The 227,289-nt window shown below is 66.7% G+C and carries 203 protein-coding genes, 3 pseudogenes and 2 riboswitches (1 of these 208 running past the window's edge); of the genes and pseudogenes, 119 read left to right on the top strand and 87 right to left on the bottom strand.

What is annotated here, in order from left to right:
* Positions 1 to 123: 123 nt before the first annotated feature.
* The 4 genes from IEY07_RS08950 to bluB all read right to left on the bottom strand — a co-directional run bounded on the left by IEY07_RS08950 (position 124) and on the right by bluB (position 4,813).
* Positions 124 to 924, bottom strand: a complete 801-nt coding sequence (locus IEY07_RS08950; protein WP_188894828.1) for a siderophore-interacting protein — start codon at positions 922 to 924, stop codon at positions 124 to 126.
* Between the two features lie 46 nt (positions 925 to 970).
* Positions 971 to 2,029 carry an ABC transporter substrate-binding protein gene (locus IEY07_RS08945; protein ID WP_188894827.1) on the bottom strand — a complete coding sequence of 353 codons (1,059 nt, stop codon included), beginning with the start codon at positions 2,027 to 2,029 and terminating at the stop codon, positions 971 to 973.
* Positions 2,026 to 3,066, bottom strand: coding sequence for an ABC transporter substrate-binding protein (locus IEY07_RS08940; protein ID WP_188894826.1), 1,041 nt, complete (start codon positions 3,064 to 3,066; stop codon positions 2,026 to 2,028). Before IEY07_RS08940 ends, IEY07_RS08945 begins: the two co-directional genes overlap by 4 nt.
* A gap of 973 nt (positions 3,067 to 4,039) precedes the next feature.
* The gene (gene bluB, locus IEY07_RS08935; RefSeq protein ID WP_188894825.1) at positions 4,040 to 4,813 is read right to left on the bottom strand and encodes a 5,6-dimethylbenzimidazole synthase; all 774 of its coding nucleotides are present in this window, start codon (positions 4,811 to 4,813) and stop codon (positions 4,040 to 4,042) included.
* A gap of 263 nt (positions 4,814 to 5,076) precedes the next feature.
* Between bluB and IEY07_RS08930 the strand changes: the two genes are divergently transcribed.
* Genes IEY07_RS08930 through cobF form a run of 5 tightly spaced genes read left to right on the top strand, consistent with a single transcriptional unit; the run spans position 5,077 to position 9,174 of the window.
* Complete coding sequence (locus tag IEY07_RS08930) at positions 5,077 to 5,304, top strand: CbtB domain-containing protein (RefSeq protein WP_188894824.1); 228 nt, start codon at positions 5,077 to 5,079, stop codon at positions 5,302 to 5,304.
* A 9-nt stretch (positions 5,305 to 5,313) separates the two neighbouring features.
* Positions 5,314 to 6,204 carry a CbtA family protein gene (locus tag IEY07_RS08925; protein ID WP_188894823.1) on the top strand — a complete coding sequence of 297 codons (891 nt, stop codon included), beginning with the start codon at positions 5,314 to 5,316 and terminating at the stop codon, positions 6,202 to 6,204.
* The gene (locus IEY07_RS08920) at positions 6,201 to 6,896 is read left to right on the top strand and encodes a (2Fe-2S)-binding protein (protein ID WP_188894822.1); all 696 of its coding nucleotides are present in this window, start codon (positions 6,201 to 6,203) and stop codon (positions 6,894 to 6,896) included. The genes IEY07_RS08925 and IEY07_RS08920 overlap by 4 nt, the downstream gene beginning before the upstream one ends.
* Entirely contained in the window at positions 6,896 to 8,407 is a 1,512-nt protein-coding gene (locus tag IEY07_RS08915) for a cobyric acid synthase (RefSeq protein WP_188894821.1), read from the top strand. The genes IEY07_RS08920 and IEY07_RS08915 overlap by 1 nt, the downstream gene beginning before the upstream one ends.
* On the top strand, positions 8,404 to 9,174 hold the full coding sequence (gene cobF, locus IEY07_RS08910) for a precorrin-6A synthase (deacetylating) (protein WP_188894820.1): 771 nt from the start codon (positions 8,404 to 8,406) through the stop codon (positions 9,172 to 9,174). The genes IEY07_RS08915 and cobF overlap by 4 nt, the downstream gene beginning before the upstream one ends.
* 7 nt (positions 9,175 to 9,181) lie before the next feature.
* Here cobF and cobN read toward each other — a convergent pair whose 3' ends face one another.
* On the bottom strand, positions 9,182 to 12,826 hold the full coding sequence (cobN, locus tag IEY07_RS08905) for a cobaltochelatase subunit CobN (RefSeq protein WP_188894819.1): 3,645 nt from the start codon (positions 12,824 to 12,826) through the stop codon (positions 9,182 to 9,184).
* A 34-nt stretch (positions 12,827 to 12,860) separates the two neighbouring features.
* A riboswitch (cobalamin riboswitch) is annotated at positions 12,861 to 12,995 on the bottom strand.
* 67 nt (positions 12,996 to 13,062) lie between these two features.
* Here cobN and IEY07_RS08900 point away from each other — a divergent pair.
* From IEY07_RS08900 to IEY07_RS08890, 3 genes are read left to right on the top strand one after another with little or no spacing between them, the layout of a single operon-like run.
* Complete coding sequence (locus tag IEY07_RS08900; protein WP_188894818.1) at positions 13,063 to 14,226, top strand: ferredoxin-like domain-containing protein; 1,164 nt, start codon at positions 13,063 to 13,065, stop codon at positions 14,224 to 14,226.
* Positions 14,220 to 14,870, top strand: a complete 651-nt coding sequence (locus IEY07_RS08895; protein ID WP_188894883.1) for a precorrin-8X methylmutase — start codon at positions 14,220 to 14,222, stop codon at positions 14,868 to 14,870. Before IEY07_RS08900 ends, IEY07_RS08895 begins: the two co-directional genes overlap by 7 nt.
* Positions 14,867 to 16,414, top strand: coding sequence for a precorrin-2 C(20)-methyltransferase (locus tag IEY07_RS08890; RefSeq protein WP_188894817.1), 1,548 nt, complete (start codon positions 14,867 to 14,869; stop codon positions 16,412 to 16,414). The genes IEY07_RS08895 and IEY07_RS08890 overlap by 4 nt, the downstream gene beginning before the upstream one ends.
* A gap of 31 nt (positions 16,415 to 16,445) precedes the next feature.
* On the opposite strand, the gene cobM is transcribed toward IEY07_RS08890, so the two are convergent.
* Positions 16,446 to 17,228 carry a precorrin-4 C(11)-methyltransferase gene (gene cobM / locus IEY07_RS08885; RefSeq protein WP_188894816.1) on the bottom strand — a complete coding sequence of 261 codons (783 nt, stop codon included), beginning with the start codon at positions 17,226 to 17,228 and terminating at the stop codon, positions 16,446 to 16,448.
* Between the two features lie 44 nt (positions 17,229 to 17,272).
* Complete coding sequence (gene cbiE / locus IEY07_RS08880) at positions 17,273 to 18,514, bottom strand: precorrin-6y C5,15-methyltransferase (decarboxylating) subunit CbiE (RefSeq protein ID WP_229669874.1); 1,242 nt, start codon at positions 18,512 to 18,514, stop codon at positions 17,273 to 17,275.
* 69 nt (positions 18,515 to 18,583) lie between these two features.
* Positions 18,584 to 18,673: riboswitch (adenosylcobalamin (AdoCbl) riboswitch) on the top strand.
* 163 nt (positions 18,674 to 18,836) lie between these two features.
* Between cbiE and IEY07_RS08875 the strand changes: the two genes are divergently transcribed.
* Genes IEY07_RS08875 through IEY07_RS08830 form a run of 10 tightly spaced genes read left to right on the top strand, consistent with a single transcriptional unit; the run spans position 18,837 to position 30,715 of the window.
* Positions 18,837 to 20,924, top strand: coding sequence for a VWA domain-containing protein (locus tag IEY07_RS08875; protein WP_188894881.1), 2,088 nt, complete (start codon positions 18,837 to 18,839; stop codon positions 20,922 to 20,924).
* Positions 20,924 to 21,538 (top strand): cob(I)yrinic acid a,c-diamide adenosyltransferase, encoded by a 615-nt coding sequence (cobO, locus tag IEY07_RS08870; protein WP_188894815.1) that lies wholly within the window; start codon positions 20,924 to 20,926, stop codon positions 21,536 to 21,538. Before IEY07_RS08875 ends, cobO begins: the two co-directional genes overlap by 1 nt.
* Positions 21,535 to 24,003, top strand: coding sequence for a bifunctional hydrogenobyrinic acid a,c-diamide synthase/histidinol phosphate aminotransferase CobBC (gene cobBC / locus IEY07_RS08865; RefSeq protein WP_229669872.1), 2,469 nt, complete (start codon positions 21,535 to 21,537; stop codon positions 24,001 to 24,003). The genes cobO and cobBC overlap by 4 nt, the downstream gene beginning before the upstream one ends.
* Complete coding sequence (gene cobA / locus IEY07_RS08860; protein ID WP_188894814.1) at positions 24,000 to 24,761, top strand: uroporphyrinogen-III C-methyltransferase; 762 nt, start codon at positions 24,000 to 24,002, stop codon at positions 24,759 to 24,761. Before cobBC ends, cobA begins: the two co-directional genes overlap by 4 nt.
* Positions 24,758 to 25,723, top strand: coding sequence for a cobalamin biosynthesis protein (locus IEY07_RS08855; RefSeq protein ID WP_229669871.1), 966 nt, complete (start codon positions 24,758 to 24,760; stop codon positions 25,721 to 25,723). Before cobA ends, IEY07_RS08855 begins: the two co-directional genes overlap by 4 nt.
* Positions 25,720 to 26,478 carry a cobalt-precorrin-6A reductase gene (locus IEY07_RS08850; RefSeq protein WP_188894813.1) on the top strand — a complete coding sequence of 253 codons (759 nt, stop codon included), beginning with the start codon at positions 25,720 to 25,722 and terminating at the stop codon, positions 26,476 to 26,478. Before IEY07_RS08855 ends, IEY07_RS08850 begins: the two co-directional genes overlap by 4 nt.
* 55 nt (positions 26,479 to 26,533) lie before the next feature.
* Complete coding sequence (locus IEY07_RS08845; protein WP_188894812.1) at positions 26,534 to 28,651, top strand: MMPL family transporter; 2,118 nt, start codon at positions 26,534 to 26,536, stop codon at positions 28,649 to 28,651.
* Positions 28,648 to 29,778 (top strand): sensor histidine kinase, encoded by a 1,131-nt coding sequence (locus IEY07_RS08840; protein ID WP_188894811.1) that lies wholly within the window; start codon positions 28,648 to 28,650, stop codon positions 29,776 to 29,778. Before IEY07_RS08845 ends, IEY07_RS08840 begins: the two co-directional genes overlap by 4 nt.
* The gene (locus IEY07_RS08835) at positions 29,775 to 30,434 is read left to right on the top strand and encodes a response regulator transcription factor (RefSeq protein ID WP_188894810.1); all 660 of its coding nucleotides are present in this window, start codon (positions 29,775 to 29,777) and stop codon (positions 30,432 to 30,434) included. Before IEY07_RS08840 ends, IEY07_RS08835 begins: the two co-directional genes overlap by 4 nt.
* Positions 30,431 to 30,715, top strand: a complete 285-nt coding sequence (locus IEY07_RS08830) for a hypothetical protein (RefSeq protein ID WP_188894809.1) — start codon at positions 30,431 to 30,433, stop codon at positions 30,713 to 30,715. Before IEY07_RS08835 ends, IEY07_RS08830 begins: the two co-directional genes overlap by 4 nt.
* 26 nt (positions 30,716 to 30,741) lie before the next feature.
* Here IEY07_RS08830 and IEY07_RS08825 read toward each other — a convergent pair whose 3' ends face one another.
* The 3 genes from IEY07_RS08825 to IEY07_RS08815 are packed head-to-tail and all read right to left on the bottom strand — an operon-like array spanning position 30,742 to position 33,131.
* Positions 30,742 to 31,143, bottom strand: a complete 402-nt coding sequence (locus tag IEY07_RS08825; protein ID WP_188894808.1) for a (R)-mandelonitrile lyase — start codon at positions 31,141 to 31,143, stop codon at positions 30,742 to 30,744.
* A 27-nt stretch (positions 31,144 to 31,170) separates the two neighbouring features.
* Complete coding sequence (locus IEY07_RS08820; protein WP_188894807.1) at positions 31,171 to 32,079, bottom strand: aldo/keto reductase; 909 nt, start codon at positions 32,077 to 32,079, stop codon at positions 31,171 to 31,173.
* Positions 32,080 to 32,090: 11 nt separating this feature from the next.
* A complete protein-coding gene (locus IEY07_RS08815) occupies positions 32,091 to 33,131 on the bottom strand; it encodes a zinc-binding dehydrogenase (RefSeq protein ID WP_188894806.1) in 1,041 nt (346 codons plus the stop codon).
* Between the two features lie 103 nt (positions 33,132 to 33,234).
* On the opposite strand from IEY07_RS08815, the gene IEY07_RS08810 reads away from it, so the two are divergent.
* Both IEY07_RS08810 and IEY07_RS08805 read left to right on the top strand, forming a co-directional pair.
* On the top strand, positions 33,235 to 34,098 hold the full coding sequence (locus IEY07_RS08810) for a helix-turn-helix transcriptional regulator (RefSeq protein WP_188894805.1): 864 nt from the start codon (positions 33,235 to 33,237) through the stop codon (positions 34,096 to 34,098).
* A 109-nt stretch (positions 34,099 to 34,207) separates the two neighbouring features.
* Positions 34,208 to 34,582, top strand: a complete 375-nt coding sequence (locus IEY07_RS08805) for a hypothetical protein (RefSeq protein WP_188894804.1) — start codon at positions 34,208 to 34,210, stop codon at positions 34,580 to 34,582.
* A gap of 324 nt (positions 34,583 to 34,906) precedes the next feature.
* On the opposite strand, the gene IEY07_RS08800 is transcribed toward IEY07_RS08805, so the two are convergent.
* The 6 genes from IEY07_RS08800 to IEY07_RS08775 all read right to left on the bottom strand — a co-directional run bounded on the left by IEY07_RS08800 (position 34,907) and on the right by IEY07_RS08775 (position 44,198).
* Positions 34,907 to 37,192, bottom strand: a complete 2,286-nt coding sequence (locus IEY07_RS08800; protein WP_188894803.1) for a family 78 glycoside hydrolase catalytic domain — start codon at positions 37,190 to 37,192, stop codon at positions 34,907 to 34,909.
* A gap of 347 nt (positions 37,193 to 37,539) precedes the next feature.
* Positions 37,540 to 38,412 carry a transglutaminase family protein gene (locus IEY07_RS08795; protein WP_188894802.1) on the bottom strand — a complete coding sequence of 291 codons (873 nt, stop codon included), beginning with the start codon at positions 38,410 to 38,412 and terminating at the stop codon, positions 37,540 to 37,542.
* On the bottom strand, positions 38,412 to 39,380 hold the full coding sequence (locus IEY07_RS08790) for an alpha-E domain-containing protein (protein ID WP_229669870.1): 969 nt from the start codon (positions 39,378 to 39,380) through the stop codon (positions 38,412 to 38,414). Before IEY07_RS08790 ends, IEY07_RS08795 begins: the two co-directional genes overlap by 1 nt.
* Positions 39,381 to 39,397: 17 nt before the next feature.
* Positions 39,398 to 41,092 carry a circularly permuted type 2 ATP-grasp protein gene (locus tag IEY07_RS08785; RefSeq protein ID WP_188894801.1) on the bottom strand — a complete coding sequence of 565 codons (1,695 nt, stop codon included), beginning with the start codon at positions 41,090 to 41,092 and terminating at the stop codon, positions 39,398 to 39,400.
* 86 nt (positions 41,093 to 41,178) lie between these two features.
* Complete coding sequence (locus tag IEY07_RS08780; protein WP_188894800.1) at positions 41,179 to 42,318, bottom strand: hypothetical protein; 1,140 nt, start codon at positions 42,316 to 42,318, stop codon at positions 41,179 to 41,181.
* 56 nt (positions 42,319 to 42,374) lie between these two features.
* Complete coding sequence (locus IEY07_RS08775) at positions 42,375 to 44,198, bottom strand: glycoside hydrolase family 2 protein (protein WP_188894799.1); 1,824 nt, start codon at positions 44,196 to 44,198, stop codon at positions 42,375 to 42,377.
* Positions 44,199 to 44,277: 79 nt separating this feature from the next.
* Here IEY07_RS08775 and IEY07_RS08770 point away from each other — a divergent pair, with 79 nt between their 5' ends.
* The 3 genes from IEY07_RS08770 to IEY07_RS08760 all read left to right on the top strand — a co-directional run bounded on the left by IEY07_RS08770 (position 44,278) and on the right by IEY07_RS08760 (position 46,872).
* The gene (locus tag IEY07_RS08770; RefSeq protein ID WP_229669869.1) at positions 44,278 to 44,943 is read left to right on the top strand and encodes a nucleoside/nucleotide kinase family protein; all 666 of its coding nucleotides are present in this window, start codon (positions 44,278 to 44,280) and stop codon (positions 44,941 to 44,943) included.
* Between the two features lie 69 nt (positions 44,944 to 45,012).
* Positions 45,013 to 46,284 (top strand): MFS transporter, encoded by a 1,272-nt coding sequence (locus IEY07_RS08765; RefSeq protein ID WP_188894798.1) that lies wholly within the window; start codon positions 45,013 to 45,015, stop codon positions 46,282 to 46,284.
* Positions 46,285 to 46,350: 66 nt separating this feature from the next.
* Positions 46,351 to 46,872 carry a pyridoxamine 5'-phosphate oxidase family protein gene (locus tag IEY07_RS08760; protein ID WP_188894797.1) on the top strand — a complete coding sequence of 174 codons (522 nt, stop codon included), beginning with the start codon at positions 46,351 to 46,353 and terminating at the stop codon, positions 46,870 to 46,872.
* 3 nt (positions 46,873 to 46,875) lie between these two features.
* Here the strand turns inward: IEY07_RS08760 and IEY07_RS08755 are convergent, their stop codons facing one another.
* On the bottom strand, positions 46,876 to 47,187 hold the full coding sequence (locus IEY07_RS08755) for an ArsR/SmtB family transcription factor (protein ID WP_188894796.1): 312 nt from the start codon (positions 47,185 to 47,187) through the stop codon (positions 46,876 to 46,878).
* Positions 47,188 to 47,303: 116 nt separating this feature from the next.
* On the opposite strand from IEY07_RS08755, the gene IEY07_RS08750 reads away from it, so the two are divergent.
* The gene (locus IEY07_RS08750; RefSeq protein ID WP_188894795.1) at positions 47,304 to 48,434 is read left to right on the top strand and encodes an MFS transporter; all 1,131 of its coding nucleotides are present in this window, start codon (positions 47,304 to 47,306) and stop codon (positions 48,432 to 48,434) included.
* Here the strand turns inward: IEY07_RS08750 and IEY07_RS08745 are convergent.
* The 6 genes from IEY07_RS08745 to IEY07_RS08720 all read right to left on the bottom strand — a co-directional run bounded on the left by IEY07_RS08745 (position 48,401) and on the right by IEY07_RS08720 (position 56,118).
* The gene (locus tag IEY07_RS08745) at positions 48,401 to 49,972 is read right to left on the bottom strand and encodes a glycoside hydrolase family 6 protein (RefSeq protein ID WP_444543320.1); all 1,572 of its coding nucleotides are present in this window, start codon (positions 49,970 to 49,972) and stop codon (positions 48,401 to 48,403) included. The genes IEY07_RS08750 and IEY07_RS08745 overlap by 34 nt on opposite strands.
* A gap of 109 nt (positions 49,973 to 50,081) precedes the next feature.
* Positions 50,082 to 51,473, bottom strand: coding sequence for a glycoside hydrolase family 6 protein (locus tag IEY07_RS08740; RefSeq protein ID WP_188894793.1), 1,392 nt, complete (start codon positions 51,471 to 51,473; stop codon positions 50,082 to 50,084).
* 219 nt (positions 51,474 to 51,692) lie between these two features.
* Positions 51,693 to 52,775 carry a glycosyltransferase family 4 protein gene (locus IEY07_RS08735; protein ID WP_229669868.1) on the bottom strand — a complete coding sequence of 361 codons (1,083 nt, stop codon included), beginning with the start codon at positions 52,773 to 52,775 and terminating at the stop codon, positions 51,693 to 51,695.
* Between the two features lie 74 nt (positions 52,776 to 52,849).
* Positions 52,850 to 53,758 carry a hypothetical protein gene (locus IEY07_RS08730; RefSeq protein ID WP_188894791.1) on the bottom strand — a complete coding sequence of 303 codons (909 nt, stop codon included), beginning with the start codon at positions 53,756 to 53,758 and terminating at the stop codon, positions 52,850 to 52,852.
* Between the two features lie 39 nt (positions 53,759 to 53,797).
* Positions 53,798 to 54,943 carry a Gfo/Idh/MocA family protein gene (locus tag IEY07_RS08725; protein WP_188894790.1) on the bottom strand — a complete coding sequence of 382 codons (1,146 nt, stop codon included), beginning with the start codon at positions 54,941 to 54,943 and terminating at the stop codon, positions 53,798 to 53,800.
* Positions 54,940 to 56,118 (bottom strand): DUF1972 domain-containing protein, encoded by a 1,179-nt coding sequence (locus IEY07_RS08720; protein WP_188894789.1) that lies wholly within the window; start codon positions 56,116 to 56,118, stop codon positions 54,940 to 54,942. The genes IEY07_RS08725 and IEY07_RS08720 overlap by 4 nt, the downstream gene beginning before the upstream one ends.
* Before the next feature lie 258 nt (positions 56,119 to 56,376).
* On the opposite strand from IEY07_RS08720, the gene IEY07_RS08715 reads away from it, so the two are divergent.
* The 12 genes from IEY07_RS08715 to IEY07_RS08660 all read left to right on the top strand — a co-directional run bounded on the left by IEY07_RS08715 (position 56,377) and on the right by IEY07_RS08660 (position 72,398).
* Positions 56,377 to 56,757, top strand: a complete 381-nt coding sequence (locus tag IEY07_RS08715) for a hypothetical protein (protein WP_188894788.1) — start codon at positions 56,377 to 56,379, stop codon at positions 56,755 to 56,757.
* Complete coding sequence (locus tag IEY07_RS08710; RefSeq protein ID WP_188894787.1) at positions 56,757 to 57,530, top strand: CDP-alcohol phosphatidyltransferase family protein; 774 nt, start codon at positions 56,757 to 56,759, stop codon at positions 57,528 to 57,530. The genes IEY07_RS08715 and IEY07_RS08710 overlap by 1 nt, the downstream gene beginning before the upstream one ends.
* The gene (locus IEY07_RS08705) at positions 57,527 to 57,949 is read left to right on the top strand and encodes an FAD synthase family protein (RefSeq protein ID WP_229669866.1); all 423 of its coding nucleotides are present in this window, start codon (positions 57,527 to 57,529) and stop codon (positions 57,947 to 57,949) included. The genes IEY07_RS08710 and IEY07_RS08705 overlap by 4 nt, the downstream gene beginning before the upstream one ends.
* Before the next feature lie 11 nt (positions 57,950 to 57,960).
* The gene (locus IEY07_RS08700) at positions 57,961 to 58,947 is read left to right on the top strand and encodes a glycosyltransferase family 2 protein (RefSeq protein WP_188894786.1); all 987 of its coding nucleotides are present in this window, start codon (positions 57,961 to 57,963) and stop codon (positions 58,945 to 58,947) included.
* Position 58,948: 1 nt separating this feature from the next.
* Positions 58,949 to 59,941 (top strand): DUF6492 family protein, encoded by a 993-nt coding sequence (locus IEY07_RS08695; RefSeq protein ID WP_188894785.1) that lies wholly within the window; start codon positions 58,949 to 58,951, stop codon positions 59,939 to 59,941.
* Positions 59,942 to 60,280: 339 nt separating this feature from the next.
* Complete coding sequence (locus IEY07_RS08690; RefSeq protein WP_229669865.1) at positions 60,281 to 64,936, top strand: PKD domain-containing protein; 4,656 nt, start codon at positions 60,281 to 60,283, stop codon at positions 64,934 to 64,936.
* Positions 64,937 to 65,024: 88 nt separating this feature from the next.
* Positions 65,025 to 65,621: a DUF3712 domain-containing protein gene (locus IEY07_RS08685; RefSeq protein WP_229669864.1), complete on the top strand. Its 597-nt coding sequence runs from the start codon at positions 65,025 to 65,027 to the stop codon at positions 65,619 to 65,621.
* Positions 65,618 to 66,712 (top strand): polysaccharide pyruvyl transferase family protein, encoded by a 1,095-nt coding sequence (locus IEY07_RS08680; protein WP_373288818.1) that lies wholly within the window; start codon positions 65,618 to 65,620, stop codon positions 66,710 to 66,712. Before IEY07_RS08685 ends, IEY07_RS08680 begins: the two co-directional genes overlap by 4 nt.
* Positions 66,709 to 68,208 (top strand): lipopolysaccharide biosynthesis protein, encoded by a 1,500-nt coding sequence (locus IEY07_RS08675; RefSeq protein ID WP_188894781.1) that lies wholly within the window; start codon positions 66,709 to 66,711, stop codon positions 68,206 to 68,208. The genes IEY07_RS08680 and IEY07_RS08675 overlap by 4 nt, the downstream gene beginning before the upstream one ends.
* Positions 68,205 to 69,515: a Coenzyme F420 hydrogenase/dehydrogenase, beta subunit C-terminal domain gene (locus IEY07_RS08670; RefSeq protein ID WP_188894780.1), complete on the top strand. Its 1,311-nt coding sequence runs from the start codon at positions 68,205 to 68,207 to the stop codon at positions 69,513 to 69,515. The genes IEY07_RS08675 and IEY07_RS08670 overlap by 4 nt, the downstream gene beginning before the upstream one ends.
* Positions 69,478 to 70,839, top strand: coding sequence for a hypothetical protein (locus tag IEY07_RS08665; RefSeq protein WP_188894779.1), 1,362 nt, complete (start codon positions 69,478 to 69,480; stop codon positions 70,837 to 70,839). Before IEY07_RS08670 ends, IEY07_RS08665 begins: the two co-directional genes overlap by 38 nt.
* 53 nt (positions 70,840 to 70,892) lie before the next feature.
* Positions 70,893 to 72,398, top strand: a complete 1,506-nt coding sequence (locus tag IEY07_RS08660; RefSeq protein WP_188894778.1) for a tyrosine-protein kinase domain-containing protein — start codon at positions 70,893 to 70,895, stop codon at positions 72,396 to 72,398.
* Positions 72,399 to 73,299: 901 nt separating this feature from the next.
* Here IEY07_RS08660 and IEY07_RS08655 read toward each other — a convergent pair.
* From IEY07_RS08655 to IEY07_RS08645, 3 genes are all read right to left on the bottom strand, one after another.
* Positions 73,300 to 74,382, bottom strand: a complete 1,083-nt coding sequence (locus IEY07_RS08655) for an acyltransferase family protein (RefSeq protein WP_188894777.1) — start codon at positions 74,380 to 74,382, stop codon at positions 73,300 to 73,302.
* A gap of 30 nt (positions 74,383 to 74,412) precedes the next feature.
* Positions 74,413 to 75,969: a sugar transferase gene (locus IEY07_RS08650; protein ID WP_188894776.1), complete on the bottom strand. Its 1,557-nt coding sequence runs from the start codon at positions 75,967 to 75,969 to the stop codon at positions 74,413 to 74,415.
* Between the two features lie 252 nt (positions 75,970 to 76,221).
* Positions 76,222 to 76,716 (bottom strand): SixA phosphatase family protein, encoded by a 495-nt coding sequence (locus IEY07_RS08645; RefSeq protein ID WP_188894775.1) that lies wholly within the window; start codon positions 76,714 to 76,716, stop codon positions 76,222 to 76,224.
* A gap of 70 nt (positions 76,717 to 76,786) precedes the next feature.
* On the opposite strand from IEY07_RS08645, the gene IEY07_RS08640 reads away from it, so the two are divergent.
* Complete coding sequence (locus tag IEY07_RS08640) at positions 76,787 to 77,788, top strand: acetylxylan esterase (RefSeq protein WP_188894774.1); 1,002 nt, start codon at positions 76,787 to 76,789, stop codon at positions 77,786 to 77,788.
* A 68-nt stretch (positions 77,789 to 77,856) separates the two neighbouring features.
* On the top strand, positions 77,857 to 78,714 hold the full coding sequence (locus IEY07_RS08635) for a sulfotransferase domain-containing protein (RefSeq protein ID WP_188894773.1): 858 nt from the start codon (positions 77,857 to 77,859) through the stop codon (positions 78,712 to 78,714).
* A 59-nt stretch (positions 78,715 to 78,773) separates the two neighbouring features.
* On the opposite strand, the gene IEY07_RS08630 is transcribed toward IEY07_RS08635, so the two are convergent.
* Positions 78,774 to 79,781 carry a TRM11 family SAM-dependent methyltransferase gene (locus tag IEY07_RS08630; protein WP_188894772.1) on the bottom strand — a complete coding sequence of 336 codons (1,008 nt, stop codon included), beginning with the start codon at positions 79,779 to 79,781 and terminating at the stop codon, positions 78,774 to 78,776.
* A 48-nt stretch (positions 79,782 to 79,829) separates the two neighbouring features.
* Complete coding sequence (locus IEY07_RS08625; protein ID WP_373288816.1) at positions 79,830 to 80,390, bottom strand: inorganic diphosphatase; 561 nt, start codon at positions 80,388 to 80,390, stop codon at positions 79,830 to 79,832.
* 197 nt (positions 80,391 to 80,587) lie between these two features.
* Here IEY07_RS08625 and dacB point away from each other — a divergent pair, with 197 nt between their 5' ends.
* Entirely contained in the window at positions 80,588 to 82,048 is a 1,461-nt protein-coding gene (dacB, locus tag IEY07_RS08620; protein WP_188894771.1) for a D-alanyl-D-alanine carboxypeptidase/D-alanyl-D-alanine endopeptidase, read from the top strand.
* On the opposite strand, the gene IEY07_RS08615 is transcribed toward dacB, so the two are convergent.
* Positions 81,982 to 84,039 carry a glycosyltransferase gene (locus IEY07_RS08615; RefSeq protein ID WP_188894770.1) on the bottom strand — a complete coding sequence of 686 codons (2,058 nt, stop codon included), beginning with the start codon at positions 84,037 to 84,039 and terminating at the stop codon, positions 81,982 to 81,984. The genes dacB and IEY07_RS08615 overlap by 67 nt on opposite strands.
* 155 nt (positions 84,040 to 84,194) lie before the next feature.
* Here IEY07_RS08615 and IEY07_RS08610 point away from each other — a divergent pair, with 155 nt between their 5' ends.
* From IEY07_RS08610 to tilS, 5 genes are all read left to right on the top strand, one after another.
* The gene (locus IEY07_RS08610; protein WP_188894769.1) at positions 84,195 to 84,569 is read left to right on the top strand and encodes an ArsR/SmtB family transcription factor; all 375 of its coding nucleotides are present in this window, start codon (positions 84,195 to 84,197) and stop codon (positions 84,567 to 84,569) included.
* A gap of 2 nt (positions 84,570 to 84,571) precedes the next feature.
* A complete protein-coding gene (locus tag IEY07_RS08605) occupies positions 84,572 to 85,240 on the top strand; it encodes a DUF899 family protein (RefSeq protein WP_188894768.1) in 669 nt (222 codons plus the stop codon).
* Positions 85,233 to 85,709, top strand: coding sequence for an SRPBCC family protein (locus IEY07_RS08600; protein ID WP_188894767.1), 477 nt, complete (start codon positions 85,233 to 85,235; stop codon positions 85,707 to 85,709). The genes IEY07_RS08605 and IEY07_RS08600 overlap by 8 nt, the downstream gene beginning before the upstream one ends.
* A 69-nt stretch (positions 85,710 to 85,778) precedes the next feature.
* Entirely contained in the window at positions 85,779 to 86,849 is a 1,071-nt protein-coding gene (locus IEY07_RS08595) for an Rv3626c family coenzyme F420 biosynthesis-associated protein (RefSeq protein WP_229669862.1), read from the top strand.
* Positions 86,850 to 87,800, top strand: a complete 951-nt coding sequence (gene tilS, locus IEY07_RS08590; protein WP_229669861.1) for a tRNA lysidine(34) synthetase TilS — start codon at positions 86,850 to 86,852, stop codon at positions 87,798 to 87,800.
* On the opposite strand, the gene IEY07_RS08585 is transcribed toward tilS, so the two are convergent.
* Positions 87,781 to 88,527, bottom strand: a complete 747-nt coding sequence (locus IEY07_RS08585; RefSeq protein ID WP_188894766.1) for a class I SAM-dependent methyltransferase — start codon at positions 88,525 to 88,527, stop codon at positions 87,781 to 87,783. The two genes, tilS and IEY07_RS08585, sit on opposite strands and share 20 nt — an antisense overlap.
* Positions 88,528 to 88,657: 130 nt before the next feature.
* Here IEY07_RS08585 and hpt point away from each other — a divergent pair, with 130 nt between their 5' ends.
* The 3 genes and pseudogenes from hpt (at position 88,658) to folE (ending at position 92,521) form a co-directional block, all read left to right on the top strand.
* On the top strand, positions 88,658 to 89,209 hold the full coding sequence (hpt, locus tag IEY07_RS08580) for a hypoxanthine phosphoribosyltransferase (protein WP_188894765.1): 552 nt from the start codon (positions 88,658 to 88,660) through the stop codon (positions 89,207 to 89,209).
* Positions 89,210 to 89,438: 229 nt separating this feature from the next.
* Positions 89,439 to 91,541, top strand: a pseudogene (gene ftsH / locus IEY07_RS08575) (ATP-dependent zinc metalloprotease FtsH); the annotation flags it as partial.
* Between the two features lie 380 nt (positions 91,542 to 91,921).
* Positions 91,922 to 92,521: a GTP cyclohydrolase I FolE gene (folE, locus tag IEY07_RS08570; RefSeq protein ID WP_188894872.1), complete on the top strand. Its 600-nt coding sequence runs from the start codon at positions 91,922 to 91,924 to the stop codon at positions 92,519 to 92,521.
* Positions 92,522 to 92,649: 128 nt separating this feature from the next.
* On the opposite strand, the gene IEY07_RS08565 is transcribed toward folE, so the two are convergent.
* Positions 92,650 to 93,576: a type IV toxin-antitoxin system AbiEi family antitoxin gene (locus IEY07_RS08565; RefSeq protein WP_188894764.1), complete on the bottom strand. Its 927-nt coding sequence runs from the start codon at positions 93,574 to 93,576 to the stop codon at positions 92,650 to 92,652.
* Positions 93,577 to 93,899: 323 nt separating this feature from the next.
* On the opposite strand from IEY07_RS08565, the gene folP reads away from it, so the two are divergent.
* From folP to IEY07_RS08540, 5 genes are all read left to right on the top strand, one after another.
* Positions 93,900 to 94,757, top strand: a complete 858-nt coding sequence (gene folP / locus IEY07_RS08560) for a dihydropteroate synthase (protein WP_444543319.1) — start codon at positions 93,900 to 93,902, stop codon at positions 94,755 to 94,757.
* Positions 94,758 to 94,874: 117 nt separating this feature from the next.
* Positions 94,875 to 95,249, top strand: coding sequence for a dihydroneopterin aldolase (gene folB, locus IEY07_RS08555; RefSeq protein ID WP_188894762.1), 375 nt, complete (start codon positions 94,875 to 94,877; stop codon positions 95,247 to 95,249).
* Positions 95,242 to 95,802 carry a 2-amino-4-hydroxy-6-hydroxymethyldihydropteridine diphosphokinase gene (gene folK / locus IEY07_RS08550; RefSeq protein WP_229669860.1) on the top strand — a complete coding sequence of 187 codons (561 nt, stop codon included), beginning with the start codon at positions 95,242 to 95,244 and terminating at the stop codon, positions 95,800 to 95,802. The genes folB and folK overlap by 8 nt, the downstream gene beginning before the upstream one ends.
* A gap of 137 nt (positions 95,803 to 95,939) precedes the next feature.
* Positions 95,940 to 96,425, top strand: a complete 486-nt coding sequence (locus IEY07_RS08545; protein ID WP_188894761.1) for a DUF3180 domain-containing protein — start codon at positions 95,940 to 95,942, stop codon at positions 96,423 to 96,425.
* 50 nt (positions 96,426 to 96,475) lie between these two features.
* Positions 96,476 to 97,177, top strand: a complete 702-nt coding sequence (locus tag IEY07_RS08540; RefSeq protein WP_188894760.1) for a hypothetical protein — start codon at positions 96,476 to 96,478, stop codon at positions 97,175 to 97,177.
* A gap of 48 nt (positions 97,178 to 97,225) precedes the next feature.
* Here the strand turns inward: IEY07_RS08540 and IEY07_RS08535 are convergent, their stop codons facing one another.
* On the bottom strand, positions 97,226 to 98,422 hold the full coding sequence (locus IEY07_RS08535; RefSeq protein WP_188894759.1) for an NADH-quinone oxidoreductase subunit D-related protein: 1,197 nt from the start codon (positions 98,420 to 98,422) through the stop codon (positions 97,226 to 97,228).
* 29 nt (positions 98,423 to 98,451) lie between these two features.
* Positions 98,452 to 99,270 (bottom strand): SAM-dependent methyltransferase, encoded by an 819-nt coding sequence (locus IEY07_RS08530; protein ID WP_188894758.1) that lies wholly within the window; start codon positions 99,268 to 99,270, stop codon positions 98,452 to 98,454.
* A gap of 391 nt (positions 99,271 to 99,661) precedes the next feature.
* Here IEY07_RS08530 and IEY07_RS08525 point away from each other — a divergent pair, with 391 nt between their 5' ends.
* Positions 99,662 to 99,985 (top strand): histone-like nucleoid-structuring protein Lsr2, encoded by a 324-nt coding sequence (locus IEY07_RS08525; protein ID WP_188894757.1) that lies wholly within the window; start codon positions 99,662 to 99,664, stop codon positions 99,983 to 99,985.
* A gap of 826 nt (positions 99,986 to 100,811) precedes the next feature.
* Positions 100,812 to 103,334 (top strand): ATP-dependent Clp protease ATP-binding subunit, encoded by a 2,523-nt coding sequence (locus IEY07_RS08520; RefSeq protein WP_188894756.1) that lies wholly within the window; start codon positions 100,812 to 100,814, stop codon positions 103,332 to 103,334.
* A 160-nt stretch (positions 103,335 to 103,494) separates the two neighbouring features.
* Here the strand turns inward: IEY07_RS08520 and IEY07_RS08515 are convergent, their stop codons facing one another.
* Complete coding sequence (locus IEY07_RS08515; protein ID WP_188894755.1) at positions 103,495 to 104,721, bottom strand: metal-dependent hydrolase family protein; 1,227 nt, start codon at positions 104,719 to 104,721, stop codon at positions 103,495 to 103,497.
* A 78-nt stretch (positions 104,722 to 104,799) separates the two neighbouring features.
* Between IEY07_RS08515 and IEY07_RS08510 the strand changes: the two genes are divergently transcribed.
* Positions 104,800 to 105,663, top strand: coding sequence for an EamA family transporter (locus IEY07_RS08510; RefSeq protein WP_188894754.1), 864 nt, complete (start codon positions 104,800 to 104,802; stop codon positions 105,661 to 105,663).
* Positions 105,664 to 105,679: 16 nt separating this feature from the next.
* On the opposite strand, the gene IEY07_RS08505 is transcribed toward IEY07_RS08510, so the two are convergent.
* Genes IEY07_RS08505 through IEY07_RS08480 form a run of 6 tightly spaced genes read right to left on the bottom strand, consistent with a single transcriptional unit; the run spans position 105,680 to position 111,643 of the window.
* Positions 105,680 to 106,231: a peptidylprolyl isomerase gene (locus IEY07_RS08505; protein ID WP_188894753.1), complete on the bottom strand. Its 552-nt coding sequence runs from the start codon at positions 106,229 to 106,231 to the stop codon at positions 105,680 to 105,682.
* Positions 106,232 to 106,242: 11 nt separating this feature from the next.
* Positions 106,243 to 107,091: an ATP-binding cassette domain-containing protein gene (locus IEY07_RS08500; RefSeq protein WP_188894752.1), complete on the bottom strand. Its 849-nt coding sequence runs from the start codon at positions 107,089 to 107,091 to the stop codon at positions 106,243 to 106,245.
* On the bottom strand, positions 107,088 to 107,942 hold the full coding sequence (locus tag IEY07_RS08495) for an ABC transporter ATP-binding protein (RefSeq protein ID WP_188894751.1): 855 nt from the start codon (positions 107,940 to 107,942) through the stop codon (positions 107,088 to 107,090). The genes IEY07_RS08500 and IEY07_RS08495 overlap by 4 nt, the downstream gene beginning before the upstream one ends.
* Positions 107,939 to 108,940 carry an ABC transporter permease gene (locus IEY07_RS08490; protein ID WP_188894750.1) on the bottom strand — a complete coding sequence of 334 codons (1,002 nt, stop codon included), beginning with the start codon at positions 108,938 to 108,940 and terminating at the stop codon, positions 107,939 to 107,941. The genes IEY07_RS08495 and IEY07_RS08490 overlap by 4 nt, the downstream gene beginning before the upstream one ends.
* Complete coding sequence (locus IEY07_RS08485; protein ID WP_229669859.1) at positions 108,937 to 109,881, bottom strand: ABC transporter permease; 945 nt, start codon at positions 109,879 to 109,881, stop codon at positions 108,937 to 108,939. The genes IEY07_RS08490 and IEY07_RS08485 overlap by 4 nt, the downstream gene beginning before the upstream one ends.
* 4 nt (positions 109,882 to 109,885) lie before the next feature.
* Positions 109,886 to 111,643, bottom strand: a complete 1,758-nt coding sequence (locus IEY07_RS08480) for an ABC transporter substrate-binding protein (RefSeq protein WP_188894749.1) — start codon at positions 111,641 to 111,643, stop codon at positions 109,886 to 109,888.
* A 226-nt stretch (positions 111,644 to 111,869) separates the two neighbouring features.
* Between IEY07_RS08480 and IEY07_RS08475 the strand changes: the two genes are divergently transcribed.
* Positions 111,870 to 113,231: an amidohydrolase family protein gene (locus tag IEY07_RS08475; RefSeq protein ID WP_188894748.1), complete on the top strand. Its 1,362-nt coding sequence runs from the start codon at positions 111,870 to 111,872 to the stop codon at positions 113,229 to 113,231.
* A 333-nt stretch (positions 113,232 to 113,564) separates the two neighbouring features.
* On the opposite strand, the gene IEY07_RS08470 is transcribed toward IEY07_RS08475, so the two are convergent.
* The 8 genes from IEY07_RS08470 to IEY07_RS08435 all read right to left on the bottom strand — a co-directional run bounded on the left by IEY07_RS08470 (position 113,565) and on the right by IEY07_RS08435 (position 123,711).
* The gene (locus IEY07_RS08470) at positions 113,565 to 117,041 is read right to left on the bottom strand and encodes a proline dehydrogenase family protein (protein ID WP_188894747.1); all 3,477 of its coding nucleotides are present in this window, start codon (positions 117,039 to 117,041) and stop codon (positions 113,565 to 113,567) included.
* A 170-nt stretch (positions 117,042 to 117,211) separates the two neighbouring features.
* On the bottom strand, positions 117,212 to 118,108 hold the full coding sequence (locus IEY07_RS08465; RefSeq protein WP_188894746.1) for a LysR family transcriptional regulator: 897 nt from the start codon (positions 118,106 to 118,108) through the stop codon (positions 117,212 to 117,214).
* Positions 118,109 to 118,128: 20 nt separating this feature from the next.
* Entirely contained in the window at positions 118,129 to 119,130 is a 1,002-nt protein-coding gene (locus IEY07_RS08460) for a proline racemase family protein (RefSeq protein ID WP_188894745.1), read from the bottom strand.
* A gap of 2 nt (positions 119,131 to 119,132) precedes the next feature.
* Positions 119,133 to 120,065: a dihydrodipicolinate synthase family protein gene (locus tag IEY07_RS08455; RefSeq protein WP_188894744.1), complete on the bottom strand. Its 933-nt coding sequence runs from the start codon at positions 120,063 to 120,065 to the stop codon at positions 119,133 to 119,135.
* Positions 120,062 to 121,525, bottom strand: a complete 1,464-nt coding sequence (locus IEY07_RS08450; RefSeq protein ID WP_188894743.1) for an FAD-dependent oxidoreductase — start codon at positions 121,523 to 121,525, stop codon at positions 120,062 to 120,064. The genes IEY07_RS08455 and IEY07_RS08450 overlap by 4 nt, the downstream gene beginning before the upstream one ends.
* On the bottom strand, positions 121,522 to 121,809 hold the full coding sequence (locus IEY07_RS08445) for a (2Fe-2S)-binding protein (protein WP_188894742.1): 288 nt from the start codon (positions 121,807 to 121,809) through the stop codon (positions 121,522 to 121,524). The genes IEY07_RS08450 and IEY07_RS08445 overlap by 4 nt, the downstream gene beginning before the upstream one ends.
* The gene (locus tag IEY07_RS08440; RefSeq protein WP_188894741.1) at positions 121,806 to 122,996 is read right to left on the bottom strand and encodes an NAD(P)/FAD-dependent oxidoreductase; all 1,191 of its coding nucleotides are present in this window, start codon (positions 122,994 to 122,996) and stop codon (positions 121,806 to 121,808) included. Before IEY07_RS08440 ends, IEY07_RS08445 begins: the two co-directional genes overlap by 4 nt.
* A 43-nt stretch (positions 122,997 to 123,039) precedes the next feature.
* Positions 123,040 to 123,711, bottom strand: coding sequence for a GntR family transcriptional regulator (locus IEY07_RS08435; RefSeq protein WP_188894740.1), 672 nt, complete (start codon positions 123,709 to 123,711; stop codon positions 123,040 to 123,042).
* Between the two features lie 289 nt (positions 123,712 to 124,000).
* Between IEY07_RS08435 and IEY07_RS08430 the strand changes: the two genes are divergently transcribed.
* Both IEY07_RS08430 and IEY07_RS08425 read left to right on the top strand, forming a co-directional pair.
* Complete coding sequence (locus IEY07_RS08430; protein ID WP_188894739.1) at positions 124,001 to 125,719, top strand: DUF885 domain-containing protein; 1,719 nt, start codon at positions 124,001 to 124,003, stop codon at positions 125,717 to 125,719.
* Between the two features lie 64 nt (positions 125,720 to 125,783).
* Positions 125,784 to 127,241 carry an amidohydrolase family protein gene (locus IEY07_RS08425; RefSeq protein ID WP_229669858.1) on the top strand — a complete coding sequence of 486 codons (1,458 nt, stop codon included), beginning with the start codon at positions 125,784 to 125,786 and terminating at the stop codon, positions 127,239 to 127,241.
* 27 nt (positions 127,242 to 127,268) lie between these two features.
* On the opposite strand, the gene IEY07_RS08420 is transcribed toward IEY07_RS08425, so the two are convergent.
* Both IEY07_RS08420 and IEY07_RS08415 read right to left on the bottom strand, forming a co-directional pair.
* Positions 127,269 to 128,099, bottom strand: coding sequence for an aldo/keto reductase (locus tag IEY07_RS08420; protein ID WP_188894737.1), 831 nt, complete (start codon positions 128,097 to 128,099; stop codon positions 127,269 to 127,271).
* A gap of 70 nt (positions 128,100 to 128,169) precedes the next feature.
* Positions 128,170 to 129,045 carry an HhH-GPD family protein gene (locus IEY07_RS08415; RefSeq protein WP_229669857.1) on the bottom strand — a complete coding sequence of 292 codons (876 nt, stop codon included), beginning with the start codon at positions 129,043 to 129,045 and terminating at the stop codon, positions 128,170 to 128,172.
* A 93-nt stretch (positions 129,046 to 129,138) separates the two neighbouring features.
* Between IEY07_RS08415 and IEY07_RS08410 the strand changes: the two genes are divergently transcribed.
* Positions 129,139 to 129,906 (top strand): hypothetical protein, encoded by a 768-nt coding sequence (locus IEY07_RS08410; protein WP_188894735.1) that lies wholly within the window; start codon positions 129,139 to 129,141, stop codon positions 129,904 to 129,906.
* Between the two features lie 25 nt (positions 129,907 to 129,931).
* Here IEY07_RS08410 and disA read toward each other — a convergent pair whose 3' ends face one another.
* The 5 genes and pseudogenes from disA to IEY07_RS08385 form a co-directional block, all read right to left on the bottom strand.
* Positions 129,932 to 130,993 carry a DNA integrity scanning diadenylate cyclase DisA gene (gene disA / locus IEY07_RS08405; protein ID WP_229669856.1) on the bottom strand — a complete coding sequence of 354 codons (1,062 nt, stop codon included), beginning with the start codon at positions 130,991 to 130,993 and terminating at the stop codon, positions 129,932 to 129,934.
* A 255-nt stretch (positions 130,994 to 131,248) separates the two neighbouring features.
* A pseudogene (gene radA / locus IEY07_RS08400) lies at positions 131,249 to 132,619 on the bottom strand (DNA repair protein RadA); the annotation flags it as partial.
* 261 nt (positions 132,620 to 132,880) lie between these two features.
* Positions 132,881 to 133,951, bottom strand: a complete 1,071-nt coding sequence (gene hisC, locus IEY07_RS08395; RefSeq protein WP_188894732.1) for a histidinol-phosphate transaminase — start codon at positions 133,949 to 133,951, stop codon at positions 132,881 to 132,883.
* Between the two features lie 54 nt (positions 133,952 to 134,005).
* Positions 134,006 to 134,647 (bottom strand): VOC family protein, encoded by a 642-nt coding sequence (locus IEY07_RS08390; RefSeq protein WP_188894731.1) that lies wholly within the window; start codon positions 134,645 to 134,647, stop codon positions 134,006 to 134,008.
* Between the two features lie 251 nt (positions 134,648 to 134,898).
* On the bottom strand, positions 134,899 to 135,672 hold the full coding sequence (locus IEY07_RS08385) for a DUF3109 family protein (RefSeq protein WP_229669855.1): 774 nt from the start codon (positions 135,670 to 135,672) through the stop codon (positions 134,899 to 134,901).
* A gap of 131 nt (positions 135,673 to 135,803) precedes the next feature.
* On the opposite strand from IEY07_RS08385, the gene IEY07_RS08380 reads away from it, so the two are divergent.
* The gene (locus IEY07_RS08380) at positions 135,804 to 136,658 is read left to right on the top strand and encodes a sugar phosphate isomerase/epimerase family protein (protein ID WP_188894730.1); all 855 of its coding nucleotides are present in this window, start codon (positions 135,804 to 135,806) and stop codon (positions 136,656 to 136,658) included.
* 92 nt (positions 136,659 to 136,750) lie between these two features.
* Positions 136,751 to 137,686, top strand: coding sequence for a proline dehydrogenase family protein (locus IEY07_RS08375; protein ID WP_188894729.1), 936 nt, complete (start codon positions 136,751 to 136,753; stop codon positions 137,684 to 137,686).
* A gap of 157 nt (positions 137,687 to 137,843) precedes the next feature.
* Here IEY07_RS08375 and IEY07_RS08370 read toward each other — a convergent pair whose 3' ends face one another.
* Entirely contained in the window at positions 137,844 to 138,623 is a 780-nt protein-coding gene (locus IEY07_RS08370; RefSeq protein ID WP_229669880.1) for a CPBP family intramembrane glutamic endopeptidase, read from the bottom strand.
* A 142-nt stretch (positions 138,624 to 138,765) separates the two neighbouring features.
* On the opposite strand from IEY07_RS08370, the gene IEY07_RS08365 reads away from it, so the two are divergent.
* The 8 genes from IEY07_RS08365 to IEY07_RS08330 all read left to right on the top strand — a co-directional run bounded on the left by IEY07_RS08365 (position 138,766) and on the right by IEY07_RS08330 (position 146,171).
* Complete coding sequence (locus IEY07_RS08365) at positions 138,766 to 139,818, top strand: aspartate-semialdehyde dehydrogenase (protein ID WP_188894728.1); 1,053 nt, start codon at positions 138,766 to 138,768, stop codon at positions 139,816 to 139,818.
* Complete coding sequence (gene proC / locus IEY07_RS08360; protein ID WP_188894727.1) at positions 139,815 to 140,657, top strand: pyrroline-5-carboxylate reductase; 843 nt, start codon at positions 139,815 to 139,817, stop codon at positions 140,655 to 140,657. The genes IEY07_RS08365 and proC overlap by 4 nt, the downstream gene beginning before the upstream one ends.
* The gene (locus IEY07_RS08355; RefSeq protein ID WP_229669854.1) at positions 140,654 to 141,847 is read left to right on the top strand and encodes an acetoin utilization protein AcuC; all 1,194 of its coding nucleotides are present in this window, start codon (positions 140,654 to 140,656) and stop codon (positions 141,845 to 141,847) included. Before proC ends, IEY07_RS08355 begins: the two co-directional genes overlap by 4 nt.
* A 175-nt stretch (positions 141,848 to 142,022) precedes the next feature.
* On the top strand, positions 142,023 to 142,253 hold the full coding sequence (locus tag IEY07_RS08350; RefSeq protein WP_188894726.1) for a helix-turn-helix domain-containing protein: 231 nt from the start codon (positions 142,023 to 142,025) through the stop codon (positions 142,251 to 142,253).
* 39 nt (positions 142,254 to 142,292) lie between these two features.
* A complete protein-coding gene (locus tag IEY07_RS08345) occupies positions 142,293 to 143,252 on the top strand; it encodes a phosphotransferase family protein (protein ID WP_188894725.1) in 960 nt (319 codons plus the stop codon).
* 225 nt (positions 143,253 to 143,477) lie between these two features.
* Positions 143,478 to 143,714, top strand: a complete 237-nt coding sequence (locus IEY07_RS08340; RefSeq protein ID WP_229669853.1) for an NfeD C-terminal domain-containing protein — start codon at positions 143,478 to 143,480, stop codon at positions 143,712 to 143,714.
* Between the two features lie 69 nt (positions 143,715 to 143,783).
* A complete protein-coding gene (locus IEY07_RS08335) occupies positions 143,784 to 145,010 on the top strand; it encodes an SPFH domain-containing protein (protein WP_188894724.1) in 1,227 nt (408 codons plus the stop codon).
* 228 nt (positions 145,011 to 145,238) lie between these two features.
* On the top strand, positions 145,239 to 146,171 hold the full coding sequence (locus IEY07_RS08330; protein WP_188894723.1) for a phosphotransferase family protein: 933 nt from the start codon (positions 145,239 to 145,241) through the stop codon (positions 146,169 to 146,171).
* Here IEY07_RS08330 and IEY07_RS08325 read toward each other — a convergent pair whose 3' ends face one another.
* Complete coding sequence (locus IEY07_RS08325; RefSeq protein WP_188894722.1) at positions 146,172 to 147,008, bottom strand: queuosine precursor transporter; 837 nt, start codon at positions 147,006 to 147,008, stop codon at positions 146,172 to 146,174.
* 67 nt (positions 147,009 to 147,075) lie between these two features.
* Here IEY07_RS08325 and IEY07_RS08320 point away from each other — a divergent pair, with 67 nt between their 5' ends.
* Positions 147,076 to 147,519: a pyridoxamine 5'-phosphate oxidase family protein gene (locus IEY07_RS08320; protein ID WP_188894721.1), complete on the top strand. Its 444-nt coding sequence runs from the start codon at positions 147,076 to 147,078 to the stop codon at positions 147,517 to 147,519.
* On the opposite strand, the gene IEY07_RS08315 is transcribed toward IEY07_RS08320, so the two are convergent.
* Positions 147,504 to 148,361 (bottom strand): phosphotransferase family protein, encoded by an 858-nt coding sequence (locus tag IEY07_RS08315; RefSeq protein ID WP_188894720.1) that lies wholly within the window; start codon positions 148,359 to 148,361, stop codon positions 147,504 to 147,506. The genes IEY07_RS08320 and IEY07_RS08315 overlap by 16 nt on opposite strands.
* Here IEY07_RS08315 and IEY07_RS08310 point away from each other — a divergent pair.
* The 4 genes from IEY07_RS08310 (at position 148,349) to IEY07_RS08295 (ending at position 152,031) form a co-directional block, all read left to right on the top strand.
* Positions 148,349 to 149,434: a DUF4185 domain-containing protein gene (locus tag IEY07_RS08310; RefSeq protein ID WP_229669852.1), complete on the top strand. Its 1,086-nt coding sequence runs from the start codon at positions 148,349 to 148,351 to the stop codon at positions 149,432 to 149,434. The genes IEY07_RS08315 and IEY07_RS08310 overlap by 13 nt on opposite strands.
* Before the next feature lie 238 nt (positions 149,435 to 149,672).
* A complete protein-coding gene (locus tag IEY07_RS08305; protein ID WP_042842924.1) occupies positions 149,673 to 149,774 on the top strand; it encodes a 30S ribosomal protein bS22 in 102 nt (33 codons plus the stop codon).
* Positions 149,775 to 149,879: 105 nt separating this feature from the next.
* Positions 149,880 to 150,935 carry an NAD-dependent epimerase/dehydratase family protein gene (locus IEY07_RS08300; RefSeq protein WP_188894718.1) on the top strand — a complete coding sequence of 352 codons (1,056 nt, stop codon included), beginning with the start codon at positions 149,880 to 149,882 and terminating at the stop codon, positions 150,933 to 150,935.
* On the top strand, positions 150,928 to 152,031 hold the full coding sequence (locus IEY07_RS08295; protein ID WP_229669851.1) for a lysophospholipid acyltransferase family protein: 1,104 nt from the start codon (positions 150,928 to 150,930) through the stop codon (positions 152,029 to 152,031). Before IEY07_RS08300 ends, IEY07_RS08295 begins: the two co-directional genes overlap by 8 nt.
* Before the next feature lie 152 nt (positions 152,032 to 152,183).
* On the opposite strand, the gene IEY07_RS08290 is transcribed toward IEY07_RS08295, so the two are convergent.
* Positions 152,184 to 152,987: an HAD family hydrolase gene (locus tag IEY07_RS08290; RefSeq protein ID WP_188894717.1), complete on the bottom strand. Its 804-nt coding sequence runs from the start codon at positions 152,985 to 152,987 to the stop codon at positions 152,184 to 152,186.
* 49 nt (positions 152,988 to 153,036) lie between these two features.
* Here IEY07_RS08290 and IEY07_RS08285 point away from each other — a divergent pair, with 49 nt between their 5' ends.
* The 6 genes from IEY07_RS08285 to IEY07_RS08260 all read left to right on the top strand — a co-directional run bounded on the left by IEY07_RS08285 (position 153,037) and on the right by IEY07_RS08260 (position 158,825).
* The gene (locus IEY07_RS08285) at positions 153,037 to 153,324 is read left to right on the top strand and encodes a glutaredoxin family protein (protein WP_188894716.1); all 288 of its coding nucleotides are present in this window, start codon (positions 153,037 to 153,039) and stop codon (positions 153,322 to 153,324) included.
* 2 nt (positions 153,325 to 153,326) lie between these two features.
* Entirely contained in the window at positions 153,327 to 153,656 is a 330-nt protein-coding gene (locus IEY07_RS08280) for an L-rhamnose mutarotase (RefSeq protein ID WP_188894715.1), read from the top strand.
* A gap of 184 nt (positions 153,657 to 153,840) precedes the next feature.
* Positions 153,841 to 154,551, top strand: a complete 711-nt coding sequence (locus IEY07_RS08275) for a redox-sensing transcriptional repressor Rex (RefSeq protein ID WP_188894864.1) — start codon at positions 153,841 to 153,843, stop codon at positions 154,549 to 154,551.
* The gene (locus IEY07_RS08270; RefSeq protein ID WP_188894714.1) at positions 154,548 to 155,885 is read left to right on the top strand and encodes a glutamyl-tRNA reductase; all 1,338 of its coding nucleotides are present in this window, start codon (positions 154,548 to 154,550) and stop codon (positions 155,883 to 155,885) included. Before IEY07_RS08275 ends, IEY07_RS08270 begins: the two co-directional genes overlap by 4 nt.
* Positions 155,882 to 156,925, top strand: a complete 1,044-nt coding sequence (locus IEY07_RS08265) for a hydroxymethylbilane synthase (RefSeq protein ID WP_188894713.1) — start codon at positions 155,882 to 155,884, stop codon at positions 156,923 to 156,925. Before IEY07_RS08270 ends, IEY07_RS08265 begins: the two co-directional genes overlap by 4 nt.
* 244 nt (positions 156,926 to 157,169) lie before the next feature.
* Positions 157,170 to 158,825: a bifunctional uroporphyrinogen-III C-methyltransferase/uroporphyrinogen-III synthase gene (locus IEY07_RS08260; protein WP_188894712.1), complete on the top strand. Its 1,656-nt coding sequence runs from the start codon at positions 157,170 to 157,172 to the stop codon at positions 158,823 to 158,825.
* A gap of 61 nt (positions 158,826 to 158,886) precedes the next feature.
* On the opposite strand, the gene IEY07_RS08255 is transcribed toward IEY07_RS08260, so the two are convergent.
* Positions 158,887 to 159,372, bottom strand: coding sequence for a MarR family winged helix-turn-helix transcriptional regulator (locus IEY07_RS08255; RefSeq protein WP_229669850.1), 486 nt, complete (start codon positions 159,370 to 159,372; stop codon positions 158,887 to 158,889).
* A gap of 127 nt (positions 159,373 to 159,499) precedes the next feature.
* On the opposite strand from IEY07_RS08255, the gene IEY07_RS08250 reads away from it, so the two are divergent.
* On the top strand, positions 159,500 to 160,687 hold the full coding sequence (locus IEY07_RS08250; RefSeq protein WP_188894711.1) for an FAD-dependent monooxygenase: 1,188 nt from the start codon (positions 159,500 to 159,502) through the stop codon (positions 160,685 to 160,687).
* Between the two features lies 1 nt (position 160,688).
* Positions 160,689 to 161,252, top strand: coding sequence for a Chromate resistance protein ChrB (locus tag IEY07_RS08245; protein ID WP_229669849.1), 564 nt, complete (start codon positions 160,689 to 160,691; stop codon positions 161,250 to 161,252).
* Positions 161,253 to 161,261: 9 nt separating this feature from the next.
* Here IEY07_RS08245 and IEY07_RS08240 read toward each other — a convergent pair whose 3' ends face one another.
* Positions 161,262 to 162,266 carry a COG4280 domain-containing protein gene (locus tag IEY07_RS08240; RefSeq protein WP_188894710.1) on the bottom strand — a complete coding sequence of 335 codons (1,005 nt, stop codon included), beginning with the start codon at positions 162,264 to 162,266 and terminating at the stop codon, positions 161,262 to 161,264.
* 40 nt (positions 162,267 to 162,306) lie between these two features.
* Positions 162,307 to 162,567: an AbrB/MazE/SpoVT family DNA-binding domain-containing protein gene (locus IEY07_RS08235; RefSeq protein WP_188894709.1), complete on the bottom strand. Its 261-nt coding sequence runs from the start codon at positions 162,565 to 162,567 to the stop codon at positions 162,307 to 162,309.
* Positions 162,568 to 162,876: 309 nt separating this feature from the next.
* Between IEY07_RS08235 and hemB the strand changes: the two genes are divergently transcribed.
* The 8 genes from hemB to IEY07_RS08195 all read left to right on the top strand — a co-directional run bounded on the left by hemB (position 162,877) and on the right by IEY07_RS08195 (position 170,855).
* Entirely contained in the window at positions 162,877 to 163,887 is a 1,011-nt protein-coding gene (gene hemB / locus IEY07_RS08230) for a porphobilinogen synthase (RefSeq protein WP_188894708.1), read from the top strand.
* Positions 163,884 to 165,194, top strand: coding sequence for a glutamate-1-semialdehyde 2,1-aminomutase (hemL, locus tag IEY07_RS08225; protein WP_188894707.1), 1,311 nt, complete (start codon positions 163,884 to 163,886; stop codon positions 165,192 to 165,194). The genes hemB and hemL overlap by 4 nt, the downstream gene beginning before the upstream one ends.
* 31 nt (positions 165,195 to 165,225) lie before the next feature.
* Complete coding sequence (locus tag IEY07_RS08220; RefSeq protein ID WP_188894706.1) at positions 165,226 to 165,888, top strand: histidine phosphatase family protein; 663 nt, start codon at positions 165,226 to 165,228, stop codon at positions 165,886 to 165,888.
* The gene (locus IEY07_RS08215; protein WP_188894705.1) at positions 165,888 to 166,487 is read left to right on the top strand and encodes a TlpA family protein disulfide reductase; all 600 of its coding nucleotides are present in this window, start codon (positions 165,888 to 165,890) and stop codon (positions 166,485 to 166,487) included. The genes IEY07_RS08220 and IEY07_RS08215 overlap by 1 nt, the downstream gene beginning before the upstream one ends.
* A 52-nt stretch (positions 166,488 to 166,539) precedes the next feature.
* Positions 166,540 to 167,253, top strand: coding sequence for a cytochrome c biogenesis CcdA family protein (locus tag IEY07_RS08210; protein WP_188894704.1), 714 nt, complete (start codon positions 166,540 to 166,542; stop codon positions 167,251 to 167,253).
* Positions 167,254 to 167,426: 173 nt separating this feature from the next.
* Positions 167,427 to 168,950: a cytochrome c biogenesis protein ResB gene (gene resB, locus IEY07_RS08205; RefSeq protein ID WP_373288821.1), complete on the top strand. Its 1,524-nt coding sequence runs from the start codon at positions 167,427 to 167,429 to the stop codon at positions 168,948 to 168,950.
* The gene (ccsB, locus tag IEY07_RS08200; protein WP_188894702.1) at positions 168,947 to 169,993 is read left to right on the top strand and encodes a c-type cytochrome biogenesis protein CcsB; all 1,047 of its coding nucleotides are present in this window, start codon (positions 168,947 to 168,949) and stop codon (positions 169,991 to 169,993) included. The genes resB and ccsB overlap by 4 nt, the downstream gene beginning before the upstream one ends.
* 85 nt (positions 169,994 to 170,078) lie before the next feature.
* Complete coding sequence (locus tag IEY07_RS08195; RefSeq protein ID WP_229669848.1) at positions 170,079 to 170,855, top strand: GNAT family N-acetyltransferase; 777 nt, start codon at positions 170,079 to 170,081, stop codon at positions 170,853 to 170,855.
* A gap of 57 nt (positions 170,856 to 170,912) precedes the next feature.
* Here the strand turns inward: IEY07_RS08195 and IEY07_RS08190 are convergent, their stop codons facing one another.
* Together IEY07_RS08190 and IEY07_RS08185 are read right to left on the bottom strand one after the other, a co-directional pair.
* Complete coding sequence (locus tag IEY07_RS08190; RefSeq protein WP_229669847.1) at positions 170,913 to 171,470, bottom strand: pyridoxamine 5'-phosphate oxidase family protein; 558 nt, start codon at positions 171,468 to 171,470, stop codon at positions 170,913 to 170,915.
* 73 nt (positions 171,471 to 171,543) lie between these two features.
* Complete coding sequence (locus IEY07_RS08185; protein WP_188894700.1) at positions 171,544 to 173,676, bottom strand: amylo-alpha-1,6-glucosidase; 2,133 nt, start codon at positions 173,674 to 173,676, stop codon at positions 171,544 to 171,546.
* 64 nt (positions 173,677 to 173,740) lie between these two features.
* Between IEY07_RS08185 and IEY07_RS08180 the strand changes: the two genes are divergently transcribed.
* From IEY07_RS08180 to IEY07_RS08155, 6 genes are all read left to right on the top strand, one after another.
* The gene (locus IEY07_RS08180) at positions 173,741 to 174,829 is read left to right on the top strand and encodes an NUDIX domain-containing protein (RefSeq protein WP_188894699.1); all 1,089 of its coding nucleotides are present in this window, start codon (positions 173,741 to 173,743) and stop codon (positions 174,827 to 174,829) included.
* Positions 174,830 to 175,500: 671 nt separating this feature from the next.
* The gene (locus tag IEY07_RS08175) at positions 175,501 to 176,232 is read left to right on the top strand and encodes a DUF222 domain-containing protein (protein ID WP_268239194.1); all 732 of its coding nucleotides are present in this window, start codon (positions 175,501 to 175,503) and stop codon (positions 176,230 to 176,232) included.
* Entirely contained in the window at positions 176,192 to 176,605 is a 414-nt protein-coding gene (locus IEY07_RS24665; protein WP_373288820.1) for an HNH endonuclease signature motif containing protein, read from the top strand. The genes IEY07_RS08175 and IEY07_RS24665 overlap by 41 nt, the downstream gene beginning before the upstream one ends.
* A gap of 28 nt (positions 176,606 to 176,633) precedes the next feature.
* On the top strand, positions 176,634 to 177,347 hold the full coding sequence (locus tag IEY07_RS08165; RefSeq protein ID WP_188894696.1) for a DNA alkylation repair protein: 714 nt from the start codon (positions 176,634 to 176,636) through the stop codon (positions 177,345 to 177,347).
* A 60-nt stretch (positions 177,348 to 177,407) separates the two neighbouring features.
* Positions 177,408 to 178,787: a mycothione reductase gene (locus tag IEY07_RS08160; RefSeq protein ID WP_188894695.1), complete on the top strand. Its 1,380-nt coding sequence runs from the start codon at positions 177,408 to 177,410 to the stop codon at positions 178,785 to 178,787.
* 68 nt (positions 178,788 to 178,855) lie between these two features.
* Complete coding sequence (locus tag IEY07_RS08155) at positions 178,856 to 180,199, top strand: glycoside hydrolase family 3 N-terminal domain-containing protein (protein ID WP_188894694.1); 1,344 nt, start codon at positions 178,856 to 178,858, stop codon at positions 180,197 to 180,199.
* A gap of 3 nt (positions 180,200 to 180,202) precedes the next feature.
* Here the strand turns inward: IEY07_RS08155 and IEY07_RS08150 are convergent, their stop codons facing one another.
* Positions 180,203 to 181,165, bottom strand: a complete 963-nt coding sequence (locus IEY07_RS08150; protein WP_229669844.1) for a DUF2510 domain-containing protein — start codon at positions 181,163 to 181,165, stop codon at positions 180,203 to 180,205.
* Here IEY07_RS08150 and IEY07_RS08145 point away from each other — a divergent pair.
* Positions 181,097 to 181,540, top strand: coding sequence for an EamA family transporter (locus IEY07_RS08145; RefSeq protein ID WP_188894692.1), 444 nt, complete (start codon positions 181,097 to 181,099; stop codon positions 181,538 to 181,540). The genes IEY07_RS08150 and IEY07_RS08145 overlap by 69 nt on opposite strands.
* A gap of 30 nt (positions 181,541 to 181,570) precedes the next feature.
* Here the strand turns inward: IEY07_RS08145 and IEY07_RS08140 are convergent, their stop codons facing one another.
* From IEY07_RS08140 to mshD, 3 genes are all read right to left on the bottom strand, one after another.
* Complete coding sequence (locus IEY07_RS08140) at positions 181,571 to 182,473, bottom strand: NUDIX hydrolase (RefSeq protein ID WP_229669843.1); 903 nt, start codon at positions 182,471 to 182,473, stop codon at positions 181,571 to 181,573.
* A 70-nt stretch (positions 182,474 to 182,543) separates the two neighbouring features.
* Entirely contained in the window at positions 182,544 to 184,922 is a 2,379-nt protein-coding gene (locus IEY07_RS08135) for an RNA degradosome polyphosphate kinase (RefSeq protein ID WP_229669842.1), read from the bottom strand.
* Between the two features lie 14 nt (positions 184,923 to 184,936).
* Positions 184,937 to 185,893, bottom strand: a complete 957-nt coding sequence (mshD, locus tag IEY07_RS08130; RefSeq protein ID WP_188894690.1) for a mycothiol synthase — start codon at positions 185,891 to 185,893, stop codon at positions 184,937 to 184,939.
* A gap of 51 nt (positions 185,894 to 185,944) precedes the next feature.
* On the opposite strand from mshD, the gene IEY07_RS08125 reads away from it, so the two are divergent.
* Complete coding sequence (locus IEY07_RS08125) at positions 185,945 to 186,517, top strand: hypothetical protein (protein ID WP_188894689.1); 573 nt, start codon at positions 185,945 to 185,947, stop codon at positions 186,515 to 186,517.
* A gap of 121 nt (positions 186,518 to 186,638) precedes the next feature.
* Here the strand turns inward: IEY07_RS08125 and IEY07_RS08120 are convergent, their stop codons facing one another.
* From IEY07_RS08120 to IEY07_RS08110, 3 genes are read right to left on the bottom strand one after another with little or no spacing between them, the layout of a single operon-like run.
* Positions 186,639 to 187,541 carry a carbohydrate ABC transporter permease gene (locus tag IEY07_RS08120; protein ID WP_229669841.1) on the bottom strand — a complete coding sequence of 301 codons (903 nt, stop codon included), beginning with the start codon at positions 187,539 to 187,541 and terminating at the stop codon, positions 186,639 to 186,641.
* Positions 187,538 to 188,572: a carbohydrate ABC transporter permease gene (locus IEY07_RS08115; protein ID WP_188894688.1), complete on the bottom strand. Its 1,035-nt coding sequence runs from the start codon at positions 188,570 to 188,572 to the stop codon at positions 187,538 to 187,540. The genes IEY07_RS08120 and IEY07_RS08115 overlap by 4 nt, the downstream gene beginning before the upstream one ends.
* The gene (locus IEY07_RS08110; RefSeq protein WP_188894687.1) at positions 188,569 to 189,852 is read right to left on the bottom strand and encodes an ABC transporter substrate-binding protein; all 1,284 of its coding nucleotides are present in this window, start codon (positions 189,850 to 189,852) and stop codon (positions 188,569 to 188,571) included. Before IEY07_RS08110 ends, IEY07_RS08115 begins: the two co-directional genes overlap by 4 nt.
* Before the next feature lie 300 nt (positions 189,853 to 190,152).
* On the opposite strand from IEY07_RS08110, the gene IEY07_RS08105 reads away from it, so the two are divergent.
* Positions 190,153 to 192,162, top strand: a complete 2,010-nt coding sequence (locus IEY07_RS08105; RefSeq protein ID WP_188894686.1) for an aldo/keto reductase — start codon at positions 190,153 to 190,155, stop codon at positions 192,160 to 192,162.
* A gap of 15 nt (positions 192,163 to 192,177) precedes the next feature.
* A complete protein-coding gene (locus IEY07_RS08100; protein ID WP_188894685.1) occupies positions 192,178 to 193,182 on the top strand; it encodes a LacI family DNA-binding transcriptional regulator in 1,005 nt (334 codons plus the stop codon).
* A 268-nt stretch (positions 193,183 to 193,450) separates the two neighbouring features.
* On the opposite strand, the gene IEY07_RS08095 is transcribed toward IEY07_RS08100, so the two are convergent.
* Together IEY07_RS08095 and IEY07_RS08090 are read right to left on the bottom strand one after the other, a co-directional pair.
* Positions 193,451 to 194,206, bottom strand: a complete 756-nt coding sequence (locus IEY07_RS08095; protein WP_188894684.1) for an IclR family transcriptional regulator — start codon at positions 194,204 to 194,206, stop codon at positions 193,451 to 193,453.
* A gap of 20 nt (positions 194,207 to 194,226) precedes the next feature.
* On the bottom strand, positions 194,227 to 194,928 hold the full coding sequence (locus tag IEY07_RS08090) for a winged helix-turn-helix transcriptional regulator (protein WP_188894683.1): 702 nt from the start codon (positions 194,926 to 194,928) through the stop codon (positions 194,227 to 194,229).
* Positions 194,929 to 195,044: 116 nt separating this feature from the next.
* Between IEY07_RS08090 and IEY07_RS08085 the strand changes: the two genes are divergently transcribed.
* The 3 genes from IEY07_RS08085 (at position 195,045) to IEY07_RS08075 (ending at position 196,772) form a co-directional block, all read left to right on the top strand.
* Positions 195,045 to 195,311 carry a MoaD/ThiS family protein gene (locus IEY07_RS08085; protein WP_188894682.1) on the top strand — a complete coding sequence of 89 codons (267 nt, stop codon included), beginning with the start codon at positions 195,045 to 195,047 and terminating at the stop codon, positions 195,309 to 195,311.
* Positions 195,312 to 195,618: 307 nt separating this feature from the next.
* The gene (locus IEY07_RS08080) at positions 195,619 to 196,467 is read left to right on the top strand and encodes a sulfurtransferase (RefSeq protein WP_188894681.1); all 849 of its coding nucleotides are present in this window, start codon (positions 195,619 to 195,621) and stop codon (positions 196,465 to 196,467) included.
* Positions 196,468 to 196,469: 2 nt separating this feature from the next.
* Positions 196,470 to 196,772 carry a DUF1416 domain-containing protein gene (locus tag IEY07_RS08075; RefSeq protein ID WP_188894680.1) on the top strand — a complete coding sequence of 101 codons (303 nt, stop codon included), beginning with the start codon at positions 196,470 to 196,472 and terminating at the stop codon, positions 196,770 to 196,772.
* A gap of 95 nt (positions 196,773 to 196,867) precedes the next feature.
* Here IEY07_RS08075 and IEY07_RS08070 read toward each other — a convergent pair whose 3' ends face one another.
* From IEY07_RS08070 to IEY07_RS08060, 3 genes are all read right to left on the bottom strand, one after another.
* Positions 196,868 to 198,382: a dihydrolipoyl dehydrogenase family protein gene (locus IEY07_RS08070; RefSeq protein ID WP_188894679.1), complete on the bottom strand. Its 1,515-nt coding sequence runs from the start codon at positions 198,380 to 198,382 to the stop codon at positions 196,868 to 196,870.
* 138 nt (positions 198,383 to 198,520) lie between these two features.
* Complete coding sequence (dtd, locus tag IEY07_RS08065; RefSeq protein ID WP_188894678.1) at positions 198,521 to 198,946, bottom strand: D-aminoacyl-tRNA deacylase; 426 nt, start codon at positions 198,944 to 198,946, stop codon at positions 198,521 to 198,523.
* A gap of 8 nt (positions 198,947 to 198,954) precedes the next feature.
* Positions 198,955 to 199,977 carry a ketopantoate reductase family protein gene (locus IEY07_RS08060; RefSeq protein WP_188894677.1) on the bottom strand — a complete coding sequence of 341 codons (1,023 nt, stop codon included), beginning with the start codon at positions 199,975 to 199,977 and terminating at the stop codon, positions 198,955 to 198,957.
* Positions 199,978 to 200,140: 163 nt separating this feature from the next.
* Here IEY07_RS08060 and IEY07_RS08055 point away from each other — a divergent pair, with 163 nt between their 5' ends.
* Together IEY07_RS08055 and ygfZ are read left to right on the top strand one after the other, a co-directional pair.
* Positions 200,141 to 200,638: a heme-binding beta-barrel domain-containing protein gene (locus tag IEY07_RS08055; protein WP_188894676.1), complete on the top strand. Its 498-nt coding sequence runs from the start codon at positions 200,141 to 200,143 to the stop codon at positions 200,636 to 200,638.
* A 105-nt stretch (positions 200,639 to 200,743) separates the two neighbouring features.
* The gene (gene ygfZ / locus IEY07_RS08050; RefSeq protein ID WP_188894675.1) at positions 200,744 to 201,706 is read left to right on the top strand and encodes a CAF17-like 4Fe-4S cluster assembly/insertion protein YgfZ; all 963 of its coding nucleotides are present in this window, start codon (positions 200,744 to 200,746) and stop codon (positions 201,704 to 201,706) included.
* 158 nt (positions 201,707 to 201,864) lie between these two features.
* On the opposite strand, the gene IEY07_RS08045 is transcribed toward ygfZ, so the two are convergent.
* A complete protein-coding gene (locus IEY07_RS08045) occupies positions 201,865 to 202,257 on the bottom strand; it encodes a VOC family protein (protein ID WP_188894674.1) in 393 nt (130 codons plus the stop codon).
* Between the two features lie 67 nt (positions 202,258 to 202,324).
* Positions 202,325 to 203,593, bottom strand: a complete 1,269-nt coding sequence (locus IEY07_RS08040) for an MFS transporter (protein WP_188894673.1) — start codon at positions 203,591 to 203,593, stop codon at positions 202,325 to 202,327.
* A 115-nt stretch (positions 203,594 to 203,708) separates the two neighbouring features.
* Here IEY07_RS08040 and IEY07_RS08035 point away from each other — a divergent pair, with 115 nt between their 5' ends.
* Complete coding sequence (locus IEY07_RS08035; RefSeq protein WP_188894672.1) at positions 203,709 to 204,260, top strand: winged helix-turn-helix domain-containing protein; 552 nt, start codon at positions 203,709 to 203,711, stop codon at positions 204,258 to 204,260.
* On the opposite strand, the gene IEY07_RS08030 is transcribed toward IEY07_RS08035, so the two are convergent.
* The 3 genes from IEY07_RS08030 to IEY07_RS08020 all read right to left on the bottom strand — a co-directional run bounded on the left by IEY07_RS08030 (position 204,251) and on the right by IEY07_RS08020 (position 205,933).
* Positions 204,251 to 204,856, bottom strand: a complete 606-nt coding sequence (locus IEY07_RS08030; protein WP_188894671.1) for an SGNH/GDSL hydrolase family protein — start codon at positions 204,854 to 204,856, stop codon at positions 204,251 to 204,253. The genes IEY07_RS08035 and IEY07_RS08030 overlap by 10 nt on opposite strands.
* Positions 204,857 to 204,932: 76 nt before the next feature.
* Positions 204,933 to 205,340 carry a RidA family protein gene (locus tag IEY07_RS08025; RefSeq protein ID WP_188894670.1) on the bottom strand — a complete coding sequence of 136 codons (408 nt, stop codon included), beginning with the start codon at positions 205,338 to 205,340 and terminating at the stop codon, positions 204,933 to 204,935.
* Positions 205,341 to 205,384: 44 nt separating this feature from the next.
* On the bottom strand, positions 205,385 to 205,933 hold the full coding sequence (locus tag IEY07_RS08020; RefSeq protein ID WP_188894669.1) for a histidine phosphatase family protein: 549 nt from the start codon (positions 205,931 to 205,933) through the stop codon (positions 205,385 to 205,387).
* Between the two features lie 65 nt (positions 205,934 to 205,998).
* On the opposite strand from IEY07_RS08020, the gene IEY07_RS08015 reads away from it, so the two are divergent.
* Both IEY07_RS08015 and IEY07_RS08010 read left to right on the top strand, forming a co-directional pair.
* Positions 205,999 to 206,316: an ArsR/SmtB family transcription factor gene (locus tag IEY07_RS08015; protein ID WP_188894668.1), complete on the top strand. Its 318-nt coding sequence runs from the start codon at positions 205,999 to 206,001 to the stop codon at positions 206,314 to 206,316.
* A gap of 14 nt (positions 206,317 to 206,330) precedes the next feature.
* Positions 206,331 to 206,846 carry an SRPBCC family protein gene (locus tag IEY07_RS08010; protein WP_188894667.1) on the top strand — a complete coding sequence of 172 codons (516 nt, stop codon included), beginning with the start codon at positions 206,331 to 206,333 and terminating at the stop codon, positions 206,844 to 206,846.
* Here the strand turns inward: IEY07_RS08010 and IEY07_RS08005 are convergent.
* Positions 206,782 to 207,978 carry an ROK family transcriptional regulator gene (locus IEY07_RS08005; RefSeq protein WP_188894666.1) on the bottom strand — a complete coding sequence of 399 codons (1,197 nt, stop codon included), beginning with the start codon at positions 207,976 to 207,978 and terminating at the stop codon, positions 206,782 to 206,784. The two genes, IEY07_RS08010 and IEY07_RS08005, sit on opposite strands and share 65 nt — an antisense overlap.
* Before the next feature lie 95 nt (positions 207,979 to 208,073).
* Here IEY07_RS08005 and IEY07_RS08000 point away from each other — a divergent pair, with 95 nt between their 5' ends.
* From IEY07_RS08000 to IEY07_RS07980, 5 genes are all read left to right on the top strand, one after another.
* Positions 208,074 to 209,384 (top strand): DUF1479 domain-containing protein, encoded by a 1,311-nt coding sequence (locus IEY07_RS08000; RefSeq protein WP_188894665.1) that lies wholly within the window; start codon positions 208,074 to 208,076, stop codon positions 209,382 to 209,384.
* A 54-nt stretch (positions 209,385 to 209,438) separates the two neighbouring features.
* Positions 209,439 to 210,335 carry an alpha/beta fold hydrolase gene (locus IEY07_RS07995; RefSeq protein ID WP_229669840.1) on the top strand — a complete coding sequence of 299 codons (897 nt, stop codon included), beginning with the start codon at positions 209,439 to 209,441 and terminating at the stop codon, positions 210,333 to 210,335.
* Positions 210,336 to 210,441: 106 nt separating this feature from the next.
* The gene (locus IEY07_RS07990; protein WP_229669839.1) at positions 210,442 to 211,176 is read left to right on the top strand and encodes an HAD family hydrolase; all 735 of its coding nucleotides are present in this window, start codon (positions 210,442 to 210,444) and stop codon (positions 211,174 to 211,176) included.
* Positions 211,177 to 211,322: 146 nt separating this feature from the next.
* Positions 211,323 to 213,776, top strand: a complete 2,454-nt coding sequence (locus IEY07_RS07985) for a glycoside hydrolase family 65 protein (RefSeq protein ID WP_188894857.1) — start codon at positions 211,323 to 211,325, stop codon at positions 213,774 to 213,776.
* A gap of 74 nt (positions 213,777 to 213,850) precedes the next feature.
* A complete protein-coding gene (locus IEY07_RS07980) occupies positions 213,851 to 214,243 on the top strand; it encodes a helix-turn-helix domain-containing protein (RefSeq protein ID WP_188894663.1) in 393 nt (130 codons plus the stop codon).
* 25 nt (positions 214,244 to 214,268) lie between these two features.
* Here the strand turns inward: IEY07_RS07980 and IEY07_RS07975 are convergent, their stop codons facing one another.
* Positions 214,269 to 215,048 (bottom strand): L,D-transpeptidase family protein, encoded by a 780-nt coding sequence (locus tag IEY07_RS07975; RefSeq protein ID WP_188894662.1) that lies wholly within the window; start codon positions 215,046 to 215,048, stop codon positions 214,269 to 214,271.
* Positions 215,049 to 215,136: 88 nt separating this feature from the next.
* Positions 215,137 to 216,996, bottom strand: a complete 1,860-nt coding sequence (gene typA, locus IEY07_RS07970; protein WP_188894661.1) for a translational GTPase TypA — start codon at positions 216,994 to 216,996, stop codon at positions 215,137 to 215,139.
* A gap of 316 nt (positions 216,997 to 217,312) precedes the next feature.
* Here typA and IEY07_RS24050 point away from each other — a divergent pair.
* Positions 217,313 to 217,432 (top strand): annotated as a pseudogene (locus IEY07_RS24050) (ClpX C4-type zinc finger protein); the annotation flags it as partial.
* Between the two features lie 228 nt (positions 217,433 to 217,660).
* Here the strand turns inward: IEY07_RS24050 and IEY07_RS07960 are convergent.
* Together IEY07_RS07960 and IEY07_RS07955 are read right to left on the bottom strand one after the other, a co-directional pair.
* Positions 217,661 to 218,233 (bottom strand): GtrA family protein, encoded by a 573-nt coding sequence (locus IEY07_RS07960; RefSeq protein ID WP_188894659.1) that lies wholly within the window; start codon positions 218,231 to 218,233, stop codon positions 217,661 to 217,663.
* A 61-nt stretch (positions 218,234 to 218,294) separates the two neighbouring features.
* Positions 218,295 to 219,269, bottom strand: coding sequence for a BadF/BadG/BcrA/BcrD ATPase family protein (locus IEY07_RS07955; RefSeq protein ID WP_188894658.1), 975 nt, complete (start codon positions 219,267 to 219,269; stop codon positions 218,295 to 218,297).
* A 188-nt stretch (positions 219,270 to 219,457) separates the two neighbouring features.
* Here IEY07_RS07955 and IEY07_RS07950 point away from each other — a divergent pair, with 188 nt between their 5' ends.
* The 5 genes from IEY07_RS07950 (at position 219,458) to IEY07_RS07930 (ending at position 226,505) form a co-directional block, all read left to right on the top strand.
* Entirely contained in the window at positions 219,458 to 221,116 is a 1,659-nt protein-coding gene (locus tag IEY07_RS07950; RefSeq protein WP_188894657.1) for an NAD(P)-binding domain-containing protein, read from the top strand.
* A gap of 15 nt (positions 221,117 to 221,131) precedes the next feature.
* On the top strand, positions 221,132 to 222,202 hold the full coding sequence (locus IEY07_RS07945; RefSeq protein ID WP_229669838.1) for an alpha-hydroxy acid oxidase: 1,071 nt from the start codon (positions 221,132 to 221,134) through the stop codon (positions 222,200 to 222,202).
* The gene (locus IEY07_RS07940; protein WP_229669837.1) at positions 222,199 to 223,704 is read left to right on the top strand and encodes a cytochrome P450 family protein; all 1,506 of its coding nucleotides are present in this window, start codon (positions 222,199 to 222,201) and stop codon (positions 223,702 to 223,704) included. Before IEY07_RS07945 ends, IEY07_RS07940 begins: the two co-directional genes overlap by 4 nt.
* A complete protein-coding gene (locus IEY07_RS07935) occupies positions 223,705 to 225,012 on the top strand; it encodes a cation:proton antiporter (protein ID WP_188894656.1) in 1,308 nt (435 codons plus the stop codon). It abuts the gene before it with no gap.
* Positions 225,013 to 225,107: 95 nt separating this feature from the next.
* Positions 225,108 to 226,505 carry a class I adenylate-forming enzyme family protein gene (locus IEY07_RS07930; protein WP_229669836.1) on the top strand — a complete coding sequence of 466 codons (1,398 nt, stop codon included), beginning with the start codon at positions 225,108 to 225,110 and terminating at the stop codon, positions 226,503 to 226,505.
* Positions 226,506 to 226,514: 9 nt separating this feature from the next.
* Here IEY07_RS07930 and IEY07_RS07925 read toward each other — a convergent pair whose 3' ends face one another.
* Positions 226,515 to 227,289, bottom strand: the 3' portion of a protein-coding gene (locus IEY07_RS07925) for an ABC transporter substrate-binding protein (protein WP_229669835.1). It continues 539 nt past the right edge of the window; the window shows 775 of its 1,314 coding nt (coding positions 540-1,314); its start codon lies off the right edge, out of view; it ends in the stop codon at positions 226,515 to 226,517.

Raw genomic sequence — 227,289 nt, 5'->3', positions numbered from 1 at the left:
CGAAGTCCTGACACAACAACCGTCACCGATGTCCTGATGCAAAACCGTCACCGATCTCCTGAGACATCACACTCAGATTGCCGAGTGTGATTGTCGAATTGTGATTGTCGATTCCCGGAAGTCTCAGCTGCTGCGCCCGGACCGCCAGTATCCCGTGAACGTGATCCGCGTCTTGGGAATGCCCGCACCGACGAGGGAGCGCCGGGTCTGTGCGACGAGCGATTGCTCACCCGCCAGATAAGCCTGCAAGCCGCCCGGATCCGTTGGTCGATACGTTGTGGCGGCTTCGATCGCCAGCCGGCCGGGGTGGTTGCCGGGGTGGTCCCGGGGCAGCCAACTGATCTCGAATCCGGCCGGCGCGTCGAGGATCTGACGGTCGGCGGTCTCCGGGATCTCGATGATCGCCAGTCCGGTCGTATCGCGGGGTAGGTCGCGAAGGATCCCGGCGATCGCCGGTAGCGCCGATTCGTCGCCGACCAACAGGAACTCCGTCGCGTCGCCGAGAGGATCGAAACCACGACCCTGATCGAGCAGCATCACCTGCTCCCCGGATCGGGCCTGTTGAGCCCAAGGTCCGGCGATGCCTTGATCGCCGTGCACGACGAAGTCGACATCGAGCTCGGCTGTCTCCGGTCGCAGCTCGCGCGCGGTGTAGTTGCGAAACGGCGGCCGGGTGCTGGACTTCGAGGTCAGGTACTTGACGTAGCTGGCCACCCCGAGCCGGTCCGGTACCGCTGCGAAGTCGGTCCGTCCGCCCGAGTGCGGGAGGAACAGCCGGAACCACTGGTCGAAGCCGCGCCGTGGCAGCCGTTCGAGATCCTTGCCGGTGAAGGTCACCCGGACCATGTGCGGCGTGATCCGCTCGGATCGCGCCACCTCGGCGGCATAGAGCCCCGAGGTCTTCCGCCCGTCGGAGAATCCCATCCCTACAAGCCCTTCCGTGCGAGCTGTCGTAGTCAGCACGCCGCAGTCATCGGCCCCGGCGGTTGTCGCCGTATGTGTCGAGGATCCCGGTGAAATCCTTGATCGCGTTCTCTGCCCAGCGATAGGTGCACACGTCGGCCCAGCCGATCGGGTAGACGTGTCCGGCCTTCACCGCAGGGAGTTCCTTCCAGGCGCGGAGCTTGACCACGTCCTGTAGCCCGTTGGTCGGTTCCTTCTTCGCGTCCGCGCGGTAGAGAATGATGTCGGAGTCGGCCAGATCACTGATCCGTTCCAGAGACAACCCACGGTTGTTACTGCCGTTGTCGGCGCTTGCCTTGCCGAAGGTGACACCGAGATCGGCGAGCACGACGCCGTCGGTGGACTTCGGCAGGTCGAGGGCGTAGTTCCCGTCCTGGCTGTAGTCGACAACCGAGACCACGGTCGTTGCCAGTAGGTCGGCGTAGGACGTCTTCGTTTCGGAGACAGTCCTGCGATAGGACGCGATCAGCGGGGCCAGTTCAGCTGTGCGGTTGACGAGCTTGGCGGTCTGTTCGAAGGGGCCGCGCCAGTCTCCGGTGCTACCGAAATCGACCGAGGCGACGGGTGCAACCGCTGTCAGGGTCTTCATCGCCCCTTTCGAGTTGTCGTACTGGCTGCCCGGAGTGGGGCCGAGGATGAGGTCGGGGCGCAGCGCGGTGATCTTCTCGTAGTCGGTGGAGGTGATCTCGCCGATGTTCGGGAGCTTCTTCAAGATCGGCACATAGGCCGGATACATGCTGCTGGTGTCGACCCAGGAGTAGTCGATCCCGCCGGTCGGAGTCAGGCCGAGTTCGATCAAGAAGATTGCGGTGAAGTAGTCGATGCAGACGACCCTTTCCGGGGCGGCGGGAACGGTGAAGGTGCCGGCAGTTGTGGTGACTGTACGCTTCGACGACGGTGTGTGTCGGTTATCGCCGGTCGAGCATCCGGCCAGCGCCAGACCGGCGCCCGCACCGGCGGCGATGCCACCGGCGAGAAGGCCACGGCGGGTCAGCCGGTCAACGATCAGACGGAACTCCGCGTCGACGGCGACGTCGGACAGCGCGGCGGGTGCATCAGTGATCATCGCTGGTTTCCTTCAAGCTGGGTGCAGATGGTGCGGACCAGATCGAGCAGGGCATCCGCCTCGCCGTAGCTCGAAACCGAGCAGAGGTTGGTGCGGTAGACGCGGCCGGCCTTGACGGCAGGCAGGCGTCTCCATCCCGGTGTGGAGAACAGTGCAGCGGCCTGGGCGCTCGGCGTGGCTCCGCCGTCCGCGACCAGGAGCACGTCGCCGTCACTGAGTCCGTCGAGAAGCTCGACCGAATAGGGCTTGTACTGACCCGTCCGCCCGGTCGCCAGGTGTCCGAAGCTCGCGCCCAGGTCGGACAGGATCAGACCCGCGGCCACATCGGGCAGCCATAGGGACCAGTCTCTGTTGTCTCCCGGCGCGAGCACGTACCACTTCGCGCCCCGAAGCGTCTCGGCATGGTCACTGGCGAGCTGCTGTGTCTGTCGCTGGCTGGCGGTGCGCAGCTTCTCGAGCTGCCCCGCCCGGCCGATGACATCGGCGGTCTGCTCGGCAAGCCGCCGCCAACTCTCGCTCGGGTCCGCAGTGATCGTCGGGGCGAGCGCGCGCAGTTGGGCGACGGCCTTGTCAGCGGCGAAGGTGAAGATCAGATCGGGCTTGGCCCGGGCGATCTGTTCGATCTTGTCGCTACCCGCGTTGTCGACGGGTGAGGGCACCTTGGCCATCCGGTCGATGTAGGACGGGATCTGGAAGCCGGCGGCGACCTGGCCGGCGATCCCCATGATCGGGGTCAGACCGAGGTCGAGCATTGTCTTGTAGGCGTACGCGTTGATCGTGACGACCCGGCGTGGGTCGGCAGGCACCTCGACGGTCCCGTTCGCGGTCTTGATCTTGCGGGTCTGCGGGACGGCCGGGCTCGGGGCATCCGGTGTGCAGGAGGCGAGGCCGAACGCTCCGACGGTGCCGAGACCGCCGGCCAGGAAACCGCGCCGGGTCAGTTCGTCGACGATGACACCGAACTCGGCGTCGGTCTCGGCGTCGATCGCGTCAGCGGCTGGGGCCGCTTGGGATGTCGTCAACAGGGCGTGACCCATCAGGCTCCTCGGGCAGAATGGTATAGGTGAGGCTTGCCTAACCTAATGGAGTTGGACCTCTCGGCCAATGACCGGATCCGCCAGCTTCTGTCGCCTAGTCGTCGTTCGCGTCGTACGTCCGCCATAGCGTTGGGGCGATGCCGTGGTGCCACTCCGACCAGCGCGCGGACGACCGACTGCCTGGCCTGGCGTCATGCGAATCGTCGCGATCGGAGGCAGCGGCCACATCGGCACCTTCCTGATCCCCTGCCTGGTCCGCGACGGCCATGAGGTGATCACCATCAGCGGAGGACCGGGACGGCACGTGTCCGCGGGTGCAGGCACTGCACGCAGATGTCGTGATCGACCTGATCTGCTTCACCCTCGAATCACGGTCCGCGCTCGTCGAGCGCCTGCGAGGGCACACCGGGCATCTGGTCTACTGCGGGTCGATCTGGCGTCACGGGCCGAGCAGCCGATTGCCGATCACCGAAAGCAGCGGCACGGCGCCGGTCGGGGAGTGCGGCATCGGGAAGGCTGCCACGACACAGGTGCTCCCTCGCTGTCGAGCGCCGGAAGGCGGCGCGCGACCTGATCGGCTACGCTCCGCGGTACCAGCCCGATGCGGCCATCCTCGAAGCAGTTCGCTGGTTGGTCGATCATGGTCAGCTCGAGCTGGCGAGCCCGATCTCGGCGTACTGATGCAGCGGTGATCAGGGCGGTTGAACGACACGTTCCGGATGCGCAACCTGGACCGCCGCGCGGTGTGCTGCTCGGCGGTCTCGGCTTCACCGCGAGTTTCCTCGCGGCGTGTGGAAACGACGCGCGTACGGCGGGTGCAAGCAATCCGCCGTCCAGCCGGAAGGCGAACTTCCCGTGACGTTTCCGGGCAACACGTTCACCTTCGGGCCGGTCAGCAGCCTGGATTCCGTCCACACGATCAACGACACCGACGTCGCCAGCGCCGCACACGGCCGCGGCTGTTGGCTTCCCGTCAGTGCTGAGCATTCCGTACGGTCTCACCGCGAGCGTCCCTCGGCTCGTCACCGCAACGGCGGAGGTCACGAGCCCGTAGGGATCGGTCGATTTGATCATCCGCGACCTCCGGATCTGTGGTGATCGCACCGTTGCGGAATGTCTCGTAGTGGAGTGCCTCGGCGAGGGGACGGCGATCGCGCCAACGATGCCGTTCGAGGTCCGGTGCGTCCTGCAACCTGCTGATCGTTCCCACACACAGCCAGGCGATCGGACGAATCTCCTCCGGGATGTCGAGTAATCGGCGCAGGAACGGCTCGCGATAGAAGGAAACCCAGCCGACCCCTAATCCCTCGCCGATCGCGGCCAACCAGAGATTCTGGATGGCCAGGCAGGTCGAGTAGAGACCAGCATCGGCGATCGCGTGCCGACCCAGGACCGCGGGCCCGCCCCGGGCCGCGTCATAGGTGACCACGATGCCGAGGCTGGATTCGAGGATGCCCTCGATCTTGATCTTGGCGAACGTATCCGACCGCTCGCCGCTCAGCTCGGAAGCGTAAAGATCACGTTCTGCGGCGACGTGCTGCTGGAAGCGCTGTCGGGTTCCATGATCGCGGACCAGGATGAAGTCCCATGGTTGGCTGTGACCGACACTGGGCGCCTGGTGGGCAGCGCCGAGGATCCGGAGCAGTTGATCATCGGCGATCGGCTGACCCGTGAACTCAGCCCGCACGTCGCGGCGACGCGCGATCACGTCGTACAGGCCGGCCAGGGATGCTTCAGCAACAGACATAAGCCAGGACGTTACTGCCGGTATGTGTATCGCGCCACGACGCTGAAAGTTCACTCAACCGTGTGCTGGGCGTCCACCGAGCGGATCGGTGAATTGACGCACAGGGACGCAGGCTCTAGCGTTACCGGTGCGGCAGGGCAAGGAATCCGGCGAGAATCCGGAACGGTTGCGCCACTGTGAGTCGCTTTCGGGCGATGAGTCAGACACTTGGCTGCCGCACGCCGATCCATCGAAACGGGACGCATAATCCCGAAGGAGGCCAGATGTCCGACGCGCATGTTGCACAGCCGAAGGCGACCGGAGAGGTTTCGCCGCAGGCGCTTTCCAAGGCCCGGGTGTCCGTGCTGCTGGGTGTCACCGCCCTGGTGGCACTGGCCCTGTATTACTTCGTCGGCATCGATGAGGGCATGACCTCGGTCTTCGGCAACACGATGGTGGTCCACGAATGGGTTCACGACTCGCGGCACTTCCTCGGCTTTCCCTGTCACTGAGCGCGCGAAATGGAATTTCGTGTCATCCTCCGGGGCGCCCTGTCCGGGCTGATCGCCGGAGTGCTCGGATTTGCCTTCGCCCGGATCTTCGCTGAGCCGATCGTCCAGCAGGCGATCGACTACGAGTCGGGTCGGGACGCGATCCTCGACAAGCTGAACAAGGCGGCCGGGCTGCCCGGCGTGGCAGACGGACCGGAGATCTTCAGCAGGTCGATCCAGTCGACCGTGGGGATCGCGACCGGCATCATCGCCTTCTCGGTCGGGATGGGCCTGCTGCTGTCGGTCGCTTACCTGGTGCTGCACGGACGCTTCGGCATCCGGCCTCGCACTGTGGCGCTGCTCCTGGCCGGCTTCGGCTTCTTCGGCATGTATCTGCTGCCGTCCCTGAAGTACCCGGCGAATCCGCCGGCGATCGGACATGATTTCACGATCGCGACGAGGGGCGCGCTGTATCTCACCATGGTCGGTGGATCTCTGATCATGCTGGCTGCCGCTGCGTATCTGGGTTACCGGCTCCGCGGACGGTTCGGCGTCTTCGGTGCGAGCCTGCTGGCCGCTGCCGCTTTCGTCGCGGGCTATTCGATCTTGGCCGGTGTGCTGCCCTCGCTGGGCAATCTAGCGGCGAATGTCGCTCACCAACATGATTTCGGGTATGCACGCGCAGCGACCGAGACGCCGCAGCCGATCACGGACCAGAGCGGTGCGATCGTCTACCCGGGCTTCTCGGCCGACCTGCTGTGGAGGTTCCGGTTGTATTCGATCATCAACCAGATGATCATCTGGACCGCGTCCGGGTTGATCTTCTCCGTGCTTCTCGAACGCGTTCTCGGCACGCATCGGGCGCCGGCCAAGGCCCAGGCCGCGCAGCCCGGTCCGGCTCGCCAGCCGATCGGGGCATGATCGCTGCCGGGTTGGAGCGCTTCGGTCCGTTCTTTACCCTGGAACTGCATCCGCCGGGATCGTTCGTCGAGCCGTGGCGGCCGATGGCGGAGCTGGTGGATTCGGGTGCCGTCGGAAAGCGGATCACAGCGGTAGCACACGGACTCGCCGCCGCCGGACCGATCACCCCCGACGCCGTACCGTCGGCGGTCTCCGCTTCGGTCGCTCAACTGGGGCTGGTCGCGCGATTGGCCGCCCCCGCCGTCGGTGCGGCCGTGCTCGATCTCAAGCTGCCACGATTCCGGCTGTCGGCACTCGGGTGGCAGGACCGGCTGGGTGGCGGATTCCCACTGGCGCTGACCTCCGAAGATTCGGGCTCGAGTGAGTCTTGGGCGGTTGCCTGCATCCTGGACGACGCGGTGGAGCCGATCACGACTGCAGTCCGCGACTATGCCGGCGTCTCGGAGCGGGTCCTGTGGGGCAATGTCGCCTCGTCGATCAACAGCGCGGCCGTGCTGATCGGCCGGTCCGCCCCAGCTCTGGCCGACCGGGCGTTCACCATCGCGCAGGAACTGCTGCGAGACACTCGGCTGGCAGACGAGACGGGTGAGCCCGGACCGGGATTTCGGCGACACAGCTGCTGCCTGATCTACCAATTGTCGGGATCAACCGAGGCGGTCTGCGGTGACTGTGTCCTGGGAGGGCGGGACTGATGACAGGCGAGACCGCCGGTGGGAGCACTGCGGCTGGGCTGGTCGTTGCGGGTACGTCGTCGGATGCCGGGAAGTCGCTGGTCGTCGCGGGATTGTGCCGGGTGCTGGCGCGCCGTGGAGTCGCGGTCGCGCCATTCAAGGCACAGAACATGTCGAACAACTCGATGGTCTGCGTCGACGGGTCGGAGATCGGCCGGGCGCAGTATCTGCAGGCCCAGGCGGCGGGCGTGACCGCCGAGTCGGCGATGAATCCGGTGCTGCTCAAGCCAGGGTCGGACCGCAGGTCCTTCGTCGTCGTCCGCGGTCAGCCGTACGGGACCCTGGAGGCCGGGCAGTACGCCACCGGGCGCCGCCAGCTTGCCGAGGCCGCCTTCGCCGCCTTCACCGAACTGGCCGAACGGTTCGACGTGATCATCTGCGAGGGCGCCGGTTCGCCCGCCGAGATCAACCTGCGCGCCGGTGACTACGTCAACCTCGGCCTGGCGCGGCGGTTCGAACTCCCGATGATGATCGTCGGCGACATCGATCGCGGCGGCGTACTGGCATCGATCTTCGGCACCATCGGGCTGCTGGATCCCGACGACCGGGCAGTGATCAAGGCCTATCTGATCAACAAGTTCCGCGGTGACCAGACGGTGCTCGATCCCGGACTGGAGATGCTGAGCGAGCGGACCGGTGTGCCGTGTGCCGGCGTGCTGCCGTGGCTGCCGGAGTTGTGGCTGGACTCGGAGGACACCCTGGCGGTCGGCTCGGTCCGCCGCTCCACAGCTCCTGAGGCGGCCTTGCGCGTGGCGGTGGTGCGGTTGCCCCGGATCTCCAACGCCACCGACGTTGACGCGTTGGCATCCGAGCCGGGCATCGACGTCACCGTGACCACTGATCCCGGTGTGGTGGCAGCGGCCGACCTGGTCGTTCTGCCCGGCTCCCGCTCCACGGTCTCTGATCTCGGATGGCTCCGCGAGCGTGGCATCGCCGCCGTTCTGGCCGACCGCGCGGCGCGCCGACAACCGGTGCTGGGAATCTGCGGCGGGTACCAGATGCTCGCCAGGACGATCGACGACCCGGTGGAATCCGGGGTCGGACCGGTCGACGGACTCGGGTTGCTGCCGACCACAATCGACTTCTCGCCCGACAAGACGCTCGGCCGTCCGGTCGGCACTTGGCGCGGGCACCAGGTCGCGGCGTACGAGATCCATCACGGCGTCGCGAAGCCCACCACCGCACTCGATACCGGCGACGTCGAGCCGTTCCTGGACGGCTGGTGCGTCGGGCAGGTCTGGGGGACCATGTGGCACGGCACCCTGGAGAATGACGACTTCCGTCGTCAGTGGTTGGCCGAGATCGCCGCTGCCGCCGGATCCGGCTGGCAGACGGACCCCGCAGCGCCGGCCTTCGCCGAGCGCCGCGAGCGCATGATCAACAGCCTGGCAGACGCGCTGGAGGAGCATGCCGATCTTGGGTTGATCACCGGCCTGACGCGAATCGGACCGATCGGGACAGGCAGACGATGATCACCGTCCTGGTGATCGGGATCGGCACCGGCAGCCCGGACCAGCTGACCACGGAGGCTGTCGCCGCCCTAAATCGGACCAACCTCTTCCTGGTGCCGGACAAGGGCGCCGACAAACATGATCTTGCGACACTCCGGCGGGAGCTCTGCGAAACCCTGATCGACCACGATCGCTACCGGTTCGTCGAGGTGCCGGATCCCGATCGGGGCCCGGATGCCGAACGGGCTACCGACGCCTATCGCGCCGCGGTCGCGGAATGGCATGCCGAGCGGGCCCGCCGGTACGCGGCGACGATCCGCGACCAGCTCGGCTCGGACGGGACCGTCGGCTTCCTGGTCCTGGGCGATCCGGCGCTCTACGACAGCACCATCCGGATCGCCGAATCGATCCGCGACGACGGGCGTCTTGATCTTGCGATCGAGGTGATCCCCGGCATCAGCAGCCTGTCGCTCCTGGCGGCCCGCCACAAGATCACGCTGAACCGGATCGGGCAACCGGTGCATGTCACGACCGGTCGCCGGCTGCCCGAAGAGTACCGGCCGGAGCTCGGCGATGTCGCGGTGATGCTGGACGGATCCTTGCAGTGCAAGCAGTTGTTGCCCAAGCACGGCGACCTGACGATCTATTGGGGTGCCCAGCTCGGACTCCCCGACGAGGTGCTGATCAGCGGCCGGTTGGGCGACGTCATCGACGAGATCGAGGCTGCTCGCAATGCCGCGCGCGCCCAGCGCGGCTGGGTGCTCGACATCTATCTGCTCCGGCCCTGACGTCGCCTCACCGGTCCTCCAGATCTCCCTCCACCTCGAGGTAGATCTGCTGGAGTTGATCAAGGATCTCCGGATCCGGCTCGGCCCACAGCCCTCGGTCGACGGCCTCGTTGAGCTTTTCGATCATGCTCTGCAACGCCCACGGATTGGCCTGGTCGAGGAACTCGCGAGTCTCCTTGTCCAGCAGGTAGTTCTCGGCGAGCTGGGCATACATCCAGTCTCCGACGACGCCGGCCGTGGCGTCGAATCCGAAGAGATAGTCCACGGTTGCGGCGAGCTCGAAGGCGCCCTTGTAACCGTGCCGGCGCATGGCCGCGATCCAGCGCGGATTGACCACCCGGGAGCGGAAGACCCGCGCGGTCTCCTCGGCCAGCGACCGGGTGCGTACGGCGTCCGGGCTGGTCGAGTCGCCGACGTAGGCTCTGGGTGCCTCGCCGGTCAGCGCCCGGACGGTAGCGATCATCCCGCCGTGATACTGGAAGTAGTCGTCGGAATCGGCGATGTCGTGCTCGCGGGTGTCGACGTTCTTGGCCGCGACGCTGATCCGTCGGTAGTTGGCCTGCATGTCCTCGGTGGCCGGGACGCCGTCGAGATCGCGTCCGTAGGCGTACCCGCCCCAGGTGGTGTAGACCTCGGCGAGATCCTCGTCGGTGCGCCAGTTGCCGGATTCCATCAGGGGCAGCAACCCGGCGCCGTACGCCCCCGGTCGCGAGCCGAAGATCCGTGTGCTGGCCCGGCGCTTGTCACCGTGCTGATCAAGATCAGCCCGGGCATGTCGGCGGGGAAAATTCTGGTCGTCAGGCTCATCGAGGTCGATCACCAACCGGACTGCGTCATCGACCAGGGTCACCACGTGCGGGAAGGCGTCACGGAAGAAGCCGGAGATCCGGACTGTGACGTCGATCCGCGGCCGACCGAGCTCGGCCAACGGGACCGGCTCCAGCCCGACCACCCGGCGGGATGCCTGGTCGTGGACCGGCCGAACGCCCAGCAGCGCAAGGACCTCACCGATATCGTCGCCGGAGGTCCGCATCGCCGACGTGCCCCACATTGAGAGCCCGACCGACGGCGGATACTCGCCGGTCTCCTCGCGGTAGCGGTCCAGCAGTGAGTCGGCCATCCGGACGCCGGTCTCGTACGCCAGTGCCGACGGCACCGCCTTCGGATCCACGGAGTAGAAGTTGCGTCCCGTCGGCAGAACGTTGACCAGGCCGCGCAGCGGTGATCCGGACGGCCCGGCAGGAATGTAACCGCCGTCCAGTGCGTGCAGCACCATGGCGATCTCGTCGGTCGTCCGGTCCAACCGGGGTGCCACCTCGCGGCAGGCGAAGATCAACGCCTGCTCGACGCCGTCGTCCTGACGGCCGAGCTGGTCTCCGATCACGTCCGACACCACATCGGCATCCCAATCGGCCGCGGCGATCGCGGTGACCAGTTCCCGGGCCACCTGCTCGACCCTGTCGACCTCGGTCGTCGGCGCATCGTCGGCCAACCCGAGTGCCGAGCGGAGTCCGGGTGCGGCCGTCCGACCGCCGAAGAGCTGCGGCGACCGCAGCACAGCCAGCACGAGATTGATCTTGTCGTCGCCCTGCGGAGCCTGGCCCAGGGTATGCAGACCGTCGCGGATCTGGACGTCCTTGATCTCGCACAGCCAGCCGTCGACGTGCAACACGAACTCGTCGAATTCCTCGTCACCCGGTCGCGCCTGGAGCCCCAGGTCCTCGTGCATCTGGGCCTTGGTGATCAACTCCCAGATCTGACCGCGCAGGGCCGGCGCCTTGGCGGGATCCATCGTGTTGGCGCTGGCATAGTCGTCCAGCAACTGCTCCAGCCGTGCGATGTCACCGTACGATTCCGCTCGGGCCATCGGCGGGACCAGATGATCGATGACCGTCGCGTGGGCGCGCCGCTTGGCCTGGGTCCCCTCGCCGGGATCGTTGACCAGGAAGGGATAGATGACCGGCACCGACCCCAGTGCCGCATCCGTGCCGCACGCGGCTGACATGCCGACGGTCTTGCCGGGCAGCCATTCCAGGTTGCCGTGCTTGCCGACATGCACGATGGCGTGCGCGCCGAATTCCTTCTCCAGCCAGCGATAGGTCGCCAGATAGTGATGGCTCGGCGGAAGATCGGGATCGTGATAGATCGCGATCGGATTCTCACCGAATCCTCGCGGCGGCTGGACCATGATCACCAGATTTCCGGAGCGCAGCGCCGCGGAGACGATCTCTCCGTCGGGCTGGCGGCTGCGGTCGACGAACAGCTCGCCGGGTGCCTCGCCCCAGGTGTCGCGGACCCGGTCGGTCAGTTCGGCCGGCAGATCGGCAAGCCAGTCGTTGTACGTGGCGGTGGGGATCCGGACCGGCTGTCCGGACAACTGTTCGGAGGTAAGCCATTCCGGATCCTGCCCACCGGCATCGATCAGCGCATGGATCAACGCATTGCCGGCGGTCGTGTCAGGATCCTCACCCTCGACCGGGGACAGCGGACCGAGTCCGGGGATGGCGGCGACGTCGCCGAGATCGTAGCCCGCATCGCGCATCGCCCGGAGCAGCCGGATCACCGACACCGGAGTGTCCAGCCCGACCGCATTGCCGATCCGGGAGTGCTTGGTCGGGTAGGCCGACAGCACAACGGCGATCCGCCGCTCTGCCGGCGGCACCGTCCGGAGTCGGGCATAGCCGACCGCGATTCCGGCGACCCGGGCGCACCGCTCCGGATCGGGGACGTAGTGCGGCAGCCCTTCGCCGTCGGTCTCCTTGAAGGAAAAGGGAACCGTGATGATCCGGCCGTCGAATTCCGGTACCGCGACCTGGGTGGCGACGTCGAGCGGTGTCAGCCCTTCATCGGCGCCGGCCCAGGAGTCCCGATCGGAGGTCAGGCAGAGGCCCTGCAGGATCGGGATGTCCAGCCCGGCGAGTGCGGCCACGTCCCAGCCTTCGTCGGACTCACCGGCGGAGGCCGTTGCGGGGCGGTTGCCGCCGGCCGCCAGCACCGTGGTGATCAGTGCGTCGTAGCCGGCGAGGTGGTCGATCAGATCGTCCGGCGCATCGCGCAGTGTCGTCGTGAACAGCGGCACTCCAATGCCGCCGCCGGCGTCGATCGCGTCGGCCAGTGCCTCGACATAGGCGGTGTTCCCGGCGACGTACTGGGCGCGGTAGAAGAGCACGGCGATCTTCGGCCGCCTCTCATCGGGCCGGCCCGGCAGGTCCTGCTCCCCGGTCGGCTGCCGCAGCAATCCCCACGCGGGATGGCGAACGGGCGGCTCGAAGCCGACACCGGACAGCAGAACGGTGTCGGACAGGAAGGCGTGGAGTTGATCGAGATTGGTGGCACCGCCTTCGGCCAGGTAGCTGTGTGCCTGGCCGGCGATCCCGATCGGAACCGTGGACTGTTCCATCAGCGCGGCATCCGGTGCCTGCTCCCCGCCGAGCACGACGACCGGTTTTCCGGTTGCCCGGATCCGTTCGATCTCGGCCCGGTACACCTGCGGTGAGCCGAGGAACCGCGCCACGACCATGTCCGCCGAGGCGAGCAGATCGTCCCATTGCACCGGATCCGTACGTCCAGGGTTGGCCAGGCCGTAGTCGGCCGCGGACGCGCGGGCAGACAGCAGATCGGTGTCTGAGGTGGACAGCAGGGCGATGCGCATGCGAAAGCATCCTTCTCCGGGTCCTCGCCCGGGATGGGTGACAGTTCCCTCGGAGGCAGTTCCTGACTCCCACCCGTCGAGCGCCTTGGCGCCGGACGAGTGATGACAGTGGCGGGACCGTCCCGGACTCTCACCGGGTTCCTGCGATTCCGAGGTCACCGTCACCCTATCTCCCCGTCGCCGCTCCGTCCTCTCGCGATGGCCGGCTCCGGGTGACGGGTCCCTATGATGGCCCGGTGATCGAACCGGAACACCAGCGCGCTGATCGCTGCCCGGGCCTGCTCACCCCGCACAAGGCCGAGGACGGGATGCTCGTCCGAATCCGGATCCCCGGTGGCCGGATCAGTGCCGGCCGGCTGCAACGGCTGGCGATGCTGGCTGCCGAATACGGCCAGCCCGAACTCCAGATCACCTCGCGCGGCAATGTGCAGCTGCGCGGCATCGACGCCGACCGGCTGGCAGACCTCAGCGACGCCGTCACCGATCTCGGCCTGTTGCCGTCGCCCGACCACGAGCGGGTCCGCAACATCGTCGGATCGGCCCTCGCAGGCCTGGGCGGCCGGCCGGCCGTGTCATCGGTGATCACCGAGCTCGATCAGGCGATCTGCGCCGATCCGGAACTTGTCGGTCTGCCCAGCCGCTTCCTGTTCGCGGTCGACGACGGCAGTGGCGATGTTGCCGGCCTCCGGTTCGATCTCGCTGCCCGATGGCTGTCGGAGGATCGCTGGTTGATCGTCGCGGGCACCGCCGTGCCCCGGGCGAAGATCACCGACCGAGCCGGCGTGGTACCGGAGATGATCATGGTCGCCCGACGGTTCCTGGCACTGCGGAAGCGATCCGCGACACCACCCTGGCATCTCCACGAGACCAATCCGGACGAGTTGGATCCGACAGGTCTCCTGGACGGTTGGTCGGCGCTGGAGGAGCTCATCGCGACTGCAGGCCCGCTGGTCCGATCCGGTCCGACCCCGCTGGGTGCGATCGACGGTGCGGCCTCGGTGTCGGTGCCGCTGGCACGGTTGACCTCCCGACAGATCGATGTACTGGCCACTGCGGCTGGTGCGGGCGAGGTTGTCCTGACTCCCTGGCGTGGTGTGGTGGTGCCCGGCGCGGCTGATCGGTTGGATGAGCTTGCAGCGGTCGGCCTGATCGTTGATGATCACTCGGCCTGGAACGGGTTGACCGCCTGCGTCGGGGCTCCGGGCTGCGGGAAGTCCATGATCAACACCCGGGAGTTCGCTGCTGGGCTGGCGGCAGTGCTGGACGATCAACCCGGGCTGCCGATCCACATCAGCGGCTGCGGCCGCCGCTGTGGGACGCCCTCCGGCCCGCACCACGACCTGGTCGCTCCCGATGATCTTGATCGGGCGATCGCAAGCCTGGGAGGAGTGGCATCGTGAACCGGCCACCGAAGTTGTACGACTATGTCGACGACGGTGCGGAGATCTACCGCCGATCCTTCGGCACGATCCGCGAGGAAGCCGACCTGTCCGGCTTCGGGCCGGATGCGGCGACGATCGCGGTTCGGATGATCCACGCAGCGGGCGACGTCCGGATCACCGACGATCTGCGGATCCACCCTGATCTGGTGGCGGCTGCGCGGGGAGCGCTCCGTTCGGGCGCGCCGATCCTGGTCGACGCGACCATGATCGCCTCCGGCGTCACCCGTTCCCGGCTGCCCGCCGACAATCAGGTGATCTGCCGGCTTCATGACCAGGCCGTGCCGACGATCGCTCGTGACTGGCGCACCACCCGTTCGGCGGCAGCGGTCTCGCTCTGGCTGGATGATCTTGATGGTGCAGTGGTCGCGATCGGCAACGCGCCGACGGCGCTGTTCCAGTTGCTGGAGTTGATCGACGCCGGCGCGCCGCGGCCGGCCGCCATCGTCGGGGTGCCGGTCGGCTTCGTGGGATCCGCCGAATCCAAGAAGGCGTTGGAGGCCAATCCGTACGACATCCCCTATCTGGTGGTGCATGGTCGCCGTGGCGGATCCGCGATGGCGGCCTCGGCCCTCAACGCTCTGGCCCGGGAGGCGGAGCTGTGAGCAGCGTCGCTCCCACCGGTGGAGGGCGTTTGTACGGCGTCGGTGTCGGTCCGGGTGATCCCGAGTTGATCACCGTGAAAGCGGCGAAGCTGATCGCAGCCGCAGACGTGATCGCCTACCACTCGGGCACGCACGGCCGCTCGATCGCCCGGTCGGTCGCCGACAACCTGGTGCCGGACACCGCGATCGAAGAGCTGCTGGCCTATCCGGTGACCACCGGCTCGACCGATCACCCGCTCGGCTACTACGGCGTGATCAGCGACTTCTACGACGCTTCCGCCGACCGGCTGGCCGAGCACCTGACCGCGGGCCGGACGGTGGTCGTGCTCGCTGAGGGCGATCCGCTGTTCTACAGCTCTTATATGTATCTGCACGACCGGCTCTCCGGACGGTTCACTGCGGAGATCGTTCCGGGAGTGACCTCGGTCAGCGCCGCGACCGCTGCCCTGGCAACCCCGGTCAGCCGGCACGAGGATGTGCTGACGGTGCTGCCCGGAACGCTGCCGCTGCCCGAACTGGCCCGCCGCCTCGCCGACACCGACGCGGCGGCGATCATGAAACTCGGGCGCACCTTCGACACCGTGCGCGAAGCGCTGCGCCAGGCCGGTCGGTTGGACGACGCCTGGTATGTCGAGCGGGCCAGCACCGGCGACGAACACCGCCGCCGGGTTGCCGAGGTCGAGCCCGGCCGGGTGCCGTACATGTCGATGATCATCGTTCCCGGTCGGGACCGGCGCTCCGACAGCGCCGACCGGCACCGCAGCCTGGATCGGCCCGGCTACCGGGGTCGAGCAGCCGGCGTGACGGTCGGCGAGGTCTTCGTGCTCGGCCTCGGGCCCGGCCCGGATCGCTGGCTGACTCCCGAGGCCACCGAGATCCTGGACCGGGTCGGACACGTCGTCGGCTACGGCCCGTATGTCGATCGGGTGCCGCAGCGCGCCGGGCTGGAACGTCACTCCTCGGGCAACACCGTCGAGGTGGACCGTGCCGGATTCGCCTTGCAGCTGGCCAATCAGGGCGAAAGCGTCGCGGTCGTGTCCGGAGGGGACGCGGGAGTCTTCGGTATGGCGTCGGCCGTCTACGAGGCGGCCGAGGATCCGCGGTTCGCGGCTGTCCCGATCACGGTTGTCCCGGGGCTCACGGCGGCCCAGGCCGTCGCGGCCCGTGCCGGCGCTCCGCTGGGCGCCGACTATGCGGTGGTCTCGCTGTCGGACCGGCTCAAGCCGTGGTCGGTCATCGAGAAGCGGCTGGATGCGATCGGCGCTGCCGACCTGGTGTTGGCGATCTACAACCCCGCCTCCCGCAGCCGGACGACCCAGCTCGGCCAGGCACAGGAGATCCTGCTCCGGCACCGATCGCCGCACACACCGGTGATCATCGGACGCGATGTCGGTCGCGATGGCGAACAGCTCGAGGTCACCACGCTCGGCGATCTCGATCCAGCCACGGTCGACATGAAATGCCTGGTGATCATCGGCGCGACGGGGACCCGGCTCGGGCCGCATGGCGTCTGGACGCCGCGCTTCGTCCCCGCCGAGTCGTGATCATCTGCCATTGATCATCTGCCATTGATCATCACGGGCGGTCGCGTTTGCCGTAGAGATGCGATTCGACGAATTCCGTTGCCTGCAAGGCCCGGCCGACCATGATCACCGCGGCCTGGCGCAGCCCGGCGGCCTCGACCTGGTCGGCGATGTCAGCGAGCGTTCCGCGCAGCACGACCTCGGTCGGCTTGCTCGCATCGGCCACCACGACGACGGGACAGTCGGTGCCGTAGGCCGGGATCAGTTCGGTCGCCAGCTGCCGGGTCCGGCGGATCGCGAGATGCAGCACCAGCGTCGCCCGATGCGCGGCCAGCCCGGACAGGGACTCACTGTCCGGCAGCGCGGTCGAGGCGGCCTGCGCGCGGGTCAGGATCACCGTCTGGGCAACCTCGGGAACGGTCAGCTCACGACCGATGCGGGCTGCCGCGGCCGCGTAGGCAGGCACGCCGGGGGTGACATCCCACGGCACACCCGCCCGGTCGAGCCGCCGGGCCTGCTCGGCGACCGCGGAGTAGATCGACGGGTCACCGGAGCACAATCGCGCCACATCCCGTCCGGCGCGATGGGCGGAGACCAGCCGCTCGGTGATCTGGTCAAGATCAAGACCCGAACTGTCGATCAACTCCCCATCGGCAGGGCAGTGGGACAGGATCTCCGGATCGACATAGGTGCCTGCGTAGACGCAGACCGGCGAGGCCTGCAACAGCCGTACGGCCCGCAGCGTCAGCAGATCAGCCGCTCCCGGCCCGGCCCCGATGAAGTGCACCCTGCCGGTCGCCGATCCCGGACTCACGTCCGGGGTGGGTTGCTCCATGATGTGATCCTTCGTCGTCGTTCCGGCGGCTGCGGGGTTCATGGTCAGGCGCGCTTCGTCACGGCCCATTGGGTCACCGAGCGGGCCGGTTTCCAGCCGAGGTAGCTGCCCAGTGGTTCGAGCGCCTCGATCCCGATCCGGCTCAGATCGCCACCGTAACGGCGGGAGGCGGCGAGCAGCAGTGACTCGGATTCGACCGTCACCGCATGGGCCACCAACCGACCGTTGTGGGGGAGTGCCGCCATGGCCCGGTCGATGATTCCGGCCGTCACTCCGCCGCCGACGAAAACCGCATCCGGTCTCGTCAGCGTGTCCAGTGCCGCATCGATCGAGTCCGTCACCACCTGGATGCCGATCGCGCCGAGTCGTCGGGCATTGTTGGTGATCCTCGCGGCCCGTTCCGGGTCGCGCTCAACCGCGACGGCCCGGTTCCGCGGATCCTGACGGCACCATTCGATTCCGACCGAGCCGGCCCCGGCACCGAGATCCCACAACAGCTCTCCCGGGACCGGGCGCAACCGGGTCAGCGCGGCGGCCCGCAGGTAGCGCTTGGTCAGCTGGCCGTCATGATCGAAAGCGTCGTCCGGCAGCCCGGGGGCTGTCGACCACAGCGCCGGGTCGCCGTCTCGATCCGGCAGGCACTCGACGCACACCAGTTCAAGCGCCGGCACGTCAGCACAGTCCCAGGTCCCGGCACGACCGTCGAGCCGCGTCTCCTGGTCCGTGCCGAGATCGGAGAGCATGATCATCCGGCTGGAGCCGAAGCCGGCCTCGGTCAACCGGGCCGCGATCTCGGCAGGACTGTCGCGGTCCCAGCTGAGCACCACCAGTCGGGCGTCCGGTCGGCATTGCGCGACCACTTCGTACGCGCCGCGGCTCACCCTGACCGACTCGCAGGTCTCCGCCGGCCAGCCCAGCCGTGCTCGGGCCAGCGCGACCGAGGACACTGCAGGGTGGATGCGGACCCGGTCGGTCCCGAACAGTTCGATCGCCGTCCGGCCGATGCCCGCGACCAGCGGATCACCGCTGGCCAGCAGCACCATCTGCTGCCCGCTACGACCCTCGACCAACTCGACCAGGCCCGCTCGCAAGGGCGATGGCAAAGCGACGAGCTCCGCATCGGGTATCGCGATGGCCGATCGCGTGACCTCGGCCAGCAGTCGCGACCCAGCAACGATCACCCGCGCCCGGGCCACGATGCTGCGGCTCGCGGGGTCCAGCGTGGAGAGCCCGCGAGCCGGTACGCCCACCACGTCGATCCTGTCGTCCGCCGACCCGTCCGTCACGGAAGCCGAGCATAGAAGGTGACACCCGGGCTTGGAGATCGGCGGCCCGAACGCCGTAGGATCGGCCTCGGCGTCGGGAGAGGAATCCGGTGCAAGTCCGGAACGGTCCCGCCACTGTGATCCCGCGACCGCGGGAAAGTCAGGCCATCGACCGGCGCCCACGGCAGTCTCCGGCTGCCGTGCCGGCCCATCGACGCAGGCGAGGACACCTGCGGGAGGACACGATCTCTTGTCGACGTTCCAGCAGACCGACCCGGTCGCCAGGCCGCAGTCCGGCACCAGGGCAGGGTTCCCCTTCACCGCCGTTGTCGGCTCCGATGACATGGCTCTGGCGCTCGTCCTGTGCACGGTCTCTCCGGCCATCGGCGGCGTGCTGGTCCGCGGCGAGAAGGGAACCGCCAAGTCGACCATGGTCCGGGCGCTGGCGGCCATCATGCCCGCCCAACAGGTGGTCGACGGATGCCGCTTCGGCTGTGACCCTGCCGACCCGGATCCGGGCTGCCCGGATGGTCCGCACCACGTCACTCCTGGGGTCGAACGGCCGGCCCGCCTGGTCGAGCTGCCGGTCGGCGCCACCGAGGATCGCGTCATCGGGTCGCTGGACCTGCAGCGGGTGCTCGGCGAGGGCCGCACGATCTTCGAACCGGGCCTGTTGGCGGCGGCCAACCGCGGAATCCTCTACGTGGACGAGGTCAATCTGCTCCATGATCATCTGGTCGACCTGCTGCTGGACGCCGCCGCCATGGGCCGGTCCACCGTGGAACGCGACGGCATCTCGGTCACCCACGCCGCGCAGATCATGCTGGTCGGCACCATGAACCCGGAGGAGGGCGAACTCCGTCCGCAGTTGCTGGACCGCTTCGGTCTGACCGTCGAGGTTGCCGCTCCGCGTGAGCCCGATCTGCGCGCGGAAGTGATCAGCCGGCGTCTCAGGTTCGACGCCGATCCGGTCGCGTTCGCCCAGCAGTACGCCGCCAGCGAGCAGCAACTCAGGGAGCAGATCGTCCGGGCGCGCCGGGCGTTGCCCGCCGTCGTCCTGGGGCCGCAGGCGCTGACCAAGATCGCGGCCGTCTGTGCAGGGTTCGACGTCGACGGTATGCGCGCCGACATCGTCACCGCCCGGGCCGCTGTCGCCCATGCCGCCTGGCAGGGCCGCGATCGGGTCACCCGGGACGATATCCGCGCCGCCGCCCGGCTCGCACTCCCGCACCGCCGCCGGCGGAATCCGTTCGACGCTCCCGGTCTCGACGAGGACCTGCTGGACGAGCTGCTCGGCGACGACGAGCCCGACACGGATCCAGAGCCGGAGCCGCCGGAGCCCGATGATCCGGACGGAAACGATCAAGGTCCGGACGGAAACGATCAGGGTCCGGACGGCGGTCAGACGGCGAGCGACGGCGATGACGCACCGCAGCGGCCGGACGGTGACCGGTCCGGCATGGATCAGCAGCCGGCCGATCGCAGCTCCGACGATCAAGGTCGCCAAGATCACCGCGGTGATCAACAGCCTGAGGATCGGCTTTCGGAAGATCAACAGGGCGATGACCGCGAGGATGGGGACCCGTCCGACGAAAGCCCGGCTGTTGTCGGACGGGTCGCGGCCGCGGAGAAGCCGTACCGCACCCGGCTGTTTACCGCCACGGGACTCGGCACCGGAGCCGCCGGCCGTCGATCCCGGGCGCTGACCAGTTCCGGCCGCGTGGTCCGGGCCGCGGACCGGTTCCAGCGCGGTGATCGCGTCCACCTGCCGGGAACGGTCCGCGCGGCGGCGCGCCGCGGGCTCGACGCCGGCAGGCTCGCGGTCCGCGGAGATGATCTTCGCAGCGCGATCACCGAGGGCCGGGAATCCAATCTCGTCCTGCTAGTGGTGGACGCGTCCGGTTCGATGGCCGCCAAACGGCGGATGGAGGCGGTCAAGACTGCAGCACTCTCGCTGCTGCTGGACGCCTACCAGCGTCGTGACCGGGTCTGTCTGATCACCTTCGCCGGGCGTGCCGCCGACCTGGCGCTGCCGCCGACGTCATCGGTCGAGGTCGCCGCCCGCCGGTTGACCGACCTGCCGACCGGCGGTCGGACGCCGTTGGCCGAGGGGCTGTTGCGTGCGACCGAGACCGTCCGGATCGAACGGATCCGGGATCCCCGCCGCCGCCCGCTGATGATCTTGATCACCGATGGCCGGGCAACCGCCGGACCGGACCCGCTCGACCGCGCCGGACGGGCGGCCGACCTGGTCAGGGCAGCCGGCATCCAGACCGTGCTGATCGACTGTGAGACGGGCCGCTTCCGGATGGGGCTGGCCAGCCGACTGGCCGCCAGGATCGGCGCCAGTTACACCAGGGTCGACGAGGTCGCAGCGGATACCATCACCGGCGCCGTCGCGGAGCACCGACCGCACCTCGGAGCTGCCTGATGCCGCAGGGACACGTGTCGGAGACACCCGACGACGGCCTGACCACCCGCCAGCGTCGCAACCGGCCGCTGCTGATGATCCACACCGGAGACGGCAAAGGAAAGTCCACCGCCGCCTTCGGCCTGGCACTGCGGGCCTGGAACCAGGGCTGGTCAACGGCGGTCTTCCAGTTCGTGAAATCGGCGAAATGGCGCATCGGCGAACAGAGCGCTCTGGAGCAGTTGGACCGCGCGCACCAGGACTCGGGTGTCGGTGGACCGATCGAGTGGCACAAGATGGGCTCGGGCTGGTCCTGGACCCGCCGTGCCGGTAGCGACGATGATCATGCCGCGGCTGCCGCCGAGGGCTGGCGGGAGATCAAGCGCCGACTCGCCGCCGAACAGCACCAGTTCTACGTGCTCGACGAATTCAGCTATCCGATCAACTGGGGCTGGGTCGATCTGGACGACGTGGTCGCGACCCTGACGCAGCGCCCGGGCAACCAGCACGTGATCATCACCGGCCGCCGGATGCCGCAGGAACTCCTCGGCGCAGCCGACCTGGTCACCGGGATGACCAAGATCAAACACCCGTTCGACGCCGGCCAGAAGGGCCAGCGGGGGATCGAGTGGTGACCAGCCAACTATCGGTGCCGGCACCGCCACGGATCGTGGTGTCCGCCCCCGGCTCCGGACAGGGCAAGACGACGATCGCCACCGGTCTGATGGCGGCACTGCGGCACCGCGGTGAGCAGGTGGCCGGATTCAAGATCGGCCCCGACTACATCGATCCCGGCTACCACAGTCTGGCCACCGGCCGCCCGGGCCGGAACCTGGATCCGCGGTTGTGCTCGGAAGAACTGATGCTGCCGCTGCTGTTGCACGGCTCGAGGAGTCCCGGGCCTGCTGATGTTGCCGTGATCGAGGGCGTGATGGGCCTGTACGACGGCCAGCTCGGCACCGACGGCTATGCATCGACCGCGCACGTCGCCCGGCTGCTGCAGGCACCGGTGATCATCGTCCTGGATGTGTCCGGCGTCTCCCGCACCGCCGCCGCACTGGTGCGTGGGCTGATCGCCGAGGATGCGCGGTTGTCGATCGCCGGCGTGATCATGAACAAGGTCGGCTCGCCGCGCCATGCCGGGGAGATCAGGCGGGCACTCGACGATCACGGCATCGTCACACTCGGCGCCGTGCCGCGCGATCGCGGTGTCTCGGTACCGTCCCGCCACCTCGGTCTGATGCCGGCTGCGGAGCGGCCGGACGCCGTCGACGTGATCGGCCGGCTCGCCGACGAACTGGCCGACAGCGTCGACCTGGACGCGGTCCTGACGGCTGCTCGCAACGCCCCCGTGATCGCTGGGACACCCTGGGATCCGACCACCGTCGTCCGTCCCGCGTCGGATGAGCGCCCCGTCGTCGCGATCGCGGGCGGACGGGCCTTCACCTTCCGGTACGCCGAGACCGAGGAGTTGTTGTCGGCCGCCGGCTGCCGCCCGGTCAGCTTCGACCCTGCCGAGGACATCGCGCTGCCGGCGGACACGGCGGGAATCTATCTGGGCGGAGGATTCCCGGAAGTACACGCGGAGTCATTGGCCAGGAATGCCCCGCTGCGTGACGCCATCGCGGACGCCGTAGGACGAGGCGTTCCGACGGTCGCCGAATGCGCCGGGCTGCTCTACCTGGCGAAGAGCTGCGACGACCAACCGATGGTCGGCGTGCTCCCGACCGACGGTGTCATGACCGAGCGGCTCACGCTGGGCTACCGCACCGGCGTCGCCGATCATGATCAGCTACTGGCCGGGGCCGGCGAAACCGTGACCGGACACGAGTTCCATCGGACCGCGGTGACACCGGACGGATCCACCCCGCCGGCATGGCTGTTGGGCGGACGGCCGGAAGGCTTCTCCCTGGATCCGGCCGGCACCGGTACGCCGACCGTGCACGCCTCCTATCTGCATATCCACTGGGCGGGACATCCGACCGTCGCACAGCGGTTCGCCGATGCTGCGCATCGCTATCGGCAGCGCGTCGGCCAGCACGCCTACGACCTTGATCATCACGGCGACCGGGACATCGCCGACGGGCTGGTCGACCTGGCGGTCAACGTCCGGCTGGGCGCACCGCCGGCCTGGCTGGCGACGATTCTGCGGGACAGCATCGATCATCTCGCCGGCTATCCGCGGATCGATGCAGCGACGCAGGCGATCGCGGCGGCGCACGGTGCCGATATCGACCAGGTGTTGCCGACTGCTGGTGGTGCCGAAGGGTTCACCCTGATCGCCCGGGGCGTACGCGGTGATCATCCGCTGGTGGTGCACCCGCAGTTCACCGAGCCCGAGGCCGCGCTCCGGGCTGCCGGTCGCAGGCCCAGACGGCTGGTGTTGTCGGAGGCCGACGGTTTCGTCCTCGATCCGTCCGCCGTCGATGATCATGCGAATCTGATCATGATCGGCAACCCGACCAACCCGACCGGCGTCCTGCACCCCGCCGATCAGATCCGTGCGCTGGTCCGGCCGGGCCGGGTGGTGTGTGTCGACGAGGCGTTCATGGATGCTGTTCCGGGGGAGCGGGAGTCGTTGCTGGGCGGGGATCTGACCGGCATCGTCGTGTTGCGCTCGTTGACCAAGACCTGGGGCCTGGCCGGCCTGCGCGCCGGGTACGCCGTCGGTGATCCGGCCATCATCGCCGACCTCCGCCGGCAGCAGGCCCCCTGGTCGGTCTCGACTCCGGCAGCCGACGCGATCGTCGCCTGCCTGTCAGCACAGGCTCGGGCGGAAGCCGCCCGCGCAGCGGAGGAATTCGACCGGTTGCGTACGCCACTGGTCTCCGGACTTCGCGACCTCGGCCTGAGCGTCCTCGGGGATCCGGCGACGCCGTTCGTCCTGGTCGACTGTGCCGGCTGGCCGGGGCGACCGGGTTGGCTACGGCTCGCACTGCGCGATCATGGTGTCGCCGCACGGCGGGGCGACACCTTCCCCGGGCTCGGTCCGGATTGGATCAGGGTCGCGGTGCGCGACCCGGGGACGACCCGTGGGTTCTTGTCGACGTTGGCCGATATCAAAGCCGGAGCCGTGAACCATCAGGAGATCCCGGCATGACGGGCCGTGTGACCCTGGTGGGTGCCGGCCCCGGTGACCCCGACCTGATCACCGTGGCCGGGTTGAAGGCGATCCGGGCAGCGGAGGTGATCATCCACGACCGGCTGATCCCGGCCGAGTTGCTGGCCGAGGCAGGGCCAGGCACGACGGTCATCGATGTCGGCAAGATCCCGCGCCGTCCCGGCCCGTCCCAGGAGTCGATCAACGAATTACTCGTGAATTACGGCCGCGAGCACGACGTCGTCCGGCTCAAAGGCGGCGACAGCTTCGTCTTCGGTCGCGGCGGCGAGGAGGTCGCCGCCTGCACCCAAGCGGGGATCGCGGTGCGGGTGATTCCGGGTATCACGTCGGCCGTTGCTGCCCCGGAACTCGCCGGCATACCAGTGACGATGCGTGGCCTCACCCAGGGCTTCACCGTCCTTTCCGGCCATCTGCCGCCGGGAGACGCGGGTTCGTCGGTCGACTGGTCGGCGCTCGCCCGGACCAACACCACTCTGGTGATCTTGATGGGGATGGCAGAGATCGCAACGATCAGCGAGACCTTGATCGCCAACGGCCTGCCGGGCGAGACTCCGTCGGCGGTGATCGCCTCTGCAGGTGGCCCTGCGCAACGGACCCTGGTGGCGACGTTGGCCGGCCTTGCGGCGGCCGTCGACGCTGCCGGACTGACGCATCCGGCGGTGATCGTGATCGGAGCGGTGGCGGGTCTGGCCACCGGTTCGGCGGAGCCGATCGAATCCGGGAGCCTGGCATCGTGAGCCGGTTGCAGCGCCGTGCGGATTGGACGCTGCCGGCCGGTCTCGCGCTCGGCTATCTCGCCGATCTCGCCCTCGGCGATCCCCGCCGTTGGCATCCGGTGGCCGGATTCGGGACGGTCGCAGCCAGGCTGGAGACTTTCAGCTATCGCGACCGCCGTAGCGCCGGAGTGCTGCACGTGGCGGCATTGCTCGGCGGCGTCGCAGGACTCGGCAGCCTGCTCTCGTTGTTCGGGCGCGAGCGACCGTCGGTCAAGATCATTCTTGTCGGGCTCTCGACCTGGGCTGTACTCGGTGGCCGGTCGCTGATCACCGAGGCCGAGGTCCTGCAGCGCCAGCTGGCTGCTGATGATCTTGTTGCAGCCCGTCGGCAGATCACCCATCTGGTCGGCCGGGATCCGGCCCGGCTGACGGCGGCCGATCTTGCTCGGGCGACTGTCGAGTCTGTCGCGGAGAACACCTCGGACGCCGTCGTCGCACCGCTCTTCTGGGGAGCCGTGCTCGGCATCCCCGGGTTGCTGGGCTATCGGGCGATCAACACCCTGGATGCCATGATCGGGCACCGCAGCGATCGCTATCGTCGCTTCGGCTGGGCCGCCGCCCGGATCGACGATGTGGTCAACTGGCTGCCGGCCCGGATCGGTGGAGGCCTCGCTGCCGTGACGGCGCCGCTGGTCGGCGGACGACCGAAGGACGCGCTGATCGCGGTCCGGACCCAGGCCGGCCGGCATCCGAGCCCCAACGCAGGTGTGGTGGAGGCCGCATTCGCCGGAGCACTGGGCGTACGTCTCGGTGGCATCAACAGCTATCAGGGTGTCGAGGAGAACCGGGGAACCCTCGGATTCGGTGATCAGCCGACGATCGCGGACGTGTCACGGAGCGCCCGGCTGTCGCGGTTGGTCGGAGTAGGAGCTGCGGCGGTCGCGGTCGGTCTCGCGGCCGCATTCGGCAGGAGGCGTTCGTGATCTTGATCCTCGGCGGGACCGCCGAGGCCCGTAAACTCGCGGCACTGCTGTCGGAGGCGGGCCATCCGGTGACTAGCTCGCTGGCAGGACGCGTGAGCAATCCTGCGATGCCGGTGGGAGCCGTACGCATCGGGGGTTTCGGCGGAACCGACGGCCTGATCCGCTATCTGCGGGGATCCTCGATCACGGCGATCGTCGATGCGACCCACCCCTTCGCAGCGACCATGTCCGAGCACGCCGCCGCTGCCGCTGCTGCGACCGGACTGCCGCTGCTCCGGCTGACCAGGCCCGGATGGTCCGGCCATCCCGGGGCCACAAGCTGGATCTGGGTGCCCGACCTCCACGAAGCTGTCGCCGCCGGAGATTCTAGTAACCGGCCCTTCATCACGACGGGCCGCCAGACCTTGGACGCCTATGCCGGCTGGGCGCAGAAGCAGGCGCTGGTCAGACTTGTTGAAATGCCGGCAGCTCTATTGCCGACGGCGTGGACGGTCGTAAGGTCGCGTGGTCCGTATGATCTCGACAGCGAGCTCGAGCTGTTCACCCGATACGGCGTGGATCTACTCGTGACCAAGGATTCCGGTGGCCGGCACACGATCGCCAAGCTCGATGCGGCCGGGCGGCTTGCGGTACCGGTGATCATCATCGCCCGGCCGCCGCTGGCTGCGGCGCCCGAGGTGGGCGATCCGGTCGCGGCGGCACAGTGGATATCCGATCTCGAGCTGCACCAACCCGGCGACCAACAATCTGGGTAGTAACGATCAACGCTGTGCTGATGCGCGGACGGGCTCTTCGCTGCAGGATCGAAGCATGGACCCGATCGCTCACCGCCGCTCGCGGCGCGCTCTGCCCGTCGTCGCAGCAGCATTGGTCTTCGTGGCCTGGGTCGTCGTTGCGTCATTCGGCGGCCCGACCTTCGGCACGATCTCCAACGTCACGAACAACGACCAGGCGTCGTACCTACCGGCCAGCGCCGAATCGACGAAGGTGCAGGGCCTGGAGAAGTCGTTCTTCGGCAGCGACAGCATTCCGGCGACCGTCCTGTTCGTCCGCACGGGCGGCCTCGAGCCGACGGATCCCGGCGCGGTCGCGTCCCTGGCGAAGCGGCTGGATTCGATTCCGGGCGTCGGCACCGTCCAAGGCCCCATCCCCTCCAAAGACGGGGCGGCGCTGCAGCTGGTCGCGTCCGTGGACGCCGCGGCCGATGCCGGCACGGTTGTCGGCTCGATGCGCTCAACGCTGGACTCCCACAAGGTGACCGGCCTGAACAGCTGGGTCACCGGACCGGCCGGGCTGAGCGCGGACTTCGGCGCTGGGTTCGCGGGCATCGACGGTGTCCTGCTGATCGTGGCGCTGGCGGCCGTCTTCGTGATCCTGCTGATCGTCTACCGCTCGCTGCTGCTGCCGGTGATCGTGCTGGTGACCTCCGCCTTCGCCCTGACCGGCAGCATCCTGGTCGTATACGCGATGGCCAAGGCCGGTTGGATCATCGTGACCGGGCAGAGCCGCGGCATTCTGGCGATCCTCGCGATCGGTGCCGCGACCGACTACTCGCTGTTGTTCGTGGCCCGCTACCGCGAGTCACTGCTGCAGAACCGGAGCCACGTGGTGGCCGTACGCCAAGCCTGGCGTCGGGCGATCGAGCCGATAGCCGCCTCGGCTGCCACCGTGATCCTTGCCGTCCTGTGCCTGGGTTTCTCCGATCTCAACTCCAACAAAGGTCTCGGCCCGGTCGGTGCCGCGGCGATCGCCTTTGCTTTCCTGGCGACGGTCTCGGTGCTGCCCGCGATGCTCATCCTCGTCGGGCGGGCGGCGTTCTGGCCCGCCGTCCCGCACTTGCGAGTGGATCCCGAGGCGGCTCCGTCGGGCGGCCGGCTGTGGGGTGCTGTCGGCGGCCTGGTCGCCGGCCGGCCCCGCATCGTGTGGGTGCTGACGGCGGTCCTGCTCGGCGTGCTCGCGACCGGTCTCGTCGGCCTCCGCGCGACCGGTGTCCCGCAGACCGACCTGCTGTTGACCTCATCGGAGTCGGTTTCCGGGCAGCAGCAACTTGCACGCCACTTCGACGCCGGAAGCGGCAGCCCCGTGATCATCATCGCGCCGGCGGCGCGGTCGGCCGCCGTGATCACCGCGGCCGAGGGCGTACGCCATGTGTCGTCGGCCGCTGCCTTCACCGGCGGTCGCCCCGACGCCGGCGCGTCACCCAAGATCGTCGACGGCCGGGTGCTGATCGAGGCGACGCTGGCCGTCCCGGCCGACTCGGCGACCGCGGAGAGCACGGTCACCACGCTGCGCGACCGGCTCACCCGTGTCGATCCCGCCGTCCTCGTCGGCGGCACCTCGGCCCTCGACCTGGACAGCAACACGGCGGCGCAACGCGATCTCCGGACGGTGATCCCGATCGTGCTCGCGTTGATCTTCGTGATCCTGGCGCTGTTGCTGCGTTCCCTGGTCGCTCCGCTGTTGTTGATCGCAAGCGTGGCACTCTCCTATGCGGCGACGCTCGGCGTGGCCGCGGTGGCGTTCAACACGATCTTCGGCTTCCCGGGCGCCGATCCGTCGGTGCCGTTGTTCGGCTTCGTCTTCCTGGTGGCACTCGGTGTCGACTACAACATCTTCCTGATGACCCGAGTCCGCGAGGAGACCGGACACCTCGGGCATCGGACCGGTGTCGTGGCGGGCTTGCGCGCTACCGGAGGGATGATTACCTCCGCCGGCATCGTGCTGGCGGCGACCTTCGCCGCGCTGGCCACGATCCCGATCCTCTTCCTGGTGCAGATCGCCTTCATCGTGGCGTTCGGCGTGCTCCTGGACACGTTCCTGGTGCGCAGCCTGCTGGTACCGGCGCTGGCGATCGACGTCGGTCGCCGGTTCTGGTGGCCGTCGCGGCTCGCGCACCGTGATCCGGCAGCAGTCGAGGCCGAACCGTGACCGAGGGGAACCAACCGGCGTACGCGTCAGGATTACGCCGAGTGCTCACCCGGTGGGGTGTGCCGCTCTTCACGATGGGGCTCGCGATCATCGCGGTCAGCGCCGAGTTGACGACCTTCGACCAGCCGACCCCGGCGCCGGTCTGGGCATACTTGGTCGCCCTGCTGACCTCAGCGACGCTCTTCGCCCGGACCCGGTGGCCGGTCCCGGTCGCGGTCGTGATCCTGGCACTCTGCCTCGGCTACCACCTGCTGGGCTATCCGGGACAGGGTCCGGCGTTCGCATTGGTGGTCGTGGTGTTCTCGATCCCGAAGGCAGGTCGGCTTGCGTGGTCGCTGCCGGTCGGCATGGCCGTCGGACCGGTGTGGTCGGTGATCCCGACGCTGCCGCCGCATCCGGTGTCCTGGCTGGACTGGGCGGTCCTGAGCCCGATGCTGGGCATGATCACGATCGCGGTGATCGGCGCGGTCGTGACCGTCTCGGCACGACAGACCGCGGCCGAACACGCCGCGCAGGCCGCCGAGACGCGGGCCGAGATCGCCCGCGACATCCACGATGTGCTCGCCCACACGGTCGCCGCGATCACGGTCCAGTCGAATCTCGCCCTCGATGCGATCGACGACGATCCCGAGATCGCCAGGTCGGCCGTCCGACGCGTTCGTGATCTTGCCCGGGCTGCCACCCCGCAACTGCGGCACTCCCTGCTGCAGTTGCGCGACGACGGACGTCCCGAGCAGCCGCAGCCGACCCTCGAGTTGATCGGCCGGGTCCTCGACGATGCCCGAGCGGCCGGTTTCCAGGTCACAGAGGACATCGAACCCGTACGCGGCCGGCTCGGTCCCGTCACTGAACTGACGGCGGCACGAATCGTGCAGGAGGCCGTCACCAACGTCGTACGGCACTCCGGTGGAGGACGACTGACCTGCAACATCAGCACGGACGAGGATTCTCTGAGTCTCGAGATTCTCGACGACGGCAGCCGGATGCCTGGCCCGGAAGGGTTGGGGATCGCCGGGATGAGGGAACGCGCGGCCGCCCTCGGCGGCATCGTCGAAGCGGGCCGGACCTCGTACGGCTACCGGGTGCATGCGAGCATCCCGATCGCACCGCGAGGAGCCGCGACATGACCGTCCGGGTCGGAATCGCCGACGATCAGGAGATGGTCCGCGAGGGACTGCGGGCCTTGTTGCAGCGTGGCGGTTTCGACGTCGTCGGTGAAGCTGTCGATGGCCAGGACGCGATCCGGCTCGCCCGTCGGGAGCGACCGGACGTGCTCCTGATGGACGTACGGATGCCGAAGCTGGACGGCATCGAGGCCACCGCGATGATCACCGCGGAGCCGGCGCTTGCCTCCGTACGGGTGTTGATCGTCACCACGTTCGGTCTGGAGGAGTATGTGTTCGGGGCCCTGCGGGCAGGCGCAAGCGGCTTTATCGGCAAGGATGCGGACGCCGGCGAGCTCCGGCGGGCCGTCGAGATCATCGCAGCGGGGCAGTCGTTGCTCGACCCCAACGCCACCCGCCATCTCATCGATCGCGCGCTGCGCGGGCCGGGAGCCGACCCCGCCGCCCGCACCCGGCTCGCCGGGCTCACTCCGCGCGAATTCGAGGTGCTCCGGATGGTGGCGAAAGGTCTGTCCAATGACGAGATCGCCCGGGATCTGGTGATCTCCCAGGCAACCGCTCGGACGCACGTCGCCCGGGCGATGATCAAGACGGGCGTCCGCGACCGCGCACAGCTGGTGATCCTCGCCTACGAGGCCGGCGAGGCGGGACGTCGGTGAGCAGGGACCAGACCGAGATCGACGAAGACCGCGCCCTGCTGTTGGCCGTACGGGGGAGGCAGTGGACGAATACCGCGCGGCTGCTGGTCCTGCCGACCGGCTGGTCGGCGGACGTTGACCGGTTGTCGATCGGCTGGGGCAGTGCTTCGGTGAAGGTGCCGAGCGAACCCGATCCCGGCAAGCCGCTGGTGCTGGTCCACGGCGCCATCGGCGCCGGACGCGTCCGGTTGCGTACGCCCAACCGCCGCGACCGCCGGATCGCCCGGCGCAGCACGCGGTGATCCGACCCCGGTCGGCAGCGAGCCTCTCAGCGGCGGTTGTAGTCCTCGTCGCTGACCTGCTCGAGCCAGTTGGCGCCCAGCGGCGGCTCGCTCGAGGTGTCGTAGACGGCCAGGTGCTCCATGAAGTCGGTGGGCGTCGCGCCGTGCCAGTGCTCCTCGCCGGGCGGCGTGTAGATGGTCTCGCCCGGTCGGGCGATGATCACCGTCCCGTCCCGGGTACCGAGCAGTGCGACGCCCTCGGTGATGTGCAGGGTCTGACCGAGGTCGTGCGAGTGCCAGGCCGTACGGGCTCCCGGGGTGAAGCGGACCCGGTTGAGGTTGGCACGTTGGCCGTCGGCTTTCGGCGTCGCGATGACGTCCAGCCAGACGTCGCCGGTGAACCACCCCGCCGGCCCTTTGCCGGTCGGGGTCTTGGGTTCGATGATCATGATCTTCCTTCCGTTCGGCAATGCCGGTCAGGCCTCGGGAATGACGCGGGCGAACATCTCCGGACGCGGCACGTCGGGATCGGGCCCGTTGCGTACGCCACGGTCGAGCGCGTCGATGCGGGCAAGATCATCGTCGGACAGGGCGAAGTCGAAGACGTCGAAGTTCTCCGCGATGCGCCCCGCGTTGGTCGACTTCGGGATCGCCGAGCGGCCCCGTTGCAGGTGCCAGCGCAACATCACCTGGGCCGGCGTCCTGGAGTGCTCGGTGGCCAGCTCACGGAGCAACGGATCGTCCATCACGCTGACCCGTTCGTCGCCGTAGCCCGGGTAGAAGGTGATCCCACCGATCGGGGACCAGGCCTGGGTGAGAATGTCGTGCTCCGCATCCGACCGCTGGACGTCCGGCTGGGTGAAGTAGGGATGCAACTCGATCTGGTTCACCGCCGGGACCACAGTCCGCTCGGCCAGCAGCCGGTCGAGGTGGTGGCGCATGAAGTTGCTGACCCCGATCGCCCGCACCCTGCCGTCGGCCAGCAGCGTCTCGAGCGCCCGGTACGCCTCCAGGGTCTTCTCGAAGCGGTCGGGTGCGGGTTGGTGCAGGATCAGCAGGTCGAGGGTCTCGACGCCGAGCTTTCCGATGGCCTTGTCGAAGGCGTGCAGGGTCTGGTCGTAGCCGTAGTCGGACACCCAGACCTTCGTCTCGATGAAGATGGCGTCGCGCTCGACGCCCGAGCGGCGGATGCCCTCGCCGACCTCGCGCTCGTTGGCGTACGCAGCGGCGGTGTCGATGTGGCGGTAGCCGACCTCCAACGCGGTCCGCACCGCGGCGGTCGTCTCGTCGGGCGGGCTCTGGAAGACGCCGAAGCCCAGGGCAGGCATGTCGACGCCGTTGTTCAGGGTGAGGCTGATATCGGTGTTGGGATCGGGCTGGTTCATCGCTGTTCCTCTCACGGTCGGATCATCACCTTCAGCGCGGTGCGGTCGTTCATCGCCGCGTAGCCGGCTGGGATGTCCTCCAGGCCGAGCTCCCGGTCGAAGACCCGGCCCGGCTTGACGGTCCCGTCGAGCACGGCGGGCAGGAGTTGCTCGATGTAGGCGCGCACCGGGGCCGGTCCGCCGGTGATGGTGGCGTTCTTGCCGAAGACAGGCCAACCGAGCTCGGCCTGGTCGTACTGCGGCACGCCGACCCGTGCGATCACCCCGCCGGGACGGACGATGCCCACGGCCTGCTCGTATGCCGGCAGGTGCCCGACCGCCTCGAGCACCCTGGGAACTCCTTGTCCACCGGTCAGGTCCATGACCCTGGCGATCCCTTCCTCGCCCCGTTCGGCCACGACATCGGTGGCTCCGAACTCACAGCCGAGGTCCGTACGCACCCGGTGGCGACCCATCAGGATGATCTGCTCCGCGCCGAGCTGCTTGGCCGACAGCACGGCGAGCAGGCCGACAGCGCCGTCGCCGATCACCGCCACCGTGTCGCCGGTCGTCACACCGGCCCGCAGTGCGGCGTGCCAGCCGGTGCCGTAGACGTCGGAAAGCGTGAGCAGGCCCGCGTACAGGGATTCGTCCACGGTGCCGGGCACCTTCACCAGCGTTCCGTCGGCCAGCGGGATGCGTGCCGCCTCGGCCTGCGCACCGCCCGTGCCGAGACGGGCCGAATTCCAGAAGCCGCCGTGTTCGCACGAGGTCTGGAGTCCTTCCCGGCAGAAGGGGCAGGTGCCGTCGGAGAAGACGAAGGGCGAGATCACGAAGTCGCCCGGCCGCACGGTCACGACCTCCGCGCCGATCTCCTCGACGACGCCGATCAGCTCGTGGCCGATCGTCTTGCCCTCCGTGCCGGCCGGTTGGGAGTGGTACGGATGCAGGTCGGAACCGCAGATGCAGGCGCGGGTGACGCGGACGATCGCATCGGTCGGTTCGACGATCATCGGGTCCGGGGCATCCATCACGCGAATGTCCCCGGCGCCGAACAGGTAGGTCGCTCTCATGGGTTCCACCCTTACTCCCCGTCGGCGTTCGCAGGAGTGACAGGTGTTCCGGGTAACGCCAGTACCTGCCTCGTGGCTTGGTCGGCGACGTAGGTTCGGCGGTATGAGTCACGTCGACGACGTGCGCGAATTCCTCTCCGGTCGCCGCGCCCGGGTCACCCCCGAACAGGCCGGGCTGCCTGCTTACGGCGGGCATCGCCGGGTGAAGGGCCTGCGGCGCGAGGAGGTCGCGATGCTGGCGGGCGTCAGCGTCGACTACTACGTACGCCTGGAGCGCGGGAATCTCTCCGGTGCCTCCGACTCCGTGCTGGAGTCGCTTGCCCGCGCCCTGCAGCTCGACGACGTCGAACGGGAGTACCTGTACGACCTGGCCCGCCAGTCACCCGCGCCGGGACCGCGTTCGCGGACCGCCTCACCCAAGCTGCGTCCGGTCGTCCAACAGGTCCTCGACGCGATCACGGACGCACCGGCCTGGGTGCGCAACAGCCGGCACGACTTCCTGGCCACCAACCGGTTGGCGCGCGCCCTGCACGCCCCGATGCTCGAACACCAGCCGCATCCGGCGAACAGCGCCCGCTTCGTCTTTCTCGATCCGGCCGCCCCCGGGTTCTACCGCGAGTGGGAGCGGGTCGCCGAGGACACCGCCGGTTTCCTCCGCCAGGAGGCGGCCCATGCTCCGTACGACAGATCGCTGCAGGAACTGATCGGCGAGCTGTCGACGCAGAGCGAGGTGTTCCGCCGGAACTGGGCCCAGCACAACGTCCGCACTCACCGGGCCGGTACGAAGAAGCTGCACCACCCGGTGGTCGGCGACCTCGACCTCAACTTCGAATCGGCCGAACTGACCTCCCAGCCCGGGCTGATCCTCGTCATCTACACCGCTGCCCCGGGCAGTTCCAGTGCCGACGCGCTGAATCTGCTGGCCAGCCTGGCGGCCACCGAGCCGGAGCAGTCTCCGGCCAGGTGAAGCCTGTCACCCCGGTCAGGACCTGCGGCTACTGTTCGGGATGAGCCTGCCCCGTACCCGTCACATGGCGAGGACAGCCGGTGGCAGGCCAGGATCGGAGTAGGCGATCATGCTCGTCGCATTCATCGGTGCCGCATCTGTCGTGATCGCCGCGGTCATCACCGGCGTCTGGACCGTGATCGCCGAGAGCACCGATCACGCCCGCGCCCAGCAGGAGGCCGACATCCTGAGCAAGCTCGACACGAACTCCGACGCCGCTCGCTGGCTGCGCGAGATCATCGACAGCAGGGTCGGCCGCTGGCACCGACGGATCTTCCGTCCCAAGCAGGGTCAGGTGCATGCCGTCTACGGCGCGACGGTGGCCAGGTCGATGGAGCCGAAACCGGCAGTCGTGGCGCCGCCGTCGTGGATCATCGTCCTGGTGTTCGCGGTCGGCGCCGTCGCGCTGATCGTGATCGGGATCCTGGCAGCGGCGACCCGGTAGCGATCACATCCCCGGACAAAACGATAGGCCCGCGAGCCGGTACTGGTTGCGGTCAGTACAACGGCCAGCGGGCCCACGCGGCACCGACACGGGAAAAAACAGGGTCGTGCGACCGAGGTTCCCGAAACGCGGCGCCCATCCCGATCGCCAGCCAGCCCTGCCAGGAGCCGTGTCGACCGGGACGACTGAGGTCGCCGGTCCCGGCGAGCTCGTGACCGTCTCAGCGAAACGGCCTTGTCTGATACAGAACATTCAACTTGATCAGCGGGTCGCGCGTGGGAAATTCGGAGAATTTGCGGGCCCGATCCGGCAGTGAGGCCCTGATCAGGTGAGCTGGGCGGTGAAGTGATGGTGACCCGAGCTGACCGTCTCCGCCGGTTGACCCGGCAGCACGACCTCGGCCGAGCAGTCGTTCGGCACGGTCACGTCCAGAGCGAACTCGCCGCCGTCCACGGTCCAGGAGCTGCGGACCTCGCCGTGTGGGGTGCAGATCGTGCCGCTGGCAGAGGTGAGCCCGCCGCCGGGTTGCGGCGCGATCCGGATCCGGGAGTAGCCGGGCTCGGCAGCGTCGATGCCGACCACGACCTTGTGCAGCCAGTCGGCCACCGCGCCGAGCGCATAGTGGTTGAAGCTGGTCATCTCGCCCGGATTGATGCTGCCGTCGGGGAGCATCGAGTCCCAGCGTTCCCAGATCGTTGTGGCGCCCATCGTGACGGGGTAGAGCCAGCTCGGATTCTCCTTCTCCAGCAGCAGCTTGTATGCGGTGTCGAGGTGCCCGGTCTCGCTGAGCGCCCAGCAGACGAACGGCGTACCGGCGAATCCGGTCGAGACCCGGTAGCCCGCCTTCTCGGCCAGCTCGGCGAGTCGGTTGCCGGCGAACTCCCGCTTGGCCTCGTCGATCAGATCGAAGTGGATGGCCAGGGCGTAGACGGTCGCGCAGTCGCTGGTGATGATGCCGTGATCGTCGACGTACTCCTTGTTGAAGGCTGCCTTCAGGTCGTCCGCCAGCTTCGCGAAATGATCATGGTCGGCTGGATGTCCGAGCAGCTCGGCGGTCCACGCCACCAGCACGGCCGTACGGTAGGCGCAGGCTGTTGCCACCACGCCCTTGTCGGCCTTGGCATCGCCGGCGGCCTCCGGCGGGGCGTCCGGATCGAGCCAGTCGGCGAACTGGAAGCCGGTGTCCCAGAGTCCGTTGTCCGACAGCGACCTCTCGATCGCTCGGGCGTGCTCGACCATCGATTCGTACTGATCGGTCAGGATCTGTTGATCACCGTAGGCCTCGTAGAGCGTCCAGGGCACCCAGACCGCCGCGTCGCCCCAGAGTGCGGTGACCGGCTGGTTGTGCTCGATCTCGCCTTCGCGGGGCCGGAGCTTGAGCACGTCCGGAGCCACGAACGGCACCCGGCCGCCGGCGTGCAGCTGTTCCTCGGCAAGATCACGAAGCCAGTCGGCCAGGAAGTCCTTGACGTCGAAGTTGTACGCCGCCGTGGGCGCGAAAGCGGCGATGTCTCCGGTCCAGCCGAGCCGCTCGTCGCGCTGCGGGCAGTCGGTCGGCACGTCCAAGAAGTTGCCGCGCTGGCCCCAGATCACGTTGCGATGCAGCTGGTTGACCAGTTCGTCGGAGCACTCGAAGGTCCCGATCCGGCGCAGGTCGGAGGAGACCACGACGGCCTCGAGCGAGTCCGGCGTCAACTCGCCCGGCCAGCCGGTCACCTCCACGTAGCGGAATCCGTGGAAGGTCTTGGTCGGTTCGAAGAAGTCCTCGCCCCCGGAGAGGATGAAGCGGTCGGTCTGCTTGGCCGTCCGTAGCGGGCGAGTGCCGAGCTCACCGTTCTCCAACACTTCAGCATGCGTGATCACAATCTCGTCGCCCGGCTGCCCCGAGACGGTGAATCGCAACCAGCCAACGAGATTCTGGCCGAAGTCGATCAAGGTCTTGCCCGACGGCGAGGTCAGGATCGCGACCGGCTTGATCGACTCGTGCCGGATCACCGGCGGGCCGATCGGCGCAGTCAACCGACCAGGATCGAAATCGAGGGCGCGCACGCCGGTCCAGGAGTTGTCGTCGAAGCCTGGGCAGGACCAGCCCGGCTGAGCCCGGCGGGCGTCGATGGTCTGCCCGTCGTAGATCTGGTTGTCGGTGGTGGTCGAGGGCCCGGACTTCCAGCTGTCGTCGGTGACGATCGTCTGGACGTGATCGTCGGCGTACGTCAGGTCGAGCCGCGCGACCAGGCCGAGCTCGTCGCCGTACAGGGCGATGCCGCCGGTGAAGCCGATCCGGCCGCGATACCAGCCGTTGCCCAGTGACGCCCCGATCGCCGCCTTTCCGCCCGCGGCGGGCAGCAGCGCTGTGACGTCATAGCTGCGGTAGCGGATCCGCCACTCGTAACTGCTCCAGCCCGGGGTCAAGACGTCCGGGGCGATCGGCTGTCCGCTGATCTCCAGATCGACGACGCCGAGTGCTGTCGCCGTCAGGGTCGCCGAGACCAGGTCGCCGTGGTCGGCGGCAAGATCGAATTCTTTCCGCAGCAGTGGTGCGGTGCCGTACTCGTCGTCGGCTGCGATCACAGTTGCGCCGACCAGCGGGTCGGCTGCTACTTCCGCCATTGGAAGTCCGTCCTTCGAGGTGAGGTTGAAACGTTCTAACTGGTCCATCCGAAAGCGAACCAGGATGCCGCTGCCGTGTCAAGGCCGATGATCAAGTCCGCTCCGCTCAGATGGTCGAGGCGACCTCCAGGGCATCCCGGCGAGCTCCAGCCGCGCGAGGTGGGCATCTCCTCGCTTCCCGTCGTACCGGCCTCGCTTCCCGTCCGTGCGTCCGCTTCCGTTGCCCGCGAAGCGAAGGCATGTCGGGGAAGCGAGGTCCTTGGGGCTGGGATGGAAGTGAAGCGAGGGCGCCCCTGGGACGGGACCGGCTTGGGATTGGACCGAGCTGGCATTGGACCGGGAGCGAGTCAGGAGAGCAGGGTGATCTCCACAGAGACGTCCAGTTTGCTCGACGCGTTGCCGGAGAAGAGGCCCTTGAAGGGGGCGACATCGGCGTACTCCCGGCCGCGGGCGACGACCACGTGCTCCGGGCCGGCGGGGATGGCGTTGGTGGGGTCGTAGGCATGCCAGCCGCCGTCCCACCACTCCACCCAGGCGTGGCTCTGACCGATCACCGGTTCGCCGGTGTTGGCCTCGGCCTTGGGATGCAGATAGCCGGAGACATAGCGGGCCGGGATCCCGGCGGTGCGCAGCATGGCGATGGTCAGGTGCGCGATGTCCTGGCAGACGCCCTTGTGCTCCGACCAGACATCGGTCACTGAGGTGTGCACGCCGGTCGCTCCGGGGACGTACTCGATCTGATCATGGACGAACCGGCTGGTGGCCAGTGCCGCCTCGTCTGGGGTGTCGCCGCGGACGATGTCGCCCACCAGGCCGGCCAACTCGTCGTTGGGCTCCGTACGGGGTGTGTGCCGCAGGTATTCGGTCAGCCGGTCCCGGTTCGCCGGGTCCGAGAGCCGTTGCCAGCCGCCCGGTCTGAAGGCCGGATACTCCCAGGTGTCGATCAGGCTGGTCGCGATCACGTGCAGCTCGCGGTGCGGCACGTTGATGTCGAAGGCGGCCGCCTCCGTGCCCCAATAGTCGCGATAGCGGAAGACGGCCGCGGACGGCCGGATATCCAGCCTGCTGTGCAGAGTGGTCTGGTGCTGGTCGGACACCGGTGTCATCCGGACCTCGTTGTAGGAGGCGGTGACCTCGTTGTCGTATTCGAAGGAGGTCTCGTGCCGGATCCGCAGCCGGTGCGTCGTCGCGATGTGCTCCTCGGTGACTTCGGTCGCCATCAGGCTCCTTCCTGCGCCCAGGCCATCGCCCGCGCTGCCTGGAAGAAGCGGCTGGCCACCGCATCACTGACCTCGGAGCAGGTCCGCTCAAGATCACGCAGCAGTCCGGGCAGGTTGGAGAGCAGATCCTCGGTGCTGCGATACTCCAGCAGCGTACGCGTCCGGCCCAGCCGGCGGCGGGCGAAATCGTGCACGCCGACCCGGGTCTGCTCGGGATCCAGCTCCGCCAGACATTCCTCCGCGGTCGACAATGCGGAGAACACCGAGCGCGGGAAAAGCCTGTCCAGCAACAGAAACTCGATCACCGACGCCTCTTCGACCTCGGCCCGGTAGCTGCGCAGGAAGGCCTCGTTGGCGCCGCAGGACAGCAGCAACGCCATCCAGGACGGCTGGCCTCGGCCGGGAGCACCGGGCAGTGCCCTGGTCATCAGCAGCCGGGCGGTCATGTCGACCCGTTCGAGGTTGCGGCCGAGCACCAGCAGCCGCCAGGCGTCGTCGCGGCTCATCGTCAGGTCGACGATGCCGGCCAGGGTTGCGGTCTGCTCGCGGACCCAGGAGAAGAAGACGTGCGAGCCGAGGATCTCCGACCTGCGGCGTACCTCCGGCAGGGTCAGCCAGGTGGTATTGAGGCTGGACCAGAATTCGCTGGACAGGATCTCCCGGGCACCGCGGGCATTCTCCCGGGCCGCGGTGATCGCACCGTTGATCGAGGTCGCGGCAGGGGAGTAGGCGAGTTGATCAAGAACGCCGACGCTGCCGATCGGCTCGCCGTCGGGCACCTCGATGCCCATGATCCCCAGCAGTGACCGGCAGGCGGCATTCTCCTCGGCCCACGGATCCTCGACCAGCAGCCGCAGGTGCACGTCGAGGGTGCGGGCCGTGACGTCGGACCGCTCGAGATAGCGGCCGATCCAGAACACCGACTCGGCGATCCGGCGAAGCAATCCGCTGTGCAACGGCGCATCCATGGTTTCCCCTCGCTCGGTCACTGTTGCTGTTGCTGCTGGGCCGACGACGACCCGGCCGGGCCGAAGTCCCGCGGCGCGAACTCGTCGTCCATCGAATCGAATGTTCCGTTGGCCTGTACCCACGAATCCCGGGCCTGCCCCCACGATCCCTGGGCCTGGCCCCACGATCCCTGAGCTTGTCGAAGGGCCTCGACGTCGCCGTCGGACAGCTCCGGCAGAGTCGGGTGCTCGGCGGCCGCCTCGGAAAGATCACCAAGATCAACCGAGACCGTACGCTCCTCGCCGGCCGCCAGCACCCAGGTGTCCTTCGACCCACCACCGCGACTGGAGTTGACCACCAGCTGCCCCTCGCCGAGAGCGACCCGAGTCAGCCCGCCCGGCAGCACCCAGACCTTCTCCCCGTCGTTGACCGCGAACGGACGAAGATCAACATGACGTGGCTGGAAGGCGTCGCCGACGAAGGTCGGCACCGTCGACATCGAGATCACCGGCTGGGCGATCCAGGCCCGTGGATCGGCGATCACCTTGCGGCGCAGCACGTCCAGGGTGCGCTCGTCCGCCTGCGGACCGATCACCAGACCCTTGCCGCCCGAGCCGTCGACCGGCTTCAGCACGAGTTGATCAAGCCGGTCCAGGACGTACTCGCGGGCGTCCGGATCACCGAGCCGATAGGTCTCGACATTGGGCAGGATCGGTTCCTCGCCGGTGTAGTAGCGGATCAGATCCGGCACGTAGCTGTAGATCAACTTGTCATCGGCCACGCCGTTGCCGATCGCATTCGCCAGCACCACGTGCCCAGCGCGGGCCGCGTTGACCAGCCCGAGGCAGCCGAGCACCGACCCGGGCATGAACTGCACCGGATCCAGGTATTCGTCGTCGACCCGGCGGTAGATCACGTGCACCGGTCGTTCGCCGGCCGTGGTGGGCATGAAGACCCGGTTGCCGGCACAGAAGAGATCGCGGCCCTCGACCAGCTCGACGCCCATCTGCCGGGCCAGCAGAGCATGCTCGAAATAGGCGGAGTTGTGCACGCCCGGTGTGAGCACGACGATGGTCGGGTCGTCGACGCCGTAGGGAGCTGCGGCCCGCAGGGCGGCGTGCAGCCGGTTGGCGTAGTCGGAGACCGGCCGCACCCGCGAACTGGCGAACGCCTCCGGCAGCACCTGGGTGAGTGCGTGCCGATTCTCGATCACATAGCTGACCCCGCTGGGGATCCGGACGTTGTCCTCCAGCACTCGGAAGGTGCCCTCGGTGTCGCGGATCAGGTCGATGCCGGAGACGTGGATCCGTACGCCATTGGGTGGTTCGATGCCGAAGCTCTCGCGGTGGAAGTGGTTGGACGTCAGCACCACCTCGCGCGGCACGATGCCGTCCGCCAGGACCTGGCCGGGGCCGTAGACATCGGCCAGGAACGCCTCCAGCGTCCGCACCCGCTGCTGGACGCCGCGGTCGATCAGATCCCACTCGTCGGCGTCGATCACCCGCGGCACGATGTCGGTCGGGAAGGGCCGCTCCTGCCCGTCGTAGGCGAAGGTGACGCCGCGATTCATGAAGGTCCGGGCCAGCGCGTCGACGCGCGGCTGGAGCTCGGCGGCACCCAACGGCTGCAGCGCGGTCAGGATCGACTCGTACGACGGGCGGGGCGAATCTGCGGACGCGAAGGTCTCGTCCCAACTCCCGGCGAGTTCGTAGGAGTCGAACAGGTCAGCCATGATCGGACAGTAGCCCCGCCCGCGTTACAGCCGCATTGCATCTGTAAACAGCAGATATCTGTGCAGTGCTGTTTGTTCGGCGCGATCTATGCCGCCGGCAGCGTCGTACGGCTCAGGGTGCGGCGGTCTCCGGCCTGGGTGATGACGTAGGCCTGTTGCCCTTGCGCGACCCCGCTCATCGGCTTGCCGTGCGGACCGACGCCCCGTAGCCAGCGGCCGGCGGACTCGTAGAGCAGTCCGGTGTCGGCGTCGCCGTCGTAGGCGATCGCGCGGAGGCCGGGACGACCGATGGCAGCCGGCCGGGCACCGTCCTGGACGACGCGGACCTCGGGCAGTCCGTTGATCCGGGCGACGTGGCTGCCGGACACCGTCCAGGCGGCGAGGCGGCCGTCCGAGGTCCCGGCGACCAGGCAGTCGGTGGTCTGCCCGGTACCGGTCCAGCAGGCGATGCTCAGTGCTTCGCTGCGGTTACCCGCCCCGGGCAGCTCGATCCGGTGCCACCGCTTCTGGTCGGGCCGGACCCAGACCGAGGCCACCTGATGCACCCGGCTGTCGAGGTGGGTGGTCGATCCGGCCAACACCACGTGCTCGGCGTCGGCGGCAGCGGCCTGGACCGACACCAGCGTCGTACGCGTCGTGTCCAGATCGGTGCCGGTCGGATCGGGCTGCGCCCAGTGGCTGCCCACCGGCTTGCGGTCGGGGACCCAGATGCCGCCGTCCAGGCCCGAGTCACCGAACCGGTAGCTGCCGGTGATCAACGGGCCGTTCTTGTTGGTGACAACGGCTTCGAGGTCACCGCCGTTGACACCGCCGAAGGTCTCCAGTGTCTGCGGATATTCCGTGATCGTGCTCGTGTCGCCGGTCCACACGGTCCACCGGGAGTTGCCGTGGGCGCCGCCGTGCACATTGCCGAGCGCGGCGATTCTGCCGTGATAGGCGGCGATCGAGACGAATTCGGCGATCTCAGAGTAGGGGGAGTTCATGCCGAGGTGCACCGGGTGCACCGCGTGATGTCCGTCCAGGGTGGCCAGCCAGGGTCCGGCTCCCCGGCGACCGCCGATGATCAGGTCCTGGTCGGCGGCGAGGGCGGTCGGCCGTACGCCTGCGGGCAACTGCACCGCGCTCCACGCCGGTCCGGGTGAGTCCTTGATCGTCGTCCCCGTGCAACCGGCCAGCACCGTGGCGGCGGCCAGCAGGGCGGCGACAGCAACGGGCCGGGACGACATGCAGCCAGTGTGGACTGCAGCCGTCCCGACCCGGGAGCGGTTTTGCTGTTCTGTGACTACTTCTCGTAGGCGGCGGGCCGCAGCTGGGCCGCGCGGACCCGCGAGACGTCGAGCTTCTCCGAGCGGTCGAAGCGGTAGATGCCGTTCTCCTCCTGGAAGACGTCGGTCAGCTGGGTGTAGCAGTAGCCGAACATGTTCGGATCGTCGAGCAGCGCGGCGGTCAGGCCGGCGAACCGCTCCTGGAAGCCCTCCTCGTCGACGACCCGGTCACCGTAGCCCCACGATTCGTTGCGATCGGTGCCCTGGACATTCGTCCGGTCCGGATTCCACCAGATGCCGCCGAACTCCGAGACGAAGTACGGCTGGCCGGTGTAGGGGAGTGAGATCGTCCGGCCGTTCCAGTCGTTGGTGTACGGCTTGTCCTGCGCCAGCCCGGCCTGGTTGGCGGCGAACTTGTCAGGTTCCTGCTCGTAGTCGTGGCTGTCGTAGACGTCGGTCTCGGGCACCCGGTGGGAGTAGCCGCTGGCATCCAGCACCGGTCGGCTGTGGTCGGCGGCCTTGGTGGCCAGGAACATGCCGCGGGTGACGTCGTCGAGGACAGTGATCTTGTCCATGAGCGGCTGCCAGGTCTCGTTCGTCGGGCACCAGCCGATCAGCGACGGATGGTTGTAGTCACGGGAGACGACCTCCAGCCACTGGGTGATCACCGACTGGGTCGGCTGCTGATGATCTTCGACCGGGCCGTAGCCGCCGACACCCCAGTCGCCGAATTCGCCCCAGACCAGATAGCCCAGCCGATCGGCGTGGTAGTAGAACCGCTCCTCGAAGACCTTCTGGTGCAGCCGGGCGCCGTTGAAGCCGGCCGCCAGTGACAGCTCGATGTCACGGACCAGCGCGGCGTCACTGGGCGAGGTCATCAGGGACTCGGGCCAGTAGCCCTGGTCGAGCACCAGCCGCTGGAAGACCGGCTTGCCGTTGATCTTGATCTGCTTGCCGTCCAGGGACACCGACCGCAGGCCGGCGTAGCTGGTCACCCGGTCGACGGAGTCATCACCGGAGACCAACTCCACGACGACGTCGTAGAGATGCGGATCCTCGGGCGACCAGGGGCGTACGCGATCGGCCGTCATGCTCAGCTGGGTCACCGGAGCAAGATCAAGATCGGCCCGTACGGTCTGCTCGGCGACGGTGCCGTCCTGATCGCTGATGGTGATCTTGACAGAGCTGTTGGTCCGGTTGGCCGAGAGTGCGGTCTCGACCAGGAACGAGTTGGACGCCAGTTGCGGTGTGATCTTCAGCGACTTGATGTAGTCCTGCGGTACGGCCTCCAGCCAGACGGTCTGCCAGATGCCGGTGGTCCGGGTGTAGTGGCAGTCCTGGTTGAAGAAATTCAGCGACTGCTTGCCGCGCGCCTGGATCGCCTCCCGCGGGTCCCGCGCCCGTACGACGATCGTCGCGGTAGCGCCCTGAGCCTGTCGAAGGGCAGCGGAGATCTCAAAGGTGAACGAGCTGAATCCACCGCGGTGCCGGCCGACCTCCTGGCCGTTGACCCAGACCGTGGTGTCGTGGTCGACGGCGCCGAAGTGCAGCAGCACCCGGCGACCGGACCAGTCGGCGGGGACCTCGACGCTGCGGCGATACCAGACCACCTCGAGATAGTCGGTGTTGCCGATCCCGGAGAGCTCGGTCTCGGGGGCGAAGGGGACGGTGATCTCGCCGGTCAGGTCACGGTCCAGGAGGCCGCGGTGCAGGCCGCTGTCGCCGGAATCGATCTCGAACTGCCAGGTGCCGTTGAGGTTGAGCCAATCCGGCCGCTGGAGTTGGGGCCGTGGGTATTCCGGTTTCGGGATGTCAGAGCCAGGATTCTGCAAGGTGGACATGGCCGGAACGCTAACAACAATGTGAGACAGGTTCAACGTTGTAACGCCCGGCGCGGACACCGCTGCATAAGGTGGCGCCGTGAGCGTGGGGACAGAGCGGGTCGAGTGGCCCGGAGCGGGAAGCGACGTGCTGCTGGAGCGGGCCACGCGGCTGCTCGAAGCAGGTGGACGTCGGCACCTCCTGGGTATCGCCGGTGCGCCGGCGTCGGGCAAGTCGACCCTGGCGGCGGAGCTGGTCGCCGAGCTCGGCGGTAGCCATCCCGGCCGGGTGGCGCTGCTCGGGATGGACGCCTTCCACCTGGCCCAGGTCATCCTCGATCGCCGCGGGCAGGCCGAGATCAAGGGCGCTCCGGTGACCTTCGACGCGGTCGGCTATCTACGGCTGCTGGAGCGGATCACCGGAACCGACGAGACGGTCTACGCGCCGGTCTTCGATCGAGGGATCGAGGACTCGATCGCGCATGCGGTGGAGATCACCCCGCAGACGTCGTTGATCATCACCGAGGGCAACTACCTGCTGCTGGACGACGAACCCTGGCGGCAGGTCCGTCGGGCGCTGGACGAGGCGTGGTTCATCGAGTTGGACGAGGCCGTACGCCAACAGCGGCTGCTCCAGCGGCACCTGTCCTTCGGGCACGAGCCTGGCGAGGCACGGGAGCGGACCTACGGCAGTGACCAACGAAATGCGGAGTTGATCAACGCCAAGCTGCTGACCCCCGACGTCTGGATCAAGCACGTCTCCTGACCTACTTGTCTCAAGATAAGAGATTTGCGTCTCGCAAATTGGACGATCATGGCATCGTTCTGAGTGCCCATGAATGACCAGACCCGTAGCGGCGAGCAGCCGTCGGCCCGTGCCGGAGAGCCGGAACACCCGTACTGGAAGCGAAATCTCGCGGTCGGAGTCGGTGGCTCGTTCACCACACTGATCGCGATGACCCTGCTGCTGCCGTACCTCCCGCTCTACATCGAGCAACTCGGCGTGACGGGTCAGGCCCGGGTGACCAGCTGGGCCGGCATCACCTACTCGGCGACCTTCGTGACGGCCGGTCTGACGGCGCCGATCTGGGGCCGACTGGGCGATCGCTACGGGCGCAAGTCGATGCTGGTGCGGGCAAGCCTCGGGATGGCGATCGTGATGTCGGCGATCGGTCTGGCCCAGGACCAGTGGCAGTTGCTGGGACTGCGGCTGATCGTCGGCCTGCTCGGCGGCTATTCCTCCGGTGCAACGATTCTGGTCGCTGCGCAGGCGCCCGAGCGGCGCCGGGCCTGGGCCTTGGGCGTCCTGTCGTCGGGCATCATGGCGGGCAACATCGCCGGCCCGCTGCTCGGCGGTATCGCGCCGGCTCTGATCGGCATCCGCAACACCTTCTTCGGCAGCGGCGCGTTGATCTTCCTGGCGTTCCTGGCCACCGTGTTTCTGATCAAGGAAGACCGTACGGCTCGTCCCGCCGCAAAGTCCGAGGCGGTCAAGCCGAGTTGGGCCGATGTACCCGACAAACCGCTGGTGCTGGCGATGCTGGGCATGTCGGTGATCTTGATGATCGCCACGCTGTCGGTGGAGCCGATCGTCACGGTCTACGTCCGCGCGCTGACCGGCTCGGTCGCCGGACTTTCGGTGATCTCCGGCGTCGTCTTCGCGCTGAGCGCAGCGGGGTCGATCATCTCCGCACCCTGGCTTGGGCGGTTGGCCGACCGGGTCGGCCGATTGCCGGTGCTGGTCGGCTGTCTGACGGCAGCGGCGATCCTGCTCGGGCTGCAGGCGCTTGCCGGCAACATCTGGGTGTTCGGCGTGCTGCGGTTCGCGATGGGCCTGGCGCTGGGCGGCCTGATGCCGACGGTGACAGCAACGCTGCGTTCGTCGCTTCCCGACCGCGTCGTCGGGCGGGTGCTCGGCTACAACGTGTCGGCGCAGTACGTCGGCCAGGTGATCGGCCCGATCCTGGGCGGTTTCGCCGGCGGCCACTTCGGCATCCCGTCAGTCTTCGTCGCGACCGCCGTGCTGGCGCTGATCGGTGCCGGCGGGGCATACTCGATCCACCGCTCCCACAGCGTTGGAGCGCTGAGCCTGTCCAAGCGCACGTGACCGGTCCCTTCGACAAGCTCAGGGACCTTCCGATTGGTCATAGAGAGGCGTGGGTAGTGCCCGTCTATGAGCGACCAGAGCAATGCCGAAAGCCTGAACACCGACGAGCGCGTCGAGGCCGACAAGCAGGCGATCGCCGAGGTCGTCGAGCGCGCCCGGATCGCTATCGTCACGACGATCGCCGCCGACGGGTCGCTGGTGAGTCGTCCGCTCGCGGTGCAGAGCCGCGCTTTTGACGGCGACCTCTACTTCTTCAGTCCTGATCCGTCGGACAAGACAGATCAGGTCCGCCGCAACCCTGCGGTCAACGTCGCGATCGAGAGCCGTGGCGACTACCTGTCGATCGCCGGCACCGCCACGATCACCAAGGATCGGGCCTTGATCGACGATCTGTGGAACGCCGGCGCGCAGGCCTGGTTCGAACGGGGTCAGGACGATCCGTCGGTGGCGTTGATCAAGGTGCACGCGGAGTCGGCCGAGTTGCAGTCGACCGACACTCCCAAGATCATCGCGATGGCTAAGTACGCCAAGGCCATGATCACCAAGGACCAGCCGGATGTGGGCGACAAGACCCGGGTGGATCTGTAGGGATCAGCTCAGGACCGCCTGCAGGAGCCCGGGGAAGCGTTCCTCGAGATCGGCGTGGCGGATCTCGATGATCCGGTTGCGGCCGATCACCTCGGTTGTGGTCAGGCCGGCCGCGCGGAGCACCTTCCAGTGGTGGGAGATCGTCGGGGCGGTGACCTCGACGCCGCTGTCCTTGGCCAGTGCCGTGCAGTTCTGGGGCTCGCCGCTGCGATAGAGCGTGCGCATGATCTCCAGGCGGACCGGGTCGGCCAGCGCTCCGAGCACGGTCGACAGGTCGATCGATTCGGTTGTCGGCTGCGGCAGTCGCCGTCCCACGAGTCCTCCAATCCTGGATCCTTTGACGTTCATCTAACAATAGTCTAGTGTCGTCCAATGTGACGGTTAGACAAGCATCAAACAATGTCTCTCGCGCCGGCACGTTCCGTCTCCCGATGCTCGCGGTCGGCACCTTCACGCTCGGCATGGACAGTTTTGTGCTCAGCGGACTGCTCCCCGAGATCGCGCGCGACCTGGGAGTCACGGTCGCCGCGGCCGGACAGCTGACCACGATCTTCTCGGTCGTGTACGCGGTCGGATCGCCGGTGATCGCTGCCGTGACCGGTCGCTGGGACCGACGGATCGTGCTTGCCGGTGGCATGATCACCTTCCTTGCTGGGATGATCCTGCAGGCGACCGGCCCCGACTACCCGATCGTCGCTGCCGGCCGGGTGTTGGCCGCGATCGGTGCCGCTGCGTTCCAGTCCAACGCGTACGCGGTCGCCGGCACGCTGGCCGCACCCCAGCGCCGGGGCCGCGCTCTGGCGCTGGTGGCTGCTGGGGCGACGATCTCCACCGTGATCGGAGTCCCGTTCGGCGTGCTCGCCGGCCAGTGGTGGGGCTGGCGGACGGCGATGTGGCTGATCGCGGGGCTGGCGATGATCAGCGCGGTGGTGGTGCCGCTGCTGCCCGCGGTCAAGTTGGCCACCACCGGGCTGGTCGAACGGTTGCGAGTGGTCGTCCGTCCGTCGGTGCTGCTGGTGCTGGTCAACGCGATGCTCGTGCTGATGCCCGGCTTCATCATGCTGACCTATTTGCCGGTGATCGTCGCTCCGGCGATCGCTGGCACCTTGCTGGTGATCACGCTGGTCGCGCGTGGGCTCGGGCAGGTCGTCGGCACCCAGGTCGCCGGGCGCTTGGTCGACAGCCGCGGACCGATGCCGGTGTTGATCACCGGGTCGATCGGCTCGGTTGTCGCGCTCGGCCTGTTGATCATGGACCGCGGCGTGCCTTGGGCAGCGATGGCGACGCTGCTGCTGGCCGGCTTCTTCGTCGGCCTGCTGTTTGTGCCCAACCAGGCGCGGATGTTCACCGCAGCGCCGGATGTGCCCGTCGTCGCCGTCGGGTTGCTGGGCTCGGTGCTCTATGTGGCTGCCGCGGTCGGATCGGCTCTGGGTGGGGTGGCGCTGCATGTCGGGGGAGCCGGCTGGGTGGTGATCGTCGGACTGGCGGTCCAGTTGCTGGCCGCTGTGGTCCTGGTCGGCCAGCGCGCTCATCGTGGCAGCGGTAGCTCGCTGATCGTCTGATGGGCAAGCGATCTCTGCACGAGATCGAGTGCGTAGCTCTGGAACCATCCGGATGCAGCGTCGCCCGGAAAGCAACCACCATCGGTCTCGCCGGGCGGCTTGATCCAGAGGAATGCGTCCACGTTGGGATTACCGGTCACCGGCGTCGGCCGCTGGCCGAGCGCCCGTCCGCGCTGATTGCAGAAACTGTGGGCCGCGTCGGCGCTGCCGGCCGGAGCTCGCCCGAGCCCGTTGCGCGATGTGTCGATGACGTAGTGCAGGCCGTGCACCCCGTGCTGGGCAAGATCCTCGAGGAGCTGATCTCCGTATTGCATCTCCTTCTGGGTCGAGCCGTAACTGGAGACATTGATCGCCAGCCCGCGAGCGCCCTGCAGGCCGATCTGTAGCAAGGTCGGGACGACTTGGGCAGGCTTGAGCTGCGAGCTGCCGGCGTGCAGGTAGACCCAGGTGTTGGGGTCTTTCGACAGGGTTTGGACGGCATACCGGAGCATGGCGATTCGATCATTGCGCGCAGCGGTTCCCAGACAGGACATCCCGATGGCATCAGGCTCGGCGATGACGACCGTAGGCCGGCCGGCGATGCCGGCCCGGACCTGTCGGATCCAGCTCTCGTAGGCCGAAGGGCCGCCCAGGCCGCCTGCCGCATACCCGCCGCAGTCGCGCTTGGGAATGGCGTACAGCACGAACTCCGGTGTGGTGTGCTGGGATACCGCCTTGGTTTCGATCGCGTCGATCCCCGCTTGCTCGTCGGGTGATCCGCCGAGCCAGACGGCGGTCGGCGTCGCAGCAATCTGGTAGAGGAGCTGGCGGGTCGAGGCGTCGGACGCGTCCTGGTAGGCGGTCCAGGCCTTGCTGTGTTGGTAAAGGTATGGGGGCTGGTCGAGTGGTCCTTTGCCTGTCGTAGTGGGCCAGGACCATGAGTCGTTGAGCCTTGCGGAGAAGGCGACGCTGGCTTCACTCCAACCGGACTCGGCGAGACTGCTCCGAGCGTCGGTCGTCGCCGGATATTGACTTCGATGGCGTTTGACCATCCGGAAGATCTGGGTGGTTCCGCAGTCCGGCTGCCCCGCGAAGGCATAGAAGGCGATCCCGGTGTCGCGGTAACCGTCGTCTACGGCCTGGGTGATCTCGTCGGTGTTCGCGGTGTAAAGGCGGTCGCCGGTCGCATGTTTGGTCAACTCGTGTACGGCACCGAGCCCAGGTTGGGGTTCGGTGCTGACATTGAAGGGCTGCCCCAGATCTCTCGTGAAACCGGATCCTAGTGACTTGGCCGCATCGGCAGCATTCGTCGTGATCATGGTCGCACCCGTCTTGGGATCGACCCTTTGGTAGGCGGGTGTGGACAGGTCGGGACAGTTCGGCGTCGGCGTGGGTGTCGTTGTCGGCGACGGACTGGCTGTCGGTCGCGTGTTGCCCGACGGCGAAGCACTCGCTGCCGGCGCACCGCCGCCGGCTCCCGGTCCGGCATGCAGGATGATTCCGCCGATAACGACAACGGCCAGGAGAACAATCAGAAGGGCAACCGCCGGCCGCCGCAAGTGCGCCAAATCCCGTGTTCCCCCCGGTCCACGCCGACGCCGCGCGCCGGATCAATGTTGAGATCCTACGTTGGCGTCGGCGTGGCCGAAGGTGTTCCAATAATCTCGTCTAGTTCGGTGGCGTCAAGGGCGTGATGATGTCGTTGTTCAATGCCCGCTGTGTGATGTCCAGGGCGTAGCTCTGAAACCATCCCGTCGGATCGCCCGGGTGACACTGACCATCGGACTCGCCCGGGGGCTTGATCCACAGCCATGCGTCAACGGCCTTGTCACCCGTGCTGGTGGTCGGACGCTTGCCCACTGCCCGGCCGGGAGGGTTGCACCAGTTGGGAGCTCCGTTGGGGTTGGTGCCGGATTTGATCGGGCCGACTCCGTTACGGCTGGTGTCGACCACGGCATGCTTGCCGGTCACGCCGATCTTGGCCAGCTCGGCGAGCATCGAGTCAGCGTAGGCAGTCTCCGTTGCAGTCGTGCTGAAGCTCGAGACGTTTACGGCGATTCCGCGGCCGTATTGCACGCCCACCTGCTTCAGTACCGGAGCAAACGTGTCCGTTGGCAGGCTGCTGCCGGCGTGGATGTACGCATAGGTGGTCGGGTCGGCACTCAAGGTCTTCATCGCATACTTCAGCATCGCAATCCGGTCTGCCTTACCGGAGGCGGACAGGCAGCCCATGCTGATCGCGTCGGGCTCTACGATCACGATCGTCGGGCGCTTCGCTATGGCCGCTCGAATCGAATTGATCCACTTCTCATAGGCGGACACGCCACTCAGTCCGCCGGCGGCATAGCCTCCACAATCCCGGTCAGGGATCGCGTACACGACGAATTGTGGAGTCTGCTTCAATTTTGCGGCTTTGGCCTCGATGCTGCTGACGGTGCCAGGATCGCTGGCATAGCCGCCGAGCCAGATTGCCGTCGGGGTGGCGGCGACTTGATAGAGAAGTTTCTCGGTCGAGGCGTTGGTCGCCGAGTCGTAGGCCTTCCACGCCTTACTGATCTGATTCGCGTAGAACTTCTGGTTGAGCGGAGTGGCCGGCGTCGTCGGGGTCGTCACGGGTGGCGCAGTCGGTGGCGGTGTCGGCGCTGCCGCCGTGGTGGCCGATGCGGCGTAGAAGGCGACCTTGTCGTAGGTCCAACCACTCGAGCTGAGGCTCTTGCGCTGCGCGGCCGTGGTCACGTACTGGGTAACGTGATTCTTGTCGTAGCGGTAGACAGGTATGAGGCAACTCGCCGCTTTGTTGGCGGCGTAGAAGCTCGGCGACGCGTCCTGATACCCCTTCTTGATCAAGGACGCACGCTCTGAAGCTGCCCAGATATACCGAAAGTCGTGGGTCTTCGGGCTGTACATTCGGCGAATTCCGACCAGACCGTTTGCAGCCTTCAGGCTCACTCTAAAAGGCGTGCCGAGATTAGTCGTGAATCCGTAATTCTTCTTCGCGCCGCTGGACTCATTCGACCAGGGTGTGACCAGCGTCGTCTTGAGAGCCGGGTTGTTGCTCACGTAGGCGGTTGTGGTCAACGCGGCGCAGGATGCAGTAGTTGCAGCCTGGGTAGCAGTTACAGGAATCGCTGTGGTTGCAAGGGCGAGGGCAGCAGTGGCCAAGCCAAGCGATGTCGGGGGACGCATCGGATAGCCTCTCCCGGCCCGCCGGGGGGACAATGGGGGGTTGTTCGATTAACGGGCCGTTAAGGCCACCATAGACGGGTCTATGGGCTTTTGTCACGCCCGCATAACGGAGGAGACAGTCTGGTAAATTTCTTTCCCATATCGCGCCGGTGAATAACGTGACTTTGCTACCTCAGAGTCAGCGATTGCGGCGGCGCGGATTCGGCGCCAATCCCCGGTGACCGTCCGCACTGCGTCGGCGATCTCCTGTGCGTTGTCAGGCTCGACGCGTATGCAAGCAGACAGCTCAGAACTGGCCTCCAGCAGCCCACTGGTCGCGCTCACGATCAACGGCCGAGCCGCCAGCGCGGCTTCTACGGCGGTGTTGCCGAACGGCTCGTCGACGGTGGATGGGACCAGAACGATGTCCGCCTCTGCTGCGAACGGCGACACCTCGTGTTGGAAACCATGGAAGGCAACGCGATCGGTGAGCCCGGCTGCGGTTACCTGCTGTCGGAGTTGGTCCTCGTACCATTCGTAGCCCGGAAATACCGCGCCGACCAGGTCGAGCCGCGCGTCGACGCCGCGGTCGATGATCATCCGGAGCGCCTCGACTGCGACGTGGGGCCCCTTCCGCGGTGAGAGCCGCCCGACGAACAGCAGTCGCAAGGAGCCCTCGATACGCTCGCGAGGTGGCTGCACGGAATCCGGGCCCGGCACGGCGTTGTAGACGATGACCGCCTTCTTGCCCAACCAAGGCAGGGAGTCGACCAGGACGTCCCGGCTGAATCTGCTGTTGACGATCAACTTGTCCGCCAGGAGCAGCGGAAGGTTCACAGCGACTCGCAACAGACGAGAGACACTCGCCTCACCTTCGTGGACATGGCACACGACTGGAATGCCGACCATCCGGGCAAGTGGAAACCAAAGCGGAGCTGTGATCGTGTTGACGAGTACGAGGCTGGGACGAATCTCTCGGAGGACGCTCAGTCCCGGGCTGATCGCCCTCGCGGTCTCGAGGGCCAATCGGAGAAGCCCTGCTGGCTTCAGCGCCGACTTGCGGATGATCGGAGTGCGCACGACGAAGACAGCGGCGCCGCGGGCGCTGATCTTCTGGACCAGTGGGCCATCGTTGGGAACTGTGACCACGACGCGCTCTCCCGATTCGATGAGCGCTGTGATGGTCTCAAGAAGCATCCGGTCTGAGCCGTAGAGGTCAGCGCCTGGATTCGAAAGAAGGATGGGTCGACGTGATCCGTCGGCCAGCTGACTCATACGTTACGCCGAAGCTCAGTAGACCCTGACCGGTGCGTCGCCTCGGTGTCCCACAGGCTATCTACCAGCGAAACGATCTGCTGGATGTGGCTCGCGCTCGAGGCGCCGAAGACGATCGATTCGATGTTGGGTTGGGCACAGACCCATTCGAGCGCCTCGGCTGGCGGAATGGCGCCCGATGCCAGTACGGACATCGCAACTGCTCTGAAGGGCCTGGCTTCCAGTGCTGCCTGGTATGCCGCGATCCCCCCAGACATCCGGAATCCGATCTTGTTGATGTTCGCGCAGACCAGTGGATTCTCGACGCCTGCGCGATCGAGATGATCGAGCAGCAGCGGGAGGTTCATGGTGATGAAGCCTGGCTCGGCCTTGTACTTCTCGCGCACATGGTCGGAGAAGATCCGCAGTGCGTCATCAAACCCTAGCCCTACGAGCAGATCAGTTACGACGTTCTGCAGCCAGATCACTGGCGTTCGCAATCCGTCAAACATCTTCATCTCGGCGTCGATCAGCAACGTCGCGATCCCCTCGATGTCCTTCTTCGCGAGAGACGATGTGCTCCGGAGCGCGGCGTCCACGAAACCTGAGGACGGGAGGAACCGGCGTAGCGCATCCACAAGACCTCGCTCCGTGACAGCGTCCGCATACTTGTGTGCGTAGGGCATGCAGGGGAAGAAATCGAGATCAGGAAAGCGACCCGGATTTTCCCTAGCCTCGTCGCAGACCTCGGCGACGCGTTCATGCGTCGTGCACATGAACGTACGCACTCCTGCTGCATAGGCGATGTCAAGCACCCTCATGATCGCCGCGGTGTCTTGGAACTGCATCTGCTGCGCGCGCGCCTTCTCCTCCGACATGTGATTCACGCCGAAGAACTGGTTGTCGCCGAACAAGAGTCGGTCCATTTTGTTCATCCCTCCCCGAACAAGTAGCTCGGTCGTTCGTCAACGACGGGCGAGTCGCCTGACAACCCGCCGAATCGCGGGTACTCGTCGAGGTTGGGTGTGGCTATGCCGGACGGCCACGTCCCCGTCCGTATCGCCGCCGTACCGGGTTTGTGCGCCACGCTGCGCGTCGTCGATCATGGTCTGAATCGTTTGATCCGTTATGACAGCGTCATCGAATGAGTTCACGCCCTCGACCTCGCCGTTGCTGCAGCGGTCCACGAATCGCTCGAGCTCGGCGCTGTACTCCTCGCCACGTAAGTAGAAGTCGACGGGTGCAGTCAACTCCGTCGTGTATTTCACATTCCAGCCCTGTCGGTACTGCTCAGTCCCGCTGGTCAGCAACGGCGACCCGTCTCGCAGGTAGACCTGACATTCCTGACGATCAGCGAAGATTCGACCGCGAGTGCCCCAGAGCGTCACGCGAGTCGTCATCTTGCGGACTGAGTCGTCCGACCAGCTGACGGAGACCTGGGCCGTCGTCCCGCTCTCGAAGAATAGTGTCGACGACACCTCATCATCGATCTCTCCGGAGAAGACCTTCGTGAGAGCGGTGCCGCCCGCTCCGCTGGGCGCGCCCAGGTACCAGTTCACGAGATTGATCGGATGTGCGGCGTAGTCGTAGAGGCTTCCGCCGCCCTCCGATCGTTTGCTCCTCCACGTCCCGCCTGATGGACGCAGAACGACGGGGCCGTAGGCTTCGGCGAGGACTCGCGTAATGTCGCCGATGGCGCCGGCGTCGACGAGGCGCTTCACTTCCGCGAAGGATCCGACGAATCGATTGTGATATCCGACCTGAGTCACGAGGCCTCTCCTGCGTGCTTCGGCCGCCAGATCGGAGCCTTCGCGTGCGTCGAGGCAAAATGGCTTCTCACAAAAGACGTTGATGTTCCGTTCGATTGCGGCTCGCACCATTGAGGCGTGAAATCGTGAAGGCGTCGCCACGACGAGCGCTTGTGGCCCTGCCTCGTCCAACATTTGCTCGAGCTTCGTGTACGTCGGCACACCGGTGTACTTGTTGAGAATTCCTAGCAGATAGCTATTCGAGTCGCAGATCCCAACAAGATCGACGTCCGGGTTGGCACCGAGGATCGCCTGGTGAGACAGCCCCATCTTGCCGAGTCCCACGATTCCAACTCTGATCATGCTCGGCTCCCTGCCGTTCGTGCCTCGTCGACGGTCTCGGATGAGAACCCGCCGTGTTTGATCAGGAGTCGCTCGTACTCCGCGCCGATGATCTCCCAAGTGAAGAGATCGGCATGCCGGGATCGACTGTTCCTGCTGAGTCTCATCTGAAGCTCCGGCGACGCGAGCAACTCGTCGACCATGCGGTCGATGTCGTCCTCGTCCTCGAAGTACATGCCTGCGTCACCTGCGACCCAGCGGTTGTACGCGTTGCTCCGCGCGATCACTGGATTTGCGGCGGCCATCGCTTCGACGAGTGACGGGTTGGTTCCGCCAACCGTGTGCCCGTGGAGATAGCCGAGCGAGTGGAACCGAAGTGCCTGTGTGATGGTCGGATCGAAAATGGCGCCAGGAAATACGATCTCGGCGCCAGCCGCATCGAGAACTGCACGATGGTATGGATCGTGATCGCCGTCATAGTTTCCGAGAATGACCAGCTTGACCCCTCGCGGCCTCCGGGAGTACGCCCGGACGATCTCTAGGATCGAATTCTCCTGGACCGGTCTGCAGATCAACGTGAAGTAGTTGCCAGGCACGAGCCCTAGCTGTTCGACGGGCTCAATCGGTGCCTTATGAACTGCGTCGGCGCCGTAGGGAATCATCGTGATCTTGCTGGTAGGTGTTGTCTCTGCGAGGTAGGTCTCGATCTCGGGATGATCTGCGATGACCTCATGCGCGATGACGCGCGCCAATCGCTCGTTCGCGCGCAGAAATGCTCGTTGACCCCGACTCCAGCGTTCGCGGCGCCACTCGATTCCATCCATGTTGATGACCAAGGGTGACCGGCGGATGCGCTGTAGGACATTGATGATCGCGGTGTTGTAGCCGAAGACGATGCAGCTGTCGCTTGACCGCGCCGCGTGCAGGGCGCTCGCCCAATCGAACTTGGCTGCGGCGAGTGCACCGGAGCCGCGAACGGGGATCGTGATCCGGTCGAAGCCTTCCCATGTGTCGACCTTGACGCCTCCGGACCCTTCGGTCTGGCAATACACGACGACGCGCCAGCCCATCTTGATCAAGTAGCGTCCGACGTTCTCGGCGGCGGTCTCGAACCCGCCGTAGCTGGCCGGCACGCCGCGAGTCCCGAGTAGCCGGACAGTTCGCGGGCGCGCATGTTGTTTGTCAAACAGTGGCATTGTCCTGAATCCCCCGAATCAGCACTTCCATGCAGCGAGACGCAACTCCGGGCCGCCGCCAGGTAAATACGGAGAAACTTTACTGATGTGGACCAATTTTCGCAGGCGTTCGTGTGAAGTGCTCTCAATCATCGTAGGTGTGATCTAAGTCACATCCTGTTGGCGCGGTCCGCTCTGGAGCGGACGGCAGATACGATCTGCTGAAGCGGTGTCGACTGGGGCGACACCCTGGGGGAACCATCTCGGGGGAGATGTCAGATGATCTGTGGTTACTTGGCGTGCACTTTTGACCTGCTGAACGTAGGCGATCTGGACGTGATTGCGCAGGCACGTGACCTGTGCGACGTGTTGACCGTCGGGGTTTACTCTGACGAACTCGTACTGCTCGGAAGCGGCTTGCCGCCTGTGGTCCCGCTCGCTGAGCGGACTGCATTGCTCCGACACGTGCGAGGGGTTGATGTCGTTGTCGTACATGACGAACATGCCAGCGATGCGGCGGCGGACCGGGTCTTCACCGTCGCCGGCGACCCGGTTGGACGGGTTCGCCTTGACGCGATCAAGCTTGTGCCGCGACGGGAGACGGCAAGTCGCGAGCTTCGCGAGGCACTGGCACCCAATCTTCAGCGCGGGGTTGCGTAATGGGATCTCTCGTCGTCCCTTCGGCGAGCGTCGGCGAGGCACTGCGCCGACTCGGTGGTGCCCAGAAGAGCTCGAAGGGTGCACCGCTTTACTCGCTCTATGTGAATCGACCGCTGGGCCGGGTCTTCGCCGCTGTTGCGTTCCGTCTCAAGATGACTCCGAACCAGGTCACCGCTGTCAGCGCGGTCTGCACCGGTATCGGCATCTTGCTGATTGCTCTGGCACCGGTGACAGGGTGGATCGGCCTCCCGATCATGGTCGCACTCTGCCTGGGGTACGCGCTCGACTCTGCGGACGGCCAGTTGGCGCGACTGCGGGGCGGCGGCAGCACCACCGGTGAGTGGCTGGATCATGTCATCGACTCGGCCAAGACGTCGGCGCTCCACCTGGCCGTGCTGATCGCATTCTTCCGGCACGAGCACGTCTCAGACTGGCGCTTGCTGGTCCCGATCGTGTTCGCGGTTGTGGCAGCGGTGCACTTCTTTGGCATGATCCTCAACGAGCAGCTGGCGAAGGTCAAGAGGCTGCAAGCCGGCCTTGGTTCGGCATTGCCGCCACGGACGTCGCCGCGCTGGATGTCGGTGGCCAAACTGCCGACCGATTATGGACTGCTCTGCTTTGCGTTCGTTGTCTTCGGACTGCCGGCCGTATTCCAGGTCATTTACGCGCTGCTGGCGCTGGCCAACCTCGGCTACCTGCTCTTGATCCTGCCGAAGTGGTACCGCGAGATGGGCGGTCTCGACCGGCTAGCACCCGAAGGAGTGAACCAGTGACTGTCGAAGGTGAGCGCGGTTACGTCCCGGGAGCCTGGGACATGTTCCACATCGGTCATCTCAACATCCTGCTCCGCGCCCGTGAACTCTGCGATCGCCTGATCGTCGGCGTCGTGACCGACGAGGAGCTGGTCCGTGCCAAAGGACGACCGCCGATCGTTCCGCTGGAAGAGCGGATCGACGTGGTCGCCAGTCTCGATATCGTTGACGAGGTGGTCGTCGACTACTCGACCAACAAGCTGGACGCCTGGCAGCGCGTCGGCTTCGACGTCTTGTTCAAGGGCGACGACTGGCGCGGCACTGCCAAGGGTGATCGGCTCGAGGTGGAGATGGCCACTGCGGGCGTTCGGGTCTGCTACTTCCCGTACACGGCGCACACATCGAGCACCAAGCTGCGCGCCATGCTCAGCAATCGGTGACCTTTGCCGTGATGACTGAACCGCCGGGTTCGGCGCCGGATCCGGCACGCATGAGCATTGCCGTGCCGACCTATCGGCGACCGGTCGAGCTGGCCAATCTGCTGCGGTTGGTTCTGAGCCAATTGGGCGATCTGCCGACCGATGACGTCCGGATCCTGGTGATTGACAACGATCCGGACCAAAGCGGACGACCCGTCGTGGCTGCGATCGGCTCAGCAGCGGTGAGCTACCTGCAGGAGCGTCGGCCGGGGGTGGCGGCCGTCCGCAATCGGGCGCTGCGCGAGGCGTGGTCGGACGACGTCCTGATCTTCATCGACGATGATCAACTTCCGGACGACGGATGGCTGCGTGGTCTGGTCTCCGCGTGGCGCTTCTCGGGCGAGGCAGTCGCCGGCCCGGTCGTCTCCGAGGTGCCGCAAGACGCCGACGGCTGGATCCGTAACGGGGGCTTCTTTGATCGGAGCTACCGAAACTCCCTGGTGACGGGGGACGAGATCGACGAGGTCGCCACGACCAATCTGCTTCTCGACATGAGAGCGATCCGGTCGCGTGGCTTGCTGTTCGACGAGCGCTTCGGTCTGTCGGGCGGTGAGGATTCGCTTTTCACTCGCACGCTCACGCGATCCGGCGCACGCATCATCTGGGCCGCCGAAGCCCGGGTCCTCGAACGGGTTCCCGCCAACCGGCTCAGTCGCTCTTGGGTCAGCCGCCGGGCGATCAGCAGTGGCAACGGCGTCGCCCGCGTGCGACTGGCGTTGGAGCCGTCGGCCAATGGGCGGCTTCGGACGCGTATGAGCCTGATGACTGCGGGATTGGCCCGTTGCGGCGGAGGCGCCATCGGTGCCGTCGGGGGCATGCTGCGCCGATCCGACGCCACTCGTGGACGCTCGACCAGGACTATGCTCCGGGGCGTCGGGATGTTTCTGGGGTCGTTGGGCATCACCTACTTGGAGTACGCGCGCGAGGGTCGGCGGTGGCAGTTCGGATCGGGTAGCTGAGATGACCGAATTGCCCGCCGGGACCCCTCGGGGCGCTGACCAACCGATCAGCGCTGTCACCGTCGTATTCGAAGCGGAGCTGGACCTGCTCAAACTGCAGGCGCGCTCGCTCGCGCGGTTTGCTGGTCCGGAGGTCATCAGTCAGATCATCGTCATCGACAACACCCGAAGCGGCATCCGACCACCTGTCCGGCGCAAGATTCTCCACGAGTATGGCATTCACCGCCCGAAGGTGGTGTTTCTACGTCCCACGGAGATCGGAGTCGTTCCGCCCGCCTCCGGGTGGATCACGCAGCAGGTCCTCAAGCTCCTCGTGTACTCGAAGGTCGCTGCTGACCATTACGTGGTACTTGACGCCAAGAACCACCTGATCCGCCAGGTGGACATTCGAGACTTCATCGCAGCCGACGGTCGAGCACACGGCGGGTTCCACTCCTACGTCGGGCATCCGTTGCGATCGCGACTGGAGGATGTGCTGCACTATCTCGGACTCGAACCGCAAGAGTTTGTTGACCGGTTCCCGCCAACGCACACGCCGTTCGTCCTCCAGACGCGTCTGGTAGGCGCGATGGTCGAGGACATTTCGAGCACCTCCGGCCAGGAATTTGCATCCGCGTTTGTCGCGTCCGGAGCACTTGAGTTCTTTCTGTACTCAGGATGGATCCGCAAGACGTACGGCACTTGGGACGCCGTGTTCGATGGTGAGCCGGTCAGAAGCGCCAACATTTGGCCCGGCAACCCCTCGGCCGAGTCGGTCAAGGCCGTCATCGCCGAAGCCTCGCGGCTGGATACGCCCTTCTTCGCGGCGCATCGCACCGCGCTGGCCAAGTCGAGTCCTTTCGCGGCAACACAGCTGGCTCGCTTCTGGTGTGAGCGGGAGCTCTTCGGCGGACTCGCTTCAGGTATCAGGTACCTCGGCACCTTCAAGCTCCGCTACGTGGCGGCGATGTCTCTGCGGAAGCTGCGGACCCGGCCGGCACGCGGCCTCAGCTGACCGGTCTTGTAGCCGATCCTGAGGACAGAACAAGGTTTTGAGGAATTCCAGCGAGAGCTTGCGCAAGCTGTTAACTTTGATCGAACGTTGCGTTTTGGGGGATCGCAATGGTTCGTGATCTGACTTGGGTGTCCACCTGTCCAGATCAGCTGGGGTCTTCGGTCGAGCAGTTCCCCCAAAAGTGATCACACATAGTCGGGGGGACTTGTGATGGCCAGAGTGGCACGTACGCGGCTAGCTGCCGTCGTGGCAGCGGTTGCGACCGCCGTGGGATTCGTAGGAGTGTGGATGGCGGCGCCCACCGCATCCGCAGACACAACCCTACCCAGCCCACCGCCGATGCAAGACAGCTCCTCTTCGAACGTATCGGCCGATGCACTGCCGACCGTTCAGCTGGACGACGGCGTCGCCTGGGCGCAGGTGATGATCGGGAACACCGTCTATGTCGGCGGCAACTTCTCCAACACCCGGCCGGCGGGCGCAGCCAAAGGCACCAACCTCACAGCCCGTCACAATGTTCTCGCCTACGACATCACGACAGGCAACCTGATTTCTGGGTTTGCCCCCGATGTCAACGGTCAGGTCCGCACGATCACCAAATCACCCGACGGCTCCAGGATCTATATCGGCGGAGACTTCACCAGCGTCAATGGAACGACCGTCTACAAGGTAGCCGCCCTGAACCCGACAACCGGAGCGTTGATCAGCAGCTTCATCCCTGTCATCGGCGGCACCTCGGTCAACTCGATCGCCGCGACCAACTCGACCGTCTACATCGGCGGACTGTTCACAGCGGCCGGGGGATCTGCGCGATCCAATCTGGCCGCCTACAGCGCGGCTGGCGCTTTGCTGAACTGGACGCCGAACGCAGACGGTGAGGTTGACGCGATGGTGGTGACGCCGGATAGCTCCCGCGTCATCATCGGAGGACGATTCGCCAACGTCAATGGTGCTTCCCACCGCGGCTTAGCCGCCTTGGACTCGGCAGACGGCACCACCCAGGCGTGGGCGGCCGGTGACGTGATCAAGAATGGTCTTACAAGCGGGTCCAACGCGGGCAAGGCGGGAATCTACTCGTTGAGTACGGACGGCACGTCAATCTTCGGCACTGGTTGGGTGTTTGCAGACGTCAATACGGGCAATCTTGAAGGCGCGTTCTCCGCCTCCCCGGACAGTGGGCAGCTGAACTGGATCGAAGCCTGCCACGGTGACACTTACGATGCATACTCCACCGGGTCCGTCGTCTATACGGTCAGCCACGCGCACTACTGCGCCAACGTCGGTGGCTATCCCCAGACTGACGCAAACTGGAGTATAAATCAGCGCCACGCGCTCGCCTTCACTACCAAGGTAACGGGCACACTGGGCCATGACGCGTACGCCGGCAGCACCTACTACGACTGGTACGGCCAGAACGCACCTTCCATGATCAACTGGTTCCCGGACTTCTACACCGGCACCTTCACGGGTCAGGGCCAGGCAGCGTGGACCGTTACAGGTAATGGTGACTACATCTCGCTCGGCGGCGAGTTCCCCGGCGTCAACGGTGGAGCCGCATACGGCTTAACGCGGTTTGCGCTGCGAAGCCACACCACACCCAAGCAAGGGCCTCGGCTCAACGCTGGTAGCAGTACGCCGTGGACGCCCAGTGTCAACACCAACACGCCGGGTCTGGCCCGTGTGACGATCCCCGCCAACTGGGACCGGGACAACATGTCGTTGACCTACAAGCTGATCCGTGACGGCGACACAGCACATCCCGTTGCGACCAAGACGGTGATCTCGACCTTCTGGAACACCCCGACGGTGGGCTTCAACGACACGACCGCAACTCCTGGAAGCCACACTTATCAGGTGAGTGCCACCGATCCGGATGGCAACGTCTCCAAGAGCGTGATCGTGAGCGGCAGCGTCGTTGCCGGCACGCCGAGCGCGTATGTCACAGATGTCCTCAACAGCAACCCAACGATCTACTGGCGCCTTGGCGACCCGTCCGGTAGCGCGACCGCTGCGGACTCGTCCGGCTCCAACAACGGCACTGTCAACAGCGGCGTGAGCCTGGGGCAGACCGGAGCGATCTCGGGCGATAGCGACACCGCTGGACGGTTCGACGGTTCGAACTCCGGCTACGTCGCAGCCTCGAACCCGGTCACCGGTCCTAGCACCTTCACGATCTCGTCGTGGTTCAAGACCACCACCACCAACGGTGGCAAGATCATGGGCTTCGGCGACAAGAACTCCGGCAACTCCAGCAACTACGACCGGCACGTCTACATGGACAACGCCGGTCACGTGATCTTCGGCGTCTATCCCGGATCCAGCCAGACCATCCAGTCAGCCAACACCTACAACGACGGAAGTTGGCATCAAGTCGCGGCCTCGCTCGGCAGCAACGGGATGGTGCTCTACATCGACGGCAAGATCGTCGCACAGCGCTCTGACGTGACCGGTGCCCAGAGCTACAACGGCTACTGGCGGGTCGGCGGCGACAGCAGCTGGACCGCGGCCAACTACTTCAACGGAAGCATCGACGAGTTCGCAGAATGGGACACAGTCGTCGATCCGACGACCATCAAGAGCCTGTACCGCGCGGGCACCGGGAGCTCCGGCAACCAGGCGCCGACCGCGGTGTTCGCGGCACCGACAGTGCACTCGCTCGCAGTCGGTGTCGATGGCACGGGTTCCAGCGACTCTGACGGCACCATCGCGAGCTATGCGTGGAACTGGGGCGACGGTACGACCGCCGGCACCGGCGCGACGAACCATCACGTGTACGCAAGTGCGGGCACGTACACCGTCACCCTGACTGTCACCGACGACGAAGGCGCCACTGGGACAGCGACCCAGAGCGTGACGGTCGCGGCACCGCAGACCAGCAGCGCCTACGCCAAGTCGGTCCTCGGTAGTGGCGCGAGCCTCTACTGGCGGCTGGGCGACGCTGCCGGATCGTCAAGTGCTCAGGACAGCGCGGGAAGTGACAACGGCACGGTCAACCCCGGTGTCACTCTCGGCCAGCCCGGGGCGATCGCCGACGATTCCGACACCTCCGCCTCCTTCAGTGGCGACGGTTCCGGACTCGTCGCGGCGACGACACCGGTGCAAGGCACTGATCGGTTCTCCGTAGCGGCCTGGTTCAAGACCACCTCCACCAGCGGCGGCAAGATCATCGGCTTCGGGGATCAGCAGACCGGCAACTCCAACAGCTACGACCGTCATGTCTACATGGACAACAGCGGTCACGTGATCTTCGGTGTCTACCCGGGCTCGACCCAGACTGTGCAGTCCGCCGGGACGTACAACGACGGCAATTGGCACATGGTAGTAGCCACCCTGAGTCCGTCGGGCATGACGCTGGACCTCGACGGCCAGCTGGTCGCCAGCAACGCTGCCGTGACGAGTGCCCAGGCTTACACCGGCGTGTGGCGAGTGGGCGGCGACAACATCAACGGTTGGCCGTCCCAGCCCAGCAGCAGCTACTTCGCCGGGTCGATCGACGAGGCATCGGTCTGGGACTGGGCGATCGACCAGTCGACGATCGCGTCTCTCTACACCACCGGGTCGCAGGGTCTGCCGAACGTCGCGCCCACAGCGGCATTCAGCAGCACGAAGGACGACCTCAAGATCTCGGTCGATGGGTCCGATTCCACCGATTCGGATGGCACGATCGCCAGCTACGACTGGGACTGGGGCGACAACACGGCCGATGGCTCAGGCAAGACAGCTGACCACACCTACGCCAGCGGTGGGACGTACACCGTCAAGCTGACCGTGACCGACAACGACGGCGCCACCGATACCGTCTCGCACTCGGTGACGGTGACGGCACCCAACCAGGCGCCGACAGCGGCATTCACGCCGTCGACGACCGGCTTGAAGGTCTCGGTCGATGGGTCCGACTCCGCGGACTCGGATGGCACGATCGCCAGCTACGACTGGGACTGGGGCGACAACACGGCCGACGGCTCAGGCAAGACGGCGACCCACACTTATGACACTGCCGGTACTTACACCGTCAAGCTCACGGTGACTGACGACGACGGTGCCACCGATTCGGTGAGCCACAGTGTGACGGTTCAGGCGCCGGTGAATCAGGCTCCGACTGCGGCGTTTACGTCGTCGGTGTCGGATTTGGGTGTGTCGGTTGATGGGTCGGGTTCGTCTGATCCGGATGGTTCGGTTGCTAGTTATGCCTGGAGTTGGGGTGACAGCACCAGTGATGGGTCGGGGAAGACGGCGTCTCATACGTATGCGTCTGCTGGCACGTACACGGTGAAGTTGACGGTGACTGATGATGGTGGTGCGACGGATTCGGTGTCGCATTCGGTGACGGTGTCGGCGCCGGCGGCGGGTTCGGTTGTTGCGAAGGATTCGTTTGGTCGGACGAGTGCGTCGGGTTGGGGTTCTGCTGATGTTGGTGGGGCTTGGACTCTGACGGGTTCGGCGAGTCAGTTCACGGTTGCCGGTGGCAAGGGAACGATCTCGTTGACGAAGGCGGGGTCGGGTCCGGGTGCGCAGTTGAAGAGTGTGTCGGCTCAGGATGTTGATATGTCGACGGATGTGTCGTTGGACAAGGTTCCCAATGGGGGCGGTTTGTCGTTCTATATCGCGGCGCGAAATACCTCGGCTGGTTCGGTCAAGGCTGTTTTGGCTTACAAGAGCACTGGTGCGGTGGTGCTGCAGTTGGTGCGGACGGTCAACGGTGCGGATACGGTCTTGGGCCAGTCGACGGTTTCGGGTGTGACGGCGACCGACACGGTGCGGGTGCGGTTGAGTGCGGTTGGGTCGGGGCCGACGGTGTTGTCGGCGAAGGCATGGGTGGCGTCGGCGACTGAGCCTTCGGCGTGGATGGTGACGGCCAATGACAGCAATTCTGCGACCCAGGGGGCTGGCAGTGTTGTGGTCGGAACGTACTTGTCGGGAAGTGCGACGAACTTCCCGGTCAACGTCAGCATCGACAGCCTCACCGCCACCGATGCCTCAGGCAGCGGCGCTTAAGTCGGATCGAGGAATCATGAATCAGAAAACATGGCTCAGCGGATGGTCAGGCACAATGTGGGTCCGCAGAGGAGGCTTGGCCGCAGCCGTGGCAGTTCTCGCACTTGGGGCAGTCTCCTGCGCGCAGAGTGTGCAGCCAACCGGACCGTCCGGCGGGCAGACGGTGAATTCGACGCCGAGCAGCAAACCCAGCGGCAAATCAAGTTCGGCCGGCCCGACTCCTGTCGAGAAGTCGTCATCGAAGGTGCACCCGCACGGAAGCACCAAGCAACACGCCAAAACCCACAAGATCAGCTATCGCAAGCACGTTCCGCTGACGGGTTCGGCTAAGTTCGAGAACGGTGTCAAGGTCAACGTGACTACTGTCCGCGCAGTTACCGCTAAGCCGGTCGGCCCAGGTGAAGTGGGTGGCCCTGCGCTGGCATTGACTGTCAGGATCAAGAATGGCAGCACGAGCTCGCTCGACCTCTCGACCGTCACCATCAATCTGGACGGATCCAAGGGGTCGCCGGGCATCCTGGCCACAGGCTCGCCGTACGCTCCGCTTGACGGATCTCTTGCTGCCGGAGACTCGGCGAAGGGCACGTACGTGTTCACGATCGCCAAGGCGGATCGCAAGCCGATCACCATCCAGGTGCAGTACGGCAACGGGCAAACAGTCCTGCAGTTCTCAGGCAACGTATGAGGGCCCTTGTCCTGTGGGCTGACGGTGGCTCGTCGAACCTTGGGGTGCGTGCTTTGGGCGCTGGTACCGAGGCACTGTTGCGGCGGCTTGAACCCGACGTCCAGGTGATGCATCAGGGTTACGGCCCCGGCGATGCACCAACGCGGATCGGTGCACCGAAGCCTCAAGTGCGCCGATTGATTCGGGACAGCGACGGGCTGGTCGACTGGGTCCGGACTTTCGACATCGTGATCGACACCCGGGCGGGCGACAGCTTCGCCGATATCTACGGCCTCGGGCGATTGTTAACCATGAACCTCATGCAGGAGATCGTTCGCAAGGCAAAGGTGCCGGTGACCTTTGGACCACAGACGATAGGCCCGTTCACGACCCGCCGCGGACGCTTGCTGGCTCGACGCGCGCTGCATAACGCTGTGAGTGTCATGGCACGCGATCCGGAAAGCGCGGATGCTGCGCGGCGTTTGGGACGGCCGGTCGACGTCCTCGGCACAGACGTCGTATTCGCGATCGACAGAGCTGAGCCAGATACTGAGCGGGACGTCTTGCTGAATGTGTCCGGCTTGCTCTGGCGTCCGAACAGCCACGTCGACCATGCTCACTATCAAAGACTGATCATGAGCCTCAGTGAGCGCCTGGTCAGTGCCGGTCGGCAGCTGACACTGTTGTCCCACGTCATCGATTCACCCGACCCGGACAATGATGTCCCGGCGAATGCCGAGCTCGCGTCGATGCTGGAGGAGCGAGGCCACGGTCGGCCGGAGATCCTCATTCCGGGCTCCCTTGACGAGGCGCGTCGCCACATTGCCTCGGCGAGGATCGTGATCGGATCTCGGATGCACGCTTGCCTTAACGCGCTGTCGCTTGGAGTGCCAGCTGTGCCGCTCAGCTACTCTCGCAAGTTCGAGCCGTTGCTCGGACAGTTGAACTGGCGACAAGGCGTGGACCTGCGCAGTCGCGACGCATCCATGGCTGACCGCATCATCTCGGCGGTTGACGATCCGACCTTGGCAGCGAGTTCGGCGCAGGTGCGAGATCGCGCTCACGGGCTGCTCGAGCCTGTCTACGATCAACTGGAACGCGTGGTCGCGTGAGCACCCAGATGTCCAATACCACCGAAGGCTCAACCTCAGGAGCCCCGGATTCGGGTGACCTCGGGCGGAGGGCCGCTCGAGGCGCGTCCGTCGTCTATCTCGGTCAGGGTGCTCGGCTCCTGTTGCAGGTTGCCTCAACCGCCGTGTTGGCACGTCTGTTGAGCCCCACGGATTATGGCCTGCTCGCTATGGTGATGGCGGTTGTCGGAGTCGGCGAGATCTTCCGCGATTTCGGCTTGTCCACGGCTGCGATCCAGGCCGATTCACTGAATCAAGGGCAGCGCGCGACTTTGTTCTGGCTGAACACCGGTATCGGTGCGGTGTTGACGGGCGTCGCGCTGCTGGGTGCGCCATTGATTGCACGTGGGTTCGGATATCCAGAGCTCGTCGGGATGACACATGCTCTGGCATTCACGTTTCTGCTGAACGGGATGGCGGCGCAGTACCGCGCCCACCTCGTGCGCGATCTTCGATTTACTACGACCACGGTCAGAGACGTCATCAGTCAGGTCCTCGGAGTCGTCGTCGCGATCGGCGCCGCCCTGCTGGGAGCGGGCTACTGGGCGCTCGTGGCGCAGCAACTTGTCCAGGCGGGTGTCGGGTTGTTGATCTTGGTTTCGGCGACCAGATGGTTGCCGTTGCGACCTGGGCCGATCCGGGCGGTGCGCCCCATGATCCACTATGGGTGGAATCTTGCCGCGAGCCAGCTGGTGGCTTACATGAACTCCAATGTGGATACCTTGACCGTGAGTTTTCGCTTCGGCGCAGCGCCGCTGGGCATTTACAGTCGTGGATTCCAGCTTCTGATGCGCCCGTTGGGACAGTTGCGTGGGCCAACAAACAACATCGCGGTTCCTGTTCTTTCCCGGCTGCGTGCGGATCCGAACCGTGCAAACGGCTATGTCGTGAAGGGGCAGGTGATCTTCGGCTACACGCTGGTCCCCGGAATGGCCTTGGTATTCGCTGCTGCGACTCCGATCGTAATGATCTTTTTAGGCCGCCAGTGGGGCCAGACGGGTCCGATCGTCGCGGCATTGGCGTGTGCCGGTGCCTTCGAGACGTTGGCTTATGTCGGTAGCTGGGTCTATCAGGCGCGCGGTCTGACGCCGCAGCTCTTTCGGTATTCCCTGATGAGCCTGGCGATCAAGATCGTTTGTGTCGTCGGCGGCAGCCAGTTCGGTCTTCTCGGAGTGGCTGTCGGTTACGCGATCGCCCCTGGATTGGCCTGGCCGTTGTCGCTGTGGTGGCTGGGCCGTCTGACAGATCTGCCGAAGCGACAGCTATGGCTGGGGGCGGGACGGATCCTGGCCTGTGCGGTGCCGGCCGCGCTTGTCGGGCGACTGATGGTTGACCTCCTGCACACGTCGTCGCTCGTCCAGGCGCTGGCAGCGGCCGCCGCTGTTGGCGTCGTGTATGCGGCAGCGCTGTTGGTGAAGCCGATCCGGCGTGACGTTTCGGAGGTCTTCGCCGTGGCACGGAAGGCACTCGCCCGGTGATCAAGCTGGACATGACCCGCTCCAAAGCCGGGCGCCCCGCGATGGCGGTCAAATCTGACTTTGAGCAGGCCGTCGCCCGTGTCGTCGCAGCGGGCAACTGCTCGGGCTGCGGACTTTGTGCCGCGCTGTCGGACAACGTGGAGATGCGGCTTGATGCTGAGGGCTTCTCCCGGCCAGCATGGGTCGGCGGTGGGAGACCAGATTCTGCCGATGTGCGCCGGCGGTTTCGGCGGAGCTGCCCCGGCGTGACGATCCGTCCCCCTCAGACCCCTGTCGTAAACCGGCATCCCACCCTTGGACTGTACGTATCCGCGTGGTCCGGTTGGGCCTCAGATGATCAGGTTCGACACATCGGCAGCAGTGCAGGTGTGCTGACGGCATTGTCGTCATGGCTTGTCGAGTCAGGACGTGCGACCGAGGTGGTCGGTGCAGCGGCGTCGCGAACACAGCCGTCGCGAACGGTTCCGGTAAAGATCCGGTCCCGGGCCGACGCGCTCGCTGCGTCAGGATCGAGGTACGCACCGGTTGGGGTGGCCGCCGCGTACGACGTCGATTCCGGCCGAACGGATGTGGCGTTCGTGGGCAAACCCTGTGAGGCTTACGCGGTCCGCAGCGCGACTGAGCACAGGCCAGCGGCGGACTCCCCGTTCATCCTGTCCTTCTTCTGCGCGGGTGTTCCGTCCCAACTGGCAACGGATGCGCTCGTGGACAAGCTGGCAGGGGGTGCGGAGGTCGACTCAGTCAGGTATCGAGGCAATGGCTGGCCAGGCATGTTCTCTGTTCGCGACCGGCAGGGCACCGTCGCGGAAGTTGATTACGAGGAGTCATGGGGCGAGCACCTCGGCCCGCACATTCAGCCTCGGTGCAAGATCTGCCCAGATGGAACTGGCGAGCATGCCGATATTGCGGTTGGGGACTTCTGGAATGCCGATTCACGTGGCTATCCCCAGTTCAGCGAATCTACGGGGAATTCGGCGGTCATCGCACGTACCCGCCGTGGCCACGAGGCTTTGATGGCGGCGCAGATGGCCGGAATTGTCGAGCTACATCCGGTTAAGCTCGATGACGTGGCCGCGATCCAACCCCTGCAAACCCGTCGGCGCCGTGTTGTTCTCCCGAGGCTGTTAGGACGGGTCCTTGCAGGAGGCCGTGTGCCGCGCGTGCGTGGCTATCGCTTGTTGAGGACCGAGATCGCTACCGCGCCGTCGTTGCGCCAATTTCTGGGCGAGTTCATCGGTGAGGCCAAGGGAGCCCGCTGGAGAGCCGTCCGTGGCCGCAGACGAGCGGCGCAGGACGATGTCGCTTAACCTCGCCAATCTGCCAATCCTGCTCGTGGCCTTCGGCGCGGCGATCGGGCTGGGCGGTCTGATCTACTCCCGCCCCCGATTGGGCATGGCAGCCTGGCTGGTGGTGATCGCATTCGTCCCGATCTGGATGGGGGTGACGATCAAGCTCTACTTCATGCCGGTGACCCTGGTTGGAATCGTCGCACTGTTGGCGGTGCTCCCGCGACTGCTCGGAGACGACCCCGCCGCGCGCCTCGGCCTTCCTGACTTCATCGTGGCAGCATTGTTCGTGAGCTGCCTGATTCCGATAGTCACGGGTGGCAGCACACGGGCCACCGTGTTCGTTGTACTGACCAACTGGCTTATTCCCTTCATCGTTGGACGGATGTTCCCGCGGCTGGTCGGCGTAGATTGGATCTACCGGGTTGTTGCCGTGATCTTCGCATTGGTTGGAATCGGGCTGCTCATCGAGTTTCTGACCAACTACAACCCGTTCGTCACACTGCTCGCACGAGGCAATCCGCTCTATACAACCTGGGGAACCATCCAGACTCGCGGTGACCAGTCCCGCGCGGAGTGGGCGTTCGGGCACTCGATCGCTGCCGGGAGCAGCGTCGCGCTGGCGATGCCGCTGACCATTGCCGCAAGACTGCCGACCTGGCTGCGCATGCTGATGGTTCTGATCATGGGCGCAGGCGTCGTCGTGACGCTCAGCCGAGTCTCGATGATCGGGGCTGTTCTCGGCGTTCTGATGATGGCCGTGTTGATGCGCGATCTCGCCCCGAAGATCAGAGCCGCTGTGATCGTCGGGGTTTGCGCCTTGGTGGCGGCACTTGGGCCATTCGTTTCGTCGACGCTGGCGGATGCCGGCTCAGAGGCCGCGAACAGTGCTAGCTACCGGGGGTGGTTGGTGGCTTTGGTCCCACACATCGCCCCACTAGGCTTCTCGCCTGTCGGCGTGCGTGGTACCGACGGCACGCTCTACTTCGGAAACTTCCAGTCAATTGACAGCGAGCTCATCTACCTCGGACTCCTCTACGGCTGGTTCGCGCTCGTGATCGGCCTGGTCGGGCTGCTGGTTACCGTTGGCACAGTCGTCGCACGACGTGCCACTCCAGCCACCATCGCTCTCGCGGCTCAGATCCCGACTTTGGCAACGGTTGCGTTCATCACCCAGTACACGGACTTCTTCTGGTTCGCCGTCGGGCTGGCTGCGTATACCCAGGCTTCCTTGCGTGCTCGTAAGCCGCAGGTGTTGCCGGTTTCGAATGCTCTCCGGCCACAGGAGTCTCTGCAGATTATTAGTCGGCAACCGTCTTACCGGCCATCCGGTCGGGTAAATTAGCGGCTGGCTCGGTCAGCCGAGGCGGACGATCGGCGACCATCGAGGGGTAACAGATGACGCTAACGGAATTCCTGGGCACCTTACGGCGACGGTGGGTGTACCTGGTCGTAGCAGTCGTACTCGGCTGTGCGCTCGGCACAGCTTCATTCGCCTTCGCGACGCCCATGTACAGATCGAGCGCAACAGTCTATTTCTCCGTTCCGCAGGCGACCTCCGGTGGCGATCTTGCGCAGGGGGGCGACTACACCCAGGCCCAGCTAGCCTCGTACGCAGAGCTCGCAACAAAACAGATCGTTCTGGAGCCGGTTATAGCCTCTCTGAGGCTCGACACAACACCCACCACCCTTGCTGGATCCATCTCGGCAACCGTGACGAACGACACCGTTCTCACTACCATCACCGTCAGCAACACCAACCCGAAACAGGCGGCTGCGATAGCGAACGCCGTGGCCGAACAGCTGGGCAAGACCGTTCGTCAACTGTCGCCCAAGTCGGCACAGGGTGAGCCGGTTGTCGACTTTGCGATCGCGGGTCGTGCAGCTGTGCCGCAGTATCCGTACTCTCCGAAAAAGAAGATCGATCTCGGTGGCGGGTTCCTCGGGGGCCTGATCATCGGCATGGTCGCCGCCATCGCCCGCGATCGCCTCGACACCAGGATCCGCGACGCGGCCCAGCTCGGTTCGCTGCCCGGATTGGGCAGGATTCCCTTCGATCGGTCCGCGGCAAGGCGTGGGCGCTCCCCGCTGATCACCGATTGGCGGGACGGCTCCGAACGGGCCGAGGCATTTCGAAAGCTGCGTACGGCTCTGCAATTTGTCGACGTCGATCATCCGTTGGGCGTGATCGCAGTGACCTCATCTTCAGCCGCCGAAGGAAAGTCTGGTGTGTCGGCCAACCTTGCGGTCGCCTTCGCTGAGGCTGGCCATCGTGTTGTCCTGCTCGATGCCGATCTCCGACGTCCGTCGATTGCCGACTACTTCGGGGTCGAGGGTGCGGTGGGGCTGACCAACGTGCTGGCGAGGCAAGTCGAGCCGTCGGACGTCATCCAGTCATGGGGAGACACTGACCGCTTGTCGATCATGTCTGCAGGGTCCATTCCCCCGAACCCGTCGGAGTTGCTCGGCAGCTCGCGGATGGAAGACCTGCTGGCCAAGCTCCGCGCGGAGTACGACATCGTGCTGATCGACACACCGCCACTCCTGCCGGTGACCGACGCCGCTGTGATATCCGTCAAGGTCGATGGCGTCGTGATGATTGCGCGCTATGGACGCACAAAAAAGCCGGCTATCGCACATGCCATCGGCGCTCTGAATGCCGTCGATGCACATGTCGTGGGCGTGGTGATCAATCGAGTGCCGCGCAAGCGCCGACGTGACGGTTACAACTACTACCGCGCCCAGGGGAAGTCCGGGTCTGGGACCGGGACCATCCTTGGGTCTGCGGAATCGCCTGTTGCGCATCGGTCCCCGGAACACGCAGCTGCAGGAGATTCGCGCCGGGTCACGGAGTCTGCAATACACAACGATGCCACGACGTCGAGCGTTGTGCCCGTCCGCTAACTAGTTCAACGGAGTCGCATCCCCCGCCAGAACACCCACGACATATCAGAAGTCAGATCGTCACCAATCGGTCGGCGCTTGTCGATTCGGTAGGGGTGCCGGCAGTACCAAGCCACTGTAACCAGCAGCTGGCGGGCGTGGCCGTTCCCGGTCTTGGGTGATTTGGCCCCTGGCTGCGCGATTGGTCGGAGCAGCTCTCCCAGGGACCAGACCGATGGACGGGCCGATCGAGGCGCCGGTGAACTGGTCCAGTCGCCGATCTCCACGGTCAGCCGGAACTCTCGGCAAGCGCGGAGATGCCACCCAAGCATCCCAACCGATGCTCGGATGGCGTGCAAGAGGCTGGATGCTGCGATCGCCGAACTGGCCACGGACAGTGAATGCCGCAGTAACAGTCGACAGACAGCCGATGCCGGGGCCGCAGATCCTCTCGGCAGTCCTCCCTACACCGAACCAGGTCCCTGCTGCCGCCTGCTCGACCGACGGCCCGCCACCGACGTGTGATCGTCCAGCCGAAAAAGCCGCGCCAGATGCACCGCATCCCGGGCATCAGCCGTGACCCGATCACCAGCCGGCCGCTGCAGCTTCGGCGGCGCCACCATCTCGCAGCGGATCCGGGCCTCGGTCAGGACACGGGACGGCCCGAACCCGTCGGCCCCGCCTCATAGACCCACCGCGACCGGACCCGGCAGACCGGCCAACCAGGACCGGATCTGCCCGGATCAGGAGTTAACCTCGACTAGAACAACTCACCCGACACACCATCGATCGCCGCTGCGACAGACCTGCGTGCTTGTCGGATAGGCCGAGCGGGAGCCACTACTCGGTAACCCACCGCGAATCTTGTGAGTGAGGCCCGGCCTACTACCCCGGTCAACCAACCGGCGTCGCTGCATGCCGTCTAGGAGTCGACGCGTCCGATCTTCACGAAGGAATCCTGGCCGACTGGCTGGACGGATCGCCGTAACGTAAGGGACTTCAGGCGAAGTGCGTGGCGTTCCACGCCGAACCAGGACGCTGCTGCGAACGGCGCTGTCATAAGGATTCCGAGAAGGGCAAACACGGGCACGCCGAGCTTCCAGGCGCCGAGCATCGCAAGCGACTGCTGGACCGGGAACGCATATACATACACCCCGTACGAGATGTCGTTGCGGAGTTGTAGTTTTGGTGATCGGATCGCCGCGCCGATCACGATCAACAAGTACGCCAACGGAATCGCGGCCAGCAGGCGGTAGTCGGGCAAGAACGCCGCGACCGCGACCAATAGGGCCGCAACCGCGCTCAGTAGCGGGGTGACCGGAATCCGGGGAGCCAGCAATTGGATGAGCGTGCCAGCGAGGAACATCAGCGCGAACCGTGCGCCTGTCCCGATCAGATACGTCTGGTGGTGGACGACGCCAAGGTCTCTTGCTAGCGCAAGGAGAAGCACGGCGCCGAATAGGGCAATGACGACCGGCACTCGTCGGATCAAGCCGATAAGGCCGAGTACGGCTACGCCGAGGTAGCAGATCGCCTCCCAGGCGAGAGTCCAGATCGAGCCGTTCCAGACGTGTTCGTACGGCACCCCTGTGGGGATACCGGAGATGTCGTAGCGGGTCACCCACAGCAGACCGTTGGCCCGCATATACGCCAGCTCATCAGCAAGCCGCAGGCTTCCTCCTGTCAAGGTCACCATGACCGGTGCAAGGACGAGAGCAGTAAAAAGCAAGCAGACATAGAAGCCTGGAAGCAGCCTGAGCGCGCGTGCTCGTAGGAAGGACAACAGACGCGGACGACTGAGCCACGAACCGGTGATCAGGAAGCCAGAGATCGCAAAGAAGCCGTCGACCGAAACATTGCCCAGCAGTTGGCTGGCAGGGGCGAAACCGAGGGTGTGTCCGGAGAGGGGAAAGGCGTGCCAAACGATCACACCTGCTGCCAAGATCAGCCGCAGGAGGTTCAGCCCGTTTTGGCGACGATCGAATACGGTGCCGAGTGTCGTCAACGGTATCTCCGCATCACTTGTCTCACGACCTCAAAACGCTCCACGCTTCGCGAACACCGCGTACGCGGTCTTGAAGATGATCGCCAGATCGAGACCGATGGACCAGTTCTCCACATACTTGAGATCGAGGCGCACGCTCTCTTCCCACGTGAGCAACGACCGTCCGCTGACCTGCCACAGGCCAGTCAGCCCCGGAACGACCTTCAGCCGACGGCGGACTGATTCGGCGTACTCATCGACCTCCGACTGAAGGGGCGGCCGCGGGCCGACCAGCGACATCGACCCGGACAGGACGTTGAAGAGCTGAGGGAGTTCGTCGATGGAGTACTTGCGCAGAATCCTGCCCACACGAGTGATCCGGGGATCGTGCTCGATCTTGAAGAGCGGGCCGGCGCCTTCGTTCTCGGCCATCAACGCAGCCAGCTTCTGTTCGGCGTCGACGCACATGGATCGGAACTTCAACATCGTGAATGGCTTGCCGTCGATCCCGATCCGGGTTTGCCGGAAGACGATCGGACCACGGTCGTCGAGCTTGATCACGAGCGCGACGATTGCCAACAACGGGGCGATCACCAACAAACCCACACTGGTGATCGCGATGTCCATCGCCCGCTTGATGCGGCGCGTGAATCCGTCGAAGTGCGGTTGCTCCACGTGCAGCATCGCGGTGCTGCTGTAGGTCTGGATGTGCATGCGAGGCCTGGCGACGTCAACCAGACCCGGATGCACCAAGAGGTCGACGTCGACGCTCTCGAGCGACCAGGCAAGGCTCCGGACAAATGTCGGACGCATGGCGTCAGCACCCGTCACGGCCACGGCGTGGCAGTCCAATTCCGAGGCGATTGCCGCGACGTGATCGAGGTCACCGGCGACCGGCAGCCCCATCTCGCGAGCCCGATCCAACTCAGCAGCCGGCACGCATACACCGGCAACCCGCATGCCCATGGTGCGTTCGCGCTCGACGGCGGCACACAACTCTTGGACGGCTTCAGGGCTGCCGACCATGATCACCCGGCGCAGATTGCCACCGGATCGCTGCGACTTACGGAGATGCTGGCGCCACGCGACCCGGGCGCCAGTGCTTGCAAACGCCGCAGCCGGCGCCGCGACGGCAACCGACTTGAGGAGGCCTTCGGTACCGAACCACGCGGTCGGCAGGGCCGCCGCGACAATCACCACTGCCAGGGCTCGGACCACCGCTGCGATCTCGGTGCTGCCGACGCCGACGTGCTTTCGGCGGTAGCCCTTCGATGCCCCGACCCAGAAGGGCCAGGCAACCAGTCCGATGGCGCCAAGCAGCAACCACTCGTTGAGTTCCTGGGGGCGCAGCCCGCGTGGCACCAGCGCCGCAACCATGACGGCAGCAAGCCCGGCGAGCGCGTCAACTCCGACCACCCGGCGCAGATAGCGCTGGCTCCAGGTGCGGAAGTCAGTGGCTCTGTTGGCGAATCGTCGAGCCTGACGCTCCAGCGCGTCGCCCATGAAGTCTGCGGTCTCGGCCGCAACGGTGTGTACACCGTCGTGCTCCTCGGCAATGGCCAGTCTGGTCTCGCCGAGGAGCGCGACGGCATTGTCAGTAACTGACATGCCTGATATCCCCCGATATCCCCCGATATGCACGCCTCAGGCGGCGTGTTGTGCATCACGGAGGAGGGATTGGCAAGACCAAGACACTACGCAGCGCACCGCAGACGCGGAAACACTTCGTAGATTTCTCCCCCGAGATGCACTGATGTTAGCGCGCCAGCGGGGGCGACGTGGGCGTTACTGACCGAAACCTGCAAAAGTCGCCGTAATCTTTTGGTCAGCTCAGCGTCGTGCACCGTTTCATCACTCGGGTCACGCGGCAAGCCGTAGCCAGTTGAGCCTGGCAACCCGAAGATCTGCCCAGGGCCCGTCGACGTCGAACTCACTCACCGTGGCGACCGGATAGCGGGTGATGATCACGTCGAGGCCGTGCTGATCTGATCCGGGGCCGGCCAACTGGACAGCCAGGGTCGGCACTCCAGGTCCGTGTCCGATCACCAGTGCGGTGCCCACCGCCTCGTCGAGCAGCTGCACCGAGTCCAAGATCGAATCAGCGCCGGCGTTGTAGATGCTGTCGCTGTATTCGACCGGTGCATCGATACCGAGGGCGTTCCAGGTCTGTCGAGTCCGGGTCGCCGAAGAACACAGGACCTGCTCGATCCGTACGCCGCGGCCGCGGAGTGCAGCACCGACAGCAGTCGCCTGCTCGATTCCGAAGTCGGTCAACGGACGCTCGTGATCCTTGACCCCGGACGCGTAATCGGCAGCCTGCGCATGACGCAGCAGCAGCAGACGATGGTCAGCCATGCAATCACCCTACGAGATGGTGGACAGTCTCGTCGGGCGAAAGATCAGAGCGACTCTAGGATCAACAGCCATGGCGCAATTCGACATGGCTCTTGATCAACTCCAGGCATATCGGCCGACGGTGGCCGAGCCGGACGATTTCGACGAGTTCTGGACCTCGACGCTCACCGAGGCAGGACAGTTCGATCTTGACCCGACGTTCGTCAAGATCGAGACCGGGACGCCGGTGTTCGACACCTACGATCTGACCTTCTCCGGATTCGGGGGCACCCGGGTCAAGGGATGGTTCATCACACCGGCCGGCGCCGAAGGTCCGCTGCCGACCGTCGTGGAGTATCTGGGCTACTCCGGCGGGCGCGGACTGCCGTTCTCCCGGCAGACCTTCGCAGCCGCCGGCTGGGCGTACGTGATCATGGACACCCGCGGTCAAGGCTGGGCAAGCGGCGGTTACGAGTCGACCCCGGACCTGAGCAGTGACGCGGGCCTGCACCACACCCCGGGCTTCATGACAGCCGGCCTGACCGACCCGAAGGCGTACTACTACCGGCGCGTCTACACCGACACCGTCCGCTGCCTCGAGGCCGTCCGCGGCAATCCGCTGGTCGACTCGTCCAAGATCGTCGTCACCGGCGGCAGTCAGGGTGGCGGATTGTCGATCGCCGCTGCGGGACTGGCGCCCTACGTCGGAATCGATCTTGCTGGATGTGCGCCGAATGTGCCGTTCCTCTCCCACTTCGCTCGCGCCATCCAGATCACCGACCGGGATCCCTACCACGAAATCACCCGCTACCTGGCGGGCTGGCGCGACCTGGTCCCGGTCGCGTACCGCACGCTGTCGTATTTCGACGGCGTCAATCTCGGCAAGCGGGCGAAAGCGCCGGCGCTGTTCTCGGTCGGGCTGATGGACCTGACCTGTCCGCCGTCGACGGTCTACGCCGCCTACAACTTCTACGGCGAGGACGGCGGAAATCCCGAGAAGTCGATCGATGTGTACACGCACAACGATCATGAGGGTGGAGGCGACTACAACACCGGCCGTCGCTTGGAGTGGTTCGCCGAATTGTTCGCCTGATGGCACGTCGGGTCGCGGGCCATTTGCGTTAACTCTCCTGTGGCTCCGGAGTGCTACCTTCCGGGCCCATGCCTCGGGAGATTCCTGATTTCATCATCATCGGCGCGATGAAGTGCGGGACGACGACCCTTTACCAGCACCTGGCCAGCCACCCGGGCGTCTTCATGTCGACGATGAAGGAGCCGAACTTCTTCGTCGAGCGCCGGAACTGGTCGAGGGGCTTCGACTGGTACCGGTCACTGTTCGCGGACGCGGAGCCTGGGGCGCTGCTGGGTGAGGCGACGACGAATTACACCAAGAGCGCGAATTTCCCGGGAGTCCCGCGGCTGATCCACCAGCATGCCCCGAACGCGAAATTGATCTACCTGCTCCGGGATCCGGTCGAACGGATCCGGAGCCACTACGCACATACGGTCGTCCGTGGGCGTTCGGTCCGGCCACCCGCGGAGGCGATCAGGACCAGGTCGATCTATGTGCGCACCAGCCTGTACGGACGTGAGCTGCTCAACTATCGGCGGCACTTTCCTGCCGATCAGATCCTGGTGCTGCTCACCGAGGATCTACGCGACGACCCGGCCGGCGTGTTGGCCCGCACCGCGGAGTTCCTCGGGCTGGATCCCTACGACAATCCGGACGCTGATCGGCACTACCACGTGACTCCCAGCCACCGAACGACCAACAGGCTGGGTGTGGCAGTTGACCGCCGTCCGCGGCTCTCGGAGTGGAGTGAGCGCAGGCTTCCGGAACGCCTGCGGGAGCGCCTGCTCACCCGTCCGGCCCCGGCATCATTCGGGGGCGAGCCCATCCCTGGCGAGGTGATCGACCGGGTCAGCAGGGTGCTGGCGGCCGACCGCAGGCTGTTGCTGCGACTGGTCGATCTCGATCTGCGCAAGTGGGCACCGCTGCACGCGCCTGCTGCCAGTTGATCACCGATAGTTGATCATAAGTAGTTGATCATAAGTAGTTGATCATAAGTAGTCGATCATCAGGGCTTGCGAGCGACGAACGCGTCGCGGAAGATCGATGAGTCGACCCGGTGCCCGAGTCGGAGATAAGGCCCGTCGTCCATCGGTTCCAGACCGGCCCCGTCAGCAATCGCGGTCAGCTCTTCGCGCGTCAGCCCGTATGTGTTCCAGGCCAGGCCGAGCGCGCCGCCGTGCTTGAGCTGTCCGGCCCAGACCGGCAGAGCGTCGGCCAGCAACCCCGCGGAGGATCTGTCCCGGCCGCCGCGGTCGGCACTGCCGTGCACCACTCCGTACGGGGCATCGGCGACGACAAGATCGAATTTGCGTTTTCCCCACAGGACAGCCGATTGCCGGGTGTCCCCAGTAAGAACGGTGAGCTGCTGTTGGCGATCACCCGGCTCCGGCGTCACCTCGACCTGCAGCCGGCGTCCCAGGCTGCGCCCCTCGCGCCGGACCGGGTCCATCGAGGCCTTGTGCTTGAGCCGCTTGCGCCGCAGGTAGGTCTTCAGGAACGCGGCGTACGCCTCGACCGCCTTGACATCGGACTCGACGCCGGCGACGTCGTAGCCGAGGGTGAGGCCGACGCTCAGCGTCGTGCCGCGGCCGGCGAGCGGGTCGAGCAGGGTGATCGGACCGGACGCGTCGCGGGTCATCGACGCCGCGGTGATGTTGATCAGCAAACGGGTGAACTGCTCGTTGGTCTTGCCCTGGTATTTCGGGATGGTCACCAGGTCGTCGGCGAAGCGGTCGGTGTCGACCAACTCGACCGGACGGAGCAGCTCGACCCCATCGGCGCCGACCCGTTCGAAAACCGCGTACGCCGACGACAACCGGGAGACCACCCCCGAGACAGCCGGGTAGTCGTCGGTCTCGAAGCCGACGTAGTCGACGCCGGCGACCGTCTGCACTCCTGAGACGGCTGCGGCGGAGCCTGCGCAGATCTCCAGCTCGATCGCGGACAGACCGGCGGCCTGCCCGGCGAAGACACGATTCGCCGACGGGGTCACCAAGATCAGATATTGCGCCATCTCAGCTCCGCGACAGCAAGGGATCAGGCGATCTCAAGAAACGGGATCTCAGTGCTCGAACGCCTCGGGTCCGGCCTTCCGCAGCCGCTCGAAGCTGGCCAGGATCTCGGCTTCCGCGTCCTCGACGCCGGTCCAGCTGGCGCCCTCGACCGACTTGCCCGGCTCGAGGTCCTTGTAGACGGAGAAGAAATGCTCGATCTCCAGCAACTGGTACTGCCGGATGTCGGTCACATCGCGCAGATGATCACGGCGCTGGTCGTCGGCCGGGACGCAGAGCACCTTGTCGTCGGCGCCCTTTTCGTCGGTCATCCGGAACATGGCGATTGCGCGGCACTTGATCAAACAACCCGGAAACGTCGGTTCCGAGACCAGGACCAGCGCGTCCAGCGGGTCGCCGTCCTGGCCGAGGGTCTCCTCGATGAAGCCGTAGTCGGCCGGATACTGGGTCGAGGTGAAGAGCGTACGGTCCAGCCGGATCCGGCCGGTCTTGTGGTCGACCTCGTACTTGTTCTTCTGACCCTTGGGGATCTCCACGGTGACGTCGAAGGTCAGTCCGCTGAGCGGCTTGGTCGGGATGGAGGGGGCTGCGCCCGGATTGATGTCGGTCACGGGTCCAACGGGCCTTTCTGTCTCTGGCTCTGTGCCGCTGTGAAGCGCTTGTGGCGCGTTGCGGGCAACAAGCTACGAGCGTATCGCCAAAGCCCCCGGATCCTTCAGTCGGCAGTCACTGCTCGGGCGGCTACTGTGAGCACTCTCACTTCTCGCACCCGGTGGGGTGCACGGACGGATGGCAGGCGAGGTCTCGGGTGGCCGCTCGACGGGTCAAACTGATGGGCGCGGTAGCGGCCGCGCTCGTCGGAGTCGTCGCCCTGGCCGGCTGCGGGCTCGCTCCGAACAACAACTCCTCGCTGCCCGGGACCGGGGCGGCGCCGAGTTCGGTTGCCGCGGCCACTCCCTCGGGAGCCGGCACGCCGTCAGCTACCGTGCCGATCCCCAGTCCGACCGCGTCCCCGGCGTCCGCGCTGGACCCGGTGCTGAATCCGGTGACGAAGCCGGCAACCAGCCACTCCGCAGCGGTGGCGGCGAAGGTGGCTTCGGCCGGCACGGTCAAGGGCGCTGCCGTGTCCGCTGCCGTCATGTCTGCCCAGACCGGCAAACTGCTCTACTCCTCGGGCAGCAGCACCGGGCTGATCCCCGCTTCGGTGACGAAGCTGCTGACGACCTCGGCGGCGCTCAAACTGCTCGGCCCGCAGCATCACTTCCGGACCTCGGTTGTCGATGCCTCGACCACCAGCAAAGGCAAGCCCGTCCACCGGATCGATCTGGTCGGCGGCGGCGACCCTTATCTCACTGCGACCAAGAAACAGGCGACCCTCCCGGGTCAGGCATCTCTCCAGGCGCTGGCTGCGGCGACCGCCAAGGCGCTCAAGTCGGACAAGGTCACCAGCGTCCGGCTCGGCTACGACGCATCGCTGTTTCCCGGGCCGTCCTGGAATCCGACCTGGCCGTCGGGCTATTCGACGGTTGTGACGCGGACGAGCGCGCTCTGGGTCAACGAGGGGCGGCTGTACGGCTCCGAGGGGCCCCGGCAGCCTGATCCGGCAGAGTCGGCGGCCGCCGAATTCGCCAAACTGCTGCGCAGCTACGGCATCAAGGTGTCCAAGGTGTCTGCGGCCAAGGCTCCATCCCACGCCGATGAGGTGGCCGGCGTCGATTCGCTTCCGTTGTCCAAGATCATCGAGAAGCTGCTGATGGCCAGTGACAACGACGCCGCCGAGGTCGTCGCCCGTCAGGTCGCGATCGCCGACCACAAGCCGGGGACGATCGCCAACGCGCTGAATTCGATCAAGAAGGTGCTGACCATCCTCGGCGCCTGGACACCCGGGACCAAGATATACGACGGCAGCGGGCTCTCCCGGGACGGCCGGATCCCCGCCGACACCTTCGTCAAGGTCCTGCGTCTGGGCATCGATGGCGACCAGCCCGACCTCGCCCCGGTGTTCACCGGTCTCCCAGTGGCCGGGGTCGAGGGCAGCCTGAAGTATCGGTTCGATGAAGGGAAGCTGGCGGAGAAGGGACAGGGCCTCGTACGAGCCAAGACCGGGACGCTGACCGGCGTCCATTCCCTGGCGGGCTACGCCTCCACCCGCGACGGCGAGTTGTTGATCTTCGCCTTCGTCGTCAACCACGCAAAGAACGACTACAGCGCCGTGGCTTGGCTGGACCGTGTGTCCGCGGCCGTTGCGTCGTGCGGCTGTGCTTCCTGATCCGGACCCGACCGGGCCGATCGGATCGGCCCTACCGAGCGCACGGCGCGTCGGTACGCATTGGCGTGCTGGATTCCACCCAGGTCCCAGTCCCGTGCCTCAAGATCGGGTCGTTCCGCATGGTGTCCGGCCCGCACGGAGGCCAGCGCTTCCTCGATCGCCGCAGCGCTGATCTCGCCCGCGTAGGTGTGCACCCAGCCCGGGCCGACCTCCGCGGCAAGCTTGCGGTTGACCTCGTTGTCAGGCACCAGAACGGGCCGGTCCAGCGACAGTGCGGTCAGCACCGCCGCCGAATTGTGCATCTCCTGATAGGGGAGGACCACCAGCTCTGCTGCAGTGATCTCGGCGACCAGATCCGACTCTTCGACGAAGCCCAACTGCAGATCGATCCTGTGGTCGTCTCCCGCAGCGGATCGGATCTGGGCGTCCAGCTCGGCTGTCGACGGCTTGCCCAGCACGTGCAAGCTGGCCTCCGGGTCCGCCACATCTCGGAACGCCTCCACCAGCGCGGGGACATTCTTGTAGCGACGCACCAGGCCCTGGAAGACGACTCTGCCTCGCACTGTTGGCTGGGTCGGGTAGCGCCCGTACCAGTCGCGGTAGTGACCGTGCAGGATCGTTGCCCCGGGTCGGTTCGCCGGTAGGTCGGTGCTGGTGTTCAGCCGGATCCACAGTGCTGTCCGGCGCTCCATCACGTGCAGCAGCCCCACCTCGATCGGGTCGATTCCCTGGGGCAGTTCAAGGTTGTGCATGGTCCGCACGATCGGCACCCTGCGCAGCCGCATCCTGATCATGAACAGCACGAACAGCAGCCGACGTACTGCGGTCTTGAGTGGGGTCGTGCCCTCCAGGAGGATCTCCGGCCAATGCACGTGGAAGACGTCGTAGTCGTCCAACAGCGCCGTCCGCCAGGAGAAGTGCTTGATCGTCAATCCGGGGGCCGTGCGAAGGCCCTGCTCGAGCAGCAGCCGGTATGGATTGCCCTTCGGCGGTGTCGCCGGGAAGGACATCAGTGCGGTGATCGGCCAGGAGTCCGAAGTTTCGGCCTCCGTGGCCGCCGTTCTCGCGGTCGGTCGTTGGGGGCGGACCAGTCCACGCAGTGCGATCCGCAAGCCAGCCAACGAGCCGGCGACCGCCGCGCGCAATGGTGAGCGCGTGTGCAGCAACTGCCGCCGACCGCCACGGAGCAGGATCTGCCAGCTCTCTCGCGGAGTCGTCGCTATCCACCGCAGCACCAGCCGCCGTGCCAGGTTCTGGGAGGCGAAGACCAAGCGGTTGCGGCAGTTGTAGAAGTAATAGAGATCGGAGAGTCGCCGGTCATTGCCGTCGCGCTGGGTGCCTCCCTCATCGTGGGTGACCGTGAGGTCCTCGCGGACGACCAGCGTGCCGCCCAGCTCCTGGATCCGACGGCTGAAGTCGACGTCCTCCCAGTAGAGGAAGTAGCCGTCGGCCATGCCGCCGACCCGGTCCATCAGTTCCCGGGACAGCGCCAGGCAGGCTCCGGTCAGCCAGCCGATCTCGTACGGTCCAAGATCACGAAGTCCGGCCCGACCGCGGATGTGCCCGGTCCGCAGGTCGACCGCCGACCCGGCTGCCCAGGCAGTCCCGTCAGGCCTGATCACCCGAGGTGCGACCAGGGCATCAGGCTGGCTGACCGCGTGCTCGTGCAATGCCGTCAGCGTCGCGACATCGACGATCGCATCCGGATTGATCAAGAGGAAGGCGTCCGCGCCGAGCTCTCGACCGCGGCGAACACCGGCATTGACGCCGAGACCGAATCCCTCGTTCGTCGGCGACAGCACCGGCTCCCAGCCGTGCCGGACGCAGACCTCTCGGACACGCTGCTGCTCGTCGGCGGTGGTGAAGTTGTCCACTACGACGACGCGGCAGTCCGGCGCACCAGAGAGCGCGGCGAAATTGGTCTCGATCAGCCCGATCGAGGCGTAGTTGACCACGACCACGGCGATCGGGCGTGCGAATGGTTCCTGCACAAACAGTCCTGTTCCCCCAGGCGGCCAGGATCGAGCCGCTGGTTCATCGTAGGCGGAACGGCACCCCGCCGCGGTCGTTTCGTACGTCTTGACAGCGTGATCGGTGGCTGCTCTACTTAGCTCACTGGATAATTAACTGATCGAGAAAGTACGAGATGACCGTCACTGCTGAGCCGGACACTCTGAGCCGCACGTTTGCCGCTCTGGCCGATCCGACGCGCCGCTCGATGCTCGCCCGGCTGTCCGAGGGCGAGGCGACGGTCAACGAGCTGGCGGCGCCGCATGAGCTCAGCCTCCCGGCGATCTCCAAGCATCTGAAGGTGCTGGAATCGGCCGGGCTGATCACCAAGCGCCGCGCGGCGCAGACCCGGCCCTGCGCGCTCAATCCCGCTCCGCTGCAGGACGCCGAGGCGTGGCTGCAGCAATATCGCCGGTTCTTCGAGGCGAGCTTCGACCGCTTGGAGGACCAACTGCGCAGGATGCAGGGATCCGATCCTGATGCACGACCCGATCACGAGGGAAAGGACTGATCATGACGACCACCGATCAATCGAGTATCGGTCAACCGACCCGGTCCGCCGCCCCGGCACTGCCGCCGGTTGTGTCGGCGCAGGAGTGGCAGCAGGCACGCGACGAGCTGATGGTGCTGGAGAAGCAGGCGACGCGTTCGCTGGACGCGCTGGCCGCCCGGCGCCGCCGGCTGCCCGCGATGCGCTTCGGCAACTACGAATTCACGACCGCGGACGGCACCACCACGCTGCTCGACCTCTTCGGCGACAACAACGAACTGGTGGTCTACCAGTTCATGGACGCCGGCCCGGGCAATCAGTGCCCGGGTTGCACCCACTTCACCCGCAACGTCGTCAACCTCGGGACTCTGGCCCGGGAGGGCGTCAGCTGGGCACACATCTCCGAGATGCCGATCGAACAGATCACCGAGATCACAGCCCGTGAGGGCTGGACGATGCCGTTCGTTTCGTCCCGCGGCACCACCTTCTTCGCCGACAACGGCGTCGTGGGTTTCATGCTGATGGTCTACCTGCGCGCCGGCGACGACATCTACCGCACCTACACGACCGGATCGCGCGGTGTGGACCGGCTGATGTTCCTGCACAACATCCTCGACCTGACGCCGTACGGACGCCGCCAGGACTGGGAGGACTCTCCCGAGGGCTGGCCGCAGGAGCCGACCTATGGCTGAGCCCGTGCCCGTCGCCGATCAGGAGTTCACCATCACCCGGATCCTCGACGCGCCGCCGGAGATCGTATTCGCCTGCTGGACCGAGCCGGACCGGATGACCTGGTGGGGTCCGGAAGGCACGACAACGCCCCGCGACACCATCTCGGTCGACCTGCGGCCGGGCGGATTCTGGCGGCTGACCATGGTCAACGACCTGACGGGGGAGCGCTACCCGACCGAAGGGATCTTCACCGACGTCGAGGTGCCGCACCTGCTCCGCTTCAGCTGGGCCGACCAGGGCCATCGACCCGCCGACGCGCCGCTGGTCACCGTCCGGTTCGAGCCGTACGGCGACGGTCAGACCGAGTTGATCTTCACCTTGGCGATGCACGACCTCCCGGCCGAGAAGATCCGTGAGTTGCTCGCGATCGGCATCAGGCCCGGCTGGGAACAGACCATCGACCGGCTGCGTACGCTGCTGGCCACCTAGTGCTTTCCGGGGTCGATCAGGGTGCGCGGGTTCACGTCCGCGACCGGCGGCGCGCATAGAGTGCGGGCTATGAGTACGACGATGGTCGACTGGGATGTCGCGGTCACGACCGCACGCAAGCTGGTCAAGCCCGGACCCGAGATCTCCATGGAGGGTGCCCTCTCGGCCGTCGCCGAGCTCCGGGACGCCGCTCAGCGGGCCGAGGTCTACGTCCAGGAGGTGACCGGGCTGCGGGTGCCGAGCGCCACCGCACCGGTGCTCGTCGTGGACCGGCCGGGCTGGATCCAGGCCAATGCCGACGCGTTCCGGACGATCATGGAACCGCTGACCGAGAAGGCCGCGGCCAAGATCGCCGCGACCGGCCGCGCCGGCGGGCAGATGCAGGCTGTCACGGCGCGGGTCAGCGGCGCCGAGGTCGGCGCCCTGCTGAGCTACCTGGCGCCCAAGATCCTCGGCCAGTTCGACCCCTTCTACGCCGGCGCGGTCGACGAGCCGGGCGGACGGCTGCTGCTCGTCGCGCCCAACGTGGTGATGGTCGAGCGCGAGCTCAAACTCGATCCGCACGACTTCCGGCTCTGGGTCTGCCTGCACGAGGAGACCCACCGGGTCCAGTTCACCGCCGTACCGTGGTTGCGCGACTATCTGAACTCGCAGGTGCAGGAGATCGTCGGCGCCGCTGATCTTGATCCGGCAGCGGTACTGGAGATGATCAAGAACGCGGTCTCGACGATCGGCGAGGCGATCCGCGGCAACAAAGAATTCTCCATCGTCGATCTGGTCCAGACTCCTGATCAACGGGCGACCGTCGAGCGGATCACGGCGGTGATGAGCCTGCTCGAGGGCCATGCCGATGTGGTGATGGACAGCGTCAAGCCCGACGTGATCAAGTCGATCGAGACCATCCGCGCCCGCTTCGACGTACGCCGCCAGTCCCAGGGTCTGGATCGGATCGTCCGCAAGCTGCTCGGCCTGGACGCCAAGATGCGGCAATATCGCGACGGGGCCCGCTTCTGCAACCGGGTGATCGAGCGTGTCGGGATGGACGGCTTCAACAAGGTCTGGAGTAATCCGCAGACCTTGCCCACACCGGCAGAGATCGCCGACCCCGATCTCTGGGTCGCCCGCAACCACGGCCTCTGAGTGGCGCGAAAGGCGCTGGGCCCGGCGACACTGGAGATCGTCCAGGCAGTCCGAGCTGTCGCTGGCCATCCGATGGTCGCCGCCGTCTCGGGCGGCGCCGATTCCCTCGCCCTGGCGTTCGCGGTGGCGTATGTCTGCAGCTCGACGGAGCAGCCGTTCGCGGCTGTCACTGTTGATCATGGCCTGCAGGACGGCTCCGCGGACCGGGCTCGAGCCGTACGCGATCAGCTTGTTGATCTTGGCTACGACGACATCACGATCACCAGGGTCTCGGTCGGAACAGGTTCCGGGCCGGAGGCCGAGGCCCGCACCGCCCGGTATGCGGTTCTTGACCACGAAGCGGCCGGACGCGGAGCTGATCTTGTTCTCGGTCACACCCTCGACGACCAGGCCGAGACGGTGCTCCTCGGTCTGGCCCGGGGCTCGGGGCCACGGTCGCTGGCCGGGATGTCCGTGCGCTCGGGGCACCGGCTCCGTCCGCTGCTCGGCATCCGACGTGCTCGGACCCGGGCGGCCTGTGCCGAGCTCGGGCTGGACTTCTGGGACGATCCGCACAATGCCGATCCGCGTTTCACCCGCTCCCGGCTCCGGGCCCGAGTACTGCCGGTGCTGGAGTCCGAGTTAGGCCCCGGGATTGCCGAGGCGCTGGCCAGGACCGCTGATCTCGTACGTGCCGATGCCGATCTCCTCGACCGGCTCGCGGACGATCTGTTGGCGTCGGCCCGGTGGGGGAGCGACCTGGACTGTGCTGTGCTGGCCGGCGCCGACGCCGCACTGCAGACGCGAGTGATCAAATCCTGGCTGACGTCCTCCGGGGCAACCGAGACGTCCTATGAACGCATCCGGGCGGTAGCGGCACTGATCACGGACTGGCACGGGCAGGGCCCGATCGACCTACCGGGACTGACGGTGCAACGCCGCGGCACGCTGCTTACTCCCGAACCGCAGTGACCACGTAGATCCGGCTCGCCGGGGTGACAGGTTCCTGCGACCAGCCGCCGGTGATGGAGCGGACGGTGAGTCCGGCAACGGCCAGGTCGGCGGTCAACTCCTGCGCGGTGCGAAACGCCAGGGTGCTCCGGTAGACCGCATCCTCGCCGGTGACCTCGAAGAGATTGTGTGCGTCGAAGGTGACTTCCTCGGTTGTGACCGAGATCAGCTCGAGCCACTCGGTCATCCGGCCGACCGGCGTGTCCCGGCTGCCTATCGTCCGCTCTTCGGTCCAGTCCTCCCAGGCCCGGTTGTCAGGATTGCGACTCTCGAACGCCAGCAGGCCGCCGGGACGGAGGCCGTCACGGACCTGTTCCAGGGTCGCGCTCCAATCCGCGCCGAGGATGTGCTGGGCGGTGTTGCCGGACATGATGATCAGATCCGCGCGCTGTTCGCCGAGCGCGGAATCGATCACCGACGCATCTCCATCGACCCAGGTGACCGCGGCGGCGCCTGATCGTCGCCGGGCGAAGTCGAGCATGGTGGGAGAGGGATCGACACCGATCACCGTCCGATCGTGGTCCGCCAGTGTGACGGTCAACATGCCGGTTCCGCAGCCGAGGTCGACGATCGTCCCGGCTGCGATCTCGTCGGCCAACGCCCGGTAGAAGTCGTGGTCCGCGCCGCCGGGGTTGTCCCGGTCGTACAGGCCGACCAGGCGGGGATCGGAGAACGGGTCGTCAGCCACGGTCCGGACGATAGCGATCGGTGAGTATTTCTGCGGTCCAGTTTCGCTCCAGCTACCGCGAATCGGCCCCTGAGAGGATCTGGACCGGTGAAATGCACGCCGGACCGCCGGTCGCGTACGCTGACTGACCGTGGATTCCGCAGACGTCGGCGACGAACTGACCAAGGTGCTCTACACCCCCGACCAGCTCGCCTCCCGACTGAAGGAGTTGGCCGGCGAGATCGACACCGAGTACGAGGGCAAGGACCTGCTCCTGGTGGGCGTTCTCAGCGGCGCGGTGATGGTGATGGCCGATCTGTCCCGGGCGCTGAGCATCCACTGCGACATGGACTGGATGGCCATCTCGTCCTATGGCTCCGGTACTCAGTCCTCGGGCGTCGTACGGATCCTCAAGGACCTCAACACCAACATCTCCGGTCGGCACGTGCTGGTGGTCGAGGACATCATCGACACCGGTCTCACGCTGTCCTATCTGATCAGCAACCTGCGCTCGCGCGATCCGGCCAGCCTGGACATCATGACGATGTTCCGCAAGCCGGAGGCAGCCAAGAGCGGGGTCGACGTCCGCTGGATCGGCTTCGACATCCCCAACGAGTTCGTGGTGGGCTACGGCCTGGACTACGACGGCCGCTACCGCAACCTGACCTCCGTCGGCACCCTCTCTCCTCACGTTTACAGCTGAGGTGGTTGCGTGGTTGCGGAGCCTGCGAAGCAACCGCCGTCCGGCGGCCCATGGACTGAACTGAGATGGTAGTCAACGCAAGCCACCCAACCCAGATCGCGGCAGCGGCAGCGAGACGGACGAATGCAACTTTGGATTCGGTGGCTAGCCTTACTCGCGTGTACGGTCGGATAATTCTGGGGACTTCCATCCGACCCGCACGCCCGAACAGGAACCTTCAAGGCAGGTCATGAACGTCAAGCGCATCTTTCGGGGCCCCTTGCTGTGGTTCGTCGTGGCCATCGTCGCAATCGCGGTGATCGTCGAACTGGTGAACCGCAGCGACGGCTACAAGCAGGTCCCGACCTCCCAGGCGGTCTCGCTGATCCAAGGCACCCAGCACCTCAAGCAGGTCCAGCTGATCGATGGTGACCAGAAGATCCAGATCACCGAGGACAACGGCACCAAGATCGAGGCGGTCTGGGTCGGCGACCAGGGCACCCAGTTGGCGGCCGACCTGCAGAAGCGGGTCGACAACCACACGCTGGACAGCTGGGTCGGCAGCAACCCCACCCCGAGCTTCTTCTCCACTCTCCTCGGAACGCTGATCCCGTTCCTGTTGCTGGGCGTGCTGTTCTTCTTCTTCATCAATTCCGTCCAGGGTGGCGGCGGCCGGGTGATGCAATTCGGCAAATCCCGCGCCAAGATCGCCAACAAGGACACTCCCAAGACCACCTTCGGTGACGTCGCCGGCGTCGACGAGGCGATCGAGGAGCTGGAGGAGATCAAGGAGTTCCTCGCCGAGCCCGCCAAGTTCCAGGCGGTCGGCGCGAAGATCCCCAAGGGCGTCCTGCTCTACGGCCCGCCCGGTACCGGCAAGACGCTGTTGGCCCGCGCGGTCGCCGGTGAGGCCGGGGTGCCGTTCTACTCGATCTCCGGTTCGGACTTCGTCGAGATGTTCGTCGGTGTCGGCGCCTCCCGGGTCCGCGACCTGTTCGAGCAGGCCAAGGAGAACGCACCGGCGATCGTCTTCATCGACGAGATCGACGCCGTCGGTCGCCATCGTGGCGCCGGCATGGGCGGCGGCCACGACGAGCGCGAGCAGACCCTGAACCAGTTGCTGGTCGAGATGGACGGATTCGACGTCCGCGGCGGCGTGATCCTGATCGCTGCGACCAACCGTCCGGACGTGCTGGACCCGGCGCTGCTGCGCCCCGGCCGGTTCGACCGGCAGATCTCCGTCGAGGCCCCGGATCTCAAGGGCCGCTACGACATCCTCAAGGTGCACGCCCAGGGCAAGCCGATGGACCCCAGTGTCGATCTCGCGACGGTCGCCCGCCGCACCCCGGGCTTCACCGGCGCCGACCTGGCCAATGTGCTCAACGAGGCGGCCCTGCTGACCGCCCGCTCCAACGTCTCGGTGATCACCAACAGCTTCCTGGACGAGGCGATCGACCGTGTCGTCGCCGGTCCGCAGAAGCGCAGCCGGTTGATGGACGAGAAGGAGAAGTTGATCACGGCCTATCACGAGGGCGGGCACGCCCTGGTGGCCGCGGCGCTTCCCGGAACCGATCCCGTACAGAAGGTCACCATCCTGCCGCGTGGCCGGGCCCTCGGCTACACCATGGTGCTGCCGGAGCAGGACAAGTACTCCAACTCCCGTGCCGAGCTCCTTGATCAACTGGCCTACATGATGGGCGGCCGGTCTGCCGAGGAGCTGGTGCTGCACAACCCGACCACCGGCGCCTCCAACGACATCGAGAAGGCCACCAATCTGGCCCGCGCGATGGTCACCCAGTACGGCATGACCGAGCGGCTGGGCGCGGTCAAGTACGGCCAGGACAACTCCGAGCCCTTCCTCGGCCGCGACTACGGTCACGGTCGCGACTATTCCGAGGAAGTCGCCGGGGTGGTCGACTCCGAGGTGGCGTTGTTGATCAACAACGCCCATCAGGAGGCGTTCGACATCCTCAACGAGAACCGCGAGGTCCTGGACAGCCTGGTCCGCGCGCTGTTCGAGCGGGAGACGTTGGACAAGAAGGAAGTTGCCGAAGTCTTCAAGGCGCTCAAGATCCGTCCGGCCCGCCCGCCGTGGACCGGGTCGTCGACCCGCAAGCCGTCGGAGCTGCCGCCGGTCAAGCCGCCGAAGAATCCGAACGCGCCGACCCGTGGCATCCCCGGGTCGCCGGGAGCCGACGGTATGCCCCCGGGTCATCAGCCCAACCCGCCGGGGCTGCCCGGCGGACAGCCCGGACCCGGCCAGCCCGGTCCTGACATCCCGCCGGGGCCATCGGGTGATCCGGTGAGCCCGGGTAACCATGGCGGCTACGGCCCCGGCCCTTACGGGCAAGGTCAGTACGGGCAGAATCAGTACGGCCAGGGCCAGTACGACCAGAATCAGTACGACCAGAATCAGTACGGGCAGCCGTCGAACGGTCAGCAGTATGGCCAGGGCTCCAACGGCCAGCAGTACGGGCCGCCGGCCAACGGTCGTCAGCAGTACGGCCAGCCGCAGTACGGGCAGCAGCCGCAGTACGGGCAGTCGCAACCGGGTGCGTACGGCTCGCAGAGCCCCCAGCCCCCGCAGAGCCAGCAGACGCCGTACAACCCGGGTCCGGACAGCCAATACCAGCCGCCCCAGGACGGCCAGAATGGCGAGGGTCACCAGCAGTCGTGACCATCGATGCGGCCTCCGGTGCTCAGCCCGAGGCGGAGACCGACGGTCATCAGCCGATGGTCGGCCGTGCCAAGCTCGGGCCGGGCAACGCCGGCGGATTCGACCACCAACGGGTCGTCAACGCAATCCGGGAACTGCTGATCGGCATCGGCGAAGACCCGGACCGGGACGGCCTGCGCGACACCCCTGAGCGGGTGGCGAAGTCGTACGCCGAGATCCTCGCAGGCCTGCATCAGGACCCGGCCGAGGTGCTGGCGACCACCTTCGACCTCGGCCATGACGAGCTGGTGCTGGTCAAGGACATCGAGGTGTGGAGCGTCTGCGAGCACCATCTGCTGCCCTTCACCGGCGTCGCGCACGTGGGCTACATCCCGGGTGCCAACGGCCGGATCACCGGGCTGTCCAAGCTCGCCCGGCTGGTCGACGTCTACGCCAAGCGGCCGCAGGTGCAGGAGCGGCTGACCACCCAGATCGCCGAGGAACTGGTCAAGACCCTCAAACCCCGCGGCGTGATCGTCGTCCTGGAGTGCGAGCACCAGTGCATGATCATGCGCGGGGTGAAGAAGCCCGGTTCGAAGACCATCACCAGCGCCGTACGCGGTGGCATGCGGGACCCCGTCACCCGCGCCGAGGCGATGAGCCTGATCACCTCCTAGCGGTTCTCCCTGTCTCGGTCTGGCCGCCCCTCGCTTCCCCAAATCCCGTCCTCGCTTCACGCCCGTCTCCTCGCTTCTGTTGCCCGGGAAGCGAGCGCATGGTGGGGAAGCGAGGACCGATGGGGGTGTCAGCGGCGGCTCACACCCGCGTACGGAGTTCCCATCCGCAAGGCATGCAGGATTCGTTCAATCAACTCCTCCGGTCGGTGATACAGGTCATCCCAGACCCATCGGATCACGATCAGCCCGAGTTCACGCATTCGCTCCTCGCGCTGCTTCTCCCGTAGGACGACGTCGGCCACGGTTTCGCCGGGCCGAAGCAGTTTCTGGTATTTGATCTTGCCGTCGAATTCACCGACGACGCCGTACTCACGCCAGAGGAAATCGGGGCGGGCAACGAACCTGCCCCTGCGATCGAGCAACTGGACCTGCAACTCCGGGCGCGGCAAGTTGGCGCTGTGCAAGACCATCCGGCTGATGGATTCGCCGGGTGATTCGCTGAGCTCGTCCAGCAGCGTCGCGGCCCGGCGAGCGCGGTCGATGCCGTGACGGCCCTTCGCCGACTCGAGTTGGGCCTGGAGCGCCGACAACTCGAGGCCGAGACGCAGTGCCCGATCGCCGGCAGCCACGCCGTGGGCCAGTGGAACGGTGCGGGCCAAGTCCACGACAGTTCTCGCTACCGTCGTGACAAGCAGGCCGTCGACTTCGCAGATGTCGGCGGCGCTGAGCTCGGCGACATGTTGATGGACGATAGTTCCTTTCCGTCCACCGGCCGTCCTGCTCCGTGTGATGTGCACTTTGGAGGTCGATGATCCGAACACGGGAAGGTCGTGGACGACGGCTGCAGACCCGAAGCTGGCTACTGACTTACCATCACTGATGGCCATGGTCGATTCCAGGAGCAGCCGATGGCGTTGCTCCACCTTGAGGTCGGCCGGTTCCGTGTAGGCGCCGCGACGTAGGTGCTGGAGTTGATGCTCCCGTACGAGATGAGCAACGTCCTTGGTGGAGTTCCCGGAGGCCAGCAGATCGCGGGTGAGTGTGTAAGTGGTCACACCTTCACACTGGGTCTGGCGCGCTGCAGTGTTTCATCCGATCGCGAATCTGTGGATGACGCTTCGAGATGCTCCGCGGCTGTGGACAGACCGATACCGGCGGGAGAATTCGGGCAGGCCCGCAGCCGCTCCCGCTTCAGTTCGGCCCATCCTCGCCTCACGTCCATGCGCTCGCTTCCGTTGCCCGAGAAGCGGGCGCGCCGGCGGGAAGCGAGGCCCGATTACAAGGGACGGAACGGAAGCGAGGACGGGTTGGGCGGGGCGGAGGTGAAGCGGCGACGGTGCGGCGGGCACCCAGCCATTAGGGTGACCGGGTGAGTGAGCTGCTGGTCGTCCCGGGACTGCCCGCACCGGGGAGAACGTTGGTGATCGGGGTGATCAATGTGACCCCGGACTCGTTCTCCGACGGCGGCAGCTATTTCGATCACGCGGCGGCCGTACGCCACGGCCGCGAGCTGATCGCCGAGGGCGCCGACATCATCGACATCGGGGGCGAGTCGACGCGTCCCGGCGCCGTACGGGTGGATCCCGAGGAGGAGCTGCGCCGGACGATCCCGGTGATCCGCGAGCTGGCCGGCGAGGAATCTGTACGCGACGGCCGGGTGGCCATCAGTGTGGACACCATGCGGGCGCGGACGGCCGAGGAGGCGTACAAGGCCGGAGCCCGGCTGATCAACGACGTATCCGGGGGACAGGCCGATCCAGCGATGATCCCGGTCGCCGCCGCGCTGGGCAGCGCCTACGTCCAGATGCACTGGCGCGGGCATTCGGCCGACATGCAGTCCAGGGCGCATTATGCCGATGTCGTCGCCGAGGTCCGCGACGAGCTGGCCCGGCTGGCCGACACGGCGATCGCCGCCGGGATTGCCGAGGACCGGCTGATTCTCGATCCCGGCTTCGGATTCGCCAAGACCGGCGATCACAACTGGGAATTGATGCAGCACCTCGATGTGCTGCACGGCCTCGGCCGTCCGTTGCTGTTCGCCGCGTCCCGGAAGCGTTTTCTCGGCACCCTGCTCGCCGATCCGGACGGCACGCCACGGCCGCCGAAAGGCCGCGACGACGCCACGGCGGCGCTCTCGACCTGGGCGGCGCTGCAGCGGATGTGGGCGGTTCGGGTGCATACCGTACGGGCCAGTCGGGACGCGATCGCCGTGGTTGAGCGGCTCAGCCGACACTAGGCAACAGTGCCGGATACCGGTAGCTCGGATTCCCAAGCGTCGGTCTGCTGTGCAAGACTCGCCCGGTCTTGGTTAGGACTGACTGACTAGGCTGACACCGCGAGCGGAGGAGGTGACATGCAGGGCCTGGACCGGATCAGCCTGCGTGGCATTTCCGCCCAAGGACACCACGGAGTCTTCGATTTCGAGCGCGAACGCGGTCAGCGATTCGTGGTCGATGTCGTGTGCTCGGTGGATCTCGGTGCAGCCGCGAGCAGCGACGATCTGCAGGACACCCTCGACTACGGATCGCTGAGCGAGGCCGTGGTCGCCGATATCGAGGGTGAACCGCTGAATCTGATCGAAGCACTTGCCGGACGTATTGCCGATACCTGCCTGGCGTCACCACGGGTGCAGACGGTGGAGGTCACCGTGCACAAGCCCGAGGCGCCGATCAACGCCGACGTGGCCGATGTGGCCGTGACGCTGACAAGGAGCCGAATCAGTGAGTAGCCCCAATCCGCATGCCATCGACGCCGACACTCTGAGCGGGATGAAGCCCCTGCGCAAGGTGGTGTTCTCGCTGGGTTCCAACCTCGGCGACCGGCTGGCCAATCTGCAGGGCGGCGTCGACGCGATCAAGGACACCCCGGACGTGATCGTCGTCGACATCTCATCGGTGTACGAGACCGCACCGGTGGGCATGCCCGATGACACCCCGGCATTCCTCAACATCGTGATCGTCACGGAGAGCACCCTGGAGCCCCGGACGCTGCTGGAGCGCGCCCAGGCCATCGAGGACGCCTTCGGTCGCGACCGGACCGAGCCGCACGGATCCCGCACCCTGGACGTCGATCTGGTCATGGTCGGTAATGCCGAGACCAACCAGGACGACCTCACCCTGCCGCATCCCAGGGCGCACGAACGCGGCTTCGTGCTCGTCCCGTGGGCCGAGATCGACCCGGCGGCGGAGTTGCCCGGCCACGGCCCGATCGCGCCGCTGTTGGACCACGTGGGCAGTGACGGCGTTGCACGCCGCGACGATCTGGCCATCGAGGGTGACTGACCCTGCCCGACCTCCCCGATCTGCACCGGCCGTCCGGCGGGCCACAGGAGCCCGGCGGTCCAGGCGATCATGACCCGCAGGGCGGTGACCGCGGCCCGCAGGGCAACCTGAGGCGTACGAGTCCGACCGTCCTGGTGGTGGCCGCGCTGATCGGCGCCCTGATCGGCTGGACGATCGTGGCCGTCACCGGCCGCGACGGCGTACCGCTGCGGGTGGCCTGGTCCGGCCCGATCACACTGCTGGCCGCGGCCGCCGTACTGGTCTGCATCGCCTACGTGCTGCACCTGCGTCTGCAGGTCAACCGGCTGCGGATCCCGGACCGGCAGGCTGTCGCCTGGCTCGCGCTCGGCAAGGCCGCAGCGGTGGTCGGTGCGCTGATGGCCGGCGGCTATTTCGGCTTCGCCGTTCGTTTCCTCACCGACCTGTCCACCGACGCTCCGCGCGAACGGGTGATCCGGTCAGCTGTCGCGATCGTCGGCGGGATCGGGGTGATGCTGGCCTCGCTGCGGATCGAGCGGGCCTGCCTGGTGCCGCCCGACAAGCGCAGCCCGAAGGGTCGATCCGGGCCCGGTTCCCCCTCAGGTCCAGACAGTTCGTCCCACGGTGAGAACGATCACAGCTGAACCGCGTGCCGATGCCTCGCCGCGGCGCCCGGCCGACTAGATTCTGTTCTGTGAGTTCTGCCCCGTCCGCTCGTCGGAATGCCCGGATGCCGCGGCTGCTGCGCGCCAGCCAGATCGTGCTGATCGTCGGAGCCGTGTTGTCGGCCGCTGCCGCCTTCGGACCGCTGCTGGCCGTACGCGTCGGGATCGGCCTGGCCATTGCCACCGCCGTGGTCGCCGTCGTGCTGGCCTTCAAGCACATCCGGCAGGTGCGTCGCGAGCATGCGGCCAAACTGCTGTCGATGACCAAGGATCACGGGGCCGCGCTGACCGCCGAGCGGACCCGCAATGCCGAGGTCGTCCAGGTGCTCACCGATCGCGGTCAGGCCGCGGCCGACCGGGCGATCAAGCAGCAGGCACGGATCGGCGAACTCAACACCAAGGTCACCGAGTTGACCGGCGACAATGCCCGGCTGCGCGGCCAGGTCAAGTCCCGCGAGGTCACGATCGCCGGCCTGCGTGAGACCGTACGATCCCGCGACATCGAGATCCAGATGCTGCGCGCCGACCTCGACCTGGAGGCGATCGACGCCCCCTACACCGAGGTCAAGGGGCTGCCGCGGCACCTGCAGGGCGACAGCGCCGAAGCAGTCCAGGCCGATGAGGCCGAGGATCTGTGGACGGCCTCCGATCACCCGACCGTGGTCGACATGCGGGCCATCGAGGCGCCGCTGCCCAACTACGAAGCCGATCTGGATCGCAAGCAGGCCTGATCCGGGTCCCTGAGCCCTGTCGGGAAGGTCCTGAGCCTTGTCGAAGAGCTACTTGTCGATGTCGCCGACGACATAGCCGCAGGACGCCATCAGCAACTCGAGGTCGTCGATCGGGCAGCCCGGTAGCAGCGCCTCGAGCGCAGCCACGTTGTTGAAGCTCGGCGTCCGCAGCTTGAGCCGCCAGGGCGTCTTCTCCCCGCGCGAGACCAGATAGCAGCCAGCCGTGCCCAGCGGCGCCTCGGTCGCCAGATAGACCTCTCCCTCGGGAAGCTTGACGATCTTGCCCAGCCGTACGCTCACCGGTCCCGGTAGCGTACGCAACCGGTCCGCACACACCGCGACGATCCGTACGCTGCTCCGCACCTCCGCGGCCAGGATGGCCAGCCGGCTCCGTGCCGACCCGTCGGGCGACGGTGCCGCCGTCGCGAGCTCCGGCTGCAGTTGCGGATAGGCCAGGTAGGTCTGCCGGCTGCGGAGATCAAGATCAACTCCGGCGGCCCGGGCTGCAGGACCACTGATGCCGTAGGCCTTGACCAGCTCCGCGGTCAGCGCCGGGATCCGATCGGAAGCGCCTTCCAGGTCCATGATCAACTCGTCGGCCCGGTCGGCGATCGCGACCGCCGCGCCGGTCGCCGCGAGCTCGTCGTCGAGCCAATCATCATCGGCGTCGGTGGCCAGTCCGCCCAGCCTGTTGATCATCGGATGCACCCGGTTGCCGGTCAGCGACTGCAGTTGCGCGCGGAGCAGTTCCCGCAGCTGCGGAACCGGTGACTCATGTCCGCTGCGGGTCCACAGGTAGCCGAGGAACCCCAGATGGCTGGCGATCCGGGTGTGCTCGGCCAGTAGCGTACGCAGCCAGACGGCTCGGACCGGCACCTCGAGCCCTAGCAGCTGCTCGCAGGCCAGCGCGATCGCCAACTCGGCGGCTGCCGGCGCCTGCCAGTCGTGCCGGTCGGCCAGCATCAGGATCTGGCGATAGTCGCGGACCTCGTACAGTTTCTCGGCCCCGCGGTGCATGGCACCGACGATCACCTCGGCCCGGCCGACCCGGGCGGGGTCGTCGGCGGCGGGCCAGACCCGCAGTTCCAACAGGCCCGCCCGGCTCGGATGGTCCGCGCCGAGGTCGAGGAGCACGACCCCGCCGGGAGCCGGATCGGCCACCAGGCCGACGGCAGGCGAGCCGATCAACACCCTCGTCGGTGGCCGGGTCCCTGGGACCGAATCCTGGGCCGTCGAATCCTGCACCATCCCATCCTTCCTGAAATCCGGGCCCGTCAACGCTTCGGGTCGACCGACTGCACCAGCCACCAATGATCACCGAGATTGTCGGCCAACAACCGGCGCTCGCTCGCGAGCTGCAACCGGGCCAGTGTGTCGGAAGCCTCCGTCGGCGGGTCGGGAAGCAACCTGCGGACCGCCTCGCGCTGGCGGAGCAGCAGCTCGGTCCGCGCGCCGGCCGCCTCGCCGGCGGCCCGTACGCTGTCCACCGCGACGTGGGCGGTGAGATTGATCGCCGACGACGGTCGCGGGGAGACCGGGTGGCCGTGCTGATAGCCGGCCAGAGTGCCGCGAGCGGGCCGCTCGTCCAGCTGATGTCCGTAGTCGATTATGATCGCCAGGCCGCCTGCGGGTCGCAGGCAGTCCAGGAGCGTCGTCCAAGCGCGGTCACGCGACCTTCCGGACTCGGCTCGCGCGGACTCCGGCGACCAGCGGTCGAGCCACTCCGCGTCCGGTTCGGCAACCGGGCCGCCGAGCAGCTCCTGGCCATCGCCCTGCACCAGAATCTCCCGCCAGGTCTCCTGCGCACCATCCCGGCCGCGTCCGGCGACCACCGCGGGCAGCTCGTCCAGCCATTCCGCGGCGACGATCGCCAGCGGATCACTGGTCGGAAGGACGTCGGTCAGCGGTGTGGTCCGGCCCGAGTCTGCGGCGGTCCAGGCCTCCCGCTCGACATCCCACCAGCCCCGCAACCAGGTCACCGGCAGGGTCGCCGGCTCCGGCGACCGCAGATCGAGACCGATCAGCCGCAGCTGGCGTGCCCGGATGCCGATCTCGGCCAGCAGCCGGCCGTCGCCGGCGCCGATATCCACCACGGTCGAAATGTCCGGCCGGCCGGCGAGCATTGTCAGAACCATCTCAGCCAGCAGGCCGGTGCCCCCCGAAGCCGTACGAAAGTGTTCGCGGGGTCGTTCATGCTGCCAGAAACCGGCCCGCCCGACCGATGCCCTGTGCCAAGCGCGCTGCCAGCTGATCGCAGATCCGGATGAACGGCTCGGGGCGGAATCTGATGCACTGCGCACCCGACCATCCTGCCGGATGCGGCCGCCGTGCGACTTCTCACCGGACGGGAAAGCAGTCGAGCGCCGTCGGATGGCGAAGTGGCGGGGATTCAGAGAAATCGAAATGTCGGATGCAGGCATTTGTGTACCGATACGCTAGTCTTCAGCCGGGGAATTCACACACTTCGGTGGGAGGGTTTAGAAGATGGCACAGCGCGTTCAAATCATTCTCGAAGATGATTTCGATGGCGGGGAAGCTGACGAGACGGTGGCGTTCGGGCTGGACGGATCCGATTACGAGATCGACTTGTCCAGCGCCAACGCGTCGAAACTCCGCGATGCCTTGGCGCCGTGGGTCGCCGCGGCACGCAAAACCGGTGGTCGTCGTGGCCGTCGCACGGTCCGTGCGGCAGCAGGTCCCGGCTCCGCGGAAATCCGCGCCTGGGCGCAGGAAAACGGTTATCAGGTCTCGTCCCGTGGGCGGGTTCCCGCCGAGGTCCGGGAGGCCTACGCCAAGGCAAACGGATAGCACGCTATTCGTTCGGTTGTTTGATCAACAGGGGTGGTGTTGTCCGAGAGGATAATGCCACCCTTTGGTCATTCTTGTGGATTCTCTGCGGCTAGGCAGTGAGCAGCACAAGAACCGGTGGCGGTTTGCGTGCTAGTCGCAACAAGTTGATCAAGCTTCGGCACCGGTGCGCGGCGGTAATAGCCGCGATGCCGAACTCCGGACCACGAATCGCGATCAGTTGTCGGTCGGAGGCGAAGATCAGAACCGAAGATCAGAACCGAGGATCAGAAGTACGCATCGTGAGTTGCCATCAGAGACCGTCTGGGAAGTCGCCTTTGGGTTCCTTGTTGACGCCGACGACTGAGAAGCATTCCGGAAGCGTACGAGTCTGGCCGGCGCAGGGTCGGTCGCGCACGGGCTGGCCGGGAGGTTGCGCCGAGAGCGAACGGCCCGCCCCTGGTCGGCATCCGAAGCCGGGCCTAACGGGCCGGGTGAACCCATCGACGGCGAGGGTCCAAGGACTCTGACCGGGCAGCGGGATGCCGGGCTACCGGCGCCGCGAAACCCCTCCTCAGTAGGGATTTCAGCTCTCAGCGATGGTCGGAATCCGCCCACGGTCGGGGCCCGTTGACCCAGTGTCGGCCGGGACCGGATCCGATCGCCCGGCGGCTGTGATCTTCGACCGGCAGCCGGCCGGTGGAAGCCGCGGCATCCCAGTGGGGGTCATCACCGGACTCCGGCCCGGTGTGGCGACTAGAGTTGAGGTGATCAGACCCGGACCTCAGGCGGAAGCCGTACCACCCAAGGCACCGGGTCGAGTCGCATCACAGCGAGGAGCTAGTACATGTTTGAGCGTTTTACCGACCGGGCACGCCGGGTCGTCGTCCTGGCCCAAGAAGAAGCTCGGATGCTGAATCACAACTACATCGGCACCGAACACATCCTGCTCGGCCTCATCCACGAGGGTGAGGGAGTCGCCGCAAAGGCGCTGGAGTCCATGGGTATTTCGCTCGAAGCGGTGCGGGAGAAGGTCGAGGAGATCATCGGCCACGGCCACGAGAGCCCGAGCGGGCATATTCCGTTCACCCCGCGCGCCAAGAAGGTACTCGAGCTGAGCCTGCGCGAGGCGCTGCAGATCAATCATTCCTACATCGGGACCGAGCACATTCTGCTCGGCCTGATCCGTGAGGGCGAGGGCGTTGCCGCCCAGGTCCTGGTCAAGCTGGGTGCCGACCTGAATCGGGTCCGCAGCACTGTCCTGCAGTTGCTGAGCGGATTCTCCGGTAAGGAAGCCGCCACTTCCGGTGCTCCCGAACAGGGCAATGCGCCGTCGTCCTCGATGGTTCTGGACCAGTTCGGCCGGAATCTGACCCAGGCGGCCCGGGAGAACAAGCTTGATCCGGTCATCGGCCGGGAGAAAGAAATCGAACGGGTGATGACCGTTCTGTCCCGGCGCACCAAGAACAATCCGGTGTTGATCGGAGATCCCGGCGTCGGAAAGACAGCCGTTGTCGAGGGACTTGCGCAGTCCATCGTCCGCGGTGACGTTCCGGAGACGCTGCGGGACAAGCAGATCTACACCCTTGATCTCGGCGCCTTGGTCGCCGGTTCTCGTTATCGCGGTGATTTCGAGGAACGGCTCCGCAAAGTGCTCAAGGAGATCAAGACCCGCGGTGATGTGGTGCTCTTCATCGACGAGATCCACACCCTCGTCGGCGCCGGTGCAGCCGAGGGAGCGATCGATGCCGCGAGCATTCTGAAGCCGATGTTGGCCCGCGGCGAATTGCAGACCATCGGTGCGACCACCCTCGACGAATACCGCAAGTACGTCGAGAAGGACGCCGCTCTGGAGCGTCGTTTCCAGCCGATCCAGGTGGCCGAGCCGTCGATCGCGCTGACCATCGACATCCTGCGCGGGCTGCGGGATCGCTACGAGGCCCATCACCGGATCACCATCACCGACGAGGCATTGGTCGGTGCGGCCCGGATGGCCGACCGCTACATCTCCGACCGGTTCCTGCCGGACAAGGCGATCGACCTGATCGACGAGGCCGGCGCCCGGCTGCGGATCCGCCGGATGACGGCTCCGCCGGACCTGCGGGACTTCGACGAGAAGGTCGCAGCCGTTCGCCTGGAGAAGGAAGCCGCCATCGACGCCCAGGACTTCGAGCGCGCTGCGGGACTCCGCGACGACGAGAAGAAGTTGCTGGCCCGTCGGGCCGAGCGTGAGTCGCAGTGGAAGCAGGGTGACCTGGACGCGGTGGCCGAGGTCGATGAGGAGATCATCGCCGAGGTGCTGTCCACGACCACTGGCATCCCGGTCTTCAAGCTGACCGAGGAGGAGTCCAGCCGGCTGCTCAAGATGGAGGAGGAGCTGGGCAAGCGCTACATCGGCCAGAACGATGCGGTCAAGGCGCTGTCGCGGTCGATCCGGCGTACGCGTGCGGGTCTGAAGGATCCCAAGCGGCCCAGCGGCTCGTTCATCTTCGCCGGTCCGTCCGGCGTCGGCAAGACCTACCTGACCAAGGTGTTGACCGAGTTCCTGTTCGGGGACGAGGACGCCATGATCACGCTGGACATGAGCGAGTACTCCGAGAAGCACACCGCTTCCCGGCTGTTCGGCTCCCCGCCCGGCTACGTCGGGTACGAGGAGGGCGGCCAGCTCACCGAGAAGGTGCGCCGCAAGCCGTTCTCGGTGGTGCTCTTCGACGAGATCGAGAAGGCCCACCCCGACATCTTCAACTCGCTGCTGCAGATCCTGGACGAAGGTCGGTTGACCGACGCCCAGGGCCGGGTCGTCGACTTCAAGAACACGGTGATCGTGATGACCACCAACCTGGGCACCCGCGACATCGCCAAGAGCGTGTCGTTGGGCTTCTCCCAGGCCAATGACGCCGAGGGCAGCTACGAGAAGATGAAGGCGAAGGTCGCCGACGAGCTCAAGCAGCACTTCCGTCCCGAGTTCCTCAACCGTGTCGACGAGATCATCGTGTTCCACCAGCAGTCGCTGGAGGACATCGAGCGGATCGTCGACCTCCTGGTCAGCGAGACCGAGGAGCGGCTGAAGGACAAGGACATGGACATCGAGCTGACGCCGGCGGCCAAGACGTTGATCGCCAAGCGCGGCTACGATCCGGTGCTGGGTGCCCGTCCGCTGCGCCGTGCGCTGCAGCGTGACATCGAGGACATCCTCGCCGAGAAGATCCTCTTCGACGAGCTGAAGCCCGGTGAGATCGTGGTCGTCGATGTCGCTCCGGAAGGTTCGGAGCTGCCGTTCACCTTCACCGGTACGCGCAAGGCCGAGGTGCCCGACACCCCGGTCGGCGTCACCGCCGGTGCGGACGATTCGGGCGAGCAGGCGTCGTAACCTGCGGTAGTTCGTAGCGGAGAGCCCCGATGATCATCATGATCATCGGGGCTCTTTCGCGTCCCGGATCCCTGAGGCGTCCACGATCCCTGAGCTTGTCGAAGCCCCGCCCTCCGACAGGCTCAGGGAGCGACGACAGGCTCAGGGAGCGACGACAGGCTCAGGGAGCGACGACTACCTGACCGGACCGAATCACCGTACGCGGCCGGCTGTCATCCCACAGCGCCGCAGGGTCGTCCAGAACATTGCCGTCGGTGATCAACAGGTCGCCGATCGCGCCGGGCGTCAGCCGGCCAAGATCATCACGCTGGATCAGGTCAGCGTTGGTCGAGGTGGCACACCTGATCGTCTCGAGGATGCCGAGCACCTCGGACTGCAATCGCAGACCACCCAACTGCTCGTCCTCGAGCTCGCCCATCAGGTCGGATCCGAAGCCGATCCGGACGCCTGCATCGCGGGCGAGTGCGATCGCATTCTGTCCTGAGGTCAGCACCTCGTCGTTCTTCTGCATCGAGACGGGCGGCAGGCCAAGATCAGCCGCGCGCCGAGCCATGGCGTCGTACGCGATCAAGGTCGGCACCAGGAAAGCCTCGTGCTCGGCCATGATCGCAGCGGTGGCGGCGTCGATCAGATTGCCGTGCTCGATGCTGCGGACGCCGTTGATCACCGAGTGCCGAACCGAATCGGCGGAGTAGGAGTGGGCGATCACGTAGCTGCCCCGGCGGATCGCTTCGTCAACGACGGCACGGATCTCCTCTGACGAGTATTGCGGGATCGCGATCGGGTCCGACGGCGAGATCACTCCGCCGGAGGTCATGATCTTGATCGCATGGGCACCCTGGCGGAAGCGTTCGCGAGTCTCGCGACGCAGGTTGTCCACGCCGTCGACAATCCCGGTGTCGTGCGCACAGGCCGTGCTCTCCGGGCTCCGCGGATCGCCGTGGCCACCGGTCTGGCTCATCGGCGCTCCGGTGTAGAGGTAACGCGGGCTGGGGAACAGTCCCTCGCGACCGGCCCGGGCGAAGGCCGGATCACCGCCGGCAGGATCGCGGACGGTGGTGAATCCGCGTCGCAGTGCTCCGGTCAGACGGCGGGCGCCCATCAGGCCGACATAGGTCATCGGCAGGTTGCCGTGCCCGGTCAGATGCGTGGCGAAGGCGTGACAATGCGCGTCGATCAGGCCGGGCAGGACCGTGCTGCCCTGCGCGTCGAGCACCTGGTCGCCGGGAGTGACCTCGGTACCGATCTCGACGATCCGGCCGGCCTCGATCCGGATCGAGCCGGCAACCGGGTCGTGGCCGAGGCCGTCGATGATCACGGCGTTGATCACGCTCAGGTCGGAGTCTGCGACCGGAGTGACGTTGTCGAGCGCGCTGATCGTCGGCATGTCGCCACCCTGCCACAGTCACGTCTCGACCGGCGGAGCGGGCGGCATCCGGCTGAGGCTGCTCGTTAGGGTGAGTGGATGCGATGGCCCGGTGTGCTGGTGCGGCGGATTCCCGCGCCGCTGTTGGTGATCGCGGGCATCATCTCGCTGCAGGTCGGGGCAGCGATCGCCAAGGACTTCTTCGGATCACTGCCGCCGACGGCGTTCGTCTGGCTCCGGCTGCTGTGTACGGCGATCATCTTGCTTGCGGTCGCGCGGCCGCGGCTGACCGGACGCAGCCGTACTGATCTTGTTGTCGCGTTCGCGTTCGGCTGCTGTCTGGCGATCATGAACTTCAGCATCTATCACGCGATGGCACGGATCCCGCTCGGAGTCGCGGTGACGATCGAATTCCTCGGCCCGCTGGGGGTTGCGATCGTCGCGTCCCGTCGGGCGGTGGACGTGATCTTGGTGGTCCTCGCCGCTGCCGGCGTCGCGTTGCTCGGCTTCACCCCGAGTGGACTGAATGTGCCGGGTGTGCTCTTCGCGTTGGCGGCTGCGGCGAGCTGGGCCGGTTACATCCTGCTCAGCACCGAGACCGGCCGCCGCTGGCCGGGGATCTCGGGGCTTGCGGTTGCCAGCGTCGTGGGCGCGATCGGTCTGGCGGCGCCGGCGATCTTGCAGGCGGGGTCCAGGCTGCTGGATCCGAAGTTGTTGATCATCGGCGTGATGGTCGCCCTGATGAGCTCGGTGATCCCCTACAGCCTGGAGCTGAATGCGCTGCGCCGGATTCCCCGCGGAGTCTTCGGCGTCCTGATGAGCCTGGAGCCGGCGGCCGCCGCACTGGCCGGGATGGTGGTGATCGGCGAATTCCTCGAGCCGACGCAGTGGATCGCGATCGGCTGCATCATCCTGGCCAGTGTCGGCACGACCAGCCTGCTGCGCCGACCGCGGAGCACCTGACGCCGCAGCTGTGCGGCTACTTGCGGATGATCTTCGTGATCGCGATCGCCGGCTCCAGGCTTTGGCCCTGGTGCGGAGCATCGTGGATGGCATGGACGACCTCCATGCCGGCGGTGACGTACCCGAAGGCAGCGAAGCCCTGCCCGTCCGGATTCCGCAATCCACCGAAGTCGAGGGCCGGCTGGTCGCCGACACAGATGAAGAACTGTTCCTTGGCCGAGTCCGCCGCCCCGCGGGCCATCGAGATCGCTCCGTCGATGTGCTTGACGCCCGTGTCTCGCGTGCGTTCCAGAGTGATCGGCTCCGGCGGCTCGGAGAGCCTCTCCGGATCGGCGCCACCCTGGATCACCTCGATGGGGACATTGGGATCGGACGTCTTGCCGCCACGGTCGAACTGGTTCTCCATGGTCACGGTGCGATGCATCCGCCCACCGTCGTAAAGACCTTTGTCGATGTGGGACAAGAAATTGGTGGCCGTGATCGGCGCTGCACCGGCGTCGAGCGTGACTTCGATGCTGCCGAGCGTTGTCTCGATCACAACAGGCACGAGGTCGGAAGGGTTGGACATGGAGATCCTTTCTAGTTGCCTGAACTGGCAGTGAGGTTTCCTTCATCCCGGGACTTCCGGGCAGACTCCCACTCCGGGTTGATCCTGGGGACGGCGGAGAGCAGGGTCCTGGTGTATTCATGCTGTGGATTGTCGAAGATCGCGTCGCGTGGTCCCTGTTCGACCAACCGGCCGGCGCTCATCACGGCGACCTTGTGGGCGATCTGGCGGACGACCGCGAGGTCGTGAGCAACGAAGATGTAGCTGAAGTCGTGCTCTCGTTGGAGATCGCGCAGCAGGTCCAGAACCTGGGCCTGGACGGACACATCCAGCGCGGAGACGGCCTCATCGCAGATCACCAGCTTCGGCTCGACTGCCAGCGCTCGGGCGATCCCGATGCGCTGGGCCTGACCGCCGGAGAACTGCATGGGGTGGCGGGCGGAGTGATCGGGGTTGAGACCGACGCGGTCCATCGCCTCTTTCACCGCTTTGCGGTAGCCGCCGCTGACCTTGCGGCCCTGGTATCGGAGCGGGGCGGAGATGATCTGTTCGACGGTATGCCGCGGATTGAGCGAGGAGTACGGGTCCTGGAAGACCACCTGGACGTTACCTCGGAAGTGTCGCAGGGCAGCACCTGTGCGGGTGGTCACATCCTCGCCCTGGAATTCGATCGAACCGGATGTCGGGTCGATCAGGCGCGCGACCATCCGGGCGGTCGTCGACTTCCCGGAGCCGGACTCTCCGACGACGCCGAGGGTCTCCCGCTGGCTGAGATCGAAGCCGACATCGTCAACGGCCCGGAACTGTTTGCGCGCCGATTGCTTGAACTCCTTGACCAGATTTTGGACCCGGAGCAGTGGTGTGTGGTCATCGAAGCTCATCGCGTGCCTCGCAGGGGTTCGGGAAGGTCGACGATGTCGTCCAGGCGTGGCGTCGCCGCCAGCAACGCGCGGGTGTAGTCGCTTTCAGGCCAGGAGAAGATCGCTTCCGCTGTCCCTTGCTCGACCGTCTTCCCGCGTTGCATCACGACGATGGAGTCGGCGACGTCGCTGACCACGGCCAGATCATGGGTGATGAACAGCATTCCTGCTCCGGTGCTGTCCTGGAGGTCCGACATCAGGGTGAGGATCTGGGCCTGCACGGTGACGTCCAGAGCTGTCGTCGGCTCGTCGGCGATGATCAGATCGGGTTGGCATACCAGCGCCATGGCGATCATCACGCGTTGACGCATGCCGCCCGAGAACTGGTGCGGATAGTGGTCGACGCGGCGCTCGGCGTCGGGAATACGGACCTGTCTCATCGCCTCGACCGCGACGCCGCGTGCCTGTCGCCGGCTTCCACCACGGTGAGTCCGGTAGGCCTCGGCGATCTGGAAGCCGACGGTGAAATACGGATTCAACGACGACAGTGGATCCTGGAAGATCATCGCGATCCGATCGCCGCGCAGCCGTCGCATGGCACTGTCGGGATTGCCGAGCAGTTGCTCGCCCCAGTACGAGACCGAGCCTTCGACTGCAGCACCTTCGGGGAGCAGTCCCATGATCGCGAGCGAGGTCATCGACTTGCCGGATCCGGACTCGCCGACCAGCCCGATCGTCTTGCCCTTCTCGATCGTGAAGTTGATGTCATCGATCACCCTGGATCCGAGTGCAGGGAAGGTCACCGTCAGTCCCTCGACGGAAAGCATCGCACCGATCCGGCCATCGGGCTCGGGTGCCGTGGTGAGCTTCATCGGCTCGCCACCCGGACCCGTGGGTCGAGGACCGAGTAGGCCAGGTCGACCAGGAGATTGGCGATGATCACCGCAAAGGCCGCGACGAGGGTTACACCCATGATCACCGGTTGGTCATTGGACTGGATCGCGTCGTAGGCGAGCTTGCCGACCCCGCTCAGCCCGAACACTGTCTCGGTGATGAGCGCGCCACCGAGGAGGGTAGCGAACTCCACGCCGAACAGGCTCACGACCGGTGTCAGGGAGGGCCGCAGAGCGTGCCGGAACAGGATCGGTGCCGGTGCCAGGCCCTTCGCCCGGGCAGTCCGCATGAAGTTCTCTCCCATCGTGTCCAACATGTTCGCCCGGATCAGCCGGGCGTAGGTCGCGGCGTACATCAGAGCCAGCACGATCCACGGCATCAGATACGCCTTGAACCAACCCGAGGGATTCTCACTGAACGGCACGAGCGTCGGGAAGGGCAACAGCTTCAGCTTGACAACCAGGAGGTACTGCAGGACCAATGCGACGAAGTAGTTGGGCAATGAGATGCCGCCGAGCGAGACCATCATCGCGCCGCGATCCCACCAGGTGCCCTTCTTGACCGCTGAGATCATGCCGCCGGAGATCCCGACCAGAAGCCAGAGCACCGCCGCGCCGGCAGCCAATGAGATGGTTACCGGAAGCCTGGAGATGATCGTGGTCAGTACGTTCGTGCCGGACTGGAAGCTGAATCCGATACACGGTGCGGAGCACTGAACCGCTGTCGCACCGGCTCCGTACGCGCGGCCGGCAAAGATGCCGGCCAGGAACGCCCAGAACTGCTTGAGGAAGGGCTGATTGAGTCCGAGCTGCTCCCGGATCGCGTGGATCTGGTCAGGCGTGCAGGTTTGACCACAGATGTTGGCGGCCGGATCCGGGGTGAGCCAGAAGAACACCGCGAAGGTCAGGAAGATCACGGCCAGCAGGGTGATCACCGACGCCAGGAATCGCTTGCTGAGGTAAGGCAGGAGAGTCATGCCGTGGCTCCCGTCGCCCAGCGCTGCAGGTTGTCTCCGAGGATGGTGAAGGAGAAGACCGTGAGAAACAGGAACATGCCGGGGATCGCGAAGAACATCGGATCGGTCGAGTACCACGGGACCGCCAGTGCGATCATCTGGCCCCAGGACGGTGTCGGAGGGGTGACACCGACACCGAGAAAGGAGAGTCCGGCCTCGGTGGCGATGAATCCCGGCACAGCCAATGTGGCCATCACGATCACGGTGCCGGACAGATTCGGTAGGACTTCGGCGAAGACGATCTTCAGCCGATCGGCGCCGGACGCCCTGGCCGCCTCGACGAACTCACGGTTTGCCAGCGACATCGTCTGGCCCCTGATGATCCGGGCCGTCGCCGGCCACCGGAAGACGCTCAGCACGACGACAAGGAGCAGTGGACGGTTGCCCTGTGGAATCGCCGACAGTACGGCGATCATGAAGATCAGGGCCGGGAAGGCCATCAGGAAGTCCATGATCCGCGAGATGACCTGGTCGACCCGGCCACCGAAGAAGCCGGCGATCATCCCGAGCGAGACGCCGAGTGCAGTCGTGATCAGCATCGCCGAGATGGCGATCAGCATCGAGACCCGGGCGCCGAAGGCGATCCGGATGAAGATGTCACGCCCCTTCTGAGGCTCGACACCGAACCAATGTTGAGCGCTGATCCCGCCGAAGTGTCCGAGTGGGATGCCGCCGGCCGCGGCGTCCAGCGCGGTTTCGTTGAAGGAGTAGGGGTCATTGCCGGTGATCTTCGACAGCACCGGCGCGAAGATCGCCATCAGCGCGATCAAGATCAAGTACGCGACCGAGAGCGCTACGGACGGCTTGCGGAGGAAGGTCCGAAGTGCGCGCCCGCGGGCGCCGGCGGCCTCCGGAGAGTCCGCCAGGCCGCCCTCGAGCGTGCCGGAGAGTGAGACCGCCACGACGTCACTTCCCCGGATCGATCAGGCCGAGATCCTCGTAGCCGATGTAGCCGGTCGTGTTCTCGTGAGCGAACGCCCCACCCACATTCGATCCGACCATCTGCAACGGCGTCTCGCGCAGCAGCGGCACCAGCGGTGCGTCCTTCATGATCAGCTCGTTGGCCTCTCCGAAGGCCTTGTCCTGCGCCGATTCGTCGGTCAGCTTCTGCGCGGACTCCAGTGCCGCGTTGATCTTCGGATCGTTCAGCATCGAGTAGTTGGCGTTGCCGGTCGACGTGATCGTGTCACCGTCGAAGTGCTGACGGAGCAACGGAAGCCCGGAGTTCCAGCCGGTCGCGCACCATCCGGAGATGGTCATGTCGTGCTGCTGGCTCGGCGTCGCGATCACCTGGTAGAAGTTGGCCGCGTCGATCACGTTGAGCTTGACCTTGATACCTGCCTTGGCCAGTGAGGCCTGGACCGCCTCGGCCTGCGCCTGCCACTGAGGGATACCGCGCACGTCCATGGTCAGGGTGATGCCACCGTTGGGGTAGCCGGCCTCGGCCAGCAACTGCTTGGCCTTCGCCGGGTCACCGTTGTGTCCCGGGGTCGGATAGAGGTTGAAGTCGGTCCGTCCGGGTGTGTTCGGCAACTCCATGTCGTCCGCGACAGTGGCGAAGTCCGGGCCGCCAGTGGCGTTGACGACCGAGGTCTTGTCGACGGCGTAGTTGATCGCCTGCCGGACTTTGAGGTTGTTCAGCGGCTTCGCCGTCATCTTCAAGGAGAGGAACCAGGTGCAGGCGGCCAGGTCGTGGACGGTGCGGGCCTTCAGCTGTGGGTTCTGGTTGAGCTGCGGGATTACCGAAGGGAGGATCGGGTTGGTGCTGGAAGCAAGAGCGTCGACGTCCTTGCCCTGGCCGGCGAGCAGTCGCTGGTCGATGGTGTTCTGGTCGAGGTTCAACACGAATTCGAAGCTGTCGGGGTAGGCCGGACGGATCGGGTCGGTCTTGGCGTTCCAGTGCGGGTTGCGAACCATCACCAGCTTCTGGGAGTGGACGAAGCTCTTGATCTCGTACGGCCCGCTGGCGATCGGACTCTTGTCGATCTGTGTCGAGGTGCTCACTTTGCCGACGGGGAAGGGCGTCGTCGACGGCTGGGCGAGGATGTAGCCGAAGCCTGCGACGGGCTGGTTCAGGTCGAACTCGATCGTGGTGTCATTGATGATCTTGATCGAGTCGAGGCCCTTCGGGTCCTTGAAGTAGCCCTGGTACTTCGACGCACCCTTGAGGTACTGCTTCATGTAGTCGCTCGAGCCGGAGAACTGCGGATCCATCGCCCGCTCGATCCCGAACTTCACGTCCTGTGCGGTGATCGGGGTCCCGTCCTGGAAGGCGATGCCGCTCTTCAGGTGGTAGGTCCAGACCGTCGCACCCTTGCTCGAGGTGCCGGCGCTGGTCGCCAGGTCTCCCACCAGGGTCTGCTTCTGGGTCTTGTAGTCGTACTTGTAGCCCGTGAGCTGGCGGTAGATGAGGCTCATCATGTTGGTCACGTCGCCGCCGGTGCCCAGCGCCGGGTCGAGATGGGCGAAGTCGACGGCACTGAAGATCGTGACCGTGCCGCCCTTCTTCGGTGTGCCGGTGTAGAGCGCGTAGCCACCCTTGGCGCTCATGTATCCCTGGACACCGGAACCGGTCGAACCGGTGTCCCCGCCGCCTCCACAGGCGGCCAACAACAGTGCTGACGATGCCACGGAGGCAACGACGAGCTTGCGAAGACGGGTCATGATCTGGTCCTCATCTCGTACGAATCCCGACGGAAATAGCGCATAGGGGAGGCCGTGTCCGCGGCATAGAAAATCGCACGCGATGTGACATGTCACTCCAGTGCTGACGCTATCCGCCAAGCAATGACTTTGGTGTTTACTCCTTGTTACAGGCTTGTTTCTCATTGCAATGGATCGTGATCCTACACTAACGTGTGACACATCACACCCATTCTTAGGAGCTTTCATGTCGGAAGTCCTGGCGTTGGAGCACGCCACTCTCATCGATGGAACCGGAGCGGATCCGGTCACTGATGCGACCATCGTTATTGCGGATGGAAAGTTCACCGCGGCCGGTCCCGGAGATTCTGTCGAGGTGCCGGCCGACGCCCAGATTCGTGATGTCACCGGTGCCTACGTGATCCCCGGTCTGATGGATGCGAACATCCATCTGGTGTCGGCCCGGACGCCGGACACCCTGCTCGAGTACGAGGGCCGCTACGACGATCTGGCCTACGAAGCTGCCGAGCTCGCCCTGAAGTACGGGTTGACGACGGTCTTCGACACCTGGGGGCCGGCGGCTCCGCTGATCGCTGCCCGGGACGGGATCAACGCCGGCAAACGGACCGGTTCGCGATTCTTCTGCGCCGGCAACATCATCGGCCTCAACGGGCCGCTGTCCCAGGACTTCTTCAAGTCCGGTCTCACCTTCGAGCCCGCCACCGTGGACCGGATCAACCAGATCTGGGAGGTCGGCTGCGGATCCAACCTGATCCAGCTGACCATCGACGGTATCGGCGAGGCGGTCGCCAAGTACATCGACGACACCGGCGTGGACTTCATCAAGTACGCCGCCTCCGACCACCGCTCCGAGGGCTTCCTGCTCTTCTCCGAGCAGGCCCAGAAGCGGATCGTCGATGTCTGCCACGAGAAGGGACTGCTCGTGCAGGCACATACGACGTCGGTGGAGTCGCTGCGCATGGAGGTTGAAGCGGGCAACGACCTGCTTCAACACCCAGATCACACGGGGAAGACGCCGATCCCGGACAAGCTCATGGCCGAGATCGTCGAGAAGCAGCTGCCCTGTATGACCCTGATGGCGACCGAGCGCTACATGGAGTGGATGAACTCCACCAGGCCCGACCGTGCCAAGGGCAAGCAGATCTCCCAGCAGAACGACAAGACCTTCATCGAGCGGGGTGCGAGGGTGCTGTGCACCACCGACGCGTTCGCCTACGGGCAGCGGGTCAAGAACCACGCAGGCTTCCGGCCGGGGATCCTCGAGGACGTGGTGCCCGACATGCCGACCCAGATCGGCAGCGGCCACTTCCTGTGGATCAAGGCGGCGTGGGAGATGGGGCTAGCTCCGATGGAGGTGCTGCGCTCGTCCAGCGCCTACATCGCGCAGGCTTACGGCAAGGGCGATCTCTACGGCACTGTGACGCCGGGCAAGGCCGCTGATCTGGTCGTCCTGGACGCCGATCCGCTGGCGGCTCCGGAGAACTACCGCAAGATCCGCGACGTCATCAAGGACGGCGTCGTGATCGACCGGTCGGCGCTCGGCGTCAACCGGCTCCTGGCCGACGACCCGGGTGACTACGCCGCCTGATCCGGGCGCCGGCCACCAAGCCCGAAACAACATAACGGCTGCCGCCAGGCTGATGGCGGCAGCCGTTATTGCTGTGTCCGAATAGAGAAAAGATCAAGCTTGTCGTCCATTACGACTCAGGTTTCTGAAAAGCTTGGCTCGGTGGAATTTTACACGCGGTCAACCTTCGAATTCGGCGTCGCTAATTCCCGACCGCGCGAAATCGGACTTTCTCGTCGCGTGGTCTCCCGAGTAACTGTGTCCCGGCTGATCGGGTGCGTATTGATCGACTGTGCGGGCGGCCGAACAGCGCTCGTGGGTTGTCGTGGATTCGACAATGGGCGGCCCCTGGTTCTACCGGATCTCGATATCCGACAGCGGAGAGGAATTCCCGAACCGATGGGCAGTCAGGGAAATGGACTGCTCGAGCAGGAAGGGCAGCAGCTCCAGCCGCCCGGCCTCGGTGACCGCGTCGCCCCAGATGCCCAGCTCCGGCGAGCCTCCGGCAGCAGCGAGCGCAGCACGACCGTCGGCGCCGATCAGCCGTACGCGTCCGGTGACGCGGACCAACTGCTGCTGCCAGTCGTCATCGGACCGGACGCTGATCGGCACCTGCAGCTGCCGGAGCGCGGACGCGACGGTGTCGGGGAGTGCCGTACCGGCAGAGATGTCGATCTTGGCCCCGGACAGGAGACCGGCTGCGATCACCCGCAGCGCTTCCGGTAGGTCGGCAGCCTCGGCGATGCGGATCGTGCACGACGCCGGGCGATAGCGGAAGATGTTCCGCTCGACGCCCAGCCCGGACACGTCACGGGCGGCCCCGAATTCTGCTGTCCACGTCTGCGAATCGCTGTGCAGCGCCCGCTCGAACCACGCGCGGTCCGCGGGCCGGTCGCCCAGTGCCTCGCGCGCCGCAGCCACGAACGGCCTCAGACGCTCGTCCGTGACCAGCGGGTGCACGTCAGCGGCGACCGGAGCGACCGGAGCAGCATCGCCGTCCGCCCGCACCCACCTGCCCAATCGCACCAGGTAGTTGGGGCCGCCGGCCTTGGCGCCGGTCCCGACCGACGAGCGCTTCCAGCCCCCGAACGGCTGCCGGCGGATGATCGCGCCGGTGATGCCACGGTTGATGTAGAGATTGCCGGCCTGGACCCGGTCCAGCCAGGTCTGCACCTCCGCCTCGTCGAGTGAGTGCAGACCCGCGGTGAGCCCGTACGCGACGGCGTTCTGCAGTTCGATCGCCTCGTCCAGGCTGCCTGCGGTCATGATGCCCAGCACCGGTCCGAAGTATTCGGTCACATGGGTGGGCGAGCCGGGACGTACTCCGGCTCGGACACCGGGGGACCACAGCCGGCCGGAGTCGTCCCGTCGCTCGGGCTTGATCAGCCACTGCTCGCCCTCGTCCAGTCGGGTCAGCCCCTGCAGCAGTTTCCCCTCGGCGGGCGTGATCAACGGCCCCATCCGGTTTGCCGGATCATCCGGATAGCCGACCCGCATCGAGGTGACGGCGTCGAGAAGCTGATCATGGAATCGGCGGGAGTCGGCCACACTGCCGACGAGGATCGCCAGGCTGGCAGCAGAACACTTCTGTCCGGCGTGGCTGAAGGCGCTGTTCACGATGTCGGCGACCGCAAGATCGATGTCGGCGCTCGGGGTGACGATGATCGCGTTCTTGCCGCTGGTCTCGGCGACCAGGGGCAGGTCCGGACGGAAGCTGCGGAACAGCTCCGCGGTCTCGTACGACCCGGTCAGAATCACCCGATCGACCCGCGGATCGGTGATGAGGCTCTTGCCCAGCTCGCCCTCTTCGATGTCGGCCAGCGCGAGGACGTCGCGCGGAACGCCCGCATCCCACAGGGCCTGCGCGAGCAACGCGCCACACCGGCGGGACTGCGGTGCCGGCTTGAGTACCGCGGCCGATCCGGTGGCCAGCGCTGCTGCGGTGGTACCGAACGGGATCGCAACCGGGAAGTTCCAGGGCGGCGTCACCATGGTGATGCGGTCCGGGACGAAGCGTGCACCCGCCACAGCAGCCAGCTCCCTGCAGAGCTCGGCGTAGTAGTGCGCCATGTCGACTGCTTCACTGACCTCGGGGTCGGACTCGGAGATCGTCTTGCCGGTCTCGGAAGCCATCACCTCGATCAACTCGTCCCGCCGGGACTCGAGAATCTGCCCGGTCCTGGCCAACACCGCGGCGCGCTCGGCGGGCGGCAGTGCCGCCCATCCGGTCGCGCCGGACGCGAGCGTGCCGAGAAGATCATCGAGTTGGTCCTGGGTGGTGATCTTCGCCGCATTGATCAGGTCCTGGCCCTTGTCGGACTTCTTGATCTTCGCGATGGCGGTTGCGGCCCAGTCCCGGTTGGCCGGCAGCGACGGGTCGGTGTCCGGTGTGTTCGCGAAGCCGGCGGACGCCCCGGCGGAGATTGCTTCGCTCTCCCGCTCGCGGTTGCGGTCCTGAGTACGGTTGCGCGCAGGGATCGTAGTGTCGATCAACTCGAGGGAGTCGAGGAAGCGCCGGTACTCCCGCTCGAACAGGGACTTGTCGGAGTTGAGCTCGTAGACCGCCGACATGAAGTTCTCGCTCGATGCACCCTCCTCGAGCCGGCGGACGAGGTAGGCGATGGCGACGTCGAATTCACGCGGGTCGACCACGGGGGTGTAGAGCCGGAGACCACCGACCGTCCGGCGCACCGCCGCGGCCTGCGGCGTGGCCATCCCGAGCAGCATCTCGTACTCGATCGAATCCGTGACGCCCCGCTTGGTGGCGAGCAGCCAGGTGTAGGCGATGTCGAAGAGGTTGTGACCGGCGATGCCGATCCGGACGGCGTCCAGGCGGCCCGGATCCAGGGCAGCACCCATGATGCGCAGGTAGTTGGCATCCGTTTCGGCCTTGCTGCCGAAGGTGGCCAGGGGCCAACCGTGGAGCGCGGAGTCGACGCGTTCCATCGCCAGGTTCGCGCCCTTGACGACGCGGACCTTGATCGGCGCACCGCCTCGGCGGCGTCGTTCGGTCGCCCACTCCGTCAGCCGGTCGAGCGCGGGCAGGGCGTCGGGAAGGTAAGCCTGTAAGACGATCCCGGCTTGGTAGGTGTGCAAGGACGGCTGGTCGAGCAGTTTCTGGAAGACCGCGATGGTCAGGTCGAGATCGCGATACTCCTCCATGTCGAGATTGATGAAGGTCGCAGGATCGGACTGTGCAGCAGCCTCGTACACGGGCGTCAGCCGGGCGACGATCTGCTCGACGGTCTCGTCGAAGGACCACAGGGTGATCTGACTGACGACGCTGGACACCTTGATCGACACGTAGTCGACATCCTTGCGGGCAAGGAGTTTCCGGGTGCCTTCGAGCCGCCGATCGGCCTCGCGGTCGCCGAGCACGGCCTCACCGAGCAGGTTGAGATTGAGCCGTTCGCCACCCGAGCGGAGTTTGCCGATCGCCTTGCCGAGCTGGCTGGGCCGGGCATCGAGAATCAGGTGGCCGACCATCCGGCGCAGCGCCCGGCGGGCGATCGGAACGACCACACCGGGCAGCAGCGGTCCGACGAGGCCGCCGATTGTGATTCCGAGCCGCATCCAGACAGGCAGGAACCGGGGCGCGATCCCCGACAGGCTGCGCAGCCCGTGCGCCGCGACGCCTGGATCCTCGGGCCGTACCACGCTGTCGACGAAGCGCACCGTGAAGTCGAGGCCGTTCTCCTCCCTGAGGACCCCGGCCAGGCGCTTGGCGACCGCATCCGGCGGATATTGCTCGGCAGCGGCGACCCACTCGCCGGCGAGCGCACGAACCTCCTCCGCATCCACTTCGGTCGAGGTCGGTGCAGGAATACCCATCCAATGCCTCTTTCAGCTCGTGGACGCAGCACAAGGGGTGCAGCACAAGGTCCGGGCCCGGCCGGCTCGGATGGACATCAGTATTGCTTCGGTTTGGCCGCATGGATAGCGCGGAAAAGCCCCGGTTACCAATCGGCGAAACCGAATGGTCTCAGTCGGTTCCGGCAGTCCTAGTCCCCGGCGTCCAGCTGTGCGATGGCTCTGCGAAGGGCCTCCCGGCAGGCGACCAGCGCAGGGGTGTTGACCGAGGTCTTGCGCGCGGTCGTGAACACCCGTCGCTCAGGGTTGTCCGCGAGATTGAGCTGGGTCACGCCTTCAGCCCTGCTGCCGAGGAAGAGACCGGGCAGGATGCCGCAGGCGAGACCGCTCTGGATCAGCAGCCGATGGGCGCCGAGATCATCGGTCTGGTAGCGAACGTCCGGCTCGAAGCCTGCGGCTCGGCACTGCTGGACCGCCCAGTCCCGGGCGGCGGTGCCGAGTGGTTCCATCACCCAGACGGCATCCCTGAGCTCCGCCAGCGAGGAGGCCGGCGAACCGGCGGGCACGGCGACCCGCATCGGGTCGTCGCACAGCGGCTCGTAGTCGAAGTCGGGCTGCAGGTGGCGGGTCCGACCCGGATACTGCTCGGCGACGACAAGATCGAACCGTCGGCCGGCGAGTTCGAACAGCGCCTGCTCGGGCGGCAGCTGGAACAATTCGACCCGTAACCGCGGATGATCTTGTTCGAGCACGGCCAGTGCCATCGGGATCACGGTGTGGATGGTGGACTGCAGCGCAGACAGCCGGATCGTCCCGGTCACCTGGGCGGACCCGTCGCGAAGCTCGTCCTGGATCTGGTCCTGAAGTGCCAGGAGCTCTGCGGCCCGGTCGGCCAGCTGCTCGCCCGCAGGCGTGAGCTGCAACCGCCTGCCGACCGGGACGAACAGCCGTATGCCGGCCTCCCGCTCGAGGATCGCCAGCTGCTGCGACACCGTCGACGGACTGTACGACAGCGCCTCGGCAACGGCGGCGACCGTTCCGCGCAGACGGAATTCGTGGAGCAGCAGCAGACGATGCAGGTTGAGCACGGTGATCGCTCCTTCGCCGGCTAGAAGACGAACCCGCTGGGGAAAGGATCGCTCGGGTCGAGCAGGAACTGGCTCAGGGCGCTGACCCAAGCTCGCCCGGTGATCGTGGGGACGACCGCCGGCCGCTCACCGACGGTGGTCTGGTTGATCAACCGGCCGATGAAGTGGCCGCCGATGAAGGACTCGTTGTCGAAGTCGGTGTCCAGCGGCAACTGACCACGGGCCCAGAGCTCGGCCATCCGTGCCGATGTGCCGGTGCCACACGGGGACCGGTCGAACCAGCCGGGATGGATCACCATCGCATGGCGCGAGTGCCGCGCGTTCGAGCCGGGCGCGATGAACTCGACGTGGTGGCAGTGATCAACACCTTCGATCTCGGGATGCTTCGGCGGATCGGTGCCGTTGATCGCGTCCATGATCGCCAGTCCGGCGCTGAGGATCTCGGTCTGCCGGCTGCGGTCGAAGGGCAGACCGACATCATCCAGGTCGACCATCGCGTAGTAGTTGCCGCCGAAGGCCAGCGAGTAGCCCACAGTGCCGTAGCCGGGCACATCGATCGTGGCGTCCAAGCGTTCGGCGAAGGCCGGGACGTTCTCGATCGTGACCGAGTCGGCATGCCCGTCGCTGACCGCCACTGTCGCGATCACCAGCCCGGCCGGAGTGTCCAACCGGATCGTGGTCGTCGGCTCGGTGACCTCGACCATGCCGGCCTCGACCAGCGCGGTCGCGACGCCGATCGTGCCGTGGCCGCACATCGGAAGACAGCCCGATACTTCGATGTAGACGACACCCCAGTCGGCGTCCGGTCGGGTGGAGGGCTGCAGGATCGCACCGCTCATCGCGCCGTGTCCCCGCGGTTCGTCCATCAGGAAGTGCCGCAGATGATCAAGGTGCTCGATGAAATACAGCCGGCGCTCATTGGCCGTCGTACCGGGAATGGTGCCGATGCCTCCGGTCACCACCCGGGTCGGCATCCCTTCGGTGTGGGTGTCGATCGTCTGGATGATCTTGGAAGAGCGCATGATCAGTTGGGCTTCAGGTCGGTCGGTGTGCGCTCGGACAGGACCTTGATCGCGTGCTCCATCTCGGAACGGATCTGGGCCTCGTGTTCGGCGGTCAACGGCCCGCGCGGCGGACGGCACGGTCCGCCGTAGCGGCCGACCATGTCCATCCCGAGCTTGATCGCCTGGACGAACTCGGTCCGGGAATCCCATCGGAAGACGGGCACCAGATGCCGGTAGAGCTCACGCGCCTCGTCGATCCGGCTGGCGCGTACGAGGTTGTAGAGCTCAACCGACTCGGACGGGAAAGCATTCGGGAAACCGGCGAACCAGCCGACCGCACCGTCGACGAGCAGCTCGAAGAGCAGGTCGTCGGCGCCGGCGATCACGTCGATGTCGCAGAGTTCGGAGATCTCGAACGGGCGGCGTACGTCTCCGGAGAATTCCTTGATCGCGACGACATTGTCGATGGTTGCGATCTCGGCGACCAGCTCCGGGGTCAGGTCGACCTTGGTGTCGATCGGGTTGTTGTAGATCATCACCGGGAGGCCGACCGACGCGACCTCGGCGAAGTGGTCGACAACCTGCGACGGTGTGGCCCGATACATCGTCGGCGGCAGGCACAACACGGCATCCGCGCCGTCCTCGCCGGCAAGTTCGGCCCAGTGCCTGGCCAGATGGGACCCCGGCGCGTGAACGCCGGCGATCACGATGCCGTGGCCGGACGCCGCGGCGACGGCGGTCTTCACGACCTGCCGGCGCTCGTCATCGGTCAGCGACGAGTATTCGCCCAGTGAACCGTTCGGTCCCACGCCGCGGCATCCGTTGGTGATCAACCAGTCGCAGTGCTCGGCATAGCGATCATGATCAACGGCGAGGCCGGCGGGCGCCGAGGCATCCTCGCGATACGGCAGGGCGGTCGCGACGACCACGCCTCCAAGATCAGGTTTGTTCATCGGTCCTCTTCCTGCGTGTCCATCTGCTCATGGGTTCCCACAACGCGGGCCTGGGCTGTCAGTTCCGAGAAGCGCACCGGCGAGGCGATCGGTCGCCTGTCGATGATCACTCCGTCCGATCGTTGATCGGCGCCACCGTCGGTGCTCGCCAAGTCCGTCATCAGTTCCTCGACGGTGCGGCCGCAGATCCGACCCTGGCACGGCCCGAGTCCTGCACGAGTCGTCAACTTCGCCGGCCGGAGTCCGGTCGTCCGGGTTGCGATCAGGGTGGAGCGAAGTGCTCCGTAGCTGGTTTCCTCACAGCGGCAGATCACCGTGTCGTCGGTCAGCCAGGATGTCCAGCCGGGCCCGATCCGGTGGGCGTCGCGAATGGCGCCGGTCAGTCGACGGAGCAGCCGGCGGCGGCGTACAGCCGGTCGCAGCTGAGTGTCAGTGATGGCCCCACCGGCGGCGACGTGACCGGCGATCCGACCCTCCGCCAGGGCAACGTCGGAGCCGCCGATCCCGGTCGGCTCTCCCGCGCAGAACACATTCGGCACGCTGGTGCGCTGTGCTGCGTCGACGGCGACGAACCGGTCCGCGCCGAGGGCACATCCCGCAGCGATCGCGAGTTCGAGTCGAGGGGTGAATCCGTGGCTGACGCAGACGGCATCCACGTCCAGGTATTCGGCTGTTCCGGGTACGGGTCTCCAGTCGCTGTCGATCCTGCTGACGGTGATACCGCGGACACTGTCGTTCCCGTGGGCACGGGTCACCGCGAGACCGGTGCGGTAAGGGATCCGGTGCCGGGCAAGGTAGGTGGCGTAGCCGGCCAGCTCAGGCGCTTTCGCCGCTAGCCATGGACTCTGCGGCAGCCAGCCGGACACGACCTGGCGGCGACTGCTCGCCTCGAGTACTCCGATCACCCGGGCGCCCACGGCCGCCAGTGATGCCGCCACCGGGAGCAGGAAGGGTCCGGCACCGGCGACAACGACCCGTTGACCGACCGCGATGCCTTCCGCCTTCGCCATCGCCTGGGCGGCGCCGCCGGTGACGACCCCGGGCAGATCCCAGCCGGGGAACGGCAGGGTCCGATCATGAGCGCCGGTTGCGATGATCAACGCGTGTCCGCGAACGGTGATCATCTCCCTAGATGGACCGTCGGCCGAGCCCACGGCGGCCTGCACCCCGAACGCGGCATCCCCCTGGCCATGATCGTGATCGATGGCCCACGCCTGTGCTGACGTGATCACGGTTGCGGACGGGTCGGAGCCAACCCGGTCGGCCATTGCGACGAAGGCGTTCCAGTTGTGCTGAAGGCTGGTGTCGGTTGCTGATCTATCGGTCGGATGTCGCCAGAACTGGCCGCCCAGCCGGGGTGCGGATTCCAGCAGGACCACTGCGGCGCCGCGGTCAAGAGCTGCGTCGGCGGCTGCCAGCCCGGCCGGTCCGCCCCCGATCACCACGACTGTCTGCCTCATCGGGACTTCTCCGTACGCCGCAAGGGGAGCGTCTCGTCCTGGGTCTCGACCACATCGCCTTCGGTCGCCGGGCGCTGGCAGGCACGGATGTCACGGACGCCGTTGACGGTCACCAGGCAGTCGAAACAGACGCCGATGCCACAGAACAGCCCCCTCGGTAGCCGCCCTGCAGCGGTGGTCCGCCAGCTCCGGCGGCCGGACGCGAGGAGTGCCCCGGCGATGGATTGGCCGCGGCGGGCGGTCAGTCGCTCGCCGTTGAAGATCAACTGCAGTTCGTCGGTCACGCGGGCACCTCCACCGTGTCCGGGCGGGGGAGCCGGGCGGGGGCGTACGGCCGGGGATCGACAGGTGACGTACTGCCCGTGATCAAGCTCGTGATCAGATCGCCGGTTCCCAGCGACAGGCTGATCCCGGCACCCTCGTGGCCGGTGGCGTGCCACAGCCCCGAGACGAGTGGATCGGGACCGATCACCGGAAGATGATCGGGCATGAAGGGGCGCAGTCCGCCGTAGACCCGCATCACCGATGCGTCGGCCAGGAACGGGAAGATCGTGATGGCCTTCCGCGCGATCTCCCGTACCGCGTGCAGGTCGAGTGATTGGTCGAAGCCCGACTGTCGTCGCGACGACCCGACCAGGACCGTTCCGGCTGCCGTGGATTCGATCACACTCGAGGTCTGCAAGCCATGATCATCGGAGACGACGGCACCGACGTAGTCGGCGTCGTACACCTTGTGGAAGATCTTGTGCGGCATCCGCGTGGTGACCAGCAGGACACCGCGTCGCGGACGCACCGGAAGCCAGCTGCCGAGGGTCTCGGCGACCTGCGCCGACCAGGGGCCACAGGCGATGATCACCTGGGAGGCGGGATACTCGTCCCGGTCGGTCCGGACGCCGGTGATCGTAGGGCCCGGTCCGCGCAGTGCGCCGACGACCTGCTCGCCGAAGATCGTCGCGGCGCCCAGGGTGCGGGCAGCGGCCAGAAGCGCCTCGGTCGCGATCACCGGCTGCACCTGCGCGTCCTGGGGATAGTGCACAGCAGCGGTGACCTCGGGATTGAGGTGTGGTTCCAGGGCCAGTGCGCCGTCATGATCAAGTTCGATCGCGGTCACCCCTGCCGGCCGCTGGGTGCCGGCGAAGGCCAGCAGTGACTCGGCACCCGCCTCGGTGGTCGCGACCACCACACCGCCTTTGAGCTCGTATTCGAGCTCCGGGAAGCCGGTCGGCAGGTACTCGGCAAGCTCCTGCTCGATCCGGTCCCAGCGGGTGAGTGAGTACTGTGCGAGCACCAGTTCTGCGCCCGGGCCGCGGTCGGACACCAGGATGTTGCCTTCTCCCTGTCCGCTGGTGCCGGACGCAGCTGCCTTGGCCTCTATCACCGTCACGACGAAACCGGCGCGGCTCAGGGCGTAGGCGCAAGCAGCACCGACGATCCCGGCACCGACGACGATCACGTCCGATGGCCGGGGCATCAGCGGGCTCGGATTAGTAATATGTCACACATTGTCGAGAACCCTAGCCTTCGTCCGCACCGGACCACCACCCGGTCACGTGACCGATGTGACGGTGCATGAGTCTGCGTACCCCGTCGGCATCATGAGCCTCGAGCAGGTCGACGATCTCGTGGTGCTCGTGCGCCGAAGCTTCCAGCCGGTCGGTGTGGAGCAGGCTCTTGAGTCCGCCCAGCCGGGTGCGCTCCCGGAGGTCGGCCACGATCTCCACCAGGTAAGGATTGTCGAGGTAGCCCAGCAACAGCAGATGGAACGTCCGGTCGGCCTCGAGATAGGCGGCCAGGTCCTCGTTCACCGCCCCGGCGACAATCTGGGCGGCATGTACCCGTGCGGCGGCTGCCATCTGGATCGTGAACTGCGGGGCCAGGAGTGCCAGCGCGGCCGGCTCGAGCAGTTGCCGGACTCCTGCGAGGCGCTCCAGTGACCCGGAGTCGATCTCGGTGACACGGAATCCCTTGTTGCGTACTGCCGTCACCAAGCCGCGCTTCTCCAGATTGAGCATCGCCTCGCGGACGGGTGTCGCCGACACGTCGAAACGGGCTGCCAGTGCGGGCGCGGAGAAGAGCTCACCGGGTGCCATCTCACCGGAGATGATGGCCGCGCCGATCGCCTTCTCCACGCGTTCGCGCAGACTGCTGGACTTCACCAGTCGAGTGATCCCTGACTCAGCGGCCATTCTCGTTGTCCCATCGATCCTGCCGTTCCCGGCACCGAATTTCCGCCTGGCAGCTCTACGGCGGCATCCCAGGGTAATGGCCTGTTGGCTGCGTCTCAGGATATCGGCGGCGTAGTGCTAACGCCTGCCGAAGACGACAAGATCGACGTCGCCCTGCTCAGGGACGGACGGGCCCGATCCACCCCCGGCCGGGCCGGCGAGCTGTGGCGGCCGGGATGGGCTTGTGGGAGTATGCAATATCACATGTCACTCAGCTCGGGTCGTGTGAACCACGCCCGGATCAGAAGGGATGCCTGTGGGGACCCCCGATACGTCGTATCAGATCTTTGCCCGGATTGCCGCCGACGAGTGGGCCTGGCGGCGACTCGAGTTTCCCGAGCGGCTGCTCGACGAGCCGCTCGTGCCACGGCTTCGCGATGTCAGTCTCGAGGCCGAGGAGCGGAGGGCCGAACGCTGGCGGCAGGTCGATGATCAACTCCAGGCGATCGACCGATCGACCCTCGACGCGGGGCAGGCCCAGGACTTCGACGTTTACCAGTACCAGATCAAGACGCTGATCGGACGCCAGAACTTTCGGATGTTCGAGCGTCCCGCCAATGCCGACTCCGGCTTCTGGATGGACCTGACCAGTCAGTCACGACGCCATCTCGGCACAGCCGACCAGGCACGGGACTACCGGGAGTGGCTGGGCGACATCCCGCGGTTCATCGACCAGAACATCGCGAACATGCGGGCCGGCATCGATCGCGGCTTCGCCCCCGCGCAGGTGTCCATGATCGGCAGAGAGGCGACCATCCGGTCGGTCGCGGAGGATGCCGCGCCCGAGCAGACAGCGTTCTTTCAGCCACTGACCACGCTGCCGGCCACCGTGACCGACCATGATCGATTGATCGCCGACGCGCGGGCCGTGATCGCCGACCAGGTGCTGCCGGCGTACCGGAAGCTGCTGGATTTCTTCACCTGTGAGTATTTCCCGGCCCTACCGACCGACATCGCAGCCGTCAAGGGGCCGGGTGGCGAGGAGTTCTACGCCTGCCAACTGCGTGAATACGCCACGACGCACCTGACCGCGGAGCAGATCCACCAGATCGGACTTGAACAGGTGGCGTCGCTGCGGGCGGAGATGGCCGACGTGGCCGCGACGGTCGGGTTTGCCGACGCCGACGCGATGCTCGCCTTCATGCGGACCGACCCGAAGTTCTATGCCACAACGCCGACCCAACTGCTGCAGTTCGCTGCCTGGCAGGCGAAGAAGTTCGACGCGATCGCGCATCACTACTTCGGCCGGCTGCCGCGGATGCGCTTCGGGATCGAGGAGCCGGATCCTGATCTTGCTCCCTTCTACACCTTCGGGCGTGGAGGGCCGCATCGCTACGTCCTCAACACCTACAACCTCACCGCCCGGCCGCTCTACTCGATCCCGGCGTTGACACTGCACGAGGCCGCTCCCGGGCACGCGTTCCAGATGCCGTTCGCACTCGAGCAGACCCAGCACCCGGCGTACCGGCAGAAGGTCTACATCTCCGCCTACGGGGAGGGATGGGGGCTCTACTGTGAACGACTCGGCGTCGAGATGGGGATGTATGAGACACCGTTCGAGCTGATGGGCATGCTCAGTTACCAGATGTGGCGGGCCGTACGGCTGGTGATCGACCCCGGCATGCATGCCCTGGGTTGGACCCGGAAGCAGGCCCAGGACTTCCTCCGGGACAACACGGCGATCGGTGATCATGAAATCGTCACCGAGGTCGACCGCTACATCGCCTGGCCCGGGCAGGCGACGGCGTACTACCTCGGGATGCTCAAGATCACCGAAGCCCGCCGTCGCGCCGAGCAATCGCTCGGGACTCGGTTCGACATCCGGAGTTTTCATGATCAGATTCTGTCTCTGGGCAGCGTCCCGCTGCCGGTGATCGACACCGCGATCGACAGTTTCATCGCCGGCGGAGGCGCATCGCCATTCGCGGACAGCCTTCAGGAAGGGCAGATTGATGTCGCAGACCTCTGACGAACACGCAGCAACGGACCGCACGGTCGGAGACGGGCCCTACTCGCGCCTGATCCTGCGGAATGTGACCATCGTTGATGGCACCCTTGCCCCGCCGCAGGGGCCGGTCGACATTGTCGTCGAGGGCAACCGGATCCAGGCGCTGTATCTGGTCAACAGTCCGATGGCGAGGATGCAGGCACGTACGCGCCCGGAAGCAGGGCCGGACGGGCGGGAGATCGATCTGACCGGACACTGGGTGTTGCCCGGCCTCTTCGACTGTCACGGCCACATCGCTTCGGCCAACAAGGCGCCATCGGTGCAATATCCGTACGATCTCTGGCTTGCCCACGGTGTCACCAGTGTCAGGGACCCGGGCTGCTTCCGCAACGGCCTCGACTTCACCCGGCGCGAGGCCGATCGCAGCGCGGACAACAGCATCGCGGCACCGCGGATCGCACCGTATGTCGGCTTCGGCGAGGGGCGTGACGAGCCGTTCCGAGAGCCGGATGAGGCCAGAGCCTGGGTGGCTTCGGCCGCCGAGCGTGGTGCAGACGGGATCAAGTTCTTCGGGTACGAGCCGGTGATCTTCAAGGCCGCGATCGAGGAGGCGAACAAGCTCGGGCTCGGCACGGCCTGTCACCACGCACCGATCACCCTGGGCGGGGCGAATGCCCTCACGACATCGCGCTGGGGACTGACCAGTATCGAGCACTGGTACGGGATCCCGGAGGCGATGTTCTCCGGGCAGCGGGTGCAGAACTATCCGGTCGACTACAACTACGAGGACGAGCAGCAGCGCTTCTACCAGTCCGGTCAGGTCTGGCAGCAGGCCGCCGAGCCCGGTTCGGCACCGTGGAACCAGTTGATCGACGATCTCCTCGAGGCGGGCGCGACACTCTGCCCGACCTTCGAGGTGTACGCCACCTGCCGGGATGTCGAGAAGGCACGCACATCGGCCTGGCACTCCGACTACACCGCGCCCCAGATGTGGGACTTCTGGAGACCGAATCCACACAACCACGGTTCGGTCTTCTACGACTGGACGACCGAGATGGAGGTCGCCTGGCGGCACAACTTCGAACGCTGGATGGCGTTCGTGAGCGACTACTACCACCGCGGCGGTCGCGTCGTCACCGGCACCGACCCGGGGAACGCGTACAAGCTCTGGGGTTTCGGCAGTGTGGAGGAGTTGGAGCTCTTCCGTGAAGCCGGTTTGCATCCGCTCGAGGTGATCAACGCGGCGACTCTGCAGTCGGCTGAGCTGCTCGGTGTCGGCGCTGACCTCGGCAGCATCACGCCCGGCAAGATCGCCGACCTCGTCGTGGTCGGGGAGAATCCGCTGGCCAACCTCAAGGTGCTGTACGCCAACGGCCGCGTGCGACTCCGTGAGGGCGGTGAACTCGACCGCTCTGGCGGCGTCCGCTACACGATCAAGGATGGGATCGTCTACGACGCACCGCAACTGCTGGCCCGCGTCGCCGACCAGGTCGCCGAAGCCCGGGCCAAGGCCGGACAGACCGCGCTCGAGCCGCTCGGCTGAATGCCGGGGCGGTGGCCGCGGATGGGTTCAGTGGCCGACGACGTCGGAATCGGGCACGCCTACGCCGCCCTGGTCCAAGGCACTGATCGATGCCAGCTCGTCAAGTGTCAGATCGAAGTCGAAGATCGAGGTGTTCTCCCGGATCCGTTGTGGAGAAGCAGACTTCGGCACCGTGACATAGCCGAGCTGCGTCTGCCAGCGCAGCACGATCTGGGCGGGCGTGCGCTGGTAGCGCTCGGCCAGGCCGGTGATCACCGACTCCGCGAGGATCTCCCGCGGGCTGAGCGGGCTCCAGCACTCGGTGACGATCCGGTGCTCCGCATGGTAGGCGACGGCGTCGGCGCGGGTCTTGTAGGGATTCAGGTTGATCTGGTTGAGATCCGGGACGACACCGGTCTCGTCGATGATCCGGTTCAGATGGGCGGGCTTGAAATTCGAGGTGCCGATGGCGCGCACCGAGCCGTCCTCGAGGAGCTTGGCCAGGCCCTTCCAGGCCTCGACATACTGGTCCTGGCCGGGATTGGGCCAGTGAATCAACAGTAGGTCGATCGAGTCGACGCCGAGTCGCTCACAGCTGTTGCGCCAGGCCTGCCGGGCACCGTCGATGCTGTGCCAGGCCTTGTTGAATTTCGTCGTCACGAACACCTCGTCGCGACTGACGCCGGAGTCGCGCAGGCCCTGGCCGACACCGGATTCGTTGTGGTAGTTCTCCGCGGTGTCGATCAGCCGGTAGCCGATCTCGAGCGCCGATCGCACCGCCGCTGCGGTGTCGGTGTCGTTCATCGGCGACGTCCCGAGGCCGAGGGTCGGGATGTGGGCGCCGTGCAGCAAGCCGATCGTGGGTGCGGTAACGGTCATGTCGTCCACCCTACGGACCCGCTCCGCACCGCAACAGCGGGGGAGCCCGGCGACCACCCGAGCAACCTGTTCAGTCCGGGAGCGCGTACCGATCAGGTCCGACGGCCACCACCAGCCGGTCGGTGATCAACGACGCCAGTGCCCGTTCGCGTTGGGCCCGGTCCGGCCAGGCCGTGTCCAGCTCCTCTGCCGGCACCGCATCGTCGGAGGACCTCAGCACGGCGAGCAACGCACCGCGGCACTGCCGGTCGGTGCCCTGGTAGCGCTGACCGACTCGCGCGGGACCCTCGTGGGCGGGCCGCCCGGCTCGATGCCAGGCACAGTCGGTGCGCACCGGGCACTGATCGCACTGTGGGCCGCGGGCTGTACAGATCAATGCGCCGAGCTCCATCGACGCCACCGCCCAGCGCGCTGCCCGGGCAGGCTCTGTCGGCAGGAACTGCTCCGCGAGCAGCCGCTCGGCGGCAGTCGGTGCGGTCGCCGGAAACTCAATGCCGGTGGCGATCCGCGCCTGCACCCGCCGCACATTCGTGTCCAGTACGACGTGCCGGCGGCCGAAGGCGAAGCTTGCGATCGCCGCCGCCGTGTACGAGCCGACACCTGGCAGCGCAAGCAACGCCTGATAGTCGTCAGGGACCTGACCGTCATGATCATCTCGGATCGCCGTCGCAGCCTGGTGCAGCCGTAGCGCCCTGCGCGGGTAGCCGAGCCGGCCCCAGGCGCGTACGGCCTCACCGCTCGGCGCATCGGCCAGCGCTGCAGGGGTCGGCCAGCGCTGCACCCAGTCCTGCCAGGGCTGCAGCACCCGAGCGACCGGCGTCTGCTGCAACATGAATTCGCTGACCATGATCGCCCACGGCCCGGCGTCCGGACGGCGCCACGGCAGGTCGCGGGCGGCATGGGCGTACCAGCGCAGCGTCCTGCTCACCACCGGCGCGTAATCCACGGGGCCACCGTAATCGGTCGTCTCGGGTCCCGAGGTGGCCGGTCGACGGCGTGGCACAGCGACTCGGCCGACGGGAGTGCCTAAGGTCGCGCTATGGCTGGGGTGATGCATCCAGTGGGTCCGGAGTCGCCGGAGACCTACTGGCGTCGCCGTGCCCTGGTCGTCGGCGTCTTCCTGGTGCTGTTGATCATCCTCCTGGTGGTGCTCTTCAACCTGGGTGGCAGCCCGGGTCAGGCGGCGCCCACCGGATCGCAGTCGGTCATCCCGGCCGACGCCCCGACCTCGGCGTCGGACCGCCCGACTCCGTCACCCACCGCGTCATCACCTGCTGCCTCCACGCCGAGTCCGACGCCGAGTCCGACGTCACGGCATCCAACGGCAACGCCCACCAGCAGCTCTTCGGGCAAGTCATCCAGCACCCCATCGAGCAAGCCGTCCACGCATCCCAGCAAGACGCCGGTAGCGGTCACCGCTTGCACCTCGTCGGACCTGAAGGCGACCCTGACCAGCAAGGCCCACCACGTCGGCATCGGCGACAAGGTCGGCTTCGACGTCTCCTATGTCAACAAATCCGATCAGTCGTGCAAGATCACCATCGGCGCCGCCAGCTTCGAGCTGAAGATCACTTCTGGCACCGACCGGATCTGGTCGACCGCCGATTGCGCCAAACTCGTACCCAGCAAGAAGACCGCGCTCAAACCGGGCCACGGCGTCGGCTGGACGATCACCTGGAACGGCAAGCGATCACTGGCCGGAGCGACCTGCAAGAACCGGCCCGAGACCCCCGGCGCGGGCTATTACCACGCGACTGCCGACCTGGACGGCGCCCAGGCCCCCGACTATGTGCTGGTCCTGAAGTAGCCCACGCCACGGGCAACCGACGGATTCAGCCCAGCCGCTCGGTGTAGGCCGACTCCGCCAGCCTGGTCAGTCCCTCCCGGATCAGCCGGGCGCGACTCTCGCCGACGCCCTCGACCTCCTGGAGTTCGACCGTCGTGGCGCCGAAGATTCCTTGCAGGTTTCCGAAATGCTCGACCAGGCGCATGCCGTAGGCCGCCGGCAGTCGGTTGATCTGGGCGAGCTGCCGGTATCCGCGGGCACCGATCCGGTTGTCCAGATGGGCGGTGAAGCCGAGTGCGCGGGCCACCTCGCCGGGCTCCAGCAACCGGCTGGTGGTCAGGGTGCCCAATGCGGCGAAGTCGAGACCGACACCGTCGGCCGGCGAGTAGTCCATCGCCAACAGCTCGGTCAGCTCGTCCAGTCCTGCCCCGAGCTCGGACAGCTGCAGGGCCAGCAGCCTGCCGTCGGTGCCGAGCTCCAGGACGTACGCCTCGATCTCGCTCTGCAGCCGCCTGATCATCTCCAGGCGCTGCGCGACCACGGCCAGGTCCTTGATCGTCACCTGATCCTCGACCTCGAGCACCGATAACCGGCCGGTGACCTGCCAGAGCCGTTCCCGGTAGCGCTCCAATGTCTGCACGGCCTGGTTGGCGCGGCTGAGAACTTGCTCTGAGGTCTCCAGCGGGCGCCGCACCCCGTCGATGAAGATCGCGATCGTCGACATCGACGCCGACACCGTGGCCACGGGGACCCCGGTCTGCCGGGACACCCGGTCGGCGGTCCGGTGCCGAGTGCCGGTCTCCACGGTTTCCAGCTGCGGATCGGGCATCAGATGGACGCCGGCGCGGACGATCCGGGACAGATCGCTGGTGATCACGATCCCGCCGTCCATCTTGGCCAGCTCGCGCAGCGCGGTCGGCGTGTACGCCACATCCAGGACGAAGCCGCCGGTGCACAGTGCGATCACCTCCGGGGTGTCGCCGAGCACCACCAGGGCACCGGTACGGCCGCGCAGGATCCGCTCGAATCCGTCGCGCAGCGGAGTGCCGGGCGCCAGCCGGGCGAGATATTCGAGCTCTCGCGTACGCTGAGCTGGATCCGGTGCCACTGATTTACCTCGCTGCGCGCCGTCGGGCCGGTTGGGTGACCCGGGCCGGTTGGGTGATGGGTCCGGCGTCATCGTACGGGACGGTCCGCAGCACGCGGGCCGGACGGGCCGTCAGCCGGTCTCACTGCCGAATTGGCGCTCCAGCTCCTGCAGCACCTGGGCCAGCCTCTCCTTGTGCAGCAGCGGCGGGTCGGCGATCGTGTCCTCGGCCGCCTCAGGCTTGCGGTCGGTCGACCTGCTGCCGCCCGACGGCAGTAGATCCAGCACCGCGAGCGCCTGCCCGAGGGTGGTCACCCGGTGGACCGTCATCCCGTCACGGGTCTCCTGCCGCCCGACCCGGTCCTTGCTGGACTCGGTCGGCACGACCGCCTCGGTGAAGCCGAGTCGGGCTGCCTCGCTGAGCCGCCGCTCGGTGCCCGGCACCCGCCGCAACTCGCCCGCCAAGCCGATCTCGCCCAGGGCGATCAGCGATCGCGGCACTGCCTTGTTGATCGCCGCCGATGCGACCGCGACGGCGATCGCCAGGTCGGCACCGGGATCGCTGACCCGGGCTCCGCCGACCGTGGACGCGTACACATCCCGGCTGTAGAGCTTGATCCCTCCCCGCCGCTCGACCACGGCGAGCACCATCGCCAGCCGGCTGGACTCGATGCCGTGGGTGGTCCGTCGCGGTGACTGGAGATTGCTCGGAGCGACCAGGGCCTGCAACTCGGCCAGCAGCGGTCGACGCCCCTCCAGGGTGACCGTGACACAGGTGCCGGAGACCGGTTCGTCGTGCCGCGAGGTGAAGAGGCCTGACGGATCGGGGACCTCGATGATGCCGTTCTCCGCCATCTCGAAACAACCCACCTCGTCGGCGGGGCCGAAGCGGTTCTTGGTGGCCCGGACCATCCGGAATCCGGAGTGCTTGTCGCCCTCGAACGCAAGCACCACGTCGACCAGGTGCTCCAACAACCGCGGCCCGGCGATGTTGCCGTCCTTGGTGACGTGCCCGACGATCATCACCGCCATCCCGCGCCGCTTGGCGACCCGCACCAGTGCGCCGGTGACCTCACGCACCTGGGTCACCCCGCCCGGCGAACCATCGGCCTCGGCGGTGCCGACGGTCTGTACCGAGTCCAGCACCATCAGGGAAGGCTCGACCTCCTCGATGTGGCCGAGCACCGTGCCCAGATCGGTCTCGGCCGCCAGATACAGCTCCTCGGCCAGTGCGTCGGTGCGGCCGGCACGCAACCGGACCTGGGCAGCGGACTCCTCGCCGGAGACGTACAGGGTGCGCCGGCCGGCCTTGGCCCAGCGGGCCGCTACCTCCAGCAGCAGCGTGGACTTGCCGACGCCGGGCTCGCCGGCCAGCAGCACGACGGCCCCCGGCACGAGACCGTCGCCCAGCACCCGGTCCAGCTCGCCGACACCGGTCTTGGCGCGGGTGGCCGCCCGGGCGCTGACCTCGGCGATCGGGACCGCCTTCGACTCCGGCACATTGGACTGGACCTGGGTGAGTTTCGGTGCACCCTCCTCGACCACACTGCCCCAGGTCTGACACTCACCGCAGCGCCCGACCCAGCGAGCTGACGTCCAGCCGCACTCGGTGCAGACGAAGCCGGGGCGGTTCTTGGTCTTGGCCATGAGCAAACGCTAGACGCGGCCGCTGACAACGCCGGTCAGGTACGCCGTGTCGCTGTGGACAACGGTCGTCCGGACCGCGGGTCTCGCCCGAGGGCCCTACGACCCGGTTCCGGCCGAACATCCGGCGCCGAGACAGCAGCGCACCAGCCACGAGACCGGCCGTCGAGTCCCGCGCGGTCCACAGCGTTCCGATTCCGAGCGCCGTATCGCATCGCTCCCAGTACTGCCCAGCGCTCGCCCGGCAGCGACCGAGCGACCTTGCTACGGTTTCAGCGTCCCGGCGACCTGCAAGACCAGCTTGTTGGCCTCCGGTTCACCGACCGTGATCCTGATGCCGGCGTCCGGCTCGTCGGTGAACGGCCGTACGGCCAGTCCGGCGGCTTCGAATTCCGCTGCCCACGCGGCGGTCCGCTCGCCGGCCGGGATCCAGACGAAATTCGACTCGCTGTCCGGGATCGCGAGACCGAGATCGCGAAGCCCGGTGACGACCGCGGTACGTTCCTTGATCAACTCTTCGACGCGGGCAAGCAGGTCGGCATCGGCAGCCAGGGATGCCAGTGCGGCAGCCTGGGCCGGTGCCGAGACGCCGAAGGGGGTTGCGGCCGCCCGCACCGCCCCAGCGATCGCGGGATCGGCGATGCAGTAGCCGACGCGGAAACCTGCCAACCCGTACGCCTTGGAGAAGGTCCGCATCGTCACGACATTCGGCCGCCGAAGATCGTCGAACCTGGCGCGGTCAGGTGCGGTGGCGAATTCGAGGTAGGCCTCGTCGATGATGATCATGATGTCGTCGCGGACCTGGTCGATGAAGTCCGCGAGTTGATCATGAGGGACGATCGGCCCGGTCGGATTGTTCGGGGTGCAGACCAAGATCACCTTGGAGGCCGGCGTGATCGCGGCCAGCATCGCTTCAAGATCATGAGTGGCACCGGGACCCAGCGGCACCGGGACGCTGCGTGCTCCGGTCAGCTGAACCGCGATGGGGTAGGCCTCGAAGGACCGCCAGGCGTACAGCACCTCGTCGCCGTCGGTGATCACCGTCTGGAGCAGGTTGTAGAGCACCGCCACCGAACCCGTACTGAGGGCGATCTCATCGTCGCCGACCCCATGCTTGGCAGCAAGCGCCGCGGTGAGCTCTGCATTGGCCATGTCCGGATACCGGTTCATCCGCTGCACCGCGTGCTGTGCGGCCTCGATCACACCGGGCAACGGGGGATAGGGATTCTCGTTGCTGGACAGCTTGAACGAGGAACCGTCGGGGCCGACCGGAGCCGGCTTGCCCGGCTTGTACGGCGGCACCGACGCAACAGCGGGACGGATCGGGATCGGCATGCGCCCCACTATCTCAGACGCGATTCCAGACCTCCGGCGCGCATGTGCCGCGCGTCAGATCCGTACGCTGCCGTTGGGTGTGGAGAAGGTCGCCGACAGGATTCCCGGCTGCCCGTTGGGAGCGTTCCAGGTGATCTCGAAGTCGGTCAGCGCCTGGCCGGCCTGGCCGCCGAGCCAGTCGTCGACCCGGTCCGGGTCGCCGGCGATCTCCAGCCCGGTCAACGTGATCGTGGCGTCGGACTCGGTCTGTGAGGGATGGGATGTCCGATCGACCGACCACTTGATGAAGAACGGCAGCTGCGGATCGGCCTGCAGGCCCTTGATCCCGATCTGCTGCCAGCTCAACTCCTCACCGGTCGGCAGGTGTCGGCTGCCGGGGACCGCGGCCCGTCCCAACCGCGCTTCGATCGGAGCAAGATCATCGACGCGTACTGCCCAGCCGAGCCAGCCTCCGCCGGCCTGCGAGCGGGCCCGGACGGCCTGGCCGAACGGCACCTTGTCGGCCGCCGGATGATCAAGAACCTCCACCACCTCGAGGTAGGTGCCGCCGGACATCGCGAGGGTCCGGTTCCGAGTGCCGAACCGAGGATGGAAGCCACCGTCGATGAATTCAGCGCCCAGCAACTGCCCGAGCCGGTCCGCGGTCTCGGCCAATCCCTGGGGGCCACAAGCAAAAGACAGGTGGTCGAATTTCATGAAGGTCATCGTGCACGATCGAACCGACAAACCTGCAACTGGGGCAGCCTCACCCTGACGGTTGACTGGTCAACTGCGATCTGGATGCTCGCAGATGTGGTCACTGTGACCAGGGTGGTCAGATCGCAGGCATGCCGGAGGCATCTGCAAGCTCAAACTTTTGAGGTTGCGACTGCGACCCGCCGGGTCTTGGTTGAGCGACCGCGCACCAGGAACAAAGTTTGGGTTCGCGTGCGGGGAGGGGCGAAGGATCAGGAGGCGGCCGGATCGGCCGGATGGCGCAGCAGCGATCCCTTGCGGCTCTCGAATTCCTCGCACAGCCCGACCAACTGCTGATAGCCGGCCTCTCCCATCAGCGCAACCAGTTCGGACCGGTTGCTGAGGTAGACGGGCTGGCGACCCTGATGGGCATCGGTGTTGGCGGTGCAGTACCAGTCCAGGTCGTGGCCGCCCGGCCCCCAGCCGTCCCGGGAGTACTCGCCGATGCTGACCTCGGTGTATTCGGTGCCGTCGGTACGGGTCACCTCCCGGAACTGCCGGCGCAACGGCAGCTGCCAGCAGACATCGGGCTTGGTCTCGACAAAGCTACGGCCCTCCTGCTCGGCCAGATGGTGGAACGCACAGCCGTAGCCACCCTTGAATCCCGGCTTGTTCAAGAAGATGCACGCGCCGTCATAGACACGGGTCTTGCGGTCCGGCTCCTCGCCGGGGGTGACGGTCTCCTCGCCCTCCAGCTCGACCCAGCCGTTCTTGGTGCCTTCCTTGTAGTTCTGCCACAAGTCCGGCGTGAGACGCTTGACCGCCTTGCGGACGCGCTTCTCGTCGTTCTTGTCGGCGAAGTGCGCGCCCAGGGTGCAGCACCCGTCGTCCGGGCGGTCGGCGTAGATGCCGGGGCACCCGCGCCCGAAGATGCACTCCCAGCGCGAGGTCAACCAGGTGAGGTCGACCTTGAACACTTCGGTGTCGTCTTCCGGGTTGATGAATTCTGCGTAGGCCCGGGGAAAACCGATCATGACTTCCGGCACGACGCGCAGCCTACGCGCCTGGGTCGCGCAGGTGGCCGGACCGGGCCGACTCGCTGTGCATCGGGTATGCATTCGATGGTCATCCCCCTGCTAATCACCTCCGATAGCCCGGCCGGCACTACATTGGAGGGGTGAGCGACAATCTCGACCGCCGGACACCGAAGATCGCGCTGTCCACGTCGTCGGTCTATCCGGAGACGACGTCGAGCGCTTTCGAGCTGGCCGGCCGCCTCGGTTACGACGGCATCGAACTGATGGTCGGGATCGACCCGGTGTCGACCGATATCGACGCGGTGGAGAAACTGCGCGACTACCACGAGTTGCCGGTGGTTTCGGTGCATGCGCCGTGTTTGTTGATCAGCCAGCGGACCTGGGGCACCGACAACTGGGCCAAGCTCGAGCGGTCGGCCAAGGCGGCCCAGCAACTCGGCGCCGATGTCGTCGTCGTGCATCCGCCGTTTCGCTGGCAGCGCGACTACGCCCGGGACTTCGTGCCGAAACTGCGCGCGCTGACCGAGCGCAGCGGCGTCCGCTTCTGCCTGGAGAACATGTACCCGTGGCGGATGCCGGGCACCGAGCTGAAGGCGTACCTGCCGGCCTGGGACCCGACCAATCTCGAGTACGACGACCTCACCCTGGACTTCTCGCACGCCTCGACCGCAGGGCAGCAGTCGCTCGACCTGGCCAAGGCCTGGGGCGACCGGCTCGGGCACGTGCACCTGACCGATGGCACCGGGTCGATGAAGGACGAGCATCTGGTCCCCGGCCGCGGCGACCAGCACGCCGATCAAGCGCTGCAGTATCTGTCCGGTGCCGGATTCGCCGGCCACGTGGTCCTCGAGGTCAACTCCCGCCGCAGTGCCACCCGAGCCCAGCGGGAACTCGATCTCGCAGAGTCACTGGCTTTCGCCCGGACCCATCTGGAAGCCGGGGCTCAGCACCATGCGTACGAGGTGGATTCAGCGGGCGTGGCCAGCCACACCTGACCCTCCGGGTCGGCAGCCGTCAGGCCGGCAAGCCATTAGGGTTGCCGGGAATCGAATCCATCGAGGGCATTGACGCACCGGACGGAGGGCGGATGCTGCGGGAGACCCTGCTCGGCATGTCCCGGAGCGATGCTGTCCAGAAGATGATCACCGGCCTTCCGGCGACCGATCAGCTGGTCCGCGGCTTCGTCTGCGGCGAAGGTCCCGACGACGCGGTCCTGGCCGCCCGCCGGCTGGTCGGCCAGGGGCTGCGAGCCACGCTGACCGAGCTTTGCAGCCCGACGACTTCGGCCGAGCAGGCGGACCAGCGTACCCAGGCCTACGTCGACCTCCTTGATCGACTACGCCGGGAGAAGCTGGCCGGCAGTACCGAGGTGTCGATCACCCCGGACGCGATCGGGCGCGGGCAGGCCGGCCAGCTGCGTACGGTCGAGGCCCAGACCCTGGAGAACGCTCGGGTGATCTGCATCGCCGCCCGTACGGCTGCCGGCTTGGTCACCGTGGAGCCGGGGGACCACCGCAGCACCGAGGCGACGCTGGCGTTGGCAGCCAAGTTGCGCAAGGACTATCCCGACACCGGCGTCGTCGTGTCCTCGGCGCTGCGTCGCAGTGAGAGCGACTGTCGTGATCTTGCTGCGACGGGATGCCGGGTCACCCTGGTCAAGGGTGCCGACCCGGCGGGAGACCCAGCCGGCTACCCGCAGCGTTCCGAGATCGACAAGTCCTACGTACGCTGCCTGAAGATCTTGATCAACGGCACCGGTCGGCCGATGATCAGCACCGGTGACCGGCGGTTGATCAAGATCGCCGAGACGCTTGCGCTGCAGGCCGGCCGGGCGCCCGGTGATCTTGAATTCCAGTTCCCGTACGGGATCGGGCAGGCCGAGCAGCGACGGTTGCTGGCCGCCGGGCACACCGTCCGGGTCCGGTTGCCGTACGGCCCGGACCGGTACGGCTACCTGGTCGGGTTGCTGACCGAGCACCCGGTCAACCTGGCCGAACTGGCCCGCGGCATCGCCCGCCGCTGATCCCCGCCCCTGGTCCCCGCCCCTGGTCTCCGCCCTTGGTCCCCGCGCCTGGTCTCCGCCCCGCTGGTCCCAGGATCCGCACCGGCTACCGAGATCCGCACCAGCTGCAGACGGCGCGGATCTCGGTAGCTGGTGCAGCTGGAGCAGGGTCATCGGTTCAGAGCCAGCTGACGTGGGGTGCGAGCAGGGCGTAGCCGACGAAGGCGGAGACATCCAGCAGGGTGTGGGTGACGACCAGCGGCATCACCCGCTTCCATTTCAGGTAGACCAGCCCGAAGATCACGCCCATGATCAGATTCCCGGCGAAGCCGCCGAAGCCCTGGTAGAGGTGGTAGCTGCCGCGGATCGCCGCGCTGACGATGATGATCACCGGCCAGCGCCAGTTGAGCTGGCGGAAGCGGGTGTAGAGGAAGCCGAGCATGATCGTCTCCTCCAGGACCGCATTCTGCGCCGCCGACAGCACCAGCACCGGGATCGTCCACCAGTTGTCGGCCAGGCCCGAGGCCTGCACCTGGGTATTGAGCCCCAGCGCACGGGCCCCGAGGTAGAGCCCGAGTCCGGGCACCCCGATGCACAACGCCGTCAGCGCGCCGAGACCGAGATCGAAGCCCGGACGGCGCAGATCGAAACCGATCAGCCGGAACGGGCTGCGGGCACCGTACGGATTGCGCTGGGCCAGCAGATACAGCGCCAGCGCCACCGGAACCAGCGGAAAGGCGATATTGGCGATCTGGTAGCTCAGGTCCAGCCACGGCCGGTCCGGAGTGACCGAGGTGTTGAGCTGGGATGACTGCTGGTTGAGCGCCTCGTTGCGAGTCAGCCGGTCGACGATGCTCAGGATGGAGTAGATCGCCGACTGTCCCAGCGACAGGCCGAGCACGATCAGCACCTCGGCCCCGATCCAGCCTCGGGACGGGCGAACCGGCATCACACGCATCACGCGACCATCCTCCCGCACGCTCCTGTGGCCGGTCCTCAGCCGCTCGCCGGTCCGTGCGTGCGGCTCGTCTCGGATGGCTGAAGGTCCGGACGGCGGAAAGGATGCCGGTCGGGCGGCCCTGTCCTCCTATGCTCGACCCATGCGAGTTGGTGTCTTCGGTGCGACCGGCCAGGTCGGCGGCGTGATGCGCCGCCTGTTGGCGGAGCGTGCCTTCCCGGTGTCCGAGATCCGCTACTTCGCCTCGGCGCGGTCCGCCGGGACGAAACTGCCCTGGAAGGGCACCGAGATCACGGTCGAGGACTCCGACACCGCGGACATCAGCGGCCTGGACATCGCGCTCTTCTCCAACGGCAAGTACGCCTCCAAGGCGGTCGCGCCCAAGGTCGCCGCCGCCGGTGCGGTCGTGATCGACAACTCCTCGGCCTGGCGGATGGATCCCGACGTCCCGCTGGTCGTCTCCGAGGTCAACCCGGAGGACACGATCAACCCGCCCAAGGGCATCATCGCCAACCCCAACTGCACCACGATGGCCGCGATGCCGGCGCTGGCTCCGCTCAACAAGGCGGCCGGGCTGACCCGGTTGGTGATCGCGACCTACCAGGCCGTCTCCGGTTCGGGCGGCGCCGGCGTCGCCGAGCTCGACCGGCAGGCCCAGGCAGTCACCGCGGATGCGGCCCGATTCGCCTTCGACGGCTCGGCCGCGCAGTTCCCCGAGGCGCAGGTCTACGTCAAGCCGATCGCGTACAACGTCCTGCCGCTGGCCGGCTCGATCGTCGACGACGGCAGCCTGGAGACCGACGAGGAGCAGAAGCTGCGCAACGAGTCGCGCAAGATCCTGCACCTGCCGGAGCTGCTGGTCGCGGGCACCTGCGTCCGGGTGCCGGTCTTCACCGGTCACTCACTCGCCATCCACGCCGAATTCGCCTCCGACATCACCCCGGAGCAGGCCACCAAGCTGCTGGCCGACGCGCCCGGGGTCGAGCTGTCCGACGTCCCGACGCCGTTGGACGCCGCCGGACGCGACCCGTCGTACGTCGGCCGGATCCGGGCCGACCGGTCGGCTCCGGATGGCAAGGGTCTGGTGCTGTTCGTATCGAACGACAACCTGCGCAAGGGCGCGGCGCTGAACGCAGTCCAGATCGCCGAGTTGGTTGCCGCCCGGCAGCAGGCGGCCGCCGGGGACGCCGCGTGACCAAACTCGCCGTCATCGGCGCCGGGGTGATGGGCGAGACCGTCTTCTCCGGACTGTTGCGCGCCGGCTGGGCGCCCGACGACATCACGGTCACGGCACGGCGGCCGGAGCGCCGGACGGACCTGGCGGAGCGCTACGGCGTTCGTACGGCCGACAACGCGACCGCAGCCGCGGAGGCGGAGATCGTGGTGATCGCGGTCAAGCCGGCCGACATCACCGGCGTACTGGACGAGATTGCGCCGGTGATCACTCCCGCCACCTTGGTCGCCTCACTGGCGGCTGGGGTGACCACCGACCTGATCGAGGCGCGGCTGCCGGCCGGCGTACCGGTGGTGCGGGCGATGCCGAACACTCCGGCGCAGGTCGACCAGGGGATGGCAGCCGTCTCCGGCGGTCGGCACGCCGACGCCGCCCAGATCGATCTGGTGGCCGGACTGCTGACCGCGACCGGCCGGGTGACGGTGCTCCCGGAGAAGTACCAGGATGCCGTGACGGCGATCTCCGGCGGCGGTCCCGCCTATCTCTTCCTGGTGGTGGAGTCCATGATCGAAGCCGGAGTGCATCTGGGGCTGCCGCGGCAGACGGCCAGCGAGTTGGTCGTTCAGACGATCTACGGATCGGCCACGCTACTCAAGGAATCCGGCGATCATCCGGCGGTCCTGCGCGAGCGCGTCACCTCACCGGCCGGGACCACAGCGGCCGCGCTCCGGGTGCTCGAAGATCACAAACTTCGGGCCGCCTTCCTCGGCGCGATGGAGGCTGCCCGCGATCGCGGTGGCCAGCTGGCCGAAGCGGCGCGGGCAAACAGCAGGCCGGCTCCCGAAGACCGGCACTCGTGACCGGCGGCGGAGAAGCGCTCCGGGGCACACCCGGGTCCCGGCAGAACCGCCGGGCGCGACTGGTCTTCTCCGACGGCCTGACCCGGTACGACTTCGGCAGCTTCCACCCGATGGGGCCCGGCCGGGTCCGCAGCGCGATCAGCCTGGCCCGAGCACTCGGCGTTCTTGATCAGCTCGACCGGGTTGATCCGTCGCCGGCCGATGATCAACTCCTGCGCCGGGTCCACTCCGATGCCTACATCGCAGCGGTGCAGGCCGCCGAGCCCAATCCGATCTTCGGTCTCGGCACCGAGGACAACCCGGTCTTCCCTTATATGCATGAGGTCTCGTCGCAGATCGTCACAGCCAGTGTTGACGCGGCCAGGTCGGTCTGGCAGGGCGAGGCGCTCCGCGCGGTCAACATCGCCGGCGGCCTGCACCATGCGATGCCCTCGGCGGCCAGCGGCTTCTGTATCTACAACGATCTCGCCATCGCGATCCACTGGCTGCTCGAGCAGGGATGCGAGCGGATCGCCTATGTCGACGTCGACGTGCACCACGGCGACGGCGTGCAGACGATCTTCTACGACGACCCGCGGGTGTTGACGATCAGCCTGCACGAGACGCCGGTGAAACTCTTCCCAGGCACGGGATATCCACACGAGACCGGCGGCCCGGACGCCGCGGGTTCGGCGGTCAACGTCGCGTTGCCGGCCGGTACCGATGATCGCGGCTGGTTGCGCGCCTTCGACGCCGTCGTGCCGGAAGCGCTGGCGGCCTTCAAGCCCACCATCCTGGTCACGCAGCACGGTTGTGACTCCCATTACTCCGATCCGCTGGCCGACCTGCGATTGAGTGTGGACGGGCAACGCGCCTCCTACCTGGCCCTGGCCCGCCTCGCCGACGAGCTCACCCAGGGCCGCTGGATCGCCGGCGGCGGCGGCGGCTACTCGCTGGTGGACGTCGTCCCGCGCGCGTGGGCACACCTGCTGGCTATCGTCGCCGGCACGCCGATCCCGCCCCCGACCTCGATCCCGCAGCTGTGGCGGGACGAGGCGGGCGACGGCGCACCGATGAGCATGACCGACGGCGGATCGACCGATTTCACTCCCGTGACGGCCGGTATCGATCCGGCCAGTCGCCTGGACCAGGCGATTCTGGCGACCCGGCGCGCGGTCTTCCCCGACCTCGGGCTTGATCCGGGATTCTGACCCTGACGAGGGCCTTCGGGACCCGAAGGTCAAGCACCGCCCGGGCGTGTCGGCCGGATTTCTGACCGGCGACTTTCCCTGGAGTACCTCTTGCCACTAGTCTCACAGCAGATGCGTGGACTTCAGTCCGGAGGGGAAGCCGGGCCCGTGACGCGTATCGGATAGGTGTGCACTCATGGCAAACGGCGCTGATACGCCCGGCGTGACACCGCTCGGCGGGTCGCTGTCCGGCGTCAAGTTCCTCACTGTGGCCGAGGTGGCCGCGGTGATGCGAGTCTCGAAGATGTCGGTTTACCGGATGATCCATTCCGGCGAACTGGAAGCGGCCAGGTTCGGCCGCAGCTTCCGGGTGCCTGAAAAGGCCGTCCACGACTACCTTCGGGGCAGCTACTACGAGACCGGCTAGCCCGCCGACCGCGGCTCCGGCGACCCGTCACGGATCCGCGTGAATCCGCTCGATGTCGTCCTGACGCCGCCGCAGCGAGACCGCCTGAGGCACCACCTCGGCGATGCGGATCTGACCGGCGTCGAATTGACCGGAGAGGGCTGGCACCGGTTCGCCATCCTCGCCGGCGACCGGGTACTGCTCCTTCCCCGCAGTCCCCGGTGGGTGCCGGGCCTCGAACGTGAGGCAGCTGCGCTGCCGCTGCTGGAGGCGTACGACATCCCGGCGCCCCGGTTGATCGACCGGATCGTCGATGACGAGTTCTGGCCCTTCCCGGTGACCGTGGTCAGCCGGTACGACGCGCGCTCCTGGGCGGCGTACGAGTCCGGTGCCGACCTGGCTGTGGTGGCCGCGATGCTGGCCGACCTGGGCGCGATCGTCGCCGCCTATCACTCCATCCCGGTCGCCGCGATGCCCGAGCCGATCGGGGCGCCGACTCCGCAGAGCCCGGACCCGTTCGAAGCCGAACTGCGGCACTTCGTCGACTACCTCGAGCCCGGCCGGCTGGAGAAGATCGCCTTCGGGCTGGCCGCTGCGGCCGGGCTTCCCGGTCGTCGGGCCGAGCACTGGCTGGAGGTCGTACGACCATGTTGTGATCTTGCCCCGACGCTGACCCACCGGGACATGAACGAGGGCCAGATCATGATCGGCGATCACGGCCGGGTGGTCGGGCTGATCGACTGGGAGAGCGCCGGCGTGCAGCATCCGCTGAGCGACTTCGATTTCGGCGAATGGGGATTCGGGATCTTCGCCTGGGAAGCGGACTTCGCCCATCTGCGCCAGGCGTTCTGGCAGAGCTACGCCCGCAACCGCAGCGGTGATCTGCCGGGCTGGCAACCGGTGCACCTGCTGATGACGATCATCGGCGCTCCGGCGCCGGAGGGACTGGCGACCGAGTGGAACCGGCGCCGCCGGGAGCTGACGATCGCCAACCTGGTCGCCATCGATCGACTCGTCTGACGCTGCCTGGACGGGGAGTCAGCGGTGCGGCGCATTCCTTGGCGATCACGCCGAGCTCGATCTCCGCGACCGTGGTGGCGTCACGAACTGGTCGGCGATCGTGACGGGCGCGTCTTCCAGCCCCCTGGTCAACAGTTTGCGTGCTTTCGCTTCTACCGTGGCAGCAGCCTCGGGCTGGATCGAAACCGGATCCTGCAGACCCTCTGGAGCCCTAGAATCATCTCCGTGTCCGATGGAGCGGTGGCGAGATTCGGCGAGGGACCGGACCAGACACCGATCGGGCTGGTCGGCACGGTCGTGACTGCGACACGTGGGCAGGATGGTCCGGGAGAGGTCGAGTTCCCGATCCGCGGTGGCACCGAGGTGTTCATCGCACGATCGGAGGAACCGCTGGCCGTCGGACGCACCGTGCTCTGCGTCGAGGTGCTCGGCGCGCGATCGATCGTCGTTGCACCTTGGTAGTTGTGCCTGACCCGCGACGGAGGAACTACCCGCCCGGTCAGGAACTCCGCAGAGAGGATTGAAGGTTTCATGTTCGGTTACCGTGTGCCGCCGCCCGACCGGGCGATGCTGGTTTCAGGTGGGAAGGCCTCGGGCAATGCACCTTTCCGTGTCGTCACCGGCCATGGCGCATTCGTTGCGCCGTTCTTCCGCAAGGCGGCCTTCCTGACACTGGCCATGTTCGAGGCCGAGGTCAACGAGCCGTGTGTCACCAAGCAGGGCATCGCGCTCGACGTCAAGGCGGTGATCGCTGCCAAGGTCGGCAACGACGCGGCGAGCATCGTGAACGCGGCGCAGCGGTTCCTTTCCGACCAGAGCCAGATGCCGACCCTGACCGGGCGCATCTTCGCCGGCCACCTGCGCTCGATCATCGGATCGATGACGGTCGAGGAGATCATCACCGAGCGGCAGAAGCTGGCCAGCGAGGTGCTCGACGCGTCCAAAGGCGAGATGGCGACGATGGGACTGATCGTCGACGCCCTGCAGATCCAGTCCATCGACGACGGCGGCCTCGGCTACATCGCCGCCATGGCGGCTCCGCACAATGCGGCGATCCAGCAGTCCGCCCAGGTCGCGCAGGCCCAGGCGCAGCAGAAGGCGGCCGAGGCCCAGCAGCAGTCCTTGCGGCAGCAGGCCCAGTATCAGCGCGACACTGCGATCGCGCAGGCCGGCTTCGCGGCCGAGACCCAGGCGGCGCAGCAGAAGGCCAACCAGGCCGGTCCGCTGGCACAGGCCCAGGCCCAGCAGGACGTCATCGATGCGCAGACCGCGCTGGCCCAGCGCGAGGGCCAGCTCCGCCAGCAGCAACTGGTCGCCGAGGTCATCCGACCTGCCGAGGCGGAAGCCGAACGGGTCCGGATCCTCGCCGAGGCCGATGCCAAGCGCACCGAGATCCAAGCCGCCGCGGCAGCGTCCAACGACCGGGTCGCCCTCGATCAGGCGCTGATAGCCCAGCTGCCGCAGATCGTGGAGAAGGCGGCGGGTGCGCTGGCCAATGCCAACGTCACTGTGCTCAACGGCTCCGACGGCCTGTCCAGCCTGGTCTCCGGCCTGGTCGGCCAGGGCCTGTCGATCTACGACTCGATCCGCACCGATCTCTCCCGCGACGCCGACGAGAGCGCCGACGAAGCCGACAAGAGTGCAGCGGCCAAAGACTCCACGGCTCCGGACACCAACGGTGCCGTGCCGGCGCTCACTGCCGGTGCGGCGCAGCCGACCCGGCAGCAACAGCGGCCCGGCCGCGGCGGACAGCGCTGACGTACCAAGGTGGCTGGGGGCGTTCCCGCGGGAACGCCCTCGGTCCCGAAACGTGAGTACTTTCGCCGCCGAGTGCCGTGAATACCTCCCGAAACCGCCTTGGAGGGTCGACGAGGCGGCAATAGTTCACACGACGATCTTTGCCTGCCTTTGTCGGCGAGCAACAACACCGGGCAGCCGAGGTAAAGGATTGGACTGACAACGGTCTGTCGGGCACTGTCCTCTCTCGTGGACCAACGAGCGATCGACTGGGCGCGGGGCATCGTGCCCGATGCGTCGATCACACCGGTACGCGACCGGCCGTGGTCGGAGATCGCGGAGGTCCGGGCGGGTGGCCGGCTCTGGTGGCTCAAGATCAACAAGGCGGAGACCGTCTACGAAACGCCACTGCTCGGGTTGCTCGCCCGCGTACGGCATCCGCTGCTGCCGGAGGCCATCGCCCATGATCGGCATCCGTGGCTGTTGATCGCCGATGCCGGGCAGCGGCTTGATCATGTCGACCTGACTGCCGAGGAACGGTTCGCGATCTGGGGACGGCTGCTGCCTGCCTACGCCGAGCTTCAGCAGACGACCGAGATTGATCAACTGCTGGCTGTCGGCGTACCGGATTTCCGACCGCCAACCGTGCCCGGTTGGTACGACCGGCTGATCGCCATGTTCGATGCCGATCCCGCTGCCCGGGCCCACCTGTCCGCCGACGAGTTGCGCACCCTGCGCACGATCGGGCCGTGGGTCGAGGAGCTGTCCGCCGAGCTGGCGGCCGGAGTGCCGCCCACCCTGCAGCACGATGACCTGCACGAGGGCAATGTGCTGGCCACCGATGATCATCGGCGACTGACAGTGATCGATTGGGGCGACAGCGTCGTCGGACACCCGTTCTCGACGCTGACCGTGACGCTGGGAAGGCTGCAGCGCCAGCTGGATCTCCCGCCGGACGAGCCGGGACTGGTACGGCTCCGCGACGGCTACCTGGAGGCTTGGCAGGGCGACGGGGTCACCCGCCGCCAGTTGCTCCGACAGGCCGAGGTCGCCTACCAGTTGGGTGCGCTCAACCGGGTGTACGCCAACTATCGCGGCATGGGCAGGCTGGAACCGGCGCTTTCACCGGACCAGCCTGCCGACGGCCTGTTCTGGGTGCAGCAGTTGATCAGGACGAGTTGATCAGGATTGGGACGGCTGGAGCGCAGCGTCCTGGCGCTCGGCGGCCTCGATGGCCCGCAGAGCCTCCTGATAGCTCGGCTCCCGGCGCTTGAGCGCACCGGTGACCCGATAGGTGATGGGCATCACCAGGATCTCCACCAGCGTCTTCCAGAGGAAGCCGATCACGGTGTAGTTGGTGAAATCGGCCCAGGTCGAGATGCCGAGCGCGCCGGCGGCGATCGAGCAGAACACCAGGGTGTCGGCGAATTCGCCGACCACGGTGCTGCCGAGCAGCCGTGCCCAGAGCTTCCGCTCGCCGCTGCGCTGCTTCATCTTGACCAGCACCAGGGAGTTCAGGAACTCACCGCACAGGTAGCCGGCCAGGCCGGCGATCAGGAAGCGCGGCACCACCCCGGCGACGGTCTCGAACGCCTGCTGGCCGGTGTAGAAGGGGGCGGCGGGCAGATGGATGGTGATGATGAACGCCAATGAGGCGAAGAGCAGCACGCCGAAACCGGCGATGATCAACCGGCGCATGACGCGGAAGCCGTACACCTCGCTGATCACGTCGCCGAGGATGTAGGCGGCCGGGAAGAGATAGAAGGCTCCATCGGTGACCAAGCCGTTCATCGTGAACGGGCCGGCGGTGAAGTGGATGAAGCGGAAGAGCAGGACACCTTTGGTGCCGGTGATGTTGCTGATCAGCATCACGCCGATGAAGCCGGCGACGAGGATGCCGAAGTAGGGGCTGGACAGTGTGGCGAAGGCCGGCGCAGCGGGACGCTTGGTCCGCTGGCCCGGGTCGATGCTCTCCCCGGGTCGCTGCGTCGGCCGCCCAGAGAGGACGGACTCGGTCATGACCGGCAAGCCTAGACAACGCTCGTACGTGGCCTCGAATCCTTCGATCCGGCGTATTCTGCGGGACATGAACCAGAAGGTCGCCGACTACCTGGCCGGCCATCGGGCCGCGGCCATGATCACGATCAGACCGGACGGCAGTCCGCATGCAGCACGCTGCGGCATCGCACTGGTCGATGGGAAGCTGTGGAGCTCCGGCACCCGGAGCCGCAGGCGTACGGAGTACCTGCGCCGCGACCCGCGCTGCACGCTCTTCGTCTTCGGCGCGACGCCGGAGGACCAGTTCAGCTATCTCAGCCTGGACACCCGGGTCACGGTGCTCGACGGACCCGACGCCGCCGAGCTCAACGTGCGGCTCTTCACGGTGATGCAGGAACCGATGAACCCGCCGGAGGGATCGCTGTACTGGAACGGTGAACCGCTGCAACTCGACGCCTTCCGTCGGGCCATGATCGACGAGGAGCGGTTGATCTACCAGTTCGAGATCACCCGCAGTTACGGGATGTTCTGAGCGTCGACCAACTCCCGGCACTGCTGGTCGAGACGGTCCAGATACCACGGCGGGACCCAGCTGCCGGCCAGGTCGCGGCGCTGGCCGGCGTAGGCCCAGGCGCGCACCGGGTCGGGGATCGATGGATCGCCGCCGGCCTCGCGATAGCCGTCCAGGAAGCCGTCCCGGTAGCGTTCGGCGGCCCGGCGGCCGATCTCGGTCAACTCCGGTACCGCGACCAAGATCAACTCGAGGATCGCACCCGCGCGGGCAAGATCAGCTGCAGGCGGTCCGACGACGCAGTTCGCCCAGTCCAGGACGACGATCCGGCCCTCGGAGGAGACGATCAGATTCTCCGGATGGAAGTCCAGATGCAGGGTGACGTGCCCGGCGTCGTACGGCTCCAGCAGCGGTCGGAGCCCGGGCATCGCCGCGGGCCAGTCGAGCCAGGATCGTCGGGCGATCAGCGCGGGCGCCGGATCGGTGATCCGGTGCAGCGCCGCCAGAGTCGCGCCCGACCGGCGACCAAGATCATCGGGATCATCGCCGCGCCACAGCGCATCGGCCAGCCTCTCGCCCGGGACGTGATCCATCACCAGATACGAGCGGCCGTCAAGGACCTGACAGCTGTGCACGGCCGGCACGTCGATCCCGTGATCGGCGGCGAAGGCATGCGCTTGCTGCTCGCGCTCGGCCAGGTACGGCGGTGCACCCAGAGGAAACGCCCGGACTACGAGGTCACCGTCCGGACGGGACAACCGCCAGAGCTCATTGCCGCCCAGCCCGGCGCGCAAGGTCGCGACCGCTGTCACCCCATCGATCCCCAGCTGGTCGGCCAGATCGACCGACCATGACTCTGTCACCGTCCCAACCTAGTGTGGAACCCGCCGCTTCCGAGGGCACGGCACTCGTCCGGGGCATCACCGACCGGCACACAGGACTGTCACACAGGACTGTCACACCTGACCGGGCCCGACCTCACCGGCAGGTACGGCTTGGACTGGGTCGACCTGGGGGCGTCGGACGCTGCCCGGACGGTCGGTCGCTCTACGTCTTCGGCGACAGCTTCAGCGGAGACTGGGGCGACAACTGGCGGTCGCCGACCGCTGTGTGGTCCGGTACCCGCAACCCTCATCCCCGATCAGCCAAAGAAGGGGGCGTCACCTTCTCCTTTGCGGTCGGTGGGACGCCGGCGGCGCAGCTGATCCCGTACACCCACGGCGATGAGATCTCCACGATCATCCCGTCGGACCTGATCACCCTCGGCGGCACCATGTATCTGCACGCCGTCGTCAACCAGAGCTTCGGCAACGTGATCTGGAGCGGGATCTGGAGGTCTCAGGACAACGGCGCGACCTGGCACGACTCCGGTGCCCGCTTCCCCGCCGACGCGTACGACCGGATGCGGCAGCTGGCCACCTGGGAACTGGGGGCTGACGGCCGGGTCTACGTCTACACCTCGAAATTCCTGCGCGAGACGCCGATGATCCTGCACCGGGTGCGCCCGGAGCAGCTGACCAACCCGGACGCGTACGAGCCCTGGTGCAAGGTCGGCAACCGGTGGCGCTGGGGCGCCGGGCCGGACACCGTGACCGACGGCATCATCGGAGAGTCCTCGCTGCGCCGCTTCGGCGATCGCTGGGTCTTCAGCTGGTTCGACGTCACCAACTACGAGATCAACGCAATGGTGCTCGCACATCCGACCCAGGACCTGCGCCGGACCGAGCAGGTCACCCTGCTGCACGGGACCAGCTGGGATGCCCAGGACGCCAATCACGTTGCCCAGCTCTACGGCAGCTACGTCATCCCCGGCTCGACGCTGAATGACCTGGAGCTGACCGTCAGTCAGTGGAACACCAGCGACAACAGCGTCTACCACGTCAGCCAGTACCGGTTCCAGGGACTCGGCCGGGCGGCTGGGTTGACGGTTGCTTGACGGGCCGGGTTGACCGGCCGGCGACGGCACTGCGGATGCTCACCTATGTCACCCGGCTGGGACGGATTCGCGACTTGCGCCGTACCGCCGGTAGGATTCCTGTCTTGTCCGGCAGTTACCGGGCGCTGCGCATCCATCCAGGTGGGTGAACAGCCGATCGGTCGTCGTGACGACACACGTTCCAAATGCCAACAAAGCGTTGGTCCCGGCCCGTCCGGGATAAGCGAGAGGTCCAAGAGTGGGTTCGGTTATCAAGAAGCGCCGGAAGCGGATGGCGAAGAAGAAGCACCGCAAGCTGCTGAAGCGCACACGCATCCAGCGCCGCCGCGCCGGGAAGTAAGACCTGCAGCCGTACGGCTGAAAGCCCGCCGATCCGCCGGCCACGAGACTGTCGTGGCCGGCGGATCGTGTTGTTGCGCCGGTTCCGGGCGCTACCGTTGTGGTCGTGACGGCCATCCTGATCACCGGGGTCTCGCGTCAGCTGGGCGCCCGGTTCGCCCGCTCGCTCGCCGCCCGCGACGATCTCGACGTGATCGGCGTCGATGTGCTGCCGCCCAAGTACGACATCGGCCGGACCCGCTACATCCGCGCCGACATCCGCAACGCCGCCATCGGGCGGTTGCTCTCCGGATCCGGGGTGGAGACGGTCGTCCACCTCGGCATGGTCTCCTCGCCCGCGGAGACCGGCGGTATGGCGATGATGAAAGAGATCAACGTCATCGGCACCATGCAGTTGCTCGCCGCCTGTCAGACCTCCACCTCCGTACGTCGCCTGGTCGTCCGGTCCACGGCCGGCGTCTACGGAGCCTCGCCCCGCGATCCGGCCCGGTTCACCGAGGAGATGACGGCCCGGGTCGAGCCACGGTCCGGATTCGGCCGGGATGCCCGCGAGATCGAGAGTTTCGTCTCTCGCCTGGCCCGGCGCCGTCCCGACCTGGTCGTCAGCGTGCTGCGGTTGGCCGAGCTGATGGGCGCGCACACCGATTCGGCGCTGGCCGGCTATCTGGCGCTCCCGGTGGTACCGGCGCCGATGGGGTACGACGCCCGGCTGCAGTTCCTGCATCCGTCCGATGCCGTGACCGCCCTGGAGCTGGTCGCCGGCGCCGATCACCCGGGGACCTTCAACATCGGCGCTGCGGATGTCGTCACCCTGCGACAGGCCCTGGCGGTGCTCGGCCGGCCGGCGATCGGGGTTCCCGAGCGGCTGGTTGCTCCAGTTGCTGCCGTCGGTCGGCGAACCGGAACCGCCGACATGTCCGCCGACCGGATTGATGCGGTCACCTATGGTCGCTGTATGGACACCAGCCGATTCGCCGCCGCGACCGGCTTCACGCCGCAGTACTCGACCCGGGCGGCGCTGGAGGATTTCGCCGCAGGACTGCGTCCCGGCAGGTTCCGGGCACCGCGACTGGGCCAGCTGGCGGCCGGCGTGATCGGTTCGGCGCTCGGCCCGGCGCGGCCGGCGGCCCGGGCTGGATCGGCAGGGGATCGCCGTGCCTGAGGCGGACGTGATCTGGATGGACGACCATCGCGATGATCATGAGCCCAATCAAGATCAACAGGGCCGGGATCAACAGGGCCGGGATCAACAGGGCCGGGATCATGATCAGGAACGGCCGACGGAATTCGCCCGGCTGCTGACCGAGCTGGGTGGCGCGGCGCAGCGGTTCCTGGCCGGGTTGCGGGAGCTGCCGGTCGAGGACTTGCGGACGTTGGGCGACGACCCGCTGCGCGAGTTGATCAACCTCGGTGCCCGGCTGGGCGTTGACTGGTCCGGCACCGCGGACGAACTGTCGGAATTCGTCCGGCGCCGGATGTCCGGTGACTACGCCGTCGACGAATTCGGCTTCGACCCGGAATTCACCACGACGATCGTGCTGCCCGCCCTGCGCCAGCTGGCCCGGACCTGGTTCCGGGTCGAGGTCCAGGGTGCCGAGAACATTCCGGCCGACGGAGCGGCGCTGCTGGTCTCCAACCATGCCGGCGGGCTGCCGATCGACGCGCTGGTGCTGCAGTCGGTGATCTACGACGAGATCGAACGGCATTCCCGTACGCTCGGTGCCGACCTGGTCTTCGCCACCCCGTACGCCGGCGACTTCGCCCGGAAGATCGGCGTCACCCTGGCGTGCCAGGAGGACGCCGAGCGGCTGCTCGGCAACGGCGAACTGGTCACCGTCTTCCCCGAGGGCTTCAAGGGTCTCGGCAAGCTCTACTCCGAGCGTTACAAACTGCAGCGCTTCGGCCGCGGCGGCTTCGTCTCCGCCGCTGCGCGCGCCCGGGTGCCGATCGTGCCGATCTCGATCATCGGGTCCGAGGAGATCTATCCGCAGATCGTCCATCTGCCTGCGCTGGCCAGGATCCTCGGGGTGCCGTACTTCCCGGTGACCCCGTTGTTCCCGTTGCTGGGTGTGCTCGGGATGATCCCGCTGCCGAGCAAGTGGATCATCCGCTTCGGCGAACAGATCGCCACCGACGAACTGCCCGACGGGGCGGCCGATGATCCGATGGTCGTCTACAACGTCACCGATCAGGTCCGAGAGACGATCCAGCAGACCCTGTATGCGCTGCTCGGGGAGCGGCGCGGCATCTTCGGGTGAGCACCTCCGGGCGACACGTCATCCCTCTCAGCCGACCCCCACGGAGGGGCGGCTCGATGAGTCCTGACCTCAGGCTAGGCAATCAGCGGCTCGCGGTCGACGGCTCGCGGTCGATCATCGGATCCGGATGCAGTTCCTGACGGCTCGCGAGGCTAGCGCTTGAGCATCCGCCGTACGCCCAGCCCGGCGGCCAGCGCACCAGCGGCGGCACCGGCGCTTGCGGTGCCGAGCAATCCGAGGCGGACCGCCCGGCGATGGGTGCGGAATTCGCGGATCTGCCAGTCCAGTTCCTGCGCGTGGTGCTCCAGTCGCTTGTCCGGATTCACCGCACACGGATGGCCGACCAGCGACAGCATCGGCAGGTCGTTGTACGAGTCGGAGTAGGCGAAGCAGCGGGCCAGGTCCAGCCCGTGTTCGGCGGCCAGGTTGCGGACCGCATCGGCCTTGGCGGGTCCGTGCAGCAACTCACCCACCAGCCGGCCGGTGTAGACGCCGTTGACGGTCTCCGGGATGGTGGCCACCGCCCCGGTCAGACCGAGTCGCTTGGCGATGATCCCGGCCAGCTCGATCGGCGCCGCCGTGACCACCCAGACCTGCTGGCCGACATCCAGGTGGGTCTGCACCAGGGCACGGGTGCCGGGCCAGATCTTGGGCAGGATCGATTCCTCGTAGATCTCCTCGCCGGCCGCGGCCATCTCCTCGACCGTGTGCCCGGCGATGAAGCTGAGCGCGGAATCCCGGGCCTGGCGCATGTGCTCGGGATTCTCCCGGCCCATCACCCGGAACCAGGTCTGCAACCACAGGCCCTTGAGGATCGCCCGGGTGGGGAAGAAGCCCCGCTGGTAGAGACCGCGGGCCAGATGGAACATCGAGGCGCCCTGGATCACGGTGTTGTCCAGGTCGAAGAACGCCGCTGCCGCGACATCCGGTCGGATGAGGGGGGCCGGCGTGGTCATATCGCAACCTTAGTGCGCGGGCGTGGGGGAGCCGTGCCAGACTCTGGCCATGACCCAGCCCCGTGTCGGTGAGGACGCTGCCGAGGATGCTGTTGATGCCCGGGTGGTGGTCGTGACCCGGACCGGCTGCCACCTCTGTGCAGAGGCGCTGACGGTGATCGACGAGGTCTGCCGCGCGACCGGCGTGCGCTACCGCGAGGTGGACATCGACTCCGACCCGAAACTGGCCCGGCAGTACACCGACCAGGTGCCGGTGACCTTCGTCGACGGCCGGCAGCACGACTTCTGGCGGGTCGACCGGGATCGGCTGACGGCCGCGCTGACGCGAGGAGAGTGAACATGCAGAGGGTTGCCCAGATCATCCGGCTCAAGCCCGAGGTGATCCAGGAGTACAAGCGGATCCATGCCGCCGTCTGGCCGGGAGTGCTGGAGCAGATCCATGGGTCCGGGATCAGGAACTACTCGATCTTCCTGCGCGAACCGGAGAATCTGCTCTTCGCCTATTTCGAGTACCACGGCGACGATCTGGCTGCCGACATGGCCCGGATGGCCGACGACCCGACCACCCAGGAGTGGTGGAAGGTGACCGACCCGATGCAGAGCCCGCTGGAGACCATCGCCGAGGGTGAGTGGTGGGCCGGGGCCGAAGAGGTGTTCCACACCGACTAGGCGGACGACCCTGCGAGCGGTGCGTGAGAGCCACCTGATCGAGACCTGTCCGGTGGTTTGTTATCCCGTTCACAAGCTCCTACAGTGTGGTGGCGGAGCACAGGAACACATCGGAGGCACAAGGCACGTGACGCCCTCACAGCCCCGGCCGGACGGCGGGGGACTCGATCCGCAGGGCGGCCCGATGCGTTCCGACCGGCCGGTCGCGGAGAAGGGCATCCCGGACGCCACCATCGCCAGGCTTCCGGTCTACCTCCGTACTCTCAACGTGATCGCCGACGAGGGTGTCACCACGATCAGCAGCGGAGAGCTGGCCGACGCCGCCGGGGTCAACTCGGCGCAGTTGCGCAAGGACCTCTCCTATCTCGGCACCTACGGCACGCGCGGCGTCGGCTATGACGTCGAGTACCTCCGCTTCCAGATCGGCCGCGAGATCGGCTCGGCCCAGGAGTGGCCGGTGATCATCGTCGGACTGGGCAACCTCGGCACCGCGCTGGCCAACTACTCCGGCTTCGGCACCCGGGGATTTCGGATCGTCGCCCTGCTCGACCCCAATCCCGCACTGATCGGCCGCGAGGTGGTCGGCGTGCCGATCGCCGATCTCGCCCGCCTGGAGGACGTCGTCGCCCGAACGTCGCCACGGATCGCGGTGCTCGCGGTGCCGGCCGCGGCCGCCCAAGATGTGACCGATCGGCTGGTCGCCTGCGGTGTCCGGAGCATCCTCAATTTCGCCCCCACGGCACTCGCGGTGCCGGCCGAGGTCAATCTGCGCAAGGTCGATCTCGGCCAGGAGCTGCAGATCCTGGCTTATCACGAGCAGCAGACCGGCGACTCGGTCGTCGAGCCGAGTATCAAGATCAACAAATCCACGATCGAGAAGGCAACAGCGTCGTGAGCATCCTGGTGGTCAGCGTCTCCCACAAGACGACGTCGATCGACGTCCTGGGCAGGCTGTCGATGGATCCCGACACCGCCGCCAAGCTGGGGGAGTCGCTGTCCCGCAGCGAGCACATCGACGAGGCCGTTGTGCTGTCCACCTGCAACCGCACCGAGGTGTACGCCGAGGTGGCGCGCTTCCACGCCGGTCTGGACGAGATCACCGGGCAGCTCGCCGAGGCGACCGGCACCGAGACGACGCTGCTGCGCGGAATCTGCTCGGTCTATTTCGACGAGGGCGCGGTCGCCCACACCTTCAACGTCTCCGGCGGCCTGGACTCGATGGTGATCGGTGAGAACCAGATCCTCGGCCAGGTGCGCACCGCACTCACCGGCGCGCAGCAGATCGGCACCGTCGGCACGGTGCTGAATTCCCTGTTCCAGCAGGGAATCCGGGTTGGCAAGCGAGTCCAGACCGAGACTGCGATCGGCGGCGCCGGACGCTCGATGATGACCGCCGCGCTGCGGCACTACCAGTCCATGATCGGATCGCTGGAGGGCGCCCGGGTCGCCGTCGTCGGCGCCGGGTCGATGGCCTCGCTGGCGGCACGGACCGTGGCTGCCCACGGCGCCCAGGTGACGGCGGTCAACCGGACCTACGACCGGGCCGTGCGGCTGGCGGAGGCGATCGGGGGTCAGGCTCGCCCGCTCGCCGGGCTGGGTGAGGTGCTGTCCGGTTCGGACCTGGTGATCACCTGTACCGGTGCTCGTGATCTTGTCCTGACCGCGGACCAGGTCGTCGGGACCCCGGTTGTCGCGGTGATCGACCTGGCACTGCCGGCCGACGCCGACCCGGCGATCGCCGACCTGGTGCCGCTGATCAATCTCGATCGCCTGCTGCATGCCGGTGACGACACCGTCTCGACCGCCGACGTCGACGCGGCCCGGGAGCTGGTACGCCTCGAGGTGCACGACTTCCTGGCCCGCCGCCGGGCCTCCCAGGTCACCCCGACGGTTGTCGCACTGCGGTCGATGGCCGCCGAGGTCACCGAGTCCGAGTTGCACCGGCTGGACGGCCGGCTCCCCGAACTGGACGAGCGCCAGCGGGCCGAGATCGCCAAGACCGTAAGGCGGGTGGTCGACAAGCTGCTGCACCAGCCGACCGTGCGGGTCCAGGAATTCGCCGCCAACCAGGGCCAGGTCGACTACGCCGCCGCTCTGCGGGAGCTGTTCGCCCTCGACCCGCAGACCGTCGTCGCGGTGATGTCGCCCGAGACGACCGCGGCGCCTGAACCGACCGAGGGTCCCGAACTCGTGGACGGGCAGATCACCAGCACCGGTCCGACCCGATGACCCCGGCGGTCCGGATCGGCGCCCGGAATTCGCCGCTGGCGCGCACCCAGGCCGATCTGGTCGCCGAGGCACTGGCTGCCTACGGGGTGTCCTCGGCATTCGTGCCGGTCAGCACCCGGGGCGATGTCGATCATCGGGAGCTGACCCAGATCGGTGGAACCGGCGTCTTCACCGGCGCCGTCCGGGACGGTTTGCTGGCCGGCGCGTTCGACATCGGCGTGCACTCGCTCAAGGACCTGCCGACCGCCGCCGCCGACGGTCTGGAGATCGTCGCCTATCCCGAACGCGAGGACACCCGCGAGGTGTTCGTCGGCCGCTGGCCCGGCGAGCCCGACAGGAGCGGCCGCCCGATCGTGATCGGCACCGGGGCACCGCGACGGGCAGCCCAGCTCCGGCAGTGGGCCGATGATCACGGCGTCCGGCTGCGGATCGAGCCGATCCGCGGCAACGTCGACACCCGGGTGCAGCAGGTCCGCGACGGCCGCTTCGATGCCACCGTGCTGGCCGCGGCCGGACTCCTGCGGCTGGGCCGGATCGAGGGCTTCGATCCGTGCGCCGGCGATGCCGGGACGGTCGGCGAGCTTCAGGTCGGCGGGCTGCCGGCCAGGATGCTGACCCACGAGGAGATGTTGCCGGCACCGGGACAGGGGGCCCTGGCCGTCGAGGCGGCGACGAATCTCGATTCGGATATCCGGTCGCTTTTGACTAGGCTCGACCATGTTGCCACCAGGGCGGAAGTCCTGGCCGAACGGCGATTCCTGGCCGTTCTGGAAGCGGGTTGCACTGCACCGGTGGGAGCGCTCGCGGAGGTCACCTCCGCCCAGGTCGACGACGATCGGTCCGTCCGCGATGCGGGCACCGATTTGACTCTGGCCGCAGTAATTGGGAGAACGAAGGGGGACGACGGGTCGCAGCTGGTCACTGTTTCGGGATCAGGCTCGTGCGCCGACCCGGCAGAACTGGGAGAACGCCTGGCCCGGCAGGTGTTGTCGACCATCGATCCCGCTGATTTGCGCAACGAGTACGAAGACCACAACTGAAGATCAACAACAGAAGATCACAACTGAAGATCAACAACTCAATACCCTGTTGTGCATGCGGAGTCCCGCAGACACGACGAGAGCAGCAGCCCAACAAACCTAAGAGCGCACTCGGCCGATCCGGCCATACGTGCAGTCCGCTGCGAACAGCAGACAGCATGTGAACGCGGTCAGCCGGGCTCGTTCATCCGGTACGAGATCACCAAAGATCCCGCGCCGGCGGCAAAGAACGCGAGAATCGCCCGTGAGCACATCGTCGGCCCGCAAGTCCCGTCCTGAAGATACTTCCGTTTCTGCTGCCCCTGCCGCCCGCGGCCGGGTGATCTTCGTCGGCACCGGTCCTGGTGATCCCGACCTGTTGACCCTCGGCGCGATCGCCGCGCTCGGTGAGGCCAATGCGGTGATCCTCGACTCGGAGAGTCAGCGCGAGATCCTCGATCATCCGGCGATCAGGCTTGCCGACGGTGCCGAGGTAGCCATCCTCGGACTGTCCGAGGCCGGTAAGCCCCTACCGCCGTCGGCCCGGGCCAAGACCGTCCTCAAGCACGCCGGAGCCGGCGCCCGCGTCGTACGCCTGGTCAGCGGCGACCCGTTCCTCGATGCCGCTGTCTCCGACGAGGCCGCCGCCTGTGTGCGCGGCGGTGTCGACTTCGAGGTCGTCCCCGGTGTCAGCTCCTTGACAGCCGTGCCGGAGTACGCCGGCGTCGCGTTGAACCACGCCGGCGGCGTGCACTTCGTCTCCGCGACCGAGGGCCGCTTCGCCAAGACGGCTGCGGCCGAGTGGACAGGAGTCGCCACCCTGGTGGTCAGCACCCGGGTCAGCATGATCAACGATTTCGTCGAGGTCGCGACCGCGGTCGGACGGCAGCCGAGCGAGCCGGCGCTGGTCACCCTGCACGGTGGCAGCACCGAACAGATCAGCATCGCCACCACCCTCGGCCGGATTGCCGCCGAGGTCAAGGCGGTGCCCAGCGAGCCCGGCGAGTTGATCCACCTGACCCTCGGTGCTGCGGTCGAGAACCGCGAATCGCTCAGCTGGTACGAGACCAAGCCGCTCTTCGGCTGGCGGGTCCTGGTGCCGCGGACCAAGGACCAGGCTGCCTCGATGACGGCCCGGCTGCGGACCTACGGCGCCCACAGCGACGAGGTGCCGACGATCTCGGTCGAGCCACCGCGCAGCCCGCTGCAGATGGACAAGGCCGTCCGCGGTCTGGTCGAGGGTCGCTACGAATGGGTCGCCTTCACCTCGGTCAACGCGGTCCGCGCGGTCCGGGAGAAATTCGAGCAGTACGGCCTGGATGCCCGCGCCTTCTCGGGCCTGAAGGTCGCCGCCGTGGGGGAGGCCACCTCGGCCGCACTCAAGGCCTGGGGCATCGAGCCCGACCTGGTGCCCAGCGGTGAGCAGTCGGCCGCCGGGCTGGCCGCGGAGTGGCCGCCGTACGACGAGGTGCTCGACCCGATCAACCGGGTCTTCCTGCCGCGGGCCGACATCGCCACCGAGACGCTGTCCGCCGCACTGACCGAGCTCGGCTGGGAGGTCGAGGACGTCACCGCCTACCGGACCGTCCGGGCTGCTCCGCCGGCCGCGCCGGTGCGCGAGGCGATCAAGACCGGCAAATTCGACGCGGTCGTCTTCACCTCGTCCTCGACCGTACGCAACCTGGTCGGCATCGCCGGCAAGCCGCACGCCTCGACGATCATCGCCTGTATCGGCCCGGCGACCGCGAAGACCTGCGAGGAACACGGACTGCGGGTCGACGTGATCGCGTCGAAGCCGTCCGCGGTCGAGCTCGCCGATGCGTTGGCCGGCTTCGCCGCCGACCGCCGCGACGCGCTGGTCGCCAACGGTGACCCGGTCACCAAGCCGTCCCAGCGGCGCAGCAGCCGGCGTCGTTCCTGACCCCTTCGCCAGGCCCAGGGGGTCTAGGACAGGCTCAGGGGTCTAAGGCAGGTTCAGGGGTCTAGAGTTGCTGGCGCGCGGTGTGCGCGGTCAGGTCGTCGAGCAACCGGTTCAGCAGTGTGCCGAGGGTCTGCAGGTCCGCGGGCGACCAGTCGACGAGCGCCTCGGCGAACCAGCCGAAGATGTCGCGCAGATAGCCGTTCACGGCCTCGGTCCCGGCCGGAGTGAGTTCGACTCGTCGCGCCCTCTTGTCGTCCGGGTCGGCGATCCTCCTGGCCAGTTCCCGGCGTTCGAGTTCGTGGACGAGCCGGGTCACATGCGGTCCGGCGACCTCCATCCTGCGGGCGATCTCGCCGATCCGCAACGGCTCGTCGGACATCCGCAAGGAGATGAGTACGCCCATCGCCGGCCGATCGAGATTCAGCCCCGATGCTTCCAGCGCATGCTCCATCAACCGCCCGCGGCTGAGGCTCGTGCTGAGCCGGTTGATCCTCGGCAGCATGCCCATCACCTCGGCGAACCCTTCTCCCGACTGATCCCCGGCCATGGCACTCCTTGAATAGATACCTAACTTAGGTATCTTTGTTGGCGAGGTCCTCAATGATGAGAACCATCGGTATCTACTCAAGGTAGCTATTCGGGCGGCGTGCAGGCCGCCTGGCACTGGAGGAACGATGAAAATCCTGATCTCGGGCGCGAGCATCGCCGGTCCGGCGGTTGCGTACTGGTTGGAGCAGTACGGCTTCGACGTGACGGTCGTCGAGCGCGCCGGCCAGTTGCGGGGAGGGGGATACCCGATCGACATCCGCGCCACCGCCCTGGAGGTGGTCAAGCGGATGGGTATCCACTCGCAGCTGCGCCGGGCCCACATCGACACCCGGGCGCTCAGCTTCCTCGCTCCGGACGGCGGCCTGGTCGCGCTGCTGCGGCCCCACGCCGTCGCCGGTGGTGACGAGGCCGAGGACCTCGAAGTGCCGCGCGGGGACCTGGCCCGGGTCCTGTACGACGTCACCAAGGATGGCGTCGAATACCGGTTCAACGACTCGATCGCCGCCCTGGACGAGGATGCCGATGGCATCGACGTCCGTTTCGCCAGTGGTCGTGTCGAGCGCTTCGCGCTGGTCGTCGCCGCGGACGGGGTGCACTCCAGCACCCGGGCGCTGAAGTTCGGCTCCGAGGAGCCGTTCCACCGCTATCTCGGCTACTGCTTCGCCGGCTTCACGATGCCCAACGACTTCGGCCTGTCCCATGAGGGCGTGGTCTGGAACGAGCCGGGCCGCGGCGTCGCGCTGTACGCCGTCCAGGACCGTCCCGAACTGTTCGGCTTCCTCTGCGTCACTCGGGACGAACCGCCGTTCGAGGCCTTCCGTCATCCGCAGGCGCAGCGCGATCTGGTCGCCGAGCGGTTCGATGGCGACGGCTGGAAGGTGCCCCAGGTGGTCGAGGCGATGCGTACGGCCGATGATCTGTTCTTCGACATGGTCACCCAGATCCGGATGCCGGGTTGGTCCTCCGGTCGGCTGGCGCTGGCCGGCGACGCGGCGCACGCGCCCTCCTTCCTGACCGGGCAGGGGTCGAGTCTGGCGCTGGTCGGTGCCTACGTGCTGGCCGGCGAGCTTGCTGCCGAGTTCGGGGCCGGTGGCGGCGGCGATCACCGGGCCGCGTTCGAGCGGTATGAGGCGCTCGCCCGCCCCTTCGCCGAGGCCAACCAGAATCTGGTCAGCCCGGGAATGGCGAATCTGGTTCCGAGCACCGCCGAGGCGCTCGCCGCACGCAACGCGATGTTCCAGCAGATCTCGAGCCTGCCGTCGGATGAGGAGCCGGCGCACTGGGCGATCGATCTGCCCGACTACGCTGCCTGACGTGAGCGAGATCCGAGCGACCGGCGACCGGTCCGCCACGGGCTGGCTGGTGCTGGTTTATCGGGTCCCGTCCGAGCCGACCCGGTTGCGGGCGACGGTCTGGCGCCGGCTCAAGGCGCTCGGTGCGGTCTATCTGCAGAACTCGGTGGCCACGCTGCCCCGAACGCCCGCCAATGAACGGGCTCTGCGCAAGCTCCAGCGCGAGATCGTCGGGATGGACGGCACCGGCATTCTGCTCGAGTCGTCGGCCTTGGCGGGCGAGCAGAGTGTGCTGGACATCTTCCAGGCCGCCCGCTCCGACGAGTACGAGGAGATCGTCGACCGCTGCGAGGGCTTCCTGGCCGAGGTGGGAAAGGAATACACCAAGAACCACTTCACCTACGCCGAGCTCGAGGAGAACGAGGTCGACTACACCAAGCTGGTCAACTGGCTGGACAAGGTGAAGGCCCGCGACCAGTTCGGTGCACCCGGGCGCGCGGAGGCCGACGCCGCGTTGGCCAAGTGCGAACAGGTCCTGGAGGAGTACGCAGCCCGGGTCTACGCCGAGGAGCCGGAAGGGCATTAAGAAGCGTTCTCAGTCCTTCGCCGCCCGAACGGTGCCGTAGGGAATCAGCAGGGCGACCGCGACAACCGGAATCAGCCAAGCGGGCCCCCAGCCGGCGGCGAGCCCGGTGATCACCAGCAGCAGTACGACGCCGGCGGCGATCTGCCAGTCGTCGCCGATCACGAAGTCGTACCAGAACAGGCCGAAACGGGTGAGTGCACCCGGCTCGGTCCTGGTCACGGTCGCCGTGGAGGTCGACCCCGTAGCGGCGGGTGTGACAGGAACCTGCGTCGCTTTCGTCTGGGCAACCCGCCGGCGGCTCCGGAAAATCACCACGAGCAGCAGGCAGAAGATCAGCACCGCCGGAGCGATGATCAACAAGGTCGCATCCGAGCCGGGCCAGTGGGCGCCGACCCCCTCGGCGCCCCAGAAGAGCCCGAATGAGGTGAGCATCACGCCGACCACGAATTTGAGGGTGTTCTCGGGCACCCGCGAGAGCGGGCCGCGGACGACCACGCCCATGATGACCACGGCCACGATCGCCGCAGCCGACGCGGTGATCGCAACCGGCAGGTTGTGCTGGTTGGTGGCGAAGGTGAGCACGATGAAGACCACCTCGAGCCCTTCCAGCAGGACGCCCTTGAAGGACAGTGTGAAGGCGTACCAGTCGGAGATTCCGGCCCGGCTGGTGGTGGCTGCCGCCTGCGAAGCCGCGAGCTGCCGCTGATAGATGGCGTCCTCGTCATGCAACGCCTTGACGCCGGCGGCGCGCAGCACCGCCTTGCGCAGCCATTGCAACCCGAAGACCAGCAGCAGCCCGCCGATCGCCACCCGCAGGACCGCCAGCGGTAGCAACAGGATCGCCGGCCCGAGCACCGCGACGATCACCCCGAGCACGATCACCGCCGCGACCGTGCCCTCCAGTGCCGAACGCCAGTTCCGGCTCGATCCGGCGGCGACCACGATCGTCGTCGCCTCGACGGCCTCGACCAGGCACGCCAGGAAGACGGCCGCGAACAGGGCGAAATCAGTCATCGGGCTCCTTGTAACTGTTACCCGGCGATAATAACAGCGGTTACATCAGACGCTCGCTGGGTTTGCTGTTCCGGATGTCCTCGATCAGCTGTTGGATCGGGCTCTTCTCTGCCAAGGCCGCCCCTTGCTCGCCCATGTGGGCGGCAAGGGTCATCGCCGACGCCGCGGCCTTGGCGATGACGAACTCACCGTCCGGGTTCTGGAAGAACAGCAATTTGTCGCCCGGACCGAGCCGGAGCGCTCTTCGGATGGCGGCCGGCACGGTGACCTGGCCGTTCGCCGATACCTTCGAGAGGAACATGGTCTCCCACTTGGATTCTCAAGGATTCTGGGTCTTCTTGAGCGCGACACTATGTCCGCGGGCAGGGCAGACGCCGGTCGCAGGTTGCGATCTGTGGACAAGTCGGCTGCCGCCCGATAGTGCCGCTGCTCGGACATGGAGTCGAGTTGCTTGAGATCTCAAGACTCCTTTGGATCCTTGACACGAACACCATGGTTGTGGGTAGCCCGTACGACGCGGGTGGGGGAGACAGGAGTACGGGTTCGAGGCTGTGAAACCGTCCGAGCGATTGAGCCGACTACTACGGCGGGTCGTAAACTCTGCAGGGTTATGGCTGCGCTGAATCCCCGTGGGCTCAATCTTCCCGACCGGCCGCGTCGGTTGCGTACGAATCCTGTCGTACGCCGGATGGTCGCTGAGACCACCGTCGCACCGCGGCAACTGATCCTGCCGGCGTTCGTCGCCGAGGGGCTGACGGAGCCGCGGCCGATCACCTCGATGCCTGGTGTCGAGCAGCACAGCCTGGAGTCGATCAAGAAGCTGGCCCATGATGCGGCCGAGGCCGGGCTGGCCGGGATCATGCTGTTCGGCGTACCGCTGCCCGAGAAGAAGGACGCGACCGGCTCCCAGGCGCTCGCCGGCGACGGCATCCTCAACCTCGCCATCGCAGCCGTGCACGCCGAGGTCGGCGACGACCTGCTGGTGATGAGCGACGTCTGCCTGGACGAGTTCACCGATCATGGTCACTGCGGCGTGCTCACCGACGACGGTGTCGTCGACAACGACGCGACCGTCGAGCTGTACGCGCAGATGGCGGTCCTGCACGCCGAGGCCGGCGTCCACATGGTCGGCCCGAGCGGCATGATGGACGGCCAGGTCGGCGCCATTCGCGAGGCGCTCGATCAGGCCGGACATCTCGACACCGCGATCCTGGCCTATGCGGCGAAGTACTCCTCTTCCTATTACGGCCCGTTCCGCGAGGCGGTCGGCTCGTCCCTCAAGGGGGACCGGAAGACCTACCAGCAGGATCTGGCGAATGTGCGGGAGTCGCTGCGCGAGGTCCGGCTCGATCTCGGGCAGGGCGCCGATCTGGTGATGATCAAGCCGGCACTCAGCTATCTTGACGTGATCGCACGGGTCGCCGAGCGTGTCGACGTGCCGGTGGCGGCGTACAACATCTCTGGTGAATACTCCATGATCGAGGCCGCCGCCGAGCGCGGGTGGATCGATCGGGACGCCGCGATCACCGAGACTCTGACCTCGATCCGCCGGGCCGGTGCCGATGTCATTCTCACTTACTGGGCCCTCGAGTACGCGACCAGACCGGAGCTGCAGCGATGAACGTCGACCGATCCGCCGCCGCCTTCGAGCGGGCCAAGACCGTCACCCCGGGCGGGGTGAATTCGCCGGTCCGCGCCTTTCTCGCGGTCGGTGGCACGCCGCGCTTCATCAAGAGCGCCAGGGGTGCCTACCTGACCGACCTGGACGGCAACGAGTATGTCGACCTGGTCTGCTCCTGGGGCCCGATGTTGCTCGGCCATGCCCATCCGGAGGTGCTCGCCGCGGTGGCCGAAGCAGCGCAGCACGGCACCTCCTTCGGCGCTCCGACCCAGGCCGAAGTCGATCTTGCGGCGGCGATCATCGACCGGACGCCGATCGACCAGGTACGGCTGGTCAACTCGGGCACCGAGGCGACGCTCAGCGCGATCCGCTTGGCTCGCGGCTTCACTGGACGGGACAAGATCATCAAGTTCGCCGGCTGCTACCACGGGCACGTCGACTCGCTGCTGGCCTCGGCCGGCTCCGGCGTCGCCACCCTGGGCATCCCGGGTACGCCGGGCGTCACCGCCGGGACGACCGCTGACACCATCGTCGTCGCGTACAACGACCGGGCCGCGGTCAGGCAGGCGTTCGCGACCTACGGCGACCAGATCGCCTGTCTGATCACCGAGGGTGCCCCGGGCAATATGGGCGTCATCGAACCGGGAGCCGAGGACGGGATCGGCTTCAACCGATTCCTGTCGGATCTCTGCCACGAGCACGGCGCGCTCTTCATCTCCGACGAGGTGATGACCGGCTTCCGGGTCAGCAAGTCGGGCCAGTACGGCTTGGACGGTGTCGGCGGCGACCTGATGACCTTCGGCAAGGTGATGGGCGGCGGATTCCCGGCCGCGGCCTTCGGCGGTCGAGCCGACATCATGGCCCACCTCGCGCCGGTCGGCTCGGTCTATCAGGCGGGCACGCTGTCGGGGAACCCGGTCGCGACCGCTGCCGGCCTGGCGACGTTGCGGCTGGCCACCGCCGACGTCTACGAGACCGTCGACAAGACCTCCGAACAGCTGCGTGCCGAGGTGCATGCCGCCTTGGAGCAGGCCGGCGTTCCGCACGTCATCTCGCACTCCGGGAACTTGTTCAGCGTCTTCTTCGTAGCCCCAGGCGTGACCGCCGTCCCCGACTACACCGCCGCCCAGGCACAGCAGGCGCAGGCGTACACGGCGTTCTTCCACTCGATGCTCGAGGACGGTGTCTACCTGCCTCCGAGCGCGTTCGAGGGCTGGTTCCTCTCGGCGGCTCACGATTCCACAGCTCTGGACCGTATCGTTGCGGCGTTGCCGCGTGCCGCCCAGGCCGCGGCTCGAGCGGCGTAGCGGCCGGCAGGCGAATCGGACAGGCGGGGAGATGAGCGAGCAGACCAAGACCCTGGTCCATCTGGTGCGGCACGGTCTGGTGGAGAATCCGACCGGCGTGCTCTATGGACGGCTGCCCGGATTCCACCTGTCCGAGGTGGGCCGGCAGATGGCCGGAAAGGTCGCCGAGTACACCAAGGGCTGGGACGTCACCCATCTGCGCTGTTCGCCCCTCGAGCGCGCCCAGGAGACGATGGCTCCGATCGCGGCGAACTTCCCCGAGGTCGCTGTGGTCACCGACGGCCGAGTGATCGAGGCCGAGAACTACCTGCAGGGTCATCGTTTCGACCGGTCCAAGAACTCCGCCTTCACCAACCCGCGGCACTGGCTCTACTTCCGCAACCCGCTCAAGCCGACCTGGGGGGAGCCGTACGCCGAGATCGCGACCCGGATGCGGGCCGCGATCCACGACGCCGCCGAGGCTGCCGACGGTCACGAGGCGTTGATCGTCTCCCACCAGTTGCCGATCTGGATCGCCCGACTCGATGTCGAGGGGCGGCGGTTCGCCCACGATCCGCGTAAGCGCGAGTGCAGCCTGGCCAGCATCACCACGGTGATCTTCCGTGACGGCCGGATCACCGGGATCGAGTACCGCGAGCCCGCCGGATCGCTGCTGCCCGGAGTGAAGTCCAAGAAGTTTGTTGCCGGGGCCTGATGTCGCCAAATCTCCCGGGCCGCACGACCGCGGTCGCCGCCATGATCATCAGCGCGCTGCTGGTGATCACCGGTTGCAGCACCAGCTCCGCCGGCCAGGATTCCCAGACGGGCAGCGAGAACGGCTACGTCGGCCATGATCAACAACTGACCCGGGTGCCGGTCGGCAAGCGGGACAAGGCGCCGACGATCAGTGGGCCGGCGTTGCTGGGCGGCAAGCAGATCAACAGCGCCGACTACGCGGGCAGCGTCCTGGTGATCAATGTCTGGGGATCGTGGTGCCCGCCCTGCCGCAAGGAGGCGCCGGACCTGGAGAAGGCTGCCAACACGTTGGGTTCGAAGGCGCAGTTCCTCGGCATCGACAGCCGCGATCCCGGCCAGGCGGCACCGCAGGCCTTCGTCCGGACCCACAAGATCACCTATCCGAGCATCTACGACCCCGATGGCACCCAGGTGGTCAAATTCGACGATCTTCCCCCGAGCGCGATCCCGTCCACCCTGGTGATCGACAAGCAGGGCCGGATGGCCGTACGCATCCTCGGCAGCATCACGTCCGACACCTTGGTCGACATCGTCGACGACGTGGCGGCCGGCAAGTGATAGGGGCCAGAAGGTGATAGGGGATTGGGCGGCCTCAGCGGTCGGCGGCACGATGATCGTCGCCGTTCCGGTCGCGTTGCTGGCCGGGCTGGTGTCCTTCTTCTCCCCGTGCGTATTGCCGCTGCTGCCCGGCTATCTGACCTACACGTCGGGTCTCAGTGCGGCCCAGGTGATGGAAGGCCGCCGGCACCGGGGCAGGATCCTGGCGGGCACCACCTTGTTCGTGCTCGGCATCGCCATCGTTTTCGTCAGCACCGGAGCGCTTGCCGGCGGTGTGGGGCGATTGTTCTACGCCAACGGCGATCTGATCGGCCGGATCCTCGGCGTCGTGATCATCTTGCTGGGATTGATGTTCGCCGGCGTGATCCGGTTCGGCCAGCGGGACCTGCGGATCACCCGGATGCCGGCGATCGGGGTCGCCGCGGCCCCGTTGGTGGGGATCGTCTTCGCACTGGGCTGGACACCGTGCATCGGCCCAACCCTGGGTGCGGTGCTGACGCTTGCGCTCAACGAGGGCACTGCGCTGCGCGGCGGGATCCTGGCCGCGATCTTCGCCCTCGGCCTCGGCGTACCGTTCGTCGTGGCCGGCCTCGCATACGGCCGGATCGCCAGTGGTGTCGACCGGATCCGCCGCCACCAACAGGCCGTGATGCGGATCGGCGGGATCGGGATGATCATCGTCGGGCTGCTGCTGGTCACCGGACTCTGGAACCATCTGATGCTGCACGTGGTCAGCTGGGCCGGCAACTTCGTACCAGGGATTTGATCATGAGCGATACCAGAACCGAAGAGACAGCAGCCGAAGCCACCGAGGTCGGCACGCCAGAGGTGGTCGCCGGCTCCGAGGAGGCCAGGAGCACCGCGCCCCGACGCAAGGGTGGCGCACCTGCGCTCGGCCTCATCGGGGGACTGCGATTCATCTGGACGCAGTTGACCACGATGCGTACGGCCCTCGGCCTGCTCTTCCTGTTGGCGCTGGCCGCCATCCCCGGATCGCTGGTGCCCCAGCAGAGCATCTCCCCGGTCGAGGTCAACCTCTTCCTGCAGCAGCACAAGACGCTCGGACCGATCTACGACAAGGTCGGGCTGTTCAGCGTCTACACGTCGCCGTGGTTCTCCGCGATCTACTCGTTGCTGTTCATCAGCCTGATCGGCTGCATCATTCCGCGGGTCGCCGTCTATGTCCGCGCCGTACGGGCCAAGCCGCCGCGGACCCCGCGCTACCTGCACCGGATGCCGGCCTACGTGTCGACCGAGTTGCCCGCGGCCGACGGCCAGCCGGCAGACGACCCGGGGCAGAGTGCCGCGGTGGTCGACGCTGCCGAGGCCGGACTGCGCAAGCGGCACTATCGGGTCGTACGGCACCCCGACGGCTCGGTGTCGGCCGAGCGCGGCTACCTGCGCGAGGCGGGCAATCTGCTCTTCCACGTCAGCCTGGTCTTCGTCCTGATCGGGGTCGCGGTGGTGTGGCTGTGGAATTTCCGCGGCGACAGCGCCGTGGTGGTCGGCAACGGCTTCGCCAACAACCTGGCCCAATACGACGACTTCAAGGCCGGGCCACTCTTCCGCGAGTCAACGCTGTCGCCCTTCAGCCTCAAGGTCAACTCCTTCGATGTGAAATTCGAGACCGGTGCGGTCCAGACCGGTGCCGCGCGGGAGTTCAAGGCCAACGTGACGGTGATCGACAAGCCGGGCGACAAGCCGCGCAACGCGACCATCCAGGTCAACCACCCGCTACACATCAACGGCAGCACGGTGCACCTGGTCGCCTGGGGCTATGCGCCGGTCGTCACGGTCCGGGACGGCAACGGCAACGTGGCCTATTCCGGCCCGGTGATCTTCCTGCCGCAGGACGGCAACTTCACCTCGGCGGGCGCGATCAAGGCACCGGACGGACGGCCCAACCAGTTCGGCTTCGAGGGGATCTTCCTGCCGAGCGCTCCGGCGGACATCACCAAGAGTGGGCCGCAGTCGGTGTTCCCCGGTCTCTACAACCCGCAACTCTTCCTGGATGCCTGGACCGGCAAGCCGGGAAAGGAGACCGGGATCCCCGAGAGCGTCTACACGCTCGACACCTCGGGGCTGAAGCAGATCATGAACCCCAAGGACAAGACCCAGCCGCTGCGGTTCATCCTGCGGCCCGGGTACGAGCAGAAGCTGCCCGGCGGTGGTTCCATCGAGCTCGACGGGGTGCAGCGCTGGGTCAAGCTCCAGGTCGGGGACAGCCCCGGCGTCTACATCGCCATCATCGCTATCGGGTGCGCTGTGCTGGGACTGTGCTTTTCGCTCTTCATCCGTCCACGCAGAGTCTGGGCTCGTGCGCGTACTACGAAAGGTAGTACCGTGTTCGAGATCGCCGGACTGGATCGTGCAGACGCCCGGACCGGACTACAGGAGGACCTGGCCGACCTTCTCGACGAAGTCGCGAAGGACCAGAATCCCGCCAAGCAGGAGACGCCATGACCGCTCAGACCTTCTCCAGCCTTGCGCTGGTCACCTCCGTGGTGATCTACGCGCTGGCCTTCTCCATGCACACGGTGGAGTGGGCGTCCGCGCGCAAGATCAGGGCCGACAAGATCTCTCTCGACGCCACCGACACCGAAGCAGCGGCAGTCCGCGAACCGGCGCTGGTCGGTGCCGCCGATGCCACCAGCCCGGACCGGGTGGAACGCGTCGACCGGAGCGGACCGGCTGCCCGGAGCCCGCAGAGCCCGGTCGACCGACTCGGCTCCGACCAGCCGGAGCCGCTGACCGCCCGGCAGCGTTCGGAGACCTTCGGGCGGATGGGCGTTTCGCTGACGATCATCGCGCTGGCCTGCGCCATCGCCGGCGTCGTCGCGCGGGGCATCGCCGCCGACCGCTGGCCGTTGGCCAACATGTTCGAATTCACCACGATGGCGATGGTGATCATCGTCTCGGCCTACCTGGTGCTGGCCAGGATGGGGATGCGGTGGCTCGGTCTGCCGGTCACCCTGCTGGCGACCGTCGGCAACGGGCTCGCTGTGACCGTCTTCTACGTCGCGGTGGCACCGGTGGTGCCGGCCCTGCACTCGGTCTGGTTCTTCATCCACATCACCGCTGCAGCGGTCTCGGGCTCGGCCTTCAACATCGGCGGCCTGATCACGATCCTCTATCTGATCAAGAAGCGGGCCGAGGACAAGGGCACCGTCGGCGCGGTGCTGGGCCGGCTGCCGGAGGCCAAGCGGATGGATGTGATCGCCTATCGGGTGCTTGCCTTCGCCTTCCCGCTGTGGACCTTCACGATCGCGGCCGGCTCGATCTGGGCCGAGTACGCCTGGGGTCGCTACTGGGGCTGGGATCCCAAGGAGACCTGGGCCCTGGTCACCTGGGTGATCTTCGCCTGCTATCTGCACGCCCGGTCGACGGCCGGCTGGAAGGGCGCCCGTGCCGGCATGATCGCGATCCTCGGCCTAGCTGTCTTCTGGTTCAACTTCATCGGCGTCAACCTGCTCTTCGCGGGCCTGCACTCCTACGCCGGGGTCTGAGATCGCGTCCCGTCCCGACGGGCCGCATTCCAACGGATCCCACCCCGATAGACCCGATTCTGATGGACTCGATCCCGATGAGCCGGTGCGGACCGATCCTGCTGCCCTGCTCGCGGCGTACGACCAACAGCTGAGGACCGACGCGGAAACGCCGAATGCGACCGGCGTCGTACGGATCGGGCCGCTGCGGCTGGTGACCTTCGCCGGAGGCCGTGGTTTCGTCACCTACGCCGGCCTGGACGGTGCCGACGCCGCGACGATCCGGGACTGGGTCGGCCAGGTCGTCGAGCACTACCGGAGCAGAGCCGAGATCACCGCCGTCGAATGGAAGACCCGCGGACACGATCGCGCACCCGGGCTGCACGAGGCGCTGGTCGAGCACGGCTTCGTCCCCGATGAACCGGAGTCGATCATGATCGGGCCTGCCGCAGGCCTGGCTGTCGGGGTGCCGCTGCCGGAAGGCGTCACGCTGCGCAGGATCACTGAGGGGTCCGATATCCGCGCGATGAGCGCGATGGCCGATGAGGTCTTCGGCGAGCCGGTTTCCGAGCGTCGGGCGACTGCGATCATCGAGGGCATGCGGCGCTGGCCCGAGTGGGAGGTCTGGGTCGCCGAGGCCGGCGGGCAGATGATCAGTTGCGGTCGGCTTGAGCCGGTGTCCGGCACTGATTTCGCCGGAATCTGGGGCGGCGCCACCCGGCCGGAATGGCGTGGACGAGGGATCTATCGGGCCCTCACGGCCGAACAGGCCCGTTCGGCGCTGAGGATCGGCAAGACGCTGATCCACAGCGACTCGACCGAATTCTCCCGGCCGATCCTCGAGCGGTCAGGGTTGATCAAGGTCTCGACCACCACTCCCTAAAACTGGACCAGGAAAGCCTGACCCGGCAAGCCGGCCGACTCCCGCTGGTCCCGCGCGTCAGCTGAAGTCGAAGCGGGTCACATCCCGGGGAAAGTTGGTCCACGCCAGGACGTGCTGCGGTTTGACCATGAAGAGCCCGTCGGCAGACTCCGGCTGATAGCTCTCGTAGCGGCGCTGATAGCTGGCGCGGACGCGGTCGAACGCCTCCGGCGTCAGGTCGTTGTCGGTGGAGAAGACGCCGTCCACGATCACCACCTCGGTGGCGCTCTCCAGATGCACCTGGGTGTGCGGATTGGCCAGCAGGTCCCGCCCCCAGCGAGTGACCTGGATGCCCCCGTCGGCGTACAGCGTGTTGTCGATCCAAGCACCCCAGATCGGCCTGGCGTGCGGCCTGCCGCCGCCGTCGGCGGTGCTGAACCAGAAATGCCGCGACTGCTCGAGTCGTTCGTTGACCGGTGCCCAGTCCAGCGGCGTCTCCTCGCCGGTGTCGTTGTAGCCCTCCGGCAACTTCGCCGCCGCTCCGCGCGGCTGCCCCGTCCCACTCAGATCTGTCCCACTCAGATCTGTCCCACTCAGATCTGTCCCACCCGGACTGATCCCGCTCATCCCGCTCATCCTGACCTCCTTGTCGGATCCTGAGATCGAGACTAGGGCGAGCTTCAGACGGTGTGCCGGACAGCGAACCGAGTCAGTCCGTGGACGTGACCGTCACCGAGAACGGCAGCCCGGTGACCTCGACGAAATCCTGGTCCGCGACCAGCGTCAGGCTGGCCGGACCGACCCGCAGCCCCGAGACGCGGGTGGCACCGAGGACCGCCATCGCGGGACCCGCGGTGAGCCGGCGCTGTGGCAGGTCGGCGTCCAGCCCGAGTGCGGTGGTGAGCAGCTGGTAGGGCACCGCGGCGGCCCATGCCTGCGGTGAACAGGCGGTCGGATAGGGCACAGGGGTCGGCACTTCGTCGCGACCGAAACCGCACAGCAGTTCCGGCAGCCGGCCGCCGTAGCTGTCCGCCGCGTCCAGCAGGCCGGCAAGGATGCGTTCGGCCTCGGCGCGGAAGCCATAGCGGGCGATGCCGGCGGCAACCAGCACCGTGTCGTGCGGCCAGACCGATCCGTTGTGATAACTGGCCGGGTTGTAGCGGCCGGCGTCGTCGGCCAGGGTCCGGATCCCGAAGCCGGTGAACATGCCCGGCGACATCAGCCGCTCGACGACCTGGCCGGCGACGTCGTCGGGAACGATGCCCGACCACAGGCAGTGGCCGATGTTGGAGGTCGCGGTGTCCACCGGTGTCTTGGTGCCGTCCAAGGCGATCGCGTAGAAGCCTTGTTCCGGTAGCCAGAAGGCCTGATGGAAGCGGCGCTGAAGATCGGCGGCACGATCCAGCCAGGGTTGTTGATCCTCTCCGAATGCCCGGGCCAGCTCGGCGCGGGCCCGGAAGGCGGCGTACGCGTAGCCCTGTACCTCGGCCAGCGCGATCGAGCCGGTGGCCAGCCGGCCGTCGGCGAAGCTGATCGAGTCGCCGCTGTCCTTCCAGCCCTGGTTGTCCAGACCATGATCAGCGGTGCGTTCGTATTCCAGGAAGACGTCACCGTCCCGGTCTCCGTAGTCGGTGATCCAGCTCATCGCCCGGTCGACGGCCGGCATCAATTCGGCGACCGCGTCGATCGGTTGGCCCCAGCGCAACGCCTGGGCGACCACGACGACGAACAGCGGCGTCGAGTCGATGGATCCGTAGTAGACGCCGGTTCCGCCCAGCGACAGCGACGGGTCGGATCCCTTTCGTATTTCGTGCAGGATCTTGCCGGGCTGCTCCTCGTTCTGCGGGTTGTCCGTCGTTCCCTGCAGCCGGGCCAGGCTGCGCAGTGTCCCGAGCGCAAGATCACCGAAGTACGGCAGCATCATCGCACTGGTAAGCAGCGAATCCCTGCCGAACAACGTCATGAACCACGGTGCGCCCGCCGCGACGGCGGCATCCTCGGGATGATCTTCGTCGAAGATCCGCAGCGCGCCAAGATCACGACGGCTGATCGTCAGGGCCCGATCCAGGCCGGGATGACCGACGGTGATCTTGGGTGCTGCTGCGTTCCAGGCGGCCGCTCGGAGTGCGGGGACAGACTCCGCCACCGGCCGGCTGTCGGTGAACGTGGGTTCTTGATCATGGTCGTCGTCGCCCGGTGCGACCTGGACGGTGCCGGTCCAGCTGCCCCGGGCGGGGACCGTCGTCTCCACCGTCAAACCATCCGGAGAGGTTTGCCATCCAGCGGCGGTGATCAGGACCGATCGTTGATCAACTGCGTTCTCCAGCCGCAACTCCAGCCGGCCGGCGTCGGAGTGCCGGGTGATCGTCCGCTCGCGGCCCTTGATCCCGCGGATCTCGAAGATATCGGCGAAGTCGGCGTCGATCCGCAAGTCGAGCCGGACGCGTACGTCCTGGGTGGCGTGGTTTGAGAGCGTGATGTCCTCGCGCAGGCCGGCTCCGATCCAGCGGCGGCGTTCGATCAGCAGCGTCGCCTCGAATTCCGACTCGCGGCGGACCCCGCGGCCCACGAAGCGGCAGCTGTACGCCTGGTCCGGGACAACCGTAAGGATGTCCGGAAGGACTCCGTCGACGGTCAGCTCCAGGGCCGACAACACCCGGGTGTCCTTGTAGTACAGACCGCGCGCGGCGCCGGAGATGCTGCCGGACTTGTCGGAGAGGCAGAAGGTCGAACCCTCGACCAGGGTGACCTCGGCCTCCCGGGAGAGCGCGCCGGCTGCGGCCGCGACCTCGTCGATCGGGGCCGACGGCAGGGCGGACTGGGACTTCGTTGACTGGGACATGATGGCCAAGCCTTGCATCACAAACCTCGTGCGGGCAACGACCCCGGTCGGTACGGTCGATGACGTGACGAGCTACCTGGCGCGCAATGAACTCGGATACCTCCTGCTCTCCTTCGAACCCGCCCTGGAGCACCAGCTTGATCATGATCACGAGACACCGCTGAATGCGTCGTTCGTCCTCGTCGAACGCGGCGGGCAGGTGCTGCTGGTCTTCGACAACTGGCGCAAGCACTGGGAGCTGCCCGGTGGCGGTCGTGATGCCGGCGAGTCGCCGCGCAGCGCCGCTGTCCGGGAGCTCGCCGAGGAGACCGGTGTCGTGACCGAGGAGTTGATCTTCGTCGGAGTCTCGTCGTATGAATCACCGCCCGATGGGCTGCATGAACGGGTCGCGGTCTACCGGACGGTGCTGGATCCCAGCGGGCCGGACCCGGTGCCGCTCTTCCAACCGGACAAGGAGATCGGCGGCACCCGATGGTGGGATCCCGCGTCCTCCCGCGAGGGCGTTGATCCGCTTGATGCGATGATCATCGACCTCGTGCTGGCGGACCCTACTGCCGCGCCGACACCGCTGGATGTCACCCGCGGCAGCTACCAGGCGGCTGCAGACGTCTACACCCAGCGGTCTCGGCCCTCGGGTATCGGGAAGCTCGCGATATTCCTCGACCGCTTCGCCGCATTCGTCGCCGAGGGGCGAGTGCTCGAGGTCGGCAGCGGGCCGGGATGGGATGCGGCCCACCTGGAGGATCTCGGGTTGACGGTCCAACGGACCGACATCACCCCGGCGTTCGTCGAGATGATGCGAGCCGAGGGTCACGACGCCTACCTGCTGGACGTCCGCAGTGACGACCTCGGCGGCCCCTGGGACGGGGTCCTGGCCAACGCGGTACTGCTGCACCTGAATCGTGCGGAATTCACTGTGGTGCTGCAGCGGATCGCGGTCGCAGTCCGAGATGGAGGGATCTTCGCTTTCACGCTCAAGGAGGGTGACGGCGACAGCTGGTCCGAGGACAAGCTCGGGTCGCCTCGATGGTTCGTCTACTGGCGTGAGCCGGCGGTTCGGGCGGAGCTGCGGGCGGCCGGATGGACGGTCATCTCTGTCGATCACCACACCGGGACCCGTGGGGATTGGTTGCACATTCTGGCCCGCCGCTGACGTACGCAGCGGGTCCAGCAGGGACTGTCCGCCCCTTGTTGTAGCGTCGTGAGGGACACCTGTCGGGCTTGTCGCGGTGGCGGTGTTTCTCTTGTATATAAGGGATTCCGTCGATTTCGCGTCTTGCAATCGTACGGGGGATCGAATAGAATCTGTCGTTATGGGGTATCAATCGTTGTCGGGGCCGGAGTGGCTTCCGGGTGAGCTGGATGCCCTGTTCGCGAGGGAGCCGGAGGAGCTGGAGCCGACGGTCCCGGATCCTGAGGATCCCTGGCCGGTGGACGTTGACGATGAAGATCTTGGCGGCTGGTTCGACTCTGACCTCGATTCTGGTCTCGACTCTGACCTCGAATCTGGTCTCGAATCTGGTCTCGACTCTGGCCCGGTCGGTGATGAAGTGCCCGGTTCGGTCCCGGATCGGTTTGCTGCCGCGGTGGCGGATTTGGATGCTGCGGTCGACCGAGTGGCCGCACTGGCCGGGGATCTCGGGTTGGGGTTGGCCGGCAGGGATGGGCTGGTCGCTTGGATGCAGGGGTTAGAGCGGTCACGGAACAGACTTCTGGGTCCGAGTCAGGTGTTGATCAATCTGATGGAGGCCGCGGGGTGTCGTACGGATGGTCCCTTGGGTCTGTTCGCGAGTCCGCAAGCATTCCTGATCGCGCTGTTGGGGAATCTCTGCCGGCGAGGCGAAAGCCCGTGTGCGGGCGGCGGAGTTGTTGGCCCCGAAGATGAGTCCCGCGGGTGAGATGGTTCCACCGCGGTATCCGGTTGTGGCCGCCGCCCAAGCGTCCGGGGAGGTCTCGTGGGATCGGATTGATCTGGTGACGAAGGCGTTGGTCGACTGGGAGAAGTTGTTGCCGGTCGACGGCAACAACGTCACCGTCGAGACGTTGGCCGAGGCCGAAGAGCTGTTAGCCGGGCAGGCGCGGGTCTTCGGTGGGCGGCAGCTGGGGCAGGTGATCGATCGGATTGCGGGTTGGTTGGTGCCGGACGGAATGCTCGATGACCGGGCGGCGCAGGACGCGGTCAGAGAGTTGGAGGTGCGTCCGATCCGCCGCGGCATGCATAAGGGCATGTATCGGGTGGAGGGCCGGCTGACCGGCGATGCGGGTGCGAAAGCACTCGCCATGTTGGATCCGTTGGCGAAACCGCAACCGGTCGTCGACGAGTCCGGGCGTGTGGTGGAACGGGATCATCGGGATCGTGGGCAACGCATGCACGATGCGTTGGAAGAGGCGTTGGATCGGAGTTTGCGGGCGGGTGAGTTGCCGGCTCATGGTGGGACGCCGGCGACGTTGATCCTGATCGCCGGGGAAGACGAGTTCGTTGCGGGTACGGGTGCGGGTGTGACTGAGACTGGTGATGTCTTGCCGATGGAGGGCGGTGCGCGGTCTGTCGGATGAGGCGGAGATCGTCCGCACGGTGTTTCACAAGCAGACCCGGGAGGTTCTCTCCTTGGGTCGGACTCGACGGTTGGCCAGTTATGCGCAGACTCTTGCTCTGGCCGCCCGGGATGGTGGGTGCACGTTTCCGGGGTGTTCGAAGTCGCCGAAATGGTGTCAGCGGCATCACATCGTCGATTGGGCCAATGGGGATCCTACGGATTTACCGAATTTGGCTCTTCTCTGCCCGTTTCATCATGCCCGGTTCGCCCGGCATGGCTGGTCGGCCGAATACAAGCACGGTCGGGTGTGGTGGCGGCCGCCCAAGATCATCGATCCGGAACAGAAGCCGATCCTCAACATCCGCCACCGAGCCGGACCACTGATCACGTGAGCGTCGGCAGACACGTCGAGCCCGGCGCGTGACCGTCCTTTCCGAGGTATCCGGAGCACTCGAAGCCGCAGCTGATCCAGCCGCGGCAGTAGCCCTTGCGCGCTATTTCAAGACCGGGCCAGGAGCGTACGGGGAGGGCGATCGGTTCATCGGCATCAAGGTTCCGATGCTGCGGAAGATCGCCAAGCCGTACGGATCTGTGCCCTTCGACGCGGACTCCTGGCTGCCGTTGCTGCGCCATCCCGTGCACGAGTACCGGCTGGCCGCGCTGCTGGCGATGACCTACCGGTTCGCCAGGGCCACTCCGAACGAGCAAGCCGCGATTCATGGCTGCTATCTGGACAACATGGCCTTCGTCAACAACTGGGACCTGGTCGATCTGTCCTGTCGCACGCTCGTGGGCGACTATCTGCTGGATCGGGAGCGAGACCTACTGGACGAGCTGGCGCGCTCGACTTCTCTGTGGGAGCGTCGGATCGCGATGGTCAGCACGCACAGCTTCATCCTCCACGGCCAGACCTTGGACACCCACCGGATCGCGCTGGTCCTGATCGACGACCGGCACGATCTGATTCACAAGGCCGTCGGCTGGATGCTGCGCGAGGCGGGCAAGCGGGTCAGCGAGCCCGAGCTGCTCGCCTTCCTGGACCGGCACGCGACAGCGCTACCGCGGACGGCGCTGCGGTATGCGATCGAACGGCTGGAGCCGGACGTACGACGCCACTACCTCGAATTTCGCTGACACCGTCCGAAGGCGTGGACTGCGTACGCGACCGGTCGGACGCCATGCGACGATCTGACCATGCCGCACTTCGACTTGTGCATCATCGGTTCCGGCTCCGGTAACACGATCGTTGACGAACAGTTCGCCGACCAGAGCGTTGCCCTGATCGACCAGGGGGTCGGACCGAACGCGGTCTTCGGCGGCACCTGCCTCAATCTGGGGTGCATCCCCACGAAGATGTTCGTCCTCCCGGCCGATCTCGCCCGCAGTCCTTCCGAGGCGGACCGCCTCGGTGTCGATCTCACGTTCAACCGTGCCGACTGGAAAGCCATCCGGGACCGCATCTTCGGGCGGATCGACCCGATCTCCGCGGGTGGTGAGCAGTGGCGGGCATCCTCGCCCAATCTCACGCTGTACCGCGAGCACGCGCATTTCGTCGGACCGAAGACTCTCCAGGTCGGTGATGATCACGTGACCGCCGACCGGTTCGTGATCGCCGCCGGCAGCCGTGCCGTGCTGCCGCAGATCCCGGGCATCGAGGACGTGACGGTGCACACCTCCGACACCGTGATGCGGATCGACGACCTTCCGCGATCGATGGTGATCCTGGGCGGCGGTTTCATCGCAGCAGAATTCGCCCACATCTTCTCCGCATTCGGGGTCGACGTCACCGTGGTGATGCGCTCCGGCCGGATGCTCCGGCACGAGGACGACGACATCTCCGACCGCTTCACCGAGTTGATCGAGAAGCGGGTCAAACTGGTCAGGAATGCCTCAATAACCGGGCTGCAGGCGTGCGACGACGGCCGGATCAGGGTGATCACCGATCAGGAGCCGGTACAGGAGGTCGACCTGGTCCTGGTGGCGATCGGCCGCCAACCCAATGGCGACCTGGTCGACGTCGGCGCAGCCGGAGTTGATCTTGACGACGGCGGTCGGGTGATCGTCGACGACTACCAGCGCACGACGGCCGACGGCGTCTTCGCACTCGGTGACGTGTCATCGCCCTATCAGCTCAAGCATGTCGCCAACCACGAGGCGCGGGTCGTCCAGCACAATCTGCTGCATCCGGATTCCATGATCACCGCTGACCATCGGTTCGTGCCGCATGCGGTGTTCTCGGACCCGCAGGTCGCATCGGTCGGGCTCACGGAGCAGGAGGCCGTGCGGGCGGGTCGCAACTACGTCACCGCGGTCCAGGACTACGGCACCGTCGCGTACGGCTGGGCGATGGAAGACACCCAGCACCTGGCCAAGTTGATCGCCGACCGCGACTCACGTCAGCTGATCGGGGCCCATATCGTCGGGCCGCAGGCGTCGACCCTGATCCAGCCGTTGATCCAGGCGATGAGCTTCGGGCTTGCCGTTCCGGACATGGCTCGCGGCCAATACTGGATCCACCCGGCGCTGCCGGAGTTGGTCGAGAACGCGCTGTTGTCGCTCAAGTTCGACGATTGAGTCACATCGACACGGCGACAGCATCACGATGGCGGGTCGGCACCGCCGGGCATGGCAGAGTCGGACTGGTGAGCACCGAGCAACAGCGACTGCGAAACCGTCCAGTCCCAGGCAACCGCGGGGGTGGCCGGCCTGCCCGGGTCGTCGTCGGCGGGCTGGCCACGGCGGCGATGATCACCCTCGCTGCGTGCGGTCAGCAGGCCGGACCGCCATCCGCCGGGACCACGGCCGCGGGCACCGCGTCCGGACCCGCCACGTCCGGGCAGCCGACCTCCTCCGCGCCCACAGGAGAAGCCACCGCGGCCTCCTCGCCGTCTCAGCCGGCCGGCTCATCGAGCCCGACCGCGTCCAAGACGTCCGCCGGCGGCCAGACCTGCTCGGCGCTGGCCGGCGACCTGACCTTGGACCAGCAGGTCGGACAGTTGTTCATGGTGGCCACGAGTTCGTCCGGCATGGGCAGCGCGGAGGCGGACGAACTGTCCTCCCTCGATGTCGGCTCCGTGTTGCTGCTGGAGAATTCGACCGCAGGTCGCTCAGCGATCCGCTCGGTTACCGATGCGATCAGGGACGGTGTGGGCGGCCATCACGGCGTCAAACTCATGTTGGCAGCCGACCAGGAGGGTGGTGAGGTCCAGCGGTTGGCCGGACCGGGCTTCGACACCATCCCCAGTGCCGAGGATCAGGCGTCGCTGTCCGACAGCCAACTGCAGTCGGACGCCAAGACTTGGGGGCGCCAGCTCAAGGAGGCCGGTATCGACGTCAATCTGGCTCCCGTCTCCGACGTCGTACCGAGCTCGATCGGGACTGCCAATGCGCCGATCGGCGCCCTGCGGCGCGGCTACGGGCCGAAGGCAGCTGTTGTCGCCCGCAAGAACACTGCCTTCATCAAAGGCATGGAGGCTGCCGGTGTGGCGACTTCGGTGAAGCACTTTCCCGGATTGGGCATCGTCCGTGGCAACACCGATACCAGCACCGACGTCACCGACGACGTCACCACCCGCGACGACAAGCGGCTGGCCGGATTCAAGGCCGGAGTTGCGGCCGGCGTCGACATGGTGATGGTCTCCTCGGCCGTCTACACCAAGATCGACGCCGATCATCCTGCGACCTTCTCCAGCACCGTGCAGAAGGGCATGATCCGCGGTGACCTCGGCTTCAAGGGCGTGATCATCTCCGATGATCTCCTCGGCGCCGCGCTCAGCTCGGAGCCGGTTTCCCAGCGAGCCTTGCGCTTCATCCGCGCCGGGGGCGATCTGTCGATCGTCGGCAAATACGCCGACGCGACGTCGATGATCAAGACCGTACGCGATGCCGCCGCCGACGACCCGGACCTGCGCGCCGAGATCAAGGACGCCGCAACCCGGGTGTTGATCATGAAAGCCCGGCACGGTCTCGCGGACTGTACCGGGTGATGATCATTTGTCGACGGTGAGCTCCGACAGCGCCTTGTCGGCCGGCGCCTGGTACTGCTTGGCGTTGTCGGGGATCGAGGAGTAGAAGAGACCCGAGGTGGCACCATCGCTGACGACCAGCAGCGTCATCGTCTCGCCCTTGGCCTTCAGCCCCTCGATGTTGAAGGTCAGATGCGACTGCAGGTACCAGGCGTCGTGGCCGTCGACCTTCATCGCCTTGCTGGTCAGGTCGTGCCGCTGCACCGGGTTGTCGCCGTAGAACTTTCCGACCACGCACTTGGCGACGATGCCCACCCCGTCCTTAGGGGTGTAGAAGCCGTCGCCGGCGATCAACTGGGCGACCAGCACCGACGCCACCCAACTGCTGTCCCTCTGGTAGTTGGGTTCAGTGGTGATCTCCTGCTCCTGGACATCGGCGCCGAACGGCACCCGGTCATCCCCCTGCGGTTCTCCCCAGGGCGACCCGAGCTCTGGGTAGGAGATGGGCCCACCGTGCACCCGTCCGTCGCTGGGGTGATTCGGGGCAGCCGACGAGCTCGAAGTGTTGACCGGACACGGATTCGTCGACGGGTCGTCCCCGCCGAGCGGATTGCTCAGACCGCCTGATCCGCCGAGATTGCGGATCACCAGCACGCCGATGATGATCAGCACCACCAGAATCGCCGCACCACCGAGCCACCAACCCAGTCCGCTGCTGCGCTTCTTGCCGGCCTGCTGCTGATAGGCCTGGTAGGCACTCGGCTGACCGGAGTAGCCCAGCGGCTGCTGCCCGCCCTGCGTGCCGGATTGCTGGCCGGCGCCGTACGACTGCTGGCCGCTCAGCGGAGACGAACCCTGGCCGAGCCCTTGGCTGGGTGGCGGGGCAGCTGGGTTCGACGTCGTGACGGCCGACCAGGCGTGACCGTCCCAGTAGCGATACATGCCCTGGGCGCCGCCCGGATCCGGATACCAACCCGCATTTGCCACGCAGGGAGTCTACGTGGACGCGGTGTCGGCCTCACAGGAAGTCCCCTCGGCCTAGATGCTGCCCGAGTCAGCGCAGGATCAGCCGTCCGAGCTCGATCGCCTCGTCAGCCGCCCGCTGACGCGGAATTCGGCTGCGCCGTTGCTTGGATCGCGCTGCTCAGTGGGCTCGGTGGCTACGGCGCCTTCCTGCTGGTCCTACGCCGTCAGGGCGCTGCGGCAGTCGGGACGTGGCTCTATCTGAGCCCGCCCGCCACCATGATCTGGACCTGGCTGATGTTCGGCGACCGGATCGGATGGTTGGAGCTGCTGGGGCTGATGATCACCGCGGCAGGCGTTGCGTTGGCCATCTCCAGGGCCGCGCGCCGGCGCCGCTGAGCGATTCCGGAGATCTGGTCCCGCTTCCGATCAGGCCAGCGGCCGGTGGAATTCCACCGCGTGCACGTCGGCGGTGTCGGTGAGGTGGACCACCACGCACTCGGCGGTGCCCAGGGCTCGCTCGGGCAGGTCGAGCGCGTTCAGCATGTGCGGCAGCACCGGCCGGTGGCCGCAGACCGCGATCGGCACGTGGTCGGTGACCGCACGCTCGCGGAGCTGGTCCATCGCCTCGGCGACGCCATCGGGATCGTCCGATCCCTCGTCCTCGTTGAGGATCGCCAGAGTCTGGGAATTCAGCCGCGAGTCCAACGCGTACGGCTGCAGCGTCGCGGTGCAGCGCAACCAGGGGGAGCTGTAGAGCTCCTGGACGCCGTACGCTCCCAGCAGCCCGATCAGCTGCCGGGCCTGCACCCTGCCGCGCGGTCGCAACGGCCGGTCCGGGTCGGTGCCGTGCCAGTCCTTGCGGTTGATCGCCTTGGCATGCCGGACGATGATCAACGGCGTGGTGATCGGCTGCTCCAGCGCCTGGCCCAGGAGCGTCTTGTCCAGGTCGTAGTCGAGTCGCCGGTCGGCCTCCTCGACCGACAGCCAGGCCACCTCGTCCACCTCGAGCAGCTCCGGATGATCTTCACCGTCGTCCGGTGCGGCGCGCTGCGGCTGCGGCTCGTCGACCGCCGAACCGCCCCACCAGGAGACCGTCTTCCCGGCGCCCTTCGGCGTGCGATAGGAGAAGCTGTCCAGCGGGGCCTGCAGCCGGACCCGCAGTCCGGTCTCCTCGGTGACTTCCCGGACCGCTGCGGCTGGCGATGTCTCGCCGGGCTCGAGCTTGCCCTTCGGCAGCGACCAGTCGTCATACCGGGGACGATGCACCGCGAGCACTTCGGTGACCTCACCACGACGCCGGAAGACCACGGCACCTGCAGCCTGGATCACCCTCACGAAACCGCCGCGGCCATGGTCGACATCTTCATGGTCAATACTCTCATGATCAACACTCTCATGATCACTTGGTCCGTCGGCGGCCGGATCGGTTGATCAACATCTCCTGGAGATCACGCAGCGGCTGGCCGTTGTCGTCCAGCACCCGCTCGTGCCAGGTACCGTCGCCACTCAGCCACCACGCCCCTGTCCGCTCGTTGAAGGCGACATCGAAAAGATCTTCGATCTCGGCGATGTGAGCCGCATTGGTGATCGAGACCAGCACCTCGACCCGCCGGTCGAGGTTACGGTGCATCAGGTCGGACGACCCGATGCCGACATTCGGCCGGCCGCCGTTGGCGAACCAGTAGAGCCGGCTGTGCTCCAGGAACCGGCCGACGATGCTGCGGACCCGGATGTTCTCGCTGACACCGGGGATCTGCGGCCGCAGGGTGCAGATGCCACGGACCCACAGGTCGATCGGCACCCCGGCGTTCGAGGCCCGATACAGGGCGTCGGTGATCGCCTCGTCGACGAGCGAGTTGACCTTGATCTTGATCCCGGCCGGACGACCGGCACGGCGGTGCTCGATCTCGTTCTCGATCCGCTCGATCAGTCCGGTCCTGATCCCGTGGGGAGCCACCAGCAGCCGGCGGTATTCGCGCTCCTGGCTCATCCCCGACAGGTGGTTGAAGAGCCGGCCGATGTCCTCGGTGACGATCGGATTCGCGGTCAGCAGCCCCATGTCCTCATAGAGCCGGGCCGTCTTGGGGTTGTAGTTGCCGGTGCCGATATGGGCATAGCGACGCAGGCCTTCCGGTTCGTCCCGGACCACCATCGCCAGCTTGCAGTGGGTCTTGAGTCCGATCAGGCCGTAGACGACGTGGCAGCCGTGCTGCTCGAGCCGCCGCGCCCACGCGATGTTGGCCTGCTCGTCGAATCTGGCCTTGATCTCAACCACCGCGAGCACCTGCTTGCCGGCCTCCGAGGCGTCGATCAGGGCGTCGACGATCGGGGAGTCGCCCGAGGTCCGATACAGGGTCTGCTTGATGGCAAGGACCTGCGGGTCGTCAGCCGCCTGCTCGATGAAGCGTTGCACGCTGGTCGCGAACGAATCGTACGGGTGGTGCAGCAGCACGTCGCGCTGCTTCAGCGCCGCGAACATGTCGGCGGGCTTGGCGGTCTCCACCTCGGCCAGGTGCGGATGGGTCTTCGGCACGAAGGTCGGATACTTCAGCTCGGCCCGATCGAGGTCGGCGACCGCCGACAGGCCGACCAGGTCCAGCGGCGTCGGAAGCCTGAAGACCTCGTTCTCGCTGATGTCCAACTCGGTCATCAGCAACTCGAGCATCTTGGCGTCCATCGTCTCCGACACCTCGAGCCGGACCGGCGGCCGTCCGACCTTGCGTCGCAGCAGTTCCTTCTCCAGCGCGATCAAGAGGTTCTCGGCGTCGTCCTCCTCGACCTCGACATCCTCGTTGCGGGTCACCCGGAAGACGTGGTGATCGACGATCTCCAGTCCGCCGAAGAGCTGGTCGAGGTGTCTGGCGATGATGTCCTCGAGGGCGACGAACCGGCCCTCGGAGAGTGAGATGAAGCGCGGCAGCACATCGGGCACCTTGACCCGGGCGAACTGCCGGGCCCCGGTGTCGGGATTCTTGACCATCACCGCCAGGTTGAGCGACAGCCCGGAGATGTAGGGGAACGGGTGCGAGGGGTCGACCGCCAGCGGGGTCAGCACCGGGAAGATCCGGTCGGCGAACAGCTGCCGCATCCGGGCCTTCTCCTCGCTGGTCAACTGGTCCCAGCGCAGGATCTCGATGCCATGCTCGGCCAGCTCCGGACGGACCTCCTCGGCGAACACCCGGGCCTGCTCGGTGACCAGTTCGCGGGTGCGGGTGAGGATCGCCTCGTGGATCTCCCTCGGCATCAGCCCGCTGACACTGGGCACCGCGACACCGGCCGCGATCCGCCGCTTCAGGCCGGCCACCCGGACCATGTAGAACTCGTCCAGGTTGCCGGAAAAGATGGACAGGAACCGGACCCGCTCCAGGAGCGGGATCCGTACGGTGTCCTTGGTCAGCGCCAGGACCCGGTTGTTGAAGGCGAGCCAGCTGAGCTCGCGGTCGAGGTAGCGGTTGGCCGGCAGGTCCTTGACCTCGTCCTCGTCCTCGGCATCGGCCAGCACCCGGCCGACAGGATTCGTACGACCGGTCGCCGCCGGACCGTTGTCCAGCAGCAGCGTCTGGCTGCCGGCCATCACGTCCTGATCGGGATCGGCGTCAGCGGGTGCGCCGGCGATGGCCGAACGCGTGGTGATGGGGGAGGCCGGCTGCTCATCGGCGACCGGATTGCCGTTCGCGTGATCCGGATCCGCCGGACGTTCACCGTCGCCCAGCGCGCCGGCCTGGTTGAGCTCCCGCTCCAACCCGGCCTGGTTCAGATCGGTGTCGGTCGTATCCATCTGCACTCCTCGTCTCACTCCTGGTGTTGCTGGCCGTAGAGGACATCGCGGTTCACGACGTCGAAGCCGTTCAGGACGTACAGGCCGACCGCCGGATCATTGTCCCCCTCGACGTACAGAATCACCTCACCCAGTCCGAGATCGTCGCGCAGATGGATCAGTCCGGCCCGCAACAGCGCCTTGCCCAGGCCACGCCTGGCGGACGACGGATCGACGCCGAGGACGTACACCTCGCCCTGACTGTCGGAATGCTGTTTCATCCAATGGAAGCCGAGCACCCGGCCCGACTCGTCGACCGCCAGCAGGAAGTCGGCGGCGTTGAACCACGGCTCGGACATGGTGGCCCGCAGGCCGTCCAGACCGACCCGCCCCTGCTCGGGATGATCGGCGAAAGCCCGGGCATTGACCTCGAGCCAGGCCTGATCGTCGGCCCCCGGCCGGAAGGCGCGGATGCTGACCCCGGCCGGCAGCTCCGGCTCGAGGATCGGCGCCGACAGCGGTCTGGACATGATGAGCAGCTCCCGTACGGGCACCAGATGGGCGCTGGCGGCCAGCGTCTGGGCGGCGACCGAGTTGCCGGGCGCCCAGATCCGCACCGAACTCTCCGCCGCCTCGATGCAGGCGGCCAGCAGCCGCCGTCCGGCGCCGGCGCGACGGGCATCCGGGATGACGAACAGCGACCCCGTCGGATCGGAGTGCTGGTCGCGCAGGAACGCGTAGCCGACCCAGTCGAGCTTCTCCGCGCCCGATTCGTCGACCACCGTACGATGCACGGTCACGTGCAGCGGCGTCTGGGACGGCGGCAGCGACTCCGGATACTGGATCGCCTGCAGCGCCTCGTCATTCAACGGTGGCTTACCGTCGTAGCCGGCGGTCTGGCGGGCCATCTCCAGCAGCGTCTCGCGATCGTCGGACGGCAGTGCCGACGTCGCTGCCGCCGTGTAACGCTGATGCCCGCCGCCGGTGTCCACGGACCTACGGTATCGGCAGCGGCGACAGTCCTTGACTAGGCTTGTTCGGTTATGACTGAGAGCACCAACCCCGAAGCGAACCACGAATCCGGTCCCGGCGATGTGGGCATCGCCGGCGCGAACCCCGATCTGAAGTGGGCATCGACCCAGCGCACTCTGGCCCTCGTCGGTGCCGTGCTGGGCCTGCTCGCCCTGGTCGCGACAGTGGTCGGCCTGGCGCCTGCCCTCGAGGGCTACGGCTTCCGGCTGATGGCCGCGATCGCGGCGCTGCTGCTGACACTGTGCTGCGCGGCGAATGCCCTCTGCTGGCAGACCGAGCTCCGGGTCTGGCGAACTGGTTCCGGAAGCGCGTCCGACCCTGGGTATCGGCAGCGCTTCCGGTTGTCGCTGGTCGCCCACGTGGTCAGCTATGTCGCCGTCCTGATCGGCATGTACGGGACGTTGGAGGGCAGTGCGCTGGCAGGCTGGGCGAGCGGTGCGGGGACCCTGCACGGGATCGCCTTCATCCTGATGATCTTCAGTCAGATCGTCGGCGGCACCCAATACCTGCGGCGCTCGGGGCCACCCGGCACGATCCCGACCTACATCCGCCGACTCAACGCCAAGGTCCAGTCGCTGCGCTGACCGCACCCGCCGAGGGGTCACTTTCTCCCTGATTCTGCGGCGTGTCGTCCGGTCGAGCCGGGCACCTGCGACGACACACCGCACAGATTGAGGAAGAAGTGACTTCTCGGCGGGTTGGAGGTCAGCCCTTGATGGCTCCGGCGGCGATATTGGCGATGAAGTGTCGGGAGCCGATGATGAAGATCCCGATCAGCGGGACGACACTGATCACCGCGCCGGCCATCACCTCGCCGAAGTTGGTGCTGTAGATGGCGTTCAACTGGGACAGCGCCACCTGCAAGGTGAGCCGCCTGGGGTTGACCAGGATGATCAACGGCCACACATAGTCGTTCCAGGTCGTGATGAAGGTGAAGATGCCGAGGAAAGCGACACCGCCCCGCATCATCGGCACGCCGATGCTCCACCAGGTCCGGAAGAATCCCGCACCGTCGACCCGCGCCGACTCCACCATCTCGTTGGGGATCGAGGTCTGCGCGAACTGCCGCAGCAGGAAGATCCCGAACGCGTTCGCCGCGCCCGGGACGATCAGGGCGGCGAAGCTGCCGGTCCAGCCGAGCCAGCTCATCAGCACGAAACTGGGAACCAGGGACAGGCTGCCGGGCACCAGGAAGGTCGCCAGCAACAGAACGAAGAGCGTGTTCTTGCCCGGGAATTCGTACTTGCCGAAGGCGAAGGCCGCCAGCGAGTCGAAGAACATCACCAGAACGGCGACCGCCAGCGACACCAGGAACGTGTTGAGCAGCGACTGGAACAGCGGTACGTCGTGCACCACCGCGTTGAGGTTCTCCCACAGGTGCGTGCTGAACCACAGCTTGGGTGGGTAGCCGAAGATCTGCGCCGTTGTCTGGGTCGACATCACCAGCAACCAGTAGAACGGGAAGATCGAGAACATCACGCCGATGATGATGCAGACGTGGGTGACGATCCGGCCGACCATCGACCGGGTCCGGGCGTTGGCCGACGTCTTGGTCGGATCGCCGAACCGGGTGGTCGTGGCCGGTGGGGTCTCTACGGTCGTGCTCACTTCGCCGCCACCTCCGTCGGCTCGGCGGACGCATTCGCGGCCCGCTGTTTCCTGGACACCTTGAAGACCTTCTGACCGTCGACCTCACGCTCGCTGACCAGACGCCAGTTGATGATCGCGAAGACCACCGCGATGATGAACAGTGCCCAGGCGATCGCCGCTCCGTAACCGAAGTCGAACTGGTTGAAGGCCTGGTAGTACTGGTAGAGCACGATGGTGAGGCCACCGTCGGCAGGGCCGCCGATATTGCTGGTGTTGCCGAACAACACCTGTGGCTCGGTGAAGAGGCTCAGGCCGCCGACGGTTGAGGTGATCACCGTGAACAAGATCACCGGACGCAGCATCGGGATGGTGATCCGGGAGAAGATGTGCCAGTTGTTGGCACCGTCGACGCGGGCTGCTTCGTACAGCTCGGTCGAGACCGCCTGCAACCCGGCCAAGTAGATGATCGAGTTGTAGCCGGTCCAGCGCCAGATCACCATGACTGCGATCACGACCTTGATGCCCCACGGATTGGACAACCAGGGCACCTGTGACACGTGTAGCCAGTTCAGGAACGAGTTGATGATGCCGAAGCTGTTGGAGAAGATCGACCCGAAGACGATCGCCATCGCGACCGCGCTGGTCACATTCGGGATGAAGAAGGCCACTCGGTAGAAGCCCTTGGCCCTGATGTTGGTGTGCAGCAGGAAGGCGATCACCAGTGCCAGGAACAGCATCGGGATCGTCGACATGATCCAGATCAGGAAGGTGTTGCCGACCGCGAGCCAGAACCGGCTGTCGGTGATCAAGAACCGGTACTGGGCGAGACCGACGAATTTCATCTGGCCCATGCCGTCCCAGTCGTTGAACGACAGCCAGATCGAGAAGATCAACGGGAACATTCCGAAGACCAGGAAGAGGATGTAGAAGGGTGCGACCGCGACGTACTGCGGCCAGAACCGCTTGAACGGGTTCCGGGGCCTGCGTTCGGTGGTCGACGGCTCGTCAGCGACGCGGGCCGATGGAATCGCCGGATTGGTGACGGTCATACGTTCACCCCTCGCTTCCGAAGGATCTTGTTGGTCTGGGCCACCGCGTCATCCCAGGCCCGGTCCGGATTCTTGCCGGCCGCCTCGACGTTGGTGATCTCGGTGCCGAAGAACGCGGCCTGGGCCTCGTAGGTGCTGATGAAGGAGGTCGGCACCTCCTTGGCCGCTTCCAGGAAGAAGGTCAGCGGATCCTGGTCACCGAAGAAGCCGGTGTTGCTCTTCATGGTGCCCAAGGTGAAGGAGTCCTCTGCGGAGGGGAACAACTGGATGTTGTTGAACGCCTGCGCCTGGTTCTGCGGATTGTTCAACCAGGTGATGAATTTGAACGCCGCCTCGGGGTCCTTGCAGGTGTGCGGGATGCAGATGAACGAGCCGCCGCTGTTGCCGGCCCGGACCGGTTGCTTGGCCAGTCGCCACTTGCCCTTGGTGTCCGGGGCGGTATCGCCCAGGATCTGAGCCCACCAGACGGCCTCGATGTGGCCGGCCGTCTTGCCGCTTTCCCAAGCAGCGTTCTGATCCGTGCTGACCTGCTGGTTGCCGGTGATGCCGGCCTTGATCGCCTTGACTGCCATGTTCCAGGCGTCGCGGATCGTGCTGGTCTGGTTCATGTAGAGCGGCTTGCCGGCCTTGTCGAAGTATCGCTGCGGACTGGCGTTGATGTACTGGCCGAAGAGTTGGCCGGCAGTGATGTCCATGAACGATCCGACATTGCGCTTGAGCTTCTGACCCAACTCGATGAATTCGTCCCAGGTCTTCATCGCCGCACCGACGGACTCCGGATCGGACGGGATCTTCGCCTTGTCGAAGACGTCCTGGCGGTAATAGAAGCCGGTCGGGCCGGTGTCCAGCGGGAAGAATCGGAAGTGGTTGGTCGGAGTGACTCCCAGCTCCCACTTCCAGTCGAAGTAGAGGTGCTTGTAGTTCTGGGCACCCAACTCGTCGAGGTCGAGGAACATGTCCTCGTTGGGGAAGTAGAGCGACACGTTGGAGTTGATGTTGGTCAGATCGGGGATGTAGGCGTTGCCGGCCAGGCTGGTCCGGAGTTTGGTGTCGAACGATCCGCCGATGATGTCTGCCCGCAGATGTCGTTGGGTGCCGGGTATCTGCTTGGCGGCAATGGACAACAGGGCAGGATCGATGGAGCGGTCCCAGTACCAGATGACGAGCTCGTTGGGATCGGACGAGATCGACGTTCTGCTGCCACACGCGGACAATCCGCCGGCGGCGAGGGCTCCGAGCCCAGCCGTACCGGCTAATAACGATCTTCGGGAGAAGGCCATCGGCTCTCACTCTCGGCGTTGAGTAGTGGTTCAGCGGCATCATGATCAACATGATTCCGGGCAGGGATTACGTGAACGTTCACGGACCCCTCCGGTCAGAGCGTGTCATTTGGCCGATGTGATGTCAATAGCAGTCCGCTATGAAGTGTCGGCGGGCGGATTGACCAGGGCGGAGATGATCAACTAGCGTGAAGCTCCGTCGTCGATCCGGACGCTTCCAGTTCATCAGCAGCCCGATTCGTCAGAGCATTCGTCAGAGCTATGGCGGCAGCCCGCCGTCCGTAAGGGATGATTTCAAAGATGACCCGCTCCCTCCGCTGGGCCGTGCTCGGCCCCGGCAACATCGCCCGCCGTTTCGCCACCCAGCTCCCGCACAGCAGGTTCGGCACGCTGGTGGGTGCCGGCAGTTCCGATCTCGAACGTGCCCGTACGTTCGCCGCCGAATTCGAACTCGGCGACGACGCCGTGCTCGGCTCGTACGACGACATCCTTGCCTCGCCGGATGTCGATGCGGTGTACGTGTCGACGGTGCACACCACCCATGCGGCGCTGACGATCAAGGCGCTGCGGGCCGGTAAGCACGTTCTGTGCGAGAAGCCGCTGGCACCCAACAACGGCCAGGTGATGACCATGGTCGATGTGGCGCGGGACACCGGCAACGGCTTGCTGGAGGCGTACATGTATCGCTTCCATCCCCAGACCCGGGATGTGCTCAAGCTGGTGGCCGACGGCGTCATCGGCGAGCTGACCCACATCGATGCGAGCTTCGCGTTTCGCAGTAGCGGCACCACAGGCCGGCTCTTCGATCCCAACACCGCCGGCGGCGGCATCCTCGACGTCGGCGGCTACCCGGTCAGCTACGCCCGGGCGATCGCCGGCGCGGCGGTCGGCAAGCCGTTCGTCAACCCGACAGCCGTCAGCGCCACCGGGACCATCGGCGCAACCGGTGTCGACGAGTGGACCGTCGCCCGATTGAGCTTTCCGGGCGGCGTCACCGCCTCGGCCCGCACCGGTGTCCGGCTCCAGGACACCAACACGGTGACGATCTACGGCCAGCTTGGCAAGATCGAGATCGCCGATCCGTGGACGCTCTCGGCGGACCCGCAGGTGATCATCACGGTCGTCGGCGAGGATCCCGAGACCCGCAGCTACGCCGGTCACTTCCCGTACGCGCTGGAGGCCGACGGGCTCGCCCGCGCGCTGGACGAGGATCCTGGTGTCGGCCCGGTCGAGATGAGCCTGGACGACACGCTGGGCAATGCCAAGGTGCTCGACCTGTGGCGCGAGGCGATCGGCCTGGTCTACCCGTTCGAGGCCGATGACGCCGACATCCCGACGGTCTCGGGCGAACCGCTGGCCGTCACCGCGCCGGGACCCGGATCCCACACCCCGCCGATGAAGTACGGCACCATCGACGGCCTGGGCAAGCAGATGTCGAGGGTGGTCTTCGGCTGCGACAACCAACCTGATCTTGCTCACGCCTCGGCGGTCTTCGACCATTTCTTCAGCTTGGGCGGCAATGCCTTCGACACCGGCTACATCTACGGCGGCGGCCGACATGAGAAGCTGCTCGGCCAGTGGATGCACAACCGGGGCGTACGCGACCAGGTCGTGGTGATCGTCAAGGGCGCCCACACCCCGCACTGCGACCCCGAGTCGCTGACCTCGCAACTGCTGGAATCCCTGGAGCGCCAGCAGTCCGACTACGCCGACATCTACATGATGCATCGGGACAACACGGATATCCCGGTGGGCGAGTTCGTCGACGTGCTCGACGAGCACTACCGGGCCGGGCGGATCAAGGTGTTCGGCGGATCGAACTGGACCAGGGAGCGGTTCGAGGAGGCCAACAGCTACGCCAAGGCCAACGGCAGGCAGGGTTTCAGCGTCCTGAGCAACCACTTCGGCCTGGCCGAGGCGTACGACGTGCCCTGGGCAGGTTGTCGCCACGTCACCGATCCGGAGTCGAAGAAGTGGCTGACCGAGGCGCAGATCCCGTTGCTGCCGTGGTCCTCGCAAGCGCGCGGCTTCTTCGCCAAGCCGGCCCGGCCCGATGATCACAGCGATCCGGAGCTGGTGCGCTGCTACTACAGCGACGACAACTTCGAACGGTTGCGGCGGGCGCAGGAGCTGGGTGCCGAGCTGGGCGTCCCGGCCACCGCGATCGCACTGGCGTTCGTGCTCGGGCAGCCCTTCCCGACCTTTCCGCTGTTCGGTCCCCGTACGATCTCGGAGACGCGGTCCTCGATGCAGGGTCTCGGTGTGGAGTTGACTGCCGACCAGTTGGCCTGGCTGGATCTGAAGCAGTAAGCGGTAGGGGGCAGATTGGCGACACTGGGAGTCGGCGGACGCCGGGTCACGATCCGTGACGTGGCCGAGCTGGCCCAGGTCTCCCGGCAGACCGTGACCAGGGCCATGAACGACATGGCCGGGATCAGCGTCGAGACCCGGCAGCGAGTGCTGGATGCTGCTCGCACGTTGGGCTATCACCCGTCGCGGTTCGGTCGCGGCCTGGTCCGTCATGATCATCACACCCTCGGGCTGGTGATCAGCAACCTGCTCAATCCGTACTATCCGGAATTCGCGTCAGCGGTGGTGGCGCGGGCCGCCGAGCGCGGCTGGACGGTGCTGCTGCTGGATTGCAACGGGGCCGACGCTGAGCGGACCATGATCACCCAGATGGCCGACCAGGTGGATGCGATGATCGGTTACCTCCATCTGGGCAGGACCGAACTCGATCAGCTGGTGCCTGGTGTGCCGGCGGTCTGGATCGACGCCGAGCGGAAGCCGGAGCAGCCCGACGGCGTGATCTTCGACCTGCGCCCCGGGTTGGAGGCGGTCGCCGATCATCTGCTTGCCCACGGTGTCCGGCGGCCGGTGATGTTGGACAACAGCGGTCCGGAGTCGTTCAGTGGCCGGGCCCGGGATTTCGTACGCAGCATGGCGTCGCGCGGTATCGACGTCCCGGTGGAACATGCCGGTGGTGATCAACTCGAGCACGGCATCGAGGCGACCACCAAGATCATCGCTTCCCGGCCAGGCACCGATGCGATCATGTGCTTCAACGACATCATGGCGTTCGGGGCGTTGAAGGCGCTGCGATCCGGTGGGCGGGAGGTGCCGCAGGACGTCCGGGTGATCGGAATCGACGGGCTCGCCGCCGGCAGCTATGTCACCCCGCAGCTGACCACGCTGGCGGTGGACATCGCCGAAGTCGCGGCGCTGGCCGTCGACATCGCCGTGGGGCGGCGCGACGGCACGGTTGCGCAGGCATCGCGTCGGTCCCGGAGCAAGGTACGCCACCGGCTGATCGTGCGGGAATCCGGGTGAACGCGTCCGGGCTGACGCTGCCCGGGTGAAGGACTTGGGCCCGGAGGGCCGCACGACGCTCGGGCGTTCGGTTCGGGGGAGGTGGGGGGCCCGAACGACCGGTCGGGCGGCATCGCTCGGCGCGACGGCAGCCACCTCCGAGCCACGTATCGAAACCGGAGGTGCTGGACCGCCGGTGTCGACGCCCTTCGCCACATATCTTAAGTGCCGGCTGTGAACTGCACATCCGCGTGATCTTCAGATGGTGAAGCCGGGCGGACGAACCGGGTCAGGGGTGCGCGGTCAGCCGGAGGGAGAGTTTCGCGGCGGCGGCGTGCAGTCGGAGCAAGATCCTGCCGGGTTTGTCGATCCGCTCGTCACCGGCAGGTATCGAGATGGCCAGCGCGGCCCGCAGCTGTGGGGTGATGACCGGTACGGCCAGACAACTGGTGCCGAGGGCGTATTCCTGCTTGTCCACGGCGACGCCGGTGTTGTGCTCGAGCTGGAGAAGCAGCGCGTGGACGTCCTTGATCGTGTTGGGCGTCAGATCGGCCAACGGGTGCCGGGAGAGATAGTCGCGCCGGCCGTCCGGTTCCAGGGTGGCCAACAGCTGCTTGCCGAGCGCGGTGGCGTGGGCGCTGTCCTGGACGCCGACCCACAACGGTGCCCGCGGGTGGCTGGGAGCGTCGACGATGTCGACCACGCTGACCTCACCGTCCAGGAATCGGGCGACATAGGCTGCCGCGCCGAATTCCCCCGAGACCTCGGTCAGGGTCTGGCGGACCTGCGCCAGGAAGACGCCGTTCGCGTCGTTGCCGGACAGCCCGGGGAATCGCGGCCCGAGGATCAGGCCGTCCTGGTCGGCGCGCAGGTAGCCCTCGTGGATCAGGGTCCGGACCAGGTTGTAGGTGGTCCCGAGACTGAGGCCGGAACGGCCGGCGAGCGCCTTGACCGGCAACGGTCGGGAGGCCGAGCCGACGATGTCGAGCAGTAACAGTGCCCGCTGGACCGAGCCGATCAGCGTTGTGGTTGTCCACTCTGACACCGCAATCCTCCTGCCAGAGATCAGGAGGTGGCCTCGACCCGGCTGGGCGTGGCGTCGTCGACGGGGATCACGTAGCGGTATCCGACATTACGGACCGTGCCGATCACGGACTCGTACTCCGGACCGAGCTTGGCCCGGAGTCGCCGGACGTGCACGTCGACCGTCCGGGTGCCGCCGTAGTAGTCGTAACCCCATACGTCGCTGAGCAGCTGCTGCCGGCTGAAGACCCGTCCGGGATGCTGGGCGAGATACTTCAGCAGTTCGAATTCGGTGTACGTCAGGTCGAGTTGCTTGCCGTTCAGCTTGGCCGAGTAGCCGGCCTCGTCGATGACGATGCTGCCGCTGTGGATGAGGGTGTCGCTGCCGGCCTGCTCCACCGGGGTCATCGCCAGCCGGATCCGGGCGTCGACCTCGGCCGGCCCGGCCGACGGCAGCAGCAGGTCGTCGAAGCCCCAGTCGCTGGCCAGCGCCGGCAGACCACCCTCGCGGACGATCACGATCAACGGCGCTTCCTTGCCTGTGGTCTCCATCAACCGGCACAGCGCGCGGGCGCCGACCAGGTCCCGGCGGGCATCCAACAGGATGACGTCGGCCCGGGGCGCGTCCAGCAACGCGGTGGGTTCGGCGGGGATGATCCGCACGCGATGGGGCAACAGTTCGAGGGCGGGGAGAACCTCGGTAGATGCCTGCCGGTCGTTGGTCAGGAGCAGCAGGGTGACCATGTTCCTCCCCAGGGTGGGCGCCCGCAGTCGGCCGGCGTGGATACCGACCCGTGGTAAACAACCCGAGGCTCGGAGGTTACCCCGAGCCCCGACGTCTCGGGGGAGACAATACCGCCATGACTCAGGTGCGCTTGCACTACTGGGCCGGAGCCCGCGCTGCGGCTGGTGTGGAACACGAGGTATTCGACGCGGCCACGATCGCCGGGGCTTTGGCCGCGGCCACCGGTCGACGCACCCGTTCGCCCGGTGATCAGCAGTTCGCCAAGGTGCTGGCGGCATGCTCGCTGCTGGTCGACGGTCGGGCGCTGCATCCGGCCGATCTGGAGCGGCAGCTCAGCGCGAACACGACGGTCGAGGTGCTGCCGCCCTTCGCCGGAGGCTGATCTCGCTATCCGGCCCGGCGTCTCGGATTTCGGAAGAATCTGTTGGAGGTGCTCCGGAGGCACCGTACTGTGACCGTTGTGATGAGAACGAGCCCGAGAGCACTGCTGCTGACTCGGCGCCTGGCCACCGATTTCGGCCGCATGCGCTCGTCGTTGTGTCGTTCTTGTTGAGAGACCGCACCGGCCTGCGGGCCGTGACCGGACGCGTACGCGATCGGTGCAGCGGGAACCCCGGGCGAGATATCCGAATAGTGAACATCAGTGACCACATCTTGAACAGATCGTGGACAAGCCACCAGGAGCACACATGAGCAGGGACCAGGCGCTCGTAACGGCCGACTGGGTCAGCGAGCATCTCGACGATCCGAAGGTCGTCCTGATCGAGGTCGACGAAGACACCACCGCCTACGACGGCGGCCACATCAAGGGCGCCATCAAGCTGGACTGGAAGCAGGATCTGCAGGATCCGGTCCGCCGCGACTTCATCAACAAGGAGCAGTTCGAGAAGCTGCTGTCCGAGCGTGGAGTCAGCAACGACGACACGGTCATCCTGTACGGCGGCAACAACAACTGGTTCGCGGCGTACGCCTACTGGTACTTCAAGCTCTACGGCCACTCCGACGTCAAGCTGCTCGACGGCGGACGCAAGAAGTGGGAGCTGGACGCGCGCGAACTGAGCAAGGACGCGGTCAAGCGGGAGCCCACCACCTACACCGCCCAGGAGCAGGACACCTCGATCCGCGCCTTCCGCGACGACGTGGTCGCCGCCATCGGGACGGCCAACCTGCTCGACATTCGCAGTCCTGACGAGTACGCCGGCCGGCTGCTGGCGCCGGCGCATCTGCCGCAGGAGCAAGCCCAGCGTCCGGGGCACGTGCCGACCGCGGTCAACGTGCCGTGGAGCAAGGCGGCCAACGACGACGGCACCTTCAAGTCCGACGAGGAGCTGACCGAGCTCTACACCGAGGCCGGCCTGAACTTCGACAAGGCGACCATCGCCTACTGCCGGATCGGTGAGCGCAGCTCGCACAGCTGGTTCGTGCTGCACGAGCTTCTGGAGCGGCCGAACGTCAAGAACTACGACGGCTCCTGGACCGAGTACGGGTCGCTGGTCGGCGTGCCGGTCGCGCTCGGCGATCAGCCCGGGGAGGCCTGAGCATGTGCGGAGCAAAGAGCGGCGGCCTCGACACCGCGGGCATCGATCTGTCCACCCAGGCCGTCATCCAGGGCCGGGTGCTGCGCGGCGGCAACCCGGTGGCCGGCGCCTACGTCCGGCTGCTCGACGGCGGGGGTGAGTTCACCGCCGAGGTGCAGACCTCCGCGACCGGCCACTTCCGGTTCTTCGCGGCCGACGGCCGCTGGACGCTGCGGACGCTGGCACCGGGCGGCGTCTCGGTCGATCGGGCCGTCGTCGCCAAGGTCGGCGTCGTCGCCGAGGTGGATGTCGAGCTCGAGGCCTGAGCGCCACACACCGAACCGAGTACGCGACGGGCCCGGAATCCTGGATGGGTTCCGGGCCCGTCGCGTTGGCGGCTCCCGGGACGGGGCAGGGAGATTCAGCGCTTGCGTACTGCGGCGCTGATCCTGCCCGGCACCGTCGCTCCCGGATTGCGTTCGGCGCGGGCGGCCTGGGCGAGATCCCAGATCGGGTCGGACCATGTCGGGTAGGCGTGCGGCACGTCGGCGAGTTCGGTGACCCGGCCACGGTGCTGCATCACCGTCGCCAGTTCGGTGATCACCTCTCCCGCTCGCGGTGAGACGACGCTGGCGCCCAACAGTCGACCATGATCATCTGAAATGATCTTGGTGAGCCCGACAGGCTCGTTCTCGGCGATGGCCCGGTCGACCCGGCCGTCGCCGGTCCGGCTGCTCACTCGGCCGCCTGTCAGGACGCTCGCGCTCAGCTCGGTGTGCCCGATCCGTCCGACCTCGGGATCGGTGAAGATCACCTGCGGGCCAAGATCATGACGCGCGGTCCGTGCAGAGCCGAGCATCGCGTTGCTGGCTGCGACTTCGCCGTCGAGTGCCGCCAGGCTGGCCAGTGGCCGGTCACCGCTGGCGTCGCCCGCAGCGTAGATCCTGCGGTTGCTGGTCCGCAGCCGGTCGTCGGTCGCGATATAGCCGGCGGGGTTGAGAGAGACACCGGCCCTGGCCAGGTCGAGGCCCATGGTGACGGGCCGGCGGCCGGCGGTGATCATCACCCGCCCGGCCTCGATCGTCCGCTGAACGCCGGACTTGTCGGTGATCGAAAGCCTTGTGTGTCCAGTGGTCTTGGACGCCCGCACGACCGAGGTTCCGACCAGGATCTCCAGTCCCTCGGCCCGGAGCCGATCGGTGATCAACTCGCTGACCTCCGGTTCCTCCTTGGGCAGCAGTCGATCCTCCTGCTCGATGATCGTCACCTTCGCGCCCAGCCGGGACAGGGCCTGGCCGAGCTCGCAGCCGGTCGGTCCGCCGCCGAGGATGGTCAGCTGCGACGGCAGGAAACGCAATTCCCACACGGTGTCGGTGGTCAACGGGGTGCAGTCGAACAGACCCGGGATCGGTGGCATCGACGGTGCAGTTCCGGTTGCGATGACAGCTTTGGCGAAGTGGTACGGATCGCCGTCCACGGAGATCGTTTCCGGGCCGGTGAAGGCCGCGGTGCCGGAGATCACGTCGACCCCGGAGTCGGTGACCACATCGCCGGCCGCCGATTCCGCCGCATCGGCGATCCGCCGTTCGATGCCGCGCATCAGCTCGCCGAAGTTGATCTCCGGCTCGACCGGCGTGATCCCGAACCGGTCGGCCGTACGCATCAGTTGGGCGGCCCGTCCAGCGGCCACCAGCGCCTTGCTCGGTACGGTTCCGGTCCAGATGCTGTTCCCGCCGGGTCGGGCCCGCTCGACCATCAGCACTCTGGCCCCGTTCCTGCGACCGGCCGCCGCGGCGGCGATCCCCGCGGATCCGGCGCCGATCACGATCAGGTCGTACGGGTGGTGCCTGTTCCGGTGGTCCCCGGTCCGGGAGGACTCCTCCCGAGTGGACCCGGCCTGGTTCGTCTCGCCGGTCCGGGTGCCGATGTCAGTCATGAATCGCCCCTCTCGTGCGCTCTTGACCCAGCTCCCATGGTGGTCCTGATGGCACCGGCGACAAAGGACTTCCGGGGTCGTCCTTCCTCAGTCGCGGTTCAATTCACAGGTCGGTGTCAGGTCGACCGGCGGGCCGCTTCAGGAGTCGAGGACGATCGTGACCGGACCGTCGTTGACCAGCGAGACCTGCATGTCGGCGCCGAAGACACCGGTCGCGACCTCGGCCCCGAGGTCTCTGAGCGCCTCGATGAAGGCGGTGACGAGCGGCTCGCTGACCGGCTGCGGGGCGGCCGCGCTCCAGGAGGGCCGCCGGCCCTTGCGGGTGTCGGCGTAGAGGGTGAACTGGCTCACCACCAACACCGGCGCACCGAGATCGGCGGCGGACCGCTCGTCGGCCATGATCCGCAGCCGCCACGCCTTGTCCGCCAGTTTCGCGGCGTCGGCAGCGGTGTCGCCATGGGTGACACCGACCAGGATCAGCAGTCCCGGCCTGTCGACCGCACCAACGACCTGATCGTCGACAGCGACCGACGCCTGCCGGACCCGCTGGATGACCAGACGCATCCGAGCGGCTAGAGGCCGAGGGCCGTACGGAGCTGGTCCACAGTGACGTCTCCGGGCCGCTGCCCGGTGTGCGCGGCATGCCGGGCCAACGCGGTGATCCGGGAGTTGATCGGCGCCGGGTGCCCGACCCGTCGGCCGACCAGGGCGATCTCACCGTTGAGGTAGTCGGTCTCGATGTTGCCGGAGCCGCGGAACAGCGACTGCCAGCTGGATCCGCCGAGGTGTTGCGGAGTGCCGGGCACCGGCTTGACCTGGGCCGCGTCCTGTCGCGCCGCCCGCTCCTCGTCGTCGGAGGTGACCTGGATCCGCGCTGCCGCCAGCACCTCTCGGGCCTCAGTCCGAGCAGCCTCGGACAACTCCTCGGCGCCGGGATTGTCGCCCAGCAGTGCTTGGAAGGCGTTGCCGAGGTTGCTGATCAGCTTGCGGTACTTCCACGGCATGACGTCGTCGGGAAGGACAACATTGCAGCCGGCGGCCGTCCAATCGGTCTGCACTGACTTCAGCAGCTCAGCATCGGCTTCGCCGTCGACGGCGGTGCCGTACCGGCTGATGTGGAAGACGCCGCGCAGCGGGGCTCCGCGGACGATCACCTCGCCCGGTTCGATCATGACAGCAGGCATCCAGACGCAGACTCCGAAGACCCGGTCGAAATACCGCAGCGCGATCTCCTCGCTGGCGACACCGTTCAGCGCGGTGAGGATCGGCAACCGGTCGGCAGCACGGCCGATCAACTCGTCGTTGTCATAGACGCCGACATCGGCCCACTGGTTGATCGCCGCGTCCGCCTGGTGGGTCTTGGTCGCCAGCACGAGCACATCGTCGGATCGCAGGCGTACGTCCTCGGGGCCGGTCACGGTGGGCGCCGGGACCGTGACGGTCGCATCCGGGCAGCGCAGCGTCAGGCCCTTGTCGATCATCGTCCGGCCATGATCACCACGGGCGACCAGGAGCACCTCCGTGCCCTCGTTGGCCAGCAGTCCGCCGACCGCCCCGCCGATCGCACCGGCACCGACTATCACGTATCGCGTCACGGACCGAAGACTATTCGGGTGCCGAGTCGCGCCTCTGCTGAGGTCTCGGTTGCCACTCTCAGCGGGGCTTCGGCGAGGACCGGCATCGCGCGGAGCAGCCTGCGTGCAGAGGACGGGGACGGGCGGGACCGGCGTCACGGCCGGTTTGTGGGATTCTGGAGGGGTGGCTTTCGAGATTCCGTCCGACCTGAACCCCGACCTCGTCGCGCTGGCCTGGATGATCGGCAGCTGGGAGGGCAGCGGCAAGAGCAGCTACCCCGGCACCGAGGACCTGGACTTCGGCCAGAGGATCGACTTCAGCCACAATGGCGGCAGCTATCTGCACTATCTGTCCCAGACCTACGAGGTGGGTCCCGACGGGCAGCCTGTCCGGCCGTTGTCGATGGAGACGGGCTTCTGGCGACCACAGCGAGACGCCTCGATCGAGGTCGTGATGACCAACCCGGAGGGCTGGGTCGAGGTCTGGTACGGCAACATCCAGGGTGCGAAGATCGAGCTGCGGACCGATGCGGTGGTCCGGACGGCGAGTGCTCCCGATTACACCGCCGGGCATCGGCTCTACGGCAACGTCGAGAGCGATCTGCTGTGGACCTTCGACCGTGCGGCCGACGGTCAGCCGATCCAGAGCTACCAGTGGGGGCGGCTGCGTCGCATCTCGTGAGCCGTCTCGCGTGAGTCGGATTGCGTGAGTGGCCGGGACGAGCGGGAAGAAACCGTACGGCGCCGGTGCTGCACACTGGTAGTAACTTCACGAACGGAGCAGTCCATGGGTACGGCGGTGATCGCCGAAGCAGGTCCGGACCAGGGAGTCGCCTGGCACTACGGCAACCCGACGCGCGAACAGCGGGAGATCGAGGCAGGCCTGGGCATCGTCGACCTGTCCCACCGGGGCGTGCTGACCGTCGCCGGCCCGGACCGACTGAGCTGGCTGCACTCGCTCACGACCCAGCACCTGACCGACCTCGCGCCCCGCGCCGGGACGACCGCGCTGGTCCTGTCCGGATCCCAGGGCCACATCGAGCACGTCCTCTACGGCGTCGACGACGGTGAGACCTTCTGGGCCCACACCGAGCCGGGTGGCGTCGGTCCGCTGGTGGCGTTCCTGGACCGGATGCGCTTCATGCTGCGGGTCGAGGTGGTAGACCGCTCGGCGGACTTCGGCGTCGTGTGGACTGCCGGTGATCCGGGCAGCGACTTCCTGTACCGGAGTTATCAGGACTCGCTGGGCGGCCATGATCTTTTCGTCCCCCGCAACAAGATCAGTGATGTTGTCGCGACGGGCTCGCCGGCCGGCACGTGGGCGTACGAAGCTCGTCGAATCGCTGCCGGTGTGCCCCGGATCGGCGTGGACACCGATCAGCGCGCCATCCCCAACGAGATCGGCGTTCTCGGTGCCGCGGTGCACCTGAACAAGGGTTGCTATCCGGGTCAGGAGACGGTCGGGCGCGTGCAGGCTCTCGGCCGTCCGCCCCGCCGGCTGATCCGGCTGCAGCTGGATGGATCAGCCGAAGCGCTACCCGAGGTCGGCGCGCCGATTCTGCTTTCTGGCAAGCAGATCGGCCGGATGGGCAGCTCGGCCCGGCACTGGGAGGACGGACCGATTGGGCTCGGTCTGGTCAAGCGCAACGTCCCGGTCGATGCAGAGCTCACAGTCGACGGGATCGCCGCGGCACAAGAAGTGCTTGTGGATCCCGAGATCGGTGATCATTTCCGCCCGCAGTTCGCCTGAGCTTGCGGCGAATGAAATCGTCTACCTCCGGGTGCGAGCCTCTAGCTTTGAGGTTGCATATTCCCCCGCCGGTACCGGCTGGCTCCGCCGGCGTGCCGCGTTCGTAACCTCAAAAGGTTGAGGTTGGGAGCCGGCCCGATGACTGGTCGGCTGCGGATCTACTGGTCCTCGCGCGGCAACCAGCAGATGCAAACCAGGTGACCCGCCGGGGAGGCGAACACGTCGATTCCTCGTGGGGTGGACCGGTCCGGCGCCGGTCGAGCCACTCGGCCACCGAGCTCGATGATCTTCGCGGCGACCGGTCCGACAGCCGCCGCGCCCTCGACGTAGAGATCGAAGTGGATCTGTTGCGGGACCGCTTTGTCGGGCCAGGTCGGTGGGAGATGGTCCTCGGCAAGTTGGATGGCAAGCTGCCAGTTACTGTCGATCCAGACATTGCGCCAGCGGTCGCTGCCGGGCGAGATTGTGCCGTCCAGCAGTCCCGCCCAGAACGCCGCCTCGGCATCGATGTCCGACGCGTCCAGGACGGTCTGGCGGTACTTGAAATCCATGGGAATCCTCTCCCTGGCTCGGTGCCGGTATCTCGCCTGCTGATGGACGCTACACGTCCGGAGTGGGTCAGGCTGCCAGATTCTCGGAGGCATCGGAACGGAAAGTGCGCAGGCTCCGGCTAGACGCTGCCGCGCCGGCGGTGAGCAACAGGCCGATCCCGACGCACAGCAGGGTCGGGCCGCCTCCGATCATCTGGCTCAGTACGCCACCCAGCAATGGTCCCAGTGGTTGCAGTCCGTAGGCCGTGAAGCCGAGGAGCGAGCCGAGGCGGCCGAGCATCTCCGGCGGCACCAGCTGAGCCGTGATCGTGGCGAGCGTGATGTTCAGCGACGGGATGATCAGGCTGAAGATGACGATCGGGATGATCGGCCACCAGTCGGCCAGTGGCAGGGCGGCTGCGGCCATGCAGATGCCGAAGACGGCGGGCACGATCGCCGCCAGTCGCCCGGCGGGAATCCTGCCGGTGATCTGCCCGGCGAGAACGGCGCCGACCAGGCCGCCGATCCCGCTGCCGGTCAGCACCAGGCCGGTGATCGTTGATGAGCCACCCAACTCTCGTACGTGCACGATCACCGGGATGGAGAAGGCGCCGCCCAGCAGGTTCATCGCCGTGACCACCAAGATCATTTCCCGCATCCCCCGCTGCCGGACGATCCAACGCGCTGCCTCGACGGCTTCGGCAACCATGTGCGTCCGGCGCTGCCCCGAAGGCGCCACTTCTTGATCACCTCCGGCTGTGACCGGCGGCTGTCGCGGCACCCTTCCGATCACCGTGCAGACCCAGGCGATGAGAAAGCTGAGGGTGTCGAGGACGAATGGCAGCAGGCTGTTCGCTGCGTAGAGGGCGCCGCCGAGCACCGGTCCGAGCAAACGGGTGCCGTGTGACCGTGCTTCCTCCTGCGTGTACGCCTGACGCAGCTGCGCGGACGGCACGACGTTGCGGATGGCGACATTGCGGGCCGGCGAGAGGAAGGCCTGACAGCCGCCGTCGATGATCGAGAACATGATGAAGTTCCACAGTCCGGCGCGGCCGGACAGCAGCATGATCATCAACGCGGCCGAATTGATCACCTGTGCCGCTTGGGTGATCGACAGCGATCTTCGCCGGTCGGACCGATCGACGAGCACGCCGGCCGGCATCTGCAGGACAAGCATGCCGACGATGCCGACCGCGCTCACCAGACCCGCCTTCCCCGGGCTGCCGGTGATCGCCAGTAGCAGCAGCGGGGTCGCTACCCGAGTCAGCTGACTGCCGAGCATCGACGCCGCCGCCCCGGTCCAGAGCAGCTGGAACTGCCGGTTGCGTTGCAGCGGGACGGTCGTCGGCGAGGTCATCGATCAAGCCGACCGGACGACAGGTCAGAATTGAGAAGGGAATGCTTCACAATTATGAAGCTATCGCTTCGGATCCCGGATCGCCAACCGAGCCGGGCAACTATTCTGGTCGACCATGGTGGCCGAACGGCGTGAGTTGAGCGATCTCGCACAGATGCGCGCGGTGAGCCACCCGGCCCGCTGGCGGGTGCTGGAAGAGATGTGGGCCGGGCGGGTGCTGACCGCGACCGAGGCCGCCGAGGTGGTGGGGCTCACGCCCTCGGCGATGAGCTACCACCTGCAGCAGCTGGCACGTCTCGGTCTGGTGGAGCGGGATGAATCTGCGGATGGCCGTGAGCATCCGTGGAAGGCATCCACCGATGGTGTCTTCATGACGACCCGGCCGGATGACCCGCTGGGGCGGACGATGATGCAGAACCTGTCGCGCTCCATTGATCGGCTGGTCCTCAGTGCGCCCCCGGTCGATGGTGACCCCCGGCCGTGGCCCGCTGCCTTCAGCCATCGCACGCTGAGGCTGACCCGCAAGCAGGCCAAGGCGCTGCACGAACGGATCAATGCCGTGATCAAGGAGTTCGAGGAGGTTGCCGATTCGGACTCAGCCGATGGACCCGAATACGAGGTCTTCTGGGTCCAGGGTGTCGCGGACCGTGATCATGGTCAGGCCTGAGCGACCTCGAGCCAGAGCCGGGTGATCTCGGCGTGACCCTGCTCGGACGGGTGCACGCCGTCACCGGCCAGTGCGGCGGATCCGGTCTGCGCCGCGAGCTTGTTCAACTCGACGTCGAGCGGGACGAGCGGGGCGCCGAATTCGGCGGCCAGGCTGCGTACTGCATCGATCTTGGGATCGAGATCCTCGCGCCAGGCGGTCGCCTGTTCCTCGGTCACTGGCAGCACGAACGGTTCCAGCAGGATCGCCCGCGATCCGGCCGCCGCGATCCGCACGAGCAGGTCCCGGTAGCCGGTCTCGTACGCCTCGGTGCTGGTCGGGTCGTCGCTGTCGAACTTCCGCCAGGTGTCGTTGATGCCGATCATGATCGACACCAGGTCCGGCTGGTGTGCCAGCACGTCGGCGTCGAGCCGTGCCTGCAGGTCGACGACTCGGTTGCCGCTGATGCCGGAGTTGATCACGGTACGGCCGGCAAGTTCGCCGGCCAGCAGGCGGACGTAGCCGTTGCCGAGCTGGTCGGGATCTTCGCGGCGCCCGGCGTCGGTGATGCTGTCGCCGAAGAACACCACGGTGTGTACGTCGTCCAAGAGAGTCATGATCACATCCTGCCGTACGCCCGGACCTCGCCGGCCGGGGAGTCTGGCCGGGGAGTCTGGCCGGGGAGTCTTGCCGTCAGTCGACGACGGCCGCGACGGCCTCGATCTCGACCAGTTGGTCGTCGTAACCCAGGACGGTCACTCCGAGCAGGGTGCTCGGCACGTCGTGCTCCCCGAACGCATCGCGGACGACACCCCAGACCGCGCCGAGATCGCCCTGCCGGTCCGATGCGACGTAGATCCGGGTGCTGATCACGTCCTCGATCGTCGCACCGGCATCCCCGAGCGCAATGATCATCGTCGCGACACATCGGGCAGCCTGCCCGACGTAACTCCCGACGGCTGCGGTCGATCCATCATCGTTCAGCGGGCATGCTCCGGCCAGGAAGATCAACCGAGCGTCTTTCGGTGCGGTCGCGGCATAGGCGTACTCGGCAACAGGGGAGAGCGACTCGGAGCGGATCAGCCGTACGGAACCGGGCACCTCGTGATTGTGGCGCGTATCCATGCGCAGTGCCACTCGATCGATCAGAGCGCGATCTCGTACAGCCGCCCCGGTTTCCAGGGTGATCGTCCGGTGATCATCGTGGCGAGGGAGTCGGTTGCGCCGCAGGCACGACGAACGCCGAAGCCGGTTGCGATATGCCCGATGATCATGATCGTGCCACCGGGGTGACGGGTGGCAGCATCGCGTACGCCGGCTGCGGCTCGCCGGGTTGCCTGTTCCCAGCTTTCACCGCCAGGGTAGGGATTCTGCGCATAGCGAAGACGATCATCGTGCACGTCGGCGCTCGGGGTGCCGTTGAGTCGACCGTAATCACACTCCCGTAGTCGCCAGTCCAGCAACAGCGGCAGGTCGACACCCGCCTGCGCAAAGGCGGTGCTCGCGGTCTGTACCGCCCGGGCGAGATCGGAACAGTAGACGGCGTCGAGGCTCCGGTCGCGGATGCGGATGCCAAGCGCCGCGGCTCGCTCACGACCCAGCTCCGAGAGTTCGCCCGGACGCCAGCCGGAGGCGATGCCGGCTTCGTTGTCCAGCGTGGTCGAATGCGTCTCGAACCAGATCCGGGTGATCACAGCGCCAGTCTGCCAATTCCGGCCCGACCTTGACATGTAACTAGAAGGTTACCTATTCTCGGGTCGTGACCGACGACACCCTGGTCTTCAAGGCGCTGGCCGATCCCACCCGGCGGTTTCTGCTGGACCTGCTCTTCGAGCTCGATGGGCGCACCTTGGGCGAATTGGAGTCGCAGGTCGAGATGACGAGGATCGGGGTCATGAAGCACCTCCGCCTGTTGGAGGAGGCCGGATTGATCGTCACCCAACGGTCAGGACGGCAGAAGCGGCACTTCCTCAACCCGGTTCCGATCAAACAGATCCACGACCGGTGGATCGGCAAATACGAGCGCCGGGTCGGCATGCTCGCCGATCTGAAGAACGAACTGGAGAATCCGACATGACTGGCGTGACGCGAATGACTGATAAGGATCGGACCGAAACGGTCCAGCTGTATCGCATCTACATCAACGCCCCCGCCGAGAAGATCTGGGCGGCCATCACCGATCCCGAGTGGACCGGCAAGTACGGCTACGCCATGCTCCTGGACTACGAATTGAAGTCCGGCGGGGCATTCCGAGCCCGGGCCAATGAGGGCATGCTCGCGATGGGCTGTCCGGAGGTGATCAGTGACGGCGAGGTGATCGAGGCCGATCCGCCCCACAAGCTGGTGCAGACCTGGCGGATGACGATGACGCCCGAGTTGGCGGCCGAGGCATACACGCGGCTCACCTTCGATATCGAGCCGGTCCGTGGCGGAGTCTGCAAAATGACCGTCACCCATGACCTCGCCGGGGCACCGCTCTGGGCGGCCGTGCTGCGTGGTGACCAGGAGGCGTCCGGTGCCGGTGGCGGCTGGAGCGAAGTGCTCAGCGGCCTGAAGACCCTCCTGGAGACGGGCCGGCAGCTGCCGTTCCAGAGCGGTCCTGCCTGATCTGTGGCCGACCAGGCGCTCCGGTCAGCAGAGCCTGAAGATCATCGACGGCACGCTGCCGGGCTCCGGCCAGTGCTGGTTCGTCGGTCAGCTGCGGAGCACGGACCGGAACGGCCCGTGGGTGTCTCGCCAGCGCCGTCGTCGTTGCGGCGACGACAGCGGGGTGTGAGCCCCAGCTTCCGCCGAGTACGACCAGCCGCGGATCGGCCACAGCGATCAGCGCCACGATGACTCCGGCGATCGCTCCACCGAGCACCGTCCGCAAGCGGGCAGCCTCGGCGCCGGTGCCGGTGATGCCAGCCGTCAGTGCGTCCACGTCGATCGCGGTGGAGTCGGGCCGCAGCAAGCCGAGCTCGGCGAACACCCTGACGAACGGCGCTGCCCGGTCGTCGGTGCCGACGGTGAGCAGATCTGCGATCTCACCGGCCAGGCCGGTGTCGCCGCGGCGTACCTCGCCGTCGGCGACCACCGCGCAGCCGAGGCCCTCGGCCAGGTACAGATAGGCGAAGTCGTCCAGGGCGTCCCGACTGCCGGCGCGCTCGGTGACCGCCGCCCAGTTGACGTCGTTGTCGACGATCACCGGCCCGTCGACCCCCGGACCGAGCAGGCCCACGGGATCGAGCTCGCCGATCAGGAACGGTGCGTACGGCAGGTGCACGAGCCGGCCGGTGGACCGGTCGACCGGATCGGCCGCAGACACCACCGCAAGCCGGGCGCGGCCGGAGCCGGTCAGGACCTCCGTGGCGGCGGACCGGACCGCCTGCCCGACCCGTTCGGGGTGGGCAGGGCGTCCCACCTCAGCGACCGTCCGGGCCAGCACATCGCCGTACACATCGATCGACTCGGCCACCACCCCCTCGGGCGCGATGCCGATTACCAATGCTGACCCGAGGTCCTCGGCCAAGGCGTAATAGCTGCCGATCCGGCCGCGACCAGTGGTGCGCTCGCCGGTGTCGCGCAGCTTCCCGGCCTCGGTCAGCCGCCGCACGCTCTCGCCGATCGTCGGCTTGGAGATACCGGTCCGGGCAGCGATCTCAGCCCGGGTCAGGCGTCGCTCGGCGATCAGCGCACGGAGCACGTGCTCGTCGGTCAACGACCGGAGTAGCTCCAGGGACGGCCGGGCGGGAGTCACGCCGCCATTCTAGGTAGGACTCTTGCCTGGATCGTCGGGCCCGGCCTATGATCCCGTTCTAGTAAACAGTCCTTCCTGGAATGGAGTGAGCGACGATGTCCGTCTACGACACGGATTCAGAGATTTTGCCGGTGGCCGGCCTGCCGCCGCTGCCGCACTGGGAGACCACGCCCGATGATCTGAAGGCGGCCATCGCCGAGATCAAGCCGGCGCTGCGCGCGCGAATCGCCGCCTCTGGTCGGACGGTCGAGGAGGTCTTTGCCGTCCTCGACGCGCGGATCGCCGAAAGGGTTGCGGAGATCGAGGCCGCGAAGGTCCGCGACGAGGAGATCTGGCCGGTGATCGACTACGCCGACATCGCCGCCGGGACCGTACCGGCCGAGCAGTTGGCCAAGCTCCGTCGCCGTGGCTGCCTGGTCGTCCGAGGGCACTTTCCACGGGAGCAGGCGCTCGGCTGGGATGCCGGGATCGTCGACTACGTGGAGAACAACCACTTCTTCGAGAACTACCGCGGGCCGGGCGACGACTTCTTCGGCAGCGTCGGTTCCAAGCCCGAGATCTATCCGATCTTCTGGTCGACGGCGCAGATGGAGGCCCGGCAGAGCGATCGGATGGCCGCCGTCCAGAGCTTCCTGAACTCGCTGTGGAAGTCGGAGTCGGAGGGCACCCAGTGGTTCGATCCCAACCGCGACTCTCTCTATCCCGACCGCATCCGGCGTCGGCCGCCAGGCACCAACTCGGGCGGCCTGGGCACCCACCTCGATCCGGGAACGCTGGATCTGTGGATGACCGAGGCGTACCAGAAGGCCTTCCGACACCTCTTCGACGGCACCGTCGAGGCGTACGACCCGTACGACGCCGCCTATCGCACCGCCGGCCCGACCTATCCGGGGTCGACCATGTGCTCGGTGTTCCGGACGTTCCAGGGCTGGACCGCGCTGTCCGATATGGACCACGACCAGGGCGTGCTGCACACCGTTCCGATCCCGGAGGCGATGGGATACCTGATGCTGCGGCCGCTGCTCTCCGACGTTCCGGACGACGATATGTGCGGCGTCACCACCAACCAGGTCTTCCCGGCCAGCGAGCGCTGGCATTCGCTGCTGCTGCGCGCAGTCAGCGGAATCCCCGACGTCCGCGCCGGCGACTCGGTCTGGTGGCACTGCGACATGATCCACAGCGTCGCCCCGGTGACTGACCAGAAAGGCTGGGGCAACGTCATGTACATCCCCGCGGCGCCGTGGTGCCCGCGCAATGAGGCGTATGCACCCCAGGTCCGGGCTGCGTTCCTGGAAGGCTCCAGCCCGTCCGACTTCCCGCCCGAGCACTACGAGCGCGACTGGGCCGACCGGTTCCGGGCCGGGCAGCTCAACGAGACCGGGCGGCGCGGGCTCGGAATCGACTGAGCCAGCACCGTGGGCCACCCGGCACCTGGTCCCGGGCGCCGACCAGGACGGGTGATGACCATGTTGACCCGGTCGCGTGCCGAAGGCCTTCGGTCGGAGACGGTGGCAGCGACGAACCCGCAGGTGCCCGGACGGGCCGGCTGCGCTGACTACTGTGATGCTGTGGAGTGCGCGATCGACGGCGTCTTGGTGCACTACGCCGAGCACGGAGCCGGCACGGCGTTGGTCGTCCTGCACGGCGCCGGAGTTGATCACCGCGAGGTCGAGGCGGCGGTCGAGGAGATCGTTCCCGGGGAAGGCCTGCGGCGGATCTATCCGGACCTGCCCGGCATGGGCCGTACGCGCGGGACTGATGGGCTCTCGGACAATGACGATGTCGTACGACTCCTTGTCCGTTTCATCGAGCGGCTTGCCCCAGGCGGGGCGCTGGTCCTCGGTCATTCGTACGGCGCCTATCTGGCCCGGGGTCTCGCTGCCCGGCGCCCCGACCTGGTGCTCGGACTCGGACTGCACTGTCCGATCGGTGACAGCGCCGGCGACGTCCCCGAACCCTCGGCGGTGCGGACAGACCCGGACGCGTACGACGGCCTCGATGCGAAGCTGCGCAGCGGATTCGAGGAGTACTTCGTGATCCGCACCGTCAGGACGGCCCGCCGGTACCGGGACCAGGTCGTGCCCGGCAATGCGCTGGCCGACGAGGAGGTCCTCGGACGGATCTTCTCCGGATGGCGCATCGACCTTGGCACCGAGCCGTTCGCCGGGCCGACCCTGATCGTCGCCGGCCGCCGGGATTCCACTGCCGGTTTCGCCGGTGTGAGCGAGCTCTTCAGGCAGTATCCGATGGCGACGCTCGCGATCCTCGAGGACGCCGGCCACGCGCTTGCTCATGAGCAGCCGGAGCAGTTGTCTGCCCTGGTCAGCCACTGGATCCGGCGAAGCACCGTGCGGTGACCCGAGGCGCCCTGACCGGCTCGGTCGACCCGCTGTCGGGTTGGTGGCGAGCGTTCAGGAACCGGTAGTCGAAACTTCACCTGATCTGGCCCTACGCTTGACGCCTGTGACGGATCGAACCAAGACCTCGCTGGATACCTACGAGGCTGTGCTCTTCGACCTGGACGGCGTGCTGACGCCGACCGCCGAGGTGCACATGCGGGCCTGGGAGCGGATGTTCAATGCCTACCTCGACTCGCGGGGCGGTCAGCCGCCCTATACCGAGCAGGACTACTTCGACTACGTCGACGGCAAGCCACGCTACGACGGCGTACGAAGCTTCCTTGCCTCGCGCGGCATCGAGCTGCCGGAGGGGACGCCGGACGACCCGCCGGACGTCGAGACCGTCAGCGGGCTCGGCAACCGCAAGAACGTCGAATTCTCCCGGGTCCTGGAAACCGACGGCGTCCAGGCGTTCCCCGGCTCGATCCGCCTGGTCGATCACCTCGAGAAGGCTGGTGTCAAGGTCGCCGTGGTGTCCAGCTCGCGCAACGCCCGGGCCGTGCTCGCCGCCGCGGGCATCCTGGACCGGTTCCCGGTGATCGTCGACGGCAACGTCGCCGCCGAGCGGCACCTGGCCGGCAAGCCGGCGCCCGACACATTCCTTGCCGCAGCCGATGATCTCGAAGTACTCGCGGACCGGGCCGTTGTGGTGGAGGATGCGTTGTCGGGGGTCGCCGCCGGCCGGGCCGGCAGCTTCGGACTCGTGGTCGGCGTCGACCGTGGCGCGGGCGCGGACCGGCTGCGTGAGTCCGGGGCAGACGTCGTCGTTGCTGATCTTGGAGAGCTGGTGGCCGAATGAGTTCTGACTTGGAGACGCCGCAGGTGGGTGTCGCCGTCGACGGCCTGGCCGACGATGATTCCGATCGGCTGGAGGAGGTCGCTCCCGGACTCAACTCCGCCAAGCCCGGTGCGGCACCGGATCAGCCGTCGTCGGCCCGCGACTACATGGACCGGCTGCGCTATCCGGTCGACGAGTGGAAGCTCACCGAGGCCGTCTACGACACTCATGATCTTGGTACCTCCGAGACCCTGTTCGCGGTCGGCAACGGCTACCTGGGCCTGCGCGGCAACGTCGAGGAAGGCCGCGAGACCTACACCCACGGCACCTTCATCAACGGGTTCCACGAGACCTGGCCGATCCGGCACGCGGAGGAGGCGTTCGGCTTCGCGCGCGTCGGACAGACGATCGTCAACGTCCCCGACACCAAGACGATGAAGCTCTACGTCGACGACGAGCCGATGCTGCTGTCGGTCGCCGATCTCGACGAGTACGACCGGACGCTGGATTTCCGCGCCGGTTGTCTGACCCGCGACATCCTCTGGCGCACCCCCGGCGGCAAGCGGGTACGCGTCCGGTCTCGGCGGATGGTTTCCTTCACCCAAAGGCATCTGGCCATCATGGAGATGGAGGTCACCGTTCTTGATCATGCCGCTCCGGTGGTCGTGTCCTCGCAGATCCTGAACCGCCAGGACGGCAAGGACGAGTATCACGTCCAGGCTGCTGCGATGGGCGAGGGCTGGGACCCGCGCAAGGCCGAGTCCTTCGAGTCCCGGGTGCTGGAGCCGCAGAGCCACTGGTCCAACGACAGCCGGATGGTACTGGGGTGGCGGACCGCCAACTCCAAGATGACCATCGCCGTCGGTGTTGATCATCTGATCGAGACCGCCGACGAGCACGAGTCCTCGATCGAGACCGACGAGGACATGGGCAAGATGGTGATCAAGGTCCAGGCCCAGCCCGGTGTACCGATCAAGATCACCAAGCTGGTCGCGTACCACACCTCCCGCGGTGTGCCGGTGCGGGAGCTGGTCGATCGGTGTCATCGCACCCTGGACCGCACCCGTACCGAGGGTGTCCAGAAGCAGTACGACGACCAGCGTGCCTGGCTGGACGCCTTCTGGGAGCGCTCCGACGTCGTGATCGAGGGCAGCCCGCAGCTGCAGCAGGCCGTGCGGTGGAACCTGTTCCATCTGGCCCAGGCGGCCGGCCGGGCCGAGCAGTCCGGCGTACCGGCCAAGGGTGTCTCGGGATCCGGTTACGGCGGCCACTACTTCTGGGACACTGAGGTCTACGTCCTGCCGTTCCTCACCTACACGACACCATCGATGGCGCGCAGTGCGATGCGCTTCCGCTACAACCTGCTGGACGCGGCCCGGGTCCGGGCCAGTGAGCTGGCCGAGCGCGGCGCACTCTTCCCGTGGCGGACGATCGACGGTCATGAGGCATCGGCCTACTATGCGGCCGGCACCGCGCAGTATCACATCGACGCCGACATCTCCTACGCGCTCTACAAGTATGTCGCCGCGACCGGGGACACCGATTTCCTCTATCGTCAGGGTGTTGACATCCTGGTCGAGACCGCGCGAATGTGGGCCGATCTCGGCTTCTGGCGGGAGAATGGTGACGGCGCTTTCCACATCCACAGCGTGACCGGCCCGGATGAATACACCACCGTCGTCAATGACAACCTCTTCACCAACGTGATGGCCCGCTTCAATCTGCGCCGGGCCGCTGAAACCGTGCTGGAGTTGGAAAAGGTCGCTCCGGAGGAGTATGCGCGGATGGTGCAGCGACTCGACCTTGGACCGGACGAGGTCGAGGAATGGGCCTCGGCCGCCGAGCACATGCACATCCCCTACGACGAGACCATCGGAGTGCATCCGCAGGATGCCCACTTCCTCGAACGCGAGGTGTGGGACCTGGCGAACACGCCCAAGGACAAGCGTCCGCTGCTGCTCTACTACCACCCGCTGGTGATCTACCGGTTCCAGGTGCTGAAGCAGGCCGACGTCGTGCTCGCGCTCTTCCTGCAGGGCGACCAGTTCACCCTCGACGAGAAGAAGAGCGATTTCGAGTACTACGACTCGATCACCACCGGCGATTCCACCTTGTCCGGGGTCGTGCAGTCGATCATCGCGGCCGAGGTCGGCTACCACAAGCTGGCGATGAACTACTTCACCCAGGCCCTGTTCGTCGACCTCGGCGATCTGCACGGCAACGCCAGCGACGGGGTGCACGTGGCCAACGCCGGGGGCGTCTGGGAAGCGCTGGTGATGGGCTTCGGCGGCCTGCGCGACTACAACCGCAAGATCAGCTTCGACCCCCGGCTGCCGGACGAGTGGCCGTCGCTGACCTTCCGATTCACCCTGAAGGGCACCCGGGTGCGGGCCAGGCTGACCCACGCCGCGTACGAGTTCGTGGTCGAGGACGGCACCGAGGCAAGTTTCTCGGTCCGGGGCCAGCAGGTCGAGGTCCGGGCGGGCGGGCCGGCCGTCGTCGTACCCCTGGCCGACCAGGGTCCGCGGATCGATGCCGAGAGGGCCTTCACGACCCGCGGTCGGCGCGAGGACGGCAGCCTGATCACCGCATCGGTGCCGCGGGCGGCCGGCGAGGACTGACCACGAGGATCGAGTCTTCGCGCCGTGCTAGCTGGTTGCTTGAAAGTGCTTGCAGCAGCTAGCAAAATCAATGCATGGCACGTATCAAGACTTCCGGGCTCAGTGAGCAGCTCGGGTCACAGCTGGAATCACTCGGGGAGTTCATCGCCGGTCAGCGCCGCTCGGCCCGGTTGTCGTTGCGGCAGCTCGCCGAGCAGGCCGGTGTCTCCAACCCGTATCTGAGCCAGATCGAGCGGGGCCTGCGCAAGCCGTCGGCCGAAGTGCTGCAGCAGCTGGCGACGGCGTTGCGGATCTCGGCCGAGCAGCTCTACGTCCGCGCCGGGATCCTGGATCCGCAGGCACACCCTTCGCCGTCGGTCGAGGCGGCGGTGCTGGCCGACGGCGTGATCACCGAACGGCAGAAGCGGGTCCTGCTCGACGTCTACGCGGCGTTCGTACGGGAGAATGAGTCCGTTCCCGCGTCCTGATCCCCGTACAGAGCTCTGAGCTTGATCAGCTGAAGTAGACGACGACCCGGTCGCCGACCTTGATCCGGGCGTAGACCCACCGCAGGGTGCTCCGGTCCCGGATGTTCACGCAGCCGTGGCTGCAGCCGGCGTAACCGCGAGCAGCGAAGTCGGCCGAGTAGTGCACCGCCTCACCGCCGGAGAAGTACATCGACAGCGGCATCGGCGAACCGTATTCGCGCGACCAGTCGTGACGCACCTTGCGGAACACCGTGAACACACCCTCCCGGGTGGTTCCGCCGCAGCCGAACCGGGCGTCCATCGTCTTGACCACCTTGTTGTGGTTGACGTAGTAGAGCTTGCTGGTGGTCTCGTTGACGCACAGCACCCGGCCCCCGGTCAGACAGCGCTTGTCGATCTTGCCGGACTTCGTCGAGGTGCTCGATCCGCCGGAGCTCTTCTTGACCTTGCCGGTCGCCTTCACCAGCGCCTTCCAGGTCTTCTTGGTCACCTTCTTGCCGCTGGTCGGCTTGAGGCCGACCGACTTGCGGAAGGACTTCACGGCCTTCTTGGTGACGTCGCCGTAGTAGCCGGTGACGTACTTGGACTTCATGAAGCCGCCGGCCGCCAGCCGCAGCTGGACGTTCTTGACCTTCGCGTTGTCCTGCCCGTACTTGGCCGGCTGGTACTTGCTGGTCACATAGGTGGTCTTCGCCTCGGCGGCGGGCTGGCTGCTGATCGTCAGGCCGAGCGCCAGGGCCAGGGCGAAGACGCCCGCGACGGCGACCCGGATGAAACCGGCTGACCGGACTGAGATCCGAGACATCACTGTGATCCTTCCCGCGGCCCGGTCAATCGACCGGGAACAAGTTCTGGGTCACAGTATCGTGATTTCCCCCCTGGGGCACTCCACGTCAGGAACGGTTGCGGGTCCGGGACCGGGCGCGTTCGCCGGCGTTGAGGATGACCTTGCGGATTCGTACGGCGGTGGGCGTCACCTCGACGCACTCGTCCTCGCGGCAGAATTCCAGTGCCTGCTCCATGTTCATCAGTTTCGGCGGTACCAGCCGCTCCAACTCCTCACCGGTGGAGGAGCGCACGTTGGTGAGCTTCTTCTCCTTGGTGATGTTGACGTCCATGTCGTCCGGCCGCGGATTCTCGCCGATGATCATGCCCTCGTAGACCTCGGTGCCCGGCCCGACGAAGAGCGTGCCGCGTTCCTGCAGGTTGAAGGACGCGTAGCCGGTCACCTGGCCCATCCGGTCGGCGACCAGTGAACCGGTCGGCCGGGTCCGGAAGTCGCCGGCCCACGGCTCGTCCCGCTCGAAGACGTGGTGCATCAGACCGGTGCCGCGGGTCTCGGTGAGGAACTCGGTCCGGAAGCCGATCAGGCCGCGCGCCGGGACCAGGTACTCCATCCGCACCCAGCCGGAACCGTGGTTGATCATCTGCTCCAGGCGGCCCTTGCGGAGGCCGAGCAGTTGGGTGACGACACCGACGAAGTCGTCCGGAACGTCGACGGTCAGCCGTTCGACCGGCTCGTAGAGCTTGCCGTCCACCTGCTTGGTGACGACCTGCGGCTTGCCGACGGTCAGTTCGTAACTCTCCCGGCGCATGGTCTCGACCAGGATCGCCAGCTGCAGCTCGCCCCGGCCCTGCACCTCCCAGGTGTCCGGCCGCTCGGTCGGCAGCACCCTGATCGACACGTTGCCGATCAGCTCCTGGTCGAGGCGGGCCTTGACCAGCCGGGCGGTCAGGTTCTTGCCGGACCTGCCTGCCAGCGGCGAGGTGTTGATACCGATCGTCATCGAGATGCTCGGCTCGTCGACCATGATCAACGGCAGCGGCTTGGGATCCTCCGGGTCGGCCAGGGTCTCGCCGATGGTGATCTCCGGAATGCCTGCGATGGCGACGATGTCGCCCGGACCGGCGGATTCGGCCGGCTCCCGGTCCAGAGCCTTGGTGATCAGCAGCTCCGACAGCTTGACGTTGGTGATGGTGCCGTCCTTGCGGCACCAGGCGACCACCTGGTTGCGCTTCATCTCACCGGCGACGATCCGGCACAGTGCGAGCCGGCCGAGGTACGGCGAGGAGTCCAGGTTGGTGACATGGGCCTGCAGCGGCGCGCCCTCGACGTACTCCGGTGCCGGGATCTTGTCCAGGATCGTCTCGAAGAGCGGCTGCAGATCCTCGTTGTCGGGCATCCCGCCGTCCTCGGGCTGCTTCATCGACGCGCGGCCGGCCTTGGCGGAGGCGTACACCACCGGGAAGTCCAGGACGTCGAGGTTGCCGTCGTCGACCAGGTCCAGGAAGAGCTCGCTGGTCTCCTCGACCACTTCACTGATCCGGGCGTCGGGCCGGTCGACCTTGTTGATCACGACGATCAGCGGCAGCTTCTTGGCCAGCGCCTTGCGCAGCACGAAGCGGGTCTGGGGGAGCGGTCCCTCGGAGGCGTCGACGAGCAGCACCACGCCGTCGACCATCTCCAGGCCGCGTTCGACCTCGCCGCCGAAATCGGCGTGGCCGGGGGTGTCGATGATGTTGATGGTGACCTCGTGACCGTCAGGCATCACATGCCGTACGGCGGTGTTCTTGGCGAGAATGGTGATGCCCTTCTCGCGCTCGAGGTCCATCGAGTCCATCACGCGGGTGGCGACTTCCTGGCCGGTCCGGAAGGCGCCGGACTGCCACAGCATCGCGTCGACCAGCGTGGTCTTGCCGTGGTCGACGTGTGCGACGATCGCCACGTTGCGCAGATCGGTGCGGGTGGGCATGCGGGTCTACTTCCTTCGCAATGGGGTGTCCTGCCGGAACGGCAACCATCGAAGTCTACCGGGGCGCACCGGATCTTCCCGCCACGAGCGATCCGGCCCGCTCCGATGACGGAAGCCGACGCCGATCGGAAACTGCGCGTCGACACCGCAGAAGTCGAGTTGTCACGGATTAAGGGGCCGGTACGACCCCGGGAGCGACCACAAGTCGCGACAACTCGAGTTTCGCGCCGTGACGTGTCCTGGACCTTGACTTGTCAGGGGAGACCTGACAGGTTGAAGGGCGTCAGGAAATGCCTGACAATCGAGGAGGTGTCCGATGGAAACAACCCAGTGTTCGTTCTGCGGCAAGGACGAGTCCCAGATCGACAAGATGGTCGCCGGGCCCGGTGTGTATATCTGCAACGAATGCGTCCAGCTCGCCGGTCGGATCATCGAGGGCGGCGGCAAACCCAAGGGGATCAGCCGGCGCTTCTGGGAGTCGATGACCGATGACGAGTTGCTGGCCAGCCTGCCGAAGGTGGCCTCCGTCGCGGCCCAGGTGGAGGACGGCGTTCAGAAGCGGGTCGCCGAGGCCCGGTCCCGGGGGATCAGCTGGGCCCGCATCGGCCAAGCCCTTGGGATGGCCCGGCAATCGGCGTGGGAGCGCTTCTCCGGCGAGGAGTGATCAGCTGGCAATCGGGTCGTCAGCGACCGCGTCATCGTCGATGCCGGCATCAGCGCCGAGCGCTGGCCGGGATTCCGACGAGACGAGTTCCAGCTGCTCATGGCGGGGGAAGACCCACAGCCGCATCATCACGTACAGATAGATGCCCTCGACACAGGCCGAGATGATCCGGGCGACCTGATATTGCACTCCCAGCAGCTCGATCACTGTCGAGAAGCCGAGGATCCAGATCACGTAATTGCTGATCGCGACGACCAGTTGCCGACCGGTCTGCTTGGCGATGTTGCCGTGCATCTGGAAATTCAGCCAGCGGTTCAGCACGAAGTTGGCCACGCTCGAGGCCGCATATCCCAGTGTCACCGCGATCGCATACGGGACGTGGATGGCACCGTGCAACAGCGTCAGGAAGCCGATGTCGATCAAGAAGCCGGTCAAGCCGATCATGGCGAAACCGATGCCCGTTGCCGGGAACCACTTCAGGAATCCGGGCAGTGCCTCGTGCAGCCGTGAGGTCAGCCAGGAGAATCGCTCCGAGGCCTTACCAGAGGCCGTCGGTTCCTGGCTCCACAACACACAGTCAACTATTCCACCGGTACCCAAGCGTGTCCTGAGGAGGGTCGAAATGTGGCGGTACTCACGAAGATCGGAAATGGGCCGTCGCCCAGCCGATCTGTTCGTACGCCATCAGTGCGGCCCCGCGCAACGGGTCGAGTGCCGCGGGGACGATCCTGATCGACGGCGACTCAGGAGCAACCGCCGCCGCGAACCGGTCGACGAATGCGTTCGCAGTCGCCACTGACCCGACCAGCGCGACGGCGACCGGGTCAGTGCCGATCAGGGGCGCCAACAGCCGTACGCCGTCGGCAGTCCTGGTAGCCAAGGTCGCCACCGCAGCAGCCGCCAATGGGGACCTGTCGGCGGCGCCGGTGATCAGCGGAGCGAGGTCGCCGTACTTGCGTTTGACCTCGTTGCGGTCGAGCCCGCCCTGGTCGACCATCCGCCGGCGCAGTTCTCCGATCGTCGCGACCTGCCAGTGATCGAGAATCGCGTCGACCAGCCAGACATCCTGATCGCCGGCCCGGCCGAGCAGGATCCGCTGCATGGCATCGAAGACCAGATGCCGGGCGCCGCCGGCGTAGTGCTCGAGACGTCCGCTCTCGATCTGTTCACCCGCTTCGGTGATGGCCAGGATCATCGAGCCGGTACCGCCGACGACGATCACACCCGGGCGTCCCAGCAACGCACCCCGGTGGGCGATCACCGCGTCGTTGACCAAGATCTTCGGGCACGCCAGTTCCGGCAGGTCGAGGAAGGCGTCGGGGTCTCCCTCCCGTTCTCCGAGACCGCATCCGGCGACGCCGGCGCTGACACACTGCGCCGTCGCCGGATCCAGCCCGGCCCCGGCGATCGCCCGCCGGACCGTCTCGCCGATCTGCTGGGCGCCGTCATGGTTGTGATTGGGACTGCCTCCCCGTCCGATGGCGGAACCGACCAGCGTCGCATCGGGGCCGAAGCAGCCGACCCGGGTATTGGTGCCGCCGGCGTCGATCGCGATGACGTACGGGGTGCGGTCCTGGCCTGCGGCAGCGGCTGAAGAAGACTCCGTCACGGTCGGCACCGTAGCGAAACCGCTCCGGCCTCCGCTCGGCATTACCGGGGTCGACGGCACCCAGGGCCGGTCCGTGCTCGGACTTCGGCAACGAATTGGTGAATTCTTCAACTGGTGTGAACCATTCGGCGCTTCGATCCGTAGTGCCTACAACAGGTCGGCTCGGGGCTTATCTGGAAGGTACGCACATGGGCTCTGGTCCCATCGATTACTTGATCATCGGAGCCGGCCCTGCCGGGCTGCAGCTGGCGCAGGAACTCGGCGCTGCCGGCTACGACTATCTCGTCCTGGAGTCCGGGTCCGGGCCCGGCACGTTCTTCACCAGGTTTCCGCGTCATCGCCAGCTGATCTCGATCAACAAGCCGCACACCGGTACCGACGATCCGGAGCTTCGGATGCGGATGGACTGGAACTCGATCCTGGCCTTCGACGACAAGGGACCGCTGTTCACCACCTATTCGGAGCGTTATTTCCCGCAGGCCGACGACCTGCTTCGCTACCTGTCCGACTACGCGCGTCGCTACGAACTGCGGATCGACTACGACACGACGGTCACCCGGGTCAGTCGGGCCCCCGCCCATGCAGACGCCGGTGCCGATGTCGATGCTGATGCCGATGCCGATGTCGATGCCGATGCCGGAGACTTCGCGATCACCGACTCCCGGGGTCGTACGCACCGGGCTCGCCGGGTGATCGCCGCAACCGGTGTCAGCAAGCCGTATATCCCGCCGATCCCCGGCATCGAACTCGCCGAGCAGTACTGGTCGGTGACCACCGACCCGAAGGAATTCATCGACCAGCGCGTCCTGATCATCGGCAAGGGGAACTCCGCCCTGGAGACGGCCGACAACCTGACCCCGACCGCCGCCGTCATCCACGTCGCCGGACCCAGCCCGATGCGATTCGCCTGGAAGACCCACTATGTCGGCCATCTCCGCGCGGTCAACAACAACTTCCTCGACACCTACCAGCTCAAATCCCAGAACGCGATCCTGGACGGCACGGTGCAGTCCATCGAACGCGACGAGGCCGGTTCGTACGCGGTCCGGTTCTCCTTCTCCCGGGCCAACGAATTCGTCAAGGAGATCCGCTACGACCGGGTCATCGACTGCACCGGCTTCCGCTTCGACGCCGAGATCTTCGACCCTGGTTGCCGCCCCGTGTTGATCCACAAGGACCGCTTCCCGCGGCTCACCTCGGCCTACGAGGCCGAGGGCGTACCGGGACTGTACGTCGCCGGTACACCGACCCAGGTCCGCGACTTCAAGCACGGCACCAGCGGATTCATCCACGGTTTCCGGTACGGGGCTCGTGCCCTGCGCAAGATCCTCGGCGCCCGCTACCACCAGACGCCGTGGCCATCGGCGGTGGTCCGCGGCACAGCGGAGGAGATCACCGAGGCGATCCTGGCTCGGGTCAACCGCAGCTCGGGGCTGTACCAGCAGTTCGCCGTGCTCGGCGATGTCGTGCTTCGCCCGGCCACCGGCGATGCCGCCTACCTGGAGGAGGTGCCGGTCGACTACGCCCTCGACGAACTGGCCGGCGGGGCAGAGAATACGAACGGCCCGGACATGATCATCGTCACGCTCGAGTACGGCCCTGATCATGACAAGGTCGATCCCTTCGACATCACCGTCGCCCGGGTCGCCCAGGACGATGCCGAGCACGCCTTCGATGCCGCGTATCTGCATCCGGTCGTACGGCTGTACCGCGACGGCCGCCTGATCGACAGCCACCACGTCGCCGAGAATCTCGAGAACGAATGGGACAAACCGGCCCATCGCGATCCGCTCGTGGCCTTCCTGACCGTCAATGAACCGTCCATCGCGCCGACGCCGGCCCGCTGATCCCGAGGCCACCCGGTGAATACCTTGATCACAATCCGGGAGTACGAGACGGCCGCCCGCGCCGTACTCGACCCGGTCCATTTCGACTACGTGTCCGGCGGCGCCCGCGACGAGGTGACCTTGCGGGAGAACGAGGCGGCGTACGCCCGGCTCGCGCTGCTGCCCAGGGTGCTGCGCGGCAACCCGAAGCGAACGCTGGAGACCCGGCTGCTGAACAGCCGCGCGAGCATGCCGATCATCCTGTCGCCGACCGCCTTCCACAAACTGATGACCGGCGACGGTGAGCTGGCCACGGCCCGGGCTGCTGCGGCCGCGGACACGATCATGATCACCGGCATGGCGGCCACCGTCGCCGTTGCCGACGTCGTGGCCGCGGCTCGTGCGGCAGGAGGTGGCGACGTCTGGTTCCAGCTCTATCTGCAGACCCGCAACGACATCACGGCCGAGATCGTGTCCCGGGCGACCGACGCCGGTGTCACCGCTGTGGTGGTGACAGTCGATTCGCCGGTTCTCGGCGCTGGGGATCGCAACATCCGCAACGGATTCACCGATCTGCCGCCGGGTCTGGCCTGTGAGAATCTGCGCGGTCTCGGGGGCGATCCGACCGATCGCGTCCGGTCGATCGAGCTGTCGGCCGAGCTCAGCTGGGAGCACCTCGACCGGCTCCGCGCGCTGACCGAGCTGCCGATCGTGCTCAAGGGCACCGCCCATCCCGACGATGCCCGGCTCGGGATCGAGCACGGCGCCGACGCGATCATGGTGTCCAACCACGGCGGCCGCCAGCTGGACGGGATCCCGGCCACCGTCGACCTGTTGCCGGACGTCGTCGCAGCAGTCGACGGCCGGGTCCCGGTGCTCGTGGACGGCGGCATCCGCCGCGGCACCGACGTGGCGAAGGCGCTGGCGCTCGGCGCCTCGGCCATCGGCATCGGACGGCCGATCATGTGGGGGCTCGCGGCGGCGGGCGAGCAGGGTGCCCGCAACGTCCTGGAGATTCTGCGCAGCGAGCTGGACCACACCCTGGCGCTGCTCGGTGTCGAGAGTCCGGCCGAACTCGGCTCTGACTGGGTGGTGACCAAGCCGTGAGGCGGATGATCGCCGCCGGGTTGGGCACAGCAGCGGCACTGGCCGGAGCCGCCACCCTCCCGTCCTGGCTGCCGCAGCGGGTCATCGCACTGCGCGGAGCGATCTTCGCCCTGGTGAACGGCGAAGAAGGGATGTCGGTCCTGGACCGCCCGGGCGGGCCGGAGGAATTCGTCCGGGTCTACGGCGACCCGGCGGCCAACGGCCGCAGTCACGGCGCCGGACTGTCCGACCTGTTCTGGTACTGGCTGGCACCCGGCCCCGAGGTGCACCAGGAGCACCTCGAGCCCGGCCCGCGCTACGACCAGGCGGCTCGGACGACCCGTACCATCCTGGCCAGCCGATCCAAGGACGAGTGGGCCGACCTGGTCACACGCTGTACTGCCCGGGTGCTCGACGAACTTCCGGGGAAGCCCGCCGGCCGGCCGGTCCCTGGACAACGGATCCAGCAGGTGCGGCTGCGGGACCTGATGATGCCGATCTGGGCCGAGGCGTACTACGAGGTCGTCTTCGGCGAACCGTGTCCGCGCTTCGTACGCGACCTGATCGTCGGCAACGCCGACGACGTCGTCAGTGCGCTGAAGTGCACCTCGCTGCGGCACATGAAGCGCCGCGATCGGCTGACCCGCTACCTGCGGGCCCGGATCGATGCCGGACAGGTCGGTTTCGATCTCCCGAGCCTGATGACGCCGCAGGAGCAGGCCTGCTACCTGCAGGGAGCCTTCTTCAACACCGCGATCGTGCAGATGTCCGAGGCCATGGCGCATCTGCTGCTGGCTGTCGCCGAGCACGAGGAGGTCCAGGAGCGGCTGCAGCGCGAACCGTCCGACGACGACTATCTGTCCGATGTGATCAACGAGACGCTTCGGGTCTGGCCGCTGTTCGGCATCGCCCACCGGATCGTCACCGCCGACATCGACGTCGACCCGCCGATCACGGCCGGCACGGTGCTGCTGTTCGACTATCCCGGATTCCACCACACCGGCCGGCCGGCCCTTTCCGATCCGGCCCTTTCCGATCCGGCCCTTTCCGATCCGGCCCTTTCCGATCCGGCCCTTTCCGATCCGGCCCTTTCCGATCCAACGCAGTTCGATCCGGACCGCTGGCGACAGCGCCACGGACGGCCGCCGCACCACATCCCGTTCGGCGTCAGCGCCAACCGACCCTGCCCGGCCCGCGGGATCGCACCGCCGGGAATGCGAGCCGCAACCCGGGAGGTACTGCGTCGCTACACGCTGTCCTCCTCGGCGGCCCACACCAGGTCGCTGCCGAATCGGGGACCGGTGCTGCTGACCCGACGTAGCGAGCCGGCACCGACACCCGCTCGGCTGAGACAGCTGCGGTGGGCCGACCGCTGGCAGGACGTTCCGCGTAGCCTCACGCAGCTGGCGTTCGGCACGATCATGGTGCTCGACGCGCGCCGGCTGGCCCTGGCCAGGACCTACTTCGCCGAGCATCCGGAGCAGGTGCCCGCGTCGAGCAGGCCGACCGAAGAGGCGGTCTGAATGTCCACCGAAGAACTGACGACGCGGTTCCTGCTCGCCGCCGCGGTGATCCTCGTGGTCTGCCGGGTCGTGAGCATGCTGGTCCGCCGGATCGGGCAGCCGCCGGTCGTGGGGGAGATGCTGGCCGGCGTCCTGCTCGGCCCGTCGCTGTTCGGCGCGATCGCCCCCGGCTGGTCGGCTGCGCTGTTCCCCAAGGACCTGCTGCCGGTCATCTACGTGGCCGGCCAGTTGGGGCTGGTGGCGCTGATGTTCCAGGCGGGTCGGGAGCTACGCGGCTATCTGAGACCCGGTCTGGGACGAGCAGCCCTCACGGTCAGCAGCTTCGGCGTCGCCGTCCCGCTGATCGCGGGTGCCGGGATGGCGTACGCGTTCCACACCCATGTCGGAATCACCGAAGCCGGCGTCGGCCCCGTGGTCACGGCCGTCTTCGTCGGGGTCACCCTCGCCATCACCGCCTTTCCGATGCTGGCCCGGATCATCATCGAGCGCGGCCTGGCGGGGGCCCGGTACGGGTCACTCGCGCTGGCCAGCGGAGGGATCGACGATTTCGCGGCCTGGCTGATGCTGGCGGCGGTGCTCAGCGTGGCATCGGGCCGGCCCGGGCCGATCGTGACGGCCGTTGTCGGTGCCGCGGTCTTCGCAGCGATCCTGATCTTCGTCCTCCGCCCGCTGCTCGACCGCTGGCTGCGCGATTCCCGGCTGAGCCCGGAGACCGCACTGATAGTGACGATGGTGCTGGTCCTCGGGGCCGCGGGCTTCACCACCAGCATCGGCTTGTACGCCGTCTTCGGAGCGTTCTCCATCGGCCTGGTGATGCCCCCTCAGCAGCACCTCGACGAGGTCGCGCGGGCACGTGGCATCGGGAGGCGGACCGATCTGGTGACGCCCACCATGGACGGCATCAGCCGGATGCTGGTGCCGATGTTCTTCACCTACTCCGGACTGCACACCCGGTTCGCGTTGCTGACCGATCCGCGGGTGCTCTGGTTCTCGGTCGCCGCGATCGTTGTCGCGGTGATCAGCAAGGGTGGCGCGTGCTGGCTGGGTGCCCGGCTGGCCGGAGAGCGCGGCTGGCTCCCGGTACGGCTCGGCACGCTGATGAACGCCCGCGGGCTGATGCAGTTGATCGCCCTGAACGTCGGCCTGCAGGCCGGGATCGCCAGCCCCACGCTGTTCACCAGCCTGGTGCTGGTGGCGATGGTCACGACGATCATGACCTCGCCGGTGCTCGCGCTGATCGACCGGATCGCCAAGGCGCGTGGCGGGCTGGTCGCTGCTGCCGACAATCCCGTGGAAGGTGCGGCATGACGACGCTCCCAGGATCAAGATCCTCAAGATCAACAACATCACCAAGATCAGCATCGCCGCGACCATCATCCGGCCGGTCGGCGTTTCCGCAGTCCGTGCTGGATGCCCTGGCCACCGCACCGGGCCATCCGGCCGTGGAGACGGAGGCTGTTGCGGGCGGCGGCCGGGTGATCACCGGCGGTCAGCTGCTGACCATGATCGGCACGATCGAGGCAGGCTACCGGGAGGCGGGCCTCGGCCCCGGTAGCGGGATCGTTCTCGACGTCGGCGTGACGGCTGAGGCGCTCGCTGCCTGGCTGGCCGGCTACGCCCTGGGATGCCGGGTGACCGGCCTGCCGTCCGGCTACTCAGCCGCGCAGCGCGACCATGTGCTGGCTCACAGCGGAAGCCTGGTGACTGCCGAGCGGATCGCCGAGCTGCTGCGGGGTCCGGCGGCCGATCCGGTCGTGGACGCGCGGCCCGAGGATGTCGCCCGGGTCGCCTGGACCAGTGGCAGCACCGGACGACCGAAGGGTTGCATGCAGACCTACGCCGCACTCTCGGCGCACTGGTCGTGGGGTGCCGACTGGTCGCCGGCCACCGCAGAACTGGCGAAGAATTTCGGCCGCTTCCTGCTCTTCGGCACGCTGGCCAGTGCCATCGTGCAGGACTATCTGGCCCTGTGCCTGCTGTCCGGCGGGACGGCGGTCATCCCCGCGCTGCCCGGCCCGGCTGACGGGCCGCTGTTCCCCGCGGTGTTCCCGGCGCTGCGCGCCACCGCGACGATCATGCACATCCCACGGCTCTACCAGACCCTGGATTCGCTGCGACAGCAGAGTTTCGACCTGTCGACGGTCGGGGCGATCATGGCCGCCGGCTCACCGTTGCCGCCGCACCGGCTGGCTGAGGCGTACGAAGTGCTCGGCCCGGTCGTCTACACCTCCTACGGCCAGACCGAGACCGGCGGGCTCACCTTGCACACCCCGGCTGATATTGCCGCCGGCGTGCTGGACTCGGTCGGGCGGCCGCTGCCCGGGATCGACGTCGACATCCGCGACGGCGAGGTCCTGGTCCGCACACCGCAGCAGATGTCCGGCTACCTCGGCGAGCCCGAGTTGACGGCCGAGGTGCTGGTCGACGGCTGGATCCGGACCCGGGATCTCGGCCTGCTGCAGGGCGGCTACCTGTATCTGACCGGTCGCGCGCGTGACATCATCATCGTCGACGCGCTGCCGGTCTACGCCGGCCCGATCGAGCAGGTGCTGGCCGCGAGCGCAGATGTCGACCAGGCGTACGTGATCGGCGCACCCGACGACCGCAGGGGCGAAGCCGTGCACGCGTTCGTGGTCCCGAAGGCCGGTCGTACGCCGGACCACACGGCTCTGCGCACCGCGGTCCGAGCGGCGATCGGCGACCTCAGTGTGCCCGAGACGATCACCGAGTTGGCCGAGGTGCCGGTCGCGATCAGCGGCAAGCCCGACAAGAGCGCCCTGCGTGACCTGCTCCGGTCATGATCAACCGGGCTAGCTCGAGGTCTTGAGGATCTTGGCCGTCGCGTCCTGCAGCTTGGTCAGCGCTGCTTTGGCTGTGACCTTGCCGCCGTAGACGGATTGGGCGAAGTCGTCGATCGGCTGGGTGCCGTCGACCGAGGTGACGTTCTTGAAGAGCGAGTTCGAGCCCGGCGCGGCCCAGGTCCTGGCGATCGGCTGCCACTCCCGGATCGCCTTCAGCGCGTTCTTGTCCTCCCGGAACGCCGCGGTCTCGGTGATCGACTTCAGTGGCGGCAGGCCGATTCCGGTGTGCTTGGTCCACAGCTCGGCCATGTTCTTGTAGTAGTAGGTGAGGAAGGCCTCGCTCTCGGCCTGGCTCGGCGTATTGGTGTACATCATGATGTTGTTCGGGAAGTAGATCGCGCCCTTCTTGCCGGCCGGGCTGGTCAGCGGGCTACCGACCGTGATCTCCTCGGCGACCGTGCCGCCCAGGTTGTTGGCGAGCCCTGCGGTGTCATAGCCCATCCCGAATTTGTGCGCCTTCCACTGGGCCTGGGAATTGGAACTGGTGTAGCTGGGCGAGTGCGGATCGACGTAGCCCTTCTTGACACCGTCCAGGACGAACTGGACCGCCTCGATGTTGGCCTCGGTCACCATGTCAGGTTGTTGATCAGGGCCGAACAGTCCACCGCCGTTGTTGATCATCCAGGAGACCAGTCCCTGGCTGCCGATCCCGTTGCCGCTGCCGGCCCCGGTGCCCATGCCGTAGACGCCGATCTTCTTCAGCGCCGCGCACGCCCCGTCGAAA

Source organism: Microlunatus endophyticus (genome assembly GCF_014646195.1).
GTDB lineage: Bacteria > Actinomycetota > Actinomycetes > Propionibacteriales > Propionibacteriaceae > Microlunatus > Microlunatus endophyticus.
This window is presented reverse-complemented; position numbering and strand designations above follow the sequence as displayed.

Coding starts and splice junctions, on each gene's coding strand:
- IEY07_RS08520 (WP_188894756.1), top strand. CDS start 100,812: ATGTTTGAGCGTTTTACCGACCGGGCACGCCGGGTCGTCGTCCTGGCC.
- IEY07_RS08630 (WP_188894772.1), bottom strand. CDS start 79,781: ATGGCGCAATATCTGATCTTGGTGACCCCGTCGGCGAATCGTGTCTTC.
- IEY07_RS08610 (WP_188894769.1), top strand. CDS start 84,195: ATGACCGTCACTGCTGAGCCGGACACTCTGAGCCGCACGTTTGCCGCT.
- IEY07_RS08080 (WP_188894681.1), top strand. CDS start 195,619: ATGAGCAGGGACCAGGCGCTCGTAACGGCCGACTGGGTCAGCGAGCAT.
- IEY07_RS08750 (WP_188894795.1), top strand. CDS start 47,304: ATGCTCGCGGTCGGCACCTTCACGCTCGGCATGGACAGTTTTGTGCTC.
- IEY07_RS08030 (WP_188894671.1), bottom strand. CDS start 204,856: ATGACTCTCTTGGACGACGTACACACCGTGGTGTTCTTCGGCGACAGC.
- IEY07_RS08450 (WP_188894743.1), bottom strand. CDS start 121,525: ATGAGGCAGACAGTCGTGGTGATCGGGGGCGGACCGGCCGGGCTGGCA.
- IEY07_RS08735 (WP_229669868.1), bottom strand. CDS start 52,775: ATGCTTCTTGAGACCATCACAGCGCTCATCGAATCGGGAGAGCGCGTC.
- IEY07_RS08500 (WP_188894752.1), bottom strand. CDS start 107,091: ATGAGCTTCGATGACCACACACCACTGCTCCGGGTCCAAAATCTGGTC.
- IEY07_RS08835 (WP_188894810.1), top strand. CDS start 29,775: ATGACCGTCCGGGTCGGAATCGCCGACGATCAGGAGATGGTCCGCGAG.
- ygfZ (WP_188894675.1), top strand. CDS start 200,744: ATGGGTACGGCGGTGATCGCCGAAGCAGGTCCGGACCAGGGAGTCGCC.
- IEY07_RS08255 (WP_229669850.1), bottom strand. CDS start 159,372: ATGGCCGGGGATCAGTCGGGAGAAGGGTTCGCCGAGGTGATGGGCATG.
- IEY07_RS08825 (WP_188894808.1), bottom strand. CDS start 31,143: ATGATCATCGAACCCAAGACCCCGACCGGCAAAGGGCCGGCGGGGTGG.
- IEY07_RS08110 (WP_188894687.1), bottom strand. CDS start 189,852: ATGGCCTTCTCCCGAAGATCGTTATTAGCCGGTACGGCTGGGCTCGGA.
- IEY07_RS08815 (WP_188894806.1), bottom strand. CDS start 33,131: ATGAGAGCGACCTACCTGTTCGGCGCCGGGGACATTCGCGTGATGGAT.
- IEY07_RS08390 (WP_188894731.1), bottom strand. CDS start 134,647: ATGAAATTCGACCACCTGTCTTTTGCTTGTGGCCCCCAGGGATTGGCC.
- IEY07_RS08640 (WP_188894774.1), top strand. CDS start 76,787: ATGGCGCAATTCGACATGGCTCTTGATCAACTCCAGGCATATCGGCCG.
- IEY07_RS08765 (WP_188894798.1), top strand. CDS start 45,013: ATGAATGACCAGACCCGTAGCGGCGAGCAGCCGTCGGCCCGTGCCGGA.
- IEY07_RS08410 (WP_188894735.1), top strand. CDS start 129,139: ATGGCTGGGGTGATGCATCCAGTGGGTCCGGAGTCGCCGGAGACCTAC.
- IEY07_RS08810 (WP_188894805.1), top strand. CDS start 33,235: ATGAGTCACGTCGACGACGTGCGCGAATTCCTCTCCGGTCGCCGCGCC.
- IEY07_RS08275 (WP_188894864.1), top strand. CDS start 153,841: ATGCGTTCCGACCGGCCGGTCGCGGAGAAGGGCATCCCGGACGCCACC.
- IEY07_RS08310 (WP_229669852.1), top strand. CDS start 148,349: ATGACTCTGTCACCGTCCCAACCTAGTGTGGAACCCGCCGCTTCCGAG.
- IEY07_RS08725 (WP_188894790.1), bottom strand. CDS start 54,943: ATGATCAGAGTTGGAATCGTGGGACTCGGCAAGATGGGGCTGTCTCAC.
- IEY07_RS08925 (WP_188894823.1), top strand. CDS start 5,314: ATGGAATTTCGTGTCATCCTCCGGGGCGCCCTGTCCGGGCTGATCGCC.
- IEY07_RS08730 (WP_188894791.1), bottom strand. CDS start 53,758: ATGGACCGACTCTTGTTCGGCGACAACCAGTTCTTCGGCGTGAATCAC.
- IEY07_RS08650 (WP_188894776.1), bottom strand. CDS start 75,969: ATGTCAGTTACTGACAATGCCGTCGCGCTCCTCGGCGAGACCAGACTG.
- IEY07_RS08085 (WP_188894682.1), top strand. CDS start 195,045: ATGACTCAGGTGCGCTTGCACTACTGGGCCGGAGCCCGCGCTGCGGCT.
- cobF (WP_188894820.1), top strand. CDS start 8,404: ATGATCACCGTCCTGGTGATCGGGATCGGCACCGGCAGCCCGGACCAG.
- IEY07_RS24665 (WP_373288820.1), top strand. CDS start 176,192: ATGTCTTGCCGATGGAGGGCGGTGCGCGGTCTGTCGGATGAGGCGGAG.
- IEY07_RS08125 (WP_188894689.1), top strand. CDS start 185,945: ATGACTGAGAGCACCAACCCCGAAGCGAACCACGAATCCGGTCCCGGC.
- IEY07_RS08040 (WP_188894673.1), bottom strand. CDS start 203,593: ATGACCTCGCCGACGACCGTCCCGCTGCAACGCAACCGGCAGTTCCAG.
- IEY07_RS08490 (WP_188894750.1), bottom strand. CDS start 108,940: ATGACTCTCCTGCCTTACCTCAGCAAGCGATTCCTGGCGTCGGTGATC.
- IEY07_RS08820 (WP_188894807.1), bottom strand. CDS start 32,079: ATGAACCAGCCCGATCCCAACACCGATATCAGCCTCACCCTGAACAAC.
- IEY07_RS08940 (WP_188894826.1), bottom strand. CDS start 3,066: ATGGGTCACGCCCTGTTGACGACATCCCAAGCGGCCCCAGCCGCTGAC.
- IEY07_RS08160 (WP_188894695.1), top strand. CDS start 177,408: ATGCCGCACTTCGACTTGTGCATCATCGGTTCCGGCTCCGGTAACACG.
- IEY07_RS08775 (WP_188894799.1), bottom strand. CDS start 44,198: ATGTCCACCTTGCAGAATCCTGGCTCTGACATCCCGAAACCGGAATAC.
- IEY07_RS08920 (WP_188894822.1), top strand. CDS start 6,201: ATGATCGCTGCCGGGTTGGAGCGCTTCGGTCCGTTCTTTACCCTGGAA.
- folE (WP_188894872.1), top strand. CDS start 91,922: ATGGTCGGCCGTGCCAAGCTCGGGCCGGGCAACGCCGGCGGATTCGAC.
- IEY07_RS08335 (WP_188894724.1), top strand. CDS start 143,784: ATGTTCGGTTACCGTGTGCCGCCGCCCGACCGGGCGATGCTGGTTTCA.
- IEY07_RS08805 (WP_188894804.1), top strand. CDS start 34,208: ATGCTCGTCGCATTCATCGGTGCCGCATCTGTCGTGATCGCCGCGGTC.
- IEY07_RS08265 (WP_188894713.1), top strand. CDS start 155,882: ATGACCCCGGCGGTCCGGATCGGCGCCCGGAATTCGCCGCTGGCGCGC.
- IEY07_RS08435 (WP_188894740.1), bottom strand. CDS start 123,711: ATGGCCGCTGAGTCAGGGATCACTCGACTGGTGAAGTCCAGCAGTCTG.
- dtd (WP_188894678.1), bottom strand. CDS start 198,946: ATGCGTCTGGTCATCCAGCGGGTCCGGCAGGCGTCGGTCGCTGTCGAC.
- IEY07_RS08720 (WP_188894789.1), bottom strand. CDS start 56,118: ATGCCACTGTTTGACAAACAACATGCGCGCCCGCGAACTGTCCGGCTA.
- IEY07_RS07980 (WP_188894663.1), top strand. CDS start 213,851: ATGGCACGTATCAAGACTTCCGGGCTCAGTGAGCAGCTCGGGTCACAG.
- IEY07_RS08235 (WP_188894709.1), bottom strand. CDS start 162,567: ATGTTCCTCTCGAAGGTATCGGCGAACGGCCAGGTCACCGTGCCGGCC.
- IEY07_RS08035 (WP_188894672.1), top strand. CDS start 203,709: ATGGTGGCCGAACGGCGTGAGTTGAGCGATCTCGCACAGATGCGCGCG.
- IEY07_RS08760 (WP_188894797.1), top strand. CDS start 46,351: ATGAGCGACCAGAGCAATGCCGAAAGCCTGAACACCGACGAGCGCGTC.
- IEY07_RS08605 (WP_188894768.1), top strand. CDS start 84,572: ATGACGACCACCGATCAATCGAGTATCGGTCAACCGACCCGGTCCGCC.
- IEY07_RS08280 (WP_188894715.1), top strand. CDS start 153,327: ATGCAGAGGGTTGCCCAGATCATCCGGCTCAAGCCCGAGGTGATCCAG.
- IEY07_RS08660 (WP_188894778.1), top strand. CDS start 70,893: ATGACGCTAACGGAATTCCTGGGCACCTTACGGCGACGGTGGGTGTAC.
- IEY07_RS08000 (WP_188894665.1), top strand. CDS start 208,074: ATGTCCGTCTACGACACGGATTCAGAGATTTTGCCGGTGGCCGGCCTG.
- cobO (WP_188894815.1), top strand. CDS start 20,924: ATGCCGCAGGGACACGTGTCGGAGACACCCGACGACGGCCTGACCACC.
- IEY07_RS08430 (WP_188894739.1), top strand. CDS start 124,001: ATGCCTGTGGGGACCCCCGATACGTCGTATCAGATCTTTGCCCGGATT.
- cobN (WP_188894819.1), bottom strand. CDS start 12,826: ATGCGCATCGCCCTGCTGTCCACCTCAGACACCGATCTGCTGTCTGCC.
- IEY07_RS08375 (WP_188894729.1), top strand. CDS start 136,751: ATGCTGCGGGAGACCCTGCTCGGCATGTCCCGGAGCGATGCTGTCCAG.
- IEY07_RS08945 (WP_188894827.1), bottom strand. CDS start 2,029: ATGATCACTGATGCACCCGCCGCGCTGTCCGACGTCGCCGTCGACGCG.
- IEY07_RS08350 (WP_188894726.1), top strand. CDS start 142,023: ATGGCAAACGGCGCTGATACGCCCGGCGTGACACCGCTCGGCGGGTCG.
- IEY07_RS08070 (WP_188894679.1), bottom strand. CDS start 198,382: ATGACTGACATCGGCACCCGGACCGGCGAGACGAACCAGGCCGGGTCC.
- IEY07_RS08950 (WP_188894828.1), bottom strand. CDS start 924: ATGGGATTCTCCGACGGGCGGAAGACCTCGGGGCTCTATGCCGCCGAG.
- IEY07_RS08240 (WP_188894710.1), bottom strand. CDS start 162,266: ATGACTGATTTCGCCCTGTTCGCGGCCGTCTTCCTGGCGTGCCTGGTC.
- IEY07_RS08075 (WP_188894680.1), top strand. CDS start 196,470: ATGTGCGGAGCAAAGAGCGGCGGCCTCGACACCGCGGGCATCGATCTG.
- IEY07_RS08185 (WP_188894700.1), bottom strand. CDS start 173,676: ATGTCCCAGTCAACGAAGTCCCAGTCCGCCCTGCCGTCGGCCCCGATC.
- IEY07_RS08695 (WP_188894785.1), top strand. CDS start 58,949: ATGACCGAATTGCCCGCCGGGACCCCTCGGGGCGCTGACCAACCGATC.
- IEY07_RS08600 (WP_188894767.1), top strand. CDS start 85,233: ATGGCTGAGCCCGTGCCCGTCGCCGATCAGGAGTTCACCATCACCCGG.
- cobA (WP_188894814.1), top strand. CDS start 24,000: ATGACGGGCCGTGTGACCCTGGTGGGTGCCGGCCCCGGTGACCCCGAC.
- IEY07_RS07995 (WP_229669840.1), top strand. CDS start 209,439: ATGACCATGTTGACCCGGTCGCGTGCCGAAGGCCTTCGGTCGGAGACG.
- IEY07_RS08525 (WP_188894757.1), top strand. CDS start 99,662: ATGGCACAGCGCGTTCAAATCATTCTCGAAGATGATTTCGATGGCGGG.
- IEY07_RS08480 (WP_188894749.1), bottom strand. CDS start 111,643: ATGACCCGTCTTCGCAAGCTCGTCGTTGCCTCCGTGGCATCGTCAGCA.
- IEY07_RS08700 (WP_188894786.1), top strand. CDS start 57,961: ATGACTGAACCGCCGGGTTCGGCGCCGGATCCGGCACGCATGAGCATT.
- IEY07_RS08365 (WP_188894728.1), top strand. CDS start 138,766: ATGCGAGTTGGTGTCTTCGGTGCGACCGGCCAGGTCGGCGGCGTGATG.
- IEY07_RS08470 (WP_188894747.1), bottom strand. CDS start 117,041: ATGGGTATTCCTGCACCGACCTCGACCGAAGTGGATGCGGAGGAGGTT.
- IEY07_RS08645 (WP_188894775.1), bottom strand. CDS start 76,716: ATGGCTGACCATCGTCTGCTGCTGCTGCGTCATGCGCAGGCTGCCGAT.
- typA (WP_188894661.1), bottom strand. CDS start 216,996: ATGCCCACCCGCACCGATCTGCGCAACGTGGCGATCGTCGCACACGTC.
- IEY07_RS07935 (WP_188894656.1), top strand. CDS start 223,705: ATGTCCACCGAAGAACTGACGACGCGGTTCCTGCTCGCCGCCGCGGTG.
- IEY07_RS08370 (WP_229669880.1), bottom strand. CDS start 138,623: ATGCGTGTGATGCCGGTTCGCCCGTCCCGAGGCTGGATCGGGGCCGAG.
- IEY07_RS08515 (WP_188894755.1), bottom strand. CDS start 104,721: ATGCCGACGATCAGCGCGCTCGACAACGTCACTCCGGTCGCAGACTCC.
- resB (WP_373288821.1), top strand. CDS start 167,427: ATGCGTACGGCCCTCGGCCTGCTCTTCCTGTTGGCGCTGGCCGCCATC.
- IEY07_RS08190 (WP_229669847.1), bottom strand. CDS start 171,470: ATGAGCGGGATGAGCGGGATCAGTCCGGGTGGGACAGATCTGAGTGGG.
- IEY07_RS08795 (WP_188894802.1), bottom strand. CDS start 38,412: ATGGCGACCGAAGTCACCGAGGAGCACATCGCGACGACGCACCGGCTG.
- IEY07_RS08250 (WP_188894711.1), top strand. CDS start 159,500: ATGAAAATCCTGATCTCGGGCGCGAGCATCGCCGGTCCGGCGGTTGCG.
- ccsB (WP_188894702.1), top strand. CDS start 168,947: ATGACCGCTCAGACCTTCTCCAGCCTTGCGCTGGTCACCTCCGTGGTG.
- IEY07_RS08285 (WP_188894716.1), top strand. CDS start 153,037: ATGACCCAGCCCCGTGTCGGTGAGGACGCTGCCGAGGATGCTGTTGAT.
- IEY07_RS08440 (WP_188894741.1), bottom strand. CDS start 122,996: ATGCCCCGGCCATCGGACGTGATCGTCGTCGGTGCCGGGATCGTCGGT.
- IEY07_RS08790 (WP_229669870.1), bottom strand. CDS start 39,380: ATGGATGCGCCGTTGCACAGCGGATTGCTTCGCCGGATCGCCGAGTCG.
- IEY07_RS08785 (WP_188894801.1), bottom strand. CDS start 41,092: ATGGCTGACCTGTTCGACTCCTACGAACTCGCCGGGAGTTGGGACGAG.
- IEY07_RS08800 (WP_188894803.1), bottom strand. CDS start 37,192: ATGGCGGAAGTAGCAGCCGACCCGCTGGTCGGCGCAACTGTGATCGCA.
- IEY07_RS08045 (WP_188894674.1), bottom strand. CDS start 202,257: ATGGATTTCAAGTACCGCCAGACCGTCCTGGACGCGTCGGACATCGAT.
- IEY07_RS08210 (WP_188894704.1), top strand. CDS start 166,540: ATGATCGTCGCCGTTCCGGTCGCGTTGCTGGCCGGGCTGGTGTCCTTC.
- IEY07_RS08915 (WP_188894821.1), top strand. CDS start 6,896: ATGACAGGCGAGACCGCCGGTGGGAGCACTGCGGCTGGGCTGGTCGTT.
- IEY07_RS08930 (WP_188894824.1), top strand. CDS start 5,077: ATGTCCGACGCGCATGTTGCACAGCCGAAGGCGACCGGAGAGGTTTCG.
- IEY07_RS08010 (WP_188894667.1), top strand. CDS start 206,331: ATGACTGATAAGGATCGGACCGAAACGGTCCAGCTGTATCGCATCTAC.
- IEY07_RS08595 (WP_229669862.1), top strand. CDS start 85,779: ATGAGTACGACGATGGTCGACTGGGATGTCGCGGTCACGACCGCACGC.
- IEY07_RS08495 (WP_188894751.1), bottom strand. CDS start 107,942: ATGAAGCTCACCACGGCACCCGAGCCCGATGGCCGGATCGGTGCGATG.
- IEY07_RS07985 (WP_188894857.1), top strand. CDS start 211,323: ATGGACCGGCTGCGCTATCCGGTCGACGAGTGGAAGCTCACCGAGGCC.
- IEY07_RS08635 (WP_188894773.1), top strand. CDS start 77,857: ATGCCTCGGGAGATTCCTGATTTCATCATCATCGGCGCGATGAAGTGC.
- IEY07_RS07950 (WP_188894657.1), top strand. CDS start 219,458: ATGGGCTCTGGTCCCATCGATTACTTGATCATCGGAGCCGGCCCTGCC.
- IEY07_RS08135 (WP_229669842.1), bottom strand. CDS start 184,922: ATGGATACGACCGACACCGATCTGAACCAGGCCGGGTTGGAGCGGGAG.
- IEY07_RS08715 (WP_188894788.1), top strand. CDS start 56,377: ATGATCTGTGGTTACTTGGCGTGCACTTTTGACCTGCTGAACGTAGGC.
- IEY07_RS08115 (WP_188894688.1), bottom strand. CDS start 188,572: ATGACCGTCACCAATCCGGCGATTCCATCGGCCCGCGTCGCTGACGAG.
- IEY07_RS08220 (WP_188894706.1), top strand. CDS start 165,226: ATGAGCGAGCAGACCAAGACCCTGGTCCATCTGGTGCGGCACGGTCTG.
- IEY07_RS07975 (WP_188894662.1), bottom strand. CDS start 215,048: ATGTCTCGGATCTCAGTCCGGTCAGCCGGTTTCATCCGGGTCGCCGTC.
- IEY07_RS08845 (WP_188894812.1), top strand. CDS start 26,534: ATGGACCCGATCGCTCACCGCCGCTCGCGGCGCGCTCTGCCCGTCGTC.
- hisC (WP_188894732.1), bottom strand. CDS start 133,951: ATGCCGATCCCGATCCGTCCCGCTGTTGCGTCGGTGCCGCCGTACAAG.
- IEY07_RS08475 (WP_188894748.1), top strand. CDS start 111,870: ATGTCGGAAGTCCTGGCGTTGGAGCACGCCACTCTCATCGATGGAACC.
- IEY07_RS08325 (WP_188894722.1), bottom strand. CDS start 147,008: ATGACCGAGTCCGTCCTCTCTGGGCGGCCGACGCAGCGACCCGGGGAG.
- IEY07_RS08680 (WP_373288818.1), top strand. CDS start 65,618: ATGAGGGCCCTTGTCCTGTGGGCTGACGGTGGCTCGTCGAACCTTGGG.
- IEY07_RS08460 (WP_188894745.1), bottom strand. CDS start 119,130: ATGCGCTCTTCCAAGATCATCCAGACGATCGACACCCACACCGAAGGG.
- IEY07_RS08455 (WP_188894744.1), bottom strand. CDS start 120,065: ATGAACAAACCTGATCTTGGAGGCGTGGTCGTCGCGACCGCCCTGCCG.
- IEY07_RS08690 (WP_229669865.1), top strand. CDS start 60,281: ATGCAAGACAGCTCCTCTTCGAACGTATCGGCCGATGCACTGCCGACC.
- IEY07_RS08215 (WP_188894705.1), top strand. CDS start 165,888: ATGTCGCCAAATCTCCCGGGCCGCACGACCGCGGTCGCCGCCATGATC.
- IEY07_RS08420 (WP_188894737.1), bottom strand. CDS start 128,099: ATGACCGTTACCGCACCCACGATCGGCTTGCTGCACGGCGCCCACATC.
- bluB (WP_188894825.1), bottom strand. CDS start 4,813: ATGTCTGTTGCTGAAGCATCCCTGGCCGGCCTGTACGACGTGATCGCG.
- IEY07_RS08875 (WP_188894881.1), top strand. CDS start 18,837: ATGGCTCTGGCGCTCGTCCTGTGCACGGTCTCTCCGGCCATCGGCGGC.
- cobM (WP_188894816.1), bottom strand. CDS start 17,228: ATGGAGCAACCCACCCCGGACGTGAGTCCGGGATCGGCGACCGGCAGG.
- IEY07_RS08510 (WP_188894754.1), top strand. CDS start 104,800: ATGCGATGGCCCGGTGTGCTGGTGCGGCGGATTCCCGCGCCGCTGTTG.
- IEY07_RS08320 (WP_188894721.1), top strand. CDS start 147,076: ATGAACCAGAAGGTCGCCGACTACCTGGCCGGCCATCGGGCCGCGGCC.
- folB (WP_188894762.1), top strand. CDS start 94,875: ATGCAGGGCCTGGACCGGATCAGCCTGCGTGGCATTTCCGCCCAAGGA.
- IEY07_RS08780 (WP_188894800.1), bottom strand. CDS start 42,318: ATGTCGTCCCGGCCCGTTGCTGTCGCCGCCCTGCTGGCCGCCGCCACG.
- hemB (WP_188894708.1), top strand. CDS start 162,877: ATGGCTGCGCTGAATCCCCGTGGGCTCAATCTTCCCGACCGGCCGCGT.
- IEY07_RS08710 (WP_188894787.1), top strand. CDS start 56,757: ATGGGATCTCTCGTCGTCCCTTCGGCGAGCGTCGGCGAGGCACTGCGC.
- IEY07_RS08290 (WP_188894717.1), bottom strand. CDS start 152,987: ATGACCACGCCGGCCCCCCTCATCCGACCGGATGTCGCGGCAGCGGCG.
- hemL (WP_188894707.1), top strand. CDS start 163,884: ATGAACGTCGACCGATCCGCCGCCGCCTTCGAGCGGGCCAAGACCGTC.
- IEY07_RS08505 (WP_188894753.1), bottom strand. CDS start 106,231: ATGTCCAACCCTTCCGACCTCGTGCCTGTTGTGATCGAGACAACGCTC.
- IEY07_RS08105 (WP_188894686.1), top strand. CDS start 190,153: ATGACCCGCTCCCTCCGCTGGGCCGTGCTCGGCCCCGGCAACATCGCC.
- IEY07_RS08090 (WP_188894683.1), bottom strand. CDS start 194,928: ATGGTCACCCTGCTGCTCCTGACCAACGACCGGCAGGCATCTACCGAG.